The 218,576-nt window shown below is 66.4% G+C and carries 242 protein-coding genes, 4 tRNA genes and 2 pseudogenes (1 of these 248 cut by a window edge); 139 read left to right on the forward strand and 109 right to left on the reverse strand.

Annotation, left to right across the window (positions count from 1 at the left end; all coding sequences use genetic code 11):
* The 8 genes from E0504_RS14505 to E0504_RS14540 form a co-directional block, all read left to right on the forward strand.
* Positions 1-490, forward strand: partial view of a DUF1428 domain-containing protein gene (locus E0504_RS14505; protein WP_131624780.1) — the 3' portion only. Its footprint begins 251 nt before the window's first position; the window shows 490 of its 741 coding nt (coding positions 252-741); the start codon falls outside the window, past its left edge; its stop codon occupies positions 488-490.
* Between the two features lie 49 nt (positions 491-539).
* Positions 540-1,217, forward strand: coding sequence for a dihydrofolate reductase family protein (locus E0504_RS14510; RefSeq protein WP_131624781.1), 678 nt, complete (start codon positions 540-542; stop codon positions 1,215-1,217).
* Positions 1,217-1,870, forward strand: a complete 654-nt coding sequence (locus E0504_RS14515; protein WP_207912545.1) for a glutathione S-transferase family protein — start codon at positions 1,217-1,219, stop codon at positions 1,868-1,870. The genes E0504_RS14510 and E0504_RS14515 overlap by 1 nt, the downstream gene beginning before the upstream one ends.
* 19 nt (positions 1,871-1,889) lie before the next feature.
* On the forward strand, positions 1,890-2,516 hold the full coding sequence (locus E0504_RS14520; RefSeq protein WP_131624783.1) for a glutathione S-transferase family protein: 627 nt from the start codon (positions 1,890-1,892) through the stop codon (positions 2,514-2,516).
* Between the two features lie 52 nt (positions 2,517-2,568).
* Entirely contained in the window at positions 2,569-3,831 is a 1,263-nt protein-coding gene (locus E0504_RS14525; RefSeq protein ID WP_131624784.1) for a threonine ammonia-lyase, read from the forward strand.
* A 157-nt stretch (positions 3,832-3,988) separates the two neighbouring features.
* A complete protein-coding gene (locus E0504_RS14530) occupies positions 3,989-4,831 on the forward strand; it encodes an arginyltransferase (protein ID WP_131624785.1) in 843 nt (280 codons plus the stop codon).
* A 46-nt stretch (positions 4,832-4,877) separates the two neighbouring features.
* On the forward strand, positions 4,878-6,947 hold the full coding sequence (locus E0504_RS14535; RefSeq protein ID WP_207912546.1) for an autotransporter assembly complex family protein: 2,070 nt from the start codon (positions 4,878-4,880) through the stop codon (positions 6,945-6,947).
* On the forward strand, positions 6,947-11,134 hold the full coding sequence (locus E0504_RS14540; RefSeq protein ID WP_131624787.1) for a translocation/assembly module TamB domain-containing protein: 4,188 nt from the start codon (positions 6,947-6,949) through the stop codon (positions 11,132-11,134). Before E0504_RS14535 ends, E0504_RS14540 begins: the two co-directional genes overlap by 1 nt.
* Before the next feature lie 68 nt (positions 11,135-11,202).
* Here E0504_RS14540 and E0504_RS14545 read toward each other — a convergent pair whose 3' ends face one another.
* The 11 genes from E0504_RS14545 to E0504_RS14595 all read right to left on the reverse strand — a co-directional run bounded on the left by E0504_RS14545 (position 11,203) and on the right by E0504_RS14595 (position 20,725).
* Complete coding sequence (locus E0504_RS14545; RefSeq protein WP_165938517.1) at positions 11,203-11,781, reverse strand: fasciclin domain-containing protein; 579 nt, start codon at positions 11,779-11,781, stop codon at positions 11,203-11,205.
* An 11-nt stretch (positions 11,782-11,792) separates the two neighbouring features.
* Positions 11,793-12,848 (reverse strand): hypothetical protein, encoded by a 1,056-nt coding sequence (locus E0504_RS14550; RefSeq protein WP_131624789.1) that lies wholly within the window; start codon positions 12,846-12,848, stop codon positions 11,793-11,795.
* Positions 12,849-13,099: 251 nt separating this feature from the next.
* Entirely contained in the window at positions 13,100-13,708 is a 609-nt protein-coding gene (locus tag E0504_RS14555; RefSeq protein WP_131624790.1) for a lysozyme, read from the reverse strand.
* Positions 13,709-13,838: 130 nt separating this feature from the next.
* Entirely contained in the window at positions 13,839-14,819 is a 981-nt protein-coding gene (locus E0504_RS14560) for a DUF3618 domain-containing protein (RefSeq protein ID WP_131624791.1), read from the reverse strand.
* Entirely contained in the window at positions 14,816-15,274 is a 459-nt protein-coding gene (locus E0504_RS14565; protein WP_131624792.1) for a phage holin family protein, read from the reverse strand. Before E0504_RS14565 ends, E0504_RS14560 begins: the two co-directional genes overlap by 4 nt.
* On the reverse strand, positions 15,271-15,831 hold the full coding sequence (locus E0504_RS14570) for a hypothetical protein (RefSeq protein WP_131624793.1): 561 nt from the start codon (positions 15,829-15,831) through the stop codon (positions 15,271-15,273). Before E0504_RS14570 ends, E0504_RS14565 begins: the two co-directional genes overlap by 4 nt.
* 182 nt (positions 15,832-16,013) lie before the next feature.
* Positions 16,014-17,423 (reverse strand): type I glutamate--ammonia ligase, encoded by a 1,410-nt coding sequence (glnA, locus tag E0504_RS14575; protein WP_131624794.1) that lies wholly within the window; start codon positions 17,421-17,423, stop codon positions 16,014-16,016.
* Between the two features lie 38 nt (positions 17,424-17,461).
* Positions 17,462-17,800, reverse strand: a complete 339-nt coding sequence (locus E0504_RS14580) for a P-II family nitrogen regulator (RefSeq protein WP_131624795.1) — start codon at positions 17,798-17,800, stop codon at positions 17,462-17,464.
* 202 nt (positions 17,801-18,002) lie between these two features.
* Positions 18,003-18,938, reverse strand: a complete 936-nt coding sequence (gene argC, locus E0504_RS14585; RefSeq protein ID WP_131624796.1) for an N-acetyl-gamma-glutamyl-phosphate reductase — start codon at positions 18,936-18,938, stop codon at positions 18,003-18,005.
* Positions 18,935-19,276: a hypothetical protein gene (locus E0504_RS14590; protein ID WP_131624797.1), complete on the reverse strand. Its 342-nt coding sequence runs from the start codon at positions 19,274-19,276 to the stop codon at positions 18,935-18,937. The genes argC and E0504_RS14590 overlap by 4 nt, the downstream gene beginning before the upstream one ends.
* A 66-nt stretch (positions 19,277-19,342) precedes the next feature.
* Entirely contained in the window at positions 19,343-20,725 is a 1,383-nt protein-coding gene (locus tag E0504_RS14595; protein ID WP_131624798.1) for a M17 family metallopeptidase, read from the reverse strand.
* Positions 20,726-20,759: 34 nt separating this feature from the next.
* Between E0504_RS14595 and E0504_RS14600 the strand changes: the two genes are divergently transcribed.
* Positions 20,760-21,572, forward strand: a complete 813-nt coding sequence (locus E0504_RS14600; protein WP_207912547.1) for a DUF3298 and DUF4163 domain-containing protein — start codon at positions 20,760-20,762, stop codon at positions 21,570-21,572.
* 43 nt (positions 21,573-21,615) lie between these two features.
* Positions 21,616-22,443, forward strand: coding sequence for a type I methionyl aminopeptidase (gene map, locus E0504_RS14605; RefSeq protein WP_131625002.1), 828 nt, complete (start codon positions 21,616-21,618; stop codon positions 22,441-22,443).
* Here map and E0504_RS14610 read toward each other — a convergent pair.
* Together E0504_RS14610 and ccmA are read right to left on the reverse strand one after the other, a co-directional pair.
* Positions 22,440-23,093 carry a heme exporter protein CcmB gene (locus tag E0504_RS14610; RefSeq protein ID WP_131624799.1) on the reverse strand — a complete coding sequence of 218 codons (654 nt, stop codon included), beginning with the start codon at positions 23,091-23,093 and terminating at the stop codon, positions 22,440-22,442. The two genes, map and E0504_RS14610, sit on opposite strands and share 4 nt — an antisense overlap.
* Entirely contained in the window at positions 23,090-23,671 is a 582-nt protein-coding gene (gene ccmA, locus E0504_RS14615) for a heme ABC exporter ATP-binding protein CcmA (protein ID WP_131624800.1), read from the reverse strand. The genes E0504_RS14610 and ccmA overlap by 4 nt, the downstream gene beginning before the upstream one ends.
* A 56-nt stretch (positions 23,672-23,727) precedes the next feature.
* On the opposite strand from ccmA, the gene E0504_RS14620 reads away from it, so the two are divergent.
* Positions 23,728-24,021, forward strand: a complete 294-nt coding sequence (locus tag E0504_RS14620; protein WP_131624801.1) for a 4a-hydroxytetrahydrobiopterin dehydratase — start codon at positions 23,728-23,730, stop codon at positions 24,019-24,021.
* 3 nt (positions 24,022-24,024) lie between these two features.
* On the opposite strand, the gene E0504_RS14625 is transcribed toward E0504_RS14620, so the two are convergent.
* The 3 genes from E0504_RS14625 to E0504_RS14635 form a co-directional block, all read right to left on the reverse strand.
* Complete coding sequence (locus E0504_RS14625) at positions 24,025-24,831, reverse strand: SDR family oxidoreductase (RefSeq protein ID WP_131624802.1); 807 nt, start codon at positions 24,829-24,831, stop codon at positions 24,025-24,027.
* 117 nt (positions 24,832-24,948) lie between these two features.
* Complete coding sequence (gene ygiD, locus E0504_RS14630) at positions 24,949-25,797, reverse strand: 4,5-DOPA dioxygenase extradiol (RefSeq protein WP_131624803.1); 849 nt, start codon at positions 25,795-25,797, stop codon at positions 24,949-24,951.
* 91 nt (positions 25,798-25,888) lie between these two features.
* Complete coding sequence (locus E0504_RS14635; protein WP_131624804.1) at positions 25,889-26,506, reverse strand: DNA-3-methyladenine glycosylase; 618 nt, start codon at positions 26,504-26,506, stop codon at positions 25,889-25,891.
* 93 nt (positions 26,507-26,599) lie between these two features.
* On the opposite strand from E0504_RS14635, the gene E0504_RS14640 reads away from it, so the two are divergent.
* From E0504_RS14640 to E0504_RS14785, 30 genes are all read left to right on the forward strand, one after another.
* Complete coding sequence (locus E0504_RS14640) at positions 26,600-26,917, forward strand: 2Fe-2S iron-sulfur cluster-binding protein (protein ID WP_131624805.1); 318 nt, start codon at positions 26,600-26,602, stop codon at positions 26,915-26,917.
* Between the two features lie 88 nt (positions 26,918-27,005).
* Complete coding sequence (locus E0504_RS14645) at positions 27,006-28,022, forward strand: cysteine synthase A (protein WP_131624806.1); 1,017 nt, start codon at positions 27,006-27,008, stop codon at positions 28,020-28,022.
* Positions 28,023-28,053: 31 nt separating this feature from the next.
* A complete protein-coding gene (locus E0504_RS14650) occupies positions 28,054-28,392 on the forward strand; it encodes a hypothetical protein (protein ID WP_131624807.1) in 339 nt (112 codons plus the stop codon).
* A complete protein-coding gene (locus tag E0504_RS14655) occupies positions 28,379-29,110 on the forward strand; it encodes a DUF4350 domain-containing protein (protein ID WP_131624808.1) in 732 nt (243 codons plus the stop codon). Before E0504_RS14650 ends, E0504_RS14655 begins: the two co-directional genes overlap by 14 nt.
* A 353-nt stretch (positions 29,111-29,463) precedes the next feature.
* Complete coding sequence (locus E0504_RS14660; RefSeq protein WP_207974387.1) at positions 29,464-29,940, forward strand: division/cell wall cluster transcriptional repressor MraZ; 477 nt, start codon at positions 29,464-29,466, stop codon at positions 29,938-29,940.
* Positions 29,937-30,875, forward strand: a complete 939-nt coding sequence (rsmH, locus tag E0504_RS14665) for a 16S rRNA (cytosine(1402)-N(4))-methyltransferase RsmH (protein ID WP_131624809.1) — start codon at positions 29,937-29,939, stop codon at positions 30,873-30,875. Before E0504_RS14660 ends, rsmH begins: the two co-directional genes overlap by 4 nt.
* Positions 30,872-31,351: a hypothetical protein gene (locus tag E0504_RS14670; protein WP_131624810.1), complete on the forward strand. Its 480-nt coding sequence runs from the start codon at positions 30,872-30,874 to the stop codon at positions 31,349-31,351. The genes rsmH and E0504_RS14670 overlap by 4 nt, the downstream gene beginning before the upstream one ends.
* A 10-nt stretch (positions 31,352-31,361) precedes the next feature.
* Complete coding sequence (locus tag E0504_RS14675; RefSeq protein WP_131624811.1) at positions 31,362-33,083, forward strand: penicillin-binding protein 2; 1,722 nt, start codon at positions 31,362-31,364, stop codon at positions 33,081-33,083.
* Positions 33,080-34,573: a UDP-N-acetylmuramoyl-L-alanyl-D-glutamate--2,6-diaminopimelate ligase gene (locus E0504_RS14680; protein ID WP_131624812.1), complete on the forward strand. Its 1,494-nt coding sequence runs from the start codon at positions 33,080-33,082 to the stop codon at positions 34,571-34,573. Before E0504_RS14675 ends, E0504_RS14680 begins: the two co-directional genes overlap by 4 nt.
* Entirely contained in the window at positions 34,570-36,042 is a 1,473-nt protein-coding gene (gene murF, locus E0504_RS14685) for a UDP-N-acetylmuramoyl-tripeptide--D-alanyl-D-alanine ligase (RefSeq protein ID WP_131624813.1), read from the forward strand. The genes E0504_RS14680 and murF overlap by 4 nt, the downstream gene beginning before the upstream one ends.
* 6 nt (positions 36,043-36,048) lie before the next feature.
* Positions 36,049-37,119 carry a phospho-N-acetylmuramoyl-pentapeptide-transferase gene (gene mraY / locus E0504_RS14690; RefSeq protein WP_131624814.1) on the forward strand — a complete coding sequence of 357 codons (1,071 nt, stop codon included), beginning with the start codon at positions 36,049-36,051 and terminating at the stop codon, positions 37,117-37,119.
* On the forward strand, positions 37,116-38,474 hold the full coding sequence (gene murD, locus E0504_RS14695; protein WP_131624815.1) for a UDP-N-acetylmuramoyl-L-alanine--D-glutamate ligase: 1,359 nt from the start codon (positions 37,116-37,118) through the stop codon (positions 38,472-38,474). Before mraY ends, murD begins: the two co-directional genes overlap by 4 nt.
* A complete protein-coding gene (locus E0504_RS14700; protein WP_131624816.1) occupies positions 38,471-39,694 on the forward strand; it encodes an FtsW/RodA/SpoVE family cell cycle protein in 1,224 nt (407 codons plus the stop codon). The genes murD and E0504_RS14700 overlap by 4 nt, the downstream gene beginning before the upstream one ends.
* Positions 39,691-40,869 (forward strand): undecaprenyldiphospho-muramoylpentapeptide beta-N-acetylglucosaminyltransferase, encoded by a 1,179-nt coding sequence (gene murG / locus E0504_RS14705; RefSeq protein WP_131624817.1) that lies wholly within the window; start codon positions 39,691-39,693, stop codon positions 40,867-40,869. Before E0504_RS14700 ends, murG begins: the two co-directional genes overlap by 4 nt.
* Positions 40,866-42,284, forward strand: a complete 1,419-nt coding sequence (gene murC, locus E0504_RS14710; RefSeq protein WP_131624818.1) for a UDP-N-acetylmuramate--L-alanine ligase — start codon at positions 40,866-40,868, stop codon at positions 42,282-42,284. Before murG ends, murC begins: the two co-directional genes overlap by 4 nt.
* 74 nt (positions 42,285-42,358) lie before the next feature.
* Positions 42,359-43,252 carry a UDP-N-acetylmuramate dehydrogenase gene (gene murB, locus E0504_RS14715; RefSeq protein WP_131625004.1) on the forward strand — a complete coding sequence of 298 codons (894 nt, stop codon included), beginning with the start codon at positions 42,359-42,361 and terminating at the stop codon, positions 43,250-43,252.
* A complete protein-coding gene (locus E0504_RS14720) occupies positions 43,222-44,196 on the forward strand; it encodes a D-alanine--D-alanine ligase (protein WP_131624819.1) in 975 nt (324 codons plus the stop codon). Before murB ends, E0504_RS14720 begins: the two co-directional genes overlap by 31 nt.
* Positions 44,189-45,103: a cell division protein FtsQ/DivIB gene (locus E0504_RS14725; RefSeq protein WP_131624820.1), complete on the forward strand. Its 915-nt coding sequence runs from the start codon at positions 44,189-44,191 to the stop codon at positions 45,101-45,103. The genes E0504_RS14720 and E0504_RS14725 overlap by 8 nt, the downstream gene beginning before the upstream one ends.
* Positions 45,103-46,383 carry a cell division protein FtsA gene (gene ftsA / locus E0504_RS14730; RefSeq protein WP_131625005.1) on the forward strand — a complete coding sequence of 427 codons (1,281 nt, stop codon included), beginning with the start codon at positions 45,103-45,105 and terminating at the stop codon, positions 46,381-46,383. The genes E0504_RS14725 and ftsA overlap by 1 nt, the downstream gene beginning before the upstream one ends.
* A 135-nt stretch (positions 46,384-46,518) precedes the next feature.
* On the forward strand, positions 46,519-48,216 hold the full coding sequence (gene ftsZ, locus E0504_RS14735) for a cell division protein FtsZ (RefSeq protein WP_131624821.1): 1,698 nt from the start codon (positions 46,519-46,521) through the stop codon (positions 48,214-48,216).
* Between the two features lie 70 nt (positions 48,217-48,286).
* The gene (locus E0504_RS14740) at positions 48,287-50,086 is read left to right on the forward strand and encodes an SPOR domain-containing protein (RefSeq protein WP_131624822.1); all 1,800 of its coding nucleotides are present in this window, start codon (positions 48,287-48,289) and stop codon (positions 50,084-50,086) included.
* A gap of 152 nt (positions 50,087-50,238) precedes the next feature.
* Entirely contained in the window at positions 50,239-50,748 is a 510-nt protein-coding gene (locus tag E0504_RS14745; RefSeq protein WP_131624823.1) for a YbjN domain-containing protein, read from the forward strand.
* A gap of 56 nt (positions 50,749-50,804) precedes the next feature.
* The gene (locus tag E0504_RS14750; RefSeq protein ID WP_207974391.1) at positions 50,805-51,572 is read left to right on the forward strand and encodes a pyrroline-5-carboxylate reductase; all 768 of its coding nucleotides are present in this window, start codon (positions 50,805-50,807) and stop codon (positions 51,570-51,572) included.
* Between the two features lie 96 nt (positions 51,573-51,668).
* Entirely contained in the window at positions 51,669-52,412 is a 744-nt protein-coding gene (locus tag E0504_RS14755) for a Bax inhibitor-1/YccA family protein (protein WP_131624825.1), read from the forward strand.
* A 162-nt stretch (positions 52,413-52,574) separates the two neighbouring features.
* Positions 52,575-53,468, forward strand: coding sequence for a hypothetical protein (locus E0504_RS14760; RefSeq protein ID WP_207974392.1), 894 nt, complete (start codon positions 52,575-52,577; stop codon positions 53,466-53,468).
* A gap of 95 nt (positions 53,469-53,563) precedes the next feature.
* Positions 53,564-53,639 (forward strand) — tRNA-Ala (locus E0504_RS14765).
* Between the two features lie 199 nt (positions 53,640-53,838).
* A complete protein-coding gene (obgE, locus tag E0504_RS14770) occupies positions 53,839-54,897 on the forward strand; it encodes a GTPase ObgE (RefSeq protein ID WP_131624826.1) in 1,059 nt (352 codons plus the stop codon).
* A 3-nt stretch (positions 54,898-54,900) separates the two neighbouring features.
* Complete coding sequence (gene proB, locus E0504_RS14775) at positions 54,901-56,034, forward strand: glutamate 5-kinase (protein ID WP_131624827.1); 1,134 nt, start codon at positions 54,901-54,903, stop codon at positions 56,032-56,034.
* Positions 56,031-56,951, forward strand: coding sequence for an NAD(P)-dependent oxidoreductase (locus E0504_RS14780; RefSeq protein WP_207974393.1), 921 nt, complete (start codon positions 56,031-56,033; stop codon positions 56,949-56,951). Before proB ends, E0504_RS14780 begins: the two co-directional genes overlap by 4 nt.
* Before the next feature lie 91 nt (positions 56,952-57,042).
* Positions 57,043-57,459, forward strand: a complete 417-nt coding sequence (locus E0504_RS14785; RefSeq protein ID WP_131624829.1) for a hypothetical protein — start codon at positions 57,043-57,045, stop codon at positions 57,457-57,459.
* Between the two features lies 1 nt (position 57,460).
* Here E0504_RS14785 and E0504_RS14790 read toward each other — a convergent pair whose 3' ends face one another.
* The 9 genes from E0504_RS14790 to E0504_RS14830 form a co-directional block, all read right to left on the reverse strand.
* On the reverse strand, positions 57,461-58,246 hold the full coding sequence (locus E0504_RS14790) for a phosphoadenylyl-sulfate reductase (RefSeq protein ID WP_131624830.1): 786 nt from the start codon (positions 58,244-58,246) through the stop codon (positions 57,461-57,463).
* 7 nt (positions 58,247-58,253) lie between these two features.
* A complete protein-coding gene (locus E0504_RS14795; RefSeq protein ID WP_131624831.1) occupies positions 58,254-58,721 on the reverse strand; it encodes a DUF934 domain-containing protein in 468 nt (155 codons plus the stop codon).
* A complete protein-coding gene (locus tag E0504_RS14800; protein ID WP_131624832.1) occupies positions 58,714-60,348 on the reverse strand; it encodes a nitrite/sulfite reductase in 1,635 nt (544 codons plus the stop codon). The genes E0504_RS14795 and E0504_RS14800 overlap by 8 nt, the downstream gene beginning before the upstream one ends.
* Position 60,349: 1 nt before the next feature.
* A complete protein-coding gene (locus E0504_RS14805) occupies positions 60,350-60,646 on the reverse strand; it encodes a DUF2849 domain-containing protein (protein ID WP_131624833.1) in 297 nt (98 codons plus the stop codon).
* Positions 60,643-61,413, reverse strand: coding sequence for a uroporphyrinogen-III C-methyltransferase (gene cobA / locus E0504_RS14810; RefSeq protein WP_131624834.1), 771 nt, complete (start codon positions 61,411-61,413; stop codon positions 60,643-60,645). Before cobA ends, E0504_RS14805 begins: the two co-directional genes overlap by 4 nt.
* A gap of 97 nt (positions 61,414-61,510) precedes the next feature.
* Complete coding sequence (locus E0504_RS14815; RefSeq protein ID WP_131624835.1) at positions 61,511-62,494, reverse strand: mechanosensitive ion channel family protein; 984 nt, start codon at positions 62,492-62,494, stop codon at positions 61,511-61,513.
* Positions 62,491-63,696 carry a cystathionine beta-lyase gene (gene metC / locus E0504_RS14820; RefSeq protein ID WP_131624836.1) on the reverse strand — a complete coding sequence of 402 codons (1,206 nt, stop codon included), beginning with the start codon at positions 63,694-63,696 and terminating at the stop codon, positions 62,491-62,493. Before metC ends, E0504_RS14815 begins: the two co-directional genes overlap by 4 nt.
* Positions 63,693-64,541, reverse strand: coding sequence for a 3-mercaptopyruvate sulfurtransferase (sseA, locus tag E0504_RS14825; RefSeq protein WP_131624837.1), 849 nt, complete (start codon positions 64,539-64,541; stop codon positions 63,693-63,695). Before sseA ends, metC begins: the two co-directional genes overlap by 4 nt.
* A gap of 33 nt (positions 64,542-64,574) precedes the next feature.
* Positions 64,575-65,123 (reverse strand): hypothetical protein, encoded by a 549-nt coding sequence (locus E0504_RS14830; protein WP_131624838.1) that lies wholly within the window; start codon positions 65,121-65,123, stop codon positions 64,575-64,577.
* A gap of 686 nt (positions 65,124-65,809) precedes the next feature.
* On the opposite strand from E0504_RS14830, the gene queF reads away from it, so the two are divergent.
* On the forward strand, positions 65,810-66,283 hold the full coding sequence (gene queF, locus E0504_RS14835; protein WP_131624839.1) for a preQ(1) synthase: 474 nt from the start codon (positions 65,810-65,812) through the stop codon (positions 66,281-66,283).
* A complete protein-coding gene (fumC, locus tag E0504_RS14840; RefSeq protein WP_131624840.1) occupies positions 66,280-67,659 on the forward strand; it encodes a class II fumarate hydratase in 1,380 nt (459 codons plus the stop codon). The genes queF and fumC overlap by 4 nt, the downstream gene beginning before the upstream one ends.
* Here the strand turns inward: fumC and xth are convergent.
* Positions 67,656-68,432, reverse strand: coding sequence for an exodeoxyribonuclease III (gene xth / locus E0504_RS14845; RefSeq protein ID WP_131624841.1), 777 nt, complete (start codon positions 68,430-68,432; stop codon positions 67,656-67,658). The genes fumC and xth overlap by 4 nt on opposite strands.
* A gap of 128 nt (positions 68,433-68,560) precedes the next feature.
* Positions 68,561-68,737, reverse strand: a complete 177-nt coding sequence (locus E0504_RS50380; protein WP_165938518.1) for a hypothetical protein — start codon at positions 68,735-68,737, stop codon at positions 68,561-68,563.
* A gap of 243 nt (positions 68,738-68,980) precedes the next feature.
* Between E0504_RS50380 and E0504_RS14850 the strand changes: the two genes are divergently transcribed.
* On the forward strand, positions 68,981-70,084 hold the full coding sequence (locus E0504_RS14850; RefSeq protein ID WP_306769241.1) for an NAD(P)-dependent alcohol dehydrogenase: 1,104 nt from the start codon (positions 68,981-68,983) through the stop codon (positions 70,082-70,084).
* A gap of 13 nt (positions 70,085-70,097) precedes the next feature.
* Here E0504_RS14850 and E0504_RS14855 read toward each other — a convergent pair.
* The 4 genes from E0504_RS14855 to E0504_RS14870 all read right to left on the reverse strand — a co-directional run bounded on the left by E0504_RS14855 (position 70,098) and on the right by E0504_RS14870 (position 72,863).
* Positions 70,098-70,173 (reverse strand) — tRNA-Thr (locus E0504_RS14855).
* A gap of 54 nt (positions 70,174-70,227) precedes the next feature.
* The gene (locus tag E0504_RS14860; RefSeq protein ID WP_131624842.1) at positions 70,228-70,581 is read right to left on the reverse strand and encodes a hypothetical protein; all 354 of its coding nucleotides are present in this window, start codon (positions 70,579-70,581) and stop codon (positions 70,228-70,230) included.
* A gap of 87 nt (positions 70,582-70,668) precedes the next feature.
* Positions 70,669-71,370, reverse strand: a complete 702-nt coding sequence (locus E0504_RS14865; RefSeq protein WP_207974394.1) for a hypothetical protein — start codon at positions 71,368-71,370, stop codon at positions 70,669-70,671.
* 170 nt (positions 71,371-71,540) lie between these two features.
* The gene (locus E0504_RS14870; RefSeq protein WP_131624844.1) at positions 71,541-72,863 is read right to left on the reverse strand and encodes a replication-associated recombination protein A; all 1,323 of its coding nucleotides are present in this window, start codon (positions 72,861-72,863) and stop codon (positions 71,541-71,543) included.
* A gap of 120 nt (positions 72,864-72,983) precedes the next feature.
* On the opposite strand from E0504_RS14870, the gene E0504_RS14875 reads away from it, so the two are divergent.
* The 3 genes from E0504_RS14875 to E0504_RS14885 are packed head-to-tail and all read left to right on the forward strand — an operon-like array spanning position 72,984 to position 74,467.
* Positions 72,984-73,634 carry a PadR family transcriptional regulator gene (locus E0504_RS14875; RefSeq protein ID WP_207974395.1) on the forward strand — a complete coding sequence of 217 codons (651 nt, stop codon included), beginning with the start codon at positions 72,984-72,986 and terminating at the stop codon, positions 73,632-73,634.
* On the forward strand, positions 73,631-73,951 hold the full coding sequence (locus E0504_RS14880; RefSeq protein WP_131624845.1) for a DUF2218 domain-containing protein: 321 nt from the start codon (positions 73,631-73,633) through the stop codon (positions 73,949-73,951). Before E0504_RS14875 ends, E0504_RS14880 begins: the two co-directional genes overlap by 4 nt.
* 45 nt (positions 73,952-73,996) lie before the next feature.
* Positions 73,997-74,467, forward strand: a complete 471-nt coding sequence (locus E0504_RS14885; protein WP_131624846.1) for a hypothetical protein — start codon at positions 73,997-73,999, stop codon at positions 74,465-74,467.
* Here E0504_RS14885 and E0504_RS14890 read toward each other — a convergent pair.
* Positions 74,464-75,621 carry a glycosyltransferase family 1 protein gene (locus E0504_RS14890; RefSeq protein ID WP_131625009.1) on the reverse strand — a complete coding sequence of 386 codons (1,158 nt, stop codon included), beginning with the start codon at positions 75,619-75,621 and terminating at the stop codon, positions 74,464-74,466. The genes E0504_RS14885 and E0504_RS14890 overlap by 4 nt on opposite strands.
* Positions 75,622-75,796: 175 nt before the next feature.
* Here E0504_RS14890 and E0504_RS14895 point away from each other — a divergent pair, with 175 nt between their 5' ends.
* From E0504_RS14895 to E0504_RS14925, 7 genes are all read left to right on the forward strand, one after another.
* Positions 75,797-76,927: a phosphoserine transaminase gene (locus E0504_RS14895; protein ID WP_131624847.1), complete on the forward strand. Its 1,131-nt coding sequence runs from the start codon at positions 75,797-75,799 to the stop codon at positions 76,925-76,927.
* 93 nt (positions 76,928-77,020) lie between these two features.
* Positions 77,021-78,607, forward strand: coding sequence for a phosphoglycerate dehydrogenase (serA, locus tag E0504_RS14900; RefSeq protein ID WP_131624848.1), 1,587 nt, complete (start codon positions 77,021-77,023; stop codon positions 78,605-78,607).
* Positions 78,608-78,640: 33 nt separating this feature from the next.
* On the forward strand, positions 78,641-79,750 hold the full coding sequence (locus E0504_RS14905; protein WP_131624849.1) for an ATP phosphoribosyltransferase regulatory subunit: 1,110 nt from the start codon (positions 78,641-78,643) through the stop codon (positions 79,748-79,750).
* A 33-nt stretch (positions 79,751-79,783) separates the two neighbouring features.
* On the forward strand, positions 79,784-81,073 hold the full coding sequence (locus tag E0504_RS14910) for an adenylosuccinate synthase (RefSeq protein ID WP_131624850.1): 1,290 nt from the start codon (positions 79,784-79,786) through the stop codon (positions 81,071-81,073).
* A 111-nt stretch (positions 81,074-81,184) separates the two neighbouring features.
* Positions 81,185-82,144 carry a winged helix DNA-binding protein gene (locus E0504_RS14915; RefSeq protein WP_131624851.1) on the forward strand — a complete coding sequence of 320 codons (960 nt, stop codon included), beginning with the start codon at positions 81,185-81,187 and terminating at the stop codon, positions 82,142-82,144.
* A 78-nt stretch (positions 82,145-82,222) separates the two neighbouring features.
* The gene (locus tag E0504_RS14920) at positions 82,223-82,531 is read left to right on the forward strand and encodes a hypothetical protein (RefSeq protein WP_207974397.1); all 309 of its coding nucleotides are present in this window, start codon (positions 82,223-82,225) and stop codon (positions 82,529-82,531) included.
* Between the two features lie 122 nt (positions 82,532-82,653).
* Complete coding sequence (locus tag E0504_RS14925; protein ID WP_282595949.1) at positions 82,654-83,013, forward strand: response regulator; 360 nt, start codon at positions 82,654-82,656, stop codon at positions 83,011-83,013.
* Here E0504_RS14925 and E0504_RS14930 read toward each other — a convergent pair.
* From E0504_RS14930 to argH, 4 genes are all read right to left on the reverse strand, one after another.
* Entirely contained in the window at positions 83,010-83,783 is a 774-nt protein-coding gene (locus E0504_RS14930; protein ID WP_131624853.1) for a bifunctional precorrin-2 dehydrogenase/sirohydrochlorin ferrochelatase, read from the reverse strand. The genes E0504_RS14925 and E0504_RS14930 overlap by 4 nt on opposite strands.
* Positions 83,774-85,033, reverse strand: a complete 1,260-nt coding sequence (gene lysA, locus E0504_RS14935; protein ID WP_131624854.1) for a diaminopimelate decarboxylase — start codon at positions 85,031-85,033, stop codon at positions 83,774-83,776. Before lysA ends, E0504_RS14930 begins: the two co-directional genes overlap by 10 nt.
* 74 nt (positions 85,034-85,107) lie before the next feature.
* Positions 85,108-85,344 (reverse strand): hypothetical protein, encoded by a 237-nt coding sequence (locus E0504_RS14940; RefSeq protein WP_131624855.1) that lies wholly within the window; start codon positions 85,342-85,344, stop codon positions 85,108-85,110.
* On the reverse strand, positions 85,341-86,720 hold the full coding sequence (argH, locus tag E0504_RS14945) for an argininosuccinate lyase (protein ID WP_131625010.1): 1,380 nt from the start codon (positions 86,718-86,720) through the stop codon (positions 85,341-85,343). Before argH ends, E0504_RS14940 begins: the two co-directional genes overlap by 4 nt.
* On the opposite strand from argH, the gene E0504_RS14950 reads away from it, so the two are divergent.
* Positions 86,719-87,297: a TlpA disulfide reductase family protein gene (locus tag E0504_RS14950; protein ID WP_131624856.1), complete on the forward strand. Its 579-nt coding sequence runs from the start codon at positions 86,719-86,721 to the stop codon at positions 87,295-87,297. The genes argH and E0504_RS14950 overlap by 2 nt on opposite strands.
* Positions 87,298-87,299: 2 nt before the next feature.
* On the opposite strand, the gene E0504_RS14955 is transcribed toward E0504_RS14950, so the two are convergent.
* Positions 87,300-87,375: transfer RNA gene (locus tag E0504_RS14955), tRNA-Val, on the reverse strand.
* 66 nt (positions 87,376-87,441) lie between these two features.
* On the opposite strand from E0504_RS14955, the gene E0504_RS14960 reads away from it, so the two are divergent.
* The gene (locus tag E0504_RS14960) at positions 87,442-88,416 is read left to right on the forward strand and encodes an asparaginase (protein ID WP_131624857.1); all 975 of its coding nucleotides are present in this window, start codon (positions 87,442-87,444) and stop codon (positions 88,414-88,416) included.
* A 14-nt stretch (positions 88,417-88,430) separates the two neighbouring features.
* Here the strand turns inward: E0504_RS14960 and E0504_RS14965 are convergent, their stop codons facing one another.
* The 3 genes from E0504_RS14965 to fmt are packed head-to-tail and all read right to left on the reverse strand — an operon-like array spanning position 88,431 to position 91,251.
* Positions 88,431-89,543 (reverse strand): zinc-binding dehydrogenase, encoded by a 1,113-nt coding sequence (locus E0504_RS14965; RefSeq protein WP_131624858.1) that lies wholly within the window; start codon positions 89,541-89,543, stop codon positions 88,431-88,433.
* Positions 89,544-89,599: 56 nt separating this feature from the next.
* Complete coding sequence (truA, locus tag E0504_RS14970; protein ID WP_131624859.1) at positions 89,600-90,349, reverse strand: tRNA pseudouridine(38-40) synthase TruA; 750 nt, start codon at positions 90,347-90,349, stop codon at positions 89,600-89,602.
* Positions 90,346-91,251 carry a methionyl-tRNA formyltransferase gene (fmt, locus tag E0504_RS14975; protein WP_131624860.1) on the reverse strand — a complete coding sequence of 302 codons (906 nt, stop codon included), beginning with the start codon at positions 91,249-91,251 and terminating at the stop codon, positions 90,346-90,348. The genes truA and fmt overlap by 4 nt, the downstream gene beginning before the upstream one ends.
* A gap of 53 nt (positions 91,252-91,304) precedes the next feature.
* Between fmt and recR the strand changes: the two genes are divergently transcribed.
* Positions 91,305-91,901 (forward strand): recombination mediator RecR, encoded by a 597-nt coding sequence (gene recR / locus E0504_RS14980; protein ID WP_131624861.1) that lies wholly within the window; start codon positions 91,305-91,307, stop codon positions 91,899-91,901.
* Between the two features lie 51 nt (positions 91,902-91,952).
* Entirely contained in the window at positions 91,953-92,519 is a 567-nt protein-coding gene (locus E0504_RS14985) for a peptide deformylase (protein WP_131624862.1), read from the forward strand.
* A gap of 16 nt (positions 92,520-92,535) precedes the next feature.
* Here E0504_RS14985 and E0504_RS14990 read toward each other — a convergent pair whose 3' ends face one another.
* Together E0504_RS14990 and E0504_RS14995 are read right to left on the reverse strand one after the other, a co-directional pair.
* Positions 92,536-92,778 (reverse strand): DUF6582 domain-containing protein, encoded by a 243-nt coding sequence (locus E0504_RS14990; protein WP_131624863.1) that lies wholly within the window; start codon positions 92,776-92,778, stop codon positions 92,536-92,538.
* Entirely contained in the window at positions 92,775-93,215 is a 441-nt protein-coding gene (locus E0504_RS14995; RefSeq protein WP_131624864.1) for a four-helix bundle copper-binding protein, read from the reverse strand. The genes E0504_RS14990 and E0504_RS14995 overlap by 4 nt, the downstream gene beginning before the upstream one ends.
* 92 nt (positions 93,216-93,307) lie before the next feature.
* On the opposite strand from E0504_RS14995, the gene E0504_RS15000 reads away from it, so the two are divergent.
* Both E0504_RS15000 and E0504_RS15005 read left to right on the forward strand, forming a co-directional pair.
* Positions 93,308-94,693, forward strand: coding sequence for a DNA recombination protein RmuC (locus tag E0504_RS15000; protein ID WP_131624865.1), 1,386 nt, complete (start codon positions 93,308-93,310; stop codon positions 94,691-94,693).
* A gap of 10 nt (positions 94,694-94,703) precedes the next feature.
* Positions 94,704-95,459, forward strand: coding sequence for a hypothetical protein (locus E0504_RS15005; protein WP_131624866.1), 756 nt, complete (start codon positions 94,704-94,706; stop codon positions 95,457-95,459).
* Here E0504_RS15005 and E0504_RS15010 read toward each other — a convergent pair.
* The 7 genes from E0504_RS15010 to E0504_RS15040 form a co-directional block, all read right to left on the reverse strand.
* Positions 95,456-96,280: an RNA methyltransferase gene (locus tag E0504_RS15010; protein WP_131624867.1), complete on the reverse strand. Its 825-nt coding sequence runs from the start codon at positions 96,278-96,280 to the stop codon at positions 95,456-95,458. The genes E0504_RS15005 and E0504_RS15010 overlap by 4 nt on opposite strands.
* A 16-nt stretch (positions 96,281-96,296) precedes the next feature.
* Positions 96,297-96,575, reverse strand: a complete 279-nt coding sequence (locus tag E0504_RS15015; RefSeq protein WP_131624868.1) for an HPr family phosphocarrier protein — start codon at positions 96,573-96,575, stop codon at positions 96,297-96,299.
* Entirely contained in the window at positions 96,572-96,997 is a 426-nt protein-coding gene (locus E0504_RS15020) for a PTS sugar transporter subunit IIA (RefSeq protein ID WP_131624869.1), read from the reverse strand. Before E0504_RS15020 ends, E0504_RS15015 begins: the two co-directional genes overlap by 4 nt.
* Positions 96,998-97,106: 109 nt before the next feature.
* Positions 97,107-98,036 carry an RNase adapter RapZ gene (gene rapZ / locus E0504_RS15025; RefSeq protein WP_131624870.1) on the reverse strand — a complete coding sequence of 310 codons (930 nt, stop codon included), beginning with the start codon at positions 98,034-98,036 and terminating at the stop codon, positions 97,107-97,109.
* A complete protein-coding gene (locus E0504_RS15030; RefSeq protein WP_207974400.1) occupies positions 98,033-98,467 on the reverse strand; it encodes an HPr kinase/phosphorylase in 435 nt (144 codons plus the stop codon). Before E0504_RS15030 ends, rapZ begins: the two co-directional genes overlap by 4 nt.
* A 34-nt stretch (positions 98,468-98,501) precedes the next feature.
* Positions 98,502-100,073: a HAMP domain-containing sensor histidine kinase gene (locus E0504_RS15035; RefSeq protein ID WP_131624872.1), complete on the reverse strand. Its 1,572-nt coding sequence runs from the start codon at positions 100,071-100,073 to the stop codon at positions 98,502-98,504.
* 5 nt (positions 100,074-100,078) lie between these two features.
* Positions 100,079-100,846, reverse strand: a complete 768-nt coding sequence (locus tag E0504_RS15040) for a response regulator transcription factor (protein WP_131624873.1) — start codon at positions 100,844-100,846, stop codon at positions 100,079-100,081.
* A 202-nt stretch (positions 100,847-101,048) separates the two neighbouring features.
* Between E0504_RS15040 and E0504_RS15045 the strand changes: the two genes are divergently transcribed.
* Positions 101,049-102,656: a phosphoenolpyruvate carboxykinase gene (locus tag E0504_RS15045; protein ID WP_131624874.1), complete on the forward strand. Its 1,608-nt coding sequence runs from the start codon at positions 101,049-101,051 to the stop codon at positions 102,654-102,656.
* A 79-nt stretch (positions 102,657-102,735) separates the two neighbouring features.
* Here the strand turns inward: E0504_RS15045 and E0504_RS15050 are convergent, their stop codons facing one another.
* From E0504_RS15050 to E0504_RS15060, 3 genes are all read right to left on the reverse strand, one after another.
* Positions 102,736-102,978 (reverse strand): hypothetical protein, encoded by a 243-nt coding sequence (locus tag E0504_RS15050; protein ID WP_131624875.1) that lies wholly within the window; start codon positions 102,976-102,978, stop codon positions 102,736-102,738.
* Positions 102,979-103,039: 61 nt separating this feature from the next.
* On the reverse strand, positions 103,040-104,863 hold the full coding sequence (locus tag E0504_RS15055) for a DUF885 family protein (protein WP_131624876.1): 1,824 nt from the start codon (positions 104,861-104,863) through the stop codon (positions 103,040-103,042).
* Positions 104,864-104,927: 64 nt separating this feature from the next.
* The gene (locus E0504_RS15060; protein WP_131624877.1) at positions 104,928-105,344 is read right to left on the reverse strand and encodes a DUF3597 domain-containing protein; all 417 of its coding nucleotides are present in this window, start codon (positions 105,342-105,344) and stop codon (positions 104,928-104,930) included.
* Between E0504_RS15060 and E0504_RS51305 the strand changes: the two genes are divergently transcribed.
* Positions 105,322-105,657 (forward strand): hypothetical protein, encoded by a 336-nt coding sequence (locus E0504_RS51305; protein WP_207974402.1) that lies wholly within the window; start codon positions 105,322-105,324, stop codon positions 105,655-105,657. The two genes, E0504_RS15060 and E0504_RS51305, sit on opposite strands and share 23 nt — an antisense overlap.
* Positions 105,658-105,660: 3 nt before the next feature.
* On the opposite strand, the gene E0504_RS15070 is transcribed toward E0504_RS51305, so the two are convergent.
* Both E0504_RS15070 and E0504_RS15075 read right to left on the reverse strand, forming a co-directional pair.
* On the reverse strand, positions 105,661-106,350 hold the full coding sequence (locus E0504_RS15070; RefSeq protein ID WP_131624878.1) for an energy transducer TonB: 690 nt from the start codon (positions 106,348-106,350) through the stop codon (positions 105,661-105,663).
* 126 nt (positions 106,351-106,476) lie between these two features.
* A complete protein-coding gene (locus E0504_RS15075; RefSeq protein WP_131624879.1) occupies positions 106,477-107,133 on the reverse strand; it encodes an alpha/beta hydrolase in 657 nt (218 codons plus the stop codon).
* Positions 107,134-107,224: 91 nt separating this feature from the next.
* Between E0504_RS15075 and E0504_RS15080 the strand changes: the two genes are divergently transcribed.
* The 3 genes from E0504_RS15080 to E0504_RS15090 are packed head-to-tail and all read left to right on the forward strand — an operon-like array spanning position 107,225 to position 109,726.
* Positions 107,225-108,319: a cysteine desulfurase family protein gene (locus E0504_RS15080; RefSeq protein ID WP_131624880.1), complete on the forward strand. Its 1,095-nt coding sequence runs from the start codon at positions 107,225-107,227 to the stop codon at positions 108,317-108,319.
* Positions 108,320-108,329: 10 nt separating this feature from the next.
* Positions 108,330-109,397 carry a cysteine desulfurase family protein gene (locus tag E0504_RS15085; RefSeq protein ID WP_131624881.1) on the forward strand — a complete coding sequence of 356 codons (1,068 nt, stop codon included), beginning with the start codon at positions 108,330-108,332 and terminating at the stop codon, positions 109,395-109,397.
* The gene (locus E0504_RS15090) at positions 109,394-109,726 is read left to right on the forward strand and encodes a 2Fe-2S iron-sulfur cluster-binding protein (RefSeq protein ID WP_131624882.1); all 333 of its coding nucleotides are present in this window, start codon (positions 109,394-109,396) and stop codon (positions 109,724-109,726) included. Before E0504_RS15085 ends, E0504_RS15090 begins: the two co-directional genes overlap by 4 nt.
* 40 nt (positions 109,727-109,766) lie before the next feature.
* On the opposite strand, the gene E0504_RS15095 is transcribed toward E0504_RS15090, so the two are convergent.
* Positions 109,767-110,312: a type 1 glutamine amidotransferase domain-containing protein gene (locus E0504_RS15095; RefSeq protein WP_131624883.1), complete on the reverse strand. Its 546-nt coding sequence runs from the start codon at positions 110,310-110,312 to the stop codon at positions 109,767-109,769.
* A gap of 92 nt (positions 110,313-110,404) precedes the next feature.
* On the opposite strand from E0504_RS15095, the gene parC reads away from it, so the two are divergent.
* Positions 110,405-112,705, forward strand: a complete 2,301-nt coding sequence (gene parC / locus E0504_RS15100; RefSeq protein WP_131624884.1) for a DNA topoisomerase IV subunit A — start codon at positions 110,405-110,407, stop codon at positions 112,703-112,705.
* A gap of 83 nt (positions 112,706-112,788) precedes the next feature.
* On the opposite strand, the gene E0504_RS15105 is transcribed toward parC, so the two are convergent.
* The 6 genes from E0504_RS15105 to E0504_RS15130 form a co-directional block, all read right to left on the reverse strand.
* A complete protein-coding gene (locus tag E0504_RS15105; protein WP_131624885.1) occupies positions 112,789-113,301 on the reverse strand; it encodes a hypothetical protein in 513 nt (170 codons plus the stop codon).
* Positions 113,302-113,430: 129 nt separating this feature from the next.
* Positions 113,431-114,609, reverse strand: coding sequence for a CCA tRNA nucleotidyltransferase (locus E0504_RS15110; protein WP_131624886.1), 1,179 nt, complete (start codon positions 114,607-114,609; stop codon positions 113,431-113,433).
* Positions 114,602-115,201 carry a CoA pyrophosphatase gene (locus E0504_RS15115; protein ID WP_131624887.1) on the reverse strand — a complete coding sequence of 200 codons (600 nt, stop codon included), beginning with the start codon at positions 115,199-115,201 and terminating at the stop codon, positions 114,602-114,604. Before E0504_RS15115 ends, E0504_RS15110 begins: the two co-directional genes overlap by 8 nt.
* Positions 115,198-115,743, reverse strand: coding sequence for a DUF1285 domain-containing protein (locus tag E0504_RS15120; RefSeq protein ID WP_131624888.1), 546 nt, complete (start codon positions 115,741-115,743; stop codon positions 115,198-115,200). The genes E0504_RS15115 and E0504_RS15120 overlap by 4 nt, the downstream gene beginning before the upstream one ends.
* Before the next feature lie 24 nt (positions 115,744-115,767).
* Positions 115,768-116,307 (reverse strand): GNAT family N-acetyltransferase, encoded by a 540-nt coding sequence (locus E0504_RS15125; protein WP_131624889.1) that lies wholly within the window; start codon positions 116,305-116,307, stop codon positions 115,768-115,770.
* 48 nt (positions 116,308-116,355) lie between these two features.
* Positions 116,356-117,552, reverse strand: a complete 1,197-nt coding sequence (locus E0504_RS15130; protein WP_131624890.1) for a PQQ-dependent sugar dehydrogenase — start codon at positions 117,550-117,552, stop codon at positions 116,356-116,358.
* On the opposite strand from E0504_RS15130, the gene E0504_RS15135 reads away from it, so the two are divergent.
* The 3 genes from E0504_RS15135 to folP all read left to right on the forward strand — a co-directional run bounded on the left by E0504_RS15135 (position 117,551) and on the right by folP (position 120,635).
* Positions 117,551-118,222 (forward strand): ribonuclease HII, encoded by a 672-nt coding sequence (locus E0504_RS15135; RefSeq protein ID WP_131624891.1) that lies wholly within the window; start codon positions 117,551-117,553, stop codon positions 118,220-118,222. The genes E0504_RS15130 and E0504_RS15135 overlap by 2 nt on opposite strands.
* Positions 118,223-118,361: 139 nt before the next feature.
* Complete coding sequence (locus tag E0504_RS15140; RefSeq protein WP_131624892.1) at positions 118,362-119,501, forward strand: site-specific DNA-methyltransferase; 1,140 nt, start codon at positions 118,362-118,364, stop codon at positions 119,499-119,501.
* 21 nt (positions 119,502-119,522) lie between these two features.
* Complete coding sequence (folP, locus tag E0504_RS15145) at positions 119,523-120,635, forward strand: dihydropteroate synthase (RefSeq protein ID WP_131624893.1); 1,113 nt, start codon at positions 119,523-119,525, stop codon at positions 120,633-120,635.
* Here folP and E0504_RS15150 read toward each other — a convergent pair.
* From E0504_RS15150 to E0504_RS15160, 3 genes are read right to left on the reverse strand one after another with little or no spacing between them, the layout of a single operon-like run.
* Positions 120,632-121,147 carry a hemerythrin domain-containing protein gene (locus E0504_RS15150; protein ID WP_131624894.1) on the reverse strand — a complete coding sequence of 172 codons (516 nt, stop codon included), beginning with the start codon at positions 121,145-121,147 and terminating at the stop codon, positions 120,632-120,634. The genes folP and E0504_RS15150 overlap by 4 nt on opposite strands.
* A gap of 56 nt (positions 121,148-121,203) precedes the next feature.
* Complete coding sequence (locus E0504_RS15155; RefSeq protein WP_131624895.1) at positions 121,204-121,968, reverse strand: SDR family NAD(P)-dependent oxidoreductase; 765 nt, start codon at positions 121,966-121,968, stop codon at positions 121,204-121,206.
* 20 nt (positions 121,969-121,988) lie between these two features.
* Complete coding sequence (locus E0504_RS15160) at positions 121,989-123,407, reverse strand: sigma-54 dependent transcriptional regulator (protein WP_131624896.1); 1,419 nt, start codon at positions 123,405-123,407, stop codon at positions 121,989-121,991.
* Between the two features lie 147 nt (positions 123,408-123,554).
* Between E0504_RS15160 and E0504_RS15165 the strand changes: the two genes are divergently transcribed.
* From E0504_RS15165 to E0504_RS15190, 6 genes are read left to right on the forward strand one after another with little or no spacing between them, the layout of a single operon-like run.
* Positions 123,555-123,680, forward strand: a complete 126-nt coding sequence (locus E0504_RS15165; protein WP_131624897.1) for an aa3-type cytochrome c oxidase subunit IV — start codon at positions 123,555-123,557, stop codon at positions 123,678-123,680.
* An 11-nt stretch (positions 123,681-123,691) separates the two neighbouring features.
* Complete coding sequence (locus tag E0504_RS15170) at positions 123,692-124,822, forward strand: NAD(P) transhydrogenase subunit alpha (RefSeq protein ID WP_207974405.1); 1,131 nt, start codon at positions 123,692-123,694, stop codon at positions 124,820-124,822.
* Positions 124,819-125,193 carry a hypothetical protein gene (locus E0504_RS15175; RefSeq protein WP_131624899.1) on the forward strand — a complete coding sequence of 125 codons (375 nt, stop codon included), beginning with the start codon at positions 124,819-124,821 and terminating at the stop codon, positions 125,191-125,193. Before E0504_RS15170 ends, E0504_RS15175 begins: the two co-directional genes overlap by 4 nt.
* Complete coding sequence (locus E0504_RS15180; protein ID WP_131624900.1) at positions 125,193-125,474, forward strand: NAD(P) transhydrogenase subunit alpha; 282 nt, start codon at positions 125,193-125,195, stop codon at positions 125,472-125,474. The genes E0504_RS15175 and E0504_RS15180 overlap by 1 nt, the downstream gene beginning before the upstream one ends.
* Position 125,475: 1 nt before the next feature.
* Entirely contained in the window at positions 125,476-127,026 is a 1,551-nt protein-coding gene (locus E0504_RS15185; protein ID WP_243657514.1) for an NAD(P)(+) transhydrogenase (Re/Si-specific) subunit beta, read from the forward strand.
* Positions 127,026-127,346 carry a hypothetical protein gene (locus E0504_RS15190; protein WP_131624901.1) on the forward strand — a complete coding sequence of 107 codons (321 nt, stop codon included), beginning with the start codon at positions 127,026-127,028 and terminating at the stop codon, positions 127,344-127,346. Before E0504_RS15185 ends, E0504_RS15190 begins: the two co-directional genes overlap by 1 nt.
* Here the strand turns inward: E0504_RS15190 and E0504_RS15195 are convergent.
* Positions 127,343-127,699, reverse strand: a complete 357-nt coding sequence (locus E0504_RS15195) for a hypothetical protein (protein WP_131624902.1) — start codon at positions 127,697-127,699, stop codon at positions 127,343-127,345. The genes E0504_RS15190 and E0504_RS15195 overlap by 4 nt on opposite strands.
* Before the next feature lie 108 nt (positions 127,700-127,807).
* On the opposite strand from E0504_RS15195, the gene E0504_RS15200 reads away from it, so the two are divergent.
* From E0504_RS15200 to ribB, 7 genes are all read left to right on the forward strand, one after another.
* A complete protein-coding gene (locus E0504_RS15200) occupies positions 127,808-129,022 on the forward strand; it encodes a parallel beta-helix domain-containing protein (protein WP_131625013.1) in 1,215 nt (404 codons plus the stop codon).
* On the forward strand, positions 129,019-130,023 hold the full coding sequence (locus E0504_RS15205) for an SO2930 family diheme c-type cytochrome (RefSeq protein ID WP_131624903.1): 1,005 nt from the start codon (positions 129,019-129,021) through the stop codon (positions 130,021-130,023). The genes E0504_RS15200 and E0504_RS15205 overlap by 4 nt, the downstream gene beginning before the upstream one ends.
* Before the next feature lie 8 nt (positions 130,024-130,031).
* On the forward strand, positions 130,032-131,003 hold the full coding sequence (locus E0504_RS15210) for an alpha/beta fold hydrolase (protein ID WP_207974407.1): 972 nt from the start codon (positions 130,032-130,034) through the stop codon (positions 131,001-131,003).
* A 61-nt stretch (positions 131,004-131,064) separates the two neighbouring features.
* The gene (locus E0504_RS15215) at positions 131,065-131,763 is read left to right on the forward strand and encodes an aspartate/glutamate racemase family protein (RefSeq protein WP_131624904.1); all 699 of its coding nucleotides are present in this window, start codon (positions 131,065-131,067) and stop codon (positions 131,761-131,763) included.
* Between the two features lie 70 nt (positions 131,764-131,833).
* Complete coding sequence (locus E0504_RS15220; protein ID WP_131624905.1) at positions 131,834-132,994, forward strand: deoxyguanosinetriphosphate triphosphohydrolase; 1,161 nt, start codon at positions 131,834-131,836, stop codon at positions 132,992-132,994.
* The gene (locus tag E0504_RS15225; RefSeq protein ID WP_131624906.1) at positions 132,987-133,688 is read left to right on the forward strand and encodes an NAD(P)H-binding protein; all 702 of its coding nucleotides are present in this window, start codon (positions 132,987-132,989) and stop codon (positions 133,686-133,688) included. Before E0504_RS15220 ends, E0504_RS15225 begins: the two co-directional genes overlap by 8 nt.
* Before the next feature lie 36 nt (positions 133,689-133,724).
* Positions 133,725-135,002, forward strand: coding sequence for a 3,4-dihydroxy-2-butanone-4-phosphate synthase (gene ribB, locus E0504_RS15230; RefSeq protein ID WP_373693903.1), 1,278 nt, complete (start codon positions 133,725-133,727; stop codon positions 135,000-135,002).
* On the opposite strand, the gene ruvX is transcribed toward ribB, so the two are convergent.
* From ruvX to pyrE, 7 genes are all read right to left on the reverse strand, one after another.
* Positions 134,999-135,484 carry a Holliday junction resolvase RuvX gene (ruvX, locus tag E0504_RS15235; protein WP_131624908.1) on the reverse strand — a complete coding sequence of 162 codons (486 nt, stop codon included), beginning with the start codon at positions 135,482-135,484 and terminating at the stop codon, positions 134,999-135,001. The genes ribB and ruvX overlap by 4 nt on opposite strands.
* Positions 135,466-136,605: a DUF3089 domain-containing protein gene (locus E0504_RS15240; RefSeq protein WP_131624909.1), complete on the reverse strand. Its 1,140-nt coding sequence runs from the start codon at positions 136,603-136,605 to the stop codon at positions 135,466-135,468. Before E0504_RS15240 ends, ruvX begins: the two co-directional genes overlap by 19 nt.
* Positions 136,605-137,690, reverse strand: coding sequence for an AI-2E family transporter (locus E0504_RS15245; RefSeq protein ID WP_131624910.1), 1,086 nt, complete (start codon positions 137,688-137,690; stop codon positions 136,605-136,607). Before E0504_RS15245 ends, E0504_RS15240 begins: the two co-directional genes overlap by 1 nt.
* On the reverse strand, positions 137,687-138,544 hold the full coding sequence (gene lepB / locus E0504_RS15250) for a signal peptidase I (RefSeq protein ID WP_207974409.1): 858 nt from the start codon (positions 138,542-138,544) through the stop codon (positions 137,687-137,689). Before lepB ends, E0504_RS15245 begins: the two co-directional genes overlap by 4 nt.
* A gap of 38 nt (positions 138,545-138,582) precedes the next feature.
* Positions 138,583-138,984, reverse strand: a complete 402-nt coding sequence (acpS, locus tag E0504_RS15255; RefSeq protein ID WP_131624912.1) for a holo-ACP synthase — start codon at positions 138,982-138,984, stop codon at positions 138,583-138,585.
* 301 nt (positions 138,985-139,285) lie between these two features.
* The gene (locus tag E0504_RS15260) at positions 139,286-140,014 is read right to left on the reverse strand and encodes a pyridoxine 5'-phosphate synthase (RefSeq protein WP_131624913.1); all 729 of its coding nucleotides are present in this window, start codon (positions 140,012-140,014) and stop codon (positions 139,286-139,288) included.
* Positions 140,011-140,592: an orotate phosphoribosyltransferase gene (gene pyrE / locus E0504_RS15265; RefSeq protein WP_131624914.1), complete on the reverse strand. Its 582-nt coding sequence runs from the start codon at positions 140,590-140,592 to the stop codon at positions 140,011-140,013. The genes E0504_RS15260 and pyrE overlap by 4 nt, the downstream gene beginning before the upstream one ends.
* Before the next feature lie 185 nt (positions 140,593-140,777).
* Here pyrE and coxB point away from each other — a divergent pair, with 185 nt between their 5' ends.
* The 4 genes from coxB (at position 140,778) to E0504_RS15285 (ending at position 145,535) form a co-directional block, all read left to right on the forward strand.
* On the forward strand, positions 140,778-141,914 hold the full coding sequence (coxB, locus tag E0504_RS15270; protein WP_131624915.1) for a cytochrome c oxidase subunit II: 1,137 nt from the start codon (positions 140,778-140,780) through the stop codon (positions 141,912-141,914).
* A 30-nt stretch (positions 141,915-141,944) separates the two neighbouring features.
* Positions 141,945-143,681: a cytochrome c oxidase subunit I gene (ctaD, locus tag E0504_RS15275; protein ID WP_131624916.1), complete on the forward strand. Its 1,737-nt coding sequence runs from the start codon at positions 141,945-141,947 to the stop codon at positions 143,679-143,681.
* Positions 143,682-143,754: 73 nt separating this feature from the next.
* Complete coding sequence (locus tag E0504_RS15280) at positions 143,755-144,726, forward strand: alpha/beta fold hydrolase (RefSeq protein ID WP_165938520.1); 972 nt, start codon at positions 143,755-143,757, stop codon at positions 144,724-144,726.
* 503 nt (positions 144,727-145,229) lie between these two features.
* Positions 145,230-145,535 (forward strand): hypothetical protein, encoded by a 306-nt coding sequence (locus tag E0504_RS15285; protein WP_131624917.1) that lies wholly within the window; start codon positions 145,230-145,232, stop codon positions 145,533-145,535.
* A 52-nt stretch (positions 145,536-145,587) separates the two neighbouring features.
* Here E0504_RS15285 and E0504_RS15290 read toward each other — a convergent pair whose 3' ends face one another.
* The gene (locus E0504_RS15290) at positions 145,588-146,661 is read right to left on the reverse strand and encodes a calcium:proton antiporter (protein ID WP_131624918.1); all 1,074 of its coding nucleotides are present in this window, start codon (positions 146,659-146,661) and stop codon (positions 145,588-145,590) included.
* A 297-nt stretch (positions 146,662-146,958) separates the two neighbouring features.
* Here E0504_RS15290 and E0504_RS15295 point away from each other — a divergent pair, with 297 nt between their 5' ends.
* The 13 genes from E0504_RS15295 to E0504_RS15350 all read left to right on the forward strand — a co-directional run bounded on the left by E0504_RS15295 (position 146,959) and on the right by E0504_RS15350 (position 155,265).
* Positions 146,959-147,876, forward strand: coding sequence for a heme o synthase (locus E0504_RS15295; RefSeq protein WP_131624919.1), 918 nt, complete (start codon positions 146,959-146,961; stop codon positions 147,874-147,876).
* Positions 147,873-147,995, forward strand: a complete 123-nt coding sequence (locus tag E0504_RS53455; protein ID WP_282595921.1) for a hypothetical protein — start codon at positions 147,873-147,875, stop codon at positions 147,993-147,995. Before E0504_RS15295 ends, E0504_RS53455 begins: the two co-directional genes overlap by 4 nt.
* Before the next feature lie 3 nt (positions 147,996-147,998).
* On the forward strand, positions 147,999-148,571 hold the full coding sequence (locus E0504_RS15300; protein ID WP_131624920.1) for a cytochrome c oxidase assembly protein: 573 nt from the start codon (positions 147,999-148,001) through the stop codon (positions 148,569-148,571).
* 69 nt (positions 148,572-148,640) lie between these two features.
* Positions 148,641-149,468 (forward strand): cytochrome c oxidase subunit 3, encoded by an 828-nt coding sequence (locus E0504_RS15305; protein WP_131624921.1) that lies wholly within the window; start codon positions 148,641-148,643, stop codon positions 149,466-149,468.
* Positions 149,468-149,872, forward strand: a complete 405-nt coding sequence (locus tag E0504_RS15310; RefSeq protein ID WP_131625016.1) for a DUF983 domain-containing protein — start codon at positions 149,468-149,470, stop codon at positions 149,870-149,872. Before E0504_RS15305 ends, E0504_RS15310 begins: the two co-directional genes overlap by 1 nt.
* A gap of 17 nt (positions 149,873-149,889) precedes the next feature.
* Positions 149,890-150,453 carry an SURF1 family protein gene (locus E0504_RS15315; RefSeq protein WP_207974411.1) on the forward strand — a complete coding sequence of 188 codons (564 nt, stop codon included), beginning with the start codon at positions 149,890-149,892 and terminating at the stop codon, positions 150,451-150,453.
* A 94-nt stretch (positions 150,454-150,547) separates the two neighbouring features.
* Positions 150,548-151,948 (forward strand): threonine synthase, encoded by a 1,401-nt coding sequence (gene thrC / locus E0504_RS15320; protein WP_131624922.1) that lies wholly within the window; start codon positions 150,548-150,550, stop codon positions 151,946-151,948.
* A complete protein-coding gene (locus tag E0504_RS15325; RefSeq protein ID WP_131624923.1) occupies positions 151,948-152,838 on the forward strand; it encodes a class I SAM-dependent methyltransferase in 891 nt (296 codons plus the stop codon). Before thrC ends, E0504_RS15325 begins: the two co-directional genes overlap by 1 nt.
* 10 nt (positions 152,839-152,848) lie before the next feature.
* Entirely contained in the window at positions 152,849-153,223 is a 375-nt protein-coding gene (locus E0504_RS15330) for a dihydroneopterin aldolase (RefSeq protein ID WP_131624924.1), read from the forward strand.
* A complete protein-coding gene (locus E0504_RS15335) occupies positions 153,220-153,561 on the forward strand; it encodes a Rossmann fold domain-containing protein (protein ID WP_131624925.1) in 342 nt (113 codons plus the stop codon). The genes E0504_RS15330 and E0504_RS15335 overlap by 4 nt, the downstream gene beginning before the upstream one ends.
* Positions 153,548-154,552 carry a GTP 3',8-cyclase MoaA gene (gene moaA / locus E0504_RS15340; RefSeq protein WP_131624926.1) on the forward strand — a complete coding sequence of 335 codons (1,005 nt, stop codon included), beginning with the start codon at positions 153,548-153,550 and terminating at the stop codon, positions 154,550-154,552. Before E0504_RS15335 ends, moaA begins: the two co-directional genes overlap by 14 nt.
* A gap of 18 nt (positions 154,553-154,570) precedes the next feature.
* Positions 154,571-154,801 (forward strand): MoaD/ThiS family protein, encoded by a 231-nt coding sequence (locus E0504_RS15345; RefSeq protein WP_207974412.1) that lies wholly within the window; start codon positions 154,571-154,573, stop codon positions 154,799-154,801.
* Positions 154,802-154,806: 5 nt separating this feature from the next.
* Positions 154,807-155,265, forward strand: coding sequence for a molybdenum cofactor biosynthesis protein MoaE (locus tag E0504_RS15350; protein WP_131625018.1), 459 nt, complete (start codon positions 154,807-154,809; stop codon positions 155,263-155,265).
* Here the strand turns inward: E0504_RS15350 and E0504_RS15355 are convergent.
* Positions 155,262-155,762 (reverse strand): hypothetical protein, encoded by a 501-nt coding sequence (locus E0504_RS15355; protein WP_131624928.1) that lies wholly within the window; start codon positions 155,760-155,762, stop codon positions 155,262-155,264. The genes E0504_RS15350 and E0504_RS15355 overlap by 4 nt on opposite strands.
* 185 nt (positions 155,763-155,947) lie before the next feature.
* Here E0504_RS15355 and rplU point away from each other — a divergent pair, with 185 nt between their 5' ends.
* The 3 genes from rplU (at position 155,948) to E0504_RS15370 (ending at position 157,586) form a co-directional block, all read left to right on the forward strand.
* Complete coding sequence (rplU, locus tag E0504_RS15360) at positions 155,948-156,553, forward strand: 50S ribosomal protein L21 (protein ID WP_131624929.1); 606 nt, start codon at positions 155,948-155,950, stop codon at positions 156,551-156,553.
* 15 nt (positions 156,554-156,568) lie between these two features.
* On the forward strand, positions 156,569-156,838 hold the full coding sequence (gene rpmA, locus E0504_RS15365) for a 50S ribosomal protein L27 (protein WP_131624930.1): 270 nt from the start codon (positions 156,569-156,571) through the stop codon (positions 156,836-156,838).
* Between the two features lie 214 nt (positions 156,839-157,052).
* Complete coding sequence (locus tag E0504_RS15370) at positions 157,053-157,586, forward strand: GNAT family N-acetyltransferase (RefSeq protein WP_131624931.1); 534 nt, start codon at positions 157,053-157,055, stop codon at positions 157,584-157,586.
* Between the two features lie 57 nt (positions 157,587-157,643).
* On the opposite strand, the gene E0504_RS15375 is transcribed toward E0504_RS15370, so the two are convergent.
* Positions 157,644-158,516: a metal-dependent hydrolase gene (locus tag E0504_RS15375; RefSeq protein ID WP_207974415.1), complete on the reverse strand. Its 873-nt coding sequence runs from the start codon at positions 158,514-158,516 to the stop codon at positions 157,644-157,646.
* A 106-nt stretch (positions 158,517-158,622) separates the two neighbouring features.
* Between E0504_RS15375 and E0504_RS15380 the strand changes: the two genes are divergently transcribed.
* Positions 158,623-159,222 (forward strand): TetR/AcrR family transcriptional regulator, encoded by a 600-nt coding sequence (locus E0504_RS15380; RefSeq protein WP_131624933.1) that lies wholly within the window; start codon positions 158,623-158,625, stop codon positions 159,220-159,222.
* 3 nt (positions 159,223-159,225) lie between these two features.
* Here the strand turns inward: E0504_RS15380 and E0504_RS15385 are convergent, their stop codons facing one another.
* Positions 159,226-160,662 (reverse strand): S41 family peptidase, encoded by a 1,437-nt coding sequence (locus tag E0504_RS15385; RefSeq protein ID WP_131624934.1) that lies wholly within the window; start codon positions 160,660-160,662, stop codon positions 159,226-159,228.
* A gap of 340 nt (positions 160,663-161,002) precedes the next feature.
* Here E0504_RS15385 and E0504_RS15390 point away from each other — a divergent pair, with 340 nt between their 5' ends.
* Positions 161,003-161,254, forward strand: a complete 252-nt coding sequence (locus E0504_RS15390) for an SWIB/MDM2 domain-containing protein (RefSeq protein WP_131624935.1) — start codon at positions 161,003-161,005, stop codon at positions 161,252-161,254.
* Between the two features lie 4 nt (positions 161,255-161,258).
* Here the strand turns inward: E0504_RS15390 and E0504_RS15395 are convergent, their stop codons facing one another.
* Positions 161,259-161,630, reverse strand: a complete 372-nt coding sequence (locus tag E0504_RS15395; protein ID WP_207974416.1) for a DoxX family protein — start codon at positions 161,628-161,630, stop codon at positions 161,259-161,261.
* Between the two features lie 56 nt (positions 161,631-161,686).
* Positions 161,687-162,157, reverse strand: coding sequence for a pyridoxamine 5'-phosphate oxidase family protein (locus E0504_RS15400; RefSeq protein ID WP_131624937.1), 471 nt, complete (start codon positions 162,155-162,157; stop codon positions 161,687-161,689).
* Between the two features lie 131 nt (positions 162,158-162,288).
* Between E0504_RS15400 and E0504_RS15405 the strand changes: the two genes are divergently transcribed.
* Complete coding sequence (locus E0504_RS15405; RefSeq protein ID WP_207974417.1) at positions 162,289-163,041, forward strand: DUF72 domain-containing protein; 753 nt, start codon at positions 162,289-162,291, stop codon at positions 163,039-163,041.
* A gap of 68 nt (positions 163,042-163,109) precedes the next feature.
* Here the strand turns inward: E0504_RS15405 and E0504_RS15410 are convergent, their stop codons facing one another.
* The 4 genes from E0504_RS15410 to dapD all read right to left on the reverse strand — a co-directional run bounded on the left by E0504_RS15410 (position 163,110) and on the right by dapD (position 165,099).
* A complete protein-coding gene (locus E0504_RS15410) occupies positions 163,110-163,526 on the reverse strand; it encodes a DUF1810 domain-containing protein (RefSeq protein WP_131624939.1) in 417 nt (138 codons plus the stop codon).
* A gap of 32 nt (positions 163,527-163,558) precedes the next feature.
* Positions 163,559-163,747, reverse strand: a complete 189-nt coding sequence (locus E0504_RS15415; RefSeq protein WP_131624940.1) for a DUF3008 family protein — start codon at positions 163,745-163,747, stop codon at positions 163,559-163,561.
* A gap of 91 nt (positions 163,748-163,838) precedes the next feature.
* Positions 163,839-164,204 carry a hypothetical protein gene (locus tag E0504_RS15420; protein WP_131624941.1) on the reverse strand — a complete coding sequence of 122 codons (366 nt, stop codon included), beginning with the start codon at positions 164,202-164,204 and terminating at the stop codon, positions 163,839-163,841.
* 55 nt (positions 164,205-164,259) lie between these two features.
* Positions 164,260-165,099 (reverse strand): 2,3,4,5-tetrahydropyridine-2,6-dicarboxylate N-succinyltransferase, encoded by an 840-nt coding sequence (gene dapD, locus E0504_RS15425; RefSeq protein WP_131624942.1) that lies wholly within the window; start codon positions 165,097-165,099, stop codon positions 164,260-164,262.
* A 440-nt stretch (positions 165,100-165,539) separates the two neighbouring features.
* Here dapD and E0504_RS15430 point away from each other — a divergent pair, with 440 nt between their 5' ends.
* The gene (locus E0504_RS15430; protein WP_207974419.1) at positions 165,540-167,630 is read left to right on the forward strand and encodes a S8 family peptidase; all 2,091 of its coding nucleotides are present in this window, start codon (positions 165,540-165,542) and stop codon (positions 167,628-167,630) included.
* Here the strand turns inward: E0504_RS15430 and E0504_RS15435 are convergent, their stop codons facing one another.
* The 4 genes from E0504_RS15435 to E0504_RS15450 form a co-directional block, all read right to left on the reverse strand.
* Positions 167,631-168,719: a phosphotransferase family protein gene (locus E0504_RS15435; protein ID WP_207974420.1), complete on the reverse strand. Its 1,089-nt coding sequence runs from the start codon at positions 168,717-168,719 to the stop codon at positions 167,631-167,633. It abuts the gene before it with no gap.
* Entirely contained in the window at positions 168,716-169,804 is a 1,089-nt protein-coding gene (locus E0504_RS15440) for a Zn-dependent alcohol dehydrogenase (RefSeq protein ID WP_131624943.1), read from the reverse strand. Before E0504_RS15440 ends, E0504_RS15435 begins: the two co-directional genes overlap by 4 nt.
* A gap of 131 nt (positions 169,805-169,935) precedes the next feature.
* On the reverse strand, positions 169,936-171,432 hold the full coding sequence (locus tag E0504_RS15445) for an MFS transporter (protein WP_207974421.1): 1,497 nt from the start codon (positions 171,430-171,432) through the stop codon (positions 169,936-169,938).
* Positions 171,429-172,283, reverse strand: coding sequence for an SDR family NAD(P)-dependent oxidoreductase (locus tag E0504_RS15450; RefSeq protein WP_131624944.1), 855 nt, complete (start codon positions 172,281-172,283; stop codon positions 171,429-171,431). Before E0504_RS15450 ends, E0504_RS15445 begins: the two co-directional genes overlap by 4 nt.
* Before the next feature lie 171 nt (positions 172,284-172,454).
* On the opposite strand from E0504_RS15450, the gene E0504_RS15455 reads away from it, so the two are divergent.
* From E0504_RS15455 to E0504_RS15465, 3 genes are all read left to right on the forward strand, one after another.
* Positions 172,455-173,639, forward strand: coding sequence for an acyl-CoA dehydrogenase family protein (locus E0504_RS15455; protein WP_131624945.1), 1,185 nt, complete (start codon positions 172,455-172,457; stop codon positions 173,637-173,639).
* Between the two features lie 97 nt (positions 173,640-173,736).
* The gene (locus E0504_RS15460) at positions 173,737-174,876 is read left to right on the forward strand and encodes an acyl-CoA dehydrogenase family protein (protein ID WP_131624946.1); all 1,140 of its coding nucleotides are present in this window, start codon (positions 173,737-173,739) and stop codon (positions 174,874-174,876) included.
* Positions 174,877-174,918: 42 nt separating this feature from the next.
* Positions 174,919-175,725 carry an SDR family oxidoreductase gene (locus tag E0504_RS15465; protein ID WP_131624947.1) on the forward strand — a complete coding sequence of 269 codons (807 nt, stop codon included), beginning with the start codon at positions 174,919-174,921 and terminating at the stop codon, positions 175,723-175,725.
* A gap of 64 nt (positions 175,726-175,789) precedes the next feature.
* Here E0504_RS15465 and E0504_RS53460 read toward each other — a convergent pair whose 3' ends face one another.
* The 4 genes from E0504_RS53460 to E0504_RS15485 all read right to left on the reverse strand — a co-directional run bounded on the left by E0504_RS53460 (position 175,790) and on the right by E0504_RS15485 (position 177,748).
* Positions 175,790-175,924, reverse strand: coding sequence for an entericidin EcnA/B family protein (locus tag E0504_RS53460; RefSeq protein WP_131624948.1), 135 nt, complete (start codon positions 175,922-175,924; stop codon positions 175,790-175,792).
* Positions 175,925-176,067: 143 nt separating this feature from the next.
* Positions 176,068-176,715 carry a guanylate kinase gene (gene gmk, locus E0504_RS15475; RefSeq protein WP_131624949.1) on the reverse strand — a complete coding sequence of 216 codons (648 nt, stop codon included), beginning with the start codon at positions 176,713-176,715 and terminating at the stop codon, positions 176,068-176,070.
* A 50-nt stretch (positions 176,716-176,765) separates the two neighbouring features.
* Positions 176,766-177,206 (reverse strand): hypothetical protein, encoded by a 441-nt coding sequence (locus tag E0504_RS15480; RefSeq protein WP_131624950.1) that lies wholly within the window; start codon positions 177,204-177,206, stop codon positions 176,766-176,768.
* A 38-nt stretch (positions 177,207-177,244) separates the two neighbouring features.
* Entirely contained in the window at positions 177,245-177,748 is a 504-nt protein-coding gene (locus tag E0504_RS15485) for an SspB family protein (RefSeq protein ID WP_131625022.1), read from the reverse strand.
* A 95-nt stretch (positions 177,749-177,843) separates the two neighbouring features.
* Between E0504_RS15485 and hisB the strand changes: the two genes are divergently transcribed.
* The 15 genes from hisB (at position 177,844) to pal (ending at position 188,093) form a co-directional block, all read left to right on the forward strand.
* On the forward strand, positions 177,844-178,437 hold the full coding sequence (gene hisB / locus E0504_RS15490; RefSeq protein ID WP_131624951.1) for an imidazoleglycerol-phosphate dehydratase HisB: 594 nt from the start codon (positions 177,844-177,846) through the stop codon (positions 178,435-178,437).
* 23 nt (positions 178,438-178,460) lie between these two features.
* On the forward strand, positions 178,461-179,090 hold the full coding sequence (hisH, locus tag E0504_RS15495; RefSeq protein WP_131624952.1) for an imidazole glycerol phosphate synthase subunit HisH: 630 nt from the start codon (positions 178,461-178,463) through the stop codon (positions 179,088-179,090).
* A gap of 62 nt (positions 179,091-179,152) precedes the next feature.
* The gene (locus tag E0504_RS15500) at positions 179,153-179,923 is read left to right on the forward strand and encodes an SDR family oxidoreductase (RefSeq protein ID WP_131624953.1); all 771 of its coding nucleotides are present in this window, start codon (positions 179,153-179,155) and stop codon (positions 179,921-179,923) included.
* Positions 179,920-181,065 carry a glycosidase gene (locus E0504_RS15505; protein ID WP_131624954.1) on the forward strand — a complete coding sequence of 382 codons (1,146 nt, stop codon included), beginning with the start codon at positions 179,920-179,922 and terminating at the stop codon, positions 181,063-181,065. The genes E0504_RS15500 and E0504_RS15505 overlap by 4 nt, the downstream gene beginning before the upstream one ends.
* Before the next feature lie 47 nt (positions 181,066-181,112).
* The gene (hisA, locus tag E0504_RS15510) at positions 181,113-181,841 is read left to right on the forward strand and encodes a 1-(5-phosphoribosyl)-5-[(5-phosphoribosylamino)methylideneamino]imidazole-4-carboxamide isomerase (RefSeq protein ID WP_131625023.1); all 729 of its coding nucleotides are present in this window, start codon (positions 181,113-181,115) and stop codon (positions 181,839-181,841) included.
* Positions 181,838-182,596: an imidazole glycerol phosphate synthase subunit HisF gene (gene hisF / locus E0504_RS15515; protein ID WP_131624955.1), complete on the forward strand. Its 759-nt coding sequence runs from the start codon at positions 181,838-181,840 to the stop codon at positions 182,594-182,596. Before hisA ends, hisF begins: the two co-directional genes overlap by 4 nt.
* A 72-nt stretch (positions 182,597-182,668) precedes the next feature.
* Complete coding sequence (locus E0504_RS15520) at positions 182,669-182,824, forward strand: PEP-CTERM sorting domain-containing protein (RefSeq protein WP_131624956.1); 156 nt, start codon at positions 182,669-182,671, stop codon at positions 182,822-182,824.
* A 40-nt stretch (positions 182,825-182,864) separates the two neighbouring features.
* Positions 182,865-183,182 carry a phosphoribosyl-ATP diphosphatase gene (locus E0504_RS15525; RefSeq protein ID WP_131624957.1) on the forward strand — a complete coding sequence of 106 codons (318 nt, stop codon included), beginning with the start codon at positions 182,865-182,867 and terminating at the stop codon, positions 183,180-183,182.
* Positions 183,182-183,556 carry a histidine triad nucleotide-binding protein gene (locus tag E0504_RS15530; protein ID WP_131624958.1) on the forward strand — a complete coding sequence of 125 codons (375 nt, stop codon included), beginning with the start codon at positions 183,182-183,184 and terminating at the stop codon, positions 183,554-183,556. The genes E0504_RS15525 and E0504_RS15530 overlap by 1 nt, the downstream gene beginning before the upstream one ends.
* A gap of 62 nt (positions 183,557-183,618) precedes the next feature.
* On the forward strand, positions 183,619-184,071 hold the full coding sequence (locus tag E0504_RS15535; protein WP_131624959.1) for a YbgC/FadM family acyl-CoA thioesterase: 453 nt from the start codon (positions 183,619-183,621) through the stop codon (positions 184,069-184,071).
* Positions 184,068-184,775, forward strand: coding sequence for a protein TolQ (gene tolQ, locus E0504_RS15540; protein WP_131624960.1), 708 nt, complete (start codon positions 184,068-184,070; stop codon positions 184,773-184,775). Before E0504_RS15535 ends, tolQ begins: the two co-directional genes overlap by 4 nt.
* Positions 184,775-185,212 (forward strand): biopolymer transporter ExbD, encoded by a 438-nt coding sequence (locus E0504_RS15545; RefSeq protein ID WP_131624961.1) that lies wholly within the window; start codon positions 184,775-184,777, stop codon positions 185,210-185,212. Before tolQ ends, E0504_RS15545 begins: the two co-directional genes overlap by 1 nt.
* A gap of 13 nt (positions 185,213-185,225) precedes the next feature.
* Positions 185,226-186,140, forward strand: coding sequence for an energy transducer TonB (locus E0504_RS50385; RefSeq protein ID WP_165938521.1), 915 nt, complete (start codon positions 185,226-185,228; stop codon positions 186,138-186,140).
* A complete protein-coding gene (tolB, locus tag E0504_RS15555) occupies positions 186,137-187,513 on the forward strand; it encodes a Tol-Pal system beta propeller repeat protein TolB (RefSeq protein ID WP_131624963.1) in 1,377 nt (458 codons plus the stop codon). Before E0504_RS50385 ends, tolB begins: the two co-directional genes overlap by 4 nt.
* Before the next feature lie 61 nt (positions 187,514-187,574).
* The gene (gene pal, locus E0504_RS15560) at positions 187,575-188,093 is read left to right on the forward strand and encodes a peptidoglycan-associated lipoprotein Pal (protein ID WP_131624964.1); all 519 of its coding nucleotides are present in this window, start codon (positions 187,575-187,577) and stop codon (positions 188,091-188,093) included.
* Here the strand turns inward: pal and E0504_RS50390 are convergent.
* Positions 188,090-188,254 (reverse strand): hypothetical protein, encoded by a 165-nt coding sequence (locus tag E0504_RS50390; RefSeq protein WP_165938522.1) that lies wholly within the window; start codon positions 188,252-188,254, stop codon positions 188,090-188,092. The genes pal and E0504_RS50390 overlap by 4 nt on opposite strands.
* 112 nt (positions 188,255-188,366) lie before the next feature.
* On the opposite strand from E0504_RS50390, the gene E0504_RS15565 reads away from it, so the two are divergent.
* Positions 188,367-188,900: a J domain-containing protein gene (locus tag E0504_RS15565; protein ID WP_131624965.1), complete on the forward strand. Its 534-nt coding sequence runs from the start codon at positions 188,367-188,369 to the stop codon at positions 188,898-188,900.
* 79 nt (positions 188,901-188,979) lie between these two features.
* Here E0504_RS15565 and E0504_RS15570 read toward each other — a convergent pair whose 3' ends face one another.
* From E0504_RS15570 to pdeM, 5 genes are all read right to left on the reverse strand, one after another.
* Entirely contained in the window at positions 188,980-190,275 is a 1,296-nt protein-coding gene (locus E0504_RS15570; protein ID WP_131624966.1) for a cystathionine gamma-synthase family protein, read from the reverse strand.
* Positions 190,276-190,445: 170 nt separating this feature from the next.
* Complete coding sequence (locus E0504_RS15575) at positions 190,446-191,858, reverse strand: DASS family sodium-coupled anion symporter (RefSeq protein ID WP_131624967.1); 1,413 nt, start codon at positions 191,856-191,858, stop codon at positions 190,446-190,448.
* An 82-nt stretch (positions 191,859-191,940) separates the two neighbouring features.
* Complete coding sequence (locus E0504_RS15580) at positions 191,941-192,528, reverse strand: hypothetical protein (RefSeq protein ID WP_131624968.1); 588 nt, start codon at positions 192,526-192,528, stop codon at positions 191,941-191,943.
* A gap of 103 nt (positions 192,529-192,631) precedes the next feature.
* Positions 192,632-193,153 carry a translation initiation factor IF-3 gene (gene infC / locus E0504_RS15585; RefSeq protein ID WP_131624969.1) on the reverse strand — a complete coding sequence of 174 codons (522 nt, stop codon included), beginning with the start codon at positions 193,151-193,153 and terminating at the stop codon, positions 192,632-192,634.
* A gap of 96 nt (positions 193,154-193,249) precedes the next feature.
* On the reverse strand, positions 193,250-193,972 hold the full coding sequence (gene pdeM / locus E0504_RS15590; RefSeq protein ID WP_131625024.1) for a ligase-associated DNA damage response endonuclease PdeM: 723 nt from the start codon (positions 193,970-193,972) through the stop codon (positions 193,250-193,252).
* Positions 193,973-194,018: 46 nt separating this feature from the next.
* Here pdeM and hemF point away from each other — a divergent pair, with 46 nt between their 5' ends.
* The 5 genes from hemF to E0504_RS15615 all read left to right on the forward strand — a co-directional run bounded on the left by hemF (position 194,019) and on the right by E0504_RS15615 (position 200,155).
* A complete protein-coding gene (hemF, locus tag E0504_RS15595; protein ID WP_131624970.1) occupies positions 194,019-194,876 on the forward strand; it encodes an oxygen-dependent coproporphyrinogen oxidase in 858 nt (285 codons plus the stop codon).
* 134 nt (positions 194,877-195,010) lie between these two features.
* Positions 195,011-196,861 (forward strand): M1 family metallopeptidase, encoded by a 1,851-nt coding sequence (locus E0504_RS15600; RefSeq protein WP_207974428.1) that lies wholly within the window; start codon positions 195,011-195,013, stop codon positions 196,859-196,861.
* A 96-nt stretch (positions 196,862-196,957) separates the two neighbouring features.
* Complete coding sequence (locus E0504_RS15605; protein ID WP_131624972.1) at positions 196,958-199,048, forward strand: bifunctional (p)ppGpp synthetase/guanosine-3',5'-bis(diphosphate) 3'-pyrophosphohydrolase; 2,091 nt, start codon at positions 196,958-196,960, stop codon at positions 199,046-199,048.
* Between the two features lies 1 nt (position 199,049).
* Positions 199,050-199,439: a VOC family protein gene (locus E0504_RS15610; protein ID WP_243657515.1), complete on the forward strand. Its 390-nt coding sequence runs from the start codon at positions 199,050-199,052 to the stop codon at positions 199,437-199,439.
* The gene (locus E0504_RS15615; protein ID WP_131624973.1) at positions 199,436-200,155 is read left to right on the forward strand and encodes a cyclopropane-fatty-acyl-phospholipid synthase family protein; all 720 of its coding nucleotides are present in this window, start codon (positions 199,436-199,438) and stop codon (positions 200,153-200,155) included. Before E0504_RS15610 ends, E0504_RS15615 begins: the two co-directional genes overlap by 4 nt.
* On the opposite strand, the gene E0504_RS15620 is transcribed toward E0504_RS15615, so the two are convergent.
* Both E0504_RS15620 and E0504_RS15625 read right to left on the reverse strand, forming a co-directional pair.
* A complete protein-coding gene (locus E0504_RS15620) occupies positions 200,152-201,123 on the reverse strand; it encodes a peptidylprolyl isomerase (protein ID WP_131624974.1) in 972 nt (323 codons plus the stop codon). The genes E0504_RS15615 and E0504_RS15620 overlap by 4 nt on opposite strands.
* Positions 201,124-201,163: 40 nt before the next feature.
* A complete protein-coding gene (locus E0504_RS15625; RefSeq protein ID WP_131624975.1) occupies positions 201,164-201,565 on the reverse strand; it encodes a metallopeptidase family protein in 402 nt (133 codons plus the stop codon).
* Between the two features lie 79 nt (positions 201,566-201,644).
* On the opposite strand from E0504_RS15625, the gene E0504_RS15630 reads away from it, so the two are divergent.
* Both E0504_RS15630 and E0504_RS15635 read left to right on the forward strand, forming a co-directional pair.
* Positions 201,645-201,735, forward strand: a tRNA-Ser gene (locus E0504_RS15630).
* Between the two features lie 150 nt (positions 201,736-201,885).
* Positions 201,886-203,112, forward strand: coding sequence for a site-specific integrase (locus E0504_RS15635; protein ID WP_207974429.1), 1,227 nt, complete (start codon positions 201,886-201,888; stop codon positions 203,110-203,112).
* A gap of 970 nt (positions 203,113-204,082) precedes the next feature.
* Here E0504_RS15635 and E0504_RS50395 read toward each other — a convergent pair.
* The 3 genes and pseudogenes from E0504_RS50395 to E0504_RS15650 all read right to left on the reverse strand — a co-directional run.
* The gene (locus tag E0504_RS50395; RefSeq protein WP_165938514.1) at positions 204,083-204,220 is read right to left on the reverse strand and encodes a hypothetical protein; all 138 of its coding nucleotides are present in this window, start codon (positions 204,218-204,220) and stop codon (positions 204,083-204,085) included.
* Positions 204,220-204,984, reverse strand: coding sequence for a hypothetical protein (locus E0504_RS15645; RefSeq protein ID WP_131624978.1), 765 nt, complete (start codon positions 204,982-204,984; stop codon positions 204,220-204,222). The genes E0504_RS50395 and E0504_RS15645 overlap by 1 nt, the downstream gene beginning before the upstream one ends.
* A 584-nt stretch (positions 204,985-205,568) precedes the next feature.
* A pseudogene (locus E0504_RS15650) lies at positions 205,569-205,904 on the reverse strand (transposase); the annotation flags it as partial.
* Positions 205,905-206,077: 173 nt separating this feature from the next.
* On the opposite strand from E0504_RS15650, the gene E0504_RS54230 reads away from it, so the two are divergent.
* The 3 genes from E0504_RS54230 (at position 206,078) to E0504_RS54235 (ending at position 209,341) form a co-directional block, all read left to right on the forward strand.
* Positions 206,078-206,275 carry an AlpA family transcriptional regulator gene (locus E0504_RS54230; protein ID WP_131624979.1) on the forward strand — a complete coding sequence of 66 codons (198 nt, stop codon included), beginning with the start codon at positions 206,078-206,080 and terminating at the stop codon, positions 206,273-206,275.
* 150 nt (positions 206,276-206,425) lie between these two features.
* Positions 206,426-208,651, forward strand: a complete 2,226-nt coding sequence (locus E0504_RS15660; protein ID WP_131624980.1) for a helicase RepA family protein — start codon at positions 206,426-206,428, stop codon at positions 208,649-208,651.
* A 171-nt stretch (positions 208,652-208,822) separates the two neighbouring features.
* The gene (locus E0504_RS54235; protein WP_373693904.1) at positions 208,823-209,341 is read left to right on the forward strand and encodes a hypothetical protein; all 519 of its coding nucleotides are present in this window, start codon (positions 208,823-208,825) and stop codon (positions 209,339-209,341) included.
* A gap of 476 nt (positions 209,342-209,817) precedes the next feature.
* Here the strand turns inward: E0504_RS54235 and E0504_RS15665 are convergent, their stop codons facing one another.
* From E0504_RS15665 to E0504_RS15675, 3 genes are all read right to left on the reverse strand, one after another.
* Complete coding sequence (locus tag E0504_RS15665; protein WP_131624981.1) at positions 209,818-210,237, reverse strand: erythromycin esterase family protein; 420 nt, start codon at positions 210,235-210,237, stop codon at positions 209,818-209,820.
* Positions 210,238-210,493: 256 nt separating this feature from the next.
* Positions 210,494-211,054: an erythromycin esterase family protein gene (locus E0504_RS15670; RefSeq protein WP_131624982.1), complete on the reverse strand. Its 561-nt coding sequence runs from the start codon at positions 211,052-211,054 to the stop codon at positions 210,494-210,496.
* 329 nt (positions 211,055-211,383) lie between these two features.
* Positions 211,384-211,890 carry an ester cyclase gene (locus tag E0504_RS15675; protein ID WP_131624983.1) on the reverse strand — a complete coding sequence of 169 codons (507 nt, stop codon included), beginning with the start codon at positions 211,888-211,890 and terminating at the stop codon, positions 211,384-211,386.
* Between the two features lie 887 nt (positions 211,891-212,777).
* On the opposite strand from E0504_RS15675, the gene E0504_RS50400 reads away from it, so the two are divergent.
* The 3 genes from E0504_RS50400 (at position 212,778) to E0504_RS15685 (ending at position 214,128) form a co-directional block, all read left to right on the forward strand.
* Entirely contained in the window at positions 212,778-212,936 is a 159-nt protein-coding gene (locus E0504_RS50400; protein ID WP_165938524.1) for a hypothetical protein, read from the forward strand.
* A gap of 12 nt (positions 212,937-212,948) precedes the next feature.
* On the forward strand, positions 212,949-213,257 hold the full coding sequence (locus E0504_RS54240) for a helix-turn-helix domain-containing protein (protein WP_131624984.1): 309 nt from the start codon (positions 212,949-212,951) through the stop codon (positions 213,255-213,257).
* A gap of 238 nt (positions 213,258-213,495) precedes the next feature.
* Positions 213,496-214,128, forward strand: a complete 633-nt coding sequence (locus E0504_RS15685) for a tyrosine-type recombinase/integrase (protein ID WP_131624985.1) — start codon at positions 213,496-213,498, stop codon at positions 214,126-214,128.
* 317 nt (positions 214,129-214,445) lie between these two features.
* On the opposite strand, the gene E0504_RS15690 is transcribed toward E0504_RS15685, so the two are convergent.
* The 5 genes from E0504_RS15690 to E0504_RS15710 form a co-directional block, all read right to left on the reverse strand.
* Positions 214,446-216,437 (reverse strand): protein-L-isoaspartate(D-aspartate) O-methyltransferase, encoded by a 1,992-nt coding sequence (locus E0504_RS15690; RefSeq protein ID WP_131624986.1) that lies wholly within the window; start codon positions 216,435-216,437, stop codon positions 214,446-214,448.
* On the reverse strand, positions 216,434-216,946 hold the full coding sequence (locus E0504_RS15695; RefSeq protein WP_207974431.1) for a hypothetical protein: 513 nt from the start codon (positions 216,944-216,946) through the stop codon (positions 216,434-216,436). The genes E0504_RS15690 and E0504_RS15695 overlap by 4 nt, the downstream gene beginning before the upstream one ends.
* The gene (locus tag E0504_RS15700) at positions 216,946-217,320 is read right to left on the reverse strand and encodes a hypothetical protein (RefSeq protein ID WP_131624987.1); all 375 of its coding nucleotides are present in this window, start codon (positions 217,318-217,320) and stop codon (positions 216,946-216,948) included. Before E0504_RS15700 ends, E0504_RS15695 begins: the two co-directional genes overlap by 1 nt.
* Positions 217,321-217,381: 61 nt before the next feature.
* Complete coding sequence (locus E0504_RS15705; RefSeq protein ID WP_131624988.1) at positions 217,382-217,678, reverse strand: plasmid stabilization protein; 297 nt, start codon at positions 217,676-217,678, stop codon at positions 217,382-217,384.
* A 172-nt stretch (positions 217,679-217,850) separates the two neighbouring features.
* Positions 217,851-218,084, reverse strand: a complete 234-nt coding sequence (locus E0504_RS15710; protein WP_131624989.1) for a hypothetical protein — start codon at positions 218,082-218,084, stop codon at positions 217,851-217,853.
* Positions 218,085-218,302: 218 nt separating this feature from the next.
* Here E0504_RS15710 and E0504_RS15715 point away from each other — a divergent pair.
* Positions 218,303-218,576: pseudogene (locus E0504_RS15715) on the forward strand (Crp/Fnr family transcriptional regulator); the annotation flags it as partial.

Genomic DNA, 218,576 nt, shown 5'->3' on the forward strand with positions numbered 1-218,576 from the left:
CGAGGTCAGCGCGCTGATGGGCAAGGATCCGCGCATGGATCCAGCGACCAACCCAATGCCGTTTGATGGGCAGCGGATGATCTTCGGCGGGTTTACTCCGATCGTCAGCCACGGCGCGTTTGCGCAAGGCCAGTATGTCCAGGGCTTCATCGTCCCGGTGCCGGAGGACAGACGCGAGGATTATCGCCAGATGGCCGATGACGCATGGGACATGTTTCGCGGGTACGGCGCGACGGCGGTGGTCGAGGCCTGGGGCGATGACGTGCCTCACGGGACGCAGACCGATTTCTACCGGGCGGTCAAGGCTGAGCCGAGTGAGGCGATCGTGTTCAGCTACATGGCTTGGCCAAGCCGGGAGGTGTGCGATGCGGCGGCCGAAAAGATGATGATCGATCCCGACATGAAGATGCCGGACGATGTGCCGTTCAGCCCGCAACGAATGGTGTTTGGCGGCTTTGACCCCGTGCTCGTGCTAGAGCAGCCCCGATGACCGAGGATAGCGGCGGCTGCATCTGGTCTCTGCTGGCGGCGTACTGACGATGGCCCGCAAGATCACGGGGGGATGCTTCCTCTCGCTCGATGGCGTGATGCAGGCGCCCGGCGGCCCCACTGAGGACACCCAGGGCGGGTTCGACGAAGGCGGCTGGATGTTCAAGATGTGGGACCCTGGCATCGAGGAGACCCTTGGCGCACTTTTTTCGGGCGACTACGACCTGCTGCTGGGCCGGCGAACCTATGACATCTTCGCAGCTTACTGGCCCTATGCGGAAGAGCCTGAAAATCGGCCGATGCGCGACGCGTTCGACGCGGCGAACAAATATGTGCTGACCCGCGGCGATCAGCCCCTCGAATGGCAGAACAGCCATCGCCTTGCGGGCATCGAGGATGTTGCCCGGATCAAGCACAGCGAAGGGTCCGACATCATCATTCAGGGATCGAGCACGATCTATCCGGACCTGCTGGCAGCGGGCGTGATCGACGAACTGGTGCTTATGACCTTTCCAGTGGTGCTCGGCCAAGGCAAGCGGCTGTTCGGCGGCGGCACCCCCGTCGACAAATTCGAGATGATCGACCACCGGGTGACCGACCAAGGCACGGTCATCGCCACCTACCGGCCTGGCGGAAAGCTGCCGCCTTACCCGGCGGAAGGCCCGATCGGCGCGAAGAGCGAGCGCGAGGCTGAACGCCAGCGCAAAATGGCGGCGGGGACCTGGTGATGCTGCAGCTCTATGGTCATCCGTTCTCGTCCTACACCTGGAAGGTGCTGATCCCGCTTTATGCAAACGAGACCCCCTTCGAGTTCCGCTCGGTCGACCCGGGTGAGGGCGCGGAGCATGGCGCTTTCGTCGCGGCGGCACACCCCGCGGGCAAGTTCCCGGTGCTGATCGATGGCGGCACCACGGTGGTGGAGGCAACCGCGATCGTGGAATACCTAGCGGTGCACCACCCCGGCGCGGCGCCGTTGATCCCGGCCGATCCGGCGGAGGCGGTCGTCGCCCGGATGCTGGACCGCGTGTTCGATAACTACGTCATGCACCACATGACCCGCGTGGTGTTGGCGCACATCGTGGGCGGCGAAAGTCCCGATCAGGCCGAGATCGCGAGCGCGAAGGAATCCCTGCGCCGCGTGTATCGCTGGCTGGAGGACTGGATGGCAGGCAACACTGTTCCCCCGCACGTCAGCCTTGTCACCTGCGCCGCGGCCCCTTCGCTGTTCTACGCCGACTGGGTGGAGCCGATCCCCGACGATCATCCGCACCTCAAGCGGCTGCGCGCCGAGCTTCTCGCGCTCGCCCCGGTATCCCGCTGCATCGAGGACGCGCGCCCCTTCCGCGGCTATTTTCCTCCCGGCGCGCCGGACCGCGATTGAGCCCGCAGGAGAGCAGACGATGGCCGAATACACGCTTTACACAAACCCCATGAGCCGGGGCCAGATCGCGCGCTGGGCGCTCCACGAGGCGGATGCCGATTATGACCAGGTGCTGGTCGACTGGGAGGACAAGGGCGACCTCCTCAGGCTCAACCCGATGGGCAAGGTGCCGACGGTGGTTCACCACCATGGCGGCCACGATCATGTGATCACCGAGACCGCGGCCATCCGTCACTATCTGGCCGAACTGTCCGCGCCCGCGTTGCTGCCGCAGACCCACGAGAAGGCCGACTACTTCCGCTGGCTGCTGTTCGCCGCCGGCCCGCTCGAGCAAGCGGTGGTGACCAGGGCGATGGGGTGGGAGGTTCCTCCCGAGCGCGAGGGCATGGCCGGATTTGGAAACTTCGACCGCACGATCGACGCGCTCGACGGCTGGCTTGCCAGCCACGATTACGTCTGCGGGGGTCGTTTCACCATGGCCGATGTCTATGTCGGCAGCGCCGTGGACTGGGGTCTGCAGTTCGGCTCGATTCCGACCCGCGGCAGTTTCGAAGGCTATGCTGGCCGCTTTCGGGAGCGCGAGGCGTACCAGGCCAGCAAGGCGATCGACGGCGAACTCATCGCCCAGATGCAGGCCGCCAGTTGACGCGAATGTTTCGCCGGTTTCCCTAGCATCGTATCTGGCCTAGGGCGCCGGGATGACCCAGACCGCCGCCGCCCGCCTGACCGAAACCAGCGCCAACACGAACCTGCCGCTGACCAATGACGATGTCCTTGCCGCGGCGCAGCGCATCGCCGGTGCAGTCGTGCACACCCCGACGATGCACTCGCAAACGCTGTCGAACATCGTCGGCGCCGAAATCTGGCTCAAGTTCGAGAATCTGCAATTCACCGCCGCTTACAAGGAACGCGGTGCGCTCAATGCGTTGCTGCAGCTGACGCAAGAGCAGCGTGACCGTGGCGTCATCGCAGCCTCTGCCGGCAATCACTCACAAGGGCTGAGCTACCACGGCACGCGCCTGGGCGTGCCGGTGACGATCGTGATGCCGCGCACGACTCCGAGCGTGAAGATCATGCAGACCGAGAGCGTCGGCGGCAACGTTGTGCTGGAAGGTGAAACGTTCGACGATGCCTATGCCCACGCGCGGCAGCTGGAGCAGGAGCGCTGCCTGACCTTCGTCCACCCGTTTGACGATCCGCACGTCGCGGCGGGCGCGGGTACGGTCGCGCTGGAAATGCTGGCCGATGCGCCGGAGATCGATTGCCTGGTGGTTCCGATCGGCGGCGGAGGCCTGATCAGCGGCATGGCCACCGTCGCCAAGGCGACCGGGCGGGAGATCGAAGTCGTCGGGGTGGAGGCGGCGCTGTTCCCGTCGATGTATTCGCGCATCAACAACACCCCCATGCCGTGCGGCGGCGACACCCTGGCCGAGGGGATCGCGGTCAAGGAACCGGGCGAATTCACCTCGCGGGTCATCGCTCAGAAGGTCGATGACATCCTGCTGGTGGAGGAGGCCGAGCTCGAGCGCGCGGTCAGCCTGCTGCTGCAGATCGAGAAGACCGTGGTCGAGGGTGCCGGCGCGGCCGGTCTGGCCGCAGTGCTCGCTCATCCCGATCGGTTTGCCGGGAAGAAGCTGGGGCTGGTGCTGTGCGGCGGCAATATCGACCCGCGACTGCTCGCCAACGTGCTTCTGCGCGACCTGGCCCGATCCGGCCGGCTCGCGCGGCTCCGCGTGACCCTGCAGGACCGCCCGGGCGCGCTGTACAAGGTGATGAAGGAATTCGACGCGCACAACGTCAACATCATCGAGATTTATCATCAGCGCATCTTCACGTCGTTGCCGGCGAAGGGGCTCATCACCGACATCGAATGCGAGGCTCGCGACAAGGACCAGATCGAGGCGCTGGTCGCCGCGCTCACCGCCTCGGGATACTCGGTCCATCAGGTGGAGCTCGGCTGAGCGGAAGCCCGAAAACCACTTCGCAACTGTGCAAAGTAGGTTTCCGTTAACCGCGATAGATGGTTAAGGGTCTTTTACCGCCGGTTCCCTTTGGGCATACCTCGGGCACGCGGCGGACGCGTTCGTTCAAATCCGCGAGAGGACCCTGGCAGCTCCCGTGACGGCCCCTGTTCGCTTTCCCCGGTTCTTCGTGACGAGCCCCGCGCCGTGCCCGTATCTGCCGGGCCGCAGCGAGCGGAAGGTGTTCACCGAGCTCAAGGGCCCCCATGCGGACCAGTTGATCGAGGCGCTCGGACGGATCGGTTTCCGCCGCAGCCAGACAGTCGCTTACCGCCCCAGCTGCGTGGACTGTCAGGCGTGCGTTTCGGTTCGCGTGCCGGTGAGGGATTTCGCCCCATCGACCACTCAGAAACGCAATCTGAAGCGCAATTCGGGGCTGATCGCCGCCGAATGCCGGCCGTGGGCCACTGGTGAGCAGTTCGATCTGCTGCGCAAGTATCTGAGCGTGCGCCACCCCGGTGGCGGGATGGCCGCGATGGACGAAATTGATTACGCGGATATGGTGGAACATACGCCGGTAACCAGCTACGTCGTTGAATACAGGGAGCCCTCCGACGGGTTGAAGCCGGGCCGCCTCGTGGCCGCGTGCCTCACTGATCGGCAGGGTGACGGGTTGTCGATGATCTATTCGTTCTATGACCCGGAACATGAGGCGCGTGCGGGTCTTGGCAATTACATCATCCTGGATCACATCCGGCGCGCCGCGGACGATGGGCTCGGTTACGTCTACCTCGGCTATTGGGTCGATGGGTCCGACCGCATGCAGTACAAGATCCGCTATCGCCCGATCGAGCTGCTCGGCCGCGACGGCTGGCGCCGGCTTTCGCGGGAGCGGCATGACGAGCTTATCGCCGCGGCCGCCAGCGGTTCGCGCCGTTCGCGGAGCGCCGCCAATGCCGGCAAGGACGGATCGCTGCCTCAGTTCGATTTCTCTGAGTAGACTGGCAGTCCTGGCACTGGGCTGCGCGGCTCTCGCGGCGTCGCCGGTGGCCGCGCAACAGGCAGAGCCGTCGCTGGAGGACTTGATTCCCGACTCGGCGGTCGAAAACCCGGTCGAGTGGGCTCAGCAGGGCGAGCCGGGCGGCCAGCCGGCAGAACCGGTGGTCGAGGTTGATCCCAGCTCGCCGCTGGCTGATCTGCCGGCGATCGACGTTCCGTGGCCGGACGATCTCGAGCTGCCGCAACTCGCGCCGCTGGAGCCGGATGACAGCATCCAGTTCGCAGACATGGAAGATGCCACCAACCCGCGCCCTGCTCTGGTGGATGCGGACGTGGTGCGGGTGACGGATGAGCTGGTGCTCGCGTTCCCGCCCGATGACGCGGCGTTCCCTCAGCAGGTCGAATTCGCCGAGAGGTTCGGTAACCTGTCCACCATCGCCGAACTCGATACCGACGACGACAACGTCGCGCAGCTCGCCGCCCGCGCCAAGGCTGACCAGGCGCTGCTCGACACGATGATGCGAGTCTATGGTTACTACGACGCGCAAGTCGTCCGCTCGGTCGCCAGCATCCAACCAGGCGATGATAATGCCGGTAGCCGGCCCGAAGTCCGCTTCGACATCATCCCGGGCGCCCGCTACCGCTTCGGCGCGATCGAGCTGGGTGAACTGAACACCGCGGTCGACGCTGCGGCGTTGCGCCGCGCCTTCGAGATCCAGCCCGGCGACTTCATGTCGAGCGACAAGATCGTCGAGGAACAGTTCAACCTCGATACCGCGCTTGGCGAGTTCGGCTATCCGTTCGCAGCCATCGACGCGCCGGAACTGCTGGTTGATCACGCCCGGACCGAAGGCGACCTGACGCTGGCGGTGCGTCCCAACGGCAAGTACGTTTTCGGCGCGGTCAATTCGAACCTCCCGCGCTTCCTGTCGGGCCAGCATCTGTCGAGCATCGCGCGCTTCGATGCTGGCGACGTGTATCAGCGCAGCCTGGAACTGGACCTGAGGCGGGCGATCGTTTCGACCGGGCTCGTCTCGTCCGTGACGGTCACCCCCCGCGAGGTGGCCGCGCCCGTTGGCGACCAACCGGGGACGGTCGCGCTGGATGTGGAGCTGACGAGGGCCAAACTGCGGACGATAGCGGGCGCGCTCGGCTACGGCACCGGGGAGGGCTTCCGCGCCGAGGCCAGCTGGGAACACCGCAACCTGTTTCCCCCCGAAGGTTCATTGCGGGTGCGCGGCATCGCAGGCACGCAGGAGCAGTTGCTCGGCGTGACCTTCCGCAAGAACAATTTCGGCGGGCGCGACAAGGTGCTCACCGTCGACGCGTTCGCTTCCACCATCGACAGCGATGCGTTCGATGCGAACACCGTGTCGCTGATCGGGACGTATGAGCGGCGATCGACCCTCCTGTTCCAGAAGCCGCTCAGTTGGAGCGTCGGCCTGGAAGCTGTCGCGACCGATGAGCGCCCGGCGCCGCTGGGCGGGGTGGTTCAGCCGCGCCAGACATTCTTCGTCGGCGCGATACCGCTGTTCGCGGAGCTCGACACGACCGATAACCTGCTCGATCCCAAGAAGGGCTTTCGCGCTGGCCTGCGGCTCTCGCCCGAAGTTTCGCGCAGCCGGGGGACGGAAAGTTTCTATCTGCGCGGGCAGTTCGATGGTTCGACCTACCTTCGCGCAAGCGAAAAGATCGTCGTCGCCGGCCGGGTCCGGTTCGCCGCGATCCCCGGCACGGAGCTCGACAACATCGCGCCGTCACGCCGGCTGTATTCGGGCGGCGGCGGGTCGGTGCGCGGCTATGGCTATCAACGCATCGGCCCGCGCGACATCAACGGCAATCCGACCGGCGGGCGCAGCCTGGTCGAGGGTGCGATCGAGGCGCGGGTCCAGACCGGCTTCTTCGACGGGGCGCTGTCCGTGGTGCCGTTCCTGGATGCGGGCACCGTCAGTCGCAGCGTGACGCCCGATTTCGATACGGTGCGCTTCGGCGCGGGCATCGGCGTGCGCTACAATACCGGGTTCGGGCCCCTCCGCTTCGACATTGCCACGCCGATCAACCCGGGGCCGGGTGATAGCAGGATCGCGGTCTACGTCTCGCTGGGCCAGGCGTTCTGATGGCCGACGAGATCGAGGTGGCAGAAACGCCGAGCAAGCCGGTGCGCCGGACGAGCTTGGGGCGGCGCGCGGCCAAGTGGGCGGTCGGCCTCATCGCCGGGGTGTTGTTGCTGATTGTCGGTGCGCTGGCGCTGCTCAACAGCCCCATCGGGCAGCGGTGGGTCGTCGATCGGATCGCCGAGGTGGCGCCGGCTTCCGGCCTGACCGTTTCCATCGGACGGATCGACGGCAATCTGTACGGCAAGGCGCGGCTGCATGATGTCACGCTGTCCGATCCCAAGGGCAAGTTCCTGACCGTGCCGCTTGTCGAACTCGACTGGCGGCCGATGAGTTGGTTCACCCGCGGCCTTGATGTGCGGGAACTGGTCACGCATCGCGGCACGCTGTACCGTTTGCCGGAGCTGAACCCGGGCGATCCCGACGCCCCGGTCCTGCCGAATTTCGACATTCGGATCGATCGGCTGGCGATCCGGGACCTGACCCTTGCCGCCGGGGTGGCCGGGCCAGACGCCCATAAAGCGAACCTGAGCGCCAAGGTAGACATCCGCGAAGGCCGCGCGCTGGTCAACGCCGATGGGCGCCTCGGTGCGCAGGATGCGTTTCGTGCGCTGATCGATGCCGAGCCGGACCGCGACAAGTTCGATCTGCAGGTCGACTACAACGCGCCACGAGGTGGCGTGCTGGCCGGACTGATCGGCGCCGATGCCGGCTATCGCGCGCAGTTGAGCGGCGCGGGGAGCTGGAGCAAGTGGGACGGCTCCGGATACGTCACGCGCGATGGTGCCAACTTCGCGGCCTTTCGCGTTCTCAACCGGAGCGGGCGTTACACGATCGTCGGCCAGGCGCGGCCGCAGCCGGCCATGGCGGATGGACTGCCGCGCCGTCTGCTCGGCGAAACTGTTTCCTACAAGGCGACAGGGACGCTCAAGAACAGCGTACTGAACGGCACGGTGCACCTGATCACCAACGCGTTCGCGGCGCGGGCAGAGGGCTCGGTGGACTTGGGCGAGAACGCTGCCCGCAGCGTGGCGCTCTCGGCACGAATCAAGGATCCAACGTTGCTGGGGCCGGGCAGCCGGCTGGAAGGGGCTCGGCTGTCGGCGACGCTCGACGGGACGTTCCGCAACCTGACCGCCCGACACCGGATTGAGATCGGTCGCTATGTCACCGGCACTACGCAGGTTGCCGGGGTCATTCAGCAAGGCACTGCGACGCATTCTAACGGACGCTGGACCCTCCCGCTTGATGCGCAGGTCGCGCGGATCATCACCGGAACCGCTCAGGTCGATCCGCGGCTGATCGACGGAACCATCAAGGGTACGGTCCTCTATCAGGGTACCAAGTTATCCAGCGACGGACTGTCGATTGCTTTCCCCGGAGCGACCGCGCGGCTGTCGCTGGCCGGAGATACCGCCACTGGAAACTATCGCGTCGCGGGCCCCGTCACGGCCAACGGCCTCGCCATTCCGAATGTCGGAACAGTAAACGGGGCTGCCACCATTGTGGCCAAGTTCGGCAATGCGCCGTGGACCGTGCTTGCTGACTTGCGCGGTCGCATCCCGCAAGTGACGAACGCCACGCTCGCCAACCTGGCGGGCCAGCCGATCACCTTCAGCGGGAGCATCGTCACCGGCGGCGCGCGGCCGCTCGATTTCCGCGGTGTGCGCATCAACGCGCCGAAGATCGAGTTGACGCTTGATGGCATGATCCGTCCGGGCCGGACCAGCGTCGCCGGTCGTGGGCGACACGTGGATTACGGGACGTTCACCGTCGAGGGAGCTTATACCGACCGCGGTCCGGAGGCGGTGCTGGTGTTCGCCGATCCGCTCCCGTCGGCCGGGCTCAAGGATGTGCGGGTTGCGATTGCGCCGATCAGGAACGGGTTCGCGATCGAGACGCGGGGGCAGTCGCTCCTTGGATCGTTCGATGGGACGATCGACCTGTTCGCCCCGGCCAATGGCCCGACGCGGCTGGTGATCCGCCAGCTGGACGTATGGAAGACCTCGGTCTCCGGTGAACTCACGCTTGGAAATGGGGCAGTCGCCGGAACCCTGGCGTTGATTGGCGGCGGACTCGATGGCACGATCGCGCTCGCTCCGCGCGGGGGCGGTCAGGCGTTCGATATCAATCTGACGGCCAACGACGCGCGGTTCGCCGGCGCTACTCCGCTGTCCATCGGACAAGCGCGGATCGAAGCAAGCGGGTTGCTGGTCAAAGGGCGCAGCACGATCAGCGGCAACGTCTTCGCCCAAGGGGTCAGCTATGGCAGCCTGTTTATCGGCCGGCTTGCGGCCCGTGCCGATCTGGAGAACGGCAGTGGCACCGTGACCGCGTCCGTCGCCGGGCGGCGCGGCAGCCGGTTCGCCTTGCAGATCAACGCCAACATAGCGTCCGATCGCGTGGCGGTGGCGGCGCGCGGCGAGTTCGCGGGTCGGCCGATTGCGATGCCGCGGCGCGCGATCCTGGTGCGGCAGGACGACGGGGGCTGGCTGCTGGAGCCGACTCAGGTGAACTTCGCAGGGGGCGCGATCATCGCCTCGGGCGAGTTTGGCGGAGGGAGCACGGTTGCCCGTCTGCAGCTGTCCGACATGCCGCTATCGGTCGCTGACATCTATGCGGACCTTGGTCTCGGCGGAAAGATCTCCGGCGTGGTCGATTACAGCAGCGTCAGAGGGGCTCCTCCGACCGGAGAGGCCCGCGTCAAGATCGCCGGGCTGAGCCGTTCTGGTCTGGTCCTCACATCGCGTCCGATCGATCTTGCCCTGGTCCTGCGTCTCACCCCGGACCGGCTCGAAACGCGCGCCGTGATCGACGAGGGCGGGCAACGGCGTGGACGGTTGCAGGGGCGGATCGTCGGGCTGCCGCGCATTGGCGCCTTGTTCGACCGCCTGCGCGCGGGCGATCTGTTCGCCCAACTCCGCTATCAGGGACCCGCTGACGCCTTGTGGCGCCTGGCCGCAGTCGACGCATTCGACCTGACCGGGCGCTTATCCGTGGCCGCCGACGTCACCGGCACCCTGGCCGCTCCGCAAGTGCGCGGATCCGTGGCCGGCGATAACCTGCGCCTGCAATCGAGCCTGTCTGGCACGGACCTGACCAATGTCAGCGCCCGAGGTACGTTCAGCGGCTCTCGCCTGAGGATCACCCGCTTCAGCGGCTCGACCGCAGGCGAAGGAACCGTGGTGGGCAGCGGCACGGTCGTGCTGGAAGATCTTGGCATCAGGGGGCCGCAACTCGACCTTCGGCTGGCCGCGCGCGACGCTCGCCTGCTCAATGCGAATGGTCTGGCAGCGACAGTCACCGGACCCATGCGGATCGTTTCCAATGGCATCGGCGGGACCATCGCCGGCCGGCTTACCGTCGACCGCGCGAGCTGGCGACTGGGTACGGCGGCTGCCGATGAGCGTCTGCCGCAGATCAAGACACGCGAGATCAATCTGCCGTACGATGTCGCCCCGCGTCTCGCCGCTAGCCAGCCATGGCGTTACCTGATCGATGCGCGCGCACCGGCCCGGGTGGACGTGGACGGTATGGGCCTGGACAGCGAATGGGCGGCGAATGTGCGGGTGCGCGGAACGACCGACAATCCGCGGCTGGGAGGAGAGGCGCGGGTCATCCGCGGCGACTACTCATTCGCCGGCACGCGGTTCGAACTGACTCGGGGGATCATCAACTTCGATGACAGCGTCCCGATCGATCCGCGGCTCGACATCGTCGCCGAGACAGAAAAGGACGGCCTCTCCGTCGCGGTCAAGGTGCAGGGCAGCGCCGCCCAGCCAGAGATCAGCTTTTCCTCCACCCCTGGACTGCCGGAAGAGGAAATCCTTGCGCGGCTGCTGTTCGGCGGATCGATCACGGAACTTTCGGCGACCGACGTGCTTCAGCTAGGGTCTGCCGTGGCATCGCTGCGCGGGGGCGGCGGTCTCGATCCGATCAACCAGCTCCGCAGTGCGATCGGGCTCGACCGGCTGCGCATCGTGAGCGCGGATCAGGCGCTGGGACGCGGTACGGCGATTGCATTGGGCAAGAATATCGGTCGCCGGTTCTACGTGGAGGTCATCACCGACGGGAGGGGCTACAGCGCCACCCAGGCGGAGTTCCGGATCACGTCGTGGCTGTCGATCCTGGGTTCGATCTCAACCATCGGGCGCGAGTCGCTCGTAGTGAAGGCGAGCAGGGATTACTGACACAAGTACGCTCGGGAAGGCGGAGCCCGATCAAGCCTTCCCGAGCGCTAACGGTCGTGTTGAAATCTCTAGCTGATCGTTTCCGGCTGGGCAGACTTGATCAGCGCGTCAAGCGGCAGCACGACTCCATTGCTTGCCACCAGCGGCGCGCCATCGATGCGCGCCTTGATCCCGCCCGATCCGGTCGCGATGATGGCATCGCCGTCCAGTGAGAACTCGATCTGATCTCCGGCCAGGTTGCGCATCGACACGGGACCTTTCTTCTCGCCGATCGCGGTTTTGATCGCTTGCGGGGTGAGATGTCCGGGCAGGATGTGGCCGCGAAGAACAGCGACCAATTCCGCCCGGTTGGCAGGCTCGGTCAGGGCGCTCCCGGTGTCGCCCAGCTTGGCGAACGCGTCGTCGTCAGGGGCGAGCACGGTGTAGCTGCCGGGCCCGTCGAACACGTCGGCCAGGCCAGCTTCCGACAGGGCGCCGGAGATGGTCGTCAGGCCGGGCGCGCTGCCGATCTTGGCCGCGAGCGTGCCCGTCCCGGCTTCGGCCGGCGCGGCAGTGGCGGCCGGAGTGTCAGCTTCGCCCGAGCACCCGCTGAGCGGCACGAGGAGCGCTGCGGCCCCTGCTGCGGCGAACCAATGGACCTTGCGCATCGTACTCTCCATCACGTCAGCAACTCGATAGCAGCCTGGATCAGCTGCGTGGTGGGATCCACCTGATACACGTAGCCGTCAGCGTAACGGTAATCGTACTCGGGCGTATCGTAGTACTGGTCCTGATACCCGTATGGCACATTGTAGACGTCATACCCGGCCGGCATGGGCTGTCCGACGGCGAACCGGTCTCCAGTCAGCAACGCGGCAATGGACGTGATGGCATCGGATTGCGGGTCGACCCGATAGAACACATCGTCTGCGTAGCGATAGGAATTGGGCGATCCGAGGTTGTAGTACTGGACGTAGTAGTCGGGGACCTCGGCGGGCTGATAATAATCAGGCCACGGGTTGCCGACCGACAACGCGCCTCCGAGCAGCGGCAGGAAACCGAGCACGGAGCCGGTATTGCTGGTCCGGTAAAGGTAACCATCGGCGTAGCGATATCGACCGTCCTGCAGCGATGAATAGCCGAACCAGTCAGGACTGTAATAGCGATCATATCCATCGCGGCCCCGTTCCAGCCCGGGCGGAGTGCAACCGTTGTTTTTCTTCGCCAGTCCGGGCGGGCACCCCTGGATCAGCCCGCGTGAGCGATCAGAGCCGAAATCGGCAATGCGTACCGTCCGGACATCGGGATCGCGCCCGGCGTAGCGAAGGTCACGGGCTTCCCGCGTTTCCCGCTCGGGGCGCACCTGGCGATTGTCCGAACGGCCGTTGCTGGCGCGCGCCGCACCCTTGTTGTCCTGCTTCGCACCGGTGTTTGCCTTGCCGTTGCCGCTTGGACGAGCGCGATCCTCGCGCGCCGCCGTCCGCTGCTCTGATTTGGCCTCGGAACCTTGACGGGCATTGCCTTTCGGCTCGCGCTCCGCCTGCGACGGACGGCTGGCTTGCGGACCTCCGCGGTCAGCTTTTCCGTTCGACTGGGCCTGCGACTTTCCGCCGCCGTTTCCTTGAGATTTTTCTGCAGCCTGTCCGCCGCCGCCACCGTTACCCTTTCCGGGTTCGGCAAAGACCGGGCTGGTGGCGAGTGCGATCGAGGCCGCGCCTAGCATAAGCATGCGCATTGGATGTCTCCTTCGCACCACAAACAGCCAGCCGGGCGTGCCGTTCCATTAACCTGAGATAACCTCACCGATCTCGGCCATCGCTGACGTCTCGCCAATCGCGGCACGAGGGCATACATTCGGCTAGGTTCAGGCGGGACGGGATGCGCTATCACGATGACGCGACCCGAAAGGGCTCGATAGAGCCCTGGACTTACACAGGCGACTGCTCCGGCAGTCGCCTTTTTTTTTGTTAGCGCCGCCGCAGGCGCCTACTCCGCGGCGAGGTACAATGCCGCTTCAGCTGCGCGGCGGCGGACCAGCCCCGGAAGTACGCGGCCTCCGGCGCGGTTCCAGCGCGCGAACTCGGCTGCGGCAGCGGCACGTTCGCCGGCATTGTGACGCTTGGTAAGGGTAGCGCGAGCGATCGCCCCGGTATTGAAGTGGAAGCTCACGAGCGCGTCGAATTGTGCCTGGCTTGTTGGAGCTTGCCCGATCGCCGCCCACACGTCAGCCGCGTGGCGGGCAATGTCAGCGTCCAGCCGTGCATCGCACTCAGCACGGGTCCACACGGTGTCCGGTTTGATATCGGGTCCGGTGGCGCCCCACCCGATGGTCCATGGTGCCCCGCCTGTACCCGGATCGGGGTAGGCCTGCACGAGGCCATCCGGCCGCACTTTTGCACACCCTTCGAACTGGCGGATCAATTCCACGCCGCGTGCGCCGATCGTCAGCGGTTCGCCGCCAATATCGCCATCGCCCGGAAACGGGTCATCCCCCTGGGCGGCGGAGATCGCCGCGTCCAGCGCGATCACCTCGCGGCGGCTGAAACCTCGCCCGAGCAGGCGGCGGACGGTGTCGAAGATGATCTTGCGCTGCATCGGGTCACCTCATGGTCGCGGGAGGCGGGGCCATTAGGAACAACGACGCACTGTAGGAAAACGAATTCTCGAATACGAAAAAGCGCCCGCCGAGTTGATCGGCGGGCGCCTTTACTGAGCCATTCACAAGTTAGCGGTTGGTCGATTGCCAGTCGGTATCCTGGCGTGGTTCACTCTCCTCAGCCGCGAGTTGGGTGAGCGATCTCTCGCTATCGTTTGCACCGAAGGGGCTACCGCTCTCGCCCGCTTGCGGAGTCCTGCTGGTGGATGGCTGTTGTCCAGCCCCAGTACCGGCCGCCGAACTTGACGCGCTGTTTTCGGCCTTGCTGACCAACTCATCTTTCTTCTCACGGGCGGTAGAGACCAGCTTGTCCTTTTGTTCGCCGATCATGTCCCGCGCAGTTCCGCCAAGCCCGGAGAGTTGCTCGTTCTCAGTGCGCGACAGTGGCAACGATGTGCCGAAGATCGCGCCTACTGCAGCGGCGATGAGACCGCCGATCAGCGGGTTGCTGGTATAGGCCTGCTGCGCCTTGTCGACCGCAGCGCTGCCGGTATCCCGGACTGAGCTGCCGGCGTGGCTGGCGCTGTCCGACCACGCGCGGCGCTTCTGGCGCAGCTTTTCGGTCGCATCGTCAAGGCGCTGGCGGAAGCTGTGATCGTCTTCGCCATGACCCTTGTCGAGCATAAGGTAATTGGCCCGGTGCGTATCACGACGCCGCTGCCAGGCCGTGTCGTCTTCGTATTCCGTGCGCTCGAGTTGGCCCATGTGCGCCACGTAATCGCGGTGGATCGGGTCGTGATGGTCACGGTCGGTGGAAGCACCGCTGCCGCTGCCGAAGCTGGGCAGTTTGGCGTCGCTGTCGCTGACCAGCCAGATCGCGCCGCCGGCGATCATCGCCAGCGCAAGCGGATTCCGGCGCGCTCCATCGAGCAGGTAACGCGCGTCGATATTATTGTCCTCTGCCTTGTCGAGCAGCGAATTGATAAGATTACGCGGGGTCAGTTGATCGCCGATGCGGTCGACCGTGCGGCTCATTTCGTCCTGGGTGCGGCGGATGTCGCGTTCGATCTCCGCCGGATCCTGGTTTGTGGTGGTAGTGTGGTCGGTCATGGCCGGGTCTCCGAAGTCAGGTTGCCGCGCGCCGCATCGGGCGTGCGCTCGATGGTGCGGACGGTGCGGTCAGGGGTGAGGTGCGCCGAGCTGACTTTCTTGCTGCCGGCGCTGTAGAGCACGTAGGCGAGGATCAGGGTTGCGACGCCGACGATCAGGACGCCGAGAGGAACATTGTCAATCGCGGCACCCAGAATGTAGCCTAGGCCCATCAGAGTGACGCCAAGGCCCGCGATACCGACAACCGCCGCGCCGGCCATCTCTCCGGCTGCGATTTTCACCTCGTGAACGGATTCGCGCACCTCCGCCTTGACGAGATTGAGCTGTTGTTCGGCAAGGTGAGTGCCTTGCCCGGTCAGCTGGCGGATCAGATCTGCGATGTTCTCGCCCGCGCCATGCTCGGCCTCGGGCTGACGGAGTCCGTCTTGGGTAAAGCCTTCCTGTTGGCGGGTCATAGCGTGCCTCCCGAATATGCGGGAGATGAGGTTCCGCCGACGGTGGATGATGTGCCAAAGCCCTGCGAATCTGAACTACTGCCGGTTCCACTCGAAGCCAGGCCGCTGGAAAACTGACTGTTGGTCGTTTGATCGAATCCGCTGCCAGAGTCGCCGTAAGCGTCGCTCGAGCTTTCAGTCCCCGCCTTCAGCACGCGAGCCGCTGCAAAGCCGGCAAGCGCACAGGCGCCGAGGAAGGTTGCGGGATTGGTGCGCGCCATCTGCTGGACGTCGCGCGTCAGCTGACGCGAATCCTTCTGGTCGATGGACTCTGCGAACTGCTGCACGGTTTGCGCGCCCTTGCGGAACATCGATTGCAGCCAGTCGGGACTGTCCTTGAGTTCGCCAGCGGCGGTGTCGAGCGCGGACGAGATCGATTTCGCCTGTTCGGCCGCTGTGCCCTTGCGGGCGTCGACTTCGGACTGGAGGCGCTGCTTCGCGCTGTCGGTAATGGTAGAGGCGTCGCTGCGGAGTTCCTCGCGCAGGTCGCCACCACCGGAACGGGTGGAGGTTTCCATGTGCCATCCTTTCAAGTTGGTTACACTTAAGAAGGAGGACAGGGGCGACTGCGTTCCGTAAGTGCTGGAACAGTCGATGTTTTTGCGCTGAGACGTTATTACAACAAGACAAGGCGCATGGGCGCAAACGAGAGGGGCGCCTGATCGCTCGGACGCCCCTCGTGCCTAAATCAATGAGAGACTTAAGCGCTGAAGTACATGTCGTACTCGACTGCGCTCGGGCTGGTTTCCCACCGGGTGACATCCGCCCATATCAATTCGGCGTAGGCGTCGATCTGGTCTTTGGTGAACACATCGCCCTTCAGCAGGAACTCGTGATCAGCCTCCAGGCTTTCGAGCGCCTCCCGCAGTGATCCGCACACCGTGGGCACCTCGGCCAACTCGGCCGGCGGCAGGTCGTACAGGTTCTTGTCCATCGCCTCGCCGGGATGGATCTTGTTCTGGATCCCGTCGAGTCCGGCCATCAGCATCGCGGCATAGCAAAGGTATGGATTGGCCATCGCATCGGGGAACCGGAATTCCACCCGCTTGGCCTTTTCGCCCGCGCCGTAGGGGATGCGGCAGGACGCGGACCGGTTGCGTGCCGAATACGCGAGCAGCACCGGCGCTTCGAACCCGGGGACCAGCCGCTTGTAGCTGTTCGTGGTCGGGTTGGTGAAGGCGTTCAGTGCCTTGGCGTGCTTGATCACCCCGCCGATGAAGTAGAGGCACATGTCGCTGAGCCCGGCATAGCCGTTGCCGGCGAACAGCGGCTTGCCTTCGTTCCAGATCGAGATGTGGGTGTGCATGCCGCTGCCGTTATCGTCCTTGATCGGCTTGGGCATGAAGGTCGCGGTCTTGCCATAGGCATGGGCGACCTGGTGCACGACGTACTTGTAGATCTGCATCCGGTCGGCGGTTTCGACCAGCGTCCCGAAGGTGAGGCCAAGCTCGTGCTGAGCGGCGGCCACCTCGTGGTGGTGCTTGTCGCACGGCAGACCCATCTCCAGCATCGTGGTGACCATCTCGCCGCGGACATCCACCGCGCTGTCGACCGGCGCCACGGGGAAGTATCCGCCCTTGGCGCGCGGACGGTGCGCCATGTTGCCGCTTTCGTACTCCCGCCCCGTGTTGGTCGGCAGTTCGATGTCGTCGATGCGGTATCCCGATGCCGCATAACCGTCTTCGAACCGCACGTCGTCGAACATGAAGAACTCGGCTTCAGGTCCAACATAGACGGTATCGCCGAGGCCGGTCGACTTGAGGAAATTCTCGGCCCGCTTGGCGGTCGTGCGCGGGTCGCGGGCGTACCATTCGCCGGTCGACGGCTCGACGATATCGCAGAACACGATCAACATCGGGGTCGCACTGAACGGATCGACATAGACCCGCTCAAGATCGGGCTTCAGGATCATGTCGCTCTCGTTGATCGCCTTCCACCCGGCGATCGACGATCCGTCGAACATAAGTCCGTCCTCCAACTCGTCCTCGCCCAGCACGGTCGAGACCATCGTCAGATGCTGCCACTTGCCGCGGGGGTCGGTGAAGCGCAGGTCGACCCACTCGATCTCCTGGTCCTTGATCTGGTCGAGCACTTCCTTGGCTGTGGGCATGTCTTGGTCCTTAGATGGTCCGCGCGAAGCGGCTTAAGTCAGATGGCGGCGTCGTCGCGCTCGCCGGTGCGGATGCGCAAGGCGCTGTCGATGGTGGAAACGAAAATCTTGCCGTCGCCGATACGACCGGTCTGCGCTGCGGCGGCGATCGCTTCGACCACCCGCTCGGCCTGGTCGTCCGGCACGACCACCTCAAGCTTCACCTTGGGCAGGAAATCGACCACGTATTCCGCGCCCCGGTAGAGCTCGGTATGGCCCTTCTGCCGGCCGAAGCCCTTCGCTTCCGTCACGGTGATTCCCGATACGCCGACTTCGTGCAGCGCTTCCTTCACTTCATCGAGCTTGAAGGGTTTGATGATCGCTTCGATCTTTTTCACTTTCGTCCCCAGTGCCAGAACGGGCCGGCCCACCGTCACTCGCACGAAGTTCAAGAATCGTGCCAAGGCCGCCGGACGGCGCTAAGCGAAGCTGCGCTGCGTGAAAAGGGCGCGACGCGCAAGAAAGCGTCTGCGGCGGCGGTTTATGCGACATGGCATTCAGCAGCTTCGCCTGGATGCCTCACCAGTGCGCACCGGCTGCCTATAAACTGGGCAGACGCAGTCCAGCCGTTTCGGGAAGACCGGCCATCAGATTGAGCGATTGCACGGCCGCGCCGCTCGCGCCCTTGCCCAGGTTGTCGAGCATCGCGACCAGCCGGGCCTGCGACCCGTCGGCCGAGGCGAATACGTGAAGCTCCATCGCATCACTTGGCTCGCGCGACCTGCGCAGGAGCAACTCGCCATCGGCTTCGCCGGCCATCCGTACGACCGCGCTGTCCGCATAGAATGATGCCAGGCACGCCCGCAGGTCATTCGGAGCCGCCGCGCCTGTCATGGACGCCAGCGGAAGCGGCACTTCGACCACCATTCCGCGATGCGCCGGGACGACTGCCGGCGAGAACAGCGGGTCCCGGGTCAGGCCGGTATAAGCGCGCATCTCGGGCACGTGCTTGTGGCCGAGATTGAGCGCGTAGCCCCGCCAGGCAATGTCGGGATCGCCCTGAAACCGCCCGATCAAGCTCTTGCCGCCGCCCGAGTAGCCGGAGATCGCGTGACAAGTGTACGGCCAATCGGCCGGCAACAAGCCGTCGCGCACCAGCGGCGCCAGCAGCGCGATGAAGCCGGTCGAGTAACACCCCGGATTGGACACCCGGCGAGCCTCCGCGACCCCCTGTCGGCCGACCACTTCGGGAAACCCGAAGGTCCAGTCCGGGCTTACCCGGTGCGCGCTGGAAGCGTCGATCACCCGCACGTTGCTGGCGGGATCAATCAGTGCGACCGCTTCGCGCGCGGCGTCATCCGGCAGGCACAGGATCGCGAAATCGGCCTGGTTCAGCGCGTCCTGGCGAGCAGCGGTTTCCTTGCGCCGCGCCTCGTTCAGCGTGGCCAGCTTGAACTCGGGCCGCTTGGCGAGGCGGTCGGCGATTTCCAGGCCCGTCGTCCCGGCGGCACCGTCGATGAAAACCGTGCGGGTCATGCCTCGAGTTGCGAAATAAGCACGTAGCCCGTCGGCCCCTGCGGTCCGCAGCAGCCCCAGCACCAGTCGCCGGCATAGTCGAGCGCTTCAAATGTGGTGCCGGCGGCGAGGGTCGTAACCGCGTCAGCGCCTTCGCGCGATTGGCACAGCAAGGTCACCTTTTCAGCACCGACGCGGCGCTGCTGGGGCACGACGTAATGCGCGCACAGATAATGTTCGGCGAGGGCGATATGGGCCAGGTCGCCGCGGATCGGCAGGGTGCCCGTAGCCGGGCGCGCGACCGGACCGGACAGCGACAGCTGCCCCTGGGGTATTTCGTAGTCGCCGATCTTGGTCACGTGTGTTCAAGAGCCCCGGGGTTCGCGGATGGGCGCGCTTAGCCCCTCATCCGTGTGGCGGCAAGTTTACCCAAATCGCGCCTGCAGCATGTGCCACGCTGCGCGCAGTCCCAGCGCCGCGCCGCCCTTCGGCCGTCCAGGCTTGGCGATGGGCCGCCAGGCGAAGGTATCGAAGTGCGCCCAGTCAATGTCGTCGCCCACGAAGCGATCGAGGAAGAGGCCCGCCACGCTCGCTCCGGCAAAACCGTTCGTCGGCGCATTGTTGAGGTCGGCGATGTCCGATTTCAGCCATTCGCGATAACTGTCGGGCAAGGGCAGGCGCCAGACCTCGTCATCCTGTTCCCGACCGGCCGCGATCAAAGCGTCCGCCGTATCGTCACGCCGGGTCATCAGCGCCGGCAGATCAGGGCCTAGCGCGACCCGGGCGGCCCCGGTCAGGGTCGCGAAATCGATGACCAGCGCCGGATTTTCCTCGCTGGCGCGGGTCAGCGCATCGGCCAGGATCAAGCGGCCCTCGGCGTCGGTGTTGCCTATCTCCACCGTCAGGCCCTTACGGCTGCGCAGCACGTCGCCCGGGCGAAAAGCGTTGTTCGCGATCGCGTTCTCGACCGCCGGAATGAGCAGATGAAGCCGGACCTTGAGCCCCGCGTCCATCACCAGCCGGGCCAGTGCGAGCGCATGCGCCGCGCCGCCCATGTCCTTTTTCATCAGCAGCATGCCCGCGGCGCCCTTGATGTCGAGGCCTCCCGAGTCAAAGCACACGCCCTTGCCGACGATCGCGAGCACCGGCGCCTTCTCATCGCCCCAGGTCAGATGGATCAGCCGCGGCGCGTGCTCGCGCGCGGCGGCGCGGCCGACGGCATGCACCAGAGGATATTCGCGCTCCAGCGCTTCGCCTTTGGTGACGCTGAGATGAGCCTTGTGCGCCTTGGCCAATTGTTCCGCTTCGGCTTCCAGCGCCGCGGGGCCCATGTCCTCTGCCGGGGTGTTGACGAGGTCCATGACCAGCATGGCGGCGCGCGCTTCGGCCACGGCGGGATCGATCGCCTTCGGCTCCCCAGTCAGCAGGATGCGCGCGCCCGCCGCATTCTCGTCCGCGCGGTAGCGGGTGAAGCGGTATTGCGCGGTTTGCCACCCGAACAGGGCCGCTCCAGGCTCGCCGGACGCGAGGCGATAGGTGCCGGCCGGCAATGTCTCGGAAAGCTTGGCCAGGCACCAGCTTGACAAGGCGACCGGGTCCGCGACGCCGCCGACCGCGAACCACGCCTCGCCATCGGGCACGATGGCAACCTGATAGCCACTCCCGTCGAACTTCTGCGCCTCCAGCGCGGCGCGCTGTCCCGGAGTGAGCCGCTGCGCCCAGGCGGCAAAGCCGGCCTGATTCACGAGGTGGATAGCGGTCGCGGGCTGGCCGCGGTCGGGCTGGATAAGCGCGGGCGTTTGAATCATACGATGCGCAGTAACGCTTGCCCGGAGAATTCCAATGCCGCTTCGCCTGCTTCTCCCGTCGCTGCTGGCGATGGTGACCGCGTGCTCGTCGCCCGCTGAGGTACGGGAAAAGACGGGGGTGACGGCGCAGGCAAGCCGCGCTTCTGCGCAAGCGACCGCCTCCGCGTCATCCGCCGGCAGGGCGCAAGCGGTGAAGGAGGATAACGACCTCTACAGCTACGAATTTTCCTATCCGGCACAGGTCGGCGCACACCCGGAACTGGCTGCCAAGCTGGAGGAGGATGCTGGCAAGGCGAAGGCCGAGGTGATCGCGCAGGCCACGGAGGGGCAGGCGGATGCAAAGGCCAACGGCTACCCCTATCATCCGCACAGCTACGGCGCGGAATGGAAGGTGGTCGCCGACTTGCCCGGCTACCTCAGTCTGTCGAACGAGTTCTATACGTTCACCGGCGGCGCGCATGGCATGTACGGGGTGCAGGGCTATGTCTGGGACAAGGCCAATCGGCGGGGCCTCGCGTCGGAGGACCTGTTCACCTCGCCCGCAGCGCTCGGGAGCGCCATGGGCGAGACGGTGTGCCAGGCGCTCGACCGGGAGCGCGCGAAACGCCGCGGCGAACCGGTGAAGCGGGGGGACGATTTCTTCGGCGGGTGCCCCGGGCTGGACGAGGCGACGATCCTGGTGGGTTCGTCCAACCAGCGGACCTTCGACCGGATCTCCGTATACTTCGGCCCCTATGTCGCTGGTCCTTATGCGGAAGGGGCATACGAGCTGGATTTTCCGCTGACGGCGGCGATGCTGGAGGCGGTGAAGCCGGCGTACCGCGCCGCTTTCTCGGCGCACAAGTGATTCAACCTGTCGAAATTCGAGCCGAAGTCGCTACATGGACCGCATGACCCAATACCAGACAGTCACCGGTGACGAGACCCTTTTGCGGGATGGGACCATCAAGCTTCATGGGCCGGCCGGGTTCGAAGGAATGCGCAAAGCGGGCAGGCTGGCGGCCGAGATTCTCGATGCCCTGGCCCCGATGGTGCAGCCCGGCGTGACCACCGGCGAACTGGACGACGTGGTGCGGCAGATGACGCTCGATGGCGGGGCGGTGCCGGCAACGCTGGGCTATCGCGGCTATACCCATTCGTGCTGCATCTCGATCAACCATGTGGTGTGCCACGGCATCCCGGGCGACAAGGCGCTGAAGGACGGTGACATCGTCAACATCGACGTGACCCCGCTGCTGGACGGCTGGCACGGCGACACCAGCCGGATGTACCTGGTGGGCGATGTCGCGCTGAAGGCGAAGCGGCTGGTGGATGTCACGCACGAGTGCCTGATGATCGGCATCGAGCAGGCAAAGCCCGGCAACCGGCTGGGCGACATCGGCGCCGCCATCCAGGCACATGCGGAACAGCACCGCTATGGCGTGGTGCGCGAGTTTTGCGGCCACGGCGTGGGCCGCCTGTTCCATGATGCGCCCGAAGTGGTCCACGCCGCCAAGGCCGGCACCGGCCCCGAGCTGCGGCCGGGCATGTTCATGACCATCGAGCCGATGATCAACCTGGGCCGGCCGTGGGTGAAGATGCTGTCCGACGGCTGGACCGCGGTGACCCGCGACAAGAGCCTGAGCGCGCAGTTCGAACATTCGATCGGGATCACCGAGGATGGCTGCGAGATCTTCACGCAAAGCCCGACCGGCCGCGACAAGCCGCCTTACGCCTAACCCTCCCGCGCCGCCCTGACCGCCGCCGCCGCCGCGAAGGGGGCGACGGCGCACAAGGCCAGGCTGACCGCGGCGCACAGCGCGATGCCCGCGCCGCCGGGCTGGGCGAGGGCGCCCGCGCCGAAGATCAGCACCGGCACGCTGAGCGGGATCAGCAGCAGGCCGCCCAGCGCCGTGCCGCCGCGCACCGTGGCGGTGAGGGCGGCGATGATGAGGCCGATCGCCGCCAGCCCCGGAGTGCCCGCGAGCAGCCCCAGCAGCAGCGTGCGCAGCACCTCGCCCGGCAGGCCCAGCAGGGCGCTCGCCGGAAGGGCGGCGACCAGCAGCAGCGGACCGAAGCTGAGCCAGTGCGCGACCAGCCGCACCGCCAGCACCAGTTCCTCGCTCACCCCCAGCAGGGTCAGCCGGTCGAACACCCCGTTGCCGATGTCGGGCGCCACCAGCCGGTCGATCGGCAGGATCGCGGCGAGCAGGGCCGCGACCCACAGCACCCCGCCGCCGGTCCGCGCAAGCAGCGGCGCATCGGGCCCGACCGCGAACGGGAACAGGATCGCCACCGCCACGAAGAACAGCACCGGCAGCCACGGTCCGCCGCGCCCGCCGCCGAACGCCAGCGTCAGATCGCGCCGCAGCATCGCCAGCACCCTCATGCCGCGAACTCCGCCAGGTCGAGCGTGCGCAGGTCGGGCAGCGCGAGCGGCTGGTGCGAAGCGACGATCGCCATGCCGCCCCGCGCGCGGAAGGCCTCCACCGCGCGCAGCAACAGCTCGCCGCCGGCGGTGTCCAGCCCGTTGAGCGGCTCGTCGAGCAGCCACAGGCGGGCATCGGAGGCGATCGTCAGCAGCAGCGCGGCGCGCTTGCGCTGGCCGGTCGACAGGAACCGCACCGGCACGTCCGCCAGCCCGCCGAGGCCCACGGTGGCCAACGCATCCCCAGCGTATTCTCCCGCGCCCAGCCGGTGCCACACCGCGAACGCGCTTCCCAACGGCAGATGCTCGTCCAGCGGCAAGCGGTCGTCGGTCAGGCTCGCCGCCACCCGCCGCTCCACCGAACCGGCGAAGGGATGCAGCAGGCCGGCGACGATCCGCAGCAGGCTCGACTTGCCGGTTCCATTCGCGCCGATCACTTGCAGCGCCTCGCCTTCATCCAGCGCGAACGACAGTCCGCGGAACAGCAGCCGCTCCCCCCGGGCACAGGCCAGATCGCGGACTAAGAGCGGCGGTTGCATCGCCCCGGCGGTTAGGCGATGGGCAGGGCCGCGACAACCTTGCCGGAGATCATCCGATGCGCGTGCCCGAACTGACCGACACCGAACGGACCACCTGGCTGTCCGCACTCTCCAACTGGTCGCTTTCGCGCGAGGGCAAGGCGATCGTGCGCACCGTTACCTTCGCCGATTTCAGCGAGGCGTTCGCGTTCATGACGCGGGTGGCGCTGCTGGCCGAGAGCCGCGATCACCATCCGGAATGGTTCAACGTCTACAACCGGGTGGACATCACGCTGACCACCCACGATGCCGGTGGCCTCAGTCAGCGCGACGTGGAACTGGCCGAGGCGATCGACGCGCTGCTGAATTGAGCCCTACTGGCCGAGCGGGCGGCTCTGGCTACGGGCCTGCTGGCGGACCTTGCCCGGCAGCCAGCGGGCGCCGAAGGCAAGCCGCCGGGCGGTCTTGCCGACCAGCGTATGCAGCTTGTCGCCATGCACCGCGTCCCACGCGGCCTGCGCGACCTCGACCGCCGGGGTGATCTCCAGCCCGGCTTGCTGCACCCGCCCGCGGATCGCCTCGTTCGAACCCTGGTTGGGCGCGTGGTCGAGCAGCGGGGTGTCGATGAACCCGGGCATCAGATCGCGCACCTTGATCCCGAATTCGGCCCATTCGGCATCGAGCGCTTCGGTCATCCCGCGCACGCCGAACTTGGTCGCGGAATAGACGCTCGCGCCGCCGGTGCCGTAGATGCCCGCCGCGCTGGCGGTGTTGAGCAGGCACGAACCGGGCGCGGTCTTCTTCAGGTGCGGAAGCGAAGCCTGCGCGCCGAACAGCACGCCTTTGAGGTTGATGTCGAGGCAGCGTTCGATTTCGGCCACGGTATTGGTGTCGAGACTGCCGCCGAGCGGAATGCCGGCGTTGTTGGCGACCACGTCGATCCGCCCGCCCGCGGCCATGGAGAACGCCGCCAGCGCCTCGTCCCACGCGGCCCGGTCGCGCACGTCCAGCTTGTGCGCATAGGCGTTGCCGCCGCCGACCTTGGCCACCGTGCCCTGCATCCCGGCGCTGTCGATATCGCCCAGACCCACGAACCAGCCGCGGCCCGCGAAGTATTCCGCGATCGACCGCCCGATGCCCGACCCGCCGCCGGTGATGAAGATTGCCTTGCGCGCCGCCATGTTCCGTCCCTCCTGTGTTGGAAAGGCGGTTAGCGCGGTCGGTGGCGGATTGCTACGGGATGGATCTGCCTTCGGTATGTCTGCTGACAACGGTATCAGATCGACCCGGCAACTGCTTCAGGTGTTCGTCTGGTCAGGTGGAACATGGGCAGGCAAGCCCGCCGCCCCGCTTTCCTCGCTGCATTCGAGCGCTGCATCGACACCATAACATGTCATCGAGAGGGACCCCATGGCGTACCCTCGTATCAGCGGTTCAGGCGTCTCTCCTAAGGCAGCGGCCATGCCTGCGAGGTAGAGCAACGGGATGATGTGATCAGGCGTTGGCACAGCCAGTTCGTAGTCGGGATGTTCCGTCACCCGCAGGATGTCGGCAGGACTATCGGCAAGCTGGGCGACTACGGCATCATCGAACCGTTCCGCCCAATCAAACGCCGCATCGGGCTGGTTCCACTGAACGCGACTGAGGTTGTGCACGACGTTGCCGCTCGCGAGAACCATTATGCCATTATCTCTCAAGGCGGCCAGCTTTGCTCCCAGTTCGACATGATACTCGAGCGGTTTGAGCGCATTGATCGACAACTGAACGACGGGAATGTTAGCCGCAGGATAGATGTGGGCCAACACGCTCCATGTGCCATGATCGAGGCCCCACTGATCCCGGTCCAGGCCGCACCAGGTCGGCTTCACTGCCTCTGCGACCTCTTCGGCAATGTCGGGGGCTCCGGGCGCGGGGTATTGGAACTCCGACAGTTCCCTGGGGAAACCATAGAAGTCGTGGATTGTGCGCGGCCGGGACATGGCGGTGACGGCCGTTGCGCCGAAGAACCAGTGGGCGGACACTACGAGCAGTCCGCGAGGTTTTGGCATTTGTTGGCCCATCGCTCGCCAGGCATTCGTGAAGCCGTTGTGTTCGAGGGTATTCATCGGGCTACCGTGGCCGATGAAAAGTGCAGGGCTGATGGTCATGGACTGCTCCTAAGCAAGACTCATAACGTGTTTACCAGCCATCGGGTCCGCACTGCCGCTTCGCCTTTTGCCGGCGATCTCTCGCTTCCCATTACAGCGCGGGGTTGTTGTAGCAGTGCCAGGTGAAGATCGCGGCCGCCCCCCGGTGCGGACGCCAGTCCTCCGCCAGCGCGCGGGTCTCTTTCTCGCCGGGGCGGGCTTCCAGGCCGAGGATCTTGTGGACGCCGGCTTGCACCGCCAGGTCGCCCGCGGGCCAGATGTCGGGGCGGCCTTCCGCAAACAGCAGGTAGATCTCGGCGGTCCAGCGGCCGATGCCCTTGATTTGCGTCAGCAGCGCGATCGCCTCCTCGTCATCGGGGGGCAGGGCGTCGAAATCGATCGCGCCCGCCTCCACCAACTCGCACAACGATCGCGCGTAGCCCTGCTTCTGGCGCGACAGGCCGCAGGCGCGCAGGGTGTCGAAGTCGCGGGCCAGCAGGTCGGCAGTGGCAATATCGGGGCCGAGTTCGTCCTCCAGCTTGCGCCACACGCTGGCCGCGGCGGCAACCGACACCTGCTGGCCGACGATCGCGCGCAGCAGGGTGACATAACCGCGCTCGCGGATGCGCGGTTCGGGGTAGCCGGCGGCGTCCAGCGCTTTGGCCATCGCCGGTTCGCGTGCGGCGACGGCATCGAGGCTGTCCCTGATCTGCTCCGCCGACAAACCCACGCGCACCTCCCCTGTCTTGCCAAAGCGGCGGCCAGACCGTAGCAGCCCGGCCCACCGCCTGACAGGGGCGAAACTCGAAGCCAGGATACCCGCATGCCGCAGTTGATCGTCGTCACCCGCGCCGGAGAGGAATCGACCGTCGAGGTCCAGGACGGCCTGACCGTGATGGAAGCGATCCGCGACAACGGCTTCGACGAGCTTCTCGCGCTGTGCGGCGGGTGCTGTTCGTGCGCGACCTGCCACGTCCATGTCGATCCCGCGTTCAAGGACCGGCTGCCGGCGATGAGCGAGGACGAGGACGACCTGCTCGAATCCTCCGATTACCGGAACGAGAATTCGCGGCTGAGCTGCCAGATCCCGTTCACCGCCGATCTCGACGGCCTGAAGGTCACCATCGCCGCCGAGGATTGAGCGGGCCACGGCGCTGGCGAAGGTCGGGTAAGCGGGGGGCAACCGGAATTGCGTTGCCGGTGACCGGCGCGCTTCCTAGCTGACCTGCATGAATGCAAATTCCGTGCGCCAGAGCACGCTCGACCTGATCGGCCACACCCCGCTCGTCCTGCTCAAGGGCCCCAGCGCCGCAGCCGGCTGCGAGATCTGGGGCAAGTGCGAATTCCTCAACCCCGGCGGCAGCGTGAAGGACCGCGCGGCCTTGGGCATCGTGCGCGACGCCGAAGCCAGCGGGGAGCTGCAGCCCGGCGGCACGATCGTGGAAGGCACAGCGGGCAACACCGGCATCGGGCTGGCGCTGGTCGCCAACGCGCTCGGCTACAAGACGATCATCGTCATGCCCGACAACCAGAGCGCGGAGAAGATGGCGACGCTGCGCGCGCTCGGCGCGGAACTGGTGCTGGTGCCGCCGACCAAGTATTCCGACGGCAATCACTTCGTCCACACCAGCCGCCGCCTGGCTGAAGAAACCCCCGGCGCGGTGTGGGCCAACCAGTTCGACAACACCGCCAACCGCAAGGCGCACATCGAGACCACCGCCGAGGAGATCTGGGAGCAGATGGAGGGCCGGATCGACGGCTTCACCTGCGCCGTCGGCACCGGTGGCACGCTGGCGGGCGTCGGCATGGGGCTGAAGAGCCACGACGAGAGCGTGACCATCGCGCTGACCGACCCACATGGCGCCGCGCTCTACAGCCACTACGCCACCGGCGAGCTGAAAGCGGAAGGCAGCTCGGTCGCCGAAGGGATCGGGCAGGGGCGGATCACCGGCAACCTCGAAGGCGCCCCGGTCGACACCCAGTTCCGCGTGTCGGACGAAGACGGGCTTGAATGGGTCGCCCGGCTGCTGAGCGAGGAAGGGCTGTGCCTGGGGCTGTCGTCGGGCATCAACGTCGCGGGCGCGGTGGCGCTCGGCAAACAGCTCGGGCCGCAGGCGCGTGTGGTGACCATCCTGTGCGACACCGGTTTCCGGTACCTGTCGACGCTCTACAGCGGGGAATGGCTGCGGTCCAAGCAGCTGCCGGTGTTCGACTGGCTCGCCGCGGGCGAGGCCGCCGCCAATTGACTGCGCGCGCGCTTTGGCTAGCGTGATAGGCATGGCACGTCAGTTTTCCGAGACCAGGACCGAAACCGCGCCCACTGCCGCTCCATTGGGCGGGACGCGGGCGCAGTCGCTGCAACGGCTGCAGGTCGGCGCATCGCTGCTGGTCGGGATCGTCCTGATCGTCGGACTGGCGAACGTGATCGAGGAGCGCGCCAAGCAGTCAGACCGCTCGGCCGTGCCGGAAGCCGCATCGACGGTGGCGCCGACAACCGCAGTCATCCCGGCGAACGATCCGCTGGCCGATGCCGGCGTGGTCCCCGATCTGCCGGATGCGACCGTGTCGCCAACCGCGTCTGCCGCGCCGCAGCCCGCGCCAAGTGACCCGCAGTAAAACGCGCGCCGTAGCCATCGCGGCGGTGCTGATGGTGGCAGGGGCGATCGCCGCCTGGGCCTGGAGCCGCGAGCCTGCCGCCAAGCCGCCCCTCGGCCTCTATACCTCGCTGCCGATCTACTGGGCCGAGGCGGGGTCGGTCAGTGAAGCGCTCGACGGCGGGGGAGAACCGCACTGGGTGCGCGGCACGCTGGAAGCCGACTATCGCCTGATCCCGCTCGACACGCTCGACCCCGCGGACCTAGCACCCCTCACGCGCTTGGTGATGGCCCAGCCGCGCCCGCTCGCCCCGGGGGAGAACGTCGCGCTGGACGACTGGGTGCGGCGGGGTGGCCGCCTGCTGATGTTCGCCGATCCGTTCCTGACCGAACATTCGCGCTTTCCGTTGGGCGACAAGCGCCGCCCGCAGGATGTCGCGCTGCTGTCGCCGATCCTCGCGCGCTGGGGGCTGGAGCTGACGTTCGACGAGGATCAGGGCGACGGCGAGCGCGCGGCACGGCTGGGCTCTGTCGCGCTGCCCCATCGCCTGTCCGGCCGCTTCCGAGTCGTGACGCCCGGCGCGCCAGCCACGTGTGAACTCACCGCCGGTGGGCTCGTCGCGACGTGCCGCATCGGCGCGGGACGAGCGCTGGTGGTTGCCGACGCGGCGGTGCTGGAACACGAGCGCGGTCCGTCTCCCGCGCTGCCCGCTCTGATGGAGCGCGCGCTCGCGGATTGAGCCGGGAAAACGCGGGATCGTCCGTTTCGGCATCCCGTGGTCACTTTAAATGTCTGATTTAAATTGGAAATCTTCCCGCGAGTTGCGCGCGAGCGCGGCACTACTATGTCCATCTATCCACAGGATTACAGTGGTTAACCGCGCAATCCCGTAAATTCCCGCTTTTTTCCCTTCCATCGCGAGGGGAAGAAAGTTAATACCATCTTCCATCGGACACGACGTTCACACCGCGCATCTGACCTTCGGTCGGTGCGAACCGGTAGCGCTCACGCGCCGCCGGACGGGGGAGCAGTTTGTGCGGTTGGCCGGCTTTTTCGAGCGGAGCGGGCCGGGGGTGCAGGGGAAGGGGTTCAGTGGCAGCGGCGCTATTCAGCGGCTTTTCGGGACAGGCCTTCTCACCGGCAGGTGACAAGGGCCGTTTCGTGCTGCCCCCGCTGTTTCGCAGCGCGGTAAAGGACGCGAGCGATGGCCGCGTGCTGTGCCTCGACAAGCATCCGCGCTTCCAGTGCCTCGTCGGCTTCGGCCTGTCGCGCATGACCGAGCTGGAGACCCAGCTCGACCGCGAGGAGGATCGCGCAGGCCCGGACTTCGACCGCGATACCCGCGCGGCGCAGCTGTTCGGCTTTGCCCGGGTGCCGTTCGACGATTCCGGCCGCTTCGTCCTGCCCGATCACCTGCGGATGCTGGGCAACATCGACGACGCGATGTTCTTTCAAGGGGGCGGGCGCAGCTTCACCATCTGGAACCCGGCCGAACTGATGCGGATGGACGATGCCTGGGCCTCGGCCAAGGCGGCCTGCGCGCAGTTCCAGGCGGAGGCACGCAAGTGACGGGCGCACCGCATATCCCGGTCCTGCTGGACGAGGTGATCGCCGCCCTGGTGCCGCAGCCGGGCGAATTGATCGTCGACGCGACCTTTGGCGCGGGCGGCTATTCGCGGGCGCTCCTGGATGCCGGGGCGACCGTCCACGCTTTCGACCGTGACCCCGACGCCATCGAAAATGCGCGCCAGTGGCCGGAAACTGCGGAAAACCCGCCGCGGCTGGTTCTCCACCCGCGCCGGTTCTCCGAAATGGTTAACGCGCTCGCCGAATCGGGACTGGCGCGCGTGGACGGGATCGTGATGGACATCGGCGTGTCTTCGATGCAGCTCGACCAGGCGGAGCGCGGGTTCGCGTTTTCGGCCGAGGGTCCGCTCGACATGCGCATGAGCCAGGCCGGGCCCAGCGCCGCCGACTTCCTCAACGCGGCGGACGAGGCCGAGATCGCCGACGTGCTGTATACGTATGGCGAGGAGCGCCAGAGCCGCCGGGTCGCGCGCGCGATCGTCGCGGCCCGCCCGCTGGAAACCACCGCCGATCTGGCGCGGGTCGTGCGCAAGGCGCTGGGGTATCACGCCGGCGCGCCCAAGGATCCGGCGACGCGCAGCTTTCAGGCCGTCCGCATTCACGTGAACGCCGAACTGGCTGAACTGGAAGACGGGTTGAGCGCCGCGGAGACCCTGCTGGGCGAAGGCGGGCGGCTGGCGGTGGTCAGCTTCCACAGCCTGGAAGACCGCATCGTCAAGCGCTTCCTGCGCGATGCCTCCAGCGTCGCCGCGGGTTCGCGCCATCTGCCGCAGGCGAGCGGCGCGCCGGCGACGTTCGAACGCGTGTCGAAGGCGGTTCGCGCCGGCGAGGCGGAACTGGCGCGCAACCCCCGGGCGCGCTCGGCCACGCTGCGCCACGCCGTGCGGACCGCTGCTCCGGCGAGGGCCGCGGCATGATCGCGGCCGGCTCCCGCTTGCGCCAGCTTGGCTGGATCGTCACTCTCGCGATTTGTGCCGCGCTGTTCGTCGCGCTGACTTTCAAGGTCAATTCGGTCCGCAGCGAGGTCCGTCTGGTGGAACGCCGGATCATCGCGCTCCAGCGCGAAAAGGTCCTGCTCGAAACCGAATTCGAAACCCGCGCCAGTCAAAAGCAGCTGGCCGAATGGAACGCGGTCGACTTCGGTTACCAGGCGCCGGGCGCGGACCAGTATATCGCGGGCGAGCGGCAGTTGGCCGAGCTGGGCGAGCCGAGGGCGCTGACCGCGCCGTCGCCAATCCGCGTCGCCCGCGCGGAGGACGACCAGCGCGAAATGCAATTGCCCGCGATGGTCTCTCCACTGACCGGCAAGCCGGTGACGCAGCAGGCCGAGGATCCGAGCCTGGCGGAGCGGCTCGCCAGTGGCGGCGATTTCCTGGCCGAGGCCGCCCAATGAGCGCCAAGCGATGAACGCGCTGACCTTCAGCACCGCGATCTATTCGGGGCGCGTCCAATCGGTGACGCTGCGCCAGCGTTCGCTGTCGGTGGCGCGGCTGCGCGTGCTGCTGGTCGCTGCGCTGTTCACCGCACTGGCGTTCGCGGCGGTGGTGCGGATCGCCTTTCTGGGCCTGACCGACGCCACCCACAGCGCGACCTCGTTCGCGGAAGCGCTGCTGCCGCCGCGCGGCGAAATCACCGATCGCAACGGCCAGCCGCTGGCGCGCGCATTTCCCGCCTTCGCCCTGTGGTACAACCCCGAGGCGTTGGGCGAAGGCAGTTCGCTGGTGAAATCGCCCAAGGAAGTGGCGCTGGAACTGAAGGCGATCTTCCCCGACATGGACGAGACCGAGCTGGCCGACCGGCTGGCGAAGGGGAAGGCAGGCTACCTGCGCCGCCGCGTCCTGCCGGAGGATGCCAACCGGGTGCAGGCGATCGGCGAGCTGGCGCTTGAGCTGCCGCAGGAAACCGACCGCCATTATCCGCAAGGATCGATGGGCGCGCACGTGTTGGGATATGTCGGCGCCGATGGCCGTGGCCGGGTCGGCATGGAAGCCGTGCTCGACAAGCAGCTGCGCGACCCCGCGACCCGCGGCACGCCGTCGGCCCTGTCGATCGACGTGCGGGTGCAGGGCGCGCTTGAGGATGAACTGACCCAAGGGATGCGCGCGACCAACGCGATCGGGTCGGCGGGCATCGTGCTCGATGTCGATACCGGCGAAGTGCTGGCGCTGGCGAGCCTGCCCGAATTCGATCCCAACAAGATCGACGAGGCGGGCGCCGCCAACATGTTCAACCGCGTGACCAACCAGGTTTACGAGCTCGGCTCCACGTTCAAGCCGCTGACCGTCGCCGCAGGGATCGACGCGGGCACGATCACCGACTTCGGCCGGCGTTATTCGGCCCGGCCGTTTCCCATCGGCGGGTTCACGATCAGGGACAGCCACGATCTGGGCGCATCGCTCAACACGCCCGAGATGCTGATGCATTCGTCCAACGTGGTGACCGCGCACATGGTGCGCGAGATGGGGGCGGGGCGGCTGAAGCAGGTCATGGCCGATCTCGGCATGAACGCGCGCCCGGAAATCGAACTGCCGGCCAAGGGCTTTCCCATCTGGTCGAGTGGCGAATGGCCGCTGCTGCGCGGCATGACGGTGGGCTATGGCCACGGTATCGCGGTCACTCCGCTGCACCTCGCCAGCGCCTACGCGACGATGGTGAACGGAGGGCTCTACCGCCCGGCGACATTGCACAAGCTCGCCCCCAATCAGGTGCCGAAGGGTCGCCGGGTGTTCAAGGCCAGCACCTCGGCGCGGATGAACCAGTTGCTGCGGATGATCGCGGTGTACGGGACCGGCAAGAAGGCGGACGCGCCGGGCTTCCGGATCGGCGGCAAGACCGGCTCGGCCGAAAAGCCGGGCGCGGGCGGCTACAAGAAGACTTCGCTGGTCGCCACGTTCGCGGCGGCCTTCCCCATGGACCGGCCGCGCTATGTCGTGATCGCGATGCTGGATGAGCCCAAGGGGACGGTTGCATCCAGCTTCCAGCGCACGGCCGCGTGGAACGCCGCCCCCATCGTCGGCCGGCTGGTGCCGCGCATCGGCCCCATCCTCGGCGTTCCGCCTGACGCGACCCGCGACGTCGACCTGACCGATCTTGCGCCGCTGGTTCCCCAGGGAGCCAAGGAATGAAGCTGGGCCGGATTGCCGGGGAGGCCGGTTTGGATGCGGGCCAGGCGGCGGATGACACGGTCACCGGCTTTGCCATCGACCACCGCAAGGTGGCGCCCGGCACGGTGTTCGGCGCGTTTCAGGGCGCCGCTGTCAATGGCGAGGATTTCATCCCCGCCGCGGTGACTGCCGGCGCGATCGCGGTGGTCGCGCGGCCCGAGGCGGTGGTCGAGGGCGCGGCGCACATCGCCGATGCGGAGCCGCGCCGCGCGTTCGCGCGCCTGGCGGCCCGGTTCTTCACCCCCGTTCCCGAGACGGTCGTCGCCGTTACCGGCACCAACGGCAAGACCTCGACCGTCGAGATGACCCGCCAGTTGTGGCGCATGGCGGGCCTCAGCGCCGCGTCGATCGGCACGCTGGGCGTGACCACGCCTGACGAAAGCATCTCCACCGGGCTTACCACGCCCGACATCGTGACGTTCTTGTCGAACATGACCGGTCTCGCGCGAGAGGGGGTGACGCACGTCGCCTTCGAAGCGTCGAGCCACGGGCTCAGCCAGTTCCGCAACGAAGGGCTGCGCGTGGCGGCGGGGGCGTTCACCAACCTCAGCCGCGACCACCTCGATTACCACGCGGACATGGACGACTATTTCGCGGCCAAGATGCGGCTGTTCGACGAAGTCGTCGCGCCCGGCGGGACGGCAGTGATTTGGCGCGGAGGCGGCGATGGATGGGCCGACCGCGCCGAAGAGCACGCGCGGAGAAGGGGGCTGCGCGTGTTCACCGTGGGCGAGGAGGGGGATGACCTCCGCCTTCTCGCCCGCACCCCCGGTACCCTGGGACAGCAGTTGCAGATCGAACACGGCGGAAGCGCCCGCACCATCGCGCTACCGCTGATCGGCGCGTACCAGGCGGCCAACGCGCTGGTCGCAGCGGGCCTGGTCATCGCCACCGGCGGCGATGCGGCGCACACGTTCGACAGCCTATCGCGCCTGCAGCCGGTGCGCGGACGGTTGGAGCGGGCGGCGCTCAATCGCGCGGGCGCACCGATCTATGTCGACTATGCTCACACGCCGGACGCTCTGGAAGCGGCGATCGCCGCCTTGCGTCCACACGTGGGAGAAGACCCGCGCGGGCGCCTGATAGTTGTGTTCGGCGCGGGCGGCGACCGTGACATTGGCAAACGCGCCGAGATGGGCCGCGTCGCTGCAGAGCAGGCGGACGTAGTGATCGTCACTGATGACAACCCGCGCGGCGAGGATGCCGGCGCGATCCGGGCCGCAGTGCTCGAAGGCGCGCTGGGTGCGCGCGAGATCGGTGACCGGCGCGCGGCAATCGCGGCGGCGGTGACGCTGGCGCAGGCAGGCGACATCGTCCTCGTCGCCGGCAAGGGACACGAACAGGGCCAGATCATCGGCTCGGGAGAAAACATGCGCGTGCTGCCGTTCGACGATGTGACCGTAGCGCGCGAAGCGGCTGCCGCAGGGGCCGGTACAGAGGCCAAAGCATGAGCACCCATCCCGCCCTCAATCACCCGAGCCTGCGCGCGTGGCCGAGCCAGAAGCGCGATGCACTGAGGCTGGCGCTGTGGACCGCGGACGAAATTGCCGCCGCCACCGGCGGAACGGCGAGCGCAGCGTTTCAGTGCGCCGGAGTGGAGATCGATTCCCGCGATGTCCGGTCGGGCGATCTGTTCGTGGCCTTGACGGGTGAGGCGACCGACGGTCATCGCTTCCTCGACAAGGCGTTCGCCAACGGTGCGGCGGCGGCTCTCGTCAGTCAGCCGATCGACGGGCCGCACGTGCTGGTAGCCGACACCGGTGAGGCGCTGGCCCGGCTGGCGGCAGTAGCGCGCGACCGCGCGGCAGCGGTGCGCATCGGCGTGACCGGCTCCGTCGGCAAGACCGGGGTCAAGGAGGCGATCTTCGCCGCGCTCGACCGCGCGAGCCGCGGCGCGGCGCATCGCAGCGTCCGCAGCTACAACAACCACGTCGGCGTGCCGCTCAGCCTGGCGCGGATGCCCGCGCGCAGCCGGTTCGGCCTGTTCGAGATGGGGATGAACCATGCGGGCGAAATCGCTGCGCTGGCCCGGCACGTCCGCCCGCATGTCGCGGTGATCACCACCATCGCCCCGGCGCACATCGAGAACCTCGGCAGCGAGGAAGCGATCGCCGATGCCAAGGCGGAGATCCTGGGCGGGCTGATGCCCGGCGGCACTGCGGTGATTCCCGCCGACAGCGTCCATTACGACCGGCTGCTGGTCCATGCGCGCGAGGCGGGCGCGAGAGTCGTTTCGTTCGGCCGCGCGGCGCACGCGCAGGCGCGGCTGCTTGACGCGATCCCCAGCGCCAATGGCGGATCGCTGGTCACGGCGGACATCGCCGGCACCCGGCTTTGCTATTCGGTCGCCGAGCCGGGCGATCACTGGATCATGAACTCGCTGGCCGTTATGGCGGCGGTGCAGGCGGCGGGCGGCGACCTGGCCGCGGCGGGCCTGGCGCTTGCCGAAGTGGGCGGGCTGAAGGGGCGCGGCGCGCGGCACCGGATCGCGGTTCCAGGCGGGCACGCGCTGCTGATCGATGAAAGCTATAATGCGAATCCCGCGAGCATGCGGGCGACGCTGAAGCAACTGGGCCAGACGCCGGCCACCCGGCGCGTGGCGGTGCTGGGCAGCATGAAGGAACTGGGCGACTTCGCCCCCGCCATGCACGCGCAACTGGTCGAGCCGATTGCTGAAGCGCATGTCGATCACGTGGTGCTGGTCGGCGCCGAGATGCTCTCGCTACACCGCGAACTGGGGAAACCAGGGGCGGCCCCGCTTGCCCCGCCGCTCACCTTCACGCATTGCGACGGACCTGGCGAGGCGATCGCGGCGCTCGAGGAGTTCGGTCTGACGGGTGGCGACGCGGTCCTGGTGAAGGGATCGAATTCGATCGGGCTCGGCAGGCTGGTGGCGCACTTCGTCGACCGTGGGCGATAGAACCGAATGCTGTACTTGCTCGCCGAATGGATGGGTTTCGAGGGACTGTTTAACCTCGTCCGCTATCAAACCTTCCGCGCCGGCGCGACGCTGCTGACCGCGCTGCTGATCGGCCTCGTCATCGGGCCCAAGTTCATCGACATCCTGCGCGTGCGCCAGGGCAAGGGCCAGCCGATCCGCGAGGATGGGCCCGCCACGCACCTGGAAAAACGCGGCACACCGACAATGGGCGGGCTGATGATCCTCACCAGCCTGATGCTCGCGTCGCTGATCTGGATGGACTTGCGCAACCCGTTCATCTGGGCGTGCATCGCGGTGACACTGGGCTTTGGCGTGATCGGTTTCCTCGACGATTACGACAAGGTGCGTAAGGCGAGCCACAAGGGCGTGTCGGGCAAGGTGCGCCTGCTGCTGGAATTCATCGTCGCAGGTGTCGCCTCGTGGATCGTCGTCAGCCAGATCAACACGTTCCTCTATGTGCCGTTCATGGTCGGCATCGGCATTCCGCTGGGGCCGTTCTATTTTCTCTTCGCGGCGCTGGTGATGGTTGGCGCGGGCAATGCGGTGAACCTGACCGACGGGCTTGATGGGCTGGCGATCATGCCGGTGATCATCGCCAGCGGCACGTTCGCGATCATCGCCTATCTGGTGGGCCGGGCGGACTATTCAGCCTATCTTGGCATCCCGCACGTCGCGGGCGCGGGGGAGCTGGCCATATTCTGCACCGCGATCATGGGGGCGGGGCTCGCCTTCCTGTGGTTCAACGCGCCGCCGGCGGCGGTGTTCATGGGTGATACCGGCAGCCTGGCATTGGGCGGCGCGCTCGGCGCGATTGCCGTGGCAACGCACCACGAAGTCGTGCTGGCGGTGGTCGGCGGATTGTTCGTGTTCGAAGCTCTGTCGGTGATCATTCAGGTGTTCTGGTTCAAACGCACCGGCAAGCGGGTGTTCCGCATGGCGCCCATCCATCACCATTTCGAGCAGCTGGGCTGGAAGGAATCGACTGTCGTGATCCGGTTCTGGATCGTATCGATCGTGCTCGCCCTGCTTGGCCTGGCGACGTTGAAGTTGCGGTGATCACCAGTCCCGCCTTTGCCGGCAAGCGCTACGCCGTGCTGGGCCTTGCCCGCAGCGGGCTGGCGACGGTCGAGGCGCTGGTCGCCAGCGGCGCAGCTGTGACCGCGTGGGACCGGCAGGACAATGCGCGGGCGAAGGTCGATGCGGCCAACGTGCTGCTGGCCGATCCGCTGGAGATCGACCTCGCGGGCTACGACGGCGTGGTGATGTCGCCCGGCGTGCCGCTCAACACCCACCCGATCGCCGCGCGCGCCGCGCAGTTCGGCGTGCCGGTGATCGGCGACATCGAGCTGTTCGCGCTCGCCCGCCCAAGCCTGCCGCCGCACAAGGTGGTCGGCATCACCGGCACCAACGGCAAGAGCACCACCACCGCGCTGGTGCACCACATCCTTAAGACCGCCGGCGTGCCGACCACGATGGGCGGCAACATCGGCCTGCCGATCCTGGCGCAGGACCCGTTGCCAGAAGGCGGCGTGTATGTGCTGGAGCTGTCGAGCTATCAGATCGACCTGACGTTCTCCCTCGACTGCGACGTGGCGGTGTTGCTCAATGTTACCCCGGACCACCTGGATCGTTACGATAGTTTCGAGGCCTACGTGGCCAGCAAAGCTCGGCTGTTCGTATTACAGGACCCAGCGCATTACGGTCTCATCTCAACCAGTACAGAGCCAACAGAGCGCCTATTTGATCGATTTCCGCATGCCTGCCCAATCGATGCCGAACCCTGGCTCGATGAGCTCGACAAGTATCCGGCATTGAAAGGTCCTCACAATCTGGAGAACCTCGCGGCGGCTTCCTATGCTTGCGGGAGCACGCAAATTGGCGTGCGCGAACGCGACATCCACGAAGCCCTCCGCACCTTCGCCGGCCTTCCGCACCGCATGGAGCGCTTCGCGACCCACAACCGCGTGACGTTCGTCAACGACAGCAAGGCGACCAATCCCGACAGCTCGGCCCCCGCGCTCGCGGCCTATCCGCCGGAGGGCCACGGCCCGCGCGTCCACTGGATCGTCGGCGGGCTGCCCAAGGAAGACGGACTCGGCGCGACCGAGCAGCATCTCGCCAATGTGAAGGCCGCCTACACCATCGGCGAGGCCGGACCGCGCTTCGCGGAGTTGCTGGAGGGCCGGGTGCCGGTCACGCGCTCGGAGATGCTGTGCGAGGCGACCCGCCAGGCCATCGCCGCGGCCGAGCCGGGCGATGTCGTGCTGCTCTCGCCCGCCTGCGCCAGCTTTGACCAGTTCAAGGATTACGAGCAGCGCGGCGAGCGCTTCCGCCAGTTCGTCGAGGCCCTGACCGAGGACCCGGCCGCCGATCCCTGCGCCGTTCAAGGGCAAGGGGAGAAGGCGGCATGAACGAGCGGCCGTATATTCCCCGTGGCGGTGCCGCGGCGCCGGTGCAGGCGCGCTATCCCGCATCCCGCCGGGCGGAGATCAAGATCTGGTGGCGCGAAGTCGACCGCGTGCTGCTGGGCCTGATCCTGCTGCTGATGGCGATCGGCACCGCCGCGGTCGCCGCCGCCAGCCCGGCGAGCGCGCACCGGCTATCGACCCGCAATGTCGACCTGCCGGAACTGTATTTCTACTGGACCCACCTCAAGTGGCAGGCGCTCGGCCTCATCTTCCTGTTCGGCGCGTCCACCCTCAGCCGCGGGAACGCGCGCCGGCTGGGCATCGTGCTCGCCGCCGCGATGCTGTTTTTCCTCATGCTGATCCCCATCGTCGGCAGCGAGGTGAACGGGGCCAAGCGCTGGATCAACCTGGGCATCGCCGGGTTCCAGCCGTCCGAGTTCCTCAAGCCGGGTTTCGCTATCCTGCTCGCGTGGATCGTCAGCTGGCGCTTGCGCGATCCGCAGTTGCCGGTGCTGGCGACCGTCACCGGCGTGATGGTGCTGGTCGCGGCGCTGATGATGATGCAGCCCGATTTCGGCGGCACGATCCTGTTCGCGGGCGTATGGTTCACCATCGTGCTGCTGGCGGGCATCCCGCTGAAGCGGGTGGGGATCATGATGGGGGCGGGGCTTGCCGCGCTGACCGCGACGTATCTGCTGTACGACAACGCCCGCCATCGGATCGACGCGTTTCTGGGCGGAGGCACCGCGTTCGATCAGGTGGACCTTGCCAGCCGCACGCTGCTGGCCGGCGGCTGGACCGGCGCCGGGCTGTGGCTGGGCGTGCGCAAGATGAACCTGCCCGAGGCGCACACCGACTATATCTTCTCCGTCATCGGGGAAGAGTTCGGACTGATCGTCTGCGCCATCATCGTCCTGCTGTACCTTGCCATCATCGTCCGTGTGCTGACCCGGCTGGTGGATGAGGAAGACCTGTTCACCCTGCTCGCCGCCGCGGGCCTCACCGCGCAGATCGGCGGCCAAGCGTTCATCAACATCCTGGTGAACCTGCAGCTGTTTCCGTCCAAGGGCATGACGTTGCCGCTGGTAAGTTACGGCGGATCGTCGACCATCGCGGTGTGCCTTGCCGTCGGGCTGCTGCTGGCGCTGACGCGGCGCAACCCGTTCCTGTATCGCCAGACGCCGGGGCTCAAGGCGCTGATCACCAAGGAGTTGCAGGCGTGACCGGAGCGACGCGCCACTACGTCCTGGCGGCAGGCGGAACCGGGGGGCACCTGATCCCCGCCTTCGCGCTGGCGGCCGAGCTGCACCAGCGCGGGCATCACGTCGCGCTGGTGACGGACGCGCGCGGGGCGAAGCTGCCCGGCAAGCCCGACTTCCTGCCCGCGCACGTCATCCCTGCCGGCCGGTTCGGCAAGAACCCGCTCAAGTGGCCGCAGGCGATCTCCGCCATCTTGGAAGGGCGGCGCATGGCGCTGCGGCTGTTCGACAGCTTCCAGCCGAGTGCGGTTGTCGGGTTTGGCGGGTATCCCGTGTTCCCCGCGCTGCTCGCGGCGTCGGCCGCGCAGGTTCCCAGCGTGATCCACGAACAGAACGCGGTGCTCGGCCGCGTGAACCGCGTCTTTGCCGGGCGCGTGGACGCCATCGCCACCGCATATCCCGAAATCGCGCGGCTTTCGCCCAAACACTCCGGCAAGGTTCACCTCGTCGGCAATCCCGTCCGCGCCGAGGTGCTGGACTTGCGCGACGCGCCGTTCCCCGCGTTCACCGCCGATGGCCTGTTGCGGGTGCTTGTCACCGGCGGCAGCCAGGGCGCGCGGGTGCTCAGCGAGGTGGTGCCCGATGGCCTCGCCATGTTGCCCCCCGCGCTGCGCCAGCGGCTGCAGGTCACCCAGCAATGCCGCGCGGAAGACCTCGAGGCGGTGCGCGCGCGGTATCGCAGCCACGATATTCCGGCGGAACTCGGCACCTATTTCGAGAATATGGCCGAACGGCTCGCCGATGCGCACCTGTTCATCGGCCGCGCCGGGGCGAGCACGATCGGCGAACTGACCGCCGTGGGCCGCCCGGCGATCCTGGTGCCGCTGCCGATCGCGACCGACGACCACCAGGCGGCCAACACGCGCGAAATGGTCAAGGCCGGCGGCGCGCGGATGATCCGGCAGGACAAGTTCACTGCCAAGGAACTCGCCAAGCAGATCCAGGCGCTCGCCCAGCGGCCAGAGACGCTGGCGACCGCCGCGCACGGCGCATGGAACTGCGGCCGGCCCAAGGCGGTCCAGGATCTCGCCGATCTGGTCGAAAGCTTTGGCGGGGCCGAGCTGATGGACGTCATCCGCCTGAGCGACGAAGCGTCGGCGCCGGCAACGGCTTCGGCCCCGCGGGAGGCGCTGGCATGAAAGGCGTTCCGACCGACATCGGCACGATCCATTTCGTCGGCATCGGCGGGATCGGCATGTCCGGCATTGCCGAGGTGATGAACAACCTCGGCTACAGCGTGCAAGGTTCGGACTTGTCCGACAGCGCCAGTGTCGAGCGGTTGCGCGCGCGCGGTATTCCGGTGATCATCGGTCACGCGGGCGAGAACGTCGCCGGCGCGGCGGTGGTGGTCATCTCCACCGCGGTGAAGCGCACCAACCCCGAAGTCGCGGCCGCGCTCGAACGGCGCATCCCGGTGGTGCGCCGCGCGGAAATGCTGGCCGAGCTGATGCGGCTCAAGAACACCGTCGCGGTGGCGGGCACTCACGGCAAGACCACCACCACCAGCATGGTCGCGGCGCTGCTTGACGCGGGCGGGATCGACCCCACCGTGATCAACGGCGGGGTGATCGAGCAGTACGGTTCCAACGCCCGGCTGGGCGACAGCGACTGGATGGTGGTGGAAGCCGACGAGAGCGACGGCAGCTTCCTGCGATTGGACGGCACGATCGCGGTGGTCACCAACATCGACCCCGAACACCTCGACCATTACGGCGATTTCGACACCGTGCGCCGGGCGTTCGTGGAGTTCATTCACAATGTCCCGTTCTACGGCGCGGCGGTGCTGTGCATCGATCACCCCGAAGTGCAGGCGCTGATCGGTCAGGTTCGCGACCGGCGGGTGGTCACGTACGGCTTCTCGCCCCAGGCTGACGTCGGCGCGGAGAACGTGCGGCCCGATGGCGGCGGCAACCTGTTCGACGTGGTCATTCGGCGGCTGGGCGAGGAAGACCGGCGGATCGCCGATGTGCGGTTGCCGATGCCGGGCCGGCACAACGTGCAGAACGCGCTCGCCGCGATCGCGGTGGCGATCGAAATGACGTGCCCCGATGCGACCATCCGCACCGGCTTTGCGCAGTTCGGCGGGGTGCAGCGGCGTTTCACCAAGGTGGGCGAGGTGGCCGGGGCCACCATCATCGACGATTACGCCCATCACCCGGTGGAAATCCGCGCGGTGCTGTCGGCCGCGCGCGAAAGCGCCGGGGCGACCGGCGGGCGGGTCATCGCGGTGGTCCAGCCGCACCGGTTCACCCGGCTGCGCGACCTGATGGATGACTTCCAGAGCGCCTTCAACGACGCTGACCGGGTTTACGTGACGCCGGTCTACACCGCGGGGGAGGAACCGATCGCGGGCGTCGATGCGGCGGCTCTGGCGACGGGGCTGCAACTGCGCGGGCATCGGGCTGCCTCGACCGTGGCGGACAAGGAGCACCTCGCGCGCGAACTGCGCGGCGAACTGGCGGCGGGTGATGTGGTGGTCTGCCTGGGCGCGGGCGACATCACCAGGTGGGCCGCGGGCCTTGCCGATGCGGTGCGGCTGGAGCAGGCCGCGTGAGCCGCGTTCAACCGGGCGAAGTGCCGCGCTGGCGGCTGCCGGTGGCGCCGTTCTCGGCAATCGAGGAGGCCGTGGTGCGGCCGCTCGCGGTCGGGCAGGTGCGCGGCAAGCTGACCCCGAACGTCCCGCTGGCGCCCTATGTCTGGTTCAAGACCGGCGGCAAGGCGGACTGGTTGTTCGAGCCGGCCGACCTGGAGGACCTGCAGGAATTCCTTTCCCGCCTCGATGGCGAAATGCCGGTTATGGCGCTGGGGCTCGGTTCCAACCTGATCGTGCGCGACGGCGGTGTGCCGGGGGTGGTCATCCGGCTCGGCAAGGCGTTCGCCACGGTGGAAGCGCGGCGCGACAAGGTGCTGGAATGCGGCGGCGGGGCCAGCGGCATCCTGGTTTCGTCCAAAGCGCGCGACGCCGGTGTTGCAGGGGTCGAGTTCCTCCGCGGCATCCCCGGCACCGTCGGCGGGTTCGTGCGGATGAATGGCGGCGCTTACGGGCGCGAAGTGAGCGACGTGCTGATCGACTGCGACGTGATCCTGCCCACGGGCGAGTTCGTCACGCTGCCCGCGCGCGATCTCGACTATTCCTATCGTCATTCCAACCTGCCCGAAGGCGCGGTGGTGGTCGCCGCGCGCTTCCAGGGACGGGAGGGCGTTCCCGCCGAGATCGGCGAGGAGATGGACAAGATCGCCGCCGCGCGCGAGGCGAGCCAGCCGCTGCGCACCAAGACCGGCGGTTCGACCTTCAAGAACCCGCCCGACGGCAAGGCCTGGACTCTGGTCGACGAAGCCGGTTGCCGCGGACTGACGGTCGGCGGCGCGCAGGTGAGCGAGAAACACACCAATTTTCTGATCAACACCGGCGACGCGACGAGCGCCGATATCGAGGGTCTGGGCGAAGAAGTGCGACGGCGGGTGTATGCAAAGAGCGGGGTGACGCTCGAATGGGAAATCCAGCGGGTTGGCCGACCGTGAGCTATCACGTCGCAGTCCTGATGGGCGGCTGGGCCAACGAGCGTCCGGTCAGCCTGATGAGCGGCGAAGGGGTCGCGAAGGCGCTCGAGGCGCGGGGGCACCGCGTCACCCGGATCGACATGGATCGCACCGTCGCCGCGCGCATCGCCGAAGCTGCGCCCGATGTCGTGTTCAACGCGCTCCACGGCGTGCCGGGGGAAGACGGCACGGTGCAGGGCATGCTCGACCTGATGGGCGTGCCTTACACGCACTCCGGCCTCGCCACGTCGGTGATCGCGATCGACAAGGAGCTGACCAAGAACGCGCTGGTCCCTCATGGCGTGCCGATGCCGGGCGGGCGGATCGTCGACAGCGCGGGCTTGCACGACAAGGACCCGCTGGCGCGGCCATACGTGCTGAAGCCGGTCAACGAAGGCAGCTCGGTCGGGGTGGCGATCGTCACCGAGACGAGCAACTACGGCAACCCCATCCGCCGCGATGCCGCCGGGCCCTGGCAGGAATTCGCGCAGTTGCTGGCCGAACCGTACATTCGCGGGCGCGAACTGACGGTGGCGGTGCTCGACGAGGCGGACGGTCCGCGCGCGCTAGCGGTGACCGAGCTGGTGCCCAAGTCCGGCTTCTACGATTTCGACGCGAAGTACACCGAGGGCATGACCGAGCACGTCTGTCCCGCGCAGCTGCCGCCGCGGATCGAGGAGTTGTGCAAGGGTTACGCCGTGCAGGCGCACACGCTGCTCGGCTGTCGCGGCTGCAGCCGTACCGACTTTCGCTGGGATGACGAGCAGGGCGAGGCCGGCCTGTTCGTGCTCGAAACCAACACGCAGCCGGGGATGACTCCGCTGTCGCTGGTACCCGAGCAGGCGAAGTACTGCGGGATGAGTTACGAGGACCTGGTCGAGGCGCTGGTTGCAGAAGCGCTGAGCCGGGGGGCGAAGTATGGCTGAAACGATCAACCGCAAGGCTAAGGGTGTGCGCCGGTCGGCGGCCGCGCGCAGCCGGGCCGATACCGCGCGCAAGGCGAAGGCCAAGACCACCGGCGCGGTCGGCGGGGCGATGGCGCTGCTGCCGTTCACCGAAGAACAGCTGCACAAGGTGTTCCTGGCGATGATTCTGGGCGGGGCGGCGGCGCTGGCTTGGTTTGTCGCCAGCTTGGCCGGAGTGCCCGCGCTGGCGCAGGCGCAAGTCGCTTCACTGGCAGCCGATGCTGGGTTCGAGGTGCGCCGGGTCGAAGTGACCGGCGTTGACCGGATGAACGAGCTCAAGGTTTACGAGCGCGTGCTTGCAGAGCGCGACCGGCCGATGCCTTCCGTCGAACTGGACGCCATCCGCGCCGATCTGCTGGCGCTGTCTTGGGTGGCGGACGCGCGGGTCAGCCGGCAGTTGCCCGATACGCTGATGGTAGACGTGGTCGAGCGTACGCCGCGCGCGGTGCTGAGGAAGCCGGACAAGCTGGTCCTGATCGACGGCACCGGACACGAACTGGAGCCGATCACCCCGGCCAACGCCAAGAGCATGCTGGTCGTCACCGGCCCCGGCGCGGCGCGCCAGGTGGCGGCGCTCGACGATCTGCTGGAAGCGGCTCCCGCGCTCAAGCCCCAGGTTGCCGAGGCGGAATGGGTGGGTAACCGGCGCTGGAACCTGACCTTCAAGACCGGTCAGGTGCTCGCGCTGCCGCACGGGGACCAGGAACCGGCCGGCGCGCTGGTGCAATTCGCCCGGCTCGATGGGGTCAACCGCTTGCTGGGGGGCAAGGTCGCCGCGTTCGACATGCGCGCGCCCGACCGCATCTACATGCGCATCCCGGGCCGCTCGGGAGCCAAGGCGCTCGAAGCCGCGAAGGGAGCCGAATGATGGGTCTGCCCCGCATCGCCAAGGTGTTCGGCGCGGTCAACGTCGGTAGTTTTCGCATCTCGGCCATGATCATGGGCTTGTCCGAGACGGGCGAGATGATCGTCCTGGGATCGGGCAACCGGCAAAGCCAGGGGATCAAGCGCGGTTATGTCACCGACATGGCTGCGGCGACCTACGCCATTCGCGATGCGGTGGAGCGGGCGGAGAAGAACGCCGGCACCAGCATCTCCAGCGTGTGGGTCGGGTGCGCGGGCGCCGGACTGGCGAGCCGGGTGGCCAAGGTCGAGATCGACATCGGCGGCCGGCGGATCGAGGAAGACGATATCGAGCACCTGCTGGTCGCCGCGCGCGACAGCATCCAGCCCGACGGGCGGATGGTGCTCCACGCGCAGCCGGCACACTACACGCTCGATGGAGCGCATGGGGTCGCCAATCCACGCGGTCTCCATTCCGAACGGCTGGGCGTCGATGTCCACGTGATGCTGGCCGACGGCGCGCCGATCCGCAATTTGATCGAGGCGGTGCAGAACGCGCACCTCGACGTCGAAGCCGTGGTGGCGGCGCCGATCGCCGCGGGGCACGCCTGCCTCAGCCCCGAGGAACGCGAGCTGGGCACCGCGCTGGTCGAGATCGGCGGCGAGGTGACCAACGTGGCGCTCTACGCCGGCGGGATGTTGCTGGGGCTGACCGCGATCCCGTTCGGATCGTCGGACATTACCGACGCCATCGCATCCGCGTTCGGCATCCGCCGGTTCCAGGCGCAGCGCCTGAAAAGCCGCTATGGTTCGGCGATCGCCTCGCCCAGCGATTACAAGGACATGGTGCCGGTGAACGGGCCGGGGGACGAGGCGGGCGGGCCTGCCGCGCGCGGCGCGGACGACAAGAACCGGGTCGCGCGGGCCGAACTGATCTCCATCATCACCGAACAGTTGGCCCGCCTGTCGGACGAGGTCGGCCGCGCGCTGAAAAGCATGGGCTTCACCGGGGCCAAGGGCGGGCAGGTGGTCGTCACCGGCGGCGGTGCCGAACTGGCGGGGATCGCCGAATACTTGCAGAGCGCGCTCGGCCGGCCGGTGCGGATCGGCAAGCCACCGGCCTTGCGGGGACTGGGCGAAGCGAACGCCAGTCCCAGCTTCGTGACCCTGGCGGGCCTGTGCCTGTACGCCGCCGATGACCCGGTGGACATCCGCGCCGTCGGTCGCCAGCACACTCCGACCGTCCGCTATTCCGGGCTCGGCGTCGCCACCCGGGTGTGGCGCGCGATGCGAGAATACTTTTGAAGTGACTTTGCGCTTGAACTATCGGCCGTTAACCGTTGTGGATAAGGGCGGGAAAACCATCCCTGCGCACCCAGGTTTGTGCCAAGCTGCGTTACGAATTTGTCAAATTGATCCCAATCTTCCGAGGGAAGCCACATGAGCATCAACATCGGTCCCCCCGCCACTGACGACCTGCGCCCCAAGATCATGGTGATCGGGGTGGGCGGCGCTGGCGGCAACGCGATCGCCAACATGATCGACGCGCAGATCGAGGGCGTGGACTTCATCGTCGCCAACACCGATGCGCAGGCGCTGGGCAACTCCTCGGCCAGCAAGCGCATCCAGCTGGGCCCCGACATCACTGGTGGCCTGGGTGCCGGCGCGCGGCCCGAAGTGGGCAAGGCGGCAGCGGAAGAGACCGTGGCCGAGCTTGAAGACGCACTGGAAGGCGTCAACATGTGCTTCATCGCAGCCGGCATGGGCGGCGGCACGGGCACCGGCGCGGCGCCGGTGATCGCCGAGGCGGCGCGGCGCAAGGGCGTGCTGACGGTGGGCGTGGTGACCAAGCCGTTCCTGTTCGAAGGGACGCGCCGGATGCGCGCGGCCGAACAGGGCATCGACGAACTGCAACGCCATGTCGACACGCTGATCGTGATCCCCAACCAGAACCTGTTCCTGGTCGCCAAAGCGGAAACCACCTTCAAGGAAGCGTTCGGCCTGGCCGACGAAGTGCTTCAGCAAGGCGTCCGTTCGATCACCGATCTCATGGTCATGCCGGGTCTCATCAACCTCGATTTCGCCGACGTGCGTTCGGTGATGCAGGAGATGGGCAAGGCGATGATGGGCACGGGCGAGGGCGAGGGCGAGAACCGCGCGCTCGAGGCTGCCGAACGGGCCATCGCCAACCCGCTGCTCGACGGAGTCAGCATGGCCGGCGCCAAGGGGGTAATCATCTCGATCATCGGCGGCGAAGACATGAAGCTGCTCGAAGTCGACGAGGCGGCGAACCACATCCGCGAGCTGGTGGACGAGGACGCGAATATTATCTGGGGTTCGGCCTTCAATCCCGACCTGCAGGGCAAGATTCGCGTCTCGGTGGTCGCCACCGGGATCGATGGGACCGGCGAAGTGGCCATGAACCAGCCACGCACGTTCGCGCTTGGCGGCGGTCGCGCGCCCAAGCGCCCGGTGCTCGAACTGCCCGAGGAAGACGAGTTCGAGCTGCCCGCCGAAGCCGAGATCGCGGACGAGCCGCAGAGCGCGCAGGTCGCCAGCGAGGAGCGTCAACCGCTCGACCAGGGCACCAGCTTCGCTGACGACGAGGACGAGACCGGCGAGGAATACGGCGACGATGTCGACGGGATCGTCGATCCGCTGGCGGGCCTGCGCAACGACGAGGCCGATACGTACCAGCCAGCGCCGCAAGGCTATGGCGCGGCCGAAACAGAAGCGGATGACGAAGACCTGTGGCTGACCGACGGCAAGGCCGCAGCGGGAGAGCCGCGTCAGGAAGCGGACAATTCCACCACGCAGGATGATCTGCTGCTCAATGCCGATCGGTTGGCCGAGCAGGACGAGCCGGTGCGCACGATGCTGGGCGGCGGACGCCGGCGCGGATTGGTCTCGGGCGATGCCGGCGGGGCAGCCGCTGGTGGTAGCGCGTCTGCTGGCGGTGGCGCCGGTGGCGGCTCGGGCGGGAGCTCTGGCGCCGGCAGCACGCTGTTCGAGCGGATGGCGAACCTCTCGCGCGGCGGGAGCCGCCCGTCGGATGACGAGGATGAGGGTGAAGAGGACGACAATGGTTCTGCTTCGCTGTCGATCCCGCGTTTCCTTGGCCGGCAGAACAATCAGTAACGCGGTGTCCTGCCGGCCAGCGGGCGCGTTCCGCGCGCGTTCAGCCAGGGCCGGATAGGGTACGCAACCTATGTCGGTTCGCAAGATATCAGGTCTGACCTGCGCAGCAGCGCCGCTTCTGGCGGCTTTGCCGTGGGTTCTCGGCAGCGGCGCGGTGAGCGCGCAGGATTATGCGGTGGTCCAGCCACTGCCCCCGCCGGCAGTCAGTGACCTCAGGTCGGCGCTCGGGCGGTTGGCGCGCAGCCCGGCGGATTTCGACGCGTTGATTGCGGCGGGCAAGGCCTCGCTCGCGCTGGGCGATGTGGACGCGGCAACCGGATTTTTCAGCCGCGCCGATGCGATCCGCCCGGGGGATGCCCGCGTTAGGGCAGGCTTGGCGGCGGCGAACCTGCGCTCTGACAGACCGATTGAGGCTCTGCAGTTGTTCGAGCAGGCAGTGGCGGCCGGGGCGCTCCCGGCGACGGTCGCCGGCGATCGCGGGCTCGCCTACGATCTGGTTGGCGACAACGCTTCGGCCCAGGCGCAGTACCGCATGGCGCTCGCCCTGGGCCCTGACGCTGAGGTCAGCCGTCGGCTGGGACTGAGCCTGGCGATCTCGGGCGACAAGAGGGGCTTCGAAGCGACCCTGCTGCCTCTGCTGCAACGCCGCGACTTTGCCGCCTACCGCGCACGCGCCTTCGGCCTTGCCATCCTGGGTGAGGAGCAGGAGGCGGTGTCGATCGTCGAGGCGGTGATGCCGCGCGATCTTGCCAACAGGATCAAGCCGTACCTGTCCTACATGCCCCGGCTGACCCGCGCGCAGCAGGCGGCGACCGGCAACCTCGGCGCTTTTCCCAAGGCAGCGCAGATCGGCCGCGACGATCCGCGGTTTGCGCAGCTGGCCGGGGTTCAGCCCGCTCCGCCAAACCAGGCCGGTGACAGCCGCCTGACGCCGAGGGGCCAGCCGCTCGGGCCCAGGGTCGCGGTCGCCAGTCCGCCCCCCGCTCGCACCACGGCGGCCGAGCGGCGGCGCCAGCGCGCAAGCTCTACCGGCCCCACCAGCCTTGCCGAACGCGCGGCGGAAGCGAGAGCTGCCAGGGACGCAAGGCGAGCCCAGCCGCCCGTCAGGATCACGCAAGCCGCGCCGCCGGCTGCGACGGTGGTGCAGCGGCCCGCGCCGCCGCCTCCGGTCGTGCGAGCCGCCGCGCCACCGCCGCCACCGCCGCCGCCGCCACCGCCGCCCCCACCACCACCGCCGCCCCCAGTTACAGCGCCTGTCATCCAGTTGCCTGAGCCGCAGCCGGTGGTCGTGATGCAGTTGCCCGCGTCCACGGCGGCGCCGGGGTTCGACCTGGCGCAGGTTCAGGGGCCATCGGCGGCGCAACCCTCGCAAGCAGGGCTCGTGCAAGCGGCCGCGACCGCTCCCGCCGTCGCGCCGATCCCGGACGACGTGACCGTGGCCGATGCCTTCGCCGACCTGTTCAACGCCAACGGCGTCACCGCGCCCGCGGCAGGCGCGGTCGACATCACCGCGATCAAGCCCAGGCGCGAGGCGGTGCAGGTGGCCCGGGCCGAACCGGTCAAGGCGGCACCGCCGCCGCCCCCCGCGCCAAAACCCAAGGTGCCGAGCCGCGTGTGGGTGCAGGTCGCCACGGGCAAGGATCTGAAGGCGCTCGGCTTCGACTGGCGCAAGTTCGCGAAGAAATCACCCGCGCTGCTCGGCAAGCGCGATGCCTACACCGCGAAATGGGGCGAGACCCGCCGGCTGGTCACCGGACCGTTCGATTCGGCCAAGGCGGCCAACACGTTCGTGTCCGACCTGAAGAAAGCCGGGATCGACGCGTTCGTGTTTACCAGCGATGCTGGCGAGGATGTCGCCCCGCTCAAATGAGCGCGCGGGCGGGCGGGGCGCTCTCCACCGCTTTTGCACAGGCTGTGAACAGGGTTATCGGTTTGTCCCCAGCCGTTAACCTCGTCCGCATTGCGAGCCATTCCAGGCCCCGCCAATCACCGGGCAAGAAAAAGGACGGGACGCGCGACGCTATGAGAACCGAGCACGAAGACTACAGCCAGGCCGGCGACGACGCCGCCCCCGTCGACATGCTCGCCGCGCTGTTCGAAGCGCGGGGCTGGTCGCACGAGGTCGTCTCGCCGGAAGAGATTTCGGGCGAGGTGCAGGGTGCCTGGGCCAATTACCAGCTGCGCGCCATCTGGCGCACCGAGGACAACGTGCTGCAGTTGCTCTGCCTGCCCGACGTTCGCGTGACCGAAACCAAGCGCAGCGCCGCGCACGAGTTGCTGGCGCTGGTGAATGAACAGCTATGGCTGGGGCATTTCGACGTGTGGTCACAAGGCGGGATGCTGGTCTATCGCCATGGCCTGCTGTTGGGCGACGACGGGCTGCTGAGCCTCAGCCAGGCGCAGGGGCTGGTGGAAACCGCGGTCGACGAATGCGATCGGTTCTATCCCGCGTTCCAGTTCGTCCTGTGGGGCGACAAGAGCCCCCGCGATGCGCTCGCCAGTGCGATGGTCGACGCCGACGGAGAAGCCTGATCGGACAGCCCGCCATGACCGACCCGTCATCGATCCTGATCGCGGGATACGGCGCCATGACGTCGGCGATGGTCGAAGGCTGGCTGAAAGCGGGCGTTCCGGCGGACACTTTCACCGCATACGGTCCGCGGCCCAAACACGTGCCCGCCGGGATGCGTTTCGTGACCGAATTGCCGAACGGGCGGTTCGACCTGGTCGTGCTGGGCTTCAAGCCGCAAATGCTGGGGGAGGCTGGCCCGCCGCTCGAGCCACTCGCCGGGCCTGACACCGCGCTGGTGTCGGTTCTCGCAGGGGTCGAGCTTGCCAGCCTCGCGCGGATGTTCCCCCGCGTAGGCGCCATTGTCCGGATGATGCCAAACCTGGCAGCTGCCCTCGGCAAGTCGCCGATCGCGTTGGTGGCAGAGGGGCTGACCGCCAGTCAGCGGGACGTTGTCACCTCGCTGGCCGATCACCTTGGCGGAGCGGAGTGGCTGGGGGACGAAAGCCAGTTCGAACTGGTGACCGCGCTGGCGGGATCAGGCCCGGGGTTCGTCTACCGCTTCATCAAAGCGCTGGCCGCTGCCGCAGCCGAACTGGGGCTCGATGCTTCCCAGGCTGAGCGGCTGGCGGTGAAGATGGTCGAAGGCGCTGGCGCTCTCGCCGCGGCCTCGCCCCTGTCGCCCGGAGATCTGGCCCGCCGCGTCGCCAGTCCCGGTGGCATGACGCAGGCCGGGCTCGACGTGCTTGACGCGGATCAGGCACTGGCGCGGTTGCTGGGTGAAACCTTGCGCGCTGCGCGTGATCGGGGTCGGGACATGGGGCGTGAAGCCCGAGACGAGGGTTAACGCCGCAGCGTCCGGTTTTCCTTGAATAGAGTGCGCAAAGTCCCGATATTGTTGTCACCGGCTTGTCGTTGCTCGGCGCCGGAATGGAGATTGTAAATGGCTGATTACAACGATCCCCGCGCGGGCACCACGGGCTTGGGGGCCGGCTTCGGCTCCGTTCCGCGCGCCGGTGGGCAGGTCGTGTTCGACGCAGGGCTGCGCAAGCACATGCTGTCGATCTACAACTACATGACCAGCGGGGTGCTGCTGACCGGCATCGTCGCTCTGCTGACGTTCAACTCCGGCCTGGCGGTGACGTTCGCCAGTGGTCCGTTGATGTGGATCGTCGCGCTGTCGCCGCTCGCGATCGTGTTCGCGATGAGCTTCGGCGCGAACCGCTTCAGCAAGAGCACGCTGCAGATCATGTTCTGGGCCTTTGCGGCGCTGATGGGCCTGTCGCTGTCCACGATCTTCCTGCGCTTCACTGGCACGTCGATCGCGGTCACGTTCTTCGCCACGGCGGCGGCGTTCGCCGGTCTGAGCCTGTACGGCTACACCACCAGCAAGAGCTTGAGCGGCTTCGGCACGTTCCTGATCATGGGCGTGGTCGGTCTGCTGGTAGCGATGGTCGCAAACATGTTCATCCAGAGCCCGGCCCTGATGTACGCCATCAGCGCGATCGGGGTGCTGATCTTCGCCGGTCTGACCGCCTACGATACGCAGCGGCTCAAGAATGAGTACGCAGTTCTTCGGGGTACCGAATTCGCTGGCAAGGCGATCGTGCTCGGCGCGCTGACGCTCTATCTCGACTTCATCAACATGTTCCAGTTCCTGCTCAGCTTCATGGGCAACCGCGAATAATCGCACGCAGGACTCGCTTCATCGTGCCCGGGGTGCACAGGACCATCAACCTGGCGCCCCGGGCATTTTCTTTGCCTGCCTAAGGCGATAGGGCGCCAGACGCTTCAGGCACGCGAAAGGCGGCGCGTGCCACGAAGCGGGGAACAGGAGGGCCGCGGCCGCATGCTTTTGATGTCACCGATGCGTATTCGAATGGTTTCGCTGGCCACCGGGCTGGCCGTGCTCGGCGCGTGCAAGACCACCCCGCCGCCGCCGCCCCCGCCGCCCCCGCCGCCCCCGCCGGTGGAGGTCATTCCCTATCGGCCGCTGCCCCCCGGCGGCGCGACGTACGTGATGAATATTCCGGGTCGGGGCGCCGACGGGCAGCGCCTGACGGTCCTCAAGAACCTGACCGACGACCAGCGTCTGTGGTACTTCCGCTCGGCGTGGAACGTCGCTGCGCTCAATTGCATCCAGCCGGAGGACGCGCCAATCCTCGATGGCTATCGGACGTTCCTAACGAGCAACGCCAAGACCCTGACGGCGACGAATCAGCGCCTCGACCGGACTTACCAGAAGGATTTCCCCGGCCGGAACGTTGGCATCGCCGAGCGTGAGCGGCAGATGACCATCGTGTACAACTACTTCGCGCTGCCCCCGGTACGCGCGGAGTTCTGCCAGGCGGCTCGGCAGGTCGCGGCGGCTCAGGCGGCCATGGCTAGCCCGGATGCCGCTGCGCTGGCCGCGGCGAACTTCGGGCAGTTCGAAACGCCGTTCGAGAACTTCTTCAACGAGTACGAGCAATACCAGCGCGATTCCGCTGCTTGGGATACCCAGTACGGCGCGCGCTACGGCGCCTCACAGCCCGGTTACGTGGCGGTGCAGACCGCTCGTCTCCAGGCGGTGCCCCAGGCGGGCGTCAGCGATCCAGCGGCCACCACGCTCCAGCCGCTTGGCCAGGCGGGCGCGGTGACAGATCCCGAGACGGGCGCTTCCATCCCGGTGGTACCGGTGCCCCAGGATGGCCAGTCCACGCCGGTCGTGCAGCCAGTACCGGATTCGGACGGGAAGCCATAAGCCGCACCGCATACAAAGGTCTTTTCTTGCCGGACGCGGTTCGCTAAGCGCCGCGCTCTTCGCGGGGATTGCCGGTGCGAGGAAGAAACTGGAACGGGGCCGTAGCTCAGCTGGGAGAGCGCGTCGTTCGCAATGACGAGGTCAGGGGTTCGATCCCCCTCGGCTCCACCAGTTTCGCTCCGCCACTGACTGCCCCGGCACGGACCTGCAGACGCAGCTTCATTCCGCTTGCCGCGTTCGCGACCGAAGGGTCGCGGTGCGGGTTCTCGACATTCGCCATTCCGGGCTCGCCCAGAGCCCCTTCCTGACCCATCTGGGCGCATGAAGCACGCGCGCGACATTTGGGCCGCAGTCGGCTAGTTACCAAACTATGCATTTCCTCGATCAGGCCAAAATCTATCTGAAATCCGGTGCCGGCGGCCCCGGCGCCGTGTCGTTCCGGCGCGAGAAGTATGTCGAGTACGGCGGCCCGGATGGCGGCAACGGCGGCAAGGGCGGCGATATCGTGCTGGTCGCGGTCGCTGGCCTCAATACCCTGATCGATTTTCGCTACACCCAGCACTTCAAGGCCGCGCGCGGCGGACACGGGATGGGCAAGGACCGGACCGGCGCCTCCGCTCCCGATCTGGTGATCGAGGTGCCGGTGGGCACCCAGGTGCTTTCTGAGGACAAGGACGAGGTGCTCGCCGATTTCACCGAGATCGGGCAGCGGATCGTCCTGCTGGAAGGCGGCATGGGTGGCCGCGGCAACGCCAGCTACAAGACCAGCACCAATCGCGCCCCGCGCCAGCATCAGCCCGGCATTCCGTCGGAAGAGATGTGGGTCTGGCTGCGGCTGAAACTGCTGGCGGACGTGGGGCTGGTGGGTCTGCCGAACGCAGGCAAGAGCACTTTCATCAACCAGGTGTCGAACGCGCAGGCAAAGGTGGGCGATTATGCCTTCACCACGCTGGTGCCGAAGCTGGGCGTGGTGCGCCACCGCGGGCGGGAATTCGTGCTGGCCGACATTCCGGGCCTGATCGAAGGCGCTGCCGAGGGCGCGGGCATCGGCGACCGGTTCCTGGGCCATATCGAACGGTGCCGGGTGCTGATCCATCTGATCGACATCGGCGGGGTCGACCCGGTCGAGGCGATGCAGGTGGTCGAGGAAGAGCTCGCCGCTTATGGCGAAGGGCTGGAGGACAAGGCGCGGCTGGTGGCGCTCAACAAGATCGATCTCGCCGACGCGGAGCTGGCGGAAGACTACGCCAAGGAGCTGCGCGCGGCCGGGGCGGACGACGTTTTTCCGATCTCCGGCGCGACCGGGGCCGGGGTCGAGCGCCTGCTCGATGCGGTGCTAGGATACCTGCCCGACCGGACCGCGACCGAGACCAAGGGCAACGAGGTCGAGGACGTGCCCGAAGACGGTGGGAACTGGTCCCCTATCTAGCCGATGGCGGTTACCGCGCTCTCCCATCTCGGCGCCGCGGAAACCTGTCCGCGGCTGGTGCTCAAGGTCGGCTCCGCCTTGCTGGTGGACCGCGCGGGCGCGGTGCGGCGCGAGTGGCTGTCGAGCCTTGCCGCCGAAATAGCCGAGAAGCGCCGTCAAGGGCAGGAAGTGCTGGTGGTCAGCTCGGGCGCGATCGCACTGGGTGCGCGGCGCCTGGGCCTGGCGCATGGCGGACGCGCCAGCCTTGCCGATGCCCAAGCGGCTGCGGCGGTCGGCCAGATCGCCCTGTCGGCCATCTGGTCCGAACTGCTCGAGGTGGAAGGGATTACCGCCGCGCAGCTGCTGTTGACCCTCGACGATCTGGAGGACCGCCGCCGTTATCTCAACGCATCGTCGACGCTGGCCCGATTGCTCGAGCGAGGAGCGGTCCCGGTGGTGAACGAGAACGACAGCGTCGCGACCGCCGAAATCCGCTTTGGCGACAACGACCGGCTCGCGGCGCGGGTGGCGCAAGCGGCAGGGGCCGATGCGGTGGTGCTGCTGAGCGACGTTGACGGGCTGTTCGACCGCGACCCGGCCGACCCTACCGCCGAACTCGTACGCGAGGTGAGCGGGATCGACGAGCAGGTTCGCGCCATGGCCGGCGCCTCGTCGGGCTCCGGCATGGGATCGGGCGGCATGGTGTCGAAGCTGCAGGCGGCCGAAATCGCCGGGCGCGCCGGTATCGCGCTGGCTATCGTCAACGGCACCCATGCGCGGCCGCTGTCGCGCGCCATCGCTGCGGATCGGGGTACCCTGTTCCAGCCGCAACGGCGCGACGGCGGGCGCAAGGCGTGGCTCGGTGGGCGGCTGGCCCCGGCGGGAGTGCTGACGGTGGACGAAGGCTGTGCCGCTGCCCTTGCCGAAGGAGCGAGCATCCTGGCCGCCGGGATCACGGCAGTCGATGGTGACTTCGCGCGCGGCGACTTGGTGACGGTGCATGGCCGCAAGGGCGATCGGCTTGCCCAGGGGCTGGTCGAGTATTCAGCCGGCGAATGCCGCGCCATAGCCGGGCGGAAAGCGAGCGAACAGGCGGACTTGCTCGGTTACGCCCCGCGCGCTGCGGTGGTCCACCGCGATCATATGGTCCTGCTGTGAGCGCGCCGCTGATCGCCCTCACCGGCGGCACCGGGTTTGTTGGCAAGGCCACCTTGGCCGCGCTCGCCCGGCAGGGCTATCCAGTCCGCGCGCTGGCGCGCACGCTGCCTGCCGACCGATCCGGCGCCACGGAGTGGGTTCGCGGAGACCTTGCCGACCGGCCAGCGCTCGACCGGCTGGTTGCCGGGGCGGAGGCGGTGATCCATGTCGCCGGGCTGACCACCGCGACCGAGGCCAGCGCATTCGAAGCCGCCAACGTAGCGGGCACGCTCGCGGTGATCGAGGCCGCCGCGCGCGCTGGCGTTCCGCGGTTCATATTCGTCTCATCGCTATCCGCGCGGGAGCCGCAGCTGTCGGAGTACGGCGCCTCCAAGGAGCGCGCCGAACGGCTGGTTCGGGCCAGCGGTCTCGACTGGACGATCGTGCGCCCCCCCGGCGTGTACGGCCCGTGGGACGTCGACTATCTCGAGATGTTCAAGCTCGCAAAAGTGGGGGTGGTCCCGGTGCCGCCGCCCGGGCGCAGCTCGCTCATCCACGTGCAGGATCTCGCCGAACTGCTGGTCGCTCTCATTCCCGGGGGTGAGGGGGTCAGTCACCAGCTGTTCGATCCGGACGACGGGCATCCGGGAGGCTGGTCTCACCGGGAGCTCGCCCGGGTGATCGGCTGGGCTGTCGGGAAGCGGCCGTGGGTGGTGCACCTTTCGCGCGGCCTTCTCGGCGCCGCATCGCGCGCGGATCGGCTGCTCCGCCGATCCCGCGCGCGACTGACCGCGGACCGGGTGGGTTACATGCTGCACCCCGACTGGCTCTCAGACGCCGAGCGGGCAGTCCCTCCCGAGCTCTGGCGTCCGCGCATCCCCACACGCGAGGGGTTGCGGGCGACAGCGCGCTGGTACCGCGACAAGGGCTGGTTGTGAGACGGTTGGACAGCGGGCAGCGGCGCGCATAGCGTCTGCCCCGGACCACGAGTCGCGCTGTTGCAGACTCGTGGACACAAGGGGAGATCCGATGCGCCAACTGTTACTCATCGCTTCACTGGCGGCGCTTGCCGCCTGCAACAACAACACCGCGCCAGCCGACGCCGAGAGCGAGGCCACCGCTGACGTCGCGGCCGCATCGACGCCGGCGACCGCGCCAGCAATGGCAGCCGATGGCAAGGACCCGGTCGGCAAGTTCCGCATCACCACGTCGGATGGCCGGGTGGTCGAAGAAGAGGTGAAGGCCGACGGCACTTACGTCAGCACCGCCGATGGCAAGACCGTCGAGACCGGCCGCTGGGTTCAGAAATCGCCGACCACCTACTGTTACACCAAGACCGGCGAGACCGCGGAACAGTGCAACACCGAAAGCGTCGATGCCAAGGGCGTGTGGACCACCACCGGCCCGGACGGGAAGACCGCGACCGTCGTGCGGCTCGGCGCCTGAACTAGAGGAACGGTTCGAACCCCGGCGGCAGTTCGCCGTCGGGGCCGAGCTGGACAGGCGAGTGGATGCCGCACTCGGTCTTGTCCCAACCCTTCCATCGGCCCGAACGCGGATCGTCACCGTCCGCCACCTGGCTGGTGCACGGCATGCAGCCGATGGATGGATAGCCTTCGGCCACCAACGGATGAAGCGGCAGGTCGTGCGCCGCGATATAGGCGGCAAGATCGGCCGCCTGCCAATCGATCAGCGGATTGATCTTCAGCCGGCCCTGGGCATCGGCGGTATCGACTTCGAACCGCGGCAGGTTCGCCCGCGTGCTGGACTGGAACGCCTTGCGCCCGGTGAGCGAGGCGTCGAACCGGGCCAGCGCTTTCTCCAGCGGACGGACCTTGCGGATTTCGCAGCAGCCATCGGGATCGTACGACCACCGGAGGCCGCTGTCGTCACGCGCCGCCAGGTCAGCCGGGTCCGGCTGAAGGATCTGCAGGTTTGAGAGTCCCAACCGCCCGACCAGCTGATCGCGGTAGGCCAGCGTTTCGGGAAAGTGCTTGCCGGTGTCGAGGAACAGCACGGGCGTTGCCGGATCGACCTGCGCGATCAAGTGCAGCAGAACGGCACTCTCGGCACCGAAGCTGGATACCACCGCGACATCGCCGGCAAGCCGGTCCTTGAGCACCGCGTCGAGCACGGCGGCGGTGTCCGCCCCGCGGAACATGCGGTTGAGCCGGATTGCATCCGAGTCGCTAAAACGGGGTCCGGTGTCGATCCGGTCGCGCACCCGGTCCATGGCGGGGTTAGCCATGACGCAGGCGCCAGATCGGCATGCGGTCGTCGGCCGCCGGGACATAGACGTGATCCCACCGGGTCAGCGCGGTCTCCGCGTCACGGGGGTCGATCGGCTTGTCGGGCGCGAAGCTGTCGAACCCGCAGCGGCGCATGAAGAAGATAAGGTCGACCAGCACGTCGCCGGTCGCCTTGATCTCGCCGGTGTAGCCCGCTTCACGCAGCATCCGCGCGGTCGAAAAGCCGCGCCCGTCACGGAACTTGGGGAAGTCCACTTCCACCAGCCGCACCCGTGACAGGTGCGGGTACAGGACGGTCACGTCCTCGCCGGCTTCGATGCGGACGGACACCGCCTCGTCCTGCTCCAGGAAGGCATCGAGCGATACAGCCGGTTCGTCGGCCGCCACATCGTCGCGGAAACGCAGACCGGCCGCGTATTCCTCAGTTGCGGCGGGGGTGGGGTTGCCGGACTCAGCCATAAATCGCCTCCTTGAACCCTTCCATGCCGACGCGGCGGTACGTGTCGATGAACCGCTCCCCGCCTTCGCGGACCACCCGGTAGTGTTCGACCGCGCGTCCGACCGCATCGACGATGCCGTCCTCGTCAAATCCAGGCCCGGCGATCTTGGCCTGGCTGGTGTTCTCGTCGCCTGAGCCGCCGAGCAGGAGCTGGTAGCTTTCGCTGCCCTTCCGGTCGACGCCCAGGATGCCGATGTTGCCGGCGTGGTGATGCCCGCACGCGTTGATGCAGCCCGACACCTTGATCTTGAGCTCGCCGATGTCGGCCTGCCGCTCCGCCTCGGCGAAGCGCTGGGCGATCTTCTGTGCGACGGGGATGGAACGGGCGTTGGCGAGACTGCAGTAATCGAGCCCCGGACAGGCGATCACGTCGGTCACCAGATCGAGATTGGCATCGGCGAGGCCAGCCGAGACCAGCGCTTGCCAGACCACGAACAGGTCCGCCTTGCGCACGTACGGCAGCACCAGGTTCTGCGCGTGGGTGGCGCGAATTTCGTCGAAGCTGTACCGCTCCGCCAGGTCGGCCACGAGGTCCATCTGCTCGGCCGAGATGTCGCCGGGGATGCCCGCGGGGGGCTTCAGGCTGATGTTGGCGATCGCATAGCCCGGCTGTTTGTGCGCGACCACCTGCCGCTCCACCCAGCGGGCGAAGGCCGGATCGCTGAGATCGATGGTGTCGCTCAGCTCCTGTTCGTAGGCGGGCGGGGTGAAGTAGGCGGCGATGCGATCGTATTCCGCCTGCGGAAAGTCCTCGTCCAGCAAAAGGAAATGCGCGAACTCTTCCTCGACCTGGCGAGTGAATTCTTCCTGCCCCAGGTCGTGCACGAGGATCTTCATCCGCTGCTTGTGGATGTTGTCGCGCCGCGCATGGCGGTTCCACACCCGCAGCACCGCCTGCAGATAGCTGAACAGCTGGTTGGCCGGCAGGAATTCCCGGCTGCGGTAGGCGATGAACGGGGTGCGCCCCATGCCGCCGCCAAGAAAAACCTCGAACCCGGTCTCGCCCGCCGGATTGCGGACGATGCGCAGCGCAAAGTCGTGCCAGCGCAGCGCCACCCGGTCTTCCGGCGAAGCGATGATCGCGATCTTGAACTTGCGCGGCAGGTAGCTGAATTCCGGCATGAACGTGGTCATCTGCCGCAGCATCTCGGCCCACGGGCGCGGGTCGATCACTTCGTCCGCCGCAGCGCCCGCATAGTGATCGGAACTGACGTTGCGGATCGATTCACCGCTCGTCTGGATCGCGTGCATCTCCACCGTGGCGAGGTCCGCCAAGATGTCCGGCGCTTCGGCCAGCTTGATCCAGTTGTACTGGATGTTCTGCCGGGTGGTGAAGTGGCCATACCCGCGGTCATATTTGCGCGCGATGTGCGCCAGCATGCGCATCTGGCGGCTGTCGAACGTGCCATAGGGAATGGCGACCCGCAGCATGTAGGCGTGGAGCTGCAGATAGAGACCGTTCTTCAGCCGCAGCGGCTTGAACTGGTCGTCGTCCATCTTGCCTTCGATGCGGCGGCGGACCTGGTCGCGGAATTCCTCAACCCGGGTGTCGACCATGGCCTGGTCGTATTGATCGTAGCGGTACATGTCAGATCACCCATTCGCGTAGGTCAGGATCGGCGGGCTTGATCATGAGGTCGGGCCGCACGGTCGGGCCGAGCGCGCGCACGCGGTCCTTGATATGTGCCGGGCGCACGCCCTCGGCGGTTTTCTCGCCGTCGATGATGTAGGGGTTGTTGACGCGGCAGGTCGCGGTCTCTCGTGCCATGATCGCTTCGGCATCGGCGCCGGCATCGACCGCATCGGCCACATGAAGCGACCAGTCGACCCCGGTCCACCAGGTGACCGCCCCTGTCTTGAGGTCGTTGCCCGTGATGATCCTCATGCCGCATACTCCGCGATTGCTGCGATGGTGGCGTCCTCGCGCGCCGTGACTTCACCGATCACGATCAGCGCCGGGCTCTTGACCTGCTCGCGCTCGACCAGTTCGGGCAGGGCGGCAAGCGGCCCCCGCAGCACGCGCATGGTCGGACGCGCTCCATTCTCGATCACCGCCAGCGGCATGTCCGGGGCAAGGCCGTCACGCATCAGCTTTTCAGCGATCTGCGGCGCCGTCTTCACCCCCATGTAGATCACCAGGGTTCGGCCCTTCCCGGCAAGGCCGGCCCAGTCTTGCTCCGCCAGGCCCTTGCACTGGCCGGCGACGAAGCTGACGACGCTGGACGCGTCGCGGTGGGTTAGCGGGATCTGCGCGGCGGCCGCGGCACCGTTGGCAGCGCTGATGCCGGGGACGACTTCGACGGTGAGACCGGCGGCACGGCAGGCTTCCGCCTCCTCGCCGCCGCGGCCGAACACGAACGGATCGCCGCCCTTCAGCCGCACGACGCTGCGCCCGGCGCGGGCGGCGCGAACGAGCAGCGCATTGATCTGGTCTTGCGGCAGCGTGTGCCGTGCGCGGCTCTTGGCGACGGAGATCAACTCGGCCGCCGGGTTCACCATCGCCAGCACCGCACGATCGACCAGGCCATCATGCACCACCAGCTCGGCGCGTTCCAGCAGCCGCGCTGCGCGCAGCGTCAGCAGGTCGGGATCTCCGGGGCCTGCGCCCACGAGATAGACTATGCCGTTGGTATCCGGACCGGTTGTTTTCATGGCACTTGATTGGGCACGGGCTGTCGCGCCTGCCAGCCAGATTGCCTGTCAGAGCGGGTAGGCGAAATTTCGATAGCTTGGGTAGCCGCCCGAAAAGCTACGCTTCCGGCTTGTCGATCCGTTGTGAAATGGCCGCCACCAATTGCTGGAACTGCTCGTTGTCGCGCAGATTGAGGTCGCGCTGCGGGAAGGGGATCTCCACCCCGCTTTCCTGAAACAGCTTCCACAACCGTTTCAGCACATCGGAACGCACGTTGCCGACGCCTTCTTCCGGGTCATCGATCCAGCAATGGATCACGAAATTGACCGAGCTGTCGCCATACGCCTCCAGCCAGACCACCGGCGGCGGCGTGGTCAGCACGCGCCGCGCGCTTTTCGCGGCCTCCAGCATTAGCTTTTCGGCGAGGTCGAGGTCGCAGCCGTAGGCGACCCCCACCGGCACCTGGATGCGCACGTTCTTGGACGAATACGACCAGTTTTCCACCTGGTTGACCATCAGGTTTTCATTCGGGATCAGGTATTCGCGCTGATCGCGAGTGGTCAGCGAAACCGCGCGAATGCCGATCTTGCGGATCTGGCCGAAGTTCATGTTGCCTGCCGAATCCGCGATCGCGATCACGTCGCCCGGCTTGATCGACCGGTCCATCAGCAGGATGATGCCCGCGATCAGGTTGCCGAAGGTCTTTTGCAGGCCAAAACCGATCGCGAGGCCAAACGCACCCGAAAAGACCGCAAGCGCGGTCAGATCGATGCCGAGAATGTCGATCCCCAGCAGGATTGCGAGCGCCCACACACCGATAGTGATCAGTTTTTCCGCCAGCAGCCGCTGGGTGGTGTCCAGCCGCGTCATTCGCCGCAGCAGATGGCGGGCCCCCTTGCTGATGAACCACGCCGCGATCCAGACGGCGATGATGATCGCCACGAAAACCAGCGCGTCCCACACCGACACGCGGGAACTTCCGAGAGTGACGGCCAGGCTGTCGAGCGTGTCGACGAACCCGCCAACAGTGCCGCTTTGTCCCGCCACGGCGTCTCGCAAGCCATCCGCGGCGCGAACGTCCCTATCTCCAGGCGCGGTCATGTGTCCTCCATGGCGGCGAATGCCTGTGCGAGATCCTCGATCAGATCACCTGCGTCCTCCAGCCCGATCGACAGTCGCACGCCAAGCTTGTCATGGCTTGGCCAGTCCGCCGGCGGCCACGCTGTGGCGGACCGTATCGCCGCCGGGTCGAACGGGGTCACCAGGCTTTCGAACCCTCCCCAGCTGAAGCCGATCCCGAACAGGCGCAGCGAGTCGATAAAGCGTGCGCGGGCGGCCGCGTCGCGGCCATGGAGCACGAAGCTGAGCAGCCCGCAGCCGCCGGTGAAGTCGCGTTGCCAGATCGTGTGACCGGGGGAGCCGGGCAGCATCGGGCACAGCACGCGCGCCACCTCGGCACGGTCCTGCAACCACTGCGCGATCGCGAGTGCGGAGGCAGTGCTCCGCTCCAACCGCAAGCCCATCGTGCGCAGTCCGCGCAAGGCCAGCGCGGCGTCGTCGGGGGAGACCATCTGGCCCAGGCTTTGCGCCGTCTGCCGCAACCGCGCGTGCCAGCGCTCGCCGGCGCTGGCCGAGCCCATCATTAGGTCCGAATGTCCACCCACGTGCTTGGTGAGGCTCATCACCGAGATGTCGCACCCACTCGCCAGCGGCTGAAACCCGAGCGGGCTGGCCCAGGTGTTGTCCATCACGCTGACAGCGCCCTTGGCATGGGCGATACGGGTGAGGACGGGGACGTCGCATACCTCCATCGTCAGACTGCCGGGGCTCTCGATCATCACTCCGCGGGTTCGCTCGCAGAAGGCGGCTTCGTAAACGGGCAGGTCGAGCGGATCGAAGAACCGCGCCTCCACCCCCATGCGCGCGAGCAGCCCCTTGGCCATCAGCCGCGTGGGTTCATACGCGTTATCGGTCACCAGCAGCACATCGCCCGGCCGTAGTACCGCGAGCAGCGCCCCCGCGATCGCCGCGACCCCGCTGGGATAGAGCACTGTGCCCGCTGCGCCTGCCTCGAGCTCGGTCAACGCCTCGGCCAGCGCCCACTGCGTCGGTGCTCCGCGGCGCCCGTAGAAGAAATGCCCGTCCGCGTTGTGGTGCTTGCCGGCTTCCAGCGCGGCCATGTCCGCGTAGAGATGCGTGCTGGCGCGCCAGACGGGAGGGTTGACCACCGGTCCCGTCCACTCATGACGCCGCCCGGCTTCGACCAGGCGGGTGGCGGGCTGGCGATCGGGCGCCTTGCTCAAGCGGGCGCCCCTGTTTCCTTCGGTGTGTCAGGGTCCGCGCCCCATTCGCTCCAACTGCCGTCATAAAGCGCGGCACTCTCCACTTCGAGGAGGTGGAGGGCGAACAGCAGGACGGAGGCGGTGACGCCGCTGCCGCAGGTGGTGACGATCGGGCGCGCCAGATCGATGCCGGCGCGTTCAAACGCGGCGCGCAGTTCGCCTGGCGGTCGGAAAGTGCCGTCGCTCCGGTAGAGGTCGCGGAAGAACAGGTTGCGCGAACCCGGGATGTGACCACCGGACAGCCCGTGGACAGCGTCTGCCGTCTCGCCGGTGAAGCGCGCCACGTCGCGCGCGTCGAGCACCTGTTCGTTGCCGCTGGCGATGTTGGCCAGCATATCCTGCTTGCTCCGGACGCGCTGCCAGTCGGCGTCGCGCTCAGCAGGCAGCGTGCGCGCCGGAGATGCGCTACCCGATACCAGCGGCTTGCCTTCCGCCTCCCACTTCGCCAGCCCGCCGTCGAGGATGGCGACCTGCGTCATGCCGTTCATGCGCAGGATGAACCACGCGCGCGCTGACGTTTTCACGTCGCTATCGTCATAGATCACCACCCGATCGTCGCGGGCAATGCCGAGTTCGGCCAGGCGCTGCGCGAACTGGGCCGGGGTCGGCAGAGCGTTGGAAACCGCGGAGCTGCTGTCCTTTAGCGTCGGCAGGTCGAGGAACACCGCGCCGGGAATATGGCCCGCGGCATACTCGGCCGCAGGATCGCGTCCGGCTGCGGGAAGATGCGTGGAGGCATCGACGATCTTCAGATCGGATGCATCAAGCTCGCGGGCGAGCCACTCGGTCGATACCAGGCTGTCCATGCCGGGAAGCCTTGCCGCCTGGCGGCGAGCGGGTCAATCGAGCGCGTGCTGGCTCACCGCGCTATAGGTTTGCGGCATCTCGTCGAGCCGGAACGGCTGGAGCCGCCGGCTCGCGCCCCCCGAAACGCCTACGACAAATGTACGGGCGATCGGTGACACGCCGCCGGCTTCGGCCCGCACCCGGAGCAGCGGAACATAGACCACCGCCTTGCCGTGGGGGATCGGACGAATCTCGCTCACCGGCAGGCGCAGCTCTCCGGCAAACTGCACGGATGCGCCGGGATTGAGCTGTTCGAACGTCTTGACCTGCGCCAACGGCACCTGGGGATCGGCCAGCTGCTGGTCCGTCGGGATCCGGGCGTGCGCGGTGACCAGGTCCGCGCCCAGGCGCAGGTCGCGCAGCGGTTGCGCACTCCGGTTGGTCACCACCATTTCATAAGTGAGGGTGGCAAACATCATGCTGCGCGACAGGCGCACGGCGCGCGCCTCAATGGTCAATTGCGGGCCGGTCGCGGCCAGCGGAGGCGCGGCAGCAAGCGTCGGCCCGGGCGCGGCCGGCACGCGCGGCCGCTCGATTTCCACCGTTGGTGCGTCTGCGGAGCTGCGACGGCGCCACCACAAAGCTGCGGCAGCGCCAGCCAGCACAAGCGCACCGGCCAGCGCGTAGAGCCAGCCCGGAAGCCCCTCCTCCTCAGCCGGTGCAGTGGGCAGGGGAGCCGGCAAGGGAGTGGCTGCCGCACCCGGCAGCGGCGCGGACGGGAGCGTCTCCGCGGCGGCGGGGGCGATCGGCGATGGGCTCGCGGTAGCGGCGGGTGACAGCGGCTGCTCAGCCGTGGTCGTCACGGGCGGGGCGGTTCGCGGAGGCAGCGGGTTGCTGGCGGGCGAGGCTACTGGCCGCGGCGCGGGGGCAGTGGTGGCCCGCGGGATGGGCGCGGGCGTCGGTGCCGGCGTGGGGCGCGCGGAAGGAACCGGCGTGGGGGTGGGCGTGGTGTCGCGCGGCCGGGTCAGGATCGGCGCATCAGGATCCACCGGTCCCTGGATGTCGGTCGGCGTCGGCGTGGGCGTGGGCAGCCGGAATCCACCCGGCGCGGTCTGCGCGGCCAGCGGAGCTCCGGCGAGTGCTAACGCGAGCAGACTGATGGGGGCGAGGTGTCTCATGGCTCCGGTAAGCAGCGGCGTCTTAAGCGTCGACGGCGCTGAATAGGCACTGAATTGGGCAAGTCCACAGCCGCCTTGAACCCTCCAGTGATAAAGCCCAGATGCGCGGCATGAGCGACACACCCCTTCCGCCAGCTTCCGGGCCGCTGCACCTCGGCCAGACGAGTTCGCTGCCCGCTTCGCCTGAGGAGGCGGTGCTCGATTACGTGCCGAACCCCCGCCGCGAGGGGCTGTACCTGGTGCGGTTCGCGGCGCCGGAGTTCACCTCGCTGTGCCCCGTGACCGGGCAACCGGACTTCGCGCATCTGGTGATCGACTATGCGCCAGGTGAGACGATCGTCGAATCCAAGAGCCTGAAGCTGTTCCTCGGCAGCTTCCGCAATCACTGCGGGTTTCACGAAGACGTGACGGTGGGCATCGGCCAGCGGCTCGCACAAGAGATGCAACCTCGCTGGTTGCGCATCGGCGGCTACTGGTATCCGCGCGGCGGCATCCCGATCGACGTGTTCTGGCAAACCGCTGCGCCGCCGGAAGGGCTGTGGGTGCCGGATCAGGGCGTCGCCAGCTACCGGGGTCGGGGATGAACGCGACCCGCATCGAAAGCGACACCTTCGGACCGATCGAAGTCCCGGCCGATCATCTCTGGGGGGCGCAGACCCAGCGGTCCTTGCACAACTTCCGCATTGGCGGAGAAACGATGCCGGTGCCGCTGATCCGGGCGCTGGGCACGATCAAGCGGGCGGCAGCGGAAGCCAACCGCGAACTGGGCGTGCTCGACGGCGGACTGGCGGATGCGATCGTCTCGGCTGCGCAGGAAGTGATCGACGGCCAGCTGGACGGCGAGTTTCCTCTGGTCGTGTGGCAGACCGGATCGGGCACCCAGTCGAACATGAACGCGAACGAGGTGATCGCCAATCGCGCGATCCAGCTGCTCGGCGGACAGATCGGGTCCAAGCAGCCGGTCCACCCGAACGACCATGTCAACATGAGCCAGAGTTCGAACGACACGTTCCCCAGCGCGATCAACGTCGCGGCGGCGGGCGAGGTAGTGCGGCACCTGCTCCCGGCGCTCAAGGTAATGCACGCCGATCTCGCCGCCAAGGCCGATCAGTGGAGCGACATCGTCAAGATCGGGCGCACGCACACCCAGGACGCGACCCCGCTGACGCTGGGGCAGGAGTTTTCCGGCTACGCAGCCCAAGTGGCCGCGGGGATCGAGCGGATCGAGCTGACGCTGCCCGGGCTGTACGAGCTGGCGCAAGGCGGCACGGCGGTGGGCACCGGCCTTAACGCACCGGCTGGGTTCGCCGAAGCCGTGGCGGAGCGGATCGCGGCCATCACCGGCCTGCCGTTCGTCACCGCGCCCAACAAGTTCGCCGCGCTGGCCGGGCAGGACGCGCTGGTGTTCGCGCACGGGGCGCTCAACGCGCTCGCGGCCGCGCTGTACAAGATCGCGAGCGACATCCGCCTGCTGGGCTCCGGCCCGCGGTCCGGGCTGGGAGAGCTGGCCTTGCCGGAAAACGAACCCGGCAGCTCGATCATGCCGGGCAAGGTCAACCCGACGCAGGTCGAGGCACTGACCCAGGTCTGCATCGAGGTGTTCGGCAATCACGCCGCGCTGACGTTCGCCGGCAGCCAGGGGCAGTTCGAGCTCAACACCTATCGCCCCGTGATGGCGTGGAATTTCCTGCGGTCGGTGCGGCTGCTGGCGGATTCCGCCGAAAGCTTCACCGAGCACCTGCTGAAAGGGTTGGAGCCGCGGCGGGACAACATTCAGCGTGGGCTGGAGAACTCGCTGATGCTCGTGACCGCGCTGGCGCCAGAGATCGGTTACGACCGGGCCGCGGCGATCGCCAAGCAGGCGCACAGGGAGGGCTCCACCTTGCGCGAAGCGGCGCTGGCGAACGGGGTGAGCGGCGCCGACTTCGATCGGCTCGTCCGGCCGGAGACCATGGTCTAGCCGTCCGCCAGTTCGATCCACACGGGCGCGTGGTCGCTGGTTTTCTCCCAACTGCGCGCTTCGCGATCCACCTTGGCCGCGCGGAGCCGGTCCTTGAGCGACGGGCTGAGCAGGAAGTGGTCGATCCTCAGCCCCGCGTTGCGCGCAAAGGCATTCCGGAAGTAGTCGAAGAAAGTGTAGATCGTCTCGTCCGGGTGCAACGCGCGCACGGCATCGGTCCACCCCTGATCAACCAGCCGGAACCACGCGTCGCGCACTTCCGGCGCGAACAGCGCGTCGTCGAGCCAGCGTTCGGGTTTGTAGACGTCGCGTTCGGTCGGCATAACGTTGAAATCGCCCAGCAGCAGCACCGGCAGATCGCTCGCGATCAGTTCGGCGGCGTGGGCGGTCAGGCGTTCAAACCACCGCAGCTTGTAATCGAATTTGGGGCCGGGGCGGGGGTTGCCGTTGGGGAGATACAGGGCGCCGAAGATGATGCCGTTGATCGCCGCCTCCAGGTAACGGCTCTGCTCGTCCTCGGGATCGCCGGGCAGGCCGCGCCGTGTTTCGTGGATCTGGCCGACACGGCTCAACAGTGCCACCCCGTTCCAGCGGCTCTGCCCGTGCCAGAGGACATCGTACCCGAGCCGGCGGATGGGTTCGGCGGGGAACTTGTCGTCCGGAGCCTTGAGTTCCTGCAAGGCGACGACGTCGGGCTTCGCCTGCTCCAGCCAGCGCAGCAGCACCGGCAACCGGCCCTTCACCCCGTTCACGTTGTAAGTTGCGATCTTCACGTCGCATCAACGCCCCGACTGCCGCAACGGTGCCCGGCAGCTGGAGCGAACCGCTCCCTCACGCTAGTTGGGCGCGCGCCGCCACCGGCGGTGCGAGTGGGCGATTCGAGGCAGGTGGTGCAGGCTATTCAAGGCGTTCTTCCGGAAGGTTTCTTCGACATCGCGATCGTCTCATCGGCGAGACAGGTCTCCTGATGACGGCGCTCTACCGTGTTCGCGTAGCGCACGTTGCGATAATCGCTGCTGAAGCTGGGCGTGAAGTTGAAGGGTCCGATGTTGATCGAAGCCGGCAGGGGAAGTGGCAAGGACCAGTTGTCCCCATCGCGCCGCACCAGGTGGATGATGCTGGCTTCTCACCCGCAGCGAACTGCCGGCGATAGCCCGCACCAAATCGTGACCCTCGAAATTCCTGCGCAAAGACCTGCGCAGCACTCCGCAGGCTGCCGAACTCCCTGACGCCAGCCGCGAAGCAAACGCCGCAAGCACGTTGAAGGTGGCGTCGATCCGTGGAAAGCACACGGTGAAGCAACTCAGCAAGGAGCGGTCCCGTGGCGATCCAGACCAACGAATACCCGGCGCGGGGCTATGCAGCCACCTCCCCCGAAAGCGGCATGGCGCCCTTTCGCTTCAATCGGCGTGGCTTGCGGGACAATGACGTACTTATCGACATCACCCATTGCGGCATCTGCCATTCGGACCTGCACACCGCACGGAATGATTGGGGCCGCACCGTGTACCCGGTGGTGCCGGGGCACGAGATTGTTGGCACCGTCAGCGCTGTCGGCGATGCGGTAACCATGCACCGCGTTGGCGACCGGGTGGCGATCGGCTGCATGGTCGACGCCTGCCTTGAGTGCGACCACTGCAAGGCGGGGCTGGAGCAGTACTGCAAGAACGGCATGACCGGTACGTACAACGGCAAGGATCGCCAGGACGGGACAATCACCTTCGGCGGTTATTCGGACCGGATCGTCTGCCGGGAAGAATTCGTCCTCAAAGTCCCCGAAGCGCTGGCCTCCGACGTCGCTGCCCCGCTTCTCTGCGCCGGGATCACGACGTATTCGCCGCTGCGACAGTGGAAGATAGGGCCCGGCAGCAAAGTGGCTGTGGCGGGGCTGGGCGGCCTTGGTCACATGGGTGTGAAGCTTGCTGTAGCCATGGGCGCCGAGGTCACGGTGCTGAGCCGCAGCGAAGACAAGCGGGCGGATGCACTCGCACTCGGCGCCCAGCACTTCCTGATCACGACCGACAAGGCCGCGATGCGCGCTGCGGGCGGACAATTCGACATGGTGCTGAACACCATCCCCGTGCGCCACGATGTCGCACCTTACCTCCTGCTGTTGAAGATCGATGGCGTGCAGGTGCTCGTCGGAATGATCGACAAGATGCCGGAGCTGCACACCGGCATTCTGCTCGGGCGCAAGATCCTCACCGGAAGCGGTATCGGCGGGCTGGCGGAAACACAGGAGATGCTCGAGTTCTGTGCGGAGCACGGCATCGCGCCGGAAATCGAGACGATAGCCATAAACACGGTCAACGACGCTTACGACCGGATGGAAGCGAGCGACGTCAAGTATCGCTTCGTGATCGATATGGCTTCTCTCGCCGAAGGGTCAGACCCACTAGGCCGTGGAGCGTCCGCTGCGCTGTAAGCCACTGATAATATGGTGCCGGCTGCAGGATTCGAACCCGCGGCCCCCTGATTACAAATCAGGTGCTCTACCAACTGAGCTAAGCCGGCGCTGACCAATGGTCGGGCGGCCTTTGCGACAATTGCCGGCCAAGGTCCAGAGGGTCAGCGCTTGGCGAGGGCGCGGGCGATCAGCAGGTCCAGCACCAGGAATCCGGCAACTGTCGCCAGTGAAGCCTTGGCCACGCGGCCCTCGTCGCCAGTCGCTTTGGTCGTCGCGTATCCGGCGGCACCGAGGTCCAGCACATCCCCGGCGGCGCGGGCCAGGAACGGGATCGGGCTACGCGGAGCGGCGAGCACGCCGACCCCCGCGGCGATCTCACGCGCGCCAAAGCCGCGCACGACGTTCTTGCCTTCCGGCACACCGTGCGCCCGGGCGATTTCGCGCCCTTTCAGCAATTCCGCGGCGCCAAGGGCGAGGGAAAACCAGCCGATCGGCTTGGCAAGACGGGCGAGCATGGGAAATCTCCTTGCAGGTGAACGCATTGTGCAAGTTCAACGGCGCAGCCGATCGTTTCGATCCGGTTTTTGTCCCGACAGCGCGGATCAGCGCGCGCCGAACGTCCATCCTTCGGTGAGGGCGATCGCGTCCGTCAACGCCGGCGGGTGCCACAGCGCCTGGTCATCCGCCACGGCACGCAGCCAGGCCGCGGCCAGCAGGGCATCCGAGCGGTGATCGTCGATCGGCCCGCTCCCCCGCACAGGCTTGCTGCCGACGGCGGCCAGCGCATCATTGAGTTCGGCAAAGGACCTCAGCTTGCTGCGGCTGGCGTTACGCCCTGCAGCGATGGCGGCAATCGTGGTGTAGATCTCGACCACCACCGATCCGTGGGCGGGAAGGGGGTCGAACGGCCACAGCGGCACCCGTCCGCTGAGCCGGTGCAGCACGCGCATGCCGGTCAGGCTCGCCTTGCCGACCTGGCTCGCGCCGACGAGATTGAAGTTGCTGGTCGGGCGGCAGCCGAGCGCGATCTGGCCGATCCGCTCGGTCACTCGCAAGCGGCCGATGCCGCCGCCAAACAGGTCGCCTTCGCGCCCGCCGTGCCGCCGGTAGTGACGCGAGACCTCTGCGTGATCGACGAAGCTGCCGGCGCCCAGATGCGGGTCGCTCGCGCACAAATCCTCGACCAGCGCCCACAGCGCGCGCGCATCGGGCGGGCTGTCAGGCCAGCCGGGGAAATACGCCCCCTGGTCGGCAAATGCGAGCGAGCCGGAGATGTCGATGCCAAGCAACGTGCCGGGCGGCATGGTGCGGGCGATCCATTCAGCGACCTCGACCCGCGACCACCGGTGGCCGGGGCGCACGATGCGCGGGGCGCGGTCCCCCGCATCGCAGATCGCCAGCGCTATTCCGGCGTGCCGCTCCCCCGCGGCGCCGGACCAGTCGATCGCCGCGAAGTGCTGGAAACGGCCGGGCGTCACCCGCCCTGCCGCTCGGCGCGCAGCTTGTTCCAATGGTCGATCCGCCGGCGCACTTCACGTTCGAACCCGCGGTCGGGGGGATCGTAATACGTCTGCCGCGTCATTTCCTCCGGCCAGTAATCGGCGCCGGAGAAGCCACCGTCAGCATCGTGATCGTAGGCGTAGCCCCGACCATATCCGATGTCCTTCATCAGCTTGGTCGGCGCGTTGAGGATGTTCTGCGGCGGCATCAGGCTGCCGGTCTCCCGCGCGCTCTTCCACGCGGCCTTCTGCGCCTTGTAAGCGGCATTCGATTTGGGCGCGGTGGCACAATAGAGGCACGCCTGCACGATCGCGAGTTCGCCTTCCGGACTGCCTAGAAAGTCGTAGGCGTCCTTGGCCGCCAGGCATTGGACGAGTGCCTGCGGGTCGGCGAGGCCGATGTCCTCCACCGCGGCGCGCACCAGCCGGCGCAGCACGAACAGCGGCTCCTCCCCCGCGACCAGCATCCGCGCGAGGTAGTACAGCGCCGCGTCGGGGTCCGAACCGCGCAACGATTTGTGCCACGCGGAGATGAGGTTGTAGTGCCCCTCTCGATCCTTGTCATACACCGCCACGCGCCGCTGGAGAAACCGGCCGAGACCGGCCGGATCGAGCGGCTCCCCGATCCGAGCGGCGTAGAGCGTTTCCGCCTGGTTGAGCAGGAACCGGCCATCTCCGTCCGCGCTGGCGATCAGCGCCTCGCGCGCCTCGGGTGTCAGAGGCAGAGGACCTTCGAGCGCTTCGGCTTTATCCAGCAAATCGCCCAGCGCCTGCGCATCGAGGCGGTGCAGGATCAACACCTGGGTGCGGCTCAGCAATGCGGCGTTGAGTTCGAAGCTCGGGTTCTCGGTCGTTGCGCCGACCAGCGTCACCGTGCCGCGTTCGACGAAGGGCAGGAAGCCGTCCTGCTGCGCGCGGTTGAAGCGGTGGATTTCGTCCACGAACAGCAGCGTGCGCTGGCCCGCTTCGGCGGCCTTGTCGGCTTCAGCGAAAGCCTTCTTCAGATCGGCCACGCCGGAAAACACCGCGCTGATCGCGACGAACCGCATCCCGACGGCATCGGCCAGCAGACGGGCGATGCTGGTCTTGCCGGTGCCCGGGGGACCCCACAGGATCATGCTGGACAGGCGCCCTGCGGCGACCATCCGGCAGATCGCGCCCTCCGGTCCGGTAAGATGCGCCTGGCCCACCACCGCATCGAGTGCGCCGGGGCGCAGCCGGTCGGCCAGCGGTGCATCCGCGCGAGGCTCGTCCGCCGGGATCGGCGGCGCGACGGTTTCGGGGAAAAGGTCGGGCATGTGCCAGCTACATAGGAAATCACCATCCGGTGCGGGAGGGGTCTTGAAAACCGATAGGTCAAAGATATATCGTGAGGTATCTTATAGGAGATAATGATGCGACATGGGTATGAGCGCGACGTGCGTCGCGCATTCAAGGCGGCGATGGCGGCCAAGATGGCGGGGAAGCTAGCTGGTGGCGGCTGGGGCGATGCCGATGGTCCGTTTGGCCCCGATGGCCCCTTCGGACCCAAGGGCCCGTTCGGGCGGAGCGGCCCATTCGGTCCCGGCGGACCGTTCGGCGATGGCGGCGGGCGGGGCGGCCGGCGCGGGAGAATGTTCGGGCAGGGCGAGCTGCGCCTCGCCTTGCTCAAGCTGATCGCCGATCAGCCGCGCCACGGGTACGAGCTGATCAAGGCGATCGAGGAACTGACCGGCGGCGATTATGCGCCCAGCCCCGGCTCGGTCTATCCCACGCTGCAGCTGCTGACCGACGAAGGCGCGATCGCGGAACAGGCGGACGACGCCTCCGCGCGCAAGCTGTTCACCGCAACGGAGCAAGGGCGGCAGGAGCTGGCCGACAAGGCGGACGAAGTGAACCGGGTCTTCAGTCGCCTGGCCGAACATGGCGAACGCCAGCATCGCGGCCGCTCTCCGCACCTGTTCCGCGCGATGGGCAACCTTGGCAGCGTGCTCAAGAACAAGGCCCGCGCAGGTCAGCTCGACGATGAGGCGGTGCATCAGATCGTCGATATGATCGATGAGATGGCCAAGCGGATCGAACGCCTGTGACCGTCAGCAGCACCGCGCACGTGCCGACCGCCAGTGGATCGAATTACCTGCAACAGCTGTGCAAGCACTGGCAGCACAACCTCGACGTCCAGTTCGACGAGTCGCGCGGGACGATCGTGTTCCCCCACGATGCGCGGGGCGCGAACTGGGCGGGCGACGGCACCGTGACGTTGATCGCGCACGACGCCGCGCTGGAGTGCCGGATCGACGCCAGCGAACCAGGTCAGCTTGACGGCCTAAAGGGTGCTCTTGCGCGGCACCTCGATCGGTTTGCCTTTCGCGAGGCTCCACTGCGCTTCGACTGGTCGGAGCGCTGAACGCGTGGTATTCTTCACCGGGGTCGCTTCTCGGGGGAGGATAGCATGACCGACATGGCAGCGCAGGAGCGGATCCTGACGACAACGCGCGGATCGGCGCCATGGCATTTGTGGGCGGTGGGACTTCTGTCGCTCGCGTGGAACGCGATGGGCGCCTTCGACTATTCGATGACGCATATCGGGGGCGCCGATTATCTGCGGCAGATGCAGATGGGTGACGACGTCATTGCGTGGATCTCGGCGGTGCCCGCATGGGCTACGGCGGGCTGGGCGCTTGGCGTCTGGGGAGCGGTCGGGGGTTCTATCCTCCTGCTCGCCCGCAGCAGGTTTGCCGTCGCTGCGTTCGCGCTCTCGTTCGTCGGCGTGCTGGCGATGACGATCTACACGCTCGGCCAGGCGGCGCCTCCGTCGATGAGCACGCCGGGTGCGCTGGCGTTCGAGTGGACGATCAAGATCGTCGCCGCACTTTTGCTGCTATACGCATGGGCCATGCAGCGGCGCGGGGTTCTGCGTTAGGCGCGGTTCGCTTCGACCAGGCGGAGGTACACATCCGCCACCGCTTGGTTGATCGCGTCCCACGAAAAGTCGCGGCTGCGCAACTCGCCCGCGGCGCCGTGCGCGGCCCGCAGATCAGGTTCGGCGATATAGCGGGCGATCGCGTCGGCATACCCTTCGACCACTTTGCTGTCGGGCGGGACAAGGGTTCCTGAAACGCCGTTCTCGACCAGGCTGGTGCTGCCGGTCGCGCCGGCCGCGACCACCGGGAGGGCGCTGGCCATCGCTTCCAGAGTGACGTTGCCAAACGTTTCGGTGATGGACGGATTGAACAACAGGTCCGCACTCGCGAGCGCTTGGCCCAGCGCCGCACCCGCGCGGAAGCCTATGAAGCACGCCTCTTCGCCGAGCTGCTCCCTGAACCACCCGCGCGCCGGACCTTCACCGATCACCAGCACCTTGTGCGGCACCCCCCGCGCGCGCAGCAGCGCGGTGGTCTCGGAGAACTTGTCGAGCCCTTTTTCCATTACCAGCCGCCCAAGAAACGCGATCACCGCGTCGTCAGGCGCAAACCCGAGTTCGCGCCGCCAGGGCAGGTCGCGCTTGTCCGGGCCGAAGATCGTCCGGTCGACGCCCCGCGACCAGATCGAGGCATCGGCGTTCATCCGCTGTTCGCGCAGCACCTCGACCATCGATTGCGACGGCGCCACCAGCGCATCGCAACGGCGATAGAGCCGGCGCAGGATCGCCTCGACCAGGGGTTCGGTGAAACCCATGCCATAGTAGCGCGGGTAGGTTTCGAACCGGGTGTGGACCGACGCCAGAACCGGGATGCCCCGCTTGCGCGCCCAGGTGACGGCGCGATGCGAGACGAAATCGGGTGACGAGATGTGGAGGATGTCCGGCCCGAACTCGGCCAGATCGCGGCGAATTTCAGCAGTGAGCGACAGGGGAAAGCGGAATTCGCCGCGCCCCGGCAGCGGCACCGACGGAATCGACACGAGATCCCCGGTCGGCGGGAAGGCCGGTTCTGGCACGGTCGGTGAGTAGATTCGGACGCGGGCGCCCTGCCGCAGCAGGTACTCCACGAGGCGGTTCAGCGCCTGGTTCGCACCGTCGCGCACCATGTTGTAGTTGCCGCTGAACAGCGCGATCTTCAGGTCAACGGGCGTCATCGCCGCGCCCATACGCACTCGGTCCGCTTTTGGCGAGAGCAAGCAACTGGCGCAAAGCAGGACCACCCCGCCGCATACTATCGCGCCATCCTTGACTCGCTGCGCCGCAACATTACTGCGGCCGGCGGGCCACGCGGTCCCAACGCCGCGCGTGCTCTCTGTAAGGAGAGACTACATGACTGATACCCTGCCGCCGCCGGCGCAAAAGCCGGCGCGCCCGTTCTTCTCTTCCGGACCCTGCGCGAAGCCGCCGGGCTGGTCTCCCGACAAGCTGAGCACTCAGTCGCTCGGGCGGTCGCACCGTTCGAAGATCGGCAAGGCGCGCCTGCAGCTTTGCATCGACCTGATGCGCGAAGTGCTGCAAGTTCCCGACACCCACCGCATCGGCATCGTGCCTGGATCGGATACCGGGGCCGTCGAGATGGCGATGTGGACAATGCTGGGCGCTCGCCCGGTGACGACCATCGCCTGGGAAAGCTTTGGCGAAGGCTGGGTCACCGACGCGCTCAAGCAGCTCAAGCTCGATCCCACGATTATCCGTGCCGATTACGGCCAGCTGCCCGATCTCGGCCAGGTGGACTGGTCGCACGATGTGGTGTTCACCTGGAACGGCACCACCAGCGGCGTGCGCGTGCCGAATGGGGACTGGATCGCGGCCGACCGCGAAGGCCTGGCGATCGCCGACGCGACCAGCGCCGTGTTCGCGCAGGACATCGCGTGGGACAAGGTCGATGTTCTCACCTTCAGCTGGCAGAAGGTGCTCGGCGGGGAGGGGGCGCACGGTGTGCTCATCCTCGGGCCGCGCGCGGTGGAGCGGCTGGAAAATCACACGCCCGAATGGCCGCTGCCCAAGGTGTTTCGCCTGGTGTCGAAGGGCAAGCTGGCCGAGGGCGTGTTCAAGGGGGAGACGATCAACACCCCCTCGATGCTCGCGGTCGAGGACGCGATCTTCGCGCTGGAGTGGGGCAAGTCGCTTGGCGGATTGCAGGCGCTCAGGGCGCGGGCCGATGCCAATGCCGCGGCGCTCGACGCGATCGTGCAGGAGCGTGGCTGGCTTGGGCATCTTGCGTCCGATCCGGCGACGCGCTCAAACGCCAGCGTCTGCCTGACGGTCGAAGGCGCGGACGAGGCGATGATCAAGACGATGGCCAAGCTGCTCGAAGAGCAGAACGCCGCGTACGACATCGCCGGATACCGCGATGCCCCGCCGGGCCTGCGTATCTGGTGCGGAGCCACGGTCGAGACCGCCGATATCGAGGCGCTCGGTCCCTGGCTCGACTGGGCCTACGCCAGCGCTCGCCCCTGATCCGTCGTCCCAGCGCAAGCTGGGACCGCGTGCCGCAACGCCCGGCACCTTTGCACAAGACCCCCGCTTTCACCGGGATGACGAGGTAACAAGATGACCACCAAGCCCAAAGTCCTCATCTCCGACAAGATGGATCCCAACGCCGCGCGCATTTTCCAGGAACGCGGGTGCGACGTGGACGTGATCACCGGCGAGACGCCCGAAGAGCTCAAGGCGCGTATCGGCGAATACCATGGTCTTGCGATCCGCAGTTCGACCAAGGTCACCAAGGAAATCCTGGACGCCGCGACCAACCTGAAGGTGATTGGCCGCGCCGGCATCGGGGTCGACAACGTCGACGTGCCCCACGCCTCGTCCAAGGGCATCGTGGTGATGAACACGCCGTTCGGCAATTCGATCACCACCGCCGAACACGCCATCGCGCTGATGTTCGCGCTGGCGCGGCAGATTCCCGAAGCCAACGCGCGCACCCAGGCGGGCGAGTGGCCCAAGAACGGGTTCATGGGTGTCGAGGTCACCGGCAAGACGCTGGGCCTGATCGGCGCCGGCAACATCGGCTCGATCGTCGCAAGCCGTGCAATCGGACTGCGCATGAAGGTGGTTTCTTACGATCCGTTCCTGACCGAAGACCGCGCGGTGGAACTCGGCATCGAAAAGGTCGATCTGGAAACGCTGCTCACCCGGGCGGACTTCATCACGTTGCACACGCCGATGACCGATCAGACCCGCAACATCCTCTCGCGCGAACGGCTCGAGAAGACCAAGCCGGGCGTGCGTATCATCAACTGTGCGCGCGGCGGGTTGATCGACGAGGCTGCGCTGAAGGACGGCCTGGAAAGCGGGCACATCGCGGGCGCCGCGCTGGACGTGTTCGCGGTGGAGCCGGCCAAGGAGTCGCCGTTGTTCGGCGCGCCCAACTTCATCTGCACGCCGCACCTCGGCGCCTCGACCAACGAAGCGCAGGTCAACGTCGCGTTGCAGGTGGCTGAGCAGATGGCCGATTTCCTGGTCAACGGCGGGGTTACTAACGCGCTGAACATGCCGAGCCTGTCAGCCGAGGAGGCACCCAAGCTACGCCCCTACATGAAGCTGGCCGAAAATCTCGGCAGCTTGGTCGGGCAGCTGGCGCACGGCAATCTGACGCAGATTTCGATCGAGCGCGAAGGGGCGGCCGCCAGCCTGTCGGGCAAGCCGATTGAGGGCGCGGTGCTTGCCGGGTTGATGCGGCAGTATTCGGACACGGTGAACATGGTCAACGCGCCGTTCCTTGCGCGTGAGCGCGGGCTGGACGTGCGCAGCGTGCGGCACGAGCGCGAAGGCCCTTACAACACGTTGGTCCGCGTCACGGTGGCGACCAGCCAGGGCGACCGCTCGGTCGCGGGCACTTTGTTCGGCACGGACACGCCGCGACTGGTGGAGATCTTCGGCATCGGGGTGGAGGCCGAACTCGCCGGGCACATGCTGTATATCGTGAACGAGGACGCGCCCGGCTTCATCGGCCGGATTGGCACGCTGCTTGGCGAAAGCGGGATCAACATCGGCACCTTCAACCTCGGACGCCGCGACGCGGGTGGGGAGGCGGTGCTGCTGCTGAGCGTCGACCAGCCGATCACGCGCGAGATCATCGCCCGCGCCAGCCAGCTGGAAGGCGTGAAGACCGTCATGGCGCTGGAGTTCTGACGCGGCTAGGGCGCCCAGCATGACGGACCAGGCATGACCGACCCCACCGCCGACTTGCTGCCGATCGGGCTCGAGGACCGGCTGCCCGCTGCCGCACGCGCGCTGACGCGGGCACGGCGGGCGGTGCTCGATGCGATGGACACCCATGGCTATGACCGGGTGATCCCGCCGCTGGTCGAATTCGAAAACTCGCTCGCCACCCGGATGAACGGGGTCGCCACCCGGCGGATGTTCCGCTTCGTCGATCCCGCGTCGCTGCGCACGCTGGCGCTGCGCAGCGACCTGACGGTCCAGGTGGGCCGGATAGCCGCCACCAGCCTGGCGGGTGCGCCGCGCCCGTTGCGGTTGTGCTACGCCGGAGAGGTCGCGACGATCACCAGCGACCAGCTCGACCCCGCCCGCCAGCGGCTCCAGCTCGGCGCCGAGCTGATCGGCAGCGACAGCGCTGCGGCGGCGGGTGAAGTAGTGGCGTTGGCGGTTGAGGCTCTCACCGCCGCGGGCGCGGCGCGGGTGTCGGTCGACTTCACGTTACCCGACCTGGTCGACACGCTGGCCGCCACGGCGCTGCCGCTGGCCGCCGATCGCATCGACGCGGTCCGGCGCGAACTGGACGGCAAGGATGCAGGCGCGCTCAGGGATGTCGGCGGAGAGGCGTATCTCCCGTTACTCTATGCCGCCGGCCCGTTCGAGCAGGCGCTGGAGCGCTTGGCGGCGATCGACGCCGGCGGAGCGTTGGCGAGCCGCATCGCGGGTCTGCGCCAGATCGCGGCGCGGGTCGGGGATCGCGCCCGGCTGACGCTCGACCCGACCGAGCGTCATGGCTTTGAATACCAGAGCTGGTTCGGTTTCACGCTTTATGCCGAAGGCGTTCGCGGCACTCTGGGGCGGGGCGGCACCTACAGCATCGGCGGCACCAACGAGCCGGCGACCGGGTTCACGCTCTACATCGATCCGCTGGTCGACGCGCTGGGCGAGGCTCCCGCGCGGGACATGCTCTATTTGCCGCCCGGCCATGACCCCGAGATCGCCAGCCGGCTACGTGCGATCGGCTGGCGGACCCTGGCGGCGCTTAGTGACAGCGATGACCCCGCAGCACTCGGCTGCTCGCACAAGCTGGTTGGCAGCGACCCCCAAACTCTCTAGCGCCCCCGCGCCGCTCGAAAGGATACCTGTACATTGGCCAACGTCACCGTGATCGGCGCCCAGTGGGGCGACGAGGGCAAGGGCAAGATCGTCGACTGGCTCGCCAGCCGGGCCGACGCGGTCGTGCGCTTTCAGGGCGGGCACAATGCGGGCCATACGCTGGTGGTCGGTGACACGACCTACAAGCTGAGCCTGCTGCCGAGCGGCATCGTCACCGGCACGCTGTCGATCATCGGCAACGGCGTGGTGCTCGATCCATGGCACCTGCGAGATGAAATCGCCAAGCTGGAAGGGCAGGGGGTGTCGATCACTCCCGACAACTTCGCTATTGCCGACAATTGCCCGCTGATCCTGCCGCTACACCGTGACCTCGATGGCCTTCGCGAAACGGCGGCGGGCACCGGCAAGATCGGCACCACCGGGCGCGGCATCGGCCCTGCGTACGAGGACAAGGTGGGCCGCCGGGCGATCCGCGTCTGCGATCTGGCGCATCTCGATGCGCTTGAACCGCAGCTTGACCGCCTGTGCGCGCACCATGATGCGCTGCGCGCCGGGTTCGACCAGCCGCCGGTCGACCGTGAGGAACTGCTCGGCCAGCTGCGCGAAATCGCGCCGTCGGTGCTGCAATATGCGCAGCCGGTGTGGAAGCGGCTGAAGAAAGTGCGGAAAGCAGGCGCCAAGATCCTGTTCGAAGGCGCGCAGGGCGTACTGCTCGACGTGGATCACGGCACGTACCCGTTCGTGACCAGCTCCAACACCGTAAGCGGCACCGCGGCCGCCGGCTCGGGCCTGGGGCCGAACGCCACCGGCTTCGTGCTGGGGATCGTCAAGGCCTACACCACCCGCGTCGGCAGCGGCCCGTTCCCGACCGAGTTGGACGATGCCACCGGCCAGCAGCTGGGCGAGCGCGGACACGAATTCGGCACCGTCACCGGCCGCAAGCGGCGCTGCGGCTGGTTCGACGCGGTATTGGTGCGTCAGTCCTGCGCCATCAGCGGGGTCACCGGCATCGCGTTGACCAAGCTGGATGTGCTCGACGGGTTTGAGACGGTGAAAATCTGCACCGGATACCGTCTGCGCGGCAAGATCCTCGATTACCTGCCCAGCCATGCGGCGGACCAAGCCGCGGTCGAGCCAATCTATGAAGAAATGGACGGCTGGCAGCAGACCACCGCCGGCGCGCGCAGCTTCGGCGACTTGCCTGCCCAGGCAATCAAGTACGTCCAGCGGGTGCAGGAACTGATCGAAACGCCCGTGGCGTTGATTTCCACCAGCCCGGAACGCGACGATACCATCCTGGTGCGCGATCCGTTCGACGACTGAGCGCCGATTTCTCAACCGATCTTGGCAATCGTCAGGATATGGCTCCGATTCTGAGCCGTTTTCCTGTCCGATGTGCTGTGCAAAGCCGCGCAATTGAGTAACACTACGTATATGCCAGCGCAGGACTTCTCGTATCCATCACAAGATGGTGGAAGCGTTCACTCCGTCCCCATATCCATCCTTGCCGATGATCCGGCAACGCGCCGGCAATTGTGCAGCGACGCGGAAATCGCCGGATTCTATCCGGTATCCGGGGCGAGCCTCGTCGATGCGCTGTACGAACCGCATCAGGCCCTTGCGAACTGCGTGCTGCTGCATTGCGGAGAACTGGGTCCGCTCGACTGCGCGGCGCTGCTCGACCTCGACCGGCGGATGCGCGAAAGCGGTACCGCGGTCATCGCCTCGGTTGTCCCGGCAGCTCTCGACGACGTGTTTGCCTGTATCGATCAGTCCCATCCGGAAATTCTGGTGGCTCCGTCCCGGGGCGATCGGCTGGTGGCGCTCGGCCGAGTGATGGCGAGCCGGACCAGCAATCGGGTGCAGGAAGGTGCGGCGAGCGAGGACGTGCTGCGCCAGCTTACCGAGCAGGTGGGCCAGCTTGCGGCGCAACTCGATCGGCTGACGGGCGGTGACCGGCCGGTGTTCCGGCTTGAATCGCCGACCGACGATTTCCGCGGGGCGGACGAGGCGGAGCGGCGGCTGATCCGCAGTCCCCGCCCGCCGCTGCCTGATCCGCGGCTGATACGGCGGATCATCGCCCAGCGCCGGGCACGCGACAAGTTCTTCGGACCGGACCTTTTCGCGGACCCGGCATGGGATATCCTGCTCGATCTCACCGCCGCGCGGGCGGAACACAGCCGGGTGTCCGTCACCAGCCTGTGCATCGCCAGCGGGGTGCCGCCGACCACCGGGCTGCGCTGGATCAGCCAGATGATCGAGGCGGGACTGCTGGAGCGGATCGAGGACGAAAGCGATCGCCGCCGCGCCTTCATCCAGTTGTCCGACAGGGCGGCCGAGGCGATGGCACGCTATTTCGCTGAACTGGGCAAGGACGGCAAACTGCTGGTCTGACGGACGATCCCGGGCGTCGTTGAAACTTCGGCAACCAATTCGCTTTAGGGTCATGCCAGTCGCAAGGGGTCTGGCACTTTGATCGAAGTCGAAATCCAGAACGAAACGCACCAGTCGCACCACCGCATCCGCTTTGCCGCGGTCCCGCGGATCGGCGAAGGCATCCGCCTGCGCGAACCGGATGGCTGCTGGGCCAGCTATGACATCCTCGATCTGTGGTATCAGAAAGCGGAATACGGCGACGTCTGGGTGCCGTACCTCCACGTCTGCATGACCCCGACCGAAAAGGCGAATATCGCCCCGGCGCAAGCACCGCTCGGCGACACGATGCACGAGCAGGAGCGCCCGGTGTTCGGTGAAGAGGAGTTCGTGTCATTCACGGTCTGATCAAGCGCCTGAACGGCGCCCCGGGTGCCGTCCCGCCGCGGGCTGACATCCCTCAGCCGCCCCAGCCGCCGGCGCCAGTTGCCGTCGAATCGGCCCCCGCCGCCCCTGCGCGCAGTCAGCGCATCTGCCTGCTGGTCGATGATTCGCGGATGATCCGCAAGATCGCCCGCCGCATCGTCGAATCCATCGGCTATGCCGTGGTCGAGGCGGAGAACGGGGAGGAAGGGCTCGCCCGTTGCCGTGCAGCGATGCCGGACCTGGTCATCACCGACTGGAATATGCCGGTGATGAGCGGGATCGAATTCGTGACCGCCCTGCGCGCAATTCCGTCTGCGAACCCGCCCAAGGTCGTCTTCTGCACCACCAATTCCGGTGCCCGGGACATCCACAAGGGCATCGCAGCCGGGGCCGACGAGTACGTGATCAAGCCGTTCGACGAAGCAGCGTTGCTCACCCGCCTCCAATCGGTCGGAGCGGCCTAGGAAGGCGGCCGCAGCCGCAGGACGACGGTCAGCCCCGGGACGGTACCCGCCGGATTGCGGATCGCGTCCGCCCGGGCGCGAACGATGATCGCTTCAGGCACGTCGCTGTCATATACGATAGCATCGGCTTCGCCGAGCAGACGGGCCTGGCGCAAGGTCAGGTCGTCGGCATCCTCGCTCGTCAGATCGATCTCCACTATCGCCGCTGGCAGGGCATCGCCAGACGATTCAAGCCACTCAGGCACCCGTTCCGCCGCTCGGTGGTCAAGCGGGTCAAGCGGACCGCCGCGCGTCAGCGCCCGGTCCAATGCGCGGCGGCGCTCTCCGGCATCCGGCCAGCGGTGGCGAAGGCGTTCCCGCGCGCCCTGCAACGCCTCGGCCAACTGCCCCAGCGTGGGCGGCAAAAGCCCCTCCAGCCGCAGGCGCAACTGTTTGGCGAGCCCGGCGGATGCGCCGGCCGTTCCGACCGCGATGACCACCGGTCCGCGCTCCAGCAGACTGGGCGTGGTGAAATCGCACAGTTCCGGGCGGTCGGCGGCGTTGACCAGCAAACCTTTCGCCCGCAGGCGAAGCGCGGCGGCGCGGGCCGCAGCCGCATCGTCGATGGCAATGAACGCCAGGCGGGCGTGATGCGCTTCGTTTTCGCCGCAGCAGATCCCTCCAGCGCGCGAGACCAGCTGGCGCTTTGCCTCGGCTGCGGGTCCGCCGCCGAGCACCACCACCCGCTGGCCGGCGATCCGGTGAAACAGCGGCAGCGCGCTCAGAGCCATTCGGGCACCCGCTCGGCCGCCATGATGGCGGCCGGGTCAATCCGGTCGGCCACGACCGCGAACCGGTCACCGTCCACCAGCACCTCGGGCACGAAGCCGCGGCTGTTGTAGCTGGACGCCATGGTCGCGCCGTAAGCCCCGGCGGTGCGAAACACTGCCAGATCGCCGGGGCCAAGTGCGTCGGTGTCGCGGTCCATCGCGAAGGTGTCGCCGGTCTCGCAGATCGGGCCCACGATGTGCGCGGTGAAGCGTTCGCCGGTGGGCTCCACCGCATCGAAGTCGTGCCACGCCCCGTACATCGCCGGACGTGCGAGGTCGTTCATCGCGGCGTCGACCACCACAAACGGCGGGCCGTTGCCGCTGCGCTTGGCGCGAATCACGCGGGTCAGCAGCACGCCCGCGTTACCCGCAATCACCCGGCCCGGCTCGAAAGAGAGGCGCACGTTCCAGCCGCTGGTAACGCGCGCGACCATCGCGCCGTATTCGGCGGGCGAGGGGGCGACCTCTCCCTTGCGGTACGGCACGCCCAGCCCGCCGCCGAGATCGGCGTGCGTGACCGTGCAGCCGCGCGCCCGGAGTTCGGCAATGAGGGTGCCGAGTTTTTCGTATGCGGTTTCCAGCGGGTCGAGGCTCAGGAGCTGGCTGCCGATGTGCACCGCCACTCCGCGCATCTCCAGCCCCGGCAACCCCGACAGCGCGGCGTAGATTTCGCTCGCGCGGTCGAGCGGAACGCCGAACTTGTTTTCGCGCTTGCCGGTGGAGATCTTCTCGTGCGTGCGCGCGTCGACATCCGGGTTGACGCGCAGTGCGCACGGCACAGTCTGCCCGCGCTGGTGTGCGATCTGCGCAAGCTCGCGCCCTTCTTCCTCGGACTCGAGGTTGAACTGGCCGATGCCTGCATCCAGCCCCTGGCTCAGTTCGCTGCGCGTCTTGCCGACCCCTGAAAACACGATTTCAGCCGCCGGGATGCCCGCCGCCAGCGCGCGGGTCAGTTCTCCGCCCGAAACGACATCGGCGCCGAACCCTTCGCCGGCCAGAACCTTGAGCACCGCCAGGTTGGGGTTGGCCTTCACCGCGAAGGCGATGTGCGGATCGTCGAGCCCGGCCAGCGCTTCGCGGAACACCCGGGCGTGCCGCGTCAGGGTCGCGCGCGAATAGACGTAGACCGGGGTGCCCACTGCCTCGGCGATCCGGGAAAGCGGCACGTCTTCGGCGTGAAGGACACCGTTGCGGAGTTGAAAATGATCCATGCGGCGCTGCGTCTAGCGGCGGGCAGGGCGGCGCGTCGAGCAAGCGATGCTTGGCGCCCTGTTATTGCCGGATGTTATTCCGGCGGCAGGTCGAAGGGATCGTCCTCGCGCACTTCGGATCGCTTGCGCAGCTCGACCGAGCGAACCGGCGCGGCCAGCGGATCGAGTTCGAGCAGTTTGTCGGTATCGGGGCGCACGTCGGCGCCGTAGGCCGCGGGCGGCAAGGTCTGGCCTGCCACCGGCTTGAGTTCCGCCTTCTGGCCGCAAGCGGCGAGCAGGACTGTGACGGACAGGGCGAACAAACGCTTCATGATGGCTCCATGCCCAGCGCTTCGCGCGCCGCTGCGACTTGCTCCCATACCCGCACAGGCGCCGTCCCGCCATAGCTGGCGCGCGCGGCCAACGACGCATCGACCGACAGTGCGGCAAAAACCCGTTCGTCGATCCGGTCATCGATCTCGCGCAGTTCATCGAGCGACAGCGCGTCGAGTGCGATCTGCTTGCTTTCGGCCAGCTTCACCGCCGCGCCGGTGATGTGGTGCGCCTCGCGGAACGGGATGTCTGCTTCGCGCACCAGCCAATCGGCCAGATCGGTCGCGGTGGCATAGCCGAGCTCGGCCGCCGCGCGCATGCGATCGGTGCGGAATTCGCTATCGGCGATCATCCCGCTCATCGCGGCGATCGACAGCGCCAGCAGCCCGTGCGCTTCGAACACCGGCGGCTTATCGTCCTGCATGTCCTTTGAATAGGCGAGCGGGAGCCCTTTCATGGTCACCATCAGGCTGGTCAGGCTGCCGACGATCCGACCCGCATGGCCGCGCACCAGTTCGGCGGCGTCGGGGTTCTTTTTCTGCGGCATGATGCTGCTGCCGGTGGACAGCGCATCGGGCAGACGCACGAAGCCGAACGGCTGGCTCGCCCACAAGATCAGCTCTTCGGCCAGGCGCGACAGGTGCAACGCGCACTGCGCTGCCGCAGTCAGGTAATCGAGCGCGAAGTCCCGGTCGGACACCGCGTCCAGGCTGTTGGCGGTGGGCCGCGCGAACCCCAGCGCACTTGCGGTAGCATCGCGGTCGATGGCGAAGCCGGTCCCCGCCAGCGCCGCACTGCCCAGCGGGCATTCGTCTGCCCGCGCGATGGCAGCCGCGAACCGGCTGCGATCGCGGCGGATCATTTCGTAATAGGCGAGCAGGTGGTGGCCCAGGGTCACCGGCTGGGCAGCCTGCAGGTGAGTGAAGCCCGGCATGACGCTGTCCGCGTGCTCGCCGGCGCGGGTGACCAGCGCGCACTGCAGGTCGGCCAGCCCGGCGTCCACCTGCCGCGCGGCATCACGCACCCACAGCCGGAAATCGGTCGCCACCTGATCGTTGCGGCTGCGCGCGGTGTGCAAGCGTCCGGCGGCGGGGCCGATCAGTTCAGCCAGCCGGCTTTCGGTCGCCATGTGAATATCTTCAAGGTCGAGATCCTCGGGGACGCCGTTCGCCGCGTACTCGGCAGAGATGCGGTCGAGTCCGTCGGCAATCGCGGTTGCGTCAGCATCCGAGACAATCCCCTGCGCCCCCAGCATCGCGACATGCGCTTTCGACGCGGCGATATCCTGCCGCCACAAGGCCTTGTCGAAGGGGATCGAGGCGTTGATTTCGCGCATGATCGCGCTAGGCCCCTCGGCGAAGCGCCCGCCCCACATGGAGTTCGTCGTGTCGTTCCGACTGTCGCTCACACTCGTTCTCGCCGCTGCGCTGGTGGCCGGTTGCAGTAGGCAAGAGCCCGCCGAGCCGCAAGCAGCGGCGGCGCAGGGTAGCCTCGCCGGAAAGATCGACCGCAGTCACTCCGGCAATCTCATGCCGGCGGTGGCGCTCACGCATCCCGACGGCGAGACGCTGAACACCGGCGCGCTGGCGGGCCAGCCGGTGTTGCTCAACCTGTGGGCGACGTGGTGTGCGCCCTGCGTGGAAGAGATGCCGACCCTGGATGCGCTGGCGGGCGAGTACGCCGGCAAGCTTCGGGTGCTGACGGCGAGCCAGGATCTGGAGGGTGCCGCGAAAGTGTCCCCGTTCTTCGCAGAGCACAATTACGAGCACCTCGAACCCTGGCTGGACCGCGAGACCCGACTCAGCTTCGAGCTTGGCGGAGAGGGCCAGCTTCCAACCACAGTGCTGTATGACGCGAGCGGGCAGGAAGTGGCGCGGGTGGTCGGCGGGTTCGACTGGCAGAGCCCTGAGGCCAAGGCGCTCGTCGACGAGGCGATCTCGCCCGCAGGCTAGCGTGGTGGGCGATGACGGGCTCGAACCGCCGACATCCTCCGTGTAAAGGAGGCGCTCTACCAACTGAGCTAATCGCCCCACGCGACCGCGGGCGCTTCTAGCGGGTTGGCGGGGCGGGTCAATCGGCGCTAGGGCGCTGGCGCGATGAACCAGCCACGTATCCGCATACTAGCCACCGGGGGCACCATCGCTGGAAGCGCGGGCTCCGCCATCGAGCGAGGTTATCGGGCGGGTGAAGTCGGTGTCGTTGAACTCATAAAAGCCGCCAATGAGCTGGGCCTGGCGCGCGTGTTGGACGGCAGTCAAGTCTCGGCAATCGGTTCGCAGGATATCGGCTGGCAGCAGTGGAATGTTTTGTATCAAAGCATCGCGTCCGAGATGGACAACCGACGGCTGGATGGCTTCGTGATCACGCACGGCACCGATACAGCTGAGGAAACGGCGTTCCTTCTCGACCTCGCACTCGCTCCCACGAAGCCGGTGGTGCTCGTTGGTGCGATGCGGCCTGCCGATGCGGTCGGCAGCGACGGGATGCGCAACCTGGCCAACGCCGTTCGGGTGGCGAGCGATCCGGGCGCCGCTGGACGCGGAGTTTTAGTCGTGATGAGCGACCAGGTCTTCGCCGCAATTGACGTGCGCAAGGCGGCGACCTCTGGGGCGGAGGCATTTCGGGGCTTTCCGCGAGGGCCGATCGCCAATGTGACGCCGACCTCGCTCGATTGGTTCGGGCCGGCCGAACGCGCTGGGCGAGGCGCTCAGTTCGAATGGCCCGCAGCGCTGCCTAGGGTGCCGATCCTTTATGCCTACGCGGGGATGGACGACGCCGACGTCGCCTGCATGCTGGCGGGTGCAAGGGGCGTCGTTCTGGCGGGAATGGGCCAGGGCAATGCGCCGGCGACGGTGCTCGAAGCGCTGGCGCGGGCGGGCGTGCCGGTAGTGCGTTCAACGCGGGTGGATCAGGGTTCGGTCGACCGCAACCTGGAGGTGGATGACGATGCGTTCGGCTTCGTCGCTGCCCGGGGTCTCGGTCCGGCGAAGGCGCGCATCCTGTTGCAGATGCTGCTGGCGAACGGGGTCACCGACCCCGCCGCCATGCAGTCCGCATTCGACCGCCGCTAGACAGTCGCCCTCGGTCAGCCCCAGGGGGTGACCAGGTACTTCTCGCCGGTCTTCATCTGGCGGTAATCGATCGCCGCTTCCTTCTCGACCATCTGTTCGAGGGTCACCTTCGTCTTGTAGCTGCTGGCGAAGGTGGAGGTGAGGCCGGCGAGCACGCGCTGGCGCATCCGGGTCATAGTCTCGACCCCGGCCTGTGCCAGGAAGGGCGTCAGCAGCCAGCCCGACAGCGTCCATCCGAAACCGTAGCTGGGGGTCAGGATCGTCGGCCCGGTGTCCAGCCGGCCATAGATGAACATCCGCTTCTGCTGGTTCGAGCCGTAGCGATTATAGGTGGTCATCTTGTTCACCGCGACCCGTTCCATCGCCTTGAAGCACGCATCCACCGTGGTTCCGCCGCCGATGGGATCGAAGCCATAGAACGCATCGGTCGCGTCGATTGCTTCCATCAGCTTGGCCATGAAGTCCCCATCGGAAGAGTTCACCACCCACTTCGCGCCCAGGTCGCGCAGGATCTGTTCCTGTTCCGGTTTACGGACGATGTTGACCAGCTCCATGCCGTCTTCCTGGCAGATCTTGACCAGCATCTGCCCGAGATTGGAGGCGGCCGCGGCGTGGACGATCGCCTTCTGTCCATCCATCTTCGCGTTCTCGACAAAGCCCAGGGCGGTCATCGGGTTGACGAAGGCGCTCGCGCCCTGTTCGGCGGTGAGGTCGCCCAGCGGCAGGCACATGGCGGCATCGGCAAGGGCATATTGCGAATAGGCGCTGCCCGGCACGCAAGCGACCCGCTGGCCCATCAGCGCTTTCGCCATCTCGCTGTCGCCGGTCGCGACCACGGTTCCCGCGCCCTCGTTGCCGACGGGGAGGCGTTGATCGTGGCGCCCTTTCATCGCGGAGTGGAACGGCTGGGGCATCGTCGCGACCAGCTTGCCGGCGCTGTACTCACCGGTCTCGAGTTCCGCCTGGCCCAGCAACAGCGCAAGGTCGCTGGGGTTGATGGGGGCGGCCTCCATCTTGACCAGCACCTGGTTGCCGGTGGGATCGGTGAACTGGGTTTCCGCGACCTCGACGGTCAGCTTGCCGTCGGCGGAGAGGGTGGTGAACAACTGCTTGCCGGTGGTGGTCATATCGTAGTCTCCCGTTGTCATTTGCAACCTTCGCTACCCGCGGCAGCGTGCGCTGGCTAGCCCTCGCCGGGATAGAGCGCGCGGACGAAATACAGCCCGTGCGGCGGGGCGTTGAGGCCAAGCTGCTGGCGATCGCGGGCGGCAAGCGCCGCGGCGACCCGCTCCGCGGGCCAGCGGCCCATGCCGACCAGCGCCAGGCAGCCGACCATCGAGCGAACCTGATGGTGAAGGAAACTGCGCGCGGCCGCTTCGATCAGCACTGCATCCCCCTCCCGGTGCACGGCGAGATGGTCCAGCGTCTTCACCGGGTTTGCTGCCTGGCACTGGACCGAGCGGAAGGTGGTGAAGTCGTGCCGTCCCACCAACGCCTGTGCCGCGGCATGCATCGCCTGTGCATCAAGCTCGGGCGCGATCTGCCACGCACGGCCCCGGTCCACGGTCAGCGGCGCGCGGCGATTGACGATGCGGTACCGGTACGCTCGCCCGACGCACGAAAAGCGCGCGTGCCAGTCGTCTGGCACCACTTTACACTCCAGCACCGCCACGGGATCGGGACGAAGGTGCGCGTTCAAAGCCTCCATTAACCGGAACGGGCCAATGTCCTTGGCGATATCGACGTGCGCTCGCATCGCCAGCGCATGGACCCCGGTATCGGTGCGACCGGCGGCGTGTAGCGTCATGTGCTCCCCCGTGACCGCCAGCACGGCATCCTCGACCGCGCCCTGCACGCTCGGCGCGTTCGCTTGCCGCTGCAAGCCGGCGAAAGGTTCGCCGTCGAATTCAAGCGTCAGCGCGAAACGGGTCACCTCACCAGGGTTCCCGCCGGGATCGGCTTGCCGCGCAGAAACGCCTCGACCTCCATCGCCGGTTTGCCGGCGCGCTGGATCCGCAGCGGGCGCAGCGCGGCATAGCCGCACGCGACCGTCAGCTGGTCATCGAGGGTGAGTCCCGGCTTGCCTTCACGCGCGAGCACCTGCGCTTTCAAGACCTTGATCCGTTCACCGTCCAGTTCGAACCAGGCCCCGGGGAAGGGGGCGAGGCCGCGGACCTGGCGCTCGATGCCCTCGGCGTTGCCCGACCAGTCGATCCGCGCCTCCGCCTTGTCGATCTTGGGCGCATGGGTCGCTTCGGCATCGTTCTGCGGGACCGGAGCAAGCTGCACGAGATCGGCGAGCGTGTTGACCATCAGCTGCGCACCGATTTCGGCCAGTTCCTCGGTCAGTTCGCCGGCGGTCTTGTCCTCGATCGCGGTACGCGCGACCGCGAGCATCGGTCCGGTGTCGAGCCCGGCTTCCATCTGCATGATGGTGATGCCGGTCGCCGTGTCGCCGGCCATGATGGCCCGCTGGATCGGCGCGGCGCCGCGCCACTTGGGCAGCAGGCTGGCGTGCACGTTGAGGCAGCCGAGCCGTGGTGCGTCGAGAATGGGTTGCGGCAGGATCAGGCCATACGCGGCAACGACCGCTATGTCGGCGTGCAGCGCGGCGAATTCGGCTTGCGCTTCTGTATTGCGCAACGAGGTGGGGGCTCGCACCTCGATCCCGCGCGCTTCCGCCTCGCGTTGCACGGCGCTCGGGCTCAGCTTCCTGCCCCGGCCAGCCGGGCGGGGCGGCTGGGTATAAGCGGCGACCACCTCGTGCCCGGCCTCGCACAGCGCGACCAGCGTCGGCACCGCGAAGGCCGGCGTTCCCATGAAGACGATGCGCATAAGCGGGGCCGGATACCTTTCGTAAGGGGCGGGCAGGCCCTATCTTCCGCCCCATGGCATCGCAAGAGATCGACACGCTCGCGCAGGCGTTGGCCCGGCTGCCGGGGCTCGGCCCGCGTTCCGCCCGGCGCGCAGTGCTGTGGCTGGTCAAGCGACGGGAAACCGCGCTACGCCAGCTCGTCGCCGCGCTTGCCGAGGTGCAGGAACGGCTGGTCGAGTGCGAGACGTGCGGCAACGTCGATACGCAGGACCCGTGCGGCGTGTGCTCCGATCCCCGGCGTGATCAGCGCAGCCTGTGTGTGGTGGAGGATGTCGCGGACCTGTGGGCGCTCGACCGCTCCCGCCTGTTCACGGGTCGCTACCATGTGCTGGGCGGACGGTTGTCCGCCCTGGACGGGGTCGGGCCGGAGGATCTCACTATCGGACGCTTGATCGACCGCGTCGTCAAAGGGGGGATCGACGAGGTCGTCCTGGCGATGAACGCGACGCTGGAGGGGCAGACCACTGCGCACTACATCGCCGAGCGGATCGACGGGTATCCAGTGCGGATCACCCAGCTGGCCCACGGCCTGCCGGTCGGCGGCGAGCTCGACTACCTTGACGAAGGGACGCTGGCGCAAGCGCTGCGGGCGCGCCGGCCAATGGGCTGAGGATGCCGCTGATCACTTGCCGTTCAGCCGTTGTGTGCTTATTTCCCTCGCATGGCCATTCGTCAAATCCTGGAAGTGCCGGACCCCCGGCTGAAAGTCGTGTCCGAACCCGTCACCGAGTTCGATGACGACCTGCGCACACTCGTCGCGGACATGTTCGAAACGATGTATGATGCCCCCGGCATCGGGTTGGCCGCGATCCAGGTGGGCGTGCCCAAGCGCCTGCTGGTGATCGATCTGCAGCCCGAGGATCCCGACGCGGAGCCGGAGCCGTGCAACCATGACGGTCATCACCATCACCACCAGCCGACCAAGCGCGAGCCGCGGGTGTTCGTGAACCCCGAGATTCTCGATCCGGCGGAAGAACTGGTGACCTATCAGGAAGGCTGTCTCTCCGTCCCGGACATTTATGCCGACATCGATCGCCCCGCGCGCTGCCGGGTGCGCTGGCAGGATCTCGATGGCGCGGTCCATGAAGAGGAGATGGAGGGGCTGATGGCCACCTGCATCCAGCACGAGATGGACCACCTCGAAGGCGTCCTCTTCATCGACTATCTGAGCCGGCTGAAGCGCCAGATGGTTTTGAAGAAGCTGGACAAGATCAGGAAAGCTGCCTGATCGCAGTCAGCGAGGTCTAGTTCCTTCCGATCTCGCGCCAGCTGGTTTCGCTCACCTCCACGCCGAACTTTTCCGCCGCCGCCTTGATCCGCTTCCAGGCGGCATCACGCTCGTCGTCGGTCACGCCCTTCACCTGATTGAAGCGAGCGATCGCGGCGCGGACATGATCCGCGTCCTCGATCGGCTCCTTGCGCTGCCGCGGAAAGGCAAACTCGCGGTTCGCCAGATTATCGCGCTCGTCCTGCCCGAGTTCGCTCACGCGGCCCCGTGCTCGAATGTGCTGCGCTCGCCATCAGCGTGTACTTCGTCGTTGAGTGCCGCGAGAGCCTTGCGGCAATCGTCGGCGGTTTCGCGGCACATCTGGGCACAGCGCTGGCAGTGCGCGTGATCGTGGCTGCGGCATTCTTCCTCGCAGGTCTGGCACGCCTCGATGCATACCGCGAGTGCGCTGCGGATCAGCTGCCGGTTCTCGTCGGTGCGCCGGCTGGCGACCCGATAAGCCATCGTGCACACGTCGGCGCAGTCGAGGCACAGCCGGATGCAGCGCTTCATGTCCATCTCTTCAGCCGCGCAGGCATCGGCGCAGCTGTTGCAGATCGCCGCGCAGTACATCGCGTGTTTGACCGCTTCGAGCAGGCTTTCGTTCTCATCGCCTCGAACGTCCGGGTGTTCGCGGATCATTTCCTTGATCGACATTCCGACTCTCCTTTGCCCGACTAGCGCGCGGGGTTGGGGATAGTTCCGCCGGGGGCTTCCCTGACGCCAGCGTTCCATCTATGTTCCCGCCGATGGACGCCTTTGCAATTGTCATCGTATTCGTCGCGCTGGGCGTGGGAGTGGTCGTGGGGTGGCTGTTGGGGTCGCGTCCCGTAGCGGACTGGCGGACCCGGCACGGTGAGCGTGAGGGCGAATGCAAGGTTCTAAATGAAAAGCTGTCGCGCATAGTGCCTGAGCTTGCCACGATGAGCGAGCGGGCCGCCCGCGCCGATGCCCTTGCCACGACGCTCGATGCGGCGCGGGAAGAGTTGTCGGCGCTGCGGGCGCAGGCTGCCGGCTTTGCCGAACAGAAACGTCTGTTGGAGGAAAGCCGCGAGAAACTGCTCAAGGAGTTCGAGAATACCGGCGCCCAGGTTCTTGGAAAAGCGCAGGAAATGTTCCTCGCCCGCGCGGCGGAACGGTTCGGCCATGCGGAAAAGGCGAACAAGGAAGCGATCGCCTCGCTGCTCCAGCCAGTAGGCGACCGGCTGAAGGCGTACGAGGAGCAGGTGGTCTCGCTGGAAAAGCAGCGGGTCGATGGCTTCGGCCAACTTGCCGGAATGATCGAGGCGATGCGCGTGGGCCAGGAGCAGGTCCGGCGGGAAGCGCAGCGGCTCGGCAACTCGCTGACCAACGCACCCAAGGCGCGCGGCCGGTGGGGCGAACGGGCGTTGCAGAACGTGCTCGAACAATGCGGTCTGGCTGAACATACCGACTTTACCCTTGAACACTCGATGGACACCGAAGAAGGCCGTCTCCGGCCCGACGCGATCATCAATGTGCCGGGCCAGAAGAAGCTGGTGATCGACGCGAAGGTGTCGCTGAATGCCTACCAGGCGGCGTTCGAGGCCGAGGACGACGACGAGCGGCGGCGGCACCTCGATCTGCATGCCAAGTCGATGCGCAACCATGTGCAGACGCTTGGTGCGAAGAGCTACCAGAGCCAGTTCGACGATGCGCCCGACTATGTGGTGATGTTCGTGCCCGGCGAACATTTTGTCGCGGCGGCGCTGGAGCACGATCCTGAGTTGTGGGATTTTGCGTTTCGCAACAAGGTTTTATTAGCCACTCCCACCAACCTGGTGGCGATCGCGCGGACGGTGGCGCAGGTCTGGCGGCAGGACACCATCGCGCGCGAGGCGGTCGAGATCGGCAAGGCGGGGGCGGAACTCTATGACCGGTTGGCGATCGCGGCCGAACACATGAAGGGCGTCGGCGCCGGGCTCGATCGCGCGGTACGCAAGTACAACGACTTCGTCGGCAGCTTCGAACGCAACGTGCTCACCTCGGGCCGCCGCTTGCGCGACAAGGGGATCGAGATCGGCAAGCGCGAGATCGACGATGTGCCGCTGGTGGAGGCTGCTCCGCGCTACGTCTCCGGGCCCGAGCAGGAAGCCGAGGTGGCGGCTAAAGATTAGGTTGAAACCGGTGCAACTTGGCCGTTACCAAAGCTGCATGAAGGCTTCCCGACCGATCGTGCTTGCAACGCTGCTTGTTCCATCTCTGCTGCTGGCCGCGTGCAGCCAGGATGACGCGCCTTCAGAGGCGATCTCGAAAGCCGCGAATACGGTGGTGAAGCAGGTCGATGGCTCTCAGGTCCCCAAGCTCGCGCAAGGCAAGTATGCCCCTCAGGACGAATGCCGCGACAAGCCGGGAGCCGCTGAATTTCGGGCCCGATTGGCCCAAGCGGTGAAAGCGCGCGATATCGACCGCCTCGCCGCGCTTGCCGCGCCTGACGTGATGCTCGACTACGGCGGCGGCGCGGGAGTGGACAGCTTGCGCGCCTTGCACGCCAGGAACGGTGAACTGTTCTGGAGCAAGCTCGACGCCCTGATGACGCTTGGCTGTGCGGCCAACAAAGAAGGCGGAATTACCCTGCCGTGGTATTTCGTGCAGGATTTCGGTGATGTCGATCCGATGTCGGGCATGATCGTCACCGGGGAGAACGTGCCGGTCTATGCCGCGCCCGGCGGGGGAGCGGCGACGACCGGCACAATCTCATGGGACGTCGTCGAACTGGTCGACGGACTTCAACCGGATCGGCCGATGCAGAAGGTGGAGACCCCGGGAGGGGAGGTGGCTTACGTCGCCACCGACAAGCTTCGCTCGCTGATCGATTACCGGCTCGTCGCATCGAGCCGTGACGGCGTCTGGAGCTTCACCCAACTGATCGCGGGCGACTAGTCACCGAGGCTGGCGAGCACTTCATACGACAGCACCGCGGCGGCGACCGCGGCGTTCAGGCTGTCAGCGCGCCCTTTCATCGGCATGGTCACCCGCAGGTCGCAGGCCGCCTCGTAATCCTCGGGCAGCCCGCGGGATTCGTTGCCGACGAGGATCAGGCAAGGGCTGCGGTATGCCGCTCCCCGATAAGGCACCGCATCGCGCAAGCTGGCAGCGACCAGCTGGCCGGGACCTTGCCGCAGCCATGGCAGGAACTCGTCCCACCGAGCTTGCGCAATGCTTTGGGTGAACACCGCACCCATGCTGGCGCGGACCGCCTCCACCGAAAAGGGATCGGCGCAATCGTCGATCAGAATCAGCCCGCCGGCGCCCACGGCGTCGCCGGTGCGCAGCATGGTGCCGAGGTTGCCCGGGTCACGCACCGCCTGCGCCACCAGCCAGATGTCGGCGCACAACAGGTTCAACCTCGCCAACCCGGTGTCGAATTCGGTGAACACGCCGGCCACGGCCTGCGGATTGTCCTTGCCGGTGATCTTCCCGAGGATGTCGGGAGAGGTTTCGATCACCTCGCCGCCCGCGGCCAGCACATCGGCTTCGAGGGCGGCGAGCAGCGGGTGGTTGCCGAGTCCCCCCTGGTGTTCGGCGGCCATCACCAGCACTTCAGGCAAGTGCCCGCTTTCGCGCGCATCGGTGAGCAGGCGCAGGCCTTCAGCCAGGAACTTGCCCGACGCCTTGCGGTGCTTCTTTTCGCGCAGCGCGCGCAGCGCCTTGACGGTGGGGTTGGAGAAGCCGGTGATTTGCCGCCGGCCGGGGTGAGCCATCCTTGCCCCGCCTTCCTCAGTCTTCGCCGAAGCCGTCATCGATCAGATCGCATAACTGGCCAAGGACCGTTTCCGCATCAGCGCCGGTGACGACCACTTCCACGGTGTCGCCCTTGGCGGCGCCGAGCATCATCAGGCCCAGGATCGAGCCACCGCCCGCCGCGTTGCCGTCCTTGGTCACCATGACCTGACACCCATCGGGCAGGGCGGCGACGGCATTGACGAACTTGGCGCTGGCGCGGGCATGCAGACCGCGCTGGTTCACGATCAGGCACTCGCGCCGCTGCTCGTTCAAGAGGCGGCCTGCTTCTTGTCGCAGCCGGCCGCGAGGAACTCCGACGCGATCGTGATATAGCTCTTGCCGGCATCGCGCGCGGCCTTGACCGCGTCGGTCACGCTCATCGATTTGCGCGCGCCAGCCAGGCGGATCAGCATCGGCAGGTTGATGCCCGCGATCACCTCGATCCGGCCGGCGTCCAGCAGCGAGATGGCGAGGTTGGAGGGGGTGCCGCCGAACAGGTCGGTAAGGATGATCGCCCCGCTGCCCGCGTCCACCTCGACAATGGCGGACGCGATTTCATTGCGCCGCTTTTCCATGTCGTCGTTGGGTCCGATGCAGATGGTCGCCACCGCCGGCTGAGGGCCGACGACGTGCTCCATCGCGCTGATGAATTCCTCGGCCAGGCGGCCGTGGGTGACCAGGATCAGTCCGATCATGAGTACAGGGTGCTCGCGTTCCGCGTCAGTTCGGCAGCGGGCTCCACCATGCCCGAGGTGCCGGTTCGTGTTAGGCCAGTGGGTCTCTGGCCAGTTGATCCCTGGATCGTCACGACTGCGGTAAGCCTTCCAGCTGGTCGGCAGCGCGCGAGCCAAGGTTACGATGGACCACAGTGGGCGAAAACCCCGCGCCGCGCAAGGCCTGCGCCATCGCCTCGGCGGTATGCACCGAGCGGTGCCGCCCGCCGGTGCAGCCGAATGCGAGATTGACGTAACTTTTTCCCTGCGCGGCATAGCGCGGCAGCAGGGTGAGGACGAGATCGCGAATGCGCGCGAACGCATCGTCCCACGCGGGATCGGCGCGGATATGGTCCGACACCGGCGCATCCAGCCCGGTCAGGGGGCGCAGCTCGGGATTCCAGTGCGGATTGTCGAGGAAGCGCATGTCGAACACCAGGTCGGCGAGCGGCGGCATGCCGCGCGCGAAGCCGAAGCTGGAGACAGTGAGGGTCATGTTCGCTTCCGGCTGGTCGGCAAAGCGTTCGCGGATCGCCTGCTGCAGGTCGCTGGAAGACATCGTGGTGGTATCGATCACCGCTTCCGCCCAGCGCCGCAGGGGATCGAGCAATTCCCGTTCGGCCTGGATACCCTCGATCACCGCGCGGCCCTGCGCCATCGGGTGGCGGCGGCGGGTCTCGTTGTAGCGGCGCTCCAGTTCCGCCCCGCTGCAATCGAGAAACAGGGTAGTGAGGTCGAGCTCGGTCCGCAGGCAGAGCCTTTTCCAGCGCGCGATGATCTCGTTCGGCACGAACCCGCGGGTGCGCGAATCGAACCCGATCGCCAGCGGGGGGCGCGGCTCCCCGTCGGATACCGTGCCGCCGATCAGCCGTTCCAGCAGGCGGACGGGGAAATTGTCGATCGCCTCCCAGCCAAGATCCTCCAGCACCCGCAGGGCAGTCGTCTTGCCCGCACCCGACAGCCCGGTGACGAGCACGACACGCTGGGGCGGCAGGGAGGGAGGCTGGGGCGGAGTGCTCATCCTGTCCCATGTGAGGGTTGCGCGGCGGTTTGGGAAGCGGACTCGGTGTGGCCGTGCAGCGCCAGCGCATACTCGGCGCGGACCGCGGCAGCGGGGCCGCGCGGATCGAACGCCAGGCGGGGGAGGGACCGGTCGATCAGCTCAATCCGGTCGGCCTGTTCCACGAAGCGGGGGGCGTCATCGCGCAGGTCCAGGACCAGCGCGACCGGAGCTTCGGTCGTCGGCAGGCTCACGATCCCGACGTTGCGCAGTTCGATCAACCCGGCGGTGGCCGGCGCGGGGGAGGCGCACACGGCCGCGCCGCGAACCTCAAGGGTAACACCGTCATCCCCGATCAGCGTCGCGCCGCGATCGATCAGCGCCAGCGCCAGGCTCGACTTTCCGCTTCCGGGCACCCCTTCGATCAGCAGCGCGCGGCCACCGATCGCCACCGCGGTCGCCACTCTCAGGGGCATGGTCGCCGGCTCATCGCCGCGCAGCCGCGCCAGCGGCGTCGGGCAGCGCGAGTGTCATGCACGCGCCGCTCGTGCCATCGGGACGCGCCCCGGCGAGCAGGGTGCCGTCGTGTGCTTCCGCGATGGTCTGGGCAATCGCCAGGCCCAGGCCGCTGTGCTGGCCGAAGCCCTCCTCCTCCGGCCGGTCGGAATGGAACCGGCGAAACACCTTTTCGCGCGCGCCTTCGGGAATTCCCGGCCCGTGGTCGCACACACTGAGCAGGACGCGCGCTTCATCCCGGTCGATCGTGAGTTCGATGGGCGCGTCGGCGGGCGAGAACGACACCGCGTTGTCGAGCAGGTTGTCGATCACCCGCTCCAGCCGGATGGGCACGCCCATGACGCTGGCCCCGCCGCGCGGATAGGTGAACGAGATCGGCCGCCCGCCGTTGAGATCGCGCGCCTCGCGCCGGCGGATGATGTTGTCGCTCAGCGCCACCAGGTCGATGCTTTCAAACGTCGCGCGGCTCATTTCCGCATCGATTCGGCTGGCTTCGGAAATCTCGCTGACGAGGCGGTCGATCCGGCGCACGTCGTGGGCGGCGATGTCGTTGAGCTGGCGGCGCAGGTCGGGGTCCTCGACCCGCGCGAGCGATTCGACCGCGCTGCGCAGCGAAGCGAGCGGGTTCTTGATCTCGTGCGCCACATCGGCGGCGAAATGTTCGACCGCGTCGATCCGCTGGCGCAGCGTGGCGGTCATGTCGGAAATGGCGCGCGCGAGCTGGCCGATCTCGTCATGCCGGGCGGGCAGCCGGGGCACTTCCACCTGGCGGTCGCGTCCCTGGCGCACGCGGGTTGTGGCGTTGGCCAACAGCCGCAGCGGGGTGACGATGGTGCGCGCCATGTACAGCGACAGCAGCGTGCTCATCAGCAGCGCCAGCAGCACCGCGCTGATCAGCGTCCCGCGCGCTTCGCGCACTTCGAGCGTGATGTCGACTGCGTTGCGGGTGGTGAGCAGCGTGGCGCCCTTAAGCCCGACCGGCGCCGCGGTGTTGATCACCGGCGTGCCGTCGGACGCGTCGCGCAGCTGGATCCGGGTGAGGTTGTCTTCCCGGGCGCGCTTCAGTTCGGGCCAGGCATCGGCGTCGGTGCTTTCCGATTCGATGTAGTTGGGGATGGGATCGGCGCCCACGATCGTATCGACCGCGCGGTCCAGCCAGCGGGCGAAGTTTTCCTGCCAGGTTTCATCACCGGGGGTGTCGAACGCGAAGCTCGGCTCATCGAGCGCGAAGCTGTCGGCCCACAGCCGCCCCTGCGCGTCGAACATCCGCAGGCGCATCTTCTGCTCCTTGCCGATCTGGATCAGCAGCGCCTCCTGCCGTTCGCGGCTGGCACCGGCGAGCGCTTCGGCGGTAATCTGCGCCTCTACCCGGGCCAGCTTGTAACGTTCGTCGAGCAGCTGCTTGCGATAGCTGTCGAGGTAGAACACGCCGCCGCCCAGCAGCAGCAGCGGCAGCAGATTGATGATGAGGATGCGCGGGGTGAGCGACAGCCGCCGCCCGGGCACGAAGGCGAGCGCGGCCGCGCCGCTGTCAGCAGCCATCCGCGTCAGCCATCGGCGAAACTGTAGCCCGCGCCATAGAGCGTCTCGATCGCCCCGAAACTGGCGTCGACGCTTTTGAACTTGCGCCGCATCCGCTTGATGTGGCTGTCCACCGTCCGATCATCCACGAACACGTCGTCCGGATAGGCGGCGTCCATCAGCTGGTTGCGGCTCTTGATCACGCCGGGGCGCTGGGCGAGGGCTTCGAGGATCAGGAACTCGGTGACGGTGAGGGACACCGGCCGGTCTTCCCACGTCACCTGGTGGCGCGCGGGATCCATTCGCAGGCGCCCGCGCTCGATGACCGGACCCGGCTCGGGCGAGCCGCTGGCGATGTCTTCAGGGGTGCCGAGGCCGCTGCGGCGCAGCAGCGCGCGGATCCGGGCGATCAGCAGGCGCAGCGAGAACGGCTTGGCGATGTAATCGTCGGCGCCCATCTCGAACCCGGCTTCCTCGTCGCCTTCCTCGTCCTTGCTGGTAAGGAAGATGACGGGGAGGGCGGAGCGTTCGCGCACCCGGCGCAGCAGTTCCATGCCGTCCATCCGCGGCATCTTGATGTCGAACACCGCCAGGTCGGGCGGGTTCTCGTTCAGCGCCTTGAGCGCGGCCTCTCCATCCGAATAGACGCGCGTGGCGAACCCTTCGGCCTGAAGCGCGATGGACACTGTGGTGAGGATGTTGCGGTCATCGTCCACCAGCGCGATCGTGCGCCGGTCGCCTGGCTGGTAATCGGTAGGCTGCCGGTCGTCGCTGATCGCGGGGTGCTCGTCCATGGCGATGTGACTAGCCCGAAGTTGCAGGCGAAACAACAAAGCCCGGCGATCGAGCGGGAGGGGGCAGGGAACCCAATTTGACGAGAATCGCTTAGCCGATTATGCGCCGGGGCAACGTCCCGCGCGCGCCTGCGCGCGACAATTCTCGTGTTTTCAAAGCCATCGGCGGAAGCCGCGATGGCACCGAAGGAGATACCATCTCGTGAACGCCCCGCTCGCCCAGCCATTGTCCGCCCAGGGATACGACACCAGCGCGACCATCCACGCCAATCTTGGCACCGCCGCGCTGGTTGAACATGCGCTGAAGCGGGGCGAAGGGCGCCTGACCAAGGATGGCGCGCTGCTGGTCGATACCGGCAAGTTCACCGGCCGCAGCGTCAAGGACAAGTTCGTGGTCCGCGATGCGGTAACCGAGGACACGATCAACTGGGGCCCGATCAACCAGCCGATGACGCAGGCGCACTGGGATAACCTCAAGGCCGATTTCCTCGCCGCGCTGAAGGACCAGGACGAGCTCTACGTCGCTGACCTATTCGGCGGCAGCCAGCCGGAATACCGGGTCAACGTGCGGGTCATCAACCAGATGGCGTGGCACAACCTGTTCATCCGCACGCTGCTCGTCCGGCCGACCGCTGAGGAGCTAGCCGGCTTCGCGCCCGAGTACACGATCATCAACCTGCCCAGCTTCAAGGCGGATCCCGAACGGCACGGCAGCCGCAGCGATACCGTGATCGCGGTGAACCTGACCGACAAGCTGATCCTGATCGGCAACACCGAATATTCGGGCGAGATGAAGAAGGGCGTGTTCGGCCTCTTGAACTTCCTGCTCCCCGCGCAGGGCGTCATGCCGATGCACTGTTCGGCCAACATCGGCGCGGACGGCAAGAGCGCGATCTTCTTCGGCCTGTCGGGTACCGGCAAGACCACGCTGAGCGCCGACGCCAGCCGCACGCTGATCGGCGATGACGAGCATGGCTGGTCCGACACGGCGATCTTTAACTTCGAAGGCGGCTGCTACGCCAAGATGATCAACCTGTCCGCCGAAGGCGAGCCGGAAATTTACGCGACCACCAAGATGTTCGGCACGATCCTCGAGAACGTGACCATGGACGAAACCACGCGCGAGCTCGACTTCACCGACGACAGCAAGACCGAAAATACCCGCGGCGCCTATCCGATCGAATACATTCCGAACACGTCGGAGAAGAACCTCGGACCCCCGCCGTCGAATGTGATCCTGTTGACGGCCGACGCGTTCGGCGTGCTGCCCCCGATCGCGCGGCTGACGCCGGACCAGGCGATGTACCACTTCCTTTCGGGCTACACCGCCAAGGTCGCCGGCACCGAGATCGGCGTGACCGAGCCGACCGCCACCTTCAGCACCTGCTTCGGCGCCGCGTTCATGCCGCGCCATCCCAGCGTCTACGGCAACCTGCTGAAGAAGCGGATCGCCGATGGCGGCGCGCAGTGCTGGCTGGTGAACACCGGCTGGTCGGGCGGCAAGGCGAGCGAGCCGGGCATCAAGCGGATGCCGATCAAGGCCACCCGCGCGCTGCTCAACGCGGCGCTCGACGGCTCCTTGAACGACGTCGAGTTCCGCAAGGATCCGAACTTCGGGTTCGAGGTGCCGGTCGCGGTGCCGGGCGTCGACACCAAGCTGCTCGACCCGCGCGCTGCCTGGGCCGACCCTGAGGAGTACGACCGCACCGCGCAGAAGCTGGTGCAGCTGTTCGTCGACAACTTCGACCAGTTCGATGCCTACGTCGATCAGGGCGTGAAGGACTCCGCGCCCGGCCTGCAGGCGGCCTGAGATCCGGCCCAGCGCAGCTTAAGGGCGCCCGCGCGGAGAGATCCGCCGCGCGGGCGCCTTTGGCGCGCCTGCCTGCGGACTATTCCACGTCCACTTCAGGAGTGGGCACGTACGATCCGAAGTTGACCGGCACGCCTTCGGGCTGGGTGCGCAGGAACTCGATGGTCGATTGCGCTTGCCGGCTCAGCGCGCTGCCGTGTGGGTTTGCGGCGATCGGTTGCAGCACCCCGATGGCGGCCGCGACCGAGCCTTCGCTGGCGAAGAGATGGCCGACCTGGAACGCCAGGCCCAGGTCGAAGGGCGCCAGCCGCGCAGCCTTCACCAGCGCGCTGCGAGCGGACTGCGGCGGCACCTCGCCCCGGACGGCGCGAGCGCCAGTCCGTTTACGCAGCGATGTACCGGTCGATGGTCTTTGCCAGCACGTCGAGCGGCACGTTGCCGCCATCGACCACCGCCTGGTTGAAATCCTTGAGGTCGTAGCGCGCGCCGAGCGCGGCTTGCGCGCGTGCCCGTTGGCGGACGATCTCGCTGTGGCCAGTCTTGTAGGCGCACGCCTGCCCGGGCCACGAGCAATAGCGATCCACCTCGCTGGCGACCGACTGGGCGTTGTCGCCGTTGCGTTCGACGAAGAAGTTGACGCCCTGCTGGCGGGTCCACCGCTTGTGATGCAGGCCGGTGTCCACGACCAGCCGGCAGGCGCGGAACGCCTGGCTCTGAAGATAGCCGAGGCGCCATTGCGGGTTGTCGTCATAGGCGCCAAGTTCGTCCGCAAGCTGTTCGGCATACAGCGCCCAGCCTTCGGAGAACGCGCTGAACGACAGGATCGAGCGGATCAGCGGCAGCTTGTTGGAATACGTCCCCTCCCAGATATGCCCCGGGACCATCTCGTGGTGAGTCAGCGTGGGCAGGTCGTACTTACGGTGCAGGTCCGTGGTGCCCAGGTTGATCCACATCTTGCCGGGAATCGTGCCATCCTTCGATCCCGCGCCGCCATAGGCGCCGGGACCGCCGGGCTCCTCGGCCAGCGGCAGGCGGCGGACCTCCATCGCGGGGTCCACCACGGTGTTGAACGCGCGCGGCATCTGCGCCTTGATCCAGGCGAGACGGTCGTTGATGAACGCCATGATCTCGGCGCGGCCCGGATCACCCTCCTTGAACTTGTAGCGCGGGTCTTCGGCCAACTGCCGCATCCGCGCGCCGACCGAACCTTGCGCATAGCCGGCGCCCTGCAGCAGGGTGTCCATGCGGGCGTGGATCTCGTCCAGTTCGCGCAGACCGATGGCATGGATTTCGTCGGGCGTGAGGCGGGTGGTCGTCGCGGCGCGCAGGCCCCAGGCGTACCATTCGGCGCCGCGCGGCTGGCTCCACATGCCGGGGTCATTGTCCGCGAGCGACCGCTCGATCTTGAGCTCGGCCAGTTGCCGCTCCAGCGCGGCGACGATCGGTCCGGTCAGCGCGCGTGCCCGCTCGCCCCAGTTGCCGGGAATGTCGCCGGTGCGGTTGGTCAGCCCGGTCACATAGGCGGCGTCGGGCTTGCGGGCGTCGGCAATCGAGCTTTCCATCGCCGCGATCGCCTTGTCGAGCAGGAAGGCGGGCGGCACCAGCCCCTTGCCCCGCGCATCGCGGATGCGGCCCAGCTCTCCATCGAGCACGGCGGGGATCTGGCTGAGCCGCGCGAGGTACGCTTCGGCATCGGCGCGTTCGCGGACCGGGTGTTCGGGATCCATGAAGCGTGGCAGGTCGAGATAGGCCCCGACGTTCTGGATCACCACGTAAGGGGAGTTGCGCCACCCGCCGACTGCCACGTCGCCGTACGGCAGGGCAAACCCGTCGAGCGCGGTGGCGTAGGCGCTTTCGACCACTTCGAAACTGGTGCGCGTGGCGGGATCGAGCCCGGTCTTGTCCACGGCGCGTGCGCGCGCGAGATCGGTGCGCACGGTTTGCGCCAGCGCACGTTGCCCGGCGGCGGAGCTGTCGCCCAACCGGCTGCGCAGATACGCCTTGTCGCCCACATCGATCCCTTGGCCGGTGGCGATGCCGGGATTATGTTCAATGAGGTTCCAGGCGATGTCGTCGAGCAGCGCCTGCGGCTCCAGCGCCGGACCAACGCCGGCCATTGTCTTGCACCCTGTCAGGGCAAACGCGGAAAAGCCGCCAAGCCCGGCAAGGGTCTGGCGGCGGGAGAGCTGAAAAGGTGCAGATGTCATGACAGCCGGTGTGCAAGTCCGCGCACCGGCTGTCAAATGCCTCCATCCGTTGGAGGAATTCAGGTCAATCGAGGAATTCGGCCGGCACCCTGCCGCCCTGTGCCGCCAGTCCCGCCATCACCTGGCGGTGCAGCCAGACGTTGTCTTCGGCAGATCCGGAATAATCGGTGCGGCCAAGTTCCTGCGCCAGCGCCTGGCGCGATTCGTAATCGGAATCGATGCCGACCAGCTTCATCAGGTCGACCAGCGACGTGCGCCAGTTGAGGCGGTCCGCGCCCGGCATCGAATCGAGGTGGTTCTCGACATCGATGATCGGCGTGCCGGCGCTGCCGCGGCCGCCGCCTTCGCTGCCGGCCGAACCGGGCGCGGTCGCCGGGTCGGGGGCAGGGGTGCCGGGGGCCTGCGTCACGTCGACGGTCGGGGCAGGCGCGGCCTTAGCCTTGCCGAAGATCGCGTCCTTGATCTTGCCGAAAATGCTCATGATCGGGGAATCCTGTGTCGCGGTGGCCGATCCACCGTCTGCAAGAGGGAAAACCCGCGCCGGCTCTGGCTGTTCCGACCGGCGCCGGCGCGCTATCGCCGCTGCGATGCTGTCCACCGTGCTATCGCTGCTCGTGCTTGCCGCCATCGCGCTCGTCGCCGGGGCGGTTTACCTGTGGCGCAAGCCGGGGATGCGCAAGCAGGCGCTGCTGATGCTGGTGCTGGCCGCCATTGCGCTGGTCAACCTGGCGATCTGGACCGTGCCGGATAGCCGGGGCCGCTCGCCAATCGGGCAGATCGGCGAGCAGCGATAACGCCTACTCCGGCAGCTGCCATTTGACCGAGCTCGAGTACGTCCCGCTGACGGGGGCGCCGGTGTCGTCCTTCGCCGGATCGAAGCGGGCACGTCGGGAGACGAGGTCGCAGGTCGCCTGATCCAGTTCGGGGTAGCCGCTCGATCCGGTGACAGTGCAATTCTGCACCTTGCCTTCGGCGGTCAGTTGCAGCCGGAAACGGGCGGTGCCGATCATCTCGCGGTTGATCCAGCTCGACCGGTAATCCGCCTCCGTCACCCAGCTTGCCGGGTTGTTGCGTGGACGCGCGGCTTCCGGGCTGAAGCGCGGGGTCGGCTTGGGCGTGACCACCGGGCCGGGGGTGGCCGAGGGGATCACCTTCGGCACGAAGTCGAGGTTGGGGATCATCGTCGGCGTGCTGTCGATCGGAGGCCGCTGCGGGCTAAGATCGAGCTTCGGGATGGGCACCACGACCATCGGGGCGGTGACGCTTTGGCTGGGCTCCAGCGTCGGTTCGGGGGTGGGTGTCGGTTCGGGCGGGGGCGGCAGCGGGACTTCGGTATAATCTTTTGCCTGCCACCGCTTCACCGTCTGCTCGATCCCGGTGAACGTCAGGCCGGTGACCAGAACGTACCCCACCAAGCCGTGGATCGCGACCACCGCCGCGACCGCCCCCGGCCGATCACGCCAGCTGGTGTGCTGTATATATGCCATCGCATCGCTCCTCTCGCTTGCGCCGATCTGGAGTCGGCGTCAGACGAGCGATGTTACATCATTACCTGATGCCACCTAATGATTTCGAGTTGCGAAGCGCCACCAAATGTCCGGTATTCGAGTGGCTTAGCGGATCGGGCAGTCGGGCGAGAGGCGGAAGTCGAGGTAGTTGTCGACCGACTTCATCATGTCCTCAAGCTCGTTTTCGAAGAAGTGGTTCGCCCGCGGGATTTCGTCATGATGGATCGTGATGTGCTTCTGCGTGCGCAGTTTTTCGACCAGCTTGCCGACCGAGCTTGGCTGAACCACGGTGTCGCCCGCGCCGTGCACGAAGATCCCGCTCGCGGGGCAGGGGGCAAGGAAGCTGAAGTCGTACATCGACGCCGGTGCGGACACCGAGATGAACCCGCGCACTTCCGGGCGGCGCATCAGCAACTGCATCCCGATCAGCGCACCGAAGCTGACGCCCGCGACCCAGGTGGTCTGCGCTTCGGGATGTACCGACTGCACCCAGTCGAGCGCGCTGGCGGCATCGCTCAGTTCGCCCACGCCGTTGTCGAAGCTGCCCTGGCTGCGGCCCACGCCGCGGAAATTGAACCGCAGCACCGCGAACCCGCGATCGACGAAGGTCTTGTAGAGACGCTGCACCATCCGGTCGTTCATCGTGCCGCCGCCGTGCGGGTGCGGGTGAAGGATCATCGCCACCGGAGCGCGCGGGCGCGGGCCGGGGCTGTAACGGCCTTCGAGGCGGCCTTCGGGGCCGGGGAAGATCACTTGGGGCATTGCGGAACCTGCTTTGTCTGGAACGCGTCAGCACGCGGGTGGCGCCTCGCGGGTGCGCGGCTATATAGGACCGAAGGCGAAAATCGCAATCGTGACGAATCCCCGCATCTATCTCGATCACGCAGCCGCCACGCCGCTGCGCCCCGAAGCGCGCGCGGCGATGGAGCAGGGCTTTGCGCTATGGGCCAATCCCTCGAGCCCGCATGCCGAAGGGCGCAAGGCCCGCGCCGCGCTGGAAGACGCGCGCGAGCGGGTCAAGGCGGCGCTCGAGTGGGAAGGTGAGGTGATCTTCACCTCCGGCGCGAGCGAGGCGGCGGCGCTCGCGCTCGATGCGGTGAACGCCGTTCATGACATCGCCAGCGCGGTCGAGCACGACGCGGTGCTGCGCGGCGATCGGCCCGAATGGACCCTGCCGGTGCGGCACGATGGCGCCGCGGACCTGCTGGCGCTGTCGGCCGAGAGCCGCCCGTCGGAATTGCTCGTCGATGATCCGGAGAACCGCTCGCTGGTCGCGGTCCAGCACGTCAACTCGGAAACCGGTAACCGGCAGCACATCGGCTTCGCGGCGGAGGTGATCCACGACAACGGCGGGCTGATCCTGGTCGATTGCGCCCAGAGCGCGGGCAAATTCCCGCTCCCCCGCATGGCGGACATGGCGATCGTTTCGGCACACAAGTACGGCGGACCCGTGGGCGTCGGCGCCTTGCTGGTGCAGGATTATGCCCTGCTTCATCCGGCAGGGGGTCAGGAACGCGGCTATCGGCGCGGGACCGAGAACCTGCCGGGCGTGCTGGGCATGATGGCCGCGCTGGAAGCCTGCTGTGAGCCATATATCGACCCGGCAGTGCTGGCGCCGCTCGACGCGCTTGCCGCCGAAGTCCGCGCGCTCGGCGGAGAGTGGTTGTCGGATCGCCTGTCCGATCCCACGCCGTTCATCCGCGCCATCGCGATGCCGCGCCTTTCGGCCCAGGCCCAGCTGATGCGGTTCGACATGGCCGGCATCGCCGTGAGCCAGGGTTCGGCCTGCTCGTCAGGGACGATGAAGCGCAGCCATGTCCTGACCGCGATGGGTCTGGCCGATGACCTTGCCGACCGCACGATCCGGGTGAGCTTCGGCTGGACCACCACCCGCCCGGAGGTTGAACGGTTTTGCGAAGTATGGCTCGACATGGCGCGGCGCGTGTAGGGCGGGCGGCATGATCTACCTCGATTATCAGGCCACGACCCCGCTCGCTCCCGAAGCCCGCGAGGCGATGTTGCCGTGGCTGGGCGGTCCGGGGGAGGCGGGTCTTGGCAACCCGCACAGTCCGCACCGGCTGGGCCGGTCCGCCAAGGCGGCGGTCGAACACGCGCGCGATCAGGTCGCCGCGCTGCTGCCGGACGGCGGGCGGGTGGTCTTCACCGGCAGCGCGTGCGAGGCGATCAACCTCGCCATGCGCGGGGTTCCGGGCGAGGGGCCGGTCGCTCATTCCGCGATCGAGCATCCCGCCGTGCGCGACACGGCGCGGGCGCTGGGCGCCTGTTACGAACTGCCCGTCAATGCCGAAGGGCTGACCGATCCAGCTATGCCGCTTGCCCCGGGTACACGGCTGGTCGCGGTGATGCAGGTCAACAACGAGATTGGCACCATCCAGCCGAGCGCCCGCTGGCACGCCGCCGCGCGCGGGGCGGGCGCGCTGTTCCTGAGCGACGCGGTGCAGGCATTTGGCAAGCTGCCCGTGGCCGAGGCGGACCTGATCGCGGTCAGCGCGCACAAGCTGTACGGACCCAAGGGGATCGGGGCGCTGTGGGTGCGTGACGGGGTTCAGCTTGCGCCGCAGATCACCGGGGGCCTGCAGGAAGGCATCCGCTCGGGCACGCTCAGCCCCGCGCTGTGCGCCGGGTTCGGTGCGGCTGCCCAGCTTGCCCGCGAACGCATGGCGGCGGATGCGGCGCATGTGGAAACGCTGTGGCTCCGGGCGCGAGAGTTGTTTGCCGGGTGGCAGCTCAATGGCAGCGCGAGCGAACGCTGGCAGGGCAACCTGAACTTGCGCCGGGACGGTCTGGATGTCGCCCGGTTGATGAGTGACTGCCCCCAGGTGATGTTTTCCGCCGGCAGCGCCTGCGCCAGCGGATCGGGCGCGCCCAGCCACGTATTGCGGGCAATCGGCCTCAGCGATCGCCAGGCGAAAAACTCCATCCGCCTGGGTTTCGGGCGGTATACCACGGTTGACGAAATCGAGGAGGCGGCAGCGATGCTCAACGCGGCGGCGGACGCGCAATGATCCGCATAGTGTTCACCACGGCAGACGGGCAGACGATCGAGGCGGATGGCCAACCCGGCGACAACCTCCTCCGCCTGGCGCAGGCGAAGGGGTTGCCCCTTGAAGGAACGTGCGAGGGGCAGATGGCGTGTTCCACTTGCCACGTGATCGTCGCGCCCGACTGGTTCGAGCGGCTGCCCCCTGCCAGTGAAGACGAAGAGGACATGCTCGATCTGGCGGTCGGCGCCTGCCGCACCAGCCGCCTGTCATGCCAGATAGAGCTGTCGCCGGACCTCGATGGACTGTCGCTGAAGGTGCCGGCCGAAGCGCGCGATATGCGGCGGTTCTAGCGCAGCACCTTGCACAGCACATATGCCGCGCGGCGCCGTGTCATGCGTCTGCGGTCGCCCGTTCCTTTTGCAGGGCGCTAATCAGCGCCTGGTTGAACGCCGGAATATCGTCGGGATTCCGGCTGGTGATGAGATTGCCGTCGGTGGCCACTTCCTGATCGACCACGTTGGCCCCGGCATTTTCGAGGTCGGTGCGGATCGACGGCCAGCTGGTGACCGTCTTGCCGTTCACCACGTCCGCTTCGACCAGCAGCCAGGGACCGTGGCAGATCGCGGCGACCGGCTTCCCCGCGGTGCAGAAGTCCTTGACCAGCTGCACAGCCTTGTCTTCCATCCGCAGCTTGTCGGGATTCATCTGCCCGCCCGGCAGCAGCAGGGCGTCGAAGTCATCGGCACTGACCTGATCGAGCGTCTGGTCGACCGCGGTCGCATCGCCCCAGTCGTCCTTCTGCCAGCCCTTGATCTCGCCAGACTGGGGCGCGACGACCACGGTTTCGAAGCCTGCGTCTTCCAGCGCCTGCTTGGGCTTTTCGAGCTCGGACTGCTCGAACCCATCGGTGGCGACGATCATAACGCGTTTGGTCATTGGGGGTATCTCCTTTGCCGGACCCTACGCATGGGGATAGGCGACCGTTCCGGCGTTGAGCGCTCACCTGTGCCCCTGCTAGGGTCGCGCGCATGGCTGCCATCATCGATGCCGATAAAGACCCCTTCGACGCGATCGTCGATGCCCCGTTCGACAGCGCGCTGTCCGAAAGGTATCTCGTCTATGCCCTATCCACGATCACCGCGCGCTCGCTGCCGGACCTGCGCGACGGGCTGAAGCCAGTGCACCGCCGGCTGCTGTGGGCGATGCGGCAGCTGAAGCTGAACCCGACAGACGCGTTCAAGAAGTCCGCCCGCGTGGTGGGGGACGTGATCGGCAAGTACCACCCGCACGGCGATGCGAGCGTCTACGATGCGATGGTCCGCCTCGCGCAGGACTTCAGCCTGCGATATCCGCTGGTCGAGGGGCAGGGCAACTTCGGCAATATCGACGGGGATAACGCCGCCGCCTATCGCTATACCGAAGCGCGGCTGACCCGCACCGCGCTGCTGCTGATGCAGGGGCTGGACGAAGGCACGGTCGATTTCATTCCCACCTACAATGGGGAGGAGGAAGAGCCGGAGATTTTCCCTGGGCTGTTCCCTAACCTGCTGGCCAACGGATCGAGCGGGATCGCGGTCGGGATGGCGACCAACATCCCCAGCCACAATGTAGCCGAGGTGCTCGACGCGACGCTGGAACTGATCGACAATCCCCACGCCGAACACGCGCGGCTGATGGAGCTGTTCCACGGACCGGACTTCGCCACCGGCGGGCTGGTGGTCGACAGCGCCGCCACCATTTCCTCCGCTTACGAGACGGGCCGCGGGAGCTTCCGCATCCGCGCGCGCTTTCGCGCCGCGGAAGCGGGCAGCGAGGCTGATCGCGAGGCGGGCATCGAGCGGCTGGGCGCGGGCCAGTGGCAGCTCGTGGTCAGCGAGATTCCGTACCAGGTACCCAAGGGCAAGCTGATCGAGCAGGTCGCGCAGCTTATCGCCGACCGCAAGCTGCCGATCCTGGAAGACGTGCGCGACGAGAGCGATGAGCAGGTGCGGATCGTGTTCGTGCCCAAGAGCCGCAACGTCGATCCCGAACTGCTGAAGGAATCGCTCTACAAGCTGACCGACCTCGAAACCCGCTTCGGGCTCAACCTCAATGTGCTCGATGCCCAGGCCGGCGCTGGTCGGACGCCGATGGTGATGGGACTGAAGGAAGTCCTGCTTCACTGGGTGGCCAGCCAGATCGACATCCTCCAGCGCCGCAGCCGCTATCGGCTGGAGCAGATCGCGCGGCGGCTGGAATTGGTCGAAGGCTATATCGTCGCCTACCTCAACCTTGACCGGGTGATCGCGATCATCCGTGCCGAGGACGAACCCAAGCCGGTGCTGATGGCCGAGTTCGAACTGACCGACCGGCAGGCCGAGGCGATCCTCAACATGCGGCTGCGATCCTTGCGCAAGCTGGAGGAGATGGAGCTGCGCCGTGAGCGCGACGGGCTGCTGAAGGAGCAGGACGAGCTCAACCGCCTCTTGGAAAGCCCGGCGCGGCAGCGCACGCGGCTGAAGCGCGACCTGACCAACATCCGCAAGGAATATGCCGAGGATACCCCGCTTGGTCGCCGGCGCACGACGGTGGCCGAGGCCGCCGCGACGGTCGAGTACGATCCATCGGCGATGATCGAGAAAGAGCCGGTAACGATCGTCCTGTCTCAGAGGGGCTGGATCAGGGCCGCGCGCGGGCACGTGCCGCTCGATCAGGACTGGAAGTTCAAGGACGGAGACGGGCCGGCCTTCGCGCTGCACGCGCAGACCACCGACAAGCTGCTGCTCGCGAGCGACGATGGGCGGTTCTACACCCTGGGGTCCGACAAGCTTCCCGGCGCGCGCGGCTTCGGCGAGCCGCTGCGCACGATGATCGACATCGACCCCGAAGCGACCGTCGTCGCCGCGATCGTCCACCGGCCCAAGGCACAACTGCTGCTCGCCGCCACCAGCGGCAAGGGCTTCGCTGCCGTGACCGACGAACTGCTCGCCGAAACGCGCAAGGGGCGCCAGGTGGTTAATCTCAAACCCGGGCAGAAACTCAGCGTGGTGCGCGAGATCGCGGCCGCGCATGATCATGTCGCGGTGGTGGGCGACAATCGCAAGCTGGTGATTTTCAGCCTGGAGGAAATGCCGATCATGGCGCGCGGATCGGGCGTGACCTTGCAACGCTATCGCGACGGCGGGCTGAGCGACGCGATCACCTTGACGCTGGCGGACGGGCTCAGCTGGGCGATGGGGGGCGAAACGGGCCGCACTCGCACCGAGGACGAGGTGTGGCAGTGGAAGGTCGCGCGCGGCGCGGCGGGGCGCATGCCGCCGCGTGGATTTCCCAAAAACAACCGGTTCTGAAAATGCGAACGGGCCGCCTGCGTACTGCCGGCGACCCGTTCGGTCACTTGAAGTGCTCGAAAGGGGAAGTGAGTCCCGTTCGCTTATTGCGCGCTGCTGCCGCCATCCGCCGCCGCTGCTACCTGGTCTGCGGTGAACAAGGCAATCAGCGCGCCGCCGGCATCGAGCGCGAAATGTTCGCGCTTGAGCGCGACCGCGCCGGACGGGCTATCGAGCACGACCGCGTCGCCATCGACGAACTTGATGGTGCCCAGCGCCGTGCCGGTGGGCGATGCCACCGCGGCCCCGGCGACGAGCTTGGCATCGCGCGCGCTGTTGGCGGCGGTGATCTGCTGCGCCATCATCTCGTCGAGCTGCGCCTTGGTGACGGTGATCGTGGGACCCTGGGCGCTCGTGCCGAACGCATCCTCGGGCAGGGGGGCCTTGTGGGTGCCCGTGTCGACGGTCACCGTGCCGGCATCGACGCTGGCGACAGTGCCGACTGCGCTGCCATCGGGACCATAAACCGTCACCCCGGTGGCAAGCTGAGCGAACGCGGCGGCCGGAAGAACCGTGGTCGCGACGAGGGCGGCGGCGAACTTGGCGAGTGTCTTCAAAATCATCTCCGTTGGTCTTCTGGGAAAAACTTGGAATCCGGCCCCTCTCCAAGAGCCGCCCGGCAGCTGGCCGCGACCGGCTGCCTCCGCCCGGGTGGGGCAACCAGCCTGAAGCTGGGGTGAAGCCCCTCAGCCACCGTCGGCAAGCTCGGCATCGAGCAGTTCGCTCACCCGCTGCCGATCGGGGAAGCTTTCCGCCACCCAGCGCTGTTCCACCGCGTGCAGGATACGCGCGACCTGCGGACCGGCCGACACCCCGCGGGCGACGATCTCTCCGCCTTTGAGCGGCAATCGAGGCGGCTCCCACCCGGCGAGCGGCGCGGGGTCGCCGCCGGTCAGCAGCAGTCGGTCGATCGCGCACGGGATGCCGATCCGATAGGCGAGGGCGCGCGGATCCTCGCCATCGCGCGTGTCGCGGGCCGCCGCGCAGGCCAGGCGATCGCGCTGGTGACGCGACAGGCGCAGGCGTGCCGCCACGGCCTCCGTCACCGGGCGCGCGGCGGGGAGCAACGCCGCGAGCCGGCGCATCGGGTCGGGCGCAAAGCCATGCGCCTGTTCGCGGGCGACGAGCTCGGCCAGTTTTTCCACCTCGTGCTTGCCGGCCTCGGGCAACACCACCGGCAGCACGCCCAGATCGCGCATGCGGGCGACGGTGGGCGCGGGATCGGGCAGGACGAGCAGGTTCTGCAGTTCCCAGCCCACCCGCTCGCGGCTCAAGCCCTTGAGGCCGGGCGCGAGTTCGGCGCAGGCGCTCTCCGCCCCGGCATCGAGTTGCGATCCGAACCGAGCCTGGAAGCGGAAATAGCGCAGGATGCGCAGGTAATCCTCTCGGATGCGCGCGGCTGCCTCGCCGATAAAGCGCACTCGCCCGGCCTCCAGATCGGCCACGCCGCCGAAATAGTCGAACACCTCCAGCGTGGCGGGGTCGGCGTAGAGCGCGTTGATCGTGAAGTCGCGCCGGGATGCGTCGTCCCGCCAGTCGGTGGCGAAGGCGACGGTGGCGCGGCGGCCGTCGGTGCTGACGTCCTTGCGCAAGGTGGTGATCTCCACGTTACCGCCATCGACGATCGCGGTGACCGTGCCGTGATCGATCCCCGTGGGAATGGAGCGGATGCCGGCTTCATCCAGCCGGGTGATCACTTCGCGCGGTTCCAGCAGGGTGGCCGCGTCGATGTCGTGCGCCTCGATCCACAGCAGCGTGTCGCGCACCGCGCCGCCCACCCATCGGGCGTTGCCGGTGCCCAACACCTCGATCAGCCGCGCGAGCGCCGGGCGCCGGGTCCATCCGGCGGCGGGAAGCCTAGTCATCGAACACCTCGGCCAGCTCCAGCCGGCGCGCCAGGTTGCCGATGATCGCCGCGGTCACCCCCCAGATGCGATGATCCTGCCACATGATCTCGAAATAGGTTCGCTCGGCGCCGTCCCATTCGACCGTGCGCGGTACGCGGTTGGCGGGATCGAGCACGTAGGCGAGCGGCGGCTCGAACCAGCCCGCCACCTCCGCGGGGTTGGGGGTCAGCTCCAGATCGGGGGGCACGACCGCGAGGACGGGCGTGATGTCGTATCCGGTGCGGGTGTGAAACGGATCGGAGGCGCCGATCACCTGCACATCGCGCGGATGAATGCCGAGCTCCTCGTGCGCTTCGCGCAAGGCGGCGGTGATGGCATCCTCGCCGGGATCGAGCTTGCCCCCGGGGAACGCCGCTTGCCCGGCGTGGGCGCGCATCGTTTCAGGCCGGTGCGTGAGCAACACGCCCGGCTGCGGCCGGTCGGTGACCGCGATCAGCACCGCGGCTGCGCGCAAGTCGCCGGGGGGTGGCGCCATCGCATCCCGCAGCAGATCGACCTCGCGCGCGTGTCCGGCTTCGAACAGGCTCGCCAGCCGCGCGAACAGCGTCATGCGGGCACCAGTGAAAAGTCGGCTCCCTGGCTCGTGACGCGCCAGTCATCCCCCTTCGCCAACGCGATCTGTGCGAGCTGCTGGTAGGTCGAACGGTTCAGCCGTGCCTCGCAGCCCCGCCGCACTGCAAGGTAGATCGCCGGCGTGGCGGGATCGCCGCGCGCGATAAGCGTGTTCTCGGGCCCGGCGATGACGATGTCATCGGTGTTGAGCCGGAACGCCAGGGTGCCGTCACGGTCGATCACGTCGACCGCCACGAACGCAGCGTCCTCCACCTCTATCTTGAGCCTTTGCACCGGCGTGATCAGCCAGTGCCCCTCCGCATCGCGCAGCAGCAGCGAGGCGAACGCGCGGACCATCGCGGGCCGGGAGATCGGGCTGTCGTCGTGAAGCCATGTGCCGTCGGTGCGAATGGTCATGTGGCTGTCGCCGGTCTCCGCCGGAGTCCACCGTTCGACCGGGGGGAGCCGCCGCGCCTCGACCGCCTCGGCCAGTTCGGCGAGCGACAGGGCGGCAATCTCGGGAGGCGGCTCGTATGGCATCGGGCGGGCGATGCCAGATGCCGGTCAGTTCGCCAAGCCGCTCGGCATTGCCGGGGTCCACGGCCCCAGTTCTCCATCCGGCGGATAGGCGGGGCTCTGCCCGCGCACCAGCAGCCGTGCCGGGTCCCACGGTCCCGGGCAGGTCCACCCAGCCGGCGCCTGCGTAAAACCGAACGGCGCATAGTATGGTGCGTCGCCGATCAGCACCTGCGGAAGCGGCGGGTTCCCCCCGTCGCGGAGACTATCGAGCGCGTGGAGCGACGCCGCGATCAGCGCCTTGCCGAAGCCTTCGCCCTGGTGCGCCGGCAGCACCGCCACCGGGCCGACCATGATCAGCGGATGGCGCCTGCCCGCATCGCTGGTCAGCGCGACCGGCCACAGCTGGATCGAGCCGACCAGATACTCCTCATCGTCCAGCGCGGCGAAGCTGAGTGCGGGGAGCCAATCCATGCCTTCGCGAATGCGATACGCGGTGCGCGCGCGCCGGTCCGGCTCGAACGCCGCATCGAGCAACGCCTCGACCAGAGCAGGGTCGACGGCCGAGAGGGGGACAAGTGACGGCATCGGAGGCGCGCGCCGATACGGGGGTCGCCGTGCGCTGTCGAGCCGCTTTTAACCCGGCCGCATCTCGATCAGGCGACCGCCCGCCTTGTCTTCCAGGATCCAGACGGCGCCGTCCGGCCCTTCGAGAATGTCGCGAATACGCCGTTCGAAGTCGATCCGGGACACCTCCCGCGCCCGCTCGCCGTCGAATGCTACCCGGACCAGCACGGTCGGCTTCATCCCGCCAACGAGCGCCTGTCCCTTCCATTCCGGCCACAGCTTTCCCGAATAGAACGTGAAATCACCGGGCGCGATGACCGGGTTCCAGCTGATCGCCGGAGCGGCGAATTCGGGCCGGGTGGAGTGCGGGGGGATGACCTTGCCATCATAGTGATCGCCTTCCGAGACCACCGGCCAGCCGTAGTTGGCGCCCTTCCTGACCAGGTTGATCTCGTCGCCGCCCGCGGGTCCGTGCTCAAGGTCCCACAACCGCCCTTGCGCGTCGAACTGCAGGCCCAGCACGTTGCGGTGACCGTACGACCAGACGTCCTGCGCCTTGCCCGCCTGCCCGCTGAAAGCATTGCCGGCGGCCGGGCTGCCATCGAGGTTCAGCCGTACGATCGACCCCAGGTTGTTGGAGGTGTCCTGCGCCGGGTCCATCTTCTGCCGGTCGCCGCTGGAAACGAACAGGTAGCGGCCATCCGGCGACACAGCGATCCGGTGCGAATAGTGACCGCGACCAGTTACCTTGGGGGCCTGGCGCCAGATGACCTGCAGGCCATCGATCCGGCACGCGTCCGCTTCCTCGCACACCAGCAGCCCACGGCCGACCACAGCGCCGCGCGTGTCGCCATCGCCGGCTTCCGCCCAGCTCAGGTAGATCGTGCGCTTGCCCAGCGTGGCGCTGCTTTCACCTGGTAGAAACGCGATGTCGCCCAGGCCGCCCTGGCCGCCATAATCCACCCTGGGCAGGCCGCTGACCGTGCCGAGCCGGCCGGTGGCCGTATCGACGAACTTCATCGTGCCGCCTCGCTCGGTGACGAAGATCACGCGGGTGCCGGGGGCAAAGGCCGCCGCCCATGGCTCATCGAACGCGCCGAACTCGCGGGTACGGAATTCCCTGCCGCTGGCGACCGATATTTCATTCGCGGGCGCCGGAGTGGAACGGGCATCGGCGGCGGTTTCACCGGTTGCCTGCACGCCGCAGCTTGCGAGAGCCAGCGCGGCAGTGGATAGGAGGGTGATACGGGTCGCAGGTTCGGTCATGCTGTCAGGAACACCTTATCCAGAGTTCGGGTCCACTCCGCTGATCGTCGGGGTGGACGAGGCGGGGCGTGGCCCGCTCGCGGGTCCAGTGGTGGCCGCAGCAGTGGCATTGGGCAAGCCGCGACCGGCAGGGCTCGACGATTCCAAGAAACTGACCCGCGAGCAGCGCGAACACCTCGAAGGGCGGATCCGCCGCCGCTGCGCCTTCGGGATCGGAGTGGTCGAAGTCGAGCTGATCGACGAGATCAACATCTTCCACGCCACGATGCTGGCGATGACCCTGGCGGTCACCCGCCTGTGCGAGGTGGTGGGATGCGATCCATTGCAAATCCTGGTCGATGGCAACTTGACCCCGGCAAAGCGCCAGCCCGGCTGGCGCTGGCCCGCGCGCGCGATCGTGGGAGGCGATGAAAGCGAGCCGTGCATCTCGGCCGCGTCGATCATCGCCAAGACTCACCGTGACCGGATCATGCGCCAACATGCGCTCAACCACCCGCATTACGGGTGGGACACCAACGTCGGCTATTCGACGCCGACGCACCTAAAGGCGCTGCGCGAGCACGGACCCTGCGCGCTTCACCGCAAAAGCTTCGCGCCGGTGCGAAATGCCATTGATTTGAGTCTTTCCGGCAACACTTCGTTTGATTTGGTGGCAATAGAAGCCGCCTAGGATCAACACCTTAAGCCTGACAGTTGGCTGACGGTGTAAATTGATTCTTCGTTAACCATACAGCGCTGATACTCCCGGCTTGACGATGAGTCCGCTTGGACTCACCCTGTGGATAAGTTGAATCGGGGGACGAGACGGGATGGGGGTTATCGAGAAGGTACGGGTGCGCCAGCGCCCCGGTCGGGCGACGCCTGCGGAGTTGCCCAAGGACCTGCCGCTGGGGTCCATCCTGGCAGGCGACTGCATCGAGGCGATGAAGCGCCTGCCGACTGCCAGCGTCGACCTCGTCTTCGCCGATCCGCCATACAACCTCCAGCTTGGCGGAGATCTCAACCGGCCCGATGGCAGCCATGTCGACGCGGTGACCGACCATTGGGACCGATTCGACAGCTTCGCCACCTACGATGCGTTCACCCGCGCCTGGCTGACCGAAGCCAAGCGAGTGCTGAAGCCCGACGGCGCGCTGTGGGTGATCGGCAGCTATCACAACATCTACCGCGTCGGCGCGATCCTGCAGGATCTGGGGTTCTGGATTCTCAACGACATCGTCTGGCGGAAAACCAATCCGATGCCCAACTTCAAGGGCACCCGCTTCACCAACGCGCACGAGACCCTGCTGTGGGCGAGCACGGGCGAGAAAGCGCGCTATCACTTCAATTACCGCGCGATGAAGACGCTCAACGATGAACTGCAGATGCGCAGCGACTGGGTAATACCGATCTGCGGCGGGCACGAACGGCTGAAGGAAAACGGGCACAAGTCGCACCCGACGCAGAAGCCCGAGGCACTGCTCTACCGCGTCCTGCTGGCGACCACGGAGAAGGGGGACGTGGTGCTCGACCCGTTCTTTGGCACCGGCACCACTGGCGCGGTCGCCAAGCGGCTGGGGCGCGAATGGATCGGCTGCGAGCGCGAGCCGGCCTATCGCGAGGTCGCGACGCGGCGCATCGCGAAGGAACTGCCGCTCGACGAAAGCGCGCTGGCCACGATGGCGAGCCCGCGCTCCGCACCCAAAGTGGCGTTTGGAGCGGTGGTCGAGGCGGGACTGCTGCCGCCCGGCACGCAGGTGTTCGACAAGAAAAAACGCTGGACCGCGACCGTGCGCGCGGACGGATCGCTGCTATGCGGCGATGCCAGCGGCTCGATCCACGGGCTGGGCAAGGAACTGCAGGGCGCGCCCAGCTGCAATGGCTGGGTCTTCTGGCATTATGAGCACGCCGGCGCGGTCAAGCCAATCGACGCGGTGCGGCAGACGTATCTGCTCAGCGTCGAAGACTGATCGGCGAAAGACGGCTTACTGATGTCCGACCGCCTGTACCTGATGCCGATCGGCCTGTCGGCGAGCCCGCAGAGCGAGGAGGGCGACGCCGTTCGCCTCGCTGGCGGGCTGGTCTACGCGCACCGCTTTGCGGCGATCGTGCGGCGCGATGGCTGCGTGGTGGAGCGGCACCGGTTCACGCCGGCGACCGCGGCCGATACCTTCGCGCAGCTCCCCGCCGCGCTTGGCGACGACGCGGAAGACCAATGGTCGGCGCTGCGCACCGCGCACCCACCACTCCAGCTGGGCGAGCGCACGATCCGGCTCGACCAGCCGCAGATCGCCGGGATCCTCAACGTGACGCCGGACAGTTTTTCCGATGGGGGCAAGTTCCTCGACCGGCCGGAGGATGGCGCGGCGCATGCGGCGGCCATGCTCGAGGCGGGCGCGTCGCTGGTCGATATCGGCGGCGAAAGCACGCGCCCCGGTGCTCCGGCGGTGTGGGAGGGCGACGAGATCAAGCGCGTGGTCCCGGCGGTAGAATACTGCGCGCAGATGGGTGCGGCGGTGGCGATCGACACCCGGCGCGCAGCGGTGATGGAAGCCGCGCTGGATGCCGGCGCGCACATGGTCAACGACGTGTCGGCGCTGCGCCACGATCCCCGCTCGGTCGAACTGGTGGCCTCGCGCGGTTGCCCGGTGGTGCTGATGCATGCGCCGGGCCCGGCGGAGGACCTGCACGCCGATGCCGACTATGATGACGTAGTGTTCGACGTGTTCGACTGGCTGGCGGTCCGGCGCGATGAAGCGATCGCCGCAGGGGTCGCGCGCGGCGCGATCGTGCTCGATCCCGGAATCGGGTTCGGCAAGTCGCTGGCGGAGAATCTCGCGCTCATCAACGCGCTGCCGCTGTTCCATGCGCTCGGCCAGCCGCTGATGCTGGGCGCCAGCCGCAAGCGGATGATCGGAGCGCTCAGCAACGAAGCGGCCGCTCACCAGCGTCTCGGCGGCAGTCTGGCGCTCGCGCTCAAGGGGATGGACGCGGGCGTCCAACTGATCCGCGTGCATGACGTCGCCGAAACGGTGCAGGCCCGCAACGTATGGCGCGGCCTGCGCGACGCGGCGCTGACGGACTTCTCGACGCTGGCGGACTAGGCTGCCTGGTTCTTCTCGATGTAGTCGTCAGGGTCTTTTTCCTGCCGCTGGTATGACCCGGCGTGCTTCGCTTCGAACGCGAGATACTGGATCGCCAGCCGGGTGCGCTCCTGAAGCGGGACGGTGCGGCGGAAGTCGGTCAGGCCCTGACGCTCCTCCTCGCTCATGTGTTCCGAGTTGTGGTAATTGCACTTGTCGACCGCGGCCCACCAGGCGTCGGAACCGGGCGGGTGGCGGACAGCCTCTTCGGCGGCTTCGGCGATCTTGTTGTGGTCGTCGATCGCGTCCTCGGTGGTTTCCTCCGCGCTGTCGGAGTCCAGCGCGCCATCGCCCTTCTTGAGCAGCGTGGGATAGAAGTGTCGTTCTTCCGCTTCGGCATGCGCTTCAAGAAAGGTCTTCAAGTGATTGAAGATCTTGCCCAATGCCACGGGATCATCGCGCGCTTCGTCAAGCGCGGCGAACAGCGTGCGCTGGCGGTTGTGATCGGCAAGAATGCAGTCGACGATGTCCATGGGGTCTCCGGTCGGAATGAAGTCCCCGGTCGAACGGGGGGCGGGCGGAGACGTTCCTAGAGCGAGTATCCGCCATCGCTTGCCAGGACCGCGCCGGTGATCGTAGCGGCGGCGGCATCCGACAGCAGGAACGCGATCTGCCCGGCGATCTCTTCGGCGGTGGCATAGCGCCCCAGCGGCGTCGCCATTCGGGCCATTGCGGCCAGCGCCGCCGCCCGGTCTCCGCCGTGTTCGTCCACCAGCGCGCGGAAGAACGGGGTCTGGTCCCAGATCGGGGTATCCACGCCGCCCGGCGCGATGGCATTGACGCGCACCTTACGCGCCGCGCCTTCCCTGGCGGCAACTTTGGCGAGTTGAATGACGCCCGCTTTCGACGCGCCATAGGCGGCGGTTCCAGGTTCGGCCTTCACGCCCGAGATTGACGCGGTCAGCACTACGCTGCCGCCATCGCAGATGGTGCGCATGACCGCCCTCAGCGACAGGAACGCGCCGTCGAGGTTGATCCCGAGCACCCGGCGCCACTCGGCGAAGTCCAGTTCGGCGATGGGCGAGCCGCTGGCCACGCCTGCATTGAGCACCGCATGGTCCAGGCCCGTCAGATGGGGCTCCACCGCCGCCCAGTGCGCCTCATCGGCGACGTCGCCGACCAGCCTTGTGACGTGGCACGGCACATCCAGCGCTTCGAGGGCGGCGGCGTCGCGGTCAGTCACCACCAGGCGGCTGGCGCCCGCCGCTGCGAGCAGGCGGGCGGTGGCGGCGCCGATGCCGCTGCCGGCCCCGGTGACCAGTATCGTTTTGCCGGAGAAATGGAGCCTGTCCATGACCCGGTCGGCTAGTGCGCTCAGGCGGCGTTGTCGATCCCGAGATCGCCGAGCTTGCGGTAGAGCGTGGATCGGCCAATCCCCAAGCGGCGCGCGACTTCGGTCATGCGCCCGCGATAGTGCCCGATGGCAAGGCGGATGACGTCTGCCTCGATCTCGTCGAGCGGGCGCAGGTTACCGTCGGCGGTGTAAAGCATCACGCCCACGCCCTCGTGCCGGGGGTCGCGCAGGTCGGCGGGCTGGCCGAGCATGTCGGACAGCTGCGGAAAGCAGTCGGCGGTCAACGCGTCACCGTCGCAGAACACGGCTGCGCGAAACAGCACCGTCTGCAGCTGGCGCACGTTGCCCGGCCAATCGAATGCGGCGAGCAGGGACAGCGCCCCGTCGGTGATGGTCAGCGTGCGCAGGCCGGGCTGCTCGCCGATGCGGGCCAGGAAGTGGCGGGCAAGGGCGGGGATGTCGCCGGTCCGCTCCCGCAAAGGGGGCAGGGTGATGGTCACTGGCGCCAGGACCTCGTGCAGAGCCGGGTGAAAATACCCCGCGGTCCCGAGCGCGCCGACCGGCAGGTTGCTGGCGGACAGCACGCGCAGGTCGATGCGGAACCCGTGCCGCGCGCCGACCGGGCGCACCACGCCGGTCACCAGCACCTCCGCCAGCCGTTCCTGCAGGTCCAGCGGCAGGCGGTCCACCTCGTCGAGTACCAGCGTGCCGCCGTCGCACTGCTGCAGCGCGCCGATCTGCCGCTGGAACGCGCCGGGAAAAGCGTTGGGTTCGTGCCCGAACAGGACCGACTCGATCGAATTGGTGGGCACGGCGCGGGCGTTGATCAGGCGGAAGGGCGCCTTGGCGCGCGGAGAGGCGGCGTGCATCGCGCGCACCAGCATCTCCTTGCCCGATCCGCTCTCCCCCTCGATCAGCACGTTGCCGTGACCGCGGGCGGTCTTCGCCGCCTTGGCCAACGCCGCGCGAAAGTTCGGCGCGTTGCCGATCATCGCATCGAAATCGAGCACCTGGCCCAGCTTTTCCGTCAACGGCTGCAGCTCGTCGCGGGGCGACTCGCGCTTGGTGGCGCTGCGCAGCGCCTGCATCAGCCGGTCGGGCGCGACGGGCTTGATCAGATAATCGGTCGCACCCGCCCGCATCGCCTCGACGGCGAGCAGCGGAGAGGCGCTGGCAGTGAGCATCAGGACAGGGAGGGCGGGGCGGCGTGCCTTTAGTTCCTCGATCAGCTGGCAGGCGTCGTCGCCCGGCACCCATTGGTCAAGGATGATGGCCGAAAGCTGCATCCCCTGCCGGGTGCCCAGCGTTGCGATCGCGGTCTCCGCATCGGTAACCACCAGCGTCCGCCAGCCCTCGCGCGCGGCGAGCGCTGAGATCAGGCGGCTTTGCGCCGGCTCGTCGTCGATCAACATCAGCAGGCGATCGTCGTCTTCGGTCATTGTCCCACCCGTCCCACGTCGAAACAGAACGACCGATTACGGGACAGGGGTAAAGGTCGGCTTAAGACTTGCGGGCGGGCTTGAGCACGCGCGTGCGGCGCGATAGGAAGCGGGCCAATCCAGCAAACGAAGCTACGGGGACTGAAGATGGCCGCAGGCAACGACATGAAGGCGCACCGGGGCACGTACGGCAGCTTTATCGCGCTGCTGAAATGGAGCGTGCCGCTCCTGGCGGCGATCGCGGCGATCGTCGTCCTGATCATCGCCAGCTGACCGCGCCGGCGTTGCGCATCGCTGTCCTTCGGGAAACCGCCCCCGCGGAAACCCGCGTCGCGCTCACTCCCGAAACCGCCCGGAAGTTCATCGCCCTGGGCGCGACCGTCGCCGTGGAGAGCGGGGCAGGGATTGCAGCGAGCATCACCGATGCAGCCTATGCCGAAGCGGGCGTGCAAGTCGGCGATGCCGCGCAGACAATGTCAGGCGCGGATATCGTCATGGCAGTCCAGGCGCCCGATCCGGCCGCGCTGGCGGGCGCGAACCCCGGCGCGTTGGTCGCCGCTACGTTTGACCCGTTCGGCCGGCGCGAGCGGGTCGATGCCTATGCGGCGGCAGGGTTCGAGGCGCTGGCGATGGAGTTCATGCCGCGCATCACCCGCGCCCAGAGCATGGACGTGCTCTCCAGCCAGTCCAACCTTGCCGGGTACAAGGCGGTGATCGCCGCGGCCGACGTGTATGGCCGGGCGTTTCCGATGATGATGACGGCCGCGGGCACCGTGCAGGCGGCGAAGGTGTTCGTGATGGGCGTGGGCGTGGCGGGCCTGCAGGCGATTGCGACCGCGCGGCGGTTGGGTGCGCAAGTCTCCGCCACCGATGTCCGCTCGGCAACCCGGGAGCAGATCCAGTCGTTGGGCGCCAAGCCGGTGTTCGTCGAGAACGTCGCCGGGATCGAAGGCGAAGGCAGCGGCGGCTACGCGACCGAAATGAGCGCGGAATACCAGCAGGCGCAGGCTGAACTGGTCAGCGGGCATCTGGCCAAACAGGACATCGTCGTGACCACGGCGCTGATCCCCGGACGCGCGGCCCCGCGGCTGATCTCGGACGCGCAGATCGCAACCATGAAGCCGGGCAGCGTGATCTTCGATCTGGCCGTGGCGCAGGGCGGCAATGTCGAAGGATCGGTCGCTGACCAGATGGTGGAGAAGCACGGGGTCAAGATCATCGGTTTCGCCAACACGCCCGCGACCGTGCCGGCCGACGCCAGCGCGCTGTATGCGCGCAACCTGTACAACTTCCTGTCTGCGTTCTGGGACAAGGATCAGGGCCGGCCGGTACTCGACGCCGAGATCGGCGATGCCGTGCGGCTGACCCGCGGCGGAGCAGTCGTGAACGAGCGCCTCCTGGAACGCGGCGCATGAGGGATGACCTCATCAACACCGGTCGCCGCGAAATCGAGAAAGTCACCAAGCTGCGCGACGCGGTCGCGCGTCAGATACCCTCCGGTGAGACGATCCTGCATCAGCAGGAGGACGGCAGCGAACACATTGCCGTGACCGACCGGCGGCTGGTCATCACCAAGGTGGGGAACTGGCTGGGGGAGCGTTCGGAGTCCGTCCCCCTCGGTGCGATCACCGGGTTTTCGACCCACATGAAGGACGGCAAGGTGACCACATTGCAGCTCGCCGTCCCCGGGCGGACGATGGGAGAGCTCATGCTGAGCGGCGATGATCTGTCACGGGTTATGACGGCGCTGGTGCTGGCGATGCCAAGCTATGGAAGGGCAAGCTGATGGATTTCGTCGCGATCCTGTCGATCTTCGTGCTGGCCTGCTTCGTCGGCTATTACGTCGTGTGGTCGGTCACCCCGGCGCTGCACACGCCGCTGATGGCGGTGACGAACGCGATCTCGTCCGTGATTATCGTCGGCGCGCTGATCGCCAGCGCCGCGGCGGGGAGTTTCAGTTCCAAGTGGCTCGGGCTGGCGGCGGTGGCGTTGGCCAGCGTCAACATCTTCGGCGGGTTCGCGGTCACCGCGCGGATGCTGGCGATGTACAAGAAAAAGGATCGCTGAGGTGACGCTCCAGCCGGTCCGCACCGCCGACCTGTCGATCGTGGCCGACGCGGCGCACGCGGTGAACCCGTGGGTGGCGCTGGCGTATCTCGCGGCAGGCGTGCTGTTCATCCTCGCGCTGCGCGGCCTTTCTTCGCCCGCGACCAGCCAGCGCGGCAACCGCTTCGGCATGGCTGGCATGTTGATCGCGGTGGTCACGACACTGGTGACGCACGTGCCGTACAGCGACATGTGCGCTGGCGGTGCGGTGGCGACCGCCGGTGACGAGTTTAGGTTGTGCCAGGATGTGCTGGTGATCGACTGGACCACGGTGGGCGAGATCATCGCCGCCATCGCGCTGGGCGGCGCGGTCGGGTGGATCATCGCCCGGCGCATCGCCATGACCGCGATGCCGCAACTCGTCGCCGCGTTCCACAGCCTGGTGGGTCTCGCCGCGGTGCTGGTGGCGGTGGCGGCGTTCCTCAACCCCGGAGCGTTCGGTATTCTGGGCATGGACGGCAACATCCTGCGCGTCAGCCGGATCGAGATGCTGCTCGGCGCCGCGATCGGCGCGATCACGTTTTCGGGATCGGTCATCGCGTTCGCCAAACTGAACGGCAACATGAGCGGCAAGCCGATCCTGTTGCCCGGTCGCCATACGATCAACCTGGGCGCGCTGGTCGCAATCCTGGGGCTGACGGGGGCATACATGCTCACCGCGGACGCCGGTCCGGGCGAGGGGGCGCTGTTCTGGATCGTGCTGGCGCTCGCCTTTGCGATCGGGTTCCTGCTGATCATTCCGATCGGCGGGGCGGACATGCCGGTCGTAGTGTCGATGCTGAACAGCTATTCGGGCTGGGCGGCGGCGGCGATGGGATTCACCCTGCACAACACCGCGATGATCATCACCGGCGCGCTGGTGGGCAGTTCGGGCGCGATCCTGAGCTACATCATGTGCCGGGCGATGAACCGCAGTTTCCTCTCGGTGATCGCCGGGGGGTTCGGGGCCGACGCAGCCATCGCGGGCGAGGCGAAGGAGCAGCGGCCATATAAGTCGGGCAGCGCGGAAGACGCCGCATACATGCTGGAGCAGGCGGAAAAGGTCATCATCATCCCCGGCTACGGCATGGCGGTCGCGCAGGCACAGCACGCCCTGCGCGAGATGGGCGACAAGCTGAAGGCCAAGGGCGTGGAGGTGAAGTATGCGATCCACCCCGTGGCGGGACGGATGCCCGGGCACATGAACGTGCTGCTGGCCGAAGCGCAGGTGCCGTATGACGAGGTGTTCGAGCTGGAAGACATCAACTCGGAATTTTCCCAGGCCGACGTGGCGTTCGTCATTGGCGCCAACGACGTGGTCAATCCGGCGGCGAAGACCGACAAGTCTTCGCCCATCTACGGCATGCCGGTGTTTGATGTGGGCAATGCGAAACAGGTGTTCTTCATCAAGCGTTCGATGGGCGGGGTCGGGTACGCCGGGGTCGACAACGACGTGTTTTACCTCGACCAGACGATGATGCTGCTCGCCGATGCGAAGAAGATGGTCGAGAACATCGTGAAGGCGCTCGATTGATGCGCGCCGCGCTTTCCCTCACCGCGCTGGCGCTTGCCACTGGCGGCTGCGTGCAGACGATCGCGGAAAGCCGCGTACGCTCGGCGCTGGTCGACGCCGGCCTCTCTGAACGCAACGCCGATTGCATGGCCGGGCGGATGGTCGATCGGTTGACGATCGATCAACTGCGCAAGCTGGAAGCGCTCAAGGCGCGGGCAGGCGAGCGCGACAAGCCGGTGACGATCGGCGAATATGTCGAACGCGTCCGGCGGGTGGGCGACAGCGAGGTCGTCGCGGTCACCGCCAGTTCCGCCGGCTTGTGCGCGGTGGGCCTCGGCTAGCTGCCTTTTACCACCGGCAGTTCGCCCTTGAACGAGAATTCGCCAAACGCGTTGTCGCAGGCGTTGAATTTGCTGAAGACGGCCTGGACGTCGTCGGAGAACGTCAGCCGGACGTCGAGCGTGCACTCCTTCTTGTCGAAGTGGACAGTGTGACTTTCACCCGGCCTGACAGGCTTGTTCTCCCGCTCTTCCATCACCTCTTCGCTTACCCAGGCACCCTGGCCGGCGCTGCTGAGTTCGACGGCCTTGACCGTCTTGCCGGTCTTGTTGACCAGCACGAAATCCCACGCCTCGGCATACGCAGGCGCGGCGGCGGCCAGCAGCGCGGCGCCGATCAATAGCTTGGCAGTCATGATGTTGCTCCTCCCCTGGAACGGCACCGATCGTGCGCTTTTGGAGCGAGTCTGGCAAGAACGCGTTCGCCGTTGACTAACATGCCTGTCAGTAGCAGCTTGCATGCCATGAGGATGACCCCAATCGCCATCTTGGCGCTCGCCACCGCGGCTGCTCCCGCACTTGCCGCAACGCACACGATCGCCCCCGGCGATGGCGCGCAGGAGCGGCTGCAGGAGGCGCTGATCACCGCGCAGCCGGGCGACGAGGTGGTGCTGGGCGCGGGGCGTTTCGCGCTTGAAGACGGGCTTAGCCTGGATGTCGACAATGTCACCGTGCGCGGCGCGGGGATGAACGCGACGGTGCTCGATTTCACCGGGCAGAAGGGGTCGGGCGAGGGGCTGCTGGTCACGTCCGACAAGGTCATCTTGCGCGATTTCGCGGTCGAGAACCCGAAGGGCGACGGCATCAAGTCCAAGGGCGCGGACGACATCGTCTACCAGCGGGTGCGGGTGACCTGGACCGGCGGTCCGAAGGAGACCAACGGCGCCTATGGCCTTTATCCGGTCGAGAGCACCGGCGTGCTCATCGCCGAGTGCGAAGTTTCAGGTGCCTCCGACGCGGGAATCTATGTCGGCCAATCGAAGGCGATCACCGTGCGCGGCAACGTGGCGCGGTTCAATGTCGCCGGGATCGAGATCGAGAACAGCCGCGACGCGCTGGTCGAGGCGAACTATGTCACCGGCAACACCGGCGGGATCCTGGTGTTCGACCTGCCCAGCCTGCCAGTGATGGGCGGCGGGAACACCGTGGTGCGCGACAACCTGGTGGCGGGCAACACCACCGCCAACTTTGCACCGAAGGGCAACATCGTTGCCGGCGTCCGGCGCGGCACCGGGGTGATGGTGATGGCCAACGACGGCGTCCTGATCGAAGGCAACACCATCCTCGACAACCCGACCGCACCGGTCATGGTGGTCGCGTATCCGATGCCATTCACCGACACGACCTATAACCCGTATCCGCGCAACGTGACGGTGGGCGTCAACCGCGTCGATGCGGGCGGCACCGATCCGCAGTTCGAGGGCAAGGAGCAGCTGCTGGCGGCCTTCGGGGGGGCGCTGCCGCCGGTCATGTGGGATGGGCTGGCCCAGCCCGGCACCACCGCGCTGCGGGTCGATCCCTCGATCAAGGGATGGACATTGGGGCTGTCCGCGCAAGGCCAGGGGCTGGATGTCAAGAACATCAAGCCTGGTCCACTCCAGGTGTCCGCGCCCGATGGAGCGCAGGTGCTGACGGGTTATGGCGCGCCGGCGAGCCTGGAGGCCCGGTTGACCACGTGATCCGCAACGCCGTTCTGGGACTGTCGCTGCTGTCCGCAGCCGCCGCTGTGGCGCACGCTGCCGCGCCCGCTGCGGTGCCGAACGATGCGGCGATCACCGGCGACGGATCCCCGAAGACTCTGTCCGAATTCGGCTTTTTCGCAGATGCCGCAGCGCAAACCCCGGCGGCGCGCGTTACCGGTTATCGGCTGAATACCCCGCTATGGTCGGATGGCGCGGAGAAGCTGCGCTTCGTCTACCTTCCTGCCGGCGCACAAGCGAAGGCGGACGGTGAGAATCTGCTCCAGCTCCCGGTCGGGGCGGCGCTCATTAAAACCTTCGCGTTCGAGGAGAACGGCAGGCGCCGGCTGATCGAAACGCGCGTACTGCTCCACCGCGAAAGCGGGTGGGTCGCGCTGCCGTACTTGTGGAATGCCGAGCAGACCGAGGCGAAGCTGGCGCTCGCTGGCGCACGAGTGCCGGTCACCACGCCCGCCGGTGCAGCGATCGAGTACCGCGTCCCCAACAAGAACCAGTGCAAGGACTGTCACGGGCTGAACGGCGCGGTGATCCCCATCGGTCCCAAGGCGCGCAACCTGTCCGCCGCATGGCTGAAGGATTTTGCCGCCAGCGGAATGCTCGATGCCGCCCCGCAGGTCAGCCGTCCGTTACCTGTGTGGGAGAACCACGCTGCGGCAACCGCCGCGGATGCGGCGCGCGGCTACCTCGATGTCAACTGCGCGCATTGCCACCGTCCCGGTGCGGGCGCGTCCAATTCCGGCCTCGATCTACGGTGGGAACAGTCGGCACCCGAGGCGCTGGGAATCATGAAACGGCCGGTTGCGGCAGGACGCGGCGCGGGCAACCTTCTGTTCGACATCGTGCCCGGCAAGCCGCAGGAATCGATCCTGGCTCATCGCATGGCTAGCACGGAGGGCGGGGTGGCGATGCCCGAACTGGGCAAATCCACGGTGGACAAGGAAGGACTGCAGGCGGTCGAACGCTGGATCGCCAGCCTGTGAGGCGCGTATTGGCCTACCTGGCGGTGCTGGCTACGCTGCTGCTGGCGCTATTCCTGATCTTCCGAACTCCCGACACCGATCTCGCCGCGATGCGGGGCAAATACGCCGCGGCGCCATCGCAGTTCGTTGCGCTTGCGGATGGCCGGCGCATTCATTTGCGGGATGAGGGGCCACGCGGCGGCACGCCCATCGTTCTGCTCCACGGGTCGAACGCCGATCTGCACACCTGGCAACCGTGGACCGACCGCCTCAGCAAGACGCACCGGGTGATCCGCTTCGATCAGCGTGGTCACGGACTGACCGGTCCAGCGAACGATGGGGATTACACGCGCGCTTCGTTCGCCCGGGATGTCGACCAGCTGGCGGACAAGCTCGGACTCGAGCGATTTGTCCTGGCCGGCAATTCGATGGGCGGCGGCATCGCGCTGGAATACGCGCTGACCTACCCGGATCGGGTTGCGGGGCTGGTGCTGGTGGATGCCGCGGGCGCACCGCGCATCGGGGAGGCGAAGGGCAACATCGGCTTCACGCTGGCCCGCACCCCCGGGTTCTCGTGGCTCATTGGGCAGATCACTCCGCGCGGGCTGGTCGAACGCAGCCTGCGGCAGTCGGTCGCCAATCAGGCCATCGTCACCGATGCGATGGTCGACCGGTACTGGGAACTGCTGCGCTATCCCGGCAATCGGCAGGCCACTGCGCAGCGTTTCGCCGCTGCGCAACAGCCTTTCTCGCCGGAAGCACTCGCCCGGCTCAAGGGCACGCCGACGCTGATCATCTGGGGAGAGCGCGACGGGTTGATCCCCCTCGCGTCCGGCCGCTGGCTGGCACAGCAGATTCCCGGCGCGAAGTTCGAGGTCTTGGGGGGCATCGGCCACATCCCGATGGAAGAGGCGCCCGGCGTGAGCGCGGAGCTCGTGGAGCGATGGCTGGAGCAGGGCGCAACGCCCGCCGCGCCCGCCTCATCGGCGCCCCCGGCCTAGCTTTACTCGCGGTAAGCCCCTCGCCTATGGCCGGCGCAGGCTGAACGGGAAGGGCGGGACGTTGCGCAAGCTGGGCATGATCGGCGGAATGAGCTGGGTCTCGACGCGCGATTACTATGAGCGGATCAACCGCGGCGTGCGGGCCCGGACCTCGCCCATGGCGAGCGCGCCGCTGTTGATCGAAAGCCTCGACTTCGAGCCCCTGTGGGGCCTCAACAGCGAAGAAGACTGGCGCCGCGCGGGCGACGTACTCGCCCAATCGGCCGAGCGGCTGGTGCAGGCAGGGGCCGAGGGGCTGATCATCTGCGCCAATTCGATGCATAAGGTCTATGACCAGGTCGCCGCGGCAGCGGGGGTGCCGGTGCTGCACATCGCCGAATGCGTGGGCGATGCGATGCACGCGGCGAACGTCACGGGCGCGGTGCTGATCGGCACGCGCAACGTGATGACCGAGCGGTTCTATCGCGAACGGCTGGTCGCGCACGGGGTCGACCTGCTCCCGCCCGACATGGACATGATCGAGGAGATCGACCGGATCATCTACCAGGAACTGATGCGCGGCAAGGTCACGCGCGACGCCGAACGGACGCTGAAGACCTGGATCACCCGCAAGGAACAGGACGGGGCGGAGGCGGTCGTGCTCGCCTGCACCGAGCTGGCGATGATCGTCGATGTCGATGCCAACGTTCTGCCGGTGTTCGATTCCACCCGAATCCACTGCAACGCGGCGGTGGACTGGATGCTGGCCACGGATAACTGACCGGCACGCGACGATGTTCCGCAGGCGTTCCGGTTGTCGGGAGTCTGCCGCCCCCCTATCGCCGCCCGGCATGACGCTTGCCCCATACGCCGCCGATCCCGCCGCCGGACGCGGTCGCGAATTTCCCGAAGACCGCGACGGCGCGCGCGGCCCCCGCAGCGAATTCCAGCGCGACCGCGACCGGGTGGTCCACTCGATCGCCTTTCGCCGGCTGCGCTCCAAGACCCAAGTGTTCATCGCGCCCGACGGCGATCATTACCGCACCCGCCTGACGCACAGTCTGGAGGTATCCCAGATCGGCCGGGTGATTGCGCGCGCGCTGGGGCTGGACGAAGACCTGACCGAGGCGATCAGCCTAGCGCACGACATCGGCCACCCGCCGTTCGGCCACGCGGGGGAAGCAGCGCTGGAGGCGGCAATGGCCGGCCGGGGCGGCTTCGACCACAACGCGCACACGCTGCGCGTGCTCATGCGGCTGGAAAGCCCGTACTGCAATCATCGAGGGCTCAACCTGTCATGGGACGTGCTTGAGGGGCTGGCCAAGCACAATGGCCCGGTGGCGGCGCCCGGCTGGGCGCTGGCCGAGCTTGACGAAGCATTCCCCCTCGCGCTGGGCGCGTGGCCCAGCCTGGAGGCGCAAGTGGCGGCGCTGGCGGACGATATCGCATACGACAACCACGACATCGACGACGGTCTGCGCGCAGGCTTCCTGACACTCGACGATCTGATGGAGCTGCCGCTGCTGGCCGATCGCTACCGCGAGGTGGAGCGGCGCTTTGTGCGCGCTACGCCCGAACAGCGACTGCGCGAATTGGTCCGCAGCCAGATCGGCGCGATGGTCAATGATCTGCTCGACACCACCCGTTCACGCATCGCCGGTCTGGGCAGCGTTGCCGAGGTGCGCGACCATGCCGGGCCGCTCGCCGCATTCTCCGACGACATGGCGGCTGCCGAGCGCACGCTGAAGCGGTTCATGTACGACAAACTCTACTACCATCCGGAACAGACCGCAGCTGCGGAGTACGCCCGCGACGTCGTCTCGCGCCTGTTCGCCGCCTACGATCAGGATCCCACGGCCTTGCCGGCGGCGTGGCGAGCGGCGTTGCCGGCGCAGGAGCCTGAACGCAGCCGTCACTTGAGCGACTTCATTGCTGGAATGACCGATCGCTTTGCCATCGACCAGTGCGTGCGCATCTTCGGCCGTGCGCCCGATGGACTCCGCAATGTCTGATCCGCTGCGCATCGCGCTGGTCGGCGCCACGGGCCTGATCGGCAGCGAGGTGATGAAACTGGCGGTCGGGCGCGCCGACGTGCGGCTGGTGGCGGTCGCGCGGCGCGAATCGCCGTTGCCACAGGGTGCGCGGATGGAGATGTTCGTCGCCGAGCCAGGCAAATGGGGCGAGGTGTTCGAGGCGGTGAGGCCCGTGGCATTGATCTGCGCGCTGGGTACGACCTGGCGCAAGGCAGGACGGGACGAGGAGGCGTTCCGCGCGGTCGATCACGACCTCGTCCTCGACACCGCGCGCGCGGCGAAGGCCGCCGGGATCGAGCGGCTGGTGGCGGTCAGCTCCACCGGCGCCGATGCGATGAGCACCAACCGCTACTTGCGAACCAAGGGCGAAGTGGAACGCGAGCTCGGGAAACTGCGGTTCAGGCGTCTCGACATCCTGCGGCCGGGATTGCTTAAAGGGCAGCGGGTCGCCGACCTGCGACCGATCGAGCGGCTGGGCAGTTGGCTCAGCCCGTTGGCCGATCGCGCTATGCAGGGCCGTTACCGCCAGTACCGTTCCATCCGGGCGGATGTGGTCGCCCGGGCCGCTATCGCCTTGGCAATGCGCAAAGCGGGCGGACGCTTCGTGCACGATAACGACGCACTCCTGCGTGCCGCGGCGACCCTGCCGGAACTTTCCTCTTCCACATTATAGTGTGACGAACACATTTCAGTGTGATATGCGATTCGCATGAGCACAATCGAACGCGTCCGCACTCTCGTTTCGCAAGACCGCATGAGCCGCACCGCGCTCGCCCGCGCCGCGGGGCTTCATGCCAACTCCTTGCGCGATTGCCTGGAGCCCCGGTGGAACCCCACCGCTGATACGTTGGGCAAACTCGAGGCATTCCTCTCTGCCAATGACGAGCGGCCGGTCATCGTCTCGGCCGAAGAGATCATCGATGAAGCGCGCAACGGTCGGATGTTTGTGCTGGTCGATGACGAGGACCGCGAGAACGAGGGCGACCTGATCATCCCGGCGCAGATGGCGACGCCCAACGCGATCAATTTCATGGCGACGCACGGGCGCGGCCTGATCTGCCTCGCGCTGACCAAGCAGCGGGTTGAACTGCTGGGGCTCGACCTGATGAGCCGCAACAATCGCACGCGGCATGAGACCGCTTTCACCACCTCGATCGAGGCGCGCGAAGGCGTATCCACCGGCATTTCGGCCGGGGATCGGGCACGCACCGTATCGGTCGCGATCGACGGATCCAAGGGACGCGACGACATCGTCACCCCCGGCCACGTGTTCCCGCTGGTCGCGCGTGATGGCGGGGTCCTGGTCCGCGCCGGCCACACCGAGGCGGCGGTGGATATCTCCCGCCTCGCCGGCCTGAACCCCGCGGGCGTGATCTGCGAGATCATGAACGAGGACGGCAGCATGGCGCGGATGGATGACCTCGTCCGTTTCGCGCGGCTGCACAACTTGAAGATTGGCACCATCCGCGACCTGATCGCTTATCGCCGCAAGCATGATCACCTGATCGAACGGCGCGGCGAGCGGCGCTTCACCAGCCGCTGGGGCGGGGAATGGCAGGCCGCCTCGTTCTACAACCGCGCCACCGGCGAAGAGACCCTGGCACTGGTCAAGGGCGCGATCGATCCGGCCAAGCCCACGTTGGTGCGGATGCATTCGCTGTCGCTGTTCGATGACATCTTTGCCGAAGACGGCCCGCGCGGCGGCATGATCGAAAAGGCGATGGAGCAGATCAGCCGCGCAGGCGCGGGGGTGATCGTGCTGATCAATCGCGTCGCGCGCGACTACGTCAGCCGCGCCATCGCGCGGGGCAGCGAGCCGCCGGCGGACGAGGCGCAGGTGACCGAGCAGCGCGACTACGGCGGCGGGGCGCAGATCCTTGGCGCGCTGGGGGTGCACGACATGATCCTGCTGACCAATACCGAACATTCGCTGGTCGCGCTGGAGGGTTACGGCCTCAGCATCGTTGGTCAGCAACCGCTAGGCTAGAAGGCGGCTCCGGCGAGCGCGTCGATCGCGCCTTGCAGGATCACGGCGGCGGCGTGCGCGTCGATCCGTTCCTTGCGCTTGGCGCGGCTCATGTCCTGTTCGATCAGCGCGCGCTCTGCGCTGCTGGTCGACCAGCGTTCGTCCCACAGAAGGATCGGCAGCGCGAGGGCGGCTGACAGATTGCGCGCGTATGCCCGGCTGGCCTGCGCGCGCGGCCCCTCGGACCCATCCATGTTGCGCGGCAGGCCGATCACCACGCCGCGAACCGCGCGGGCAGCGGCGAGGGCGGCGAGCACCTCGCGGTCGCGCCCGAACTTCCCGCGCGGCAGGGTCTTGTCGGCGCTCGCGAAGCGCCAGCCGGCGTCGCACAACGCCGTGCCGATCGTCTGGGTGCCGAGATCGAGTGCCAGCAGCACCCCGCCGTCCGGCAGGGCGGCGGCGAACTCGGCGGCGCGGGTGGTGATCAGGTGGCCGGTTTCCATGCCGCCAGCCGCCGCGCGACGTCGGCCTTCAGGTTCGCCCAGAACAGCGGAATATCGTACACGTGGTAGTTGTTGCCCGGCAGCACGCCGGGGCCAAGGTCCGGCGGATCGCCGATCAGCAGCAGGCCCGTGTCCGGATCGCACCGCGCGGCCACGGCACCCACGATCAGTTCGCCGGTGGAGAAGTCGCTCGCCGGCTTCAGCGTGCCGAGGTTCGCTTCTGCCGGTGCGGTGCCGCCTTGCGTGCCGGTGAGCGGGTTGGTGCACACGATCGCGCCGTCCCCGCGTGGCTGACCGTCGAACCCCGGGGTGGCGGTGAACCGCTCGAACAGCAGCGCGGGATCGGCCGGCTCCGCGAAGCTCGACCAGGTGGCGATGCAGCCTGCCTGGTCGGGGGTCGCGCAGGCCGGCAACCCCAGCGCCGGGAGGTCATGCTCCACCGAGACCGGCCAGCCCACCGGATAGACCATCGCGATCCGCTGGGCGAGCGGCGTGCCGATCACCTTTTCGCGCAGCAGGCGCAACACCATCAGCGCGCCCTGGCTGTGACCGGCCAGCACGATCGGTTCGTCCTTGGGAACGGTGGCGACGAAGAAATCAAACGCCTGCGCGACGTCCCGGTAAGCGAGATCCAGCGCCTGGTTCGCCTCCGCCTTGTCGGTCAGGAATGCGCCGATCACCGCCTGGCGGTATTTGGGCGCCCAGACTTCGTCCGCCGCGGCGAACGGGCTGGCCATTCCGCGCAGGAACAGCCGGGCGCGGGTCTCCGCATCGGAGTCGCCGATGGGGGCGTTCCACGGAGCGTCGGCCCCGATGGCGGGGCGGATGTAGCTGGTGGGATGGACGAAGAAGACCGCGAACTTGGCGGCATCCGCAGCAGCGGGCGTCGGCGCGCCTTGCGGCACGAACCGCACAGGATCGGCCGCGCCCATGCCCGGCCGCGCATACCACATGGCCGGATCGGCATAGGCGTTGCTGTCGAGCGCCGGCTGCGCCGTGAACTCGCTGCGAGGAACGAACGCGAGCTCGGTCGCCTCCTTGGACCAGAGGTTGAGCGCGATGGCGCCTGCGATCACCAGAAAGATGACGATCGCGACGAAGTACAGGAACTTGCGCGCCATCAGTCAGCCGCCGGCTCTGCATCGCCGTTATCGAGCCGATGCGCCCGCCGCTCCAGCGCGACCTTGATCATCGCCAGCATCGGATCGGCGAAGGTGAGGCCCAGCACGCCGAACAGCACGCCCATGACCAGCTGGAAGCCGAGCACCAGCGCCGGCGCCAGATCCACCGTCTTCTTGGCGATCATCGGGACCAGCACGTAACCGTCGAAGTTCTGGATCGCGAGGTAGATGCCGATCGTCCACAGGCCCATCTCGGTGCCACCGGAAAAGCCCACCAGGACCATCAGCACGCCCGACACGATCGCTCCGATGTTGGGAATGAATGCCAGGATGCCGGTGATCAGCGCCAGCAGCGCCGCCATCGGCACGCCGACCAGGGTCAGCGCGATGTAGGTGAACGCCCCTTCGGCGGCCATGCCCAGCAGCCGGCCCGCCAGCAGTCGCCGCATGCTGAAGGCCATGTGGTCCAGCGTGTCGGCCAGCTTGCCGCGGTGTTGTTCGGGCACCATCCACGACAGGCCCCGCTCGTACGGCCGAGGATCGACCGCCAGGTAGATGCCGATGATGACGATCAGCAGCAGGGTGGTGAGGCCGCCGAACACGCCCCCGATCGCCCGGGTAACCGATCCCACTCCGGTGAACAGCTGTGTCGCGAGCCCTTCGATCTCGTCCTGACCGATCTGCACCCCGTTGTCGCGCAGCATCCCGACCAACCGGCCCAGCTCCGTCGTCACCAGCTGGGGGAACTGGGCGGCCTGTTCCGCGATCTGGGTGCCGGCGAACCGGACCAGCCATGCTGCGAACAGCGTGCCGAACAGCAGGACGATGGCCGCCCGCCATGTGCGCCCGATGGGCAGCACCCGGCCAAGTAGGCGCGTGCCTCCGTCGATGATCGCGGCGAACACCAGTGCCCCGAAGATCACCAGCAGGGTCTGAGCCAGATAAACGGCGAGGACCACGAAGCCGATCACCGACACCCACACGAGCGCCCGGCGGGCCTCTTCCTGTAAGCGCGGGTTGCTGATCTGCGTCGGGCTGGCGCCGACCGCCTGCTCCGGCAGTTCCGGGTGGTCGCTATCGCTCATCGGGATGCCTGCTCCTCGGCAATGGCGGGACGCAAGGTGCTCCACGCGCGGTTTCCGCGTAGCGAGCTCCACCACGACGCCGGGTTCCAGGTGGTGGTGCCGTCAAGCGAGAAGGTGATGAACTCCGCCCGGCCGCCGACGTTCGCCAGCGGAACGGGTCCGCCGAGGCCGCGCTCCCAGGTTTCGGCGCGGCTGTCGGCTGAGTGGTCGCGGTTGTCGCCCATCAGGAACACGTGCCCTTCCGGAACCAGCGTTTCGGGGTAGTTGTCGAGCATCTGCTGTTCATGGTCGACCACCAGGTACGTCGCGCCGTTGGGCAAAGTCTCGCGCAGGGCGGGCACTTCGTAGTAGTCCTTACCGTCGTTGCCGCGGACCCGGTAGTTGTCCCAATAGCCGAGGCACGGGCGTCCTTCGCACAGCTGCGCGTCGGCGGGGATGCGGATATCCGGCTCCACCTTCTGCGGCACCGGCTTGCCGTTCAGGATCACCTGTCCGCCCACCACCGCGATCCGGTCACCCGGCAGGCCGATGACGCGCTTGATGTAATCCTCGTCGCGGTCGGGCGGCACGGCGATGACGATGTCGCCATACTGCGGGGTCGAAGGCCACACGCGCGTGTCGCTGCGCGGGAGGACATGGAACGAGGCGGACACCCAGCTCCACCCGAACGGATATTTCGACACCACCAGCCGGTCGCCGACCATCAGGTTCGGGACCATCGAGGTCGACGGAATGTAGAACGGCTTGGCGACGAGGCTGTGGAACGCCAGCACCGCGAGCAGCATCAACGCCAGCCCGCGCAGCTCGGCGAGCCAGTTGATCTTCTCGCGCGGCTTGTGGTCGGGTTCGCTCACGGGGTGCGGTTCGCCTGGGGACGTAAGGTGAGGGGAGTTCAAAGGGGCAGAGCCTCGATGACGACGAAGGCCTGGGCCCATGGATGGTCGTCGGTTAGGGTGAGGTGAATACGCACCTCATGGCGTTCCGGGGTCAATTCGGCAAGCCGCTTCGCCGCGCCGCCGGTCAGCGCCAGGGTGGGCGCGCCGCTCGGGGCGTTCACCACGCCGATGTCCTTGTGGAACACGCCGCGCCGGAACCCGGTGCCGACGGCCTTGGCGAACGCTTCCTTGGCCGCCCAGCGCTTGGCGAACGTGCCCACCCGGGTGAAGGGACGCTTGGCCGCCTTCGCGCGCTCCACGTCAGTGAAGCAGCGCGCCTCGAACTTCTCGCCCCACCGCTCGAGCGAGTTCGCGATCCGGTCCATGTTGGTGAGGTCGCTGCCAAGGCCGATGATCACGAAACTCTCACGCGAAGATCGATATTGACGTGACCGGGATGAGAAGCAGCGCGATCTGCGCGCATCTCCACACATAGGCTCTGCCAGCGGAGCCTCTGTTCCATATCCATCTGGGCACGCCCGATCATTGCTAACTGTGCAAAGGCCAGGGCCACAAACCCAAACACGTAGAGTGCCGAAACCCATCCCGACCCCGCAAAGCTGGTCAAAAGTACGAGTGCCCACGCGAGGCCCAGTGCGAAGCTTAGCCAAGCAGCCGGTTTCGTAGACGCCCACAGCCAAGGTTTGTGCGCATAAACTCTCACCGTGCATCATCCATCAGCTCGCGCATCCGGCGGACGGCTGCTTCCAGCCCGACAAACACCGCCTCACCCACCAGGTAGTGCCCGATGTTGAGTTCGGCGAGCTGGGGAATGGCGGCGATGGGTTGGACGTTATCGTAGGTAAGGCCGTGGCCGGCGTGCGGCTCGATCCCGTTCTTAGCGGCCAGCGCGGCCATGTCGGCGATCCGCCGCAGTTCCACCGGCACCCGCTCGCCCACGGCGTGCGCGTATTCGCCCGTGTGCAGTTCGACCACTGGCACCCGCAGGCGCAGCGCGGCATCGATCTGACGCTCTTCCGGGGCGATGAACAAACTGACACGGATGCCCGCATCGCTCAGCCGGGCCACGATCGGCGCGAGTCGATTGTGCTGGCCCGCGGCGTCCAGTCCACCCTCGGTGGTGCGTTCCTCCCGCCGCTCGGGCACGATGCACGCGGCGTGCGGCCGGTGGCGGAGCGCGATCTCCAGCATCTCGTCGGTCGCCGCCATCTCCAGGTTGAGCGGCAGGTCGGTCGCGTCCTGGATTCGCTGCAGATCGTCGTCGCGAATATGGCGCCGGTCTTCGCGCAGGTGCGCGGTGATGCCGTCTCCGCCGCATGCCGCGACGATCTGAGCCGCGCGCACCGGATCGGGATGATCCCCTCCGCGCGCGTTACGGATGGTCGCCACGTGGTCGATGTTGACCCCGAGACGGAGTCGCGCGCTCACGCCATGCGGCTCCCCGGCTTGGTCACCGGTACCGCCGCGAGTTCGGCGGGCACTTCATCATCGGCATACGTCGGGAAGTTGAGTGCGATCAGCGGAAAGAACGGCACGCCCAGATCGACCGAGCCGTTCGAGCGGTCGACCAGCGCCGCTTCGGCCAGCACCTCGCCCCCTTCGCGCGCGACCGCGGCGATGGCCTCGCGGCTGGACAGGCCGGTCGTGACCACGTCTTCCACCATCAGGACCTTGGCGCCGGGCTGCAGGCGAAACCCGCGGCGCAGTTCGAACGTGCCTTCGGGCCGTTCCAGGAACATGGCGTCCTTGCCGAGCGCGCGGCCCATCTCGTGGCCGATGATTAGGCCGCCCATCGCCGGGCTGACGACCGCGTCGATCGCCCCCCGCAGCTCCCGCGGCAGCTTCTGCGCCAGCGCGCGGGCCAGCCGGTCGGCGCGCGCCGGGTCCATCAGCACGCGCGCGCACTGAAGGTAATGCGCGCTGTGGCGTCCGCTCGACAGCAGGAAGTGCCCTTCGAGCAGAGCTTCGGAGCTGCGGAATTCGTGCAGCACGTCTTCGTCGGTCATCGGCGGTTCGCTGCTGGCTCAAGGGGTGGGGAAAGGCGGTCGAAAATCTCCCTAGAAGCGCTTGAGGGATGGGGCAAGCGCGCGTATAGGCCCGCCCAAACCCCCGTCAGTGGGGTGTTTCCGGCCTGTTTTTTGAGGGGTGGGAAACCAGGCATGCAACAGGCTAGACGGAAAGCTTCGCACCGATGAATCTCGGCAATTCGACCGCCCGTATGTTGAGCGCGATGGGGGCTGCGCTGTTGCTGGCGTTGTCGCCGCAGGTCGCTTCGGCGCAAGCGGCCCCCGCCACCGTAACAACGGCCGCCACGCCGGCGGCGATCGCCAGCCCTCCGGCTTCGGCCACTGAGGCGGCACCCGCCGCCGACCAGCTTGGTGCCGCCGCGGCGGGCGCGGTCGATGACAAGGTCGATGCGTCGAGTGAGACTGTCGCTCCGGGTGCCGGCGCCTACAAGCCGCTGGGACCGGAATGGATCAAGGGCCAGCCGTCGGCCGGCGCGCTGGACCTCCAGCAGCAGTATTCGCCCACCGGCCGCCAGGCGACCAAGCTGCACAACGTGCTCGTCTGGTTGATGGCGATCATCAGCCTGTTCGTGCTGGGCCTGCTGCTTTACGTGATGTGGCGGTTCCGCCGGGGCCGCAATCCGGTCCCCTCGCGCACCACCCATAACACCTTCATCGAAGTGCTGTGGACCCTGCTGCCGGTGCTGATCCTGGTGGGCATCGCGATCCCGTCGATCAGCCTGATCTCGGCCCAGTACGAATCCGCACCCAAGAACGCGCTGACGATCAAGGCCACGGGGTACCAGTGGTACTGGGGCTACAGCTATCCCGATAACGGCGGGTTCGAAGTGATCTCGAACATGCTGCCGGAAGACGAGGCGAAGCGTCGCGGCGAACCGGGCCAGCTGGCGGTCGACAACCGCATGGTCGTGCCGGTCGGCGAATGGATCCGCCTGCAGACGACCGCGGCCGACGTCATCCACTCGTTCGCCGTGCCGAGCCTGTGGTTCAAGATCGACGCGGTGCCCGGGCGACTCAACGAACGGCGCCTGATGATCGAAGAGCCCGGCATCTATTACGGCCAGTGTTCGGAACTGTGCGGCGCGAAGCATGCCTACATGCCGATCGCGATCGAAGCAGTCCCGCGGCCGCAGTTCGAAGCGTGGCTGCGGTCGCAGGGCGGGACTGTCGGCCCGGCGGAAACGCCGGCGGCACCCGCTGTCGCGCCGACGCAGCAGCCCGAAAGCTCGGCCCAGCAGCCGGCTGCCGGCGCGAGCGCGGCTCCGGCCGCTGCCGCCACCCCCGCTGCGCCCGCCGCCTGATTTAGCTACGTACGTTCGAAAGACCTGATCATGGCCACTACCGCCGACCACTTCCAGGCTCACCACGATGAGCACGCGCATCACGATGCGGACCACAAGCCGGGTTTCTTCGCGCGCTGGTTCATGTCGACCAACCACAAGGACATCGGCACGATGTACCTGATCTTCGCCATCATGGCGGGGATCGTCGGTGGCGCGATCTCAGGCGTGATGCGGGCCGAACTGGCCGAGCCGGGCATCCAGGTGCTCGGCAGCTGGGTGAGCATGTGGGGCGGCGAGGCCAGCTTCGAGGCGAATCTCCACGCGTGGAATGTGCTGATCACCGCGCACGGGCTGATCATGGTGTTCTTCATGGTCATGCCGGCGATGATCGGCGGCTTCGGCAACTGGTTCGTGCCGCTGATGATCGGCGCGCCGGACATGGCATTCCCGCGCATGAACAACATCAGCTTCTGGCTGACGGTCGCAGGGTTTGTCTCGCTGTGCTTCTCGCTGTTCGTACCCGGTGACGCGACCGGCCTTGGCGCGGGCACCGGCTGGACGGTCTATGCGCCGCTGTCGACGAGCGGGTCGGTCGGCCCGGCAGTCGATTTCGCGATCTTCTCGCTGCACCTTGCCGGTGCCGCGTCGATCATGGGCGCGATCAACTTCATCACCACGATCTTCAACATGCGCGCGCCGGGCATGACCCTGCACAAGATGCCGCTGTTCGTGTGGTCGGTGCTGGTGACCGCGTTCCTCCTGTTGCTGGCGCTGCCGGTGCTGGCCGCGGCGATCACGATGCTGATCACCGACCGCAACTTCGGCACGACGTTCTTCGACGCGAGCGGCGGCGGCGATCCGGTGCTCTACCAGCACCTGTTCTGGTTCTTCGGCCACCCGGAAGTGTACATCATGATCCTGCCGGGCTTCGGCATGATCAGCCAGATCGTCGCGACGTTCAGCCGCAAGCCGGTGTTCGGTTATCTCGGCATGGCGTACGCGATGGTGGCGATCGGCGTGGTCGGGTTCGTCGTGTGGGCGCACCACATGTACACCACCGGCCTCAGCGTGAACGAGAAGATGTACTTTACCGCCGCCACCATGGTTATCGCGGTGCCCACCGGCGTGAAGATCTTCAGCTGGATCGCGACGATGTGGGGCGGCTCGATCGAGTTCAAGAGCCCGCTGGTGTGGTCGATCGGCTTCATCTTCCTGTTCACCGTCGGCGGCGTGACCGGGGTGTACCTTGCCAACGGCGGCGTCGACGACGTGGTGCACGATACGTATTTCGTGGTCGCGCACTTCCACTACGTGCTGTCGATGGGCGCGGTGTTCTCGCTGTTCGCCGGCTTCTACTACTGGTTCCCGAAGATGAGCGGGCGGATGCATTCCGAACTGCTCGCGCACCTGCACTTCTGGGGCTTCTTCATCGGCGTGAACGTGATCTTCTTCCCGCAGCACTTCCTGGGGCTGAACGGCATGCCGCGCCGCTACCCGGATTACGTGGAAGCGTTCACGTACTGGAACAACGTCAGCACGATCGGCTACATGATCATGGCGGGGTCGATGATCTTCTTCTTCGTGAACATCGCGTATGCGTTCATCGCGGGCAAGAAGGCGGCGGCGAACTACTGGGGCGAAGGCGCCACGACGCTGGAGTGGACGCTGTCCAGCCCGCCGCCGTACCACCAGTTCGAAACGCTGCCGGTGATCGAGGACGACCACGATTACCACAACCACATGCCCCGCGACGGGCGCACCGACGGCGCCCCGGCCACGGCCTGAGCCTTTCGGCGGAAGAGACATGCGGCCGGTCCTCACTTCGAGGGCCGGCCGTTTGCGTTGAAGGAGGAACCGAATGCCCGAGATGCGCCAGATCGATACCGGCCACGCGACCCTGCGGTGTGCCATCGAGGAGGGGGGATCAGCCTCCGGTCCGCTGGTGATCTTCGTCCACGGCTTTCCGGAAAGCTGGTATTCCTGGCGCCACCAGCTTGGTCCTGTCGCTCAGGCCGGCTTCACCGCCTGCGCGATCGACGTCCGCGGCTATGGCGGATCTGACAAGCCGCCGCTGGTCGAGGATTACACCTTAGAAGTTATCGCGGCCGACCTGATGGGCCTCGCCGAAGCGCTCCGGCCGGGCGAGCAGGTGATCCTGGTGGGTCACGACTGGGGCGCGCCGATCGTCTGGAACACCGCGCTCACTTACCCCGATCGGGTCTCCGCGGTGGCTGGCCTGTCGGTGCCGTTCGCCGGGGTGCCCAACCGCCCGTTCACGGAGGTGTTCCGCGAACACTTCACGTCCAAGGGCAAGTTCTTCTACCAGGAGTACTTCCAGGAGCCCGGCATAGCCGAGACCGAGGCGGAGGCCGATCCCGAGCATTTCGTCCAGCGGATGATGTATTCGATCAGCGGCGACGTTCCCCCCGGTGACTACTACGACAAGCCGCTCGGCGCGAAATTTCTCGACGGCTTGCCCGATCCGCAGCCGGTTGCCTGGCTGACCACCGAGGATATCCAGTTCTACGGCCGCGAATTTAGCCAAAGCGGCTTTCGCGGGCCGCTCAACCGCTATCGCAATCACGAGCGGGATTACGAATGGCTGCAAGGCTGGGCCGGCAAGCGGATCGAGCAGCCGTGCCTGTTCATCGGCGGCGACCGCGATCCCGCCACCACGCTGTTCGGCGCGGTCGCCGATCCGGTGGCACTGATGCGGATGTTCGCCCCCCGGGTCGAGGGTCACGTGCTACCCGGCGTCGGCCACTGGACCCAGCAGGAGCGACCGGCAGAGGTCAACCGACTGCTGCTGGACTGGCTGGGGCGGTTGTAACCGAACGGCCCTTAGGGACCGGCGCCCATCGCAGCGCGCCTGATCCGCCATTTGAGGCCTAAGGTGTCGTTAAGCCGAACGTATGGTATAGCAAAGCTCGTGACGGCAAGTTCCCTCCTCCAGCGCCAGTTCCGCGTGTTTCTGGCGCTTATGCTTGGTGTGGTCCTGTTCCAGACCGCGCCCGCAGGCGATCTGCCGATCCAGAGGGGTCATGGTTCGGCGTTCAGCGCCGCCACTTACGACGTCGCTCTGCCAGTCCGCCGCGATAGCGCCGAGGTAACGAGCCCCGCGCCCGTTCCTTTGTTGGCGGTGGCGCCCGCTCGCTTTGCCGCAGTGGGGTACGACAGCCCGGTGGCGGCCAAAGCGCCGCTGCCGCCGCGGCAAACCGGCCCTCCGGCACCCCCGCCACGCCTTCACGTAGCATCACCCCGCGCGCCTCCTGTTCAATCCTGATCGTCCGCTCTTTCGGGAGCATCACACACGTCCAAGATCCAGGAATTGACATGCAAACACCATCAACCGGTGCCCTGCCAGGCACCGATCGCTTCGACTATGTCGAAAGCCTTATCGCGCGCTATCCCGACACCACCGAAGCGGAGGTCGAGGATCTGAAGCGGTGGTTCACCAGGGAAGCAAGCGCGTTCGACGTCGCCAGCCTGGCGAGCAAGGAGAGCATCCATGCACGCTATGCGGCGTTTCGCGCTGAACACATCGATGGCTTCCGGGCGAAGGACTACGCGGTCGCTGCCATAGCCATCGCCATCGCAGCAGCCGTCATCGTGTATTTCGCCTTCTACGCGACCGCCTGACAGCGGCTGACTCAAGGGCGCCCCGGTTTCGGCCGGGGCGCCTGCCCGCTGCTCAGGGAACGATTGTCGTGAACAGATAGACAGCGAAGATCACCAGGTGCACCGCGCCTTGCAGCACCGTCGTGCGCCCGGTCCCGAGCGTGAGCGTGGACACGATCAACGTCAACAACAGCAACACGACACTCTTGGTGTCGAGGCCGAGCGCGATCGGCAGCCCCATCACCAGCGACAATGCGGCGACCGCGGGAATGGTGAGCCCGATCGTCGCCAGCGCTGAACCGAGGCCCAGATTGAGGCTCGTCTGCAAACGGTTTGCCAGGGCCGCACGCAAGGCTGCCACGCCCTCCGGCAACAAGACCAGCGCGGCGATGATGACGCCCACGATCGCCCGCGGCGCGCCTGCCGCGGACACCGCGCCCTCGATCGCCGGGGCAAGCGTCTTTGCCAGCAGGACCACCGCGCCGAGACACAGGACCAGCAGGATCCCCGACGCGGCCGTGCGCGCGTTGGACGGCGGCGCGGCGTGAATCTCCTGATCTGCCACCACCGCCTTGTCCGGCAGGAAATAGTCCCGGTGCCGCACAGTCTGAACGCCGACAAACGTCGCGTAGAGCAGGAAGGAGACGACGGCGACGAACGCGAGCTGCGACGTCGAGTAGACCGGACCCGCTTCGCTCAGCGTGAAGTTCGGCAGGACCAGCGTGAGCACAGTGAGCGCGCAAATCGTCGCGAGCGAAGCGCTGACGCCGACCTGCTGGAAAACCTGCTCCTTGTGCCGGAGCGCGCCGATCAGGATGCAGACGCCGACAAGGCCGTTGAGGATAATCATCACGGCGGCAAACACCGTGTCCCGGGCAAGGGTGGTGGCGCTCTCCCCGCCAGCGGACATCAACGTGACGATCAGGCCCAGTTCGATCACCGTGACGGCCACCGCCAGCAGGAAGGTGCCGAACGGCTCGCCAACCCGGTGCGCGACGAGTTCCGCATGGTGCACGGCGGCGAGCACGCTGGCGATCAACGTCGCTGCCAGCACGAGCGTGGGTACCACCCCGCTGAAGCTGGCGAGATAAGTCAGCCATGCGACAATCGGTGCGGCCGTAGTCCAGTGTTTTTGCCAGAAAGCCATGGGAGAACCTTAGGGACGCAAAGCTCGTCTGCAATAGGGGTCGAAAGTCGAGTGACCGGGTATCTTGCGTGCCGGCGCTTGCCAGCGTTTTCCTACAGGCGGTCATCTGCGCCATAGTCTGGGCATGATAGCGTCCATCCACTTCGCTGCAGGCCGCGAGCTTCCGGAAATGGGGGCGGCGGATTTTTTCTCCCCAGAACAGTGTGACACGTGTGACACATCCCGGATGCCTGCGCCTCGCACCCATTGCGCCTTCCCTCAGCGCGGCAGGACCCCTATAGACCCGCTCGTCTGCCGATGACCGAATCCACCGCCCTGTACCTGCCGACCGACTGGCGCGACTTCCTGTCGCTCACCAAGCCGCGCGTGATGAGCCTGGTGATCTTCACCGGCTTGTGCGGCCTGCTGGCGGCGCCGGGCGACATCCACCCGGTGATCGGCTTCACCGCGGTCCTGTGCATCGCGATGGGCGCGGGCGGTGCGGCGACGCTCAATCAGTGGTGGGAGGCGGATCTCGACGCGGGCATGAAGCGCACCGCCAAGCGGCCGATCCCCGCCGGTCGCCTGCGCCCGACCGACGCACGCGATTTCGGCATCGCGCTGTCGGTGGCCTCCGTCGCGGTGATGGGCATCGCGGTCAATTGGCTGGCGGCGATCATCCTCGCGGTATCGATCGTGTATTATGCGGTTATCTACACGATCTGGCTGAAGCCTCGCACACCGCAGAACATCGTCATCGGCGGCGGGGCGGGGGCGTTTCCGCCGATGATCGGCTGGGTCGCGGTGACCGGCGACATCACGTTGATGCCGGTGCTGCTGTTCGCGATCATCTTCATGTGGACGCCGCCGCACTTCTGGGCGCTCGCGCTGTTCGTGCAGAGCGATTACGCCAAGGTCGGCATTCCCATGATGCCTGTAGTGAAGGGGGAGGCTAGCACCCGCCGCCAGATCATGGTCTATTCCGTGCTGCTGCTGCCGCTGGCCGCGGCGCCGTGGTTCATCGGCGGGACCGGGGCGATCTATGGCGTCGTCGCCATCGCGCTGTCACTGGTTTTCCTGATCCTCGCTGCACCCGTGGCGCTGCGCCGGGCGGAGCCGGGCGACACGATGAAGCCGGAAAAGCGGCTGTTCGGTTATTCGGTGCTCTATCTGTTCGCGCTGTTCGCCGCACTGGTTGCCGACCGGGTGGTTTACGGGCAGGGCTGGCTCGCATGACCCCGGAAGAAGAAATCGAATTCAAGCGCCGCCGCAAGGGGCGCAACATCGCGCTCGGGCTGGTGCTCGTGTTCTTCGTGATCCTGTTTTACTCCATCACGCTGGTGCGGATCGGCTGACCGATGGCGAGCATTCCGCAGGTTCGGCGCAGCAACGCCCGCACGGGCATCACCGCCGCGCTGCTGGCACTCGCGATGCTGGGCCTGGGCTTCGCCGCGGTGCCGCTGTACCGCCTGTTCTGCCAGGTCACGGGCTTTGGCGGCACCACGATGCGCGCTACCGAGGGCCAGGCGATCGCCGCCGAGCGTGCCGGAGCGAAAGCTGGAGCGTCCATCTCGGTCCGCTTCGACGCCAATATCGATGCCGACTTGCCGTGGACGTTCCGTCCCGAGCAGGTGACCCAGACGGTCAAGCTGGGTCAGCGGCAGATGGCGTTCTATTACGCCAAGAACAATTCCGACCGGCCCATCTCCGGCCAGGCGAGCTTCAACGTCTCGCCCGACCAGACAGGTGGCTACTTCAACAAGGTCCAGTGCTTCTGCTTCACCGAGCAGACGCTGCAGCCGGGCCAGGAAGTGGTGATGCCGGTGCTGTTCTTCGTCGATCCGGCAATCCGGCAGGACGAAGACGCGGCGCCGGTTGAACAGATCACCTTGAGCTACACTTTCCACCGCCAGGCGGATCAGCCGCAATAGCGCTCTTGTTAGCGCCGTTTGCGCGCATTAAGGGCAAGCCAAACCGCTCGATCAGGGACGAGACTTCACATGGCAGGCGCCAAGAACCACCAGTACCACATCCTGCCGCCGGACATCTGGCCGCTGATCGGCTCGATCTCCGCCGTCACCTTCACCAGCGGCCTGGTGCTGTTCATGCACCGCGACACGATGAGCGGGTGGCCGATCGTCCTGGGCCTCGGCGTTGCCGGCCTGATTGCGACCTTCTTCAGCTGGTTCGCCAACATCGTCAACGAAGCGCAGGCGGGCGATCACACCCCGGTGGTGCAGTTGCATCTGCGGTACGGCATGATCCTGTTCATCGCTTCGGAAGTGATGTTCTTCGTCGGATGGTTCTGGGCGTTCTTCGACTTCTCGCTGTTCCCGAGCGAGTTGTCCGAAGTGGTAGGCGGCCAGTTTCCGCCCAAGGCGATCGAGGCGGTCATGGACCCGTTCGACCTGCCGCTGCTCAACACGCTGATCCTGCTGTGCTCGGGCACCACGGTCACCTGGGCGCACCATTCGCTGATCCACGGCGACCGCGACGGCCTCAAGAAAGGGCTGTGGCTGACGGTCCTGCTCGGCATCCTGTTCAGCTGCATCCAGGCGTACGAGTACGCCCATGCGCCGTTCGAATTCGGCAACAACACCTACAGCTCGGCGTTCTACATGGCGACCGGCTTCCACGGGTTCCACGTGCTGGTCGGCACGATCTTCCTGATCGTCTGCCTGGTCCGGACCTACAAGGGTCACTTCACTCCGCAGCAGCACTTCGGTTTCGAAGCCGCCGCGTGGTACTGGCACTTCGTCGACGTGGTGTGGCTGTTCCTGTTCATCGCGGTCTACGTGTGGGGCGGCTGGGGCGCGCCGATTCACTGATGAATTCGGACCGCCCCGACCACCAGCAGGGGCCAGCCGATCGACAAGGGCAGCCCGGCATCGCCGCGGCTGCCCTTTCGGGTCTGTGTCCCCGGTGCGGAGCCAGGACGCTGTTTGCCGGGGTCGCCCGCTTCGCTCCGGCGTGCCGCTCCTGCGGGCTGGATTTTTCCCGCTTCGACGTGGGTGACGGACCGGCGGCGTTCCTGATCCTGATCATCGGGGCACTCGTCACGGGTCTGGCGATCTGGCTGCAGCTCGCAGCGGAACCGCCGTTCTGGCTGCAGGCGTTGATCTGGATCCCGGTCACGCTGGCGCTGGTGGTGCTTGGCCTCAGATTTTCGAAAGCAGCGCTGATGGCGAGTGAATACCGCAACCGTTCCGGCGAAGGCCGGCTGAGGAAGTGAGCCGGCGGATACCTGTCGTGGCGACAGTAATCGTGGCGCTTGCGATCGCGGCGATGATCGTGCTCGGCATGTGGCAGATCGGCCGGGCGGATGAGAAGCAGGCGCAGCTGGCACGTTATCAACGGTCGCTGACGATGGCGTCCGAAACGCAGTGGCCGCGCACCGCGCAGGAGCGGGAGGCGGCGCTTTATCGCCGGTCGGAACTGACCTGTGCCCAGGTTCGCAGCATCGACGCCCGCGCCGGACACTCCCAGTCCGGCCAGACAGGATGGGCGCACATCGCGCAGTGCACCCTGGCCGACGGCAGCCCCGCGGTGGTGGCGCTCGGCTGGTCGAGCGATCCGGCAGCGGTGCAATGGCAGGGGGGCGCCGTGGCCGGTTTCGTCGGACCTTCCGGCAAGAACGGCGTGCGGCTCGTGGCCTCGCCTCCGCAGGCCGGTCTCGCGCAGCTCGCTGCGCCCGACCCGCGCGATGTGCCGAACAACCACTTGTCCTATGCGGTGCAATGGTTCCTGTTCGCCGCGACCGCACTGGTGATCTATGTTCTGGCGCTCCGAAAGAAGTGGCGTGAAGCGGCGTAGCGCCGCACCGGCTGGGCGAACAAGAAAACCGCCCGCCGGTGCCAAGTGTGCCTTGCTTGCCGGCGCCCGGGCCCGCCGCTAATCGCTGAATCCGATGGATTACATCTCCACTCGCGGAAGCGCGCCGGCGCTCGATTTCGAAGGCGCGACCCTGGCTGGCCTCGCGAGCGACGGGGGTTTGTATCTGCCGCGCGAATGGCCGCGCTTCACCGCTGGCGAGATCGCGGGGTTGCGGGGCCTGCCTTACGCCGAACTCGCCGCGCGGGTGATGCAGCCGTTCGTCGGCGACAGCCTCTCGCCCGAACGGCTGCGGGAACTGACCGGCGCCGCGTACGGCCGGTTCTCGCACGCCGCGGTCACGCCGCTGGTGCAACTGGACGAGACGCACTGGCTGCTCGAGCTGTTCCACGGGCCGACCCTGGCGTTCAAGGACGTGGCACTCCAACTGCTGGGATTGCTGTTCGAGGAGTTCCTCGGCCGGACGGGCCGCAATCTGACGATCGTCGGCGCGACCAGCGGGGACACCGGCAGCGCCGCGATCGACGCGGTCGCCGGCCGCGAGCGGGTGGAGATCTTCATGCTACACCCGAACGGCAAGGTGAGCGACGTCCAGCGGCGCCAGATGACCAGCGTCCTCGCGCCCAACGTGCATAACGTCGCGATCGACGGTTCGTTCGACGATGCACAGGCCATGGTGAAGCGCATGTTCGCCGATCCCGAACTGACCGCGCGTCTGCACCTGGGCGCGGTCAACTCGATCAACTGGGCGCGGCTGATGGCGCAGGTGGTGTACTACTTTGCCGCCGCCCTGCAACTGGGCGCGCCCGACCGCCGAGTCGCCTTCAGCGTGCCGACGGGTAATTTCGGCGACGTGTTCGCCGGTTATGTCGCCGCGCAGATGGGGCTGCCGATCGAGCGGCTGATCGTCGCGACCAACGTCAACGACATCCTCCACCGCGCACTGGCAGACGGCGACTATTCTGTCGGCAGCGTCACCGCCACCGCCGCGCCTAGCATGGACATCCAGGTCAGTTCTAACTTCGAACGCCTGCTGTTCGATGCGGGCGGCCGCGACGGGGCTGCCCTGGCGGAGCAGATGCGCGGCTTCGAAGCGAGCAAGGCCATGCAGCTGACCAACTCCCAGCGGCAGGGGGTCGCCGGGCTGTTGACCAGCGCTCGCGCCGAGCTGGGCGACATGAACGGCGCGATGCGCTGGGCGCGGGAAGCGGCAGGTCAGCTGATCGACCCGCACACCGCCATCGGCCTGCACGCCGCGCGCGCTGCCGATTTGGAGCCGCAGGTGCCGGTGGTGACGCTCGCCACCGCTCATCCGGCGAAATTCCCGGATGCGGTGGAGCGGGCCACCGGGCAGCGGCCGCATCTGCCCGCGCGGATCGGTGATCTGTTCGCGCGGGCGGAGCGCTTTGACGAGCTGCCGGGCGATTACCGCGCCGTTAGCGCCTATATCTCCGAGCGTGCGAAGCCTGCCTCCTGATGGCCACTTTGGTGCAGCAACCGGTGATCCTGACCGGAGAAGGTTGGGCCGACTACGCGCTGCTCGACAGCGGGCATGGCCGCAAGTTCGAACGCTATGGCCGCTATCGCTTCATCCGGCCCGAACCGCAGGCGATGTGGACGCCGCGCCTGGACCATTGGCCGGCCGACGGCGAATTCGTTCCCGGTTCCGATGAGGATGGCGGAGGACGCTGGCAATTCGCGAATGCTGTCCCTTCAGATGGATGGCAGCTTGAATGGGACGATGTTCGCTTCACCGCCCAGTGCACTCCGTTTCGCCATCTTGGCTTCTTCCCCGACATGGCGCCGGTCTGGACGTGGATGCGACAGCAGCTCCGGGGCATGGAGCAGGCCCAGACCTTGAACCTGTTCGGGTACACCGGCGTCGGCAGTCTGGCTCTGTCCGCCTGCGGGCCCGTGGCGCATGTCGACGCCAGCAAAAAATCCGTCGCGCAGGCGCGCGCAAATGCCGAACTGTCGGGCATGGAAGAACGGCCGATCCGCTGGCTGATCGACGATGCGGCCAAGTTCGCCGCGCGCGAGGTGCGCCGGGGCAAGCGCTACGACGGCATCATCCTCGACCCCCCGAAGTTCGGCCGGGGCCCAAATGGCGAGACCTGGCGGATCGAGGAGCACCTCGCCCCGCTCGTGTCAGACTGCCGCCGCTTGCTGGATAGCGACAGCCGGTTCCTGTTCCTGACGGTGTACGCCGTCCGCATGAGCAGTCTCGCGCTCGCCGGTCTGCTGGCCGAGCTGTTCGCCGACCTGCCGGGGACGATCGAGCATGGTGACCTGGCCGTCAGCGAGGAGGGCGAGGGCGCCCGCCTGCTGCCCACCGCCATCTTCGCGCGCTGGTCCAATCCGGGCTAAGGCGGCGACCATGGCCGATTCGCTGATCCTGGAAGTCGCTGATCTGGAAGTGGATGTGCTCACCGGCATCTATTCCGAAGAGACCGGCAAGCCGCAACCGCTGCGCATTTCGGTGTCCGCCCGGTTGAAACCGGAAGCGCGCTACGAGCCGGATACCCCGCTTGCGGCGAGCAAGAACTACATGGATCTCAAGTTCGCCGCGACCGAGGCGCTGGGATCGCAGTTGCACTTCAAGCTGATCGAATCGGTGGCGGACCACATTTGCGATACGCTATTCGTGTCGGATCGGCGGGTGGAAGCGGTCACGGTGAAGATCGTCAAGCTGGCGATCGCTGAGGCGGGTGAGCGGATCGGCATCACCCTGACCCGCGAGCGGCGCGGGTGAACGGGGCCGTGCTGCGGGTCGGCGGGTTGCCGGACGAAGCACTCGATGCAGCTGCTGCTTTCTACGACCAGTGGTTACCGCGCGCGCTGAAACAGCTTTCGCCGGACAGCGATGTGCTGACGATCGTGTTATCGGGTGCAGCTTACGATCACACGGATTGGCGCCGCGCCGCGGCGCGGGACATTGCACGGGCAGCAGCCCCGCAGCGGGTGAATATCGTGGCAGGTGACGACGAAGGGGCGATCGCGGCCACCGTGGAATACCTGGCCCGGGCCCCGGGTGTAACCGGGCAATATCTACCCACGACCGGCGGAGGCGCGGGCGTTGCCACCGGCTGAGCCGACGCTGATCGACCGCTTTCAGCGGCGCATAACTTACCTGCGGCTGTCGGTCACCGATCGCTGCGACCTGCGCTGCGCATATTGCATGCCGCGCGAGATGGTGTTCCTGCCCCGCAAGGATTTGCTGACGCTGGACGAGCTTCACCGGCTGGCGCTGGCGTTCATCGACCGCGGCGTGCGCGCGATCCGGCTGACCGGCGGCGAGCCGCTGGTCCGGCGCGATGTCATGGATCTCGTGACGGCGCTTGGTCGCCACGTAGGACAGCAGCTGGACGAGCTGACGCTGACCACCAACGGAACGCACCTCGCCGATAAGGCGGATGCGCTGGCGTCGGCGGGTGTGCGCCGGGTCAACGTATCGCTCGACACGCTCGACCGCGTTCGCTTCACTGAATTGACCGGCGCCGATCGGCTCGGCGCGGTACTCGACGGGATTGCAGCGGCGCGGGACGCGGGCCTGGAGGTGAAGCTCAACGTCGTCGCCTTGCGCGACGAGAGCAGCGAGGGCCGGCGCGAACTCATTGAATGGGCGCATGGCCACGGTCATTCGGTGACCCTGATCGAGGTGATGCCGATGGGCGAGGTGGCAGCCGGCCGGGCAGACCAGTTCGTGCCGCTGACCGAGGTGCGCCGGGAACTCGAGACGCGGTGGACCCTCACGCCGTCGACTCACCGCACCGGCGGGCCGGCGCGCTACTGGCATATTGCGGAGACCGGGGGGCGGATCGGGTTCATCACACCGCTCAGCGACAACTTCTGCGCTGGCTGCAACCGGCTGCGCGTGACCGCCACGGGCCAGTTGCACCCATGTCTCGGCGGCACCGAAGCGGTCGATCTGCGCGCGGCGCTGCGCTCTGGAGGGGGAGACCAGGCGCTGGCATCGGCTCTGGAGACTGCCATGCGGATCAAGCCTGAACGCCATCGCTTCGCGATTTCTCAAGGGTTCGAGAGCGGCCCTGCGCGGCACATGTCGGTCACGGGCGGCTGACGGCTCATGGGGGTCCGGGTGCTGTTGCTGGGACGGCTGCAAGATTTGGCGGGGACCGACGAACTGATCCTGGAAGCCCCGCTGTCATGGGAAACGCTGCTCGCCAACGTACCCGCGGCGCTGGCGGCGGCGATCCGGGATGAGCGGGTGAACGTAGCACTTTCGGGCACGGTGGTGGCGGACAAGGCGACGATCCTTGCCCACGAGGGTGACGAGGTCGCGCTGCTGCCGCCGGTCAGCGGAGGCTGAGGGTGATGGACCTGCGGGGTCCGGCCGATGTGCGGTTGCTGGAGGACAGACTATCGCCAGGGCCGGCGCTGGCCGCGCTTGGCGAGGTCCATCAGTCGAGCGGCGGAATCGCGAGCTTCGTCGGGCAGGTCCGGACCGGCGGCGGGGTGACCGCGCTGGAACTGAGCCACTACGCTCCGCTCACCTTACCGGGGATGGAACGGCTTGCCGGCGAGGCGCTGGCCCGCTGGCCGCTCGATGCGCTGCTGGTGTGGCACCGGGTGGGGCTGCTCTTGCCGGGCGAGCCGATCGTGCTGGTGGCGGCAGCGGCGCGGCATCGGCGAGCCGCGATCGAGGCGGTCGATTTCACGATGGACCACCTGAAGGCGGCGGCCTGGTTCTGGAAGCGCGAGCAGCGCGATGGGCAGTGGCACTGGATCGAGCCGCGGCCCGAGGATCATGCCGACTTGGCGCGGTGGAGCTAGCCGACCCGCGCCCGGAGGCGCCCCAACGCCTCGTCTTCTGACCGCACAAGAGCTTCAACCTCGTCCCGCACGGCCCCGATCGCCTCGCGCGGCCCGGCTTCGATGGTCGAATCGACCCACAACGCATCGAGATCGGCCAACGGAACCGCGGTCAGGCTGCGCTGCGAATCGAGATCGGCCAACGCGACCTGCGCGCTCGCCCAACTGTCGCTGCCGGTCGCCCCGGCCGCGGCGGCGGCGCGCTGGGCTGCGGGAAGGGCGGCCATGAACTGGGCGTGATGTCCGGCGGCATCGCGGCGCAGCGCGGCGAGGCGGGCGACGAGGTCGGCGCTGGGGGCAGGCGGCGGCAGGGGCGCGACCTGCGCCGGGTCGGTCGCGAAACTGCCCTGCGCCCGTTCTGCCGGCCGCTGAGCGAGCGAGGGGTAATCTCCCGAGCTGGCACAGGCGGCGAGCAATGCGGAGAGCAGCAGGGCTGCAAAAGGTCTGGCGCCGGTCACCGGGTGTCCTTAGCACGGCCGGCGATGCTGGGAAGCCGGTCCAGCGCAATTTGGCCTATCCGAGCGTTGACTTGTTGGAGCCTTTCCTTTAGCGGCGCTCATCTTTCCGGGGCCCTTCATCGGGTTCCCCGGTCTCGTCGCCTTGCCAAGGGCGGCCACACACATAGTCGGAAGTGAACCTTACCATGTTCGCAGTAGTGCGCACGGGCGGCAAGCAATACCGGGTTGCCGCCGGAGACAAGATCGCGGTCGAGAAGCTGGCGGGTGACGCCGGTGAGACCATCACGCTGGGCGACGTCCTGATGGCCGGCGAAGGCGACAGCCTGGCCGATGCCGCCAAGGTCGTCGTGTCGGCCGAGATCATCGCCCAGGCGAAGAGCGAAAAGGTCATCGTCTTCAAGAAGCGCCGCCGGCACAACTACCGCCGCAAGGCCGGGCACCGCCAGCAGATGACCCTGCTGCGGATCGTCCAGGTCGGCGACGACAAGTACGAGAAGTCCGCGCCGAAGGCCGAGGCTGCTCCGGTCGCGACCGCTCCGGTTGCCGATGCGGCTCCGCTCGACACCACCCCGGCCGCCGCCACTTCGGGCGATACGGGTTCGGTCGATACGGCTCCCGCAGCCGAGACCGCTGCCGCCAAGCCGAAGAAGGCGAAGGCTGCCGCTCCGGCCAAGGATACCGGGACCGCCGGCGAGGGCATGGTCGATGCGCCCGCCAAGAAGAAGCCGGCCAAGAAGGCCGCCGCTCCCCAGGACGACAGCGCCACCGACGGCGCTGCCGACAGCGAATAAGAGTAGGACGAGACCATGGCACATAAAAAAGCAGGCGGTTCGTCCCGCAACGGCCGCGACTCCGCGGGCCGGCGCCTCGGCGTCAAGAAGTTCGGCAGCCAGGAAGTGATTCCGGGCAACATCATCGTGCGCCAGCGCGGCACCAAGTTCTACCCGGGCACCGGCGTGGGCATGGGCAAGGATCACACGCTGTTCGCCCTGACCGAGGGCCGCGTGCGATTCCACTCGGGCAAACTTGGCCGCAAGTACGTGTCGATCGACATGATGGCCCAGGCCGCGGAATAACGGACGGTTCGATAACGGGGCCGTCCATCAGGACAGCCCCCGCCGGGCGTCAAAATCCGGCATCCAGAGGGAGATAGGGCTTTCCTGATTCAGGGAGCCCATCTCCCTCTTGTCGTATCTCCCTCGTGCAACCGGCGCCATCGCAGAAGCGCCGCCATGAGAATGTCACGCGCCGCTCCTAGCGGGCAGGCGCGGGGCGAGGAGGAGAAGCGACGTGTTCCATCGTACGGCAAGGCTGTTCCTGCGGCCGGCATGGCCCGAGGACTGGGAAGCAGTGCTCGGCGGGATCGCCGAGGAAGGGATCGTGCGCAATCTGGCGCGCGCGCCGTGGCCGTATGGCCCGGAAGAAGCGCGCACGTTCGCCGCCATGCCGCAAAATCCGTGCCGCCCTCACTTTCTGGTCGTGCATGCTGACAGCGGACAGGTCGTCGGCTCAGCTGGCCTGGGGGACCATCATGGCGAGGCGGAACTCGGCTATTGGCTCGCGCGGCCGTTCTGGGGCCGTGGCTTTGCCACCGAAGCCGCGGCGGGCGTGATCGAGATTGCGCGTCTGCTCGGGCACCAGCGCGTCCACGCGGGTCACTTCGTGGACAATCCAGCATCGGGGCGCGTGTTGCGCAAGCTAGGCTTCGTCCCCACGGGCCTGACCCGTCCCCGGATGAGTTGTGCACGCGGGTGCGAAGTACCGGCGCATGAATATATCCTCAACCTGGAGGCTGAGGCCGTCCCGCACATGCGGGCAGCTTGAACGAAAAGCGCCGCCCCGGTCTCACCGGGGCGGCGTTCGTGTGTCTCGATTATTGAATTAGGCTGGCAGCAGCGCGTCGGTGAAATCACCCTCGTGCTTGGCGATCAGCGCCCGGTCGTCGTGGTTCCACGGGTGGAAACCGGGCATGAAGAACGCCAGCCACTGCGGCGCGATCCGGCGCAGGAAACCGGGGCGCACCAGCAGGTAGGCCCAGATCTTCGCGCGCCATTTCCAGCCGGTCAGGCCATCCTGCGCCAGCAGATCGGCGGTGTCCTGCACCCGGTTGAAGATGAAGCGCTTGGACACGATCACCATCATCAGGCTCTTCACCTTCCACCGCTTCCATCGGCTCCAGTCCTTGGTGGCGTGCAGCCAGGTGTCGTAAGCGACGCCCTTGTGCTCGATCTCCTCCACCGAGTGCCAGCGCCAGATGTCACCGAGATCGCCCTCTGCGCCGGCGAGGTGTTCAGGGTTCGCGAGCAGTTCGTGGCCCAGCATCGCGGTGAAATGCTCCAGCGCCATGGTGGCGGCTAGATTGAGGTACATCGGCCGGTTGTTAAGCAGTTGCAGCAGGTGCTCGACGCGCTGGTCGATGAAGCTGACATCGTAACCGCTCGCCTCGGCCAGCTTGTTCAGCACGATGTGTTCGCGCGTGTGGTTGATCTCCTGCCGCACGAACGCGCGGATCTCGGCGGTCAGTTTCGGTGAGGCGCCCTCGCGGAAGGCCTTGACCGATTCGATGAAGAACGCTTCCCCGCGCGGGAAGGTCGCGGACAGCGCGTTGAACCATGCGGTGGCGACCGGATCGCCATTCAGCCACCAGCGCTTCGGCTCAGCTCCCCGCAGGAAGCGGCGGTCGCGGATGACGATGTCGAGGTCCGCCGGGGTGGCGTTGGCGGCGGGGTGATCGAATGTCGTGGGGGCGTTCACGGGGCGCAGCTCCATTGAATGATGACGCCGGAATAATCCTTACTGACACCAGTGTCAATAAGGAACGGTTGAACCGGCTGGCGCCGCGCACTACGCCCCCCGGCCTATGGCCACCCGCAAACGTCTGAGTCCCGAGGAATCCCGCACCGCAGCCCTGGTCGCCGCGCGGGTGCTGCTGATCGAGACCGGCCCGCAGTCCGTCACCTTGAAGGCGGTGGCGGCGCGCATCGGGCGCACCCATGCCAACCTGCTGCATCACTTTGGCTCGGCGTCCGGTTTGCAGAAAGCGCTGGCGCAGCATCTGGCCGAAACCGTGTGCGAAACGATCAAGGAAGCGGTGCGCGCCAGCCGGGCGGGGCTGGGCAGCCCGCGCGAAGTGGTCGACCTGACGTTCGATGCGTTCGACCGCGAAGGGGCGGGCGCGCTCGCTAGCTGGATGCTGGCGAGCGGCAACGAGGATGCGCTCGATCCCATTATTGAGACCATCCACCAGTTGGTCGATGACATCGCTCCGCAGGAAGCAGCGCACGGCGACAGCCCGCGCCGCCTGCACGAGGACACCCTGACGCTGGTGCTGCTGGCGCTTGGCGATGCGCTGATGGGGCGGCCGCTGGCGCGGTCACTCGGACTACCGGAAACCGCGGCGCGCGATCGGGCAGAACAGCTGCTGGTCAGCTCGCTGCAGCGCGCGAACGAGCCGACCTAGCCGCTAGAACGAGCCCGGCGCCTCGCGCTGCACCGCGTTGGGCTCTTGCGGGCGGAGCGGTTCGCGCTTGGGCGCCACCGACAGCGGGCCCTGACCCGACGCGCCGCCGATCGGGGTGCAGGCCCGTCCGGCAAGGAAATCGAGCGCGGTCTTGATCGCGGCTTCGTTCGGGTCGCCCAGCGGGTTGTTGATATCGTCGGGCGCGGCGCAGGTCTTGGGAAAAACGCTGGCGAGCCCGGTGTAGTAATCCCCCTGGCCCGAGGCGTTCTCGGTGCGAAAGGCGAGCACGCGCATCCGGGCGTCGCATTCGGCCTTGTCGAGCGCGATCTGTCCCACCGGCTTCCCGAACGTGTTGGCGCCGATCAGCGCCACGTTGGTGCCCAGGTACGGGATGAAGGCGTTGGCCAGCAGCTCACTGGCCGACGCGGTGCCCGAATAGCCGATGAAGGCGATCTTGGTGGCGGCGATGGCTTGCGGCTGCGCGGCGAAGTTGCGCGCGGAATTGTTGTTCGCCTTGCTGTCGCGGAAAGTGGTGCGGCTGAACACCTGGCCGACGCGATTGGCGGCGAGGAGGTCGCCGAACAGCTCCGCCGTCGATACCAGGCCGCCGCCGTTATAGCGCAGGTCAACGATCACCTCGGTCACGCCCTGCGCGCGGAAAGTGGCGAAGGCGGCGCGCAAGTCTGTCTCGGCCGGTCCGCCGATGAAGTTGCGCAGGTTGATGTAGCCCACCTGCTTGCCGCCATCGTTCAGGATCTTGGCGCCGTAGCGGTTGGACACCGGATCGATCGTGAAATCGGCCTTGGTCAGGGTAAGGTCGCTCAACGTGCCGTTGCGGTTGACGCGCAGGACCCGCACGACGCCGGGGTCCGACGGTCCGAGCGCGTTCACCACCGCCTGCGGACCGCCGCTCGCCATCAGCGACGCGACCGATTGCAGCGAACTAGCCGTTGAACCGATGGCGACGATCTCCGCCCCGCGATCGATCCCGGCATTGAGGGCGGGGGCGCCTTCATAGCTTTCCACCACGAACACCCGGCTCTGCGCGGTGTCGTATGCCAGCCGGATGCCGAAGCCCGCGCTCGAGCCCGAATTGTAGAACGCCGTCTCTTCAGCGATCGATGTGATGTAGGTGAACCCCCGGTCGCGCGATTGCGCCCGCGCGGGTGCGACGAGCGCGTCGATGTATCCCTGTACGGTCGAATAGTTGGCCTTGTTGACCGAGCTGTCGATCAGACTGGGGAACAGATACCATTCGTCGATCACCGACTTGGCGAAATTCTGCTGCGTGGAGACCGAACACGCCGCGGTTGTCGGCGTGGGTGTCGGCGTGCCGCCGCCGCCGATCGGGCCGGGGTTGCCGCCCCCTCCGCCGCCACCGCCACAGGCGACCAGCGCCAGCGCGAGCGTCAACGAGAGCGAAGTGCGACCCATGCTCATCCCGATAATCCCCATCCCAGGCGCGCCGATCAGCCGTCGTGCGCGCGGCCATCCCGTGGGGCCGCACCCGCGCCGGCGGGCGGTGGGGGCGGCCGTGGCGGGCAGTCTGAACCCGCGGATGCACTTTCCCAAGCGAAAATGCGGGAAAAAGCGCCTCGCGCCTGTCGAAAACTGCGTTCGGCAGGCAACTGGCCCTCGCCGTGCCGCATTGTTGCGCCTAGCATCATCGGTGGAAGAGGGCGTCTCACACGCCTTGCCCGCGCCTTGCGGGCGGGAGTGGACCGGCGAAACCCTGTTCGACTAGCTTATTACGGATAGCCAAGCAGGAAAGGATCACAACATGGCTGGCAAGAACAACGCGCTCCAGAAGCCCGTCACCCTTACGCCCGATCTCGAAGCGGTTTGCGGCAAGGGCCCGATGACGCGCGCCCAGGTCACTTCGAAGGTGTGGGACTACATCAAGAAGAACGGCCTGCAGGACAGCAAGGACAAGCGGATGATCAATCCCGACGAGTCGCTCGGCAAGGTGACCGGCAAGGACCAGATCTCGATGTTCAAGATGACCGGTGCCGTTTCCAAGCACATGAGCTGAACGCTTAGCGTTTACGGCGGGCGAACGGCCAATCGGTCGCTTCGCTCGCCCACAGCGCAAGCCAGATGATCAGCGGCTGCGCCAACAGGCGCGGCACGTGATACGCCAGCCCCAGGCCCTGATCGGGCCGCGCCAGATCAAGCGCCATGTGCTGGAAGTTCGCCGGCCACACGCACAACGCATAGAGCGCCAGGCCCCAGCCTCCCACCTGCCGCAGCGGGCGTGACCATGGTTGCAGCAAAGCGGCAGCCCCGAGCAGTTCCGCCACTCCGGTAACCGCCACCACCCACGCGGGGACAGGCACCCAGCCGGGCATGATCTTCAGAAACGGACCTGGCGCCGCGAGGTGCAGGTATCCCGCGACGCCATAGAGCACCGCGAGCAGCCAGCGAATTGCTGTGCGCGCGATGCCCCCGTGTCGAGCGGCGCGGGTCAGGGGCCCTCGGTCCAGACGCCCTTATCCTCCAGCACGATCTCACCTTCATCCTCGCCATCCCAGTAGTGGACGCGGCTGGCGCGCACTTCCAGCATCACGAGGCCCGGGGTGTCGGTGCCTTGCGGGAACCACCGGTCGAGCGAGGTCTGCCAGTGCTCCTTGAACCGCGCCTTGTCGCGCACGATCCGGGCCTTGCCCTCGACATGAATGAACTGCCCCGGCGCGCCGAGGATGCCTTTCAGCCCGGCGCTGCCGAGATAGGTCATCGCGACGTTCGGATCGCGTTCGATATCGGACACCATCTGCCGGTCCTGGTAAGTGAAGAACCACGAGTCTCCGTCGAAATCGACTTCGCTGTTGTTGCTCATGGGCCGCGCGCCAATGGTGCCGTTGGGCGCATGGGTGGCAAGGGTGCAGAAATCGATCTGCTTCATGTCTTCGGCGATGTGGGACAGGGTCTTGGTCATGCATGGTCTCCAGGTTCGCTTATCAAATGTTGGGCCGCAGGCTTGTTCCACTGAGCGGCAAACAGGCTAGGATCGGTCGCATGATACGCACCGGGATCGGCGGCTGGACGTATCCCGCGTGGCGCGGGGGCGTGTTCTATCCCGCCGGCTTGCGGCAGCGCGACGAGCAGGCGTTCGCGACCCGCGCGGTCTCGGCGATCGAGATCAACGCGACGTTCTACCGCCTGCAGACGCCGCAGACCTTCGCGGCCTGGCGCGACCTGGCGCCGCCGGGGTTCATCTACAGCCTCAAGGGATCGCGCTTCGTCACCAACCGCAAGGTTCTCGCCTCCGCGGGCGAGGCGCTGGAGCGATTCGTGGGGCAGGGCTTCATTGAGCTTGGCGACATGCTCGGCCCGATCGTGTGGCAGCTCGCCGTGACCAAACGGTTCGATCCCGACGATATGGCCGCGTTCCTGGCGCTGCTGCCAGCGGCGCACCAGGGCGTGCCGCTACGCCATGCGATCGAAGTGGGGCACGAGAGCTTCGCCTGCGCCGAATTCGTCGCGCTGGCGCGAAAAGCGGGGGTTGCGGTGGTCTATTCGGAGGCGGCCGGACGGACGCCCGTAGCGGACCGGACCGCGAATTTCGCATACCTGCGGCTGCAAAATCTGACGAGCGGGCGCCGGACCGGCTACCCGCCGGCTCAGCTCGATCGGCTTGCCCGCCAATGCCATGCGTGGGCGCGGGGCGAAGCACCAGGGGAGCTGCCGTACGCCGGCGACCCGTCCGACAGCGCCGGCCGACCGGGCGACGTGTTCGCGATGATGATCAACGGCGCCAAGGAGCGCGCTCCGGCAGCGGCACGCGCGCTGGCGAAGCGGGTCGCGAAGCTGCCTGAATAGGTGCCCTTAGCGGAGCACCTGAGACGCGCACCCGGAAGCCATCGGCACGCAAGCCCGCATCGGTATCGTCAGAGCCGTTCGAGCGTCGCCCGATCGGGCTCGCCGACAAAGAATGCCGCGAGCGCCGCTGCAAAGCGCGCATTCTCTGGCGCGGCGGCCCCGAACAAGGTCATCGAGCTGCGAAACTTCACTGCGTCGATCGTCCCCAGGATGGCCTCGGCAGAGTGCTTCCCGGCCCAGCTGAGCATGGCATCCGTCGCGGCGTCGAGGCGTTCTCCGAGCAGCGGGTGCGCAAGGTAAGCCGCGGCTTCCCGCAAATCGGCCAGGGCATAGTAACGTGCCATCTCGCTCCGTCCCAGCCCGGCAATTTGTGGGAAGACGAACCAAATCCAGTGGCTGTGCTTCGACCCGGCGCGGAGTTCGGCAAGCGCCCGCTCGAATACGCCACCTGCCTGCGCGGTTACGAACCGGTCGAGCGATGCCATGCCGGTAGCGGGCGACCGCTCGCGCCGAACAATCAGTCGCCGGATTTTTTCTCTGGCAGTCCCTTGCGCTTGGTTTCCGCAAGCTCCTCCAGTTCGTTTTCCGTCATCGACTTGTACATGCCCTTGGAAGCGCCTTGCAGGTCGCCGACTTTCGTGTCGCCGCGCTTGGCGGACAGGGCTGCGCCGGCCGCTTTCTGTTGTGCCTTGGATTGAGCGGGCATCAGGGTTCTCCTACGCTGCGTCCAGTTCCGATCCCAACTTGAGTGCGCGATCGCCCATGCGGACCGCGTTGTCTTTCCCGGCCGCCCCGACTTACTGGGCCGTGTTCGTCGGATCCCCCGCAGGCGCATCGCCCGGGGTGGCCGCGCTTGACGGAGCGGCATCGGGGGCGGCGTTCGACTGCTGCGTGCCAGTGGCACCGGTGTCCGCGTCAAAGGCGGGCGCCATCGGCTCGCCCCGGTCTGCGTTCATGTCTTCCTGCGCCGCCATCTCGCGGCTCTGATTGACCTGGCTGTCAGCGCCGTTGTCCTGCGAGAGCATTCCCGTCGCCAGGATGATGGCGAATGCCGCGATGACCAGCACCAGGCCGATCACCAGCACCCAGCGGACCACGCCTTCGCGCGAGCCGCCGCTGGCTTCGGTTGTGCTGGCGTGAATTTCGTCGCCCCGATGGTCCATTGTCTGCCTCCCTTGCCTGATTGCCGCTTCTACGGTTTCCCGCCGGTTTCGGTTCCTAGTCGCGCAACAGCTCGTTGATGCCGGTCTTGGAACGGGTCTGCGCGTCGACGGTCTTGACGATCACTGCGCAGTACAGGCTGGGGCCCGGGCTGCCATCGGGCAGCGGCTTGCCGGGGAGAGCGCCCGGCACCACCACGGCATAGGGCGGCACGGTGCCCATGTGCACTTCGCCGGTCGCGCGATCGACGATCTTGGTCGAAGCGCCAAGGTAGACGCCCATCGACAGCACCGCGCCTTCACCCACGCGCACGCCTTCGGCGACCTCGCTGCGAGCGCCGATGAACGCGCCGTCGCCGATGATCACCGGGTCCGCCTGCAGCGGCTCCAGCACCCCGCCGATGCCCGCTCCGCCGGAGATGTGGACGCCTGCACCGATCTGCGCGCAACTGCCCACCGTCGCCCAGGTATCGACCATCGAGTTCTCGCCGACATGGGCGCCGATGTTGACGAAGCTGGGCATCAGCACCGCGCCGCGGCCGATGTGCGCGCCGCGCCGGACCACCGCGCCCGGCACCACCCGGAAGCCGGCCTCGCGGAAGCGATTGTCGCCCCACCCGGCGAATTTTGACGGAACCTTGTCGAATGCGGGCGCGCCCGCGCTGCCGCCGTCGATCACCGCGTTGTCGTTGAGCCGGAAGCTCAGCAGCACCGCTTTCTTGAGCCACTGGTTGACCCGCCACCCGCCGTTGCCGTCCGGCTCCGCCACGCGCGCACTGCCCGCATCCAGCATCTCGAGCGCGGCCTCCACCGGCTCGCGGACGTCGTGGCTGGCCGGCGTCACATCGGCGCGTGCGTCCCATGCCCGGTCGATGGCGGCGGCAAGATCGGCGGACATGGACATCGGCTCCCGTTCAGTGGCTATGCCCACGCGCTAGCTGGGCGCCGGGACAGCGGCAAGTGCGCGCGGCTGCAGAAACCCCGAACCGCGCGTTCAGCAAGATGTTAGGATCGCCCGTCCATGCTGAGGCAAATTCGGGGACGCATCGCATGACCAGACCTCCGCTCCGTCAACGGCGGCTCACCATTGGCTGCGCGCTTGGCACGCTGGCAGCGTTGTCCGCTTGCGGCGGCGGCGGTGGCGGTGGCGGGGGTGCTCCGCCGATCGTCAGCACCCCGGCCCCCGTGCCGACCCCTTCGCCCAGTCCGGCTCCACCTCCGCCGCCGCCCCCGCCTGTGGCGGCGTCGAGCTTCGATACGGCGGAGTTCCGCCGCTCGGACGGTCCTTCGTTTCACGGCGCCACCGCGGCGTGGACCAAGGGCGTTACGGGTGTAGGCGTGAAGATCGGCGTGGTGGACAGCGGGATAGACCCGGACAATCCTGAGTTTGCGGGCCGGATCGATCCGGCGAGCGGCGATGTGGTCGCATCGCGCTCCGTCGAAGGACCGGACGACCACGGCACCCAGGTGGCGCTGGTCGCCGCGGCGGCGCGCAACGACAGCGGCGTCGTAGGCATTGCCCATCAGTCGACCGTCGTGGCGTTGCGGGCGGATTCCCTGGGAAGCTGCGATGGCGAGGACGGGTGCACGTTCAGCGATCGCTCCATCGCCGCCGGCATCGACCGCGCGGTTGCGGCGGGGGCCACCGTGGTCAACCTCAGCCTGGGCGGCGATGCGCCGACTTCGGTGATGCTCGATGCCGTGCGGCGCGCGTCGGCGGCCGGGGTGGTGATCGTCGTGTCATCGGGCAACGAAGGGGACGGCAGCGATCCCGAGGTCGATCCCAACCAACCCAATCCGTTCGCTGCCGGGGTCCGCAACGCGGGCGGCAGCAACGTGATCATCGCCGGCTCGGTCAACGAGACCAGCCAGTTTTCCCCCTTCAGCAACAAGGCGGGCGCCCAGGCGCAGTGGTTCCTCTCGGCGCTGGGAGAGCGGGTCTGCTGCGTGTACGAAAACGGCGTCCTGAAAGTCGAATCTACGCCCGAAGGGCAGTTCGTCACGCTGGTATCCGGCACCAGCTTCTCCGCGCCGCAGATCTCGGGAGCGGTGGCGCTGCTCAAGCAGGCGTTTCCCAACCTCACCGGCGCGCAGATGGTCGATCTGTTGTTGTCGAGCGCGCGCGATGCGGGGGCTGCGGGGACCGACACGACCTATGGCCGCGGCATCCTCGATATCGCCGCCGCGTTCGCGCCCCGCGGGACGACGACGCTCGCGGGCAGTTCCACCTCGATGGCGCTGGGCGACGATACCGGCGTGGGGTCCGGCCCGATGGGCGATGCGTTCGGGGGCAAGCCGCTCGGCACCGTGGTGCTCGACGGATACCAGCGGGCGTACAGCTACGACCTTGGCCGCGGGATGCGCAGCGCCGGATTGCAGCCCAAGCTGCTGGGCGCGGTCGATGCCGGCACCCGGCAGGTGAGTGGCGGCGGACCGGCGGTGGCGATGGCGTTTACCCTTGCCGACGGATCGCGCGGTGAGCCGAATTGGATCGCCCCGCTGCGCCTCTCGGCCGAAGATGCTCGCGCCGCGCGCGTGCTTGCCGGCCGAGTGGCGATGAAGATCGCGCCGGACCAGCAGATCGGGTTCGCGTTCAAGGAACGGGCCGATGGCCTGGTGGCACTGCTGCAGGGGCAGGACCGCCCCGCGTTCCTGATCGCGGGCGATGCCGGGTCCGATGCGGGCTTCACGCAAGGCAGCGACCTTGCGGTCGCCTATCGCCGGCAGATCGGCCCATGGGGCCTGACCGCCAGCAGCGAGCAGGGGCGCGCCTGGCTCGGCAACTTGCGGATCGAGGACGGCACGCTGGAACGCGCCCGCGAAAGCCGCGGCCTTTCCAACTGGTCGCTGGCCGCCGATCGTACGTTCGGCCCGGTCGAGACCGCGCTCGGCCTGTCGTGGTTGAGCGAGGACCGCACGATCCTGGGCGCGTACTTTACCGATGCGTTTGGCGGGGGCGGGGCGAACACCCTGTTCATCGACGCCAGCGCCAGGTGGCGGATGGGCGATGGATGGCGGCTGGGCGGCGCGTTCCGCCAGGGCTTCACCCGCGCGGACCGGGTCGGCCTGATCGGCGGGGGATCGAACCTGGTCAGCCGCGGCTGGTCGGCGGACCTGACCAAGCAGGGCGTGCTGGGCCGGTCCGACACCCTGGGCCTGCGGGTGTCGCAGCCGCTGCGGGTGGCGGGCGGGGGGCTCAACCTGACGCTGCCGGTGGGATACGACTATGCCACGCTGTTGCCGACGTACGGCACCAGCCTGCTGTCGCTGACCCCGCAGGGGCGGGAGATCGACGCTGAGCTGGCATGGCGCGGGCGGCTGTGGGGCGGGGATGCCTCCACCAGCGTGTTCTACCGCACCGACCCCGGCAACTTCGCCAGCCTGCCCGACGACAAGGGTGTCGCGGTCAAGTGGGCGAAGCGCTTCTAGCTACGAAGCGCCTGCCAGCTTCGCGAACTCCCATGCCTTGTCGGCCAGGGGAGCCACGCGTTCCGACTGCGCCTTGGCATGGGCGGAACTGGCGGTACCGTCGATCACCCGCTTCTTGATGCCCTGCAGGATGCCTGCGAGGCGGAAGAAGTTGTAGGCGAAGAACCAGTTCATGTCGGGCACTTCGCTGCGTCCGGTCGCCGCGCAATAGCGCGCCACCAGTTCATCGAGCTCCGGAATGCCGAGCGCCGCGCGGTCGAGGTCCATCACCCCTGACCGGCCGCCGTTCTCGGTCACGTACATCATGCAAAGGTAGGTGAAATCCGCCATCGGATCGCCGAGGGTCGACAGCTCCCAGTCGAGCACCGCCAGCACTTGCGCCCGATCATGGGCGAAGATCATGTTGTCGATCCGGTAATCGCCGTGGACCACGCTGGTGCGGGTCTGCTCGGGCAGGGTCGCCGGCAGATACTCGATCAGCTTTTCCATTGAGGGCAGGTGATCGGTTTCGGACAGGCGGTATTGCTTCGTCCAGCGGTCGACCTGGCGGCCGAAGTAGTTGCCGGGCTTGCCGAAGTCCTCCAGCCCCGCTTCGGCGACGTCGGTGTTGTGCAGCTTGGCCAGCGTGTCGACCATCTCCAGATACACCGCGCGCCGTTCCTCGGGCGAGGCGCCGGGCATCGCGCCGTCCCAGATCGTGCGGCCATCGACCATGTCCATGACGTAGAACCACGATCCCACCACCGCATCGTCGGTGCACAGCCCGAACTGCCGCGCGACGGGAAAGCCGGTGCGGTGCAGGCCGGACTGCACCTTGAACTCGCGGTCCACCGCGTGCGCGCTCGGCAGCAGCTTGCCGAACGGCTTGCGGCGCAGGACGTAGTTCCTGGTCGGGGTCGACAGCTTGTAGGTCGGGTTCGACTGGCCGCCCTTGAACTTGCCCTGGGTCAGCGGCCCCTGGAACCCTTCGACGTTGGCTTCCATCCACGCGGTCAGGCGCGCTTCGTCGAGGTGATCGGCCTCGCTCGGCTCGACCGTGCCGGTGAAGGCCGCCTGCGCGTCGCCGATTTCGGGGGAGGGCACGCTCACTGGTCGAACACGATCACGCTGCGCGCGCTATCGCCCTGCTTCATCTTGTCGAAGCCTGCGTTGACCTCCGACAGCGAGATGCGTTCCGAGATGATGGTGTCGAGATCGAGCAGCCCGCGCATGTAGAAGTCCACCAGCCGCGGCAGGTCCACCGGGAAGCGGTTGTTGCCCATGATCGCGCCCTGCAGCTTCTTGCCGCTGAGCAGGTCCATCGCGCCGAGCCCGACCTTGCAGTCGAGCGGCATCATGCCGAGGATCGTCGCGGTGCCGCCGCGGCGCAGCACCTTGCAGGCCAGTTCGGCCGAGGCGGGCCGTCCGACCGCCTCGATCGCGTGATCGACGCCGCCCTTCGACAGTTCGATGACCTGCTGTGCGGCGTTTTCCGCCATCGCGTCGACCACGTCGGTCGCGCCGAGCGCCAATGCCAGCTCGCGCTTCGCGGGCACCGGATCGCAGGCGATGATGCGGCCCGCGCCGGCGATCTTCGCGGCATTGATCGCGGCAAGTCCCACGCCGCCGCAGCCGATCACGGCCACCGTTTCACCCGGCACCAGCTTGCACGCGTTGAACACCGCGCCCGCGCCGGTGGTGACCGCGCAGCCGATCACCGCCGCACGGTCGAGCGGCATATCGGGGTCGATACGCACGCAGGCGTGTTCGTGGATCAGCATCTGTTCGGCAAAGGCCGAAAGGTTGAGCATCTGGTTGACCATTCCGCCATCCGTGCGGGTGATGCGCGGCGCATCGCTCTGCGCGCGGCGCGTCTCACCGCCAAGGCACAGCGCCATGCGGCCGGTGACGCAGAATTCGCAGTGGCCGCAGAAAGCCGACAGGCACGACACGACGTGATCGCCGGGTTTGACGGTACGCACTTCGCTGCCGACCGCCTCAACGATGCCCGCCGCCTCGTGCCCCGGCACCGCGGGGAGGGCGTGAGGGTAAGTGCCTTCGATGAAGTGCAGGTCGGAATGGCACAGGCCACAGGCGGCGGTGCGGATCAGCACTTCGTGCGGGCCCGGCTTGGAGATCGACAGCTCCTCGATTTCGAGCGGCTGTTTCGGCTGGATAAGAACTGCAGCTTTCAAGACGTTGACTCCAGTTGGAAATTCGCTGGCACTCGGCCGGTTTCAGACGGTTTCTCGTGCGCCCGACATCTGTCCGTTGCAATTCAGGACCGTGGCAGAGCCACGCGGCCGCGCCAAGGCTCTAGTTGGCATCACGGGTGGTGTCCGACCGCGTCGGGATCAGCCTTGGCCGCCTGGGCGAGCAGCGCCAGCCGCGCCTCGTGCCCCTCGCGCGTGATGGGGAAGCGGCGGATGATCAGCACCACCAGGATCGCCAGCACGAACACGCACGCGGCATAAGTCATCGCCAGCCGGTCGATGATATCGGGCGCGACCGCGCCCGGCGTGGCGCCGCTGGGCATTCCGGCATAGCTGAGCAGGAACCCGGTGATGAAAATCCCGACGCCGGTGGAGCATTTGGCCGCGAAGAATGCGCCGGCCGCGAACGTGCCCTCCGACCGGCGGCCGGTCTGTTCTTCGGAAGCCTCGACCACGTCCGCCACCATCGATGACAGCGCGATGTCGGCGATGACGCTGAACATGTTCGAGAAGAACGTCGCGACGAACATTCCGCCAAGCGACGGAATGGACCCGTCAGGCCACCACAGGCCGAAGTGGCGCAGCGTCAGGGGAGTAACCCAGCAGATCATCCCGATAACGGCTGCGACGGCTGCGGTTTCGCGCTTGCCGAACCGCTGTTGCAGCGGGCCGACCAGCAGAAAACTGCCGATCACGCTGCCGAACAGCAGCAGCGGGTAAAGCTGCAGCGCCAGCGGCGGGAACTTCCATACGAACAGGTACAGGTAGTTGGAGATCGAGAAGGTGATCCCCTGGCTGGTGATCGACGCCGCGATCGCGAACATCAGCACCACGAATGCGGGGTGGGACAGGCTCTCGCGGATTTCGCTGAACGCGCCGCCGATGCCCGCCTTGCCGGGGGCTTTCACCTCTGGCCGGTGGCCGACCCACTTGTGCTGGCCCCATGCCGACAGCAGCACCGTGCCGACCATCAGGATCGCGCCGACGATGCCGTAGTTGTGGTAACCCTCGCGCGCCAGCATCGCGTTGGGCAGAAACACGCCGTACGCCAGCAGCAGCATCAGGAGGCCGCCGCCCCAGGCGTTGAGATAGCGCAGGCGGGTGAGGCGGGTGCGCTCGTCGTAATCGCGGGTGATTTCCGCTACAAGCGCGGCGGACGGCACTTCGCAGAACGCCACCGCGGCGCGCACGGCGATCGCCGAGAGCAGCAGCACCGGGAAGCTCGCCGGGCCGACGGGCGACCACAACAGCACCCAGAACCCGCCGAGGAACAGCGGCGCAACATAGAGGTAGGGCAGCCGGCGGCCCCAGCGGGCGTTCGTCCGGTCGCTGACGTGGCCGACGATGGGATCGATCAACCCATCGAGCACCAGCGCGATCAGCAACGCCAGGCTGACCAGCCGCGCGTCCATTCCTAGCACCTGGTTATAGAACAGCAGCAGGAAGGTGGAAAAGCCGTTGTCCTTTATCCCGTAGGCAATGCTGCCCAGGCCGTTCGCCATGGCAAGGCGGGTCGGCACGCGGCCCTGGACCGGCGTCATGGGAGCCGATGTGCCCGGTGCCGGCGATTCAGGCGCCGGCGTCTGGGGCGCAGCCGCGCTGGCGCTCACGCAGCGGTTCCGGTCGCCTGCGCTTCCATGGCGGACAGCGCTTCGAGCATCCCCGGCGTTTCGGGATCCCAGCTGCCTCGCTGCCCGATCGTCAGACCGCCATCGACCAGCAGCGAGGTGCCCGTGACGAAGCTGGCCGCTTCGCTTGCGAGGAACGCGCATGCTTCCGCGATGTCGCGCGGCTGCCCGCCGCGGCTGACCGGCTGCGCGTTGGCGCTCATTTGCGCGATCATCGACTTGGCGATGTGCTTGGTCTCGTCCGGCACTTCGAGCGCGGTGGTGAAGATGTTGGTGTTGATGAAGCCCGGCAGGATCGCGTTCACCCGGATGCCGAACTGGGCGAGGTCGGCGGCGGCGACCTTGCTCAGGTGGAGCACACCCGCCTTGGCGACCGCGTAAGCGGTAGGCGAGAACCCCGAGCCCGTGGCCGCCACGCTGGCCGTGTTGACGATCGCGGCGCCGGGCCGGCCCTGCATGTGCGGCACGGCATAGCGGATGCCGAACGCGACCGAGCGCAGCAGCAGGTCCATCGTGCGGTCCCACTCGTCGGGCTCGATCTCGTGAATCTTGGCCCGTGAGCCCCCGGCGCCGGCATTGTTGAACACCACGTCGATCCCGCCGGTTTCCTGCCCCGCGCGGTCCATCAACGCTTTGATCGCCTCGGTCGAGCAGACGTCGCAATGCTGGAAGCGAATGTCGCCCACGCCTTCGTCGCGCAGCGCTTGGACGCCGGCTTCGTCGATGTCCGCGGCGTAGACGATCGCGCCTTCCCGCGCGAACAGGCGCGCGGTTTCCGCGCCGATACCCGATGCCGCGCCGGTGATGACGACGGTCTTGCCTGAGAATCGCATGGCCTCTCCCGAGCCTTTTGTTGTGGCGGTAGGGTAAGCGGATGGACCGCCTCGTCAACGGTGCTTCGGCTGCCGTTACGGCATCCTCAAACAAGCGGTATGGCGCAAATCCGGCCTTGCCCCGGTGCGACAATCGGCCTTACGTATGCGTCAACGAGAGGAGACAACCCGATGTCCGACCTGGATGCCTTCCGCAGCGAAACCCGCGCATGGCTTGAGGCGAACTGTCCGCCGGAAATGCGCCAGCCCGTCCGCGATGACGAGGACGTTTACTGGGGCGGCCGCAACGCGACCTTCAAGAGCGACGCGCAGCGCGCCTGGTTCGAAGCGTGCCGCGACAAGGGCTACACCGTGCCGTCGTGGCCCAAGGAATACGGCGGCGCCGGCCTTTCCCCTGCCGAAGCCAAGGTGCTGCGCGAGGAGATGGCCGCCATCGGCGCACGTCCGCCGCTGTCGAGCTTCGGCATCTGGATGCTTGGCCCTGCGTTGCTGCACTTCGGCACCGAGGAGCAGAAGAAGTTCTTCCTCAACCAGATCGCGCGCGGCGAGATCCGCTGGTGCCAGGGGTATTCGGAGCCGGGATCAGGCTCGGATCTCGTAAGCTTGCAGACCTTCGGCGAGGACAAGGGCGATCACTGGGTCGTCAACGGCCAGAAGATCTGGACGAGCTACGCCGACAAGGCCGACTGGATCTTCTGCCTCGTCCGCACCGACAAGGCGAACAAGTACCAGGGCATCACCTTCATGCTCTACGACATGGCCACCCCCGGCGTGTCGACCAAGCCGATCCTGCTGATCAGCGGCAACAGCCCGTTCTGCGAGACGTTCTTCGACGACGTGAAGGTGCCCAAGTCCTATGGCGAGGGCATCCCGGCCTACGTCGGAGAGATCAATCGCGGGTGGGACGTGGCCAAGTACCTGCTGGGCCACGAGCGCGAGATGATCTCGGGCGCCGACAGTTCGGAGCGCGGAGCCGGCATCGGCGCCGCGCTGTCGCGCAATGCGGGCGGCGAGCTTGATCCGGTGCTGCGCGCCGAACTGGCCATGTTCGACGTCGACGCGCTGGCGTTCAGCGCGATGGGCGAGAAGTTCCTCGACGAGATCAAGGTCGGCAAGACGCACCCGGCATACCCCAACATGATGAAGTACGCCGGCACCGAGCTGAACAAGCGGCGCCACGAGCTGCTGATGGCCGCCGGCGGCTCGACCGCGCTCGAGTGGGATAGCGAGGAAACCCGCGGCGGCGCCGCCCCGCGCGCATGGCTGCGCACCAAGGCGAATTCGATCGAAGGCGGCACCAGCGAAGTCATGCTGGGCGTCGTCGCCAAGCGCATCCTCGAGCTGCCCGGCGCGTGAATTCGCCATCCCGGCGCTTGCCGGGATCGCGTGCCGCCCGATGCCGACCTAGAACAACGAGATCCCAGCCGTCGCTGGGACGACGGGAAGAGAACACATGCCGCTCTACCACAATGAAGACCAGGCGATGCTCGCCGAGACCGCTCAGCAGTTCATGGGCGAGGAAGGCGCGATCGGAAAGCAGCTGCGCCATTGGCGCGATCGCGAATGCAAGGATGGCTTCGGACACGATCTGTGGAAGCAGATGGCCGAGATGGGCTTCACCGGCGTGCTCGTGCCCGAAGCGGACGGCGGGCTGGGCATGGGCCATGTCGAGGCAGGCATCGTGCTGGAGGAGATCGGCCGCAACCTGACGCCGTCGCCGTTCCTCACCAGCTCGGTCATGGCCGCCACGGCGCTGTCCGCCGCGGGTGACGAGGCGCGCGGGCGCTGGCTGCCCGGACTGATTTCAGGCGACAGCGTGTTCGCCGTGGCGATCGATGAAGGCCCCAAGCACCGGCCAGAGCGGATCGCCACGAAGGCGGAACGGTCGGGCAACGGCTTCAAGCTGTCGGGCAAGAAGGACTTCGTGCTGTATGGCGCGAGCGCCGACATGATCGTCGTCGCCGCGCGCACATCAGGCTCCGACACCGACGAGCAGGGGATCACCCTGTTTGCGGTGCCCAGGGACGCCGCCGGCGTGGGGCACAACTCGGTGCGGCTGGTCGACAGCTCGATGGCCAGCCACCTGACGCTCGATCAGGTCGAGCTCGACGGTGATGCCGTCATCGGTGAAGTCGATGGCGGGCGCGAAGTGCTGGGCCGGATGCTCGACGCTGGGCGAGTCGGCGCGGCGGCCGAAGGCGTGGGCGTGGCCCGCGGGGCAATGGACATGACCATCGACTACCTCAAGCAGCGCAAGCAGTTCGGCAAGCTGATCGGCGAATTCCAGGTGCTCCAGCACCGGGCGGCGCATCTGTATTCCGAAGTCGAGATCGCCCGCGCGGTGGTGATCAAGGCGCAGCAACTGCTCGATGCGGGCAGCGAGAACGCGTCGCTGATGGCGTCGGTCGCGAAGGCGAAGATCGGCAAGGCCGCCGGCCTCGCGGTCAAGGAAGGCGTGCAGATGCACGGCGGCATCGGCATGACCGACGAATACGACATCGGCCTCTACATGAAGCGCGACCGCGCGCTCGCGGAGTTCATGGGCGACGTCCACTATCACGCCGACCGCGTAGCGCGGATGAGCGGATACTAGATTGATCCTTCCCGCAGGCGGGTTGGGCGACAGGAGAGAGAAATGACCCTCGAAGACATGTTCAGCCTCAAGGGGCGCGTTGCGCTGGTCACCGGTGGCAGCCGCGGGATCGGCAAGATGATCGTCGAGGGGTTCCTCGCCGCCGGGATCGACAAGGTCTACATTTCGGCGCGCAAGATCCACGAGATCGAGGAAACCTGCGCCGAGCTGGGCGACAAGGTCATCGGCATCCAGGGCGACATCTCCACCATGAACGGCATCGACGCGCTGGTGGAGGAGCTGTCCGGCCGTGAAACCCGGCTCGACATCCTGGTCAACAATGCCGGTTCGGCCTGGGGCGCGGATTACCTCGATTTCCCGGAAGCGGGCTGGGACAAGGTGATGGACCTCAACGTCAAGTCGCCGTTTTTCCTGACCCAGAAGCTGCACAAGCTGCTGACCGCGAATTCGAGCCAGGCCAGCCCGAGCAAGGTGATCAACATCGCCAGCGTCGATGGCCTGCGGATCAATCCGTGGGAGACCTATAGCTACCAGGCGTCAAAGGCGGCGCTGATCCACCTGACCCGCCGCATGGCCGCGCGGCTGGTGCAGGATCACGTCTATGTCACCGCGATCGCACCAGGCGCGTTCCCTTCCAGCATGAACAAGGTCGCGCGCGATCACGAGGAGCAGTCGTCAAAGGGCATTCCGAACAAGCGGGTGGGTGACAAGTATGACATGGGGGGCAGCGCGGTCTATCTCGCCAGCCGCGCGGGCGACTACACGATCGGGGAAACGATGACCGTCGACGGCGGCATCGTCAACGCGCACTTGCCAACCCACTTCGCCGATCCGGCGGGGGGACTTTAACCTCGTTTACTGCCGCGGCCGGTGCCGTGGGATAATTCCCTGAGCACCGGCCGCCGCAAACCGGTTAGCAGTTACCCGGCTGACCGTCGACGCAGTCGCCAACTGATTCGACATCATTGGCAGCGCCGCGAACAGCGTTGCATGCCGACAGGATCAGCCCGCTGGACAGGGCGAGCGCGATGAGGACCTTCTTTTTCATGTCGTGACTTCCTGCTCCGCCCGGTGCGACAATACGTCCCCGCGACGTGATGATGAAAATGCCCGGCGCTGCCTGGTGTTCCCCGAGGGCGATAAACCGGTCGTCGCGGTCAATCTTTCCGGTCGGACCAGGTCTTGCGCGGTTCAGCCCATCATCGCGCGAACGAAATCGATCAGCCCCGTCTGGCGCCGCCGCTTCCGGCGCTCGGCATGCAGGATTTCGCGCACCTTGGCGAAACAGGCGTCCACGTCATCGTTGATGACGACATAATCGTACGCGTCCCAGTGACTGATCTCGGCCCGGGCGCGATCCATCCGCGCGTCGATCACCGCCGCGCTGTCCTGCGCGCGGGTTTCGAGCCGGCGGCGCAGTTCATCGATGCTGGGCGGCAGGATGAAAACGGCGACCACGTCCTGCTTGTCCTTCTGGATCAGCTGCTGGGTGCCCTGCCAGTCGATGTCGAACAGCCAGTCCTGCCCGTCTTTCAGCCCGCTGCGGATGTGCCCCTTGGGCGTGCCGTAGCGATGACCGAACACGTGCGCCCATTCGTAAAAATCATCGTCCGCCACCATCTGGTCGAACTCCGCATCGGTCGCGAAGTGGTAATCGACCCCGTCGCGTTCTCCGGGCCGCATCGGCCTTGTGGTGACCGAGACCGACAGCTTGATCTCGGGGTCCGCACCCAACAGCATGCGAGAGATGGTCGTCTTGCCCGCGCCCGAAGGTGAGGACAGCACGAACATCAGTCCGCGCCGCTTGAGAGTGTTGGCAGGAGTTCGGTCGCCGGTCATCGCCCGCAAGTGCGCCAGGCCGGCCTAACAAATCAACCCGGAAGCCGCGCTCAATCCTCCGCCATCTTCCGCAGCGTCCGGTCGCCGGAACGGCGCGCCTGGCGCTTGGTGCGGCTGCGGTCGTAGAGCGTTTTCACCGCCAGGCCCCCGCCGATCACCACCGCGCCTGGCAGCGAGCGCGTCGCCAGCCGCGCCAGCAGCGCGCTGACCAGCGTATTCGACAGCGACCGGTTCTCAACGATGGCCTTTGCCGTGCCCTGGCCGAAGCGGCCATGAAGCAGGCCTTTCTCCATGGTGTGACGCACCAGGCGGCCACCGGCGCGCAGGGCGATATCCTGGATGATCAGGTTGGTCGCCGGATTGGGGCTGGGGCCCGGAACGGAGGTGCTGCTGCCCGCAGCTTTGGCGACCAGTTCGGCGCCCGCGTCGGTAATCCCACCGGCCGCTTCGGTCTTCTTGCTGGGTGGTGCCGTTTCGCGCGTTCGCGCCATTGCCGTATCCCCGTGGGGCGGCAAGGAAGCCGCCGTGATTATTTCTTGCGGCCGAAATCGACCGTCACGACGTTTGATCCATCGTCGCTTTCGGTAACGGTGGGTCCGCCGCTGTGTTCCGACCCGTCGTTCTCCGCCTCGTCATGCGTTTCGGGCATCATGTCGGCGACGGTTGCCTGGAACTGTAGCCCGAAATCGACGGCCGGATCGACGAACGCGGTGATCGCGCCGAATGGGATTTCCAGCTTGGCGGGCACCTGGTTGAACGTCAGGCCGACGCTGAACCCATCGTCGTCCACCTTCAGGTCCCAGAACTTGTTCTGCAGCACCACCGTCATCTCGTCCGGGAAGCGCTCGCGCAGATGCGGCGGGATGGAGACGCCCGGGGCACCAGTCTTGAAGGTGATGTAGAAGTGGTGGTTGCCCGGCAGGCTGCCGCCCGTCGTTTGCACTTCACCGAGCACCCGTCCGACGACCGCGCGCAGCGCTTCCTGCACGATCTCGTCGTAAGGGATCAGGCTGTCTGGCATATCGTCGGTCATCGCCCGCGTGGTGGCTCGGCCGCGCGGCTCGGTCAAGCCGGAAAGCTAACCCGCGAACGCTTGCACGGCGGCGCTTGCCGCGTATAGCCGCCGCCATGCGCACCGGCCGGATAGAACGCACCACCAGCGAAACTGCCATTCTGGTCGAGGTCAATCTCGACGGGAACGGCACATACTCGGTATCGACCGGCATCGGCTTTCTCGATCACATGGTCGAACAGTTCAGCCGCCATTCGCTCATCGACGTCACGATGCGGGTGCAGGGCGACCTTCACGTCGACCAGCATCACACTACCGAGGACAGCGCGATCGCGCTGGGCCAGGCGCTGGGGCAGGCGCTTGGCGACAAGGCGGGGATCGGCCGTTACGGGCAAGCCTATTCGCCGATGGACGAAACGCTCGCGCGGGTGGCGCTGGACATTTCCGGGCGGCCATACCTCGTGTGGCGCGCGGGCTTCAGCCAGCCGCGGCTGGGCGAATGGGATACCGAGCTGATCGAGCACTGGTTTCACTCGGTCGCGCAAGCCTGCGGGATCACGCTGCACGTCGAACTGATGTACGGCAGCAACAACCACCACGTGTGCGAGGCGATCTACAAGGGCTTCGCGCGCGCCATGCGGCAGGCGGTCGAGCGCGACGAGCGCAAGGGCGGGGCCATTCCCAGCACGAAGGGTCAGCTTGGTGGCTGAGGCTTCCCTTACAGGCCCTTCGCATGTCTGAAGCCATCGCGCTGATCGATTACGGCGCCGGCAATCTCCATTCGGTCCACAACGCGCTGAAGGCCGCCGGGGCCGAACATGTCCACGTCACCGCCGATCCCGACCTGGTGCGCGGTGCCCGGCGCATCGTGCTGCCGGGGGTAGGCTCATTTCGCGCCTGCGCGGAAGGCCTCGCCGCGATTCCCGGCCTGGTCGAGGCGCTGGAGGAGCGGGTTCTCACCGACGGCGTGCCGTTCCTGGGCGTGTGCGTGGGGATGCAACTGCTCGCAACGCGCGGCCGGGAACACGGGGACACCGACGGTCTGGGCTGGATCGCAGGCGAAGTCCTGCCGATCGAACGAACTGATCCGGCGCTCAAGGTCCCGCATATGGGGTGGAACGAAGTCCGCCCGATGCCGCACCGCGACGGGGCCATGCTGGTGGAGCCGGGGGAGGCGTACTTCCTGCATTCATACCACTTCGCGTGCGATGAAGGCCGCGATGTCGCCGCGATGACCGACCACGGCGGAGGACTGGTCGCCGCCGTGGCGCGGGACAATATCCTGGGCGTGCAATTCCACCCGGAGAAAAGCCAGGCATACGGATTGCGGCTGCTCGAGCGGTTCCTCGGCTGGAGGCCCTGACCGGCGGGAACGGCTGGCCGGTGCGATGCGTCTCCCTGCTAACTGCAAAAGGAGACCTGCCGATGGCTGATGCCGATCCCAAGAACCTGTCCGACGCGCATACCGAGATGCCGTCCCTCAAAGGACGCAAGGCGATCATCACCGGGGGCACCACCGGCATCGGCCGCGCGATCGCGGTCCTGCTGGCGAGCGAAGGTGTCGAGATTTTCACCTGCGGGCGCGATGAACAGCACCTCAAGGACGGGCTGGAGCGGATCAACGAAGTCGGGAAGGGGGATGGCATCGCGCTCGACCTTGCGAAGCGCGAGGACCTCGATCGCTTCTTCACCGAGGCGGAAAAGCGGCTGGGCAGCTATGACATCGCGATCATTAATGCCGCCGTCCCGGTCGATGGGCTGACCACCACCAACGAGGAAGACGCGTGGTACGCGGTTGCCACGGACTATGCCGCTTACGTGATGAGCGCGCACAAATCGGTGTCGCACCTGAAGGACAAGGGCAACCTGGTCCTGATCGGATCAATGAGCGCGCACAGCTTGGGCGGCTCCGGCTCGGTCTACGCGGGCATGAAGAAGGGCATCCAGGGGTTTGCCGAAGCGCTGCACAAGGAATTGGGGAGCAAGGGGATCAAGGTGGGCCTGATCGAACCCGGGCTGACCGGCGCCGACTTCCAGTACCCCGACATCCCGGCCGACAAGCAGCGCGAGATGATCAACGAGGACAAGATGCTGCGGGCCGAGGACATCGCGGTGGCGGTGCACTTCATGCTGACGCAGCCGCGCCGCGCGGTGGTGATGCAGCTTGCCATGACCCAGCGCGTGTCCGACGAATGAGCTTTGCAGTCGACCGGTTGATCCTGACGCCGGACGATATCGACCTCGCGCAATCGCCGCTCGCGGGTCAGTTGGGCGCCGAGACCTATGTGCTCGGCGCGTTCAACCCGGCGTTGACCCGATTGCCGAACGGCAACCTGCTGATGATGGTCCGGGTGGCGGAGGCGCTGCGCGAGCCCGTGCGGGACGGTAACGTCCATGCGATCCGCTGGGATGGCGATGGCAGAGGCGGTCGCTTCGTGCTCGACGCGTGGCCGCTCCAGTTCGCCGACACCGCCGACCCGCGCAAGTTCGAGCTGCGGGGCTATGGCTGGAAGGTCATGGCGCTGACCTCGCTGTCGTGGCTGCTGCCGGTCGAATTGACGCCTGACGGGCTGGAGCGGGTGGCGATCCATTACGACAAGGCGATCGCGCCGGCGGGCAGCTATCAGTGCTACGGCGTGGAGGACGCGCGGATCAGCAAGGTTGGCGAACGCTACCTGATGACCACCTGCTCGGTCAGCCCCGAGCGGCACTCGACGACCCTCTATAGCTCGGACGATGCGCTCGACTGGCGGTTCGAAGGGATCGTGCTCGATCACCAGAACAAGGACATGCTGATCTTCGAAGGCCTGATCGATGATCAGTATTGGGCGCAGACCCGGCCGCTGGGACAGCTCTTTTTTGCCTATCCACCCGGCAGCGAGTGGCACGCGGGGCCATCGATCAACCACGCCACCAGCCCGGACGCGCTCCACTGGAAGCCGCATATCGAGCCCGCGATCCGGCCCCATGCCGGCACGGCCGCGACCGCGCGGATCGGCGGCGGCACCCCGCCGGTCCTGACCGAGATCGCGGGGCGACGCGGCTGGCTGAGCCTGTGGCATGGGGTGGAGCCCAAGGAGATCGTCGGCATCTATCGCACGTACTGGTCGCTGCTGGATCCCGATGAGCCGTGGAAGGTGCTCGCCACCAGTCACCCCCCGTTGATCGAGGCAAACCCCGACCTGACCCGGCCGATCGAGCATCAGATGTACGTGCGCGATGTGGTCTTCACCACCGGCATCGTTGACGCCGGCGACCATTTCGTCGTCGCGAGCGGCGAGGCGGATCTGGCCTGCCGGATCACGCACGTTCCCAAGAGCGCATTCGTGCCATCGTAGAATTTGCCCGCGTGACGACCGCGGGCGGCGGTGATAGCGGCGCCGCCATGATCGTATTCCCCGCCATCGACCTCAAATCCGGCCAGGTGGTCCGCCTGGCCGAAGGCGATATGACCCGCGCCACTGTCTATGGCGACGATCCCGCGGCACAGGCGGCGCTGTTTGCCGATGCGGGGGCTGAACACCTCCACGTGGTCGATCTTGACGGATCGTTCGCGGGCCAGGCCGAGAACCGCGCCGCGGTCGAGGCGATTGTGGCCGGATTTCCCGGATTTGTGCAGCTTGGCGGCGGCATCCGCACGCGCGCGGCGGTCGAAGGCTGGTTTGACCTGGGCGTGGCGCGCGTCGTCATGGGTACCGCGGCGCTGAAAGACCCGCAGTTCGTGCGCGATATGGCCGGCGCGTTCCCCGGCGGTGTCGTGGTCGCGGTCGACGCGCGTGACGGGATGGTCGCGACCGAGGGCTGGGCGGAGGTGTCGGACGTTCCCGCAGCCGATCTCGCGCGCAGGTTCGAAGACGCGGGGGTGGCCGCGCTATTGTTCACCGATATCGGCCGCGATGGCTTGCTGAAAGGCGTCAACATCGACGCGACGGTCGAACTCGCCCGCCGGGTGGATATTCCGGTGATCGCCAGTGGCGGGGTCAAGGGGATCGACGACATCCACTTGCTGTCGCTCCACGCCAATGACGGCATCGAGGGTGTGATCACCGGGCGGGCGTTGTACGACGGGCGGCTCGACCTTGCGACCGCGATCGCGATGGCGAACCGCGCGTGACCGTTCGCATCCGCGTCATCCCGTGCCTGGATGTGGCTGACGGGCGGGTTGTGAAAGGCGTCAACTTCGTCGATCTCCAAGACGCGGGCGATCCGGTGGAGCAGGCGAAGGCCTATGACGCAGCGGGGGCCGACGAGTTGTGCTTCCTCGACATTTCCGCCAGCAACGAAGGGCGGGGCACGCTGCTCGATGTCGTTCGCCGGACTGCCGAGGTGTGCTTCATGCCGCTTACAGTGGGCGGCGGCGTGCGGTCGGTGGACGATGCCCGCGCGCTGCTATTGGCCGGGGCGGACAAGGTCGCGGTGAATTCGGCCGCCGTCGCGCGCCCGGAACTGGTGGGCGAGATCGCCGCGCGCTTTGGCAGCCAGTGCGTCGTCGCCTCGATCGACGCGCGGCGAAGCGGCGAGCGGTGGGAAATCTTCACCCACGGCGGGCGCCGCGCGACCGGCATCGATGCGGTGGACCACGCGATCAATCTGGCGCGTCTGGGGGCGGGCGAGTTGCTGGTGACCTCGATGGATGGAGACGGGACGCAAGCGGGCTATGACCTGGCCCTGACCCGCGCGATCGCCGATGCGGTGCCGGTCCCGGTCGTCGCGAGCGGCGGGGTAGGCTCATTGCAGCATCTGGTCGACGGGGTGGTGGAGGGGCACGCCAGCGCCGTGCTCGCGGCCTCGATCTTCCACTTCGGCAAGCACACGATCGGCGAGGCACACTCGGCCTTGCGCGCTGCCGGATTGCCCGCGCGCGCCTGACCCGTCCCGTGGCGGGACGCCGCCCACAACACCATTGGCAAGCCACCGCGATGCGCGCCTTGGTCTTCAGCCATGCGGATCGCCATTTCTTTCGTATTTCTCGTCATCGCGTCGCCGGCCATGGCGGCGGGAACGGCGGTGCCCGAACCTTCGGGCTTGGCCCTGTTCGGGTTAGGGGTGCTCGGGGTGATCGTCGGTCGCCGCGGCGCGCGCCGGCGGCGCGACTGACGGCTTGACCTGACCGGCCGCCTCCCGCCATGCACGGCGGGTGGATACCCTGACCCGCCTCGAAAGCACTATCGCCCAGCGCCTCGGCTCGGGCGAGCCCGGTTCCAGTTATGTTGCGCAGCTTCACGCGCGCGGCTTGCCCGTGATTGCGCGCAAGCTGGGAGAGGAAGCGGTCGAAGCGGTGATCGCCGCGCTGGCGGGCGATCGGGCCGAGCTCGTCGGCGAAGCGGCGGACGTCTTGTTCCACCTGCTGATCCTGCTCGGCGAGAAGGGCGTGCCGCTGGCCGACGTGCTGGCCGAGCTGGACCGGCGGGAGGGGACTTCCGGCCTCGATGAAAAAGCCGCCAGGAGTGCCTGATGCCGATTGATCCCACCGCGCCGTACGACGACCAGAATATCTTCGCCAGGCTGCTGCGCGGCGAGATCCCGTCCACCCGCGTGTACGAAGACGAATGGGCGGTCGCGTTTCACGACATCGCGCCGCAATCGCCGGTGCATATCCTGGTGATCCCCCGCGGCGCTTACGTCAGCTGGGACGATTTCTCCGCCCGCGCGTCCGATGGCGAGATTGCGGGCTTTGCCCGGGCCATCGGGCAAGTGGCGCGGGGCGCCGGACTGGTCGAGAACGGTTACCGCGTGCTGTATAATATCGGCCGTGACGGGGGGCAGGAAGTCGCTCACCTGCATGCGCATATCTTTGGCGGACGCCCGCTGGGGCGGATGATCGGCTGAACGCCACGCGCTGACCTTCGTTAGTTGCCAGCGGAGTCGCGCTGCGGCTAAGGCCGCTGCCAATGACGGTTAACCTATCGCTACCCGGTGGTCTGATCGACGGCCCGCGTCACCTGTATGCAGTGCGCGCGTATTACGAGGACACCGATCTTTCGGGGATCGTGTACCACGCCAACTACCTTCGCTGGTTCGAACGCGCGCGGAGCGACCTGCTGCGGCTGCTCAAGATCGACCAGCGCAGCGCGGTCGAAGCGGGTGAGGGCGCCTATGCCGTGGCAGACCTTGCCATCCGGTATGTGCGGCCGGCCAGGCTGGATGACACCGTCATCATCGAGACTCGTTGCCTCGATCTCGGCGCGGCCAGCGTCCGCATTCAACAACGCGCCACCCGGGATGGTGAGCTGATCGCCGAGCAATCCGTCCGCGTCGGCTTCATCGATCCCGCCGGGCGGCCCCGGCGCCAGCGGGCCGAATGGCGCGCCGCCTTTGCACAATTTGCAGAAAGACCTGAATGACCGACCTATCGCTTCTTGCCGCGGCCGCCGCCGTGCCCACGCGGCTCGATCCCGTACAGTTGTTCCTGGACGCCGACATCGTCGTCCAGGCCGTGATGCTGGGCCTGCTGCTGGCGAGCATCTGGACCTGGATGATCATCGTCAGCTTCTCGTTCCGCATGTCGGCGGTGCGCAAGCGCTGCCGCGAATACGAGGAGGATTTCTGGCACGCCGACAGCTTCGACACCTTGATGAAGGAGCGCGGCAAGAAGGACATCGCCAGCGCCCGGGTCGCGGCCGCCGGCATGCGGGAATGGCGCCACTCGGTGAAAGGCGGCCGCGTCGCCGATCGCGACGGCCTGCGCCAGCGCCTGGCGGCGACCATGGAGAGCCAGGTCGCGTCCGAAGCGGACGAACTGTCGAACCGTTTGAACTTCCTCGCCACGGTGGGCTCCGTCGCGCCGTTCGTCGGCCTGTTCGGCACGGTCTGGGGCATCATGAACAGCTTCTTTTCCATCGGGCAGCAGCAGAACTCCTCGCTCGCGGTGGTCGCCCCGGGCATCTCCGAGGCGCTGTTCGCCACCGCGATCGGCCTGTTCGCCGCCATCCCGGCAGTGATCGCCTACAACCGGTTCAGTCACTCGGTGAACGGTCTGGAAGGGCGGCTGCAGCGCTTCGCTGACCGCTTCCACGCCAGCCTCAGCCGCGAGATCGAGACGCTCTGATGGCGATGGGTTTGCACGCGAAGAAACGCGGGCGGCGGGGCCGTGCGCCGATGGCGGAGATCAACGTCACTCCGCTGGTCGATGTCATGCTGGTGCTGCTGATCATATTCATGGTGACCGCGCCGCTGCTTACCGCGGGCGTGCCGATCGAACTGCCTGACAGCCGGGCCAACCCGATCGACCAGGATCCTGAGCAGGTGACCGTGTCGATCGACCGCGACGGGTACATCTTCATCGACAAGGAGCGGGTCGCGGTCGGCGGGTTTCCCGACGCGCTGGCGCAGTTGAACGCCAGCGGCGGCGAACCGCCGGTGGTAACGCTGCGGGCGGATAAGGATCTGGATTACGGCCGCGTCATGGCGGTGATGGGCGAGCTGAACCGGGGCGGGTTCAATTCGATCTCGCTGGTCACCAACAGTTCAGTGTCGGCCCCATAGCGCGGCGATTCCGATGATTTTCGCCAATCTTCGCCGCGAGGAGCGCCTGGGACTGGGAATCGCCCTGGCGCTGCATCTTGCCCTTGGAGCGGCGCTGCTGGTGCAGCCGGCGAAGCGCACGTTGATTCCGCCGACCGAGAAGATGACGGTCAACCTCGCGACCGACGTGGGCCTGGAGGCCACCGCGCCCGAGCCCGTGCCGGAAAGCGCCGCCGCTGTCGCGCCGACGCTTGCTCCTGAGCCTGCGCCGCCGGCAGAGGCGGTGCCGCAACCGGCGACCGCAACCCCGATCGAGCGGCCTCAACCGGTCGCCGCCCCGGCTCCTGCGCCGAGGCCCGTTCCGCGGGCCGCTGCGGTGCCGCAGCCAAAGCCGGTTCCGCGTGCGACCACCGCGCCCCGAGCGAAGCCGGTCGCGCGTTCCACCTCCGCGCCGCAAGCACGGCCCGCCGCACCGTCCAGCGAGCCGCGTCGGCGGCCCGATGCGCCTGCCAGCCAGTCCCGTTCCACTCCCAAGCCGGCGGGCGGCAGCCGGATTGGCGCGGACTTTCTGCCCGGTGCCGGCACCAGCACCGCGACCCGCGAAACGCGCGTTCCGGCAAGCCAGATCGGCGCCAGCGCCAAGGCGTCATTGGTCCAGTCGATCGCCCGGGAGATCAAGCCCAGGTGGCAACCGCCGGACGGGCCAGACGTGGATCAGATCACCACTTACCTGCGCTTCCGGCTCAACACCGATGGCAGCCTTCAGGGACGCCCGGAACTGGTCCGGCAGACCGGGATCAACGATACCAACCGCGCACAGGCTGGACGCCATGCCGAACAAGCGATCCGTGCCGTGCAACTGGCGGCGCCGTTCGACCTGCCGGACGAATACTACGACGCGTGGAAGCTCGTCGGACCCTTTGGATTTGACTGGAAACTGGCCCAATGATCAAAACTCTCGCCACCCTTCTGCTGCTGACCACCGCGCTGCCGCTGGCTGCGCAGGATCTGGGGCAGAAGCCGCCAGCCGACACCCCCGTCGAGACGACCGAGGAGGAGGGGCTGTCAGGCTCGGTCAGTTTCGAGGGTAATCTGGAAGACCTTGGCATCGCGATCCCCGCTTTCGCCACCGACCGCCAGGCTCCGACCCCCGCGAACGCGGGGGGCACCGTGGCACTGGGCCGCGAACTGGCGCAGGTCGTGTTCAACGATCTGAGGAACAACGGACTGTTCAAGCCGGTCGGTCCGGGTTCGCTGCCGCAGCCGACTTACGGAGAGATCACCGCGCCCGCCTGGGCCACGTGGTCCGGCCGCAGCGCCGAAATGCTGGTGGAGGGATATGTCCGGGCAGGCGCCGACGGACGCCTGACCGTGGGCTGCTATCTATACGATGTGCAGTTGCAGAAGGAACTGGCGCGCGCGGGCTGGGTGGTCCAGCCGGTCGACTGGCGGCGCGCAGCGCACAAGTGCGCGGACCTCGTCTATTCGCGCCTGTCGGGCGAAAGCCCGTTCTTCGACAGCCGCATCGCCTATATCGCAGAGACCGGTCCCAAGGGTAACCGGGTGAAGCGCCTGGCGATCATGGATTCGGACGGGGCGAACCACCGCTTCATCACCAATGGACGGGCGACCGCGCTGACCCCGCGCTATTCGCCCGATTACCGCAAGCTGATGTACCTCAGCTACGTCGACAAGAATCCGCGCATCTATGTCTATGACATCGGCACCGGGCGGCAAACGCTGGTGACGCAGTCCACCAACCCCACCTTCGCGCCGCGCTGGTCGCCGGACGGGCAGTGGGTGCTGTATTCGATGGCCGTGGCGGGGAACACCGACATCTACCGCGTGCCGGCGTCAGGCGGACAAAGCATCCGGCTGACCACCACGCCGGGGATCGACATCGGCGGCTCCTATTCTCCCGACGGCCGCCAGATCGTGTTCGAAAGCGACCGGTCGGGCACTCAGCAATGTTATGTCATGAACGCAGACGGGTCCAACCAGCGGCGGATCAGCTTTGGCGGCGGACGGTGCGCGACCCCGGAATGGAGCCCGCGCGGCGACCAGATCGCGTTCACCAACGCCAGCAACTTCCGCATTTCCGTCATGAACCCGTCCGGCGGCGGCGTGCGCACCCTGACCAGCGGGTGGCAGGACGAGGCGCCGACCTGGTCCCCCAACGGCCGCGTGATCCAGTTCTTCCGCACCGAGCGGGGGAGCGGCAAGGCCGCGCTGTACCAGGTCGATCTGACCGGGCGCAATGAACGCCGGCTGCCCACTCCGGTGGACGCTTCGGACCCGGCATGGGGACCAATCCTGCCGTAAGAGCATTCCCATCAGGGGAGCACGGGTCGCACCGACCGACGATTTCAATCAGGAGAACACCATGAACCGTCGCATCGTCATCACCGCGCTATTGGCCGGCACCGCCGTGCTGGGCGCGTGCAAGAAGGAGCCTCCCGCTTCGCTTCCGCCTGACCCCGTGCCGACCTCCACCAATTCAGGATCATTGGGCGGCGATAGCGGCGGTGCGGCGGTGCTCGGCACTCAAGGGCACTTCGTGAACGCGGTAAACGGCCAGAACGTGATCTATTTCGACACCGACCAATACAACGTGGACAGCGCCGACGCTGCCGCGCTGCAGACCCAGGCGGCGTATCTGAACCAGTATCCGCAACTGGCCATCACGGTGGAAGGGCATGCCGATGAGCGCGGCACGCGCGAGTACAATCTTGCGCTCGGTGAGCGGAGAGCGAACGCGGCGAAGAACTACTTGGTCAGCCTTGGCGTCGCGGCCAGCCGCATCAACACCGTCAGCTATGGCAAGGAACGCCCCGTCGCGCTCGGTTCGGACGATGCCTCGTGGGCTCAGAACCGCCGCGCCGTATCGGTGGTGGTGAACTAACGCAGGAAGATGGACGGCGCGGGCAGCCCACCCAACGAGGGCAGTGCGCCCGCGCCGTTCCCGCCCCCGCCGTGCAGCGAGGGTGATCTCAAGGCGAGCGAAGCCATCGCGAGCGTCGAGGCGACCGCGGCGATCATCAGTTGAGAGCTCATCTTGCGCATGACAGGTTTCATTTAGGGACTTTGATGTTGCATTGCAACAAAATCCCCTGGTTCGCTTTCAATTGCTGGTTGCACCGCCTAGGTCGGCCACGATGACTATCGGAAATCCGACATGACCGGCGCGCGGCGCTCAACCGACTGGGGCTTCCCTCGCTGGCGGGGTTATGGTGGTAGCCGCGAAACGACCACGGTGCGGCTGTGCGATCGTCACGGGTGCGAGGATCCGGGAAACTGTCCCGCGCCCAAAAGCCCCAACACCCCCGAAAGATGGTATTTCTGCCAGCGGCATGCGGCCGAATACAACAGCAAGTGGGACTATTTCGAAGGCCTCAGCAAGGAAGAGGCGGCCGAGCGGGCGCGCACCGAGAAGCGCGATAACGACGGATACGCAGAATCCGCGCACTATGGATGGTCGGGCAGCGGCGACGGCAGCCGCAGCGCTGACGAGATGCGGGCCCTCGAAATCATCGGGGTCGAAGCTGACGCGGACTTCGCAGCGATCAAGAAAGCCTGGCGCGAAAAAGCCAAACAGGTGCACCCGGATCTTAAACCCGGCGATGCCGCGGCTGCGGCCGAATTCCAGAAGCTGCAACTGGCCTACGACATCCTTCGTCAGGCCGAAGAAAGGCGCGAGTGGAAGGGCTGACGGCGAAGGGCTCCAGCCGCCATCCCGGACACGGCGACGCGGTCGCCGCACGTTTCCGGAAAGGCGGGGAGCCGCCCGCTCAGACCGCGTCGAGGGCCTGAGCGAAGTCGGCAATCAGATCTTCGGGATCCTCGATGCCGATACTGATCCGCACCAGGTTGTCCGCGATGCCGAGTGCGGTCTTGCGCTCGTCCGGAACCGACAGGTGCGTCATCGAGGCGGGGTGGCTGGCAAGCGTCTCGGTCCCGCCCAGGCTGACGGCGAGTTTCGCGATCGTCAGCGCGTCCAGGAAACGGAAACACTCCGCCTCGCCGCCCCGGATGAACACCGAGAAAGTGCTGCCCGCGCCCATGCAATGGCGATCGAAGATGTCCTGCTGGCGGGGATCGTCGATCATGCCGAGGTAACCGAGCTTTTCCACCTTGGGGTGCCCGGCAAGGAAAGCGCAGACCTTGGCTGCGTTCTGTCCCGCTCGGTCCATCCTGAGTTCTACGGTCTCCAGGCTGCGCAGGAGCATCCAGGCGGTGTTGGGATCGGCGATGCCGCCCATCGTATTGCGCAACATGCGCACCGGGGTGAGCCATTTCTTGGCCCCCGATACGCTGCCGGCCACGAGATCCGAATGACCGCCGACGTACTTCGTCAGCGAGTAGACCACGATGTCGGCCCCGTGATCGAGCGGACGGGACCACAGCGGCCCCAGGAACGTGTTGTCGATCGCGATGGGGCAGTCGGTGCCCAGCGCCGCGTCGCGCGCGTCGCGCACGGCCTCGACATCGACCAGCGCATTGGTCGGGTTGGCCGGGCTTTCGAGGTAAACCATCGCCACCTTGCCGCCCTGGCTGTCCGCCAGCGCCTTGGCCTTGGCCATGACGGCGTCCAGTTCGGCGCGGTCGGCACCCGCGGGGAAATCGACATAGGTCACGCCGAACCGGCTCATGTGCTTTGCCACGAACCCTTCACTGGCGGCATAGAGAGGCCCCGAATGCACGATGACATCGCCCGCGGAGCAGAACGTCAGCAGCAGCACACAGATGGCGGTCATGCCGCTTGAGAAGCACAGCGTCTCCTCCGCGCCATCCCAGATCGACAGGCGCGCCTCGAGGATCTCCTGGTTGGGTCCGTTGAAGCGGGAATAGACCAGCCCTTCCGCGCCGCCGGGTCGCTTGCCGGTGATGCCTTCGAAGTGGCGCTTGCCAGCGGCGGCGTTCTCGAACGCAAAGGTGCTAGTGAGGAAGATCGGCGGCTTCAGGCTGCCTTCGGACAGCGCGGGATCGAATCCCGCACCCATCATCAAGGTGGAAGGCTTCAGTTCGTGGTCGCCGATGCGGGTGACGGCCGCCTTGGGCTTGCGAGTGGGGGTAGGGTCGGACATGCGATGCTTCCTCAGGACCAACGCTCCCAGGGAGGCGGGAGCACGAGAATGAGGGGCCGGGGCGCTCGCGTCCTAACCTCCGCAGGACGCATCTCCGCCGGCTCGACGGTCGCGCGAGCGATTACGGTGCGGCGGCGATGATTTCAACCGCAACCATCGGCCGCTGGCGCTCAAGCCCCCAGCGCAGCCACGCCCCACACCGCGCCGATCAGCAGGAACACACCAGCGACATCCAGCGCCGCGCCCGCGGCCAGCATACGCGGCAGGGCGATCCGTCCCGTCGCCCAGGCGATCGCATTGGGCCCCGTGCCGGCGGGCAGCATGAAGCCCCAACTGGCTGCGAGAGCCGCCGGCAGCGCGAGAAGCACGGGATCAGCGCCGAGCGCCACCGCAAGGCTCGCCACCACCGGCATGATCGCGCTCGCGGTCGCGACGTTGCTGGCGAATTCGGTGATGGCGATCATCAGGGCGACGACCGCCAGCGCGACGATGATGAGCGGCACGCTGCTCAGCGCCAGCAGCGACTGGCCGAGCCATGCCGCAAGTCCCGATTCGCTCATCCCGGCGGCCAATGCCAGTCCGCCGCCAAACATCATGATGACGCCCCATGGCGCGCGATCGGCCTCGCTCCAGGTCAGCATCGGCCGCCCGGTACCGTCGGGCAGCACGAACAGGAGCATCCCGCAGAACACCGCGATGGTCCCATCGGTCAGCGCGCCCGCAGGGACGAGCGGTTCAAGCAGCGGTTGCGTCATCCACAGTCCGAACGCGAGCATGATCAGGGGAAGCAGCCGCCGCTCCGGCACCGTCCAGCTATGGTCGGTGTGGATGGCTGCGCGGGCGCCGGTGATGTCGAACGGGTGCTCGGCTACCCGGTGCACCCGGCCGACTATCCAGGCCGCGAGCGGTGTCGCGATCAGCACCACCGGAACCCCGAACGAAGCCCATTGCGCGAACCCGATGCGCACGCCGGTCAGCTCTGCGATCAGCCCGACCGCGATGGCATTGGTCGGCGATCCCACGATCGTGCCGAGTCCGCCGATCGAGGCGGCGAAGGCGATCCCCATCGGCAGCGCCCCTGACAGGCCGGTCTGAGTGACTTCCTCCGACCCTCCGCTGGCGAGCACCGCGAGTGCCATCGGCATCATGATCAGGGCGGTCGAGGTGTTCGATATGACCATACTGAGGATGGCCGCAGCCGCCATGAACGCGAACAGCAGACGATGCTGGCTGCCGCCGTTCCCGACGACCCGCAAAAGACCTTGCGCAAGCCGTGCGTGCAGCCCGGTGCGTTCGATGGCGAGCGCGATGAACGCGCCGCCCAGGATGAGAAACAGGATCGGGGAATAATACTGGCTGGCGGTCTCGTTCGCGCTCATCACCCCGGCCATCGGCAGCACCAGGAATGGCAGCAGCGCGGTGGCGGTGAGCGGCAGCGCCTCGGTCATCCACCAGGCGGCCATCCACACGACAAGGCCTGCGACCAGCCATGCCTCGGCCGGCATACCTGCGGGCGGCGGCAGCAACAGGGTGAGCACGAATGCCAGCACCCCGGTGACGAGGCCGATCCGTCGTGCTGTCATCGGTCTTGCCCCTCCATGCCCGGGGCTGTTTTATCGCAACGGCCCGGCAGGGCAACCTGCCCACCACAGGAGCATGGCGCGCTCAGACGGGGGACAGTCGCATCGACACGATCTTCCAGGCGAGCTGTTCGCGCGTCGCGCCGTCGATGTCGTTGACCCGGCGCAGGATCACGTCACCTGTCAGCGTCGCTCGACTGCCGTCGGAACGCGCGCCGGTGACCGTTGCCGGCACCGTGTAGTAGGTCGATCCTGCAGCTCCCTCCATCCGGCCGGCAGGCACCGTGACGGCAAGGTCGCGGAGCGGATGGAACAGTGCGTTGAACTGCTGTTTCGAAAGCTCTGCCTTGGCCGCATCGCCCATCAGCGCCCACGCCTGATCGAATTCGCGCAGTTCGATCCCGCGCGCCCACGCCAGGATGTTGGCCCGTGCGCCCGTTTCCGACCTCGCGGCAGCAAGGGTGAGCGTTGCAGGAGCGATGACAGGCTGACCATCGTTCTCGCCGGGAACGGCATCCGGCGAGACGGCCGGATTGGGCGGGACCGGAGAGGGCGGTGCGGGGGCAGTTTGTGCGGGCTGGGCGCCCCTTGGCGGGGGAGGCTCTTCCGCGGCGATCGGCTGCAACTCGTCAGATGGCGCGGGGTGTTTCTGCTCGCATGCGGCTAGCAGCAACGCTGCTAGGGCCACCGCGCAGCCCACGGATCTGTTCACGCCACGGCTCCCTCGGGGGCAGCGAAGCCGAACCAAGCGCAAGCCGGGTCCGGCATTCGTCAGCTTACTTCGGAGAGATCACCATGAGCATCTGGCGCCCTTCAAGGCGCGGGTATGCTTCGACCTTGGCGATCTCGGCGGTGTCTTCCTGCACCCGTTTCAACAGGTCCATGCCGAGTTCCTGGTGTGCCATTTCACGTCCGCGGAAACGCAGGGTCATCTTGACCTTGTCGCCTTCCTCGATGAACTTTTTCACGTTGCGCATTTTCACATCGTAATCGTGATCGTCGATGTTCGGACGCATCTTGATCTCTTTGATGTCCTGCGTCTTCTGAGTCTTGCGCGCCTGGTTGGCTTTTTTCTGCGCCTCGTAACGGTGCTTGCCGACGTCGAGGAACTTCGCGACCGGCGGATCGGCGTTCGGCGAGATCTCGACCAGATTGAGGCCAATCTCGTTGGCCTGTTCCATCGCTTCGCGCGTGTACATCACGCCAAGGTTCTCACCGTTTTCGTCGATGACGCGAACCTTGTCGGACTGGATCAGATTATCAAAGCGCGGGCCGCTCTTGACGGGCGGGGCCAGCATGCGCCGGGGGGGACGAGCTATGGGGCGTTCTCCTGAAATGCCAATAAAGTGACGCCCTACTTAGGCGCGAATCGCCCGATACGGAAGAGGCTGCGCCTAGGCCGCCGCACGCCACAGGGGGAATGTGGCGAGTTTGCCACCGGCTGGCACCACCGCGTCAATCGTCCGCGCTGGCTGAAGTACCTTCACGATCTCCGGATCGGCCGCATTCATGCCTCCGGTGAGCGCGCCAAAGGCCGGCAGGATCATCCGTCCAGAGCCGCGTCCGTCCGCGCTGACGACCGCGCACGGCCGGCGAATGCGCCGCGAACGAACCGTGAGCTGCAGCCGGGGATGGTAGTGGCCCGACAGTTCGGGCCGCGTCTCGCCGGCTTTCGCGCGGTGGCGCAGAACCAGGCCGGCGATGACGAGTTCGTCCGCCATCGTGCCGCCCGCCGCTGCCTCCGCCGCGCCGCTGACCTTGTCGATATCGTGATTGCCGGTGATCCAGACCCAGTCGGTGACGCGAGTCAGCGCGGCAAGCATGCCGGCGGCGTGCGGTTCCAGCCGGGATGCCCCGCGCGCATCGTGGAAGTTATCGCCCAGCGTATAGACCCGCCGCGCGCCGGTTTCGCGGATCGCCAGCGCCAGCCGCTCCAGCGTTTCGCGGCTGTCGTAAGGGGGCAGCATCTGGCCGTGACGCGCGAAGAAGCTGGCTTTTTCCAGGTGGAGGTCGGCCACCAGCAAAGCCCGTTCCCGCGGCCAGTAGAGCGCGCGGCCCTGCGTGATCGCGAATTCTTCGTTGGCGAAGGCAAGGGTGGCGAACGAAAGGGGAACCATGCCGCGCTCTTGCCCCAGTCGATTCGGCTTGGCAAGGGTGTCGCGCATGACTGACTGGACCCCCCACACCGCCCGCGCGAAAGTCTGGTTCGAAGACTTGCGCGACCAGATCTGCGCTGCGTTCGAGGCGATCGAGCGCGAAGCCGGGTCGGACGCTTCGTTCGAGTACACGCCCTGGGCACGTGAGGAGGAGGGCAACGATTCCCCCGGTGGAGGCACGCGCGGAGTGATGAAAGGGCAGGTGTTCGAGAAGGTCGGGGTCAACGTGTCCACCGTACACGGCAACTTCGCGCCGGGTTTCGCGGCCACGATCAACGGCGCGAGCGAAGAGGATCCGGGCTTCACCGCCACCGGGATCAGCCTGGTCGCGCACATGGCCAATCCCCACGTGCCGGCGGTCCACATGAACACCCGTTTCCTGACCACCAGCAAGGCGTGGTTCGGGGGCGGGGCGGACCTGAACCCGCCGCTTCCCTATGATGACGACACGGCGGAATTTCACGCCGCGTTCCGCGCCGCGTGCGCCGGGCATAATCCCACGTACTACGACCAGTTCAAGAAGTGGGCGGACGATTACTTCTATATCCCGCATCGCGGGGTCCATCGCGGCGTGGGCGGGATTTTCTACGATCACCTCGATTGCGCGGACGACGCCGCATGGGAGCGGCACTTCGCTTTCACCCAGGATGTCGGACGGGCATTTCTCGACGTGTTCCCGCGCATCGTCCGGCGCCGTATGGGCGCTGAGTTCACCCCTCAGGAGAAGCTTCAGCAACTGGAGTGGCGTGGGCGCTACGCCGAGTTCAACCTCGTCTACGATCGCGGTACGTTGTTCGGCCTCAAGACGGGCGGCAACATCGATGCCATCCTGATGAGTCTTCCGCCCGAGGCGGTGTGGAGCTGAACCGCACTCACGTGCGATGACCACTTACTGCGCCGCCGCGCGATGACCCGCGGCTGCACCAACATAATCCGGAGAATTTCATGCGTAGTCTTGCCGCCCTCCTGCTGCTCGCATCGACCGCGGCGTGTACGACGATGACCCCCGATGCGCCTCCCCAGACCATGGTGGCGCCGGTCCTGACCAGTGCGGACGCCCGCGACACGGCGACCTATGCCCGGCCAGAAGTCGCACGGGTCACGCACGTCGATCTTGATCTCGCGCTCGACTTCGCTGCCAAGAGGGTGGGCGGCACCGCGACACTCGATCTCCTCACCGCGCCCGGCGCGACCGAGGTCGTCCTGGACGATCGCGGCTTGCAGATCAGCCGCGTCACCGATGCCGGCGGAGCGGAACTGCCGTTCACCGTAGGCCAGTCGGTCGAGGGCCGGGGCGCGCCGCTGACCATCGCCATCGGAACGGGAGCCGAGCGCCGACGCATCGCCATCCAGTACACCGCCGCCCCCGGCGCCGAGGCGCTGCAGTGGCTTGCTCCTGAGCAGACCGCGGGCAAGGCGCAGCCGTTCCTGTTCAGCCAGGGCCAGGCGATCCTCAACCGCACGTGGATCCCGACGCAGGACAGCCCCGGCATCCGCCAGACCTGGCGCGCGCGGATCACCGCGCCCAAGCCGTTGACGGTGGTGATGTCTGGCCTGAAGCAGGGCGAGACGGAAGACCTCGGTGATCGCCGCGCGTTCACCTATGCAATGGACAAGCCGGTCGCGCCGTATCTGATCGCGATCGCGGCAGGCGACATCGCGTTCCGCGAGATCGGCCCCCGCACCGGGGTGTGGGCCGAACCGGCCACCCTGGCCGCGGCGCACCACGAGACCGCCGATACCGAGAAGATGGTTGTGGCTGCGGAGAAGCTTTACGGACCGTACCGCTGGGGCCGCTACGACATGATCGTGTTGCCGCCGAGCTTCCCCTATGGCGGGATGGAAAACCCGACACTTACCTTCCTGACGCCGACCTTCATCGCCGGCGACCGCAGCCTCAACGGCCTGATCGCACACGAACTGGCGCACTCGTGGTCGGGCAACCTGGTGACCAACGCCAACTGGTCCGACAGCTGGCTGAACGAAGGCGTCACCAGCTATTTCGAAAACCGCATCATCGAGGCGCTGTACGGTCCCCGCCGCGCCAGCCAGGAAGCGGCGTTGAGCTTTGCCGAGATGGAGGGCGAGCTGGCCAAGGCCGGTCCCGACAACCCGGAGACCGCGCTGCATTTGCCCGACAGCGTCGCAGGTCCCGACGCCGGGCTGGGCGGAGTGATCTACGACAAGGGCGCGGTGTTCATGCGGACCGTCGAAACCATCGTCGGCCGCCCCCGGTTCGATGCCTGGCTGCGCCAATGGTTCGACAACCACGCGTTCCAGCCCGCCACCAGCGCGATGATTCTGGCTGACATGAAGGCCAATCTTGTCGGCAACGACCCTGCGCTGGCGCACCGCCTGATGCTCGACGAATGGATTTACCAGCCGGGCCTGCCGGCCAACGCGGTGCGGCCGAACCCCGCCGCGTTCGCCGAGGTCGATGCTGCCGCCGCGGCTTACGGCACCGGCGGCGGGGTGCCGCAAGCCGCCTGGGCAAAGTGGACCACGGCCGAGCGTCTGCGGTTCATGGCCAAGCTGCCGCGCGAGCGCACTGCGGCCCAGCTTGGCGCGCTGGACCAGGCGCTGGGCCTTTCGAACGAGGGTAACGACGAAGTCCTGTTCGCGTGGCTCCAGCTGGCTCTCGCCAATCGCTACGAACCCGCCGTCCCGCTGGCGGAGCAGTTCCTGGCCCGGGTCGGCCGCCGCAAGTTCGTCGCGCCGTTGTTCGAGACCTTGATGGGAGAGGGTGAGTGGGGCCAGCCACTGGCGCGCCGCATCTACGCCACAACGCGTCCGGGTTATCACGCTGTCACCACGGGCACGGTCGACAAGCTGGTGCTCAAGAAGGACTGAGCCAGCTTCTTTCCAGGGGGCGCCGCGTCCAGCATGCGGCCCCCATCGACGAAAAGGCTTGCTCCTGTTCGCGCATTCCTCACATCAGGGTGCGAGATGCTGCGGCAATACGAACTGGTAGAGCGGGTCAAGGAATACGACCCGGACGCCGACGAGGCGCTGCTGAACCGCGCCTATGTCTATACCGTGCAGAAGCACGGCACGCAGAAGCGCGCGAGTGGGGATCCGTACTTCAGCCATCCGGTCGAGGTGGCTGGCCTGATGACCGACCTGAAGCTCGATCAGGAAACGATCATCACCGCGCTGCTCCACGACACGGTCGAGGATACGCTGGCGACGATCGGCGACATCGAGATCAATTTCGGTAGCGAAGTCGCGCAACTGGTCGACGGCGTCACCAAGCTGTCGAAGATCGAAGCGATGCCCGAGAACGAGCGGGCGGCGGAAAACCTGCGCAAGTTCCTGCTCGCGATGAGCGAGGACATTCGCGTGCTGCTCGTGAAGCTGGGCGACCGGCTGCACAACATGCGGACGCTCCATTTCATCAAGTCGCCGGAAAAGCGCCAGCGCATCGCGCGCGAGACGATGGACATCTACGCCCCCCTCGCCGAGCGGGTGGGGATGTACGAATACGTGCGTGAGATGCAGCTTCTCGCGTTCGAACAGATCGAGCCGGAAGCCTACGCCACCATCACCGGCCGCCTGGCGCAGATCCGCAGTGCCGACGGCGGCCAGGTGGATGCCATCGCGCTGGCGATCAAGCAGGCGCTGGCCGAAGCGGGGCTGAAGGTCGAGGTATCGGGCCGCGAAAAGCACCCGTATTCGATCTGGCGCAAGATGGCCGAACGGCACGTCAATTTCGAACAAGTGACGGACATCATGGCTTTCCGGGTCATCACCGAAAGCGATGCCGATTGTTACCGCGCGCTGGGGGTGCTGCACACGACGTGGCAGTTCATTCCGGGGCGCTTCAAGGACTATATCTCCACGCCGAAGACCAACGGCTATCGCTCGCTGCACACCAGCCTCATCTATGAAAACTCGATGCGGGTGGAAGTCCAGGTGCGCACCCGCGCGATGCACCGGACCAACGAATTCGGCCTGGCCGCGCACTGGGCGTACAAGCAGGGCGACAAGCCCGATGGCCAGGTCGGCTGGTTGCGCGATCTGATCGAGATCGTCGATGCCAGCCACGATGCCGAGGAACTGCTCGAGCATACGCGGATGGCGATCTACCAGGACCGCATCTTCGCTTTCACCCCCAAGGGCGCGTTGTTCCAGCTGCCAAAGGGCGCGACGCCGGTCGATTTCGCGTTCGCGGTGCACACCGATCTTGGCGCGCAGACCGTGGGCGCCAAGATCAACGGGCGGCACATGCCGCTGCGCACGGTGCTCAACAACGGTGACGTGGTGGAGATCATCAAGGGCAAGGCGGCCGAACCGCAGTTGTCGTGGCTCAGCTTTGTCACCACCGGCAAGGCGCGCGCATCGATCCGCCGGGCGGTACGGTTGAAGGAGCGTGACGAGGTCGCCGCGCTGGGCCGCAAGCTGTTCGACGAGATCGCCGCGCGGCTGCCGGTCAAGATCGGCAAGAAGGCGCTGCGCGAAGCGGTCAAACGGCTGGATCTCGAGGATGAGGACGAGCTGATGTACATCATCGGCGCCAACAAGTTGCCCGACCGCGAGGTTATGGAAGCGCTGGTGCCCGGCAGCACCATCGGCGTCGAACTGCAGGAACCATGGCCGCGGCAGGAACGGGCCATCTCGATCCGCGGGCTCACGCCCGGGGTCGGGTTCAGCCTGGCCGAATGCTGCCACCCGGTGCCGGGCGATCGGATCGTCGGCTTGCGCAAGTCGGGCGAACCGGTGGAGGTCCACACGATCGATTGCCTGGAACTTGCCAGCGGGATCGACGCCGACTGGATCGACCTGTCGTGGGGCAAACGCAGCCACGGCGCGGTGGGGCGCGTGCGGGCGACGCTGTATGACCGTCCGGGCACGCTGGCCGAGATGGCGGGCCTGTACGCGCAGAACCACGCCAATGTCGTCGCGCTGGAGCAGACCCAAACCGACCCCCCGTTCACCACCTACGAGGTTGAACTCGACGTGCAGGACCTGGCGCACCTGACACGGATCGTTAGCGCGCTGCGCGCCAGCGACGCCGTGGCGCAGGCTGAGCGAATTTGAGGTGATCGTCGGCCTCGATCACGTTCAACTCGCGATGCCGGCGGACGGGGACGACGCGGCGCGGCGGTTCTATGGCGAAGTGCTTGGCCTGGTTGAGCGGCCCAAGCCGACCGATCTTGCCGCCAGAGGCGGGTGCTGGTTCCATACGCCCGGGGTCGAGCTTCACCTGGGAGTGGACGAGGCGTTCGTGCCGGCTCGCAAGGCACACCCGGCGCTGCTGGTCGAAGACCTCGCAGCCACGTGCGCTCATCTCGCCGCGGCCGGAGTGAACTTCGTTGAGGGTAGCCCGCTGGAAGGCTACGTCCGCGGCGACATCTGCGATCCGTTCGGCAATCGCATCGAACTGATGCAGCGTCTTGGAAGACCCGGCGGCGTGCTAGGCGGGCGATGAGCCGCCCGTTGTGGATCGCACGGCGGACCGCTGCGGTTCTCCGCCGCGAGGGCGCGGCCGGCACAATCCGCCGGATCGTCAAGCACGCGCGCATCGCGCTCGGTATCACGTCAAGCGAGGTACGCCGCTATCGTCAGGCCAAAGCGCAGGCGGATCTGCGCTTCGACACGGAGCGCGGGGTCGATACCGGCGGAACGCAGAACCTGGGCGGCCTGACCATTCCTTCGCCCAATGCGTCGCTTGGCGTGGCCCACATCGCAACCGTGCCCGGTCATTTTCATCGCGCGCTCGGCTTGCTTGACATCGACCCTAAGGGTTGCACGTTTGTCGATCTCGGCGCCGGGAAGGGCCGGGCGCTGCTGATGGCGGCGGACTACCCCTTTGCAGCGATCGTTGGCGTCGAATTTGCGCACGAACTCTACGAGATCTGCGAGCGCAACCTCGCCCGGACCGGCGACCCCCGGATCACCTGCCTGCTCCAGGATGCCGAAGCCTTCGCCTACCCGGCGACCGATCTCGTGATCTACATGAACAACCCGTTCGACGCCCCGCTGGTGGAACGGGTTGCACGCCGGCTTGAGGCCGCCTTTCGCTCGGACCCACGCACCGTCAGGCTGGTGTATACCAACCCGAACGCGGCGTGGGTGTTCGCGCATCAACCGTGGTTCAGCGTCGCATCGGACAAAGGCGCAGAGGTGTTCGGGCTGCGTGCTTAACCACTCGCGGGGGTCTGCCGGACTGGCACCGGGATATTGCATACATCCGCGCCGCCAGCCGGGGCGATGAAGAATTCGTCGCTCCGGTTCGCGCGGGCATGGGCGTACCGGGCGAAAGCGGCGCTCTGGGTGGAAAGATATTCGAAGCGCGGCTGCTCTGCCTGCGGCAGGTCGCTGGCCAGCCGGATCGAAGCGATCGGCGTGCGCTCTTCAGGAGTGGAGTAAAACCCGAGCGCCTCGGTCCCGCGCGGCAGGGTCGAGAGGTGCTCGATACCCTCGATCACCCGGCCGACGACGGCGATATTGCGATCGAGATGGCGGGGCGCATGGCCAATGACGGCGTAAAGCTCCGCGCCCGTGCCCGCGTCAGGCGACAGGTTCCGGCCGACGCCGACGGTGCCATAGCAATGAACCGGCCAGTACCGGCCCGGCTGAGTGGGCGATTGTGCCATTGGCCATCCTGCGAGAAATCCGGCCTTGGGAGCGTAGGCATCGGTATCAAGACGAAGGTCGGGCTGTGGCCGCTGCACGATCCCTGAAGCCTGACCGTCGACGACCGTCGTGCTCTCTATGGGCAAGGTATAGCCCTCTTCCAGGGTCTGGACTAACTCAACCGGCAGCTCCCGCGCCTTCGCCGCGTCTTCCGCGTCAGGGTCGCCCCATTGGACGACGTAATTGTCCTGCGCCCGCACGATCGCGAGACCGTCCCACCAGTGCGCCTTCGCCAAGGTGCGAATGTTCGCGGTCCACGGCTGGCTGAAGGGCGGGGCGATGAGCTGGATCACGATTTGGCGCGGCTTGCCACGCGCATCTGCCGCCAGCGTCATCACCAGCAGGTCGGCGGGCGCGATCGGCACCCAGTCAGCGGCGGGCGCCGCCGCCACGATCTCGCCCGGTGACAGCGCGGGGGCATCAGCCGCGCCGGCGGGGGCGGCTATCAGGGCGAAGGTGGCGAAGAGCGTTCTCATGTCCGCGGTTGTGACACGTGACCTGCTGGACGCAAAGGGTTCAGTCGGCTCCATCTTCCAGTGCGTGCATATCCTCGTCGCTCAGGCCGAAGTGGTGGCCGATCTCATGAATCACCACGTGCGAAATCAGGTGTTCGAGGTCCTCGCCTTCCGCGATCCATTCGTCGAGAATGGCGCCGCGGAACAGGCGCACCCGGTTGGGCATCTGGCCGCTCATCTCGATCGACTGTTCGGTCATGGCGATGCCTTCGAACAGTCCGGTGAGCATGAAGGGGTCTTCGATCCCCAATTGGGCGAGCGTCTCCGCGTCGGCGAACTCCTCTACGCTGAGCACGACATCGCCGACGTGCTCCGCAAACGGCGCCGGCAGCCGCGCGAGCGCTGCGCGGGCGATGCGCTCGAATTCGACCGGAGAGGGCGGAGAAGCAAAGATGCGCGTCATCGGCCCGGCCTAGCCTGCCGCGCCACGCTTGTCAGGGCCGATGCGCGCGGCTAGGGGCGCCGTTCTGTCCAGAGCATGCGGAGCGGTGGCCGAGTGGTCGAAGGCGCTCGCCTGGAAAGTGAGTATACGCCAAAAGCGTATCGAGGGTTCGAATCCCTCCCGCTCCGCCAGCTGACCATTCTGTGAGGTTCCAGAATGGTCGGAATTCACCAGAAGATCGGCGAATTTCCGCGGTTCCTTGACAGAGGTCGCTCTTTAGCGCTCATTGCCGTTCTGCCCAAGTCACCTCTCGTGTGGTGGGTCAAATGGTGGGACGAGCGATGCCGATCACGACCTTGCAGCTCAAGAATGCCAAGCCCGGTATACATGCCGATGGCAACGGACTGTACCTTCAGGTTAAGGGGCAGGGCACCAAGAGCTGGATTTTCCGCTATCAGGTGAATGGCCGCCGCCGCGAAATGGGTCTCGGATCCGCCTCCGTTCTTCCGATCGCCGTAGCACGCGCGGAGGCTGCCCGGCTGCGCGCGATGGTCGCCAACAAGGTGGATCCGCTGGAGGTTAAGAAGAGCGCAGCAATCCAGCAGCAAGAGGCTCAGGCAGCAGTGGCACGGGAGGCCGTGCTCGAGGGTAAGACCTTCCGCGTAGCGGCCACCACATACATCGCTGCTCAAGAGGCAGGATGGCGCAATCTCAAGCACCGGCAGCAATGGGAAAACACACTAAAGACGTACGCTTATCCCGTCATCGGAGATCTAGCGGTGCGTGACATCGAAGTCGGTCACGTGTTGGCTGTGCTCCAGCCAATCTGGAGTACAAAGCCGGAGACGGCGAGCAGGGTGCGCATGCGCATAGAGGCGGTGCTCAACAGCGCGAAGCTGATGGGTTGGCGGTCCGGCGAAAATCCCGCAGTCTGGCGAGGCGGGCTTGAGGCTGTCTTGCCCCGAACGTCTAAGGTGCGGCGCGTGCGCCATCATCCGGCCATGGCAGCAGCAGAAATTGGCGCTTTTATGGCCAAGCTTCGCGAGCGAGAGGGGCTAAGCGCCTGTGCTCTCGAGTTCACCATCCTCACCGCTGCACGGTCAGGAGAGGTGCGCCAGGCGCGGTGGGACGAGGTCGATCGCGAGCGTGAACTTTGGATCATCCCTGCCGAAAAGATGAAGGCTGGCCGCGAGCATCGAGTGCCGCTATCGGAAGCGGCTCTGGCGTTGCTGGACAAGGTGCCCGCAGTCGACGACTGTCCACTGATCTTTCCTGGTTTCAGGAACCGGCCATTGTCCGACATGAGCTTGTCGGCAGTACTGAAGCGTATGGGGCTGGCCGATGTGACGGTGCACGGGTTCAGGTCGACGTTTCGCGACTGGGCTGCGGAGCACACCCACCACCATCCTGAGGTCGTGGAGATGGCTCTGGCGCACGCCGTTGGGAACAAGGTCGAGGCGGCTTACCGCCGCGGAGACATGCTGGCAAAACGCCAAGCGCTTATGGAGGATTGGGCCAACTGGTGTTCCGTTTCGCTAGATCAGCCCGATCACAACCGCACCTTATAGTATGCAGTCGGCACTATGGCCGTGACCAGCAGCATCGTGAACTGAAACTCTGTGCGATCCGGGCGGCGCATTACGCCAGCTAGGCGGATTGGGGGCGCTGTAGGGAAGGGGCTATGGATTAGGCACTAGGAACACGCCTTTAAGGCAATCAAGATTCCGTACCGCGATCTGCACGTGGCTTTGGGAGTAGAAGCCGCTTTCGGGGTAGATTGGTTCCCCCTCGGTGAACATTCCGCGCACCGTGTCGAACGGCTGCTCACTCGCCTCATCATGCAAGTTCCGGATAACCGCGCAGTCAAGTTTGCGCAGCCGGCGATCCGTGTCACCTCCGCGTGCTGAGTTCGAGTTCTCAGGCATTTTTTTACCGGCAGCTTTGTACAGTTCTACCAGCGATTCATACGCGTCTCGAACCAACGCCTGTCCAGAACTTGAGAGTAGATCGAGGCAGTAACCCAAGTCTATGGCAGCTCCGACGACGGCCGGTTCCGTACCGCGTTCCGCACATCTCTCGACAGCCCATCGCCACGCTCGTTCGGGATCGGCCTCCCAGAAATATATACCAGGGCCGAGCCAATCATACGCTTTGTCGCTAGGGACTAAGAAGGTCTCACAGGCGACTACCTTGGCGGCTACGTCCGCGTCGCACCCGTGATAACCGAGTACGAACGACGCCGCTAAGCGACTCAAGCGTCAGCAGTCTCAGGCGCGAACTCGGGCACCGCATTACCGTCTGCTGTAAAGAAGCCCTTCCGGATCAGCGCTTGCATTGCGGTTTCCTGTGACCGAGCGCTGCGCTTCGTATGCACACGAATGCGCCGTGCCAAAACGGCGATTTGCTGCGCATGTGTCACAGGGAACGGCCTCCTTTTGCCGACGGTTGCATCACGTTATCGTCGAAAACAACGATTAACGTCCGCTTTGTGCCGCCGATTGATGCGGCAAATTTGCGCTAGTGACAACGCAAATTGCATCATGGCTTTTGAGGCGGCGCTTTTCTGTCGCTTTGAACCAGCTTCCCTAGCCACTCCTTAAAGCGCTGTTCGTCGTCGTCGCATTCAAACTCGCGCGCGGCTTCCTTGAACTTGTCGAGCTGGGTCTTCGGCTCCATCAATGTATGAGCTCCGCGATTCGCGAGAGGTTGTTGCGCTCGCGAAAGCCGACCGTCTTACTCACATCGCGCAACAGCGCGAGGTCGGCGCTGGTGATGTTGCGGCGCGTGTCGTCGATTATCGCAACGCGCTGCGTCTCTGCGATCATCGGAGTGTGCATGATGTCATACAGCGCGCGGAACTTGCGCGTGACTGACTGATGGTTCGAGACTGCTTCGACGTATGCCACCGGTTTCGTTTGGCGCTCGTCGAGGATGGTCGCCGACACTTGATACCGAGAGCCAGACTTAGCGGTCACCTCGTCGTTCTCTCGGATGCGATTAGAGCCAATCGTCTCCGCCAAGGTCTCAATCACCTGTTGGCGGAAATCGAACATTGGCCGCACTTCAGACTGCAAATGATAGTCGGCAACGAAGCGCGATGCACAGCCGACGATCGCCGCGGTCGCCGCCACATCGTCCACTGAGCACTGCTTGGACACGCGCGCCTGTGCAATATTACAGCCGTACGCGGACACGCCCCGTCGCAGATCGTCTTCTAGTTTTGCCGACATTGGATGACCGCCGGCTTCAAGGGCCATCGCGCCATTGCCGCCGTCATGAACGTAGAAGCGACTACCGTCTTCGTGCTGCACGGTGACGATCACCGTCTCGCCGTTGCCGTAAACCTGCGCCAGAGCGATCTCGAAGCCAAACGTCGTCGGCTCCACAACCGTGAGGTCGCAGAGTTCTCGCTTCAGTTCCTGTGGCGTCGGCCTGGTCATAGCAGCACTATCTGCTCAGGCTCATAAGGCGGCTTCCTATACCGGCCCTTAAACTCAATATGTGCGCGCGTAAGAAACGCATCGAACCAGTCGCGATGTACCATGGTGCGATCATCGGGTTCAGCCTCGCCATCGAACCCGTGCCAGTGGGTTACCCCAACCGAGCCGAGGGTCTTCTTGTTCGTATGCAGCCTTCTAGGCTCTAAGTCTAGTCTCAATAGCTGATACTCGCCGAACTTCAGCGCGAAACTCGCCTTCTGAGGCAGCTTTCTCTTTTGCGCCGTTAAGTGGAGACGTAGTAATGAACGGGGTTCACTTGGGCAAATAACTCGGAAGCTACAAGACGATTAGTCAGCGCGATTAACCGATGTCCAGCCCATTCTGCCTTGAATCGTCTTTGGCGCGGCTAATAACTCCGCGCAAAGCGACTCAATGTCTATGGCAGACAACTGACCACGCAAAACCCGTGACTCTCCCCTGAAGCGAGGGAACGTACACGAGCAGAATTGAGTGGCGATACCCCTTAGCGCCAGCGCCTATTCCGACGCGGTTTTAGACCGGCTAGCCAAAGCTGTTCGGGCTGCCTAGCCGTCTTTACGAGGCCCCCCATAAGTCAGGCGCTTGCCGATGATGCCGCGAAGCGCTTCCCCGCCGCGCCGGCGATCGTCAAAACCGTCCGCGGTGCGCGTGTTGTAGCGGAACTCGAACGCGGCAAGGTAACGGTGCAGGTGGTGTTCGGCGCAATGCTGATACGCGCCGCGCATACCGCGCCTGAAGATCGAGAATGCGCCTTCGACCGGGTTGGTGTGGATGGTGCGATCTTCGAGGTTCACATAGTCGAAGGCGGCGTGGACGCTAGTGCCGTGCTCGGCGAGGTCGCGACCGATCTTGCGGTACATCTTGGCTTCGTCGGTCACGAGGCGCTTCACAAGTGAGCAGATCATCGAAATCCGCACTCGCCCTTGACTTGAAGTTTAATCAATAACTTCAAGTAGAGATGCGGGATTGAAGTGAATGCTTAGAGTTTACCGACATCGTTCGTGCCAATACGCTTACAGCCATACCAACACGCTCACGCGCTAGCGAGGTCAATATGGCTCAAACTCGTTTTTTACGCCGTCCCGCGGTTCTTCAGAAGCTGGGGATTTCACGAACGCACCTCTACGAGCTTGAGCGCGCTGGTGACTTTCCGGCGCATTTCATGCTCTCGCCCCGGTGCGCTGTATGGGAGGAAGCAGCGGTCGACGGCTGGATGGAAGAGCGAGCTTCGCGCAAGCGGCGCCAAAGTTAGCTCGTGGCTCCGGAAAACTCAGAGAGCCCGCCAGCGCACTGTCCTGATCCTCAACTGCTTACGGTTACAGTCTTCACGGTTCCGGCCGGGAGACCTTTCGGGAAGATCCGAGGGCTCAAGGCTGATGGCTCCCTGCGCAAGGACCAGCAGATGTCGGTGCATGGCAGCATCTGCCAGCAACGGTCTTTCCCGAGCCTGCGCTGCTATGCGGAAGGGACCTGCGCGATGTCCTCGGAACAGGCGCTAGCCTTCGGTCTTTGCGGGCATGAGCGAGCTGACGTTGTCTCCAAAAAATATCTTGCCGAGAGTTCAAATTCGAAGCCGGTGGTAGCGCGAACACGGGACTGCTTCAGCTATGCCAAGGCTCCTGGCATCATGATGCTCGATTACGACCTGGAAGATGGCGACGCTGTCCTCGGGGAGGACGAACTCGTCGAAGTACTGCGGGCCGCTGTTCCAGAGCTCCCTTTCGTGCCGATCGCACTCAAGCCGTCATCGTCTTCTTGCCTGGTAGCACCGGATGGCAGGCAATTGACAGACCTTGGTCGAAGCCACGCCTTTCTGCCTGTCAGGGATGCTCAGCGGATTCCTGAATTTGCCAAGATCATCGATCAACGGCTGTGGCTCGCCGGGTGGGGCAACATCAGGATCAGGGCTGATGGCAAGTGCGATCCGGTGACGTTGTTTGACCAAGCAGTCTTCAAGCCGGAGCACCTCTGCTTCGTTCGTGCGTGCTGCCAAGATGGCGTGCGCCAGGAATTTCCAGGTTTTACTTACTTCCCCGGCGCAGCCGATGAGATGCTCGAACGCGAGACGTGGCTAGAGGATCTTAAGCCGCTCTCAGGAGAGGAGTGCGCTGAAGTTGATCAGCTTATCGCTGAGGCGCGGGCGCTCACTGCGCCCGAAGCACAGCGGCGTCGAGCAGAGTGGGCCGAGGTACACGTCCGCCGGTGCGAGGCCCGCGCCCCGATCGCGCCCGATGAACGGGACGCATTGCTGCAGTCATTCGTGCAAACCGAAGAACAGGTTCTTCCGGCAGAGTTGATCCTGTATCCAGAGGAGGGCGGATCGGTCACAGTTCGAGAAGTGCTAGCGGACAGAGCAACCTGGCACAGCAAGCGCTTCGCAGATCCGTTTGACCCCGACTACCGTGGCGATCGCCGGATCGCGACCGCTTATCTTGACCATGGTGAGCCATGCATTCGAAGCCACGCTCACGGGGGCCAAACCTACCAATTTCGGAGCGAGCAGGCGCGCATGGAGGAGTCTATTCGAGACTTCGCAGACCTGACTGTGCGTCGCCGGTTCGAAGCTGTCCCGGCTGGTCAATGGATTGCCGGAAAGCGAACTGAATGGCTGGTCAAAGGCGTCTTGCCGCTGGCGACCGTTGGCTTGGTCTACGGACCGCCAGCGTGCGGGAAAACCTTCTGGGTGCTCGATCTTGCCGCCTCAGTCGCGCTCGGAGTTCCCTGGAACACTATCGAGTGCGGGCAGGGGTCAGTTGTGTACATCTGTGCAGAGGGAGCGTCTGGCTTTCGCAACCGCATCCACGCGTACATGGAATACCATGGGGCCGACTTTGGCGAGCATCTCAGAGTTATTGGTGATCAGCCGGACCTTCTGACCAGGGAGGATCCAGAGAACCTTATTCGAGAACTCGATCTAGTCAGTCCGACACTAGTGATCATCGACACGCTGGCACAGGTTATACCTGGCGGTGATGAGAATTCTGCCGAGGCCATGGGCGAGGCACTCAAGGTCTGCCGCGACATCCACGCCCGTACCGGAGCGATGGTGCTACTAGTGCACCACACTGGAAAGGACAGTGAAAAGGGGCCCCGCGGGTGGTCTGGACTACGCGGTGCTGTCGACGTGGAACTCAGTGTAGCGAGGTTCCTAGGCGGCAACAGAGCCCAGATTACCAAGATGAAGGACGGGGCGGAGGGGTCAGTGTATCCCTTCAAGCTCCATACGGTTCGCTTGTCGAAGGTGGACGCTGAAGAGACCGCAAGTAGCTGTATCGTTGTGCATGGGGGCGCTGACGCTCGGGAGGTCTCACAAGCCCAGCCGACGGGCAAGGTGCAGAAGAGGGTCATGTCGACCGTGATCGACCTCTCGGGGATGGCCGACGGTGTCCCGATCGAAAGCTTGCTCGACCGAGTAGTTGAGGAAACCATCTACTTCGCAGGCCCCGATCCCGAGCGACCGAAGCGAGATCAACGGCGTTCACACGCCGAGCGAGCGTTGAAGCAACTCATCGAAGACGGCTTCCTCTTTCGCCATGGTGATATTATTTTCGCTCACGATCCAGATGATCCAAATGTTTCAAACGTGCTGTTTGAAGCGGTTGAAGCAACCGTGCCAAGTCCGGCGTAATCTGCTTCATCTGCTTCACTCCCCTTTAGGGGGTGAAGCAGATGAAGCACGACGGTAGGCCAGCCCAAATGAAGTTCGCGCATGCCAATATGTCGCGGCGCGTCTGAGACAAGTAATTGAACCGGCAGCTTAGGATAGGCACGCTTTTGGCATTGGGTTACAATCTAGGTCATGGAGAATGACTTGCTCCCTGCGCCCCGTGGTCGCCCGATACGCCCGTATGATCCGCTCCTCGCGAGCGAGGTCTGTGAGGCGCGCGCTATGTCGGATCACGGCCTTTGCAAAACCCTCGCTGCGAGGCCAGATCTGCCGTCTTGGTCGACAGTGACACGCTGGATGCGCGAAGTGCCTGCCTTTGATGAGGCGATGACGCGCGCGCGAGACCTTTGGCTGGAGCGGAAGGCAGACGGTTTGTGTGATCTGGCTGGCGAGGCGAGGGCAGCCTCTACCAGTCACGAAGTCCAAGCAATCAAGCTAGCGGTAGATACTCGCAAATGGATGCTCTCGAAGCTGATGGCCCCAGTGTACGGTGACCGGCTGGATGTCACCTCGAAGGGAGGGGCGCTCCCGGCACCCAGCCACCAAGTCGATGCTCGGGTGCAGTCAATAGTGATGCAGGCGGCTATGCGGATGGCAGCCAAAAGCGGGGACCTCGTTCTGCCTCCGTCAGCGGCAGATTTACTCGATTAGTGGTGGGCGGAGTGGGGGGTGACGCCGCTGTCTGGCTGCTAATTGGCACAATGTCGTGAGTTTCGGCGGACAGTGGCTCCGCCATACGGGGAGGGGTACCTCGGGCACCCGCCCCCGGGTCTCCGCCCTCTGAATGGTCGCCTAGAGATCTGGCCTGAAAAATCGAATCTTCAGTTGATTGCTTTAGCCGATGGTTGCTTCAGCCTGTGGTCCGCTTCTCGGCCGGCAGCGGACATGCAGCTTCGGGCGAATGAGGACCTCGGGGTGGAGCGGACGCAGCGCACCTACTTCTGGAGCAAGTCTCCTTTAGATCATATTCAGGCAAAAGCCGGGTTGGCGTGATGGTCCGAAAATAGACCAGGATCTCGGTCGAAAGACGAAGCTGGATCTTGTCCTCGCGATCCGTTTGCCAGTTTTCCGGGTTAATGCCCAAACCGTCCCAGCCGCGCCAATACGTATGCTGCTGGCCCCAACGCTTAGACCAGTCGGTTGAAGGCAGCGAGCGAAGATCGACCCCAGCGCTCACCGGGGATCTCTCCTAAGAAATGGCCGAACGAGCCGAGCTTGTTACCCGGGCTCTGCGGCACCAACGGCGGCTGACTGGCGGCCTCGGCACCTGTGAAGCTGGTTGCAATCGCCGCATGAAAGCTCCCCTCAGTCCAGGCGAACTGCACGTTAACATAATTGGCATCAAGCCGTCTGTTCATCTCCCTGCCTAACCAAGTCGCTGCATCGGGCACTTGAGCTTCAACTGGCGGGTCTCCGAGAAGATGCATGTCATGAGCCCAGATGGCGACTCGTCGGTCGCGCGCGAGGCGCATGAGATTGTCAGCCATCATCCGGTCGCGCCTGGCCCAGTATTCGGGAGGAGCCTTCTTCGGAGCGGCGCCGCCCACTTCCAAATCGTAGACTTCAGTCCTTGCGTCGCCGTTTGCGTGGCATAGTTGGCTTCTTCATAGCCCGGCTCGTTGCCCTATGCATCCGCGTTGCTTGCCAGCAAGGCTTCGAGTGCAGATGCCGCGGCTACTGCGCGAGCATACTTGCGCTGGTCAGCAGCGACGATCCACGGGTACAGTTTAACCGCTTTTGAGGCAGAAAGCAGGTCTTAGAAACCCTCTCGAATGGCGGCAGACTTCGCGGGCGCTCTCGGCGTTACGAAAGCAAGTGCCGTTTCGGCATCAGCGCTGCTGTCTTGTAGATCAACTCCGATGATCTCGATCGGCTTGCCGCCGGCGAGCGCCAGGCACGTAGCCAAGTAATCAGGTCGACAAACTCCTCCGTCCGCCAAATGCGAAAGAAGCTGGGCGAACGCACAAGCGCTACCGGGTCTCCAACTCCGCGTCGGACGTAGCCATCCAGCGCCACCTCCACCGCTCGGTTCGCTTCAAGCGCGATTACGTCGATCCGACCCCCTCGCACGAGTTGCTTTATGAGAGCGGCTTTGAAGGTAAGGTCTTCATGCGATCCATGCGTGGCCTCACCGATGCCAATGACGCGCGCCCCTTCGAGCCCTGTGGTGATCGCGGCCAGCTCGCTTGGCTCGGGAGAGTTCGACGAGAATGCCTGCAGATTGATGGCAATCCACCGCCTCGCCGCCTCTTCATCGGCATCGACTTGTGCGGTGGCAGGAGCGGTCCCGTCGGCAGAACCGGCAAAGGCCGGTGTCACCGAAGTGGCCACCGCGGCAACGACGAAAGCAGCCCATACCCGCATCTCTTCCCCCTGAAAGTTAACGCACCATGCTCGAATGGCGAACGCACGTGCATCACGCAAGATGGCTCGCGACGCGCTTTCTAGACTAGGCTACGCAACCTCCCGCAGTGAGCTTGAGCGGACGACAGACGATCGGCAGCCCGGTGTCGGGCTGCCCCCTATCCAGGCGACTGAGATGACCCACCATACAAGGTGACGGCATCCAGCATCGCTCGGGCGGGAATTCGTCTGAACTTGGGCCGGTAGCGGAATGGCCGCTATTGGTGGCCGCAGCGCCGTAAGCGGCCATTCCGCAAGCGACCTTAGGCGGACGTCATTGGCTGACGCGATTACGCCGCGGGGGGAGGGAAGACCCCTAGCTGTGCAAGCATGCCCAGAGCATCGTTCTCATTCCAGCCTTCAACTATGCGGCCCTCGACAATACGCTCGATGCTCATGCCACTGACGACCACAGAGCGTTCAGTAGGAGGGATGCCATTCAATGTCCCCAAATGCGTGCCACGCATCGTCAATCTTGCAGCGACAAGTTCACCTTCTCCAATGATGTCGTCCACCGTGAAGGAAGCGTCAGGAAATGCGGAACGAAAGCCGCGGAACCATCCTGCCCATCCCTCCCGATCGATCGCCGCGGCCGAGCCGGATATGTGACCTCGGTAATCGGGGGCTAGAAATTCATCCCGCAGGTCAAGATTGCCGGTGCTCCAAACCTCCGTGAAGAATCTACGCACAAATGTTTTATTGCTGTCCGACTTGTCTTGAGTTGTCGCCATTGCTCCCGACGCTGCCGCGAGCGCGATGATCGGCGACGCGCAAACTAGAGTTCTTCGGTCAAGCATACTGCCTCCTCATCGCGATCTTCTGACCACCACAGTTCTCAGCTGCGTCTGCCGACTGGCGGCTCGTCGTGCTTCCAAGTCTACACCTTTTTGCTGCTAATCTTCAACATCCCCTTTTGGCAGCCCAGTGTTCATAGAAATGGAAATGGCATGTTACCCGCGTGGTGTCGGCTAACCACCCATTTGCGGACGTTGACGACCGGCGCTGCTGTGTCTGAAAGCGGACGGTCGGCTTTCACCGCTCGCTGACGAAAAGCTGCACGTCAGCAAACGACCCCATTGCGGTCGCCAGTATGCCCCTCTTAGCCTTAAGTGGTGCGGCTTGAGATGAACCAAAAACCTTCAAGAGCGCGCTTCACAGTTCCAAGCTCCCGGCCGTCCTCCGAGATGCGGATGGGACACTCCGCCGGAGCAAGGTGTTGCGACTCAACGAGTGCAAAGGCTGCATCGCGTGCTTCAAACTCGGCGAGACGTGGAATCGTCCATCGCTGCCAAAGTGGGCTATTCTGTAGGTGTGAGCTTGTCGCTTTTGGTTAACCAAGGTGTTCTCCTCTCCCGGCCCGGAGTAGTCGTAGGCAGCGCAAGGAGAGGCTGCGATTAAGAATGATATAATGGATCTCAGAGAGTTCGAGTCGACCCTCTCGGTTCACCACGGGCCATTTCCAGGGAACGTTTATCAAAACGCGAATGTGATCATCCGCGAGTCCCATCTAAAATATTTGCGCTGTTAGCTTAGGTTATGGCGGCGGCGACCCGACTCCGTCATTAACCAATTCAAGGGCCCCGTCCCCTAATGCCCCCTCCCGGCATGCGGCCCTTTCACTCAGCCCCGCTACGGCGGGGCTCTCTTTGGCGGCCGGGAAGGTGACCTATCGGAGGCAATCCGCATGGATCTTTACAAAGAGATCGCCGAGAAATTCGATCTGGTGGCAGACGGATACTGGGTCCGGGGATTGAGCTTTGAACAAGCGCGCGAGAGAGCGACCCAGGCTTTAGCCGATAAGTCCGCCCACGAACCGCAGCGTGTAATAACCCAGCGTCGCTAGGCCCGCGAGATAATGGCAACGCGCTCAGAAAAATGCGAAGTTCGGCAATCAGGAAGCGTCCAAAACGAAAGTCACGCCGGCCGTTTCGATGAGTTAACCCATGACGTGCTGTCTCAGATAACACCGAAGGCACGCCAATCTCTTCTCCTTCTGACCGAATCTGGCGATTTTCGCCGACTTCGCGACATCGAGGAGGAGGTTATTCGCGCGGCGATCATTCACCACGCAGGTTGTGTGTCAGAGGCGTCGCGTAGTCTGTGCATCGGCCGTTCGACGCTTTATCGTAGGATGGCCTACCTCGGTATTCATCGGAAAGATTGAAGGCCGGTAGCTGCCAAGACTCGCGGCGAGAACTGGGCGAATACAATGCAAACTGGACGGAGGGCCTATTTTCCGCATACCACCCAATTGCGGTCGCGCCGAGTCCAGCGGAGGCTGCCTGAAAGCCGACACGCGGCTTTGGCCCTTTCCTCGCTAGGACCTGCCATTGAGCAGACGGACCAGCATCTGACCGTCAGCTCTGTTTCTCCATTGGCCATTCCGGCCGCGGAGAAATGTCATGGGCTACTCTCAATACGATTCTTCGATGCAATCACGAGTACCTTGGAACGCCGACAAGACCGTGGGGACCAAGCGACCACTGACGCAGAAGCAGATTTGGGCAATCCGCTTTTTCCTGGATCGCGAAGGCCGGCTGCGGGACCGCGCCCTGTTTGACCTTGCCATCGACAGCAAGCTTCGCGGGTGTGACCTCGTGAAGATCAGGATCGCCGATCTCGTTTCGGGCGATGCGGTGCGTACCCGAGCGATGGTGATCCAGCAAAAGACGGGACGACCCGTGCAGTTTGAACTCACCAGCGATGTGCGTGCCAGCCTCTTCGCGTGGCTCGAGCGACGAGGCGGTTCGTTGGATCAGCATGTATTCCCCAGCCGCATCAATCGCACGCATCACATGAGCACAAGACAATATGCCCGGCTGGTCGATGAGTGGGTTACCGCAATCGGCCTCCGCCGCGCCGAGTATGGCACGCACTCGCTGCGCCGGACCAAAGCTTCAATGATCTACAAGGCGACTGGCAATCTACGCGCAGTCCAGATCCTGCTGGGACATACCAAGATCGAGAACACGGTGCGCTATCTTGGCGTCGACATCGAAGACGCACTTACGCTCGCCGAGCACACTGATATCTGAAGTTGGAGTGGCCATCCCGCGCCAAGGGATGGCTGCTTCGCTAGCGACACGGCGGAGCCGGGGGTGTCCGCATGTGGGTGGAATGCAGACATCGAGCGGATGATCACACGGCCGGCCGTTTCTGGGCCGGTAGCGGACTGGCAGCTTGAAGGGTGCGGCGCGCCAAAGCAGCCGTCCAGGGACTTCCAGCACGGATTGGCCGTCTTAGCAGACACCTTTTTCGTCAAGTCAGTCGGTCGAACGAGTGACTTTTCGCCCGCTACATCCAAGCCCTCGACAAGACGCGCCTCTGCCTTACAAATGGCATCCAAGAGCGCTTATTCTCCGAATGGATAAGTATCGGGCATCCCGCGATGATGCTCGGGGCCCAGCGGCGTCACTGCGCGTGTCTCATCCAGCCACGCGAAAGCGTCGAACTGTTCGGCCAACACCGCTTGGCTGTAATGGCTCCAGAGTTCGGTCTCGGGACGGTAGATGACGCCGATAAACCGCTCCAGCATGGGCTCGCATAGCCGTCGACGGAGTGCGGGATGGCGGTCGGGCGCGAGATCTAGGAGGAAGCGATCCTTGCCGCTGTCGTGAAACTGCCGCTCGTAGCTGTCGCGCCGCGAGGGGTTCACCTGCTTGACTTCCATGTCGCCGTCCCAGTCGGTCGCGGCCGCCACGGTGCCGCGGTGCGTGCCGAAGCCGATCAGCGCCGCGGCGCTGTCCGAGCGTTCGCGTGCCAGCTGGCCGATATTGAGCTCGCCGCGGCTTTTCCCCATGTCGGTGGCGCGCGCGTCGCCGATATGGCTGTTGTGCGCCCAAACCACCGCCTTGGCGGTTGGACCCTTGGCTGCAAGGAGATGTTCGAGGGTTTCGAACATGTGCGTGTCGCGCAGGTTCCAACTCTCCGCGCCGCCGTAATACATGATCCGGTAGTACCGCTCGGCGGCAGCGACCAGACGCGCATTCTGCGCTGCGTCCAGGAAATCATCGCCTGCACCCGCGGAATAATCGAGCCGACTTGCCAGCAGATCGCGGCATTGCGCGATTACTGCGGTCTCGCATTCTGCATATCCGCTCTTCAGCGCCGCCCGGCCATATGTTGCAGGATCGGTCTGCCATGGGGTCAAGCAACCGTAGCGCTCGCGGGCGACCGCGGCAGCCTCAGGATCGACGCGATCGAGATAGTCAAGCACGGCTCCGATCGATCCAGACATATTGTAGATGTCGAGGCCGTAGAAGCCGGCGCGCTCGGCAGGCGGCTTGTCCCGGTTGTGATCGTGCATCCACAAAGTGAGCGCTTGAACGTCCGTATTGCGCCACATCCAGGTCGGGAAGCGCCGGAAGGGGGCTTCGTCGCCATCGCGCATGGGGCGGTGTCTGACATAACGATCGACGCGCGCGGCATCCGGCCAGTCGGCCTCGACCGCCACGATGTTGAAGCCATGATTGGCTATGAGGTGGCGCGTGACTGCGGCCCGCGCCTGATAGAACTCGCTGGTGCCGTGGCTCGCTTCACCGAGCATGACCACGCGTCGGTCGGCGAAACGGTCGAACAGTTTGCCAAATGACGGATCGTCGAAGGCGGGCAGCTCTTCTGCGGCATCGGCGATCATCTCGGCAAGCGCGTGCCGGCCGGTTCCCCCGGGGACATGGTTACTGGCCGAGCGACTGCCGTTCTCGCGCCATCCCCCCGTGCCGATCAGAGGCACGAACCGGACCGCGCCGATATTTTGCTGTTCGAAGGTGTCGCGCGCCACCCGGCTAATCTTGCAAAGCGCTTGGCCGTCTTGGTCTCCGACCGGCATGACCAAATGGCCGCCAACCTTCAGCTGTGCCTTGAGCTCGTCGGGAATGTCCGGCCCGCCGGCGGCGACGAGGATCGCGTCGAACGGTCCGTCTGCCGGAGCGCCGCGCGTCCCGTCGCCGATGCGGATCTCGACATTGGCGTATCCGAGGGCGGCCATTCGCGCGGCGGCGAGCTTGCCGAGACCCGGGTGCCGTTCGACCGCGACGACCTGCTCCGCGATCTGGCCGAGCACCGCCGCAGCATAGCCCGAGCCTGCGCCGACTTCGAGGACAGTGTCGCCGGGCTGCACTTCGGCCGCCTCGATCATGGCGGCGACGATATACGGCTGCGAGATGGTCTGTTCGTGTTCAATCGGTAACGCCGAATCCTCGTAAGCAAACTCCTCGAGCCCCTCGCGTACGAAGCGCTCGCGCGGAACCCTGCGCATCGCCGCAAGCACATGCTCGTCGCGGATGCCGCGTCCGGCGAGATGCTCTTTGACCATGCGTTTCCGCTGCTTCGGGAAATCGGTCATGGGGCTTCTCCAGACCTGCCGGCGGCCGCGGAGGATGATAAGCGAATGGGTATTCCTAGACCGCGCAACAGCTCAAGCGTGCTGCGCGCGTCCTTGTGATGGACGAAGATGCCGCCTACTCCCTCCCACAGGTGCGCATGCTTCAGCTGGTCATCGACGAGGATGTCGCCCTCCCGCGCATGGTTGCGCTTGTCGACGGCCATGACTGTGAGGATGCGCGTTCCCGGGAAATGCTGGGCAGCCCAGCGGACTTTTTGCGGCGCAGCCCACTTGCCGCGCGGAAGGCCGGTGAGGATTACCGGGTCCAGGTGGCGAACGGCCTCGAACAGCTCCATCGCGTCAGGCATAAGCGGGAGCATGCCATAGAAGTCGGGATGCCGGCTAAGTTCACGCCAGAACGCACCGACGCCGTGCCGTTTCTCATACGCGCGTGGAGGCATGCCCAGCAGTTCGATCGCGCCCTTGTCGAAGTCGGCTAGTACGCCGTCGCAGTCGAGGAAGAGTTGCATCAGTTCAGTCGTGCTGGTGTCAGGCGTATCGGAATGGGCGGATCGATTGGCTGCCAAGCCTTTTGCGCAAGCAGGGTGTTGCTTTCGACAGGTTTGCGGCCCGCAGCCCGGTCGAGAGACCAGGTGATATGATAGACGCTACCGTCGGGCCGGTCGGTTGAACCGTCGATCGCAACGACCACCGCCTGGAGGCCCTTGCCATCGTCGGCTTCGCCGACCACCTCTGCGCGGACGTCGGGAGGCAGGCGGTCGCCGCGCTTTGCGTGAGCGTCGAGTGTCACATGGTCCGCGAAGACGTTGGGCCAGCGCGGACGGACCCGGCCCAGCAAAGCCTCTCGGTCCTGTCGGTCGAGCTTCCAGCCGATCACGGGCATGGCACGGTCTCGTCGGGAATGGCGGGTGAAACGCGTCGTGTGAGGAGGGGCGTCTGCGGCACTAGCCGTTGCCGTTCTTGCGACGCGTCTCCCAACCCTTTTTCGCAGCGGCCGAGCGTTTCTCACCGCCTTGGCTGGAGCCGCCCTTGTGACCGCCCTTGCGCGAACTTTCATGGTTCTCTTGCTTACCGCGTCCAGAGCCGGACTTGTTGCCGCCGCCGGACTCTTTGTTCACCGTCGCCCAGGCGCGCCGCTCGGCTTCCTCGTGGCTGGTCCCGCGCTTTTCGTATCCTTCCTCGATATGTTCGGCTTTCCGCTTCTGCTTGTCAGTGTAGCTCGACTTGTCACCCCGGGGCATAGATTTTCTCCTTTCGCGACCCCTCCGATCCTCAACGATGGAGCCACAGATTGGCTTCCCAAGCTAACATTGTTGCTGCGTTTTCTACGGTTTATCGAGGATCATCGGACGCCGGATTGGGCGATTTTTGACCGCACCACGGCGGACATTGGCACCGCCCGAAAGCGGGCGGTCAATTCTTCAAAGGGGTCGCTCCCACAGAGACGATGTAGCGACCAATCTGCTTCTTCCCTTCAGTGAGTTTCACCTCGGCCCCGAAAAACGGGTTCCCATGAGACACCTGATCGGCCGCTATGGTTATCGTGCTCTGCATGGCCTTTCTCCAAGCCGTGATAACGTCGGAAGCTTCAAGCTCCGCTGACTGTTCGAAATGCTCGTTGATTATTTCAATGCGGAAGGTCGTCATGGAATAACAATGCGAAATCCTCTCCTGGAGTTCCGAGCGTCAGGCGGATCGGCGCAACAATGGATGTAAGGAAGCAGGCACGTTAGGCCACGCGCCACAACATATGTTTGGGGGAATTCGGCGGGTTATGATAAGGCAGTGCTATCGCTGATCACATATGTGGGCTTTGGCGACTGAGAGTAACGTTGTGCTCCCGCCCTTCAGAAGGAGTGGGAGCCTTGGGCTCATTACCGGAAACCTTGGCCGGCATGGTCACGAAGTTCGCGAAGCGAGCCGCGCTTGACGAGACTGATCGGCAGGCACTGTTCAATCTCCCGTTTCGCGAACGGACTTGCGAGGCGGGCCTGTATTTGGTGCGGGAGGGTTCGCAGACGCAAGAATCCACCCTCATCCTCCAAGGGTTCGCGTTCCGCCACAAGCTCACCGTGGAAGGAACGCGGCAGATCGTCAGCCTGCATTTGGACGGTGATTTCGTGGACCTGGAAGGGTCGT

It is taken from the genome of Parafrankia sp. BMG5.11, from assembly GCF_004337455.1.

Bases quoted from the DNA above. Each gene is read 5' to 3' on its own strand.
- E0504_RS14510 (WP_131624781.1), top strand. From the start codon at position 540: ATGGCCCGCAAGATCACGGGGGGATGCTTCCTCTCGCTCGATGGCGTG.
- E0504_RS14515 (WP_207912545.1), top strand. From the start codon at position 1,217: ATGCTGCAGCTCTATGGTCATCCGTTCTCGTCCTACACCTGGAAGGTG.
- E0504_RS14520 (WP_131624783.1), top strand. From the start codon at position 1,890: ATGGCCGAATACACGCTTTACACAAACCCCATGAGCCGGGGCCAGATC.
- E0504_RS14525 (WP_131624784.1), top strand. From the start codon at position 2,569: ATGACCCAGACCGCCGCCGCCCGCCTGACCGAAACCAGCGCCAACACG.
- E0504_RS14540 (WP_131624787.1), top strand. From the start codon at position 6,947: ATGGCCGACGAGATCGAGGTGGCAGAAACGCCGAGCAAGCCGGTGCGC.
- E0504_RS14545 (WP_165938517.1), bottom strand. From the start codon at position 11,781: ATGCGCAAGGTCCATTGGTTCGCCGCAGCAGGGGCCGCAGCGCTCCTC.
- E0504_RS14550 (WP_131624789.1), bottom strand. From the start codon at position 12,848: ATGCGCATGCTTATGCTAGGCGCGGCCTCGATCGCACTCGCCACCAGC.
- E0504_RS14555 (WP_131624790.1), bottom strand. From the start codon at position 13,708: ATGCAGCGCAAGATCATCTTCGACACCGTCCGCCGCCTGCTCGGGCGA.
- E0504_RS14560 (WP_131624791.1), bottom strand. From the start codon at position 14,819: ATGACCGACCACACTACCACCACAAACCAGGATCCGGCGGAGATCGAA.
- E0504_RS14565 (WP_131624792.1), bottom strand. From the start codon at position 15,274: ATGACCCGCCAACAGGAAGGCTTTACCCAAGACGGACTCCGTCAGCCC.
- E0504_RS14570 (WP_131624793.1), bottom strand. From the start codon at position 15,831: ATGGAAACCTCCACCCGTTCCGGTGGTGGCGACCTGCGCGAGGAACTC.
- glnA (WP_131624794.1), bottom strand. From the start codon at position 17,423: ATGCCCACAGCCAAGGAAGTGCTCGACCAGATCAAGGACCAGGAGATC.
- argC (WP_131624796.1), bottom strand. From the start codon at position 18,938: ATGACCCGCACGGTTTTCATCGACGGTGCCGCCGGGACGACGGGCCTG.
- E0504_RS14595 (WP_131624798.1), bottom strand. From the start codon at position 20,725: ATGATTCAAACGCCCGCGCTTATCCAGCCCGACCGCGGCCAGCCCGCG.
- E0504_RS14600 (WP_207912547.1), top strand. From the start codon at position 20,760: ATGCCGCTTCGCCTGCTTCTCCCGTCGCTGCTGGCGATGGTGACCGCG.
- map (WP_131625002.1), top strand. From the start codon at position 21,616: ATGACCCAATACCAGACAGTCACCGGTGACGAGACCCTTTTGCGGGAT.
- E0504_RS14610 (WP_131624799.1), bottom strand. From the start codon at position 23,093: ATGAGGGTGCTGGCGATGCTGCGGCGCGATCTGACGCTGGCGTTCGGC.
- ccmA (WP_131624800.1), bottom strand. From the start codon at position 23,671: ATGCAACCGCCGCTCTTAGTCCGCGATCTGGCCTGTGCCCGGGGGGAG.
- E0504_RS14620 (WP_131624801.1), top strand. From the start codon at position 23,728: ATGCGCGTGCCCGAACTGACCGACACCGAACGGACCACCTGGCTGTCC.
- E0504_RS14625 (WP_131624802.1), bottom strand. From the start codon at position 24,831: ATGGCGGCGCGCAAGGCAATCTTCATCACCGGCGGCGGGTCGGGCATC.
- ygiD (WP_131624803.1), bottom strand. From the start codon at position 25,797: ATGACCATCAGCCCTGCACTTTTCATCGGCCACGGTAGCCCGATGAAT.
- E0504_RS14640 (WP_131624805.1), top strand. From the start codon at position 26,600: ATGCCGCAGTTGATCGTCGTCACCCGCGCCGGAGAGGAATCGACCGTC.
- E0504_RS14645 (WP_131624806.1), top strand. From the start codon at position 27,006: ATGAATGCAAATTCCGTGCGCCAGAGCACGCTCGACCTGATCGGCCAC.
- E0504_RS14650 (WP_131624807.1), top strand. From the start codon at position 28,054: ATGGCACGTCAGTTTTCCGAGACCAGGACCGAAACCGCGCCCACTGCC.
- E0504_RS14670 (WP_131624810.1), top strand. From the start codon at position 30,872: ATGATCGCGGCCGGCTCCCGCTTGCGCCAGCTTGGCTGGATCGTCACT.
- E0504_RS14675 (WP_131624811.1), top strand. From the start codon at position 31,362: ATGAACGCGCTGACCTTCAGCACCGCGATCTATTCGGGGCGCGTCCAA.
- E0504_RS14680 (WP_131624812.1), top strand. From the start codon at position 33,080: ATGAAGCTGGGCCGGATTGCCGGGGAGGCCGGTTTGGATGCGGGCCAG.
- murF (WP_131624813.1), top strand. From the start codon at position 34,570: ATGAGCACCCATCCCGCCCTCAATCACCCGAGCCTGCGCGCGTGGCCG.
- mraY (WP_131624814.1), top strand. From the start codon at position 36,049: ATGCTGTACTTGCTCGCCGAATGGATGGGTTTCGAGGGACTGTTTAAC.
- E0504_RS14700 (WP_131624816.1), top strand. From the start codon at position 38,471: ATGAACGAGCGGCCGTATATTCCCCGTGGCGGTGCCGCGGCGCCGGTG.
- murC (WP_131624818.1), top strand. From the start codon at position 40,866: ATGAAAGGCGTTCCGACCGACATCGGCACGATCCATTTCGTCGGCATC.
- E0504_RS14720 (WP_131624819.1), top strand. From the start codon at position 43,222: ATGGGAAATCCAGCGGGTTGGCCGACCGTGAGCTATCACGTCGCAGTC.
- E0504_RS14725 (WP_131624820.1), top strand. From the start codon at position 44,189: ATGGCTGAAACGATCAACCGCAAGGCTAAGGGTGTGCGCCGGTCGGCG.
- ftsA (WP_131625005.1), top strand. From the start codon at position 45,103: ATGGGTCTGCCCCGCATCGCCAAGGTGTTCGGCGCGGTCAACGTCGGT.
- ftsZ (WP_131624821.1), top strand. From the start codon at position 46,519: ATGAGCATCAACATCGGTCCCCCCGCCACTGACGACCTGCGCCCCAAG.
- E0504_RS14740 (WP_131624822.1), top strand. From the start codon at position 48,287: ATGTCGGTTCGCAAGATATCAGGTCTGACCTGCGCAGCAGCGCCGCTT.
- E0504_RS14745 (WP_131624823.1), top strand. From the start codon at position 50,239: ATGAGAACCGAGCACGAAGACTACAGCCAGGCCGGCGACGACGCCGCC.
- E0504_RS14750 (WP_207974391.1), top strand. From the start codon at position 50,805: ATGACGTCGGCGATGGTCGAAGGCTGGCTGAAAGCGGGCGTTCCGGCG.
- E0504_RS14755 (WP_131624825.1), top strand. From the start codon at position 51,669: ATGGCTGATTACAACGATCCCCGCGCGGGCACCACGGGCTTGGGGGCC.
- E0504_RS14760 (WP_207974392.1), top strand. From the start codon at position 52,575: ATGCTTTTGATGTCACCGATGCGTATTCGAATGGTTTCGCTGGCCACC.
- obgE (WP_131624826.1), top strand. From the start codon at position 53,839: ATGCATTTCCTCGATCAGGCCAAAATCTATCTGAAATCCGGTGCCGGC.
- proB (WP_131624827.1), top strand. From the start codon at position 54,901: ATGGCGGTTACCGCGCTCTCCCATCTCGGCGCCGCGGAAACCTGTCCG.
- E0504_RS14785 (WP_131624829.1), top strand. From the start codon at position 57,043: ATGCGCCAACTGTTACTCATCGCTTCACTGGCGGCGCTTGCCGCCTGC.
- E0504_RS14790 (WP_131624830.1), bottom strand. From the start codon at position 58,246: ATGGACCGGGTGCGCGACCGGATCGACACCGGACCCCGTTTTAGCGAC.
- E0504_RS14795 (WP_131624831.1), bottom strand. From the start codon at position 58,721: ATGGCTGAGTCCGGCAACCCCACCCCCGCCGCAACTGAGGAATACGCG.
- E0504_RS14800 (WP_131624832.1), bottom strand. From the start codon at position 60,348: ATGTACCGCTACGATCAATACGACCAGGCCATGGTCGACACCCGGGTT.
- E0504_RS14805 (WP_131624833.1), bottom strand. From the start codon at position 60,646: ATGAGGATCATCACGGGCAACGACCTCAAGACAGGGGCGGTCACCTGG.
- cobA (WP_131624834.1), bottom strand. From the start codon at position 61,413: ATGAAAACAACCGGTCCGGATACCAACGGCATAGTCTATCTCGTGGGC.
- E0504_RS14815 (WP_131624835.1), bottom strand. From the start codon at position 62,494: ATGACCGCGCCTGGAGATAGGGACGTTCGCGCCGCGGATGGCTTGCGA.
- sseA (WP_131624837.1), bottom strand. From the start codon at position 64,541: ATGGACAGCCTGGTATCGACCGAGTGGCTCGCCCGCGAGCTTGATGCA.
- queF (WP_131624839.1), top strand. From the start codon at position 65,810: ATGAGCGACACACCCCTTCCGCCAGCTTCCGGGCCGCTGCACCTCGGC.
- fumC (WP_131624840.1), top strand. From the start codon at position 66,280: ATGAACGCGACCCGCATCGAAAGCGACACCTTCGGACCGATCGAAGTC.
- E0504_RS14860 (WP_131624842.1), bottom strand. From the start codon at position 70,581: ATGCTCGCCCGTCTTGCCAAGCCGATCGGCTGGTTTTCCCTCGCCCTT.
- E0504_RS14865 (WP_207974394.1), bottom strand. From the start codon at position 71,370: ATGCCGCCCGGCACGTTGCTTGGCATCGACATCTCCGGCTCGCTCGCA.
- E0504_RS14870 (WP_131624844.1), bottom strand. From the start codon at position 72,863: ATGCCCGACCTTTTCCCCGAAACCGTCGCGCCGCCGATCCCGGCGGAC.
- E0504_RS14885 (WP_131624846.1), top strand. From the start codon at position 73,997: ATGACCGACATGGCAGCGCAGGAGCGGATCCTGACGACAACGCGCGGA.
- E0504_RS14890 (WP_131625009.1), bottom strand. From the start codon at position 75,621: ATGACGCCCGTTGACCTGAAGATCGCGCTGTTCAGCGGCAACTACAAC.
- E0504_RS14895 (WP_131624847.1), top strand. From the start codon at position 75,797: ATGACTGATACCCTGCCGCCGCCGGCGCAAAAGCCGGCGCGCCCGTTC.
- serA (WP_131624848.1), top strand. From the start codon at position 77,021: ATGACCACCAAGCCCAAAGTCCTCATCTCCGACAAGATGGATCCCAAC.
- E0504_RS14905 (WP_131624849.1), top strand. From the start codon at position 78,641: ATGACCGACCCCACCGCCGACTTGCTGCCGATCGGGCTCGAGGACCGG.
- E0504_RS14915 (WP_131624851.1), top strand. From the start codon at position 81,185: ATGCCAGCGCAGGACTTCTCGTATCCATCACAAGATGGTGGAAGCGTT.
- E0504_RS14930 (WP_131624853.1), bottom strand. From the start codon at position 83,783: ATGGCTCTGAGCGCGCTGCCGCTGTTTCACCGGATCGCCGGCCAGCGG.
- lysA (WP_131624854.1), bottom strand. From the start codon at position 85,033: ATGGATCATTTTCAACTCCGCAACGGTGTCCTTCACGCCGAAGACGTG.
- E0504_RS14940 (WP_131624855.1), bottom strand. From the start codon at position 85,344: ATGAAGCGTTTGTTCGCCCTGTCCGTCACAGTCCTGCTCGCCGCTTGC.
- E0504_RS14950 (WP_131624856.1), top strand. From the start codon at position 86,719: ATGGAGTTCGTCGTGTCGTTCCGACTGTCGCTCACACTCGTTCTCGCC.
- argH (WP_131625010.1), bottom strand. From the start codon at position 86,720: ATGTGGGGCGGGCGCTTCGCCGAGGGGCCTAGCGCGATCATGCGCGAA.
- E0504_RS14960 (WP_131624857.1), top strand. From the start codon at position 87,442: ATGAACCAGCCACGTATCCGCATACTAGCCACCGGGGGCACCATCGCT.
- E0504_RS14965 (WP_131624858.1), bottom strand. From the start codon at position 89,543: ATGACCACCACCGGCAAGCAGTTGTTCACCACCCTCTCCGCCGACGGC.
- fmt (WP_131624860.1), bottom strand. From the start codon at position 91,251: ATGCGCATCGTCTTCATGGGAACGCCGGCCTTCGCGGTGCCGACGCTG.
- recR (WP_131624861.1), top strand. From the start codon at position 91,305: ATGGCATCGCAAGAGATCGACACGCTCGCGCAGGCGTTGGCCCGGCTG.
- E0504_RS14985 (WP_131624862.1), top strand. From the start codon at position 91,953: ATGGCCATTCGTCAAATCCTGGAAGTGCCGGACCCCCGGCTGAAAGTC.
- E0504_RS14995 (WP_131624864.1), bottom strand. From the start codon at position 93,215: ATGTCGATCAAGGAAATGATCCGCGAACACCCGGACGTTCGAGGCGAT.
- E0504_RS15000 (WP_131624865.1), top strand. From the start codon at position 93,308: ATGGACGCCTTTGCAATTGTCATCGTATTCGTCGCGCTGGGCGTGGGA.
- E0504_RS15010 (WP_131624867.1), bottom strand. From the start codon at position 96,280: ATGGCTCACCCCGGCCGGCGGCAAATCACCGGCTTCTCCAACCCCACC.
- E0504_RS15020 (WP_131624869.1), bottom strand. From the start codon at position 96,997: ATGATCGGACTGATCCTGGTCACCCACGGCCGCCTGGCCGAGGAATTC.
- rapZ (WP_131624870.1), bottom strand. From the start codon at position 98,036: ATGAGCACTCCGCCCCAGCCTCCCTCCCTGCCGCCCCAGCGTGTCGTG.
- E0504_RS15035 (WP_131624872.1), bottom strand. From the start codon at position 100,073: ATGGCTGCTGACAGCGGCGCGGCCGCGCTCGCCTTCGTGCCCGGGCGG.
- E0504_RS15040 (WP_131624873.1), bottom strand. From the start codon at position 100,846: ATGGACGAGCACCCCGCGATCAGCGACGACCGGCAGCCTACCGATTAC.
- E0504_RS15055 (WP_131624876.1), bottom strand. From the start codon at position 104,863: ATGACATCTGCACCTTTTCAGCTCTCCCGCCGCCAGACCCTTGCCGGG.
- E0504_RS15060 (WP_131624877.1), bottom strand. From the start codon at position 105,344: ATGAGCATTTTCGGCAAGATCAAGGACGCGATCTTCGGCAAGGCTAAG.
- E0504_RS15070 (WP_131624878.1), bottom strand. From the start codon at position 106,350: ATGGCATATATACAGCACACCAGCTGGCGTGATCGGCCGGGGGCGGTC.
- E0504_RS15075 (WP_131624879.1), bottom strand. From the start codon at position 107,133: ATGCCCCAAGTGATCTTCCCCGGCCCCGAAGGCCGCCTCGAAGGCCGT.
- E0504_RS15085 (WP_131624881.1), top strand. From the start codon at position 108,330: ATGATCTACCTCGATTATCAGGCCACGACCCCGCTCGCTCCCGAAGCC.
- E0504_RS15090 (WP_131624882.1), top strand. From the start codon at position 109,394: ATGATCCGCATAGTGTTCACCACGGCAGACGGGCAGACGATCGAGGCG.
- E0504_RS15095 (WP_131624883.1), bottom strand. From the start codon at position 110,312: ATGACCAAACGCGTTATGATCGTCGCCACCGATGGGTTCGAGCAGTCC.
- parC (WP_131624884.1), top strand. From the start codon at position 110,405: ATGGCTGCCATCATCGATGCCGATAAAGACCCCTTCGACGCGATCGTC.
- E0504_RS15110 (WP_131624886.1), bottom strand. From the start codon at position 114,609: ATGACTAGGCTTCCCGCCGCCGGATGGACCCGGCGCCCGGCGCTCGCG.
- E0504_RS15115 (WP_131624887.1), bottom strand. From the start codon at position 115,201: ATGACGCTGTTCGCGCGGCTGGCGAGCCTGTTCGAAGCCGGACACGCG.
- E0504_RS15120 (WP_131624888.1), bottom strand. From the start codon at position 115,743: ATGCCATACGAGCCGCCTCCCGAGATTGCCGCCCTGTCGCTCGCCGAA.
- E0504_RS15125 (WP_131624889.1), bottom strand. From the start codon at position 116,307: ATGCCGTCACTTGTCCCCCTCTCGGCCGTCGACCCTGCTCTGGTCGAG.
- E0504_RS15135 (WP_131624891.1), top strand. From the start codon at position 117,551: ATGCTGTCAGGAACACCTTATCCAGAGTTCGGGTCCACTCCGCTGATC.
- E0504_RS15130 (WP_131624890.1), bottom strand. From the start codon at position 117,552: ATGACCGAACCTGCGACCCGTATCACCCTCCTATCCACTGCCGCGCTG.
- E0504_RS15140 (WP_131624892.1), top strand. From the start codon at position 118,362: ATGGGGGTTATCGAGAAGGTACGGGTGCGCCAGCGCCCCGGTCGGGCG.
- folP (WP_131624893.1), top strand. From the start codon at position 119,523: ATGTCCGACCGCCTGTACCTGATGCCGATCGGCCTGTCGGCGAGCCCG.
- E0504_RS15150 (WP_131624894.1), bottom strand. From the start codon at position 121,147: ATGGACATCGTCGACTGCATTCTTGCCGATCACAACCGCCAGCGCACG.
- E0504_RS15155 (WP_131624895.1), bottom strand. From the start codon at position 121,968: ATGGACAGGCTCCATTTCTCCGGCAAAACGATACTGGTCACCGGGGCC.
- E0504_RS15160 (WP_131624896.1), bottom strand. From the start codon at position 123,407: ATGACCGAAGACGACGATCGCCTGCTGATGTTGATCGACGACGAGCCG.
- E0504_RS15165 (WP_131624897.1), top strand. From the start codon at position 123,555: ATGGCCGCAGGCAACGACATGAAGGCGCACCGGGGCACGTACGGCAGC.
- E0504_RS15175 (WP_131624899.1), top strand. From the start codon at position 124,819: ATGAGGGATGACCTCATCAACACCGGTCGCCGCGAAATCGAGAAAGTC.
- E0504_RS15180 (WP_131624900.1), top strand. From the start codon at position 125,193: ATGGATTTCGTCGCGATCCTGTCGATCTTCGTGCTGGCCTGCTTCGTC.
- E0504_RS15190 (WP_131624901.1), top strand. From the start codon at position 127,026: ATGCGCGCCGCGCTTTCCCTCACCGCGCTGGCGCTTGCCACTGGCGGC.
- E0504_RS15195 (WP_131624902.1), bottom strand. From the start codon at position 127,699: ATGACTGCCAAGCTATTGATCGGCGCCGCGCTGCTGGCCGCCGCCGCG.
- E0504_RS15200 (WP_131625013.1), top strand. From the start codon at position 127,808: ATGAGGATGACCCCAATCGCCATCTTGGCGCTCGCCACCGCGGCTGCT.
- E0504_RS15220 (WP_131624905.1), top strand. From the start codon at position 131,834: ATGACGCTTGCCCCATACGCCGCCGATCCCGCCGCCGGACGCGGTCGC.
- E0504_RS15225 (WP_131624906.1), top strand. From the start codon at position 132,987: ATGTCTGATCCGCTGCGCATCGCGCTGGTCGGCGCCACGGGCCTGATC.
- ribB (WP_373693903.1), top strand. From the start codon at position 133,725: ATGAGCACAATCGAACGCGTCCGCACTCTCGTTTCGCAAGACCGCATG.
- ruvX (WP_131624908.1), bottom strand. From the start codon at position 135,484: ATGGAAACCGGCCACCTGATCACCACCCGCGCCGCCGAGTTCGCCGCC.
- E0504_RS15240 (WP_131624909.1), bottom strand. From the start codon at position 136,605: ATGGCGCGCAAGTTCCTGTACTTCGTCGCGATCGTCATCTTTCTGGTG.
- E0504_RS15245 (WP_131624910.1), bottom strand. From the start codon at position 137,690: ATGAGCGATAGCGACCACCCGGAACTGCCGGAGCAGGCGGTCGGCGCC.
- pyrE (WP_131624914.1), bottom strand. From the start codon at position 140,592: ATGACCGACGAAGACGTGCTGCACGAATTCCGCAGCTCCGAAGCTCTG.
- coxB (WP_131624915.1), top strand. From the start codon at position 140,778: ATGAATCTCGGCAATTCGACCGCCCGTATGTTGAGCGCGATGGGGGCT.
- ctaD (WP_131624916.1), top strand. From the start codon at position 141,945: ATGGCCACTACCGCCGACCACTTCCAGGCTCACCACGATGAGCACGCG.
- E0504_RS15280 (WP_165938520.1), top strand. From the start codon at position 143,755: ATGCCCGAGATGCGCCAGATCGATACCGGCCACGCGACCCTGCGGTGT.
- E0504_RS15285 (WP_131624917.1), top strand. From the start codon at position 145,230: ATGCAAACACCATCAACCGGTGCCCTGCCAGGCACCGATCGCTTCGAC.
- E0504_RS15290 (WP_131624918.1), bottom strand. From the start codon at position 146,661: ATGGCTTTCTGGCAAAAACACTGGACTACGGCCGCACCGATTGTCGCA.
- E0504_RS15295 (WP_131624919.1), top strand. From the start codon at position 146,959: ATGACCGAATCCACCGCCCTGTACCTGCCGACCGACTGGCGCGACTTC.
- E0504_RS53455 (WP_282595921.1), top strand. From the start codon at position 147,873: ATGACCCCGGAAGAAGAAATCGAATTCAAGCGCCGCCGCAAGGGGCGC.
- E0504_RS15300 (WP_131624920.1), top strand. From the start codon at position 147,999: ATGGCGAGCATTCCGCAGGTTCGGCGCAGCAACGCCCGCACGGGCATC.
- E0504_RS15305 (WP_131624921.1), top strand. From the start codon at position 148,641: ATGGCAGGCGCCAAGAACCACCAGTACCACATCCTGCCGCCGGACATC.
- E0504_RS15310 (WP_131625016.1), top strand. From the start codon at position 149,468: ATGAATTCGGACCGCCCCGACCACCAGCAGGGGCCAGCCGATCGACAA.
- thrC (WP_131624922.1), top strand. From the start codon at position 150,548: ATGGATTACATCTCCACTCGCGGAAGCGCGCCGGCGCTCGATTTCGAA.
- E0504_RS15325 (WP_131624923.1), top strand. From the start codon at position 151,948: ATGGCCACTTTGGTGCAGCAACCGGTGATCCTGACCGGAGAAGGTTGG.
- E0504_RS15330 (WP_131624924.1), top strand. From the start codon at position 152,849: ATGGCCGATTCGCTGATCCTGGAAGTCGCTGATCTGGAAGTGGATGTG.
- E0504_RS15350 (WP_131625018.1), top strand. From the start codon at position 154,807: ATGGACCTGCGGGGTCCGGCCGATGTGCGGTTGCTGGAGGACAGACTA.
- rplU (WP_131624929.1), top strand. From the start codon at position 155,948: ATGTTCGCAGTAGTGCGCACGGGCGGCAAGCAATACCGGGTTGCCGCC.
- rpmA (WP_131624930.1), top strand. From the start codon at position 156,569: ATGGCACATAAAAAAGCAGGCGGTTCGTCCCGCAACGGCCGCGACTCC.
- E0504_RS15380 (WP_131624933.1), top strand. From the start codon at position 158,623: ATGGCCACCCGCAAACGTCTGAGTCCCGAGGAATCCCGCACCGCAGCC.
- E0504_RS15385 (WP_131624934.1), bottom strand. From the start codon at position 160,662: ATGAGCATGGGTCGCACTTCGCTCTCGTTGACGCTCGCGCTGGCGCTG.
- E0504_RS15390 (WP_131624935.1), top strand. From the start codon at position 161,003: ATGGCTGGCAAGAACAACGCGCTCCAGAAGCCCGTCACCCTTACGCCC.
- E0504_RS15400 (WP_131624937.1), bottom strand. From the start codon at position 162,157: ATGACCAAGACCCTGTCCCACATCGCCGAAGACATGAAGCAGATCGAT.
- E0504_RS15410 (WP_131624939.1), bottom strand. From the start codon at position 163,526: ATGGCATCGCTCGACCGGTTCGTAACCGCGCAGGCAGGTGGCGTATTC.
- E0504_RS15415 (WP_131624940.1), bottom strand. From the start codon at position 163,747: ATGCCCGCTCAATCCAAGGCACAACAGAAAGCGGCCGGCGCAGCCCTG.
- E0504_RS15420 (WP_131624941.1), bottom strand. From the start codon at position 164,204: ATGGACCATCGGGGCGACGAAATTCACGCCAGCACAACCGAAGCCAGC.
- dapD (WP_131624942.1), bottom strand. From the start codon at position 165,099: ATGTCCGCCGATCTTGCCGCCGCCATCGACCGGGCATGGGACGCACGC.
- E0504_RS15450 (WP_131624944.1), bottom strand. From the start codon at position 172,283: ATGCGATTCTCAGGCAAGACCGTCGTCATCACCGGCGCGGCATCGGGT.
- E0504_RS15455 (WP_131624945.1), top strand. From the start codon at position 172,455: ATGTCCGACCTGGATGCCTTCCGCAGCGAAACCCGCGCATGGCTTGAG.
- E0504_RS15460 (WP_131624946.1), top strand. From the start codon at position 173,737: ATGCCGCTCTACCACAATGAAGACCAGGCGATGCTCGCCGAGACCGCT.
- E0504_RS15465 (WP_131624947.1), top strand. From the start codon at position 174,919: ATGACCCTCGAAGACATGTTCAGCCTCAAGGGGCGCGTTGCGCTGGTC.
- E0504_RS53460 (WP_131624948.1), bottom strand. From the start codon at position 175,924: ATGAAAAAGAAGGTCCTCATCGCGCTCGCCCTGTCCAGCGGGCTGATC.
- gmk (WP_131624949.1), bottom strand. From the start codon at position 176,715: ATGACCGGCGACCGAACTCCTGCCAACACTCTCAAGCGGCGCGGACTG.
- E0504_RS15480 (WP_131624950.1), bottom strand. From the start codon at position 177,206: ATGGCGCGAACGCGCGAAACGGCACCACCCAGCAAGAAGACCGAAGCG.
- E0504_RS15485 (WP_131625022.1), bottom strand. From the start codon at position 177,748: ATGACCGACGATATGCCAGACAGCCTGATCCCTTACGACGAGATCGTG.
- hisB (WP_131624951.1), top strand. From the start codon at position 177,844: ATGCGCACCGGCCGGATAGAACGCACCACCAGCGAAACTGCCATTCTG.
- hisH (WP_131624952.1), top strand. From the start codon at position 178,461: ATGTCTGAAGCCATCGCGCTGATCGATTACGGCGCCGGCAATCTCCAT.
- E0504_RS15500 (WP_131624953.1), top strand. From the start codon at position 179,153: ATGGCTGATGCCGATCCCAAGAACCTGTCCGACGCGCATACCGAGATG.
- E0504_RS15505 (WP_131624954.1), top strand. From the start codon at position 179,920: ATGAGCTTTGCAGTCGACCGGTTGATCCTGACGCCGGACGATATCGAC.
- hisA (WP_131625023.1), top strand. From the start codon at position 181,113: ATGATCGTATTCCCCGCCATCGACCTCAAATCCGGCCAGGTGGTCCGC.
- E0504_RS15520 (WP_131624956.1), top strand. From the start codon at position 182,669: ATGCGGATCGCCATTTCTTTCGTATTTCTCGTCATCGCGTCGCCGGCC.
- E0504_RS15530 (WP_131624958.1), top strand. From the start codon at position 183,182: ATGCCGATTGATCCCACCGCGCCGTACGACGACCAGAATATCTTCGCC.
- E0504_RS15535 (WP_131624959.1), top strand. From the start codon at position 183,619: ATGACGGTTAACCTATCGCTACCCGGTGGTCTGATCGACGGCCCGCGT.
- tolQ (WP_131624960.1), top strand. From the start codon at position 184,068: ATGACCGACCTATCGCTTCTTGCCGCGGCCGCCGCCGTGCCCACGCGG.
- E0504_RS15545 (WP_131624961.1), top strand. From the start codon at position 184,775: ATGGCGATGGGTTTGCACGCGAAGAAACGCGGGCGGCGGGGCCGTGCG.
- E0504_RS50385 (WP_165938521.1), top strand. From the start codon at position 185,226: ATGATTTTCGCCAATCTTCGCCGCGAGGAGCGCCTGGGACTGGGAATC.
- tolB (WP_131624963.1), top strand. From the start codon at position 186,137: ATGATCAAAACTCTCGCCACCCTTCTGCTGCTGACCACCGCGCTGCCG.
- pal (WP_131624964.1), top strand. From the start codon at position 187,575: ATGAACCGTCGCATCGTCATCACCGCGCTATTGGCCGGCACCGCCGTG.
- E0504_RS50390 (WP_165938522.1), bottom strand. From the start codon at position 188,254: ATGCGCAAGATGAGCTCTCAACTGATGATCGCCGCGGTCGCCTCGACG.
- E0504_RS15565 (WP_131624965.1), top strand. From the start codon at position 188,367: ATGACCGGCGCGCGGCGCTCAACCGACTGGGGCTTCCCTCGCTGGCGG.
- E0504_RS15570 (WP_131624966.1), bottom strand. From the start codon at position 190,275: ATGTCCGACCCTACCCCCACTCGCAAGCCCAAGGCGGCCGTCACCCGC.
- E0504_RS15575 (WP_131624967.1), bottom strand. From the start codon at position 191,858: ATGACAGCACGACGGATCGGCCTCGTCACCGGGGTGCTGGCATTCGTG.
- infC (WP_131624969.1), bottom strand. From the start codon at position 193,153: ATGCTGGCCCCGCCCGTCAAGAGCGGCCCGCGCTTTGATAATCTGATC.
- pdeM (WP_131625024.1), bottom strand. From the start codon at position 193,972: ATGGTTCCCCTTTCGTTCGCCACCCTTGCCTTCGCCAACGAAGAATTC.
- hemF (WP_131624970.1), top strand. From the start codon at position 194,019: ATGACTGACTGGACCCCCCACACCGCCCGCGCGAAAGTCTGGTTCGAA.
- E0504_RS15600 (WP_207974428.1), top strand. From the start codon at position 195,011: ATGACCCCCGATGCGCCTCCCCAGACCATGGTGGCGCCGGTCCTGACC.
- E0504_RS15605 (WP_131624972.1), top strand. From the start codon at position 196,958: ATGCTGCGGCAATACGAACTGGTAGAGCGGGTCAAGGAATACGACCCG.
- E0504_RS15615 (WP_131624973.1), top strand. From the start codon at position 199,436: ATGAGCCGCCCGTTGTGGATCGCACGGCGGACCGCTGCGGTTCTCCGC.
- E0504_RS15620 (WP_131624974.1), bottom strand. From the start codon at position 201,123: ATGAGAACGCTCTTCGCCACCTTCGCCCTGATAGCCGCCCCCGCCGGC.
- E0504_RS15625 (WP_131624975.1), bottom strand. From the start codon at position 201,565: ATGACGCGCATCTTTGCTTCTCCGCCCTCTCCGGTCGAATTCGAGCGC.
- E0504_RS15635 (WP_207974429.1), top strand. From the start codon at position 201,886: ATGCCGATCACGACCTTGCAGCTCAAGAATGCCAAGCCCGGTATACAT.
- E0504_RS50395 (WP_165938514.1), bottom strand. From the start codon at position 204,220: ATGGAGCCGAAGACCCAGCTCGACAAGTTCAAGGAAGCCGCGCGCGAG.
- E0504_RS15645 (WP_131624978.1), bottom strand. From the start codon at position 204,984: ATGACCAGGCCGACGCCACAGGAACTGAAGCGAGAACTCTGCGACCTC.
- E0504_RS54230 (WP_131624979.1), top strand. From the start codon at position 206,078: ATGGCTCAAACTCGTTTTTTACGCCGTCCCGCGGTTCTTCAGAAGCTG.
- E0504_RS15660 (WP_131624980.1), top strand. From the start codon at position 206,426: ATGTCGGTGCATGGCAGCATCTGCCAGCAACGGTCTTTCCCGAGCCTG.
- E0504_RS54235 (WP_373693904.1), top strand. From the start codon at position 208,823: ATGGAGAATGACTTGCTCCCTGCGCCCCGTGGTCGCCCGATACGCCCG.
- E0504_RS15670 (WP_131624982.1), bottom strand. From the start codon at position 211,054: ATGCGGGTATGGGCTGCTTTCGTCGTTGCCGCGGTGGCCACTTCGGTG.
- E0504_RS15675 (WP_131624983.1), bottom strand. From the start codon at position 211,890: ATGCTTGACCGAAGAACTCTAGTTTGCGCGTCGCCGATCATCGCGCTC.
- E0504_RS50400 (WP_165938524.1), top strand. From the start codon at position 212,778: ATGGATCTTTACAAAGAGATCGCCGAGAAATTCGATCTGGTGGCAGAC.
- E0504_RS54240 (WP_131624984.1), top strand. From the start codon at position 212,949: ATGGCAACGCGCTCAGAAAAATGCGAAGTTCGGCAATCAGGAAGCGTC.
- E0504_RS15685 (WP_131624985.1), top strand. From the start codon at position 213,496: ATGGGCTACTCTCAATACGATTCTTCGATGCAATCACGAGTACCTTGG.
- E0504_RS15690 (WP_131624986.1), bottom strand. From the start codon at position 216,437: ATGACCGATTTCCCGAAGCAGCGGAAACGCATGGTCAAAGAGCATCTC.
- E0504_RS15695 (WP_207974431.1), bottom strand. From the start codon at position 216,946: ATGCAACTCTTCCTCGACTGCGACGGCGTACTAGCCGACTTCGACAAG.
- E0504_RS15700 (WP_131624987.1), bottom strand. From the start codon at position 217,320: ATGCCCGTGATCGGCTGGAAGCTCGACCGACAGGACCGAGAGGCTTTG.
- E0504_RS15705 (WP_131624988.1), bottom strand. From the start codon at position 217,678: ATGCCCCGGGGTGACAAGTCGAGCTACACTGACAAGCAGAAGCGGAAA.
- E0504_RS15710 (WP_131624989.1), bottom strand. From the start codon at position 218,084: ATGACGACCTTCCGCATTGAAATAATCAACGAGCATTTCGAACAGTCA.